The organism is Paraburkholderia sp. J10-1, assembly GCF_905220165.1.
Lineage (GTDB): Bacteria > Pseudomonadota > Gammaproteobacteria > Burkholderiales > Burkholderiaceae > Paraburkholderia.
This window is the reverse complement of the sequence record NZ_CAJMYW010000008.1, coordinates 170,231-400,916: the sequence shown is the minus strand read 5'-3', so window position 1 is coordinate 400,916 and position 230,686 is coordinate 170,231. Positions and strand designations below refer to the sequence as shown.

Below are 230,686 nucleotides of genomic sequence, written 5' to 3'. Positions count from 1 at the left end.
GCCGTCATAGCGGGTCGGCACGCGGAACCAGTTCACGCGGTCGTAGCTCGCCGCGGCCTGGTAGTTGCGCCAGCCCTCGGGAAACGCACAGGCCGACGCATTTTCGAACGTCATCACGCAACGTTCGCCGCGCACGCCCGACACGCGGAAGTAGAACCATTGTGCGAACTCGGACTGGTTGTCCGAGCGCACGCGCAGACGGATGTCGTCGGCGCGCTCGCTCGACAGAACCTCGATCGCGCCCGCATCGAACTGGCTGGTGATGGCAATCGTCATAGTCTTTTCCTTCCGGCTTGCTTGTTCACTTACTCGGCAATGCGCCGACGAAATACATAGGTCGAATCGTTCGATGCATCCGCATCGAATGCATAGCCTTCCACGTCGAACGCCTTGAGCGCTTCGGGGTCGGCCACGCGGTTCTCGACGGCGTAACGCGCCATCAACCCGCGCGCGCGCTTCGCGTGGAAGCTGATGATCTTGTAGCGCCCGCCCTTCCAGTCTTCGAATACCGGTGTGACGACGGGCACGGCGAGCTTCTTCGGCTTCACGGCCTTGAAGTATTCGTTCGACGCGCAGTTCACGAGCACGCTCGCGCTTTTCGACGCGACTTCCCGATTGCGCTCGATCTGTGCGTTGAGCGCGTGCGTGATGCGCTCGCCCCAGAACGCATAGAGATCCTTGCCGCGCGCGTTTTCGAAACGCGTGCCCATTTCGAGACGATAAGGCTGAAGCAGGTCGAGCGGACGCAGCAAGCCATAGAGTCCCGAGAGCACGCGCACATGCTGCTGCGCATAGTCGAGATCCGCGGTCGAGAGCGACTTCGCGTCGAGGCCTTCATAAACATCGCCGTTGAACGCGAGCACCGCTTGTTTCGCGTTGGTCTGGCTGAACTGCTTCGACCAGTCGGCGTAGCGCTGGAAATTCAGGCGCGCGAGCGGGTCGGAAATGCTCATGAGCGACCCGATCTGCTGCGGCGAGAGGCGGCGCAGGCCCGCGATCAGCTCGGCCGCGTCGTCGACGAAATCGGGGATGGTGTGGGTTTCGATGTGCGCCGGCGTGTCATAGTCGAGCGATTTGGCCGGCGACAGAACGATTATCATAGAGGCTTGCAGGCACGATGTGCCGATGTTCAAAGGCGAAAGCCCGATTGTAGCGAATTCACGAATGACCGGCCTCACGCCCCCAACCGCAACCTCCCTCTCGCCGGCCTCCGCTGCCGCGCTTCCCGTGGTTCTCGACTCCAACGTCTGGCTCGATATTCTCGTGTTCGACGACCCGCACACGCGCCCCATTCGCGTGGCGCTCGAGCGCGGAGCGATCCGGGCGCTGATCGACGAACGCTGCCGTGCGGAACTGGCCCACGTGCTCGACTATCCGCAGTTCGCCGGCCGCGGCGTCGCGAAAGCGGACGCACTCGCCGCGCTGGCCGGGCTCGTTGCGCTGATCGAGTTGCCCAAGCTTGCCGCCGATGCGCGGCCCCTGCCCCAATGCCGCGACCGCGACGACCAGAAATTTCTGGAACTGGCGCGTGCAAGCGGCGCGCAGTGGCTCGTCTCGAAGGACCGCGCGGTGCTCAAGCTTGCGAAGCGCGTGGCGCGCGATTTCGGCTTTCGCATCGCGACGCCCGACGCGTTCGTCGCCGAATGCGTGCAAGATGCCGCTCAAGCCGCGCAGGCCTGATCTCCGCGTTGCGACGCCCGCGCCCGACCGGGCCACCGCAGCCGCGCCGATTTGCCTACAATCAACCTTTCCCGTCCCAACGCCCGACTTCCGCCCGCGACATGAACGCACCGCATCCCACGAAGCATTCGCAGGACACCCTGCTCACGCCCTCTTTTCCGTCGCGTCTGCCGAACGTCGGCACGACGATCTTCACCGTGATGAGCGCGCTCGCCGCTGAAAAGGGTGCGGTCAACCTGGGTCAGGGCTTTCCCGACTTCGATTGCGACCCACGCATCGTCGACGCCGTCGCGCAAGCCATGCGCGAGGGCCACAACCAGTACCCGCCGATGGCCGGCGTGGCCGCGCTGCGCTTGGCGATCGCGGACAAGATCGAGCACGTGTACGGCCGCCGCTACGACGCCAACAGCGAAATCACGGTGACGGCGGGCGCCACGCAAGCGCTGCTCACGGCGATTCTCGCGACCGTGCACACGGGCGACGAAGTGATCGTGGTCGAGCCGACCTACGACAGCTATCTGCCGTCGATCGAACTGGCGGGCGGCAAGCCCGTGTTCGTGACGCTCGAAGCGCCCGACTACGCGATTCCGTTCGACCGCCTCGCAGCGGCCATCACGCCGAAAACGCGCCTCATCCTCATCAACACGCCGCACAACCCCACGGGCACGGTGTGGCGCGCAGAGGACATGCAAAAGCTCGAGGAGATCGTGCGCGGCACCAACGTGCTGATCCTCTCCGACGAGGTGTACGAGCACATGGTCTACGACGGTCAGCCGCACGAGAGCGTCGCGCGCTATCCGGAACTGGCCGCGCGCAGCTTCATCGTGTCGAGCTTCGGCAAGACCTATCACGTGACGGGCTGGAAGGTGGGCTACGTGGCCGCGCCCGCGCCGCTCACGGCAGAGTTCCGCAAGGTGCATCAGTTCAACGTGTTCACCGTGAACACGCCCATGCAGTTCGGCCTCGCGCAATACCTGCGCGACCCCAAACCGTATCTGGAACTACCCGCGTTCTATCAGAAGAAGCGCGACTTCTTCCGCGCGGGACTCGCCAACACGCGCTTCAAGCTGCTGCCGTGCGAAGGCACCTACTTTCAGTGCGTGGACTATTCGGCGATCAGCGACCTGCCCGAAGCGGAATTCTCGAAGTGGCTCACGGCGGAGATCGGCGTGGCCGCCATTCCGGTTTCGGCGTTCTATCACGAGCCGCATGAGTCGGGCGTCGTGCGCTTTTGCTTCGCCAAGCAGGAAAGCACGCTTGCGACCGCGCTCGAGCGGCTTGCGCGACTCTGACGTGCTTCGCGCGCGATGATTCCGCGAACGGCAGTGCGTTCCCGATCATCGCGCGCGATAGCGTGCGCGGCGCGTTGCCAGGCGCCGCAACGCTTACGCGTTCGCCTCAATATAGGCCTTGCGGTCGGCATTGACGCGCTGCGCCGTCGGGCGTTCGCCGATCAGCTTGAGATACGACTTCCAGTCGATGCCTGCGTCGGCGAGGAAATCGCTGCCGTACACCGCTTGCGTGGCGCGCCCCACGAGCGGCAAGCTCACGAACGCAGCAGCATCGGCCACGCCGAAGCGATCGCCCGCCACGTAAGGCGTGAACTTCGCGATCCGCTTGAAGCCCGCCACATAGCGGCGCAACCGCTTCTCCATGGCCGCCTTGACCTCCTCGGGCGCCTTGCTTCCAAAGAACGCCTCACCGTAAAGCTCGCGCGCGTTGAGCTCGAGGTGCGTCTCGATGAAGACGATCAGTTCGCGCTCCTTCGCCGCCTGCCACGGATCCGCCGCGAAGATGGGCTTTTCTGGAAAGCGCGCCGCCAGATACTCGACGATCACTTCCGATTCGCACAAAAAGCCCTGTTCCGTTTCGATGAAAGGCACCTTGCCGGCCGGCGACTGCGCGAGCAGCGCCTCGTCGAGCGGCAGCTTGTTCGGCACTTCCTCGAACGCGATACCGTGTTCGAGCAGCAGCAGCTTGACCTTGTTGTAGTAATTCGAAAGCGCGAAACCGTGCAGCTTGATCATCCTCGTTGCCTCCTTGAGCGGGGCAGTTCCCTTACCGAAACCGCCGAACCGTTTTCATAAAATTGTACGACCGTGCTATTCTAGGCCAATCATGGAGCCAGGCTTCCAATGACTTCACATCATTTCAACATTGAGACAATCGGCATCGTCGGCACCGGTGCGATGGGCCGCGGCATTGCGCAGATCGCCGCGCAGGCGGGCCTCGCGGTGCGCCTCTACGACACGAACCCGCAGGCGGTCACCGCCGCGCGCGATCATCTCGCCGACACCTTCGCGAAACTCGCGGCAAAAGGCAAGCTCGACGAGCCCGCCGCCAAGGCCGCGCTCGAACGCGTGACCGGCGCGCACACGCTCGACGAACTCGCGGCCTGCGATCTCGTGATCGAGGCGATCGTCGAGAATCTCGAAGCCAAACGTACGCTGTTTCGCGAACTCGAAACCGTGGTGAGCGAGCGCTGCCTGCTCGTCTCCAACACCTCTTCCCTCTCGATTACCGCCATCGCCGCCGCGTGCAGCGACCCGTCGCGCGTTGCGGGCTATCACTTCTTCAACCCCGTGCCGCTCATGAAGGTGGTCGAAGTGATCGACGGGCTGCGCAGCGATCCCGCCGCCGGCGACGCGCTCATGGCGCTCGCACGCCGCATGGGCCACACGCCGGTGCGCGCGAAGGATATGCCCGGTTTCATCGTCAATCACGCGGGCCGCGGCATGAACACCGAGGGCTTGCGCGTGGCGGGCGAAGGCGTGGCGAGCTTCGTCGAAATCGATCGCATCATGCGCGAGCAGGCGGGCTTCCGGCTCGGACCGTTCGAGCTGCTCGACCTCACCGCGCTCGACGTGTCGCATCCGGTGATGGAGTCGATCTATCACCAGTTCTATGAGGAGCCGCGCTTCACGCCGTCGCCCATTACGGGCGTGCGGCTCGCGGGCGGGCTGGTTGGCCGCAAGGCGGGCGAAGGCTTCTATCGCTATGTCGATGGCAAGCAGCAGGTGCCCGACGAACCCGCAGCGCCCACTGCGCTGCCCGCGCGTGTCTGGGTGAGCCGCCGCAACGCCGCCGCGCGCGACGCCGTAATCGCGCTTGCGTCGAAAGCCGGTGTGGCCATCGACGAAGGCGATACGCCCGCCGCCGACGCGCTGATCGTCGTCACGCCACTCGGCCTCGACGCCACGACGGCCGCGCTCGAGGAGCAGCTCGACGCGCGCCGCGTCGTCGCCATCGACACGCTGTTTCCGCTCGACGCAGCAAAGCGCCGCACGCTGATGACAACGCCCGCCACTACACGCGAAGCACGCGACGCGGGCCACGCGCTCTTCGCCGCCGACGGTGTGCCCGTCACGGTGATTCGCGATTCGACGGGCTTCGTCGCGCAGCGCATCGTCGCGACGATCGTCAATATCGGCTGCGATATCGCGCAGAAGCAGATCGCAACACCGCGCGACATCGACCTCGCGGTTACGCTCGGGCTCGGTTATCCGCGCGGCCCACTCGCGCTCGGCGACACGCTGGGTGCACGCACGATCCTCACGATCCTGCGCAACATCCACACCGTTCTCGGCGATCCGCGCTATCGCCCGTCGCCGTGGCTCGCGCGACGCGCACAGCTCGGCCTTTCGCTGACGCAAAGCGACGCAGCAGACATCAACGCATCGAACGAGGCACCGCAATGAGCGCCGAACTCCGCAGCACCCGCCCGCAAGGTCACGAATCGACACTCGTCCTCACGCTGTCGAATCCCGGCGCACGCAACGCGCTGCATCCCGACATGTACGCTGCGGCCATTGAAGCCTTCGATGCCGCCGAGCGCGACCCGTCGCTGCGCGCGATCATCCTGACGGGCGCCGACAACTTTTTCTGCGCGGGCGGCAACCTGAACCGCCTGCTCGAAAACCGCGCGAAGGACCCTTCGGTGCAGGCCGCCAGTATCGACCTGCTCGGCGCCTGGGTCACCGCCATGCGCCAGTCGAGCAAGCCGATCATCGCAGCCGTGGAGGGCGCGGCCGCCGGCGCGGGCTTCTCGCTTGCGCTCGCTGCCGACCTGCTCGTCGCCGCCGACGACGCGAAGTTCGTCATGGCCTATTCGCGCGTGGGTCTGACGCCCGACGGCGGCGGCTCGTGGTTCCTCGCGCGCTCGCTGCCGCGCTCGCTCGCGTTCGAACTGATGGTGGAAGGCAAGCCGATCGGCGCGGCGCGCCTCGCGGAACTCGGTGTGGTGAACCGGCTCGCGAAACCGCAAACCGCGCTTGACACGGCGCTCGCCTGGGCTGACGAGCTGACAAAGATCTCGCCGAATTCGGTGGCGCGCATCAAGGGTTTGACGAACGCCGCGGACACGCAACCGCTCGAAGCGCAGCTCGCCGCGGAGCGCGACAGTTTCGTCGCGTCGCTCCATCACCGCGACGGCCTCGAAGGCATTACCGCGTTCCTCGAAAAGCGCGCGCCTGTGTACAAGTAAGAAGCTCGAGCGCGGCGCCCCGCAGGAGAATCAGGAAAAGGGAGACGAACATGGCGCAAGCCACCCCGGATGGAGACACGCAAAAAACCGCGCAAACGCGCACCGACTACTCGGCGTTCGAAGGCACGCGCCCGGTTGCCGAGCGCCAGCGCTTCGACACCGAGGCGCTGAGCGCCTGGCTCACCGCTCACGTGGAAGGCTTCCAGGGCCCGCTTGCGATCGAGCAGTTCGCCGGCGGCCAGTCGAACCCGACGTTCAAGCTCGTCACACCCGGCCGCACTTTTGTGATGCGCGCCAAGCCTGGCCCCAAGTCGAAGCTGCTGCCCTCGGCGCACGCGATCGAACGCGAATACCGCGTGATGGATGCGCTCGCCGCAACCGATGTCCCGGTTGCGAAGATGCTCGCGCTGTGTGAGGACGAAGCGGTGATCGGCCGCGCGTTCTATGTGATGGAGTTCGTCGAGGGCCGCGTACTCTGGGACCAGTCGCTGCCCGGCATGACGCGCGAGGAACGCGGCGCGATCTACGACGAGATGAACCGCGTGATCGCCGCGCTCCACAACGTGAAGCCAGACACCGTGGGCCTTGCCGACTACGGCAAGCCCGGCAATTACTTCGCACGCCAGATCGATCGCTGGAGCCGGCAGTATCAAGCGTCGGAAACGGAACGCATCGACGCCATGCATCACCTGATCGAATGGCTGCCGAAGCACATGCCGGACGATGCGGGTTCGCGTGTGTCGGTCGTGCATGGCGACTATCGCCTCGACAACCTGATCTTCCACCCGCGCGAGCCGCGCGTACTGGCCGTGCTCGACTGGGAGCTCTCCACACTCGGCGACCCGCTCGCCGACTTCTCGTATCACTGCATGGCCTGGCACGTCGATCCCGCTCAATTCCGCGGCATTGCCGGGCTCGACTGGCAGGCGCTCGGCATTCCCGACGAGGCCCAGTACGTCGCGCGCTATTGCGAGCGCACCGGCCTCGAGATTCGCGGCGACTGGAACTTCTATCTTGCCTACAACATGTTCCGGATCGCGGCGATCCTGCAGGGCATCATGAAACGCGTGGTGGACGGCACCGCCGCGAGCGCGCAAGCAATCGACGCCGGCCGGCGCGCCAAGCCCATGGCCGAACTCGCCTGGCGCTACGCGCAGAAAGTTCGCTAAAACAAGCACGACTTACTTTTCACTGTCACTGCATCGCATTGCGAGGTCACCGATGAATTTCGATTACTCCCCGAAAGTGCAGGCGCTGCGCGAGAAACTGCTCGCGTTCTTCGACGAACATATTTATCCAAACGAGGCGGTCTTCCACGAGGAAGTCGAGCGCAATCGTGCGAACGGCAACCCGTGGGTGCCCACGCAAATTGTCGAGCAGTTGAAGGAGAAGGCGCGCGCGGCCGGGCTATGGAACCTGTTCCTGCCCGCCTCCGAACGCGGCGCGGGCCTCACGAACCTTGAATATGCGCCGCTGTGCGAAATCATGGGCCGCGTGCACTGGGCGCCCGAAGTGTTCAACTGCAGCGCGCCCGACACCGGCAACATGGAGACGATCGAGCGCTATGGCAGCGAGGCGCACAAGCAGCAATGGCTCGCGCCGCTGCTGGCAGGCCAGATCCGCTCGGCGTTTCTGATGACCGAGCCCGATGTGGCCTCGTCGGATGCGACGAACATCCAGACGCGCATCGAGCGCGACGGCGACGACTATGTGATCAACGGCACGAAGTGGTGGTCGTCGGGCGCGGGCGACCCGCGCTGCGCGATCTATATCCTGATGGGCAAGACCGATCCCGACGCACCGCGCCATGCACAACAGTCGATGATCCTCGTGCCCTCGGACACGGCCGGCATCACCGTGCGCCGCCCGCTCACGGTATTCGGCTACGACGACGCACCGCACGGCCATATGGAAATCACGCTCGAAAACGTCCGCGTGCCCGCATCGAATATCCTGCTGGGCGAAGGACGTGGCTTCGAGATCGCGCAAGGTCGCCTCGGGCCGGGCCGCATCCATCACTGCATGCGCCTCATCGGCCTGGCGGAACGCGCACTCGAGTTCATGGCGAAACGCGCGCTCTCGCGCGTGGCCTTCGGCAAGCCGGTCGCCCAGCAGACCGTCACCCAGGAGCGCATTGCAGAAGCGCGCTGCATGATCGAGCAGGCGCGCCTGCTCACACTCAAGACGGCATACATGATGGACACCGTCGGCAACAAGGGCGCACGCGGCGAGATCGCGATGATCAAGGTGGTCGCGCCGAACATGGCCTGCCAGGTGATCGACTGGGCAATGCAGGTGCACGGCGCGGCGGGCGTGAGCGGCGACTTCCCGCTGGCCTACTCGTACGCTTCGGCGCGCACGCTGCGCTTCGCGGACGGCCCCGACGAAGTCCACCGCAACGCCATCGCCAAGCTCGAATTCGCGCGCTACATGGACGCGGGCGCGGCGTCGCGCGTGGAAATGCCGGTTACGCGCTCGTAAGCCCACAAGTACAGCAGGGGCGCTTGGCCGCCCTCTGCGAGCGACGCCGATCTATGCTAATTTGCGCCAGACCCGGCGTCGCGACAGTCTCTCGCGGCGCCTTCCTTCCTGGTGCCAAGGAGCCACGATGATCGACGTCTACAGCTGGGCCACGCCGAATGGTCACAAAGTCCATATCATGCTCGAGGAAACCGGCCTCGAATACCGGGTGCATCCGGTCGATATCGGTGCGGGCGACCAGTTCAAGGCCGAATTCCTCGCCATCAGCCCGAACAACAAGATTCCCGCCATTACCGACTCCGAAGGTCCGCGCCGTGCCGACGGCCAGCCGTTTTCGCTGTTCGAGTCGGGCGCGATCCTGATTTATCTCGCAGCGAAAACGGGGCGCTTCATGCCCGAAGACCTCGCCGCGCGCTACGACGTGCTGCAATGGGTGATGTTCCAGATGGGCGGCCTCGGCCCCATGCTTGGCCAGGCGCACCACTTCCGCATCTACGCGCCCGAGAAGATCGACTATGCGGTCAATCGCTACACGAACGAAGCCAAGCGCCTCTACAACGTGATGGAAACGCAGCTGGAAAAGACCGAATATCTGGCCGGCGACGAGTACACCATCGCGGATATCGCCGCTTTCCCGTGGACGCGCTCCTGGCAAAACCAGGGCATCGATCTCGATTCGCTGCCCAACGTGAAGCGCTGGCACGAGGCGATCGCCGCGCGGCCTGCGGTCAAGCGCGGCGTCGAAGTGCTTGCGAATGCGCGCAAGCCGCTCATGGACGAAAAAGCGAAGGAAATGCTCTTCGGCGCGACGCAATACGCCAAGCACTGATTACGCTGAAACCCGGCAAAACGAAAGGGGCGCCCGCTTTGCAGCGGAGCGCCCCTTTTTTGTTGAGCGCGCAACCGCTTCAGAAGTAATGCCGCGTGATGAACTCCGCCACGCATGCGGGACGTTCGCTCTCCTCACGCTCGATGCTCACATCCCACACGACCTGCACGCCGCCGCGTTCCACGTCGCTCACTTCCTTCACCGCGATACGCGCACGCACTTTCGCGCCCACAGGCACCGGCTGCGTGAAGCGCACGCGGTTGAGCCCATAGTTCACGCCCATGCGCTGGCGCATATGCAGCGTTCCCCCGAGCAGCACAGGAATCAGCGAAAGCGTGAGAAAACCGTGGGCAATCGGGCCGCCGAACGGCGACTCGCGGCGCGCCCGTTCGGCGTCGATGTGGATCCACTGGTGGTCGCCCGTGGCATCGGCGAAACCGTGCACGTCCGCCTCATTCACTTCGCGCCAGCCGCTCACGAGCGGCCCCGCACCGATCAGCGCGCGCAATGCCGCCGCGTCGGCAATCTGCGTGACGTCTCCTTCACTCACGATGCACTCCCCGGATGGCGAAGGCCGAAGAGCGCCTTCGAACGCACGACCACGATCAGTTCGCCGTGCTGGTTATGGCCTTCCCACTGCGTTTCGACGATGCCGCGATCGGGCTTGCTCGCCGAAACGCGCTTGCTCAATATCGTGTTCGTCATCGTGAGCGTGTCGCCCACGCGCGTGGGCTTGAGCCAGCGAATCTCGTCGACGCCGGGCGAGCCCATTGAGGTCGAGTCCTTCAGGAAGTGACGCACGAGCATGCCCATCATGACCGAGCAGGTATGCCAACCGCTCGCGACGAGGCCGCCGAACATCGACGCTTCGCCACCGGCCTCGCTCACGTGGAATGGCTGCGGATCGAACTGCTCCGCGAAATGCACCACCTCGTCGCGGCCAAACGTGTGCGAACCGACCGCATAGCGTTTGCCCACTTCGAGATCTTCGAAACTCAAACCCATCCATTTTCTCCGCTGATGTTGCTCGCTGCCGCCGCGCGTTACGCTGCCTGCGCGAAACCGGGCAGCGAGGCGAAGCGTTCAAGATGATGATCGACATCACCGAGCGTCGTTTCGATAATCGCGAGACGCTTGAACAAGTGCGCGGCCGCCACTTCGTTGGTGACGCCCATGCCGCCGTGCAGTTGCACGGCCTGCTGGCCGATGAAACGCGCCGCCTGGCCAACGCGCACCTTCGCCGCCGAAATCGCACGGCGCCGCTCGTCGGCGGATTCGCTACTGTAACGCGCGGCAGCGAGATAAGTCAGCGAGCGGGCCTGTTCCGCGTGGATCAGCATCTCGGCCATGCGGTGCTGCAGCGCCTGGAAGCGCGCGATCGGCACGCCGAACTGCTGGCGCGTTTTCGTGTACTCGACCGTGGCGTGGTTGAGCGCGTCCATGGCGCCCACGGCTTCCGCGCACAGCAGGAACGTGGCGTAGTCGGCAATCTTTTCCCACGTCGTCGCGCCCGCGCTTGGGTCGCCAAGACGACGCGCAGGCGCTTCCTTGAAGGTCAACGTTGCCGCGTGCTGGCCGTCGATCGTGCGGTAGTCGCTCACCTCGACGCCCTTCGCATCGCGCGCGATAACGAAGAGCGCCACCTCGCCCGCGAACCGTGCCGGCACGATCCAGTAGTCGGCCTGGGCACCGTGCTGCACGACCGATTTCGTGCCGGTGAGCGCGAAGCCGTCGCCGGTCTCCTTCGCCTGCGTTTCCAGCGAGAACAGGTCATAGCGCGACTGCGGCTCATGGAAGGCAGCGGCAAGCTTGATCTCGCCCAAGGCAACGCGTTCGAGCAGCGCAGCATTTTCGGCGTCGGCCACACCCGTGAGCTTGAGCGCCTCGACGCCTACCGCGGTTGCCCAGTACGGCTCGATCACGAGCGCGCGTCCCAGTTCCTGCATGACGACAAGCATATCGAACGGTGCGCCGTCGAAGCCGCCCTGATCCGCCGGCACCGGCAGCGCGGTCAGGCCAAGTTCGACGAACGCGTTCCAGTGCGCGTCCGACACGCCCGCAGGCGTCTTCACGATCGCCTGGCGCGCTTCGAAGCCATAGTTCTTGTCGAGATAGCGACGCAGCGCGTCGGCGAGTTGCTGCTGCTCTTCGGTGAAATTGAAGTTCATTGCGCCGCTCCTCAAATACCCAGAATCATCTGCGAGATGATGTTCTTCTGAATTTCGTTCGATCCGCCGTAGATCGACGTCTTGCGATAGTTGAAGTAGTACGCCGCGAGCGGCGCCGCGTCGTCGTCGCCGCCTGCCGCGTGTTCGTGCTCGCCCTCCAGGAAAGCCGGATCGAACGCCGCAGCGAGTGGGCCTATCGCATCGACCATCAGCTCGGTCAGCGCCTGCTGGATCTCCGTGCCCTTGATCTTGAGCATCGACGCTTCGGGACCGGGGCCGCGCCCGTTGGAGGCGCTCGCGATCACGCGCTCGGCGGTCACTTCGAGCGCCATCAGTTCGATCTCGACGGCGGCCACGCGCGCCGCGAACACGGGATCTTCCAGCAGCGGCTTGCCGTGTTTCTTCTGCTTGAGCGCGACGCCCTTGAGGAATGCCAGTTCGCGGTTCGACGCGCCCACGCGCGCGATGCCCGTGCGCTCATGACCAAGCAGATACTTCGCGTAAGTCCAGCCGCGGTTCTCCTCGCCAACGAGATTCTCGACGGGCACCTTCACGTCTTCGAAAAATACTTCGTTAACCTCATGATCTTCATCGAGCGTGATGATCGGACGCACGGTAATGCCGGGCGTTTTCATGTCGATGAGGAGGAACGAAATGCCTTCCTGCTTCTTGGCCGCGGGATCGGTGCGCACGAGGCAGAACATCATGTCGGCGTGCTGGCCGAGCGTGGTCCAGGTCTTCTGGCCGTTCACGACGTAGTGATCGCCTTCGCGAACGGCACGTGTGCGCAGCGAAGCAAGATCGGAACCCGAGCCCGGCTCTGAGTAGCCCTGGCACCACCAGTCGTCACCGGATAGGATGCGCGGGAGATAGCGGCGCTTTTGGGCCTCGTTGCCGTACTTCATGAGCACGGGCGCGACCATCGAAACACCGAACGGCAGCACCGGCGGCGCGCCGATGCGACCACACTCGGCGTCCCAGATGTGGCGTTGCGCTTCGGTCCAGCCGGGGCCGCCCCATTCTGTTGGCCACGCAGGCGCGGACCAGCCCTTCTTCCCTAGCAGCTTGTGCCAACTGGCGATGTCGTCGCGCGAGAGGCGCTTGTGGTTGAGAACCTTGTTGCGCATCGCTTGAGGCAGGTTGGCCTCGAGCCAGGCGCGGATTTCGGCGCGGAATGCGTCGTCGGCGGGGGTGTAGTCCAGATCCATGCGCTATGTCTCCTGGCCGCGGCCGGTGCGAAGCATTCCTCGCGCCGCGGCGAAGACCCGCATGACATTATTGCAGCGGACCCTTCAACGCGGCCGGAACCGGCAGCGGCATCACATCGATGCCTTCTTCGACGAGAGCTTGCGCATCTTCCGCGGAAGCGACTCCACGGATGTTGCGCGACGGCGCTTCGTTGTAGTGAATGCGCCGCGCCTCCTCGGCGAAACGGTCGCCTACGTTCTCCGTCTTATCGAGGACCTCGCGGATCACACGCATCGCATGCGCCTGCCATTGCGCCGCCTGCTCCTGCGGCGACGCTTTCGGCGTTTCGCTCGCGCCGGACAGGTTCAACCGGGGCGCGGACGGCAAGCGGGTCACGTGGGTGGCGCCGCACATCGGACATTCGACCAGCTTGCGGGACAGTTGCGATTCGAAATCGTCAACCGATGCGAACCAGCCTTCAAACCGATGTCCGTCTGGACACTGTAAATCGAGGACCTTCATGGGAATCGAGGCTTGCGATGAGTTTAGCGCAAATCGTAAATTTGTGAACGACCGTTCGAAAAAATTCCTGCGGCCAGGCACCGGGATTTTCCCGGGGGTTCGATTGTAGCGCTGCTCGGGCGAGCGCGCTGAAGGTGCTTGGTGCGCGCAGAAGCGACAACGGCGGCCGCGAGGCCGCCGTTGATCGGGTGTTCGACGCAGCGGCTAGCTGTCAGCCCTGCTCCGCCTTCGCGAGCGGCCACGCGCCCGACAGCGCCTTTTCGAGCCAGAACGTACCGATGATCGTCTTCACGTCGGTGATCTTGCCCGTGCGCACCCATTCGAGCAGTTCGGGAACCGTCGCCGTGAAGGTTTCGAGAAACTCGCCGTCGTCGAGCTGCGCCGCGCCTGCCGTCAGCCCGCGTGCGAGATAGATGTCGATGAACTCGGTCGAGTACGAAATCACCGGATGGATCTGCGTGAGATAGACGTACTCGCGTGCCGTATAGCCCGTCTCTTCCTTGAGTTCGCGGATCGCGCAGGCGAGCGCGCCTTCCTGCGGATCGAGCTTGCCAGCCGGGAATTCCGTCATCACGCGCGAGAGCGGGTAGCGGTACTGGCGCTCCATCAGCACGCGGCCGTCATCGAAGAGCGGGATCACCATTACCGCGCCGGGATGCTGAACGTACTCGCGCGTGGCGTGCTTGCCGTCCGGCAACGCGACCGTGTCGCGCTTCAGGGTAAGAAAATTGCCCGCGTAGAGCGTCGTGCTTTCCACGCACGTCTCGGCGAGCGCCGGGTCGTGTTGATGATGTTCAGCCATAGTCAGCCTCGTGGGTGCTCAGAATAGTCGGGAAGCCGCGGGCGCGCCGCAAGAAGTGAAGTCGGACAGACTGCCGGCCGGACTTCCGGGACGCACAGCACGTGCCGGCCGCGGGCCGGCCACGCGCATCACGCCGGGCGGCGTTTGATGAGATATTGCCAGGTGAAGCCGGGAAACGCGAACACGACAAAAAGACTGAAGGTGATCGCGTAGAACTGCCAGCCCTGGTCAAAACGGTTGCCGGCGCGCGCCTCCAGCAGGAAGCCGAACGCACCGACCACAAAATACAGCACGATCATTTCAGCAATGCGAATCCACGCACTCTTCTTCGGTGCGCGAAGCGGCACGACGCCGAACAATCGCTGGTTGAGGAACGGCAGGTTGGCGCCCGCGAGCGCCAACAGCACGATGAACCAACCCGCTGCCGACATTAGAGCGGCAGCGTGTGCGTAACGGCTTGCAGGCAGACCGACATCAGCGGGCCCGGGATGATGCCCAGCACGAGCACCGCCACGCCATTGAGCGTGAGCAGCGCGCGGTTGCATGCGTGACTTTCGATCGGTGCTTCGTCCTGCGGTGCGTCGAAGTACATCAGCTTGACGATACGCAGGTAATAGAACGCGCCGAACAGCGACGTGATCACGGCGAGCACGGCAAGCCACGTGAGGCCGGCGTTCATGGTCGCTTCGAGCACGGCGAGCTTCGCGTAGAAGCCGACCGTCGGCGGAATACCGGCGAGCGAGAACATCATGAGCATCATGACGAACGCGAACACGGGGTTGCGCTGGTTCAAGCCCTTGAAGTCGTCGATCGTTTCCGCTTCGAAATCGCGACGCGAGAGCAGCATGACCACGCCAAACGCGCCGAGCGTCGTGATGAGGTAGACGATGCTGTAGAACATGGCCGAACTGTATGCGCTGGCCGCGCCCGTCGCCTTGTTGTCGACGATACCGGCGAGCAGGCCGAGCAGCACGAAGCCCATGTTCGAAATGGCCGAGTACGCGAGCATACGCTTGACGTTGCGCTGCACGATACCCGTGATGTTGCCCACGATCATCGAAAGCGCGGCGAGGATGATCAGCATCTCTTGCCAGTCCACTGCCAGCGGCAGCAGGCCCATCACGAGGAAGCGCACGGCCCACGCGAATGCCGCGACCTTCGGGCCGCCGCCGGTGAGCAGCGTCATGGCCGTAGGCGCGCCTTGATAGACGTCGGGCACCCACATATGGAATGGCACCGCGCCCATCTTGAACGCGACGCCGGCGACGATGAACACCACGCCGAACAGCAGGACGATATCGTTGATATGGCCCGACGCCACGGCCTTGAACACTTCGTTCAGTTCGAGCGAGCCGGTCGCGCCGTACAACATCGAGATGCCATAGAGCAGGAAGCCCGAAGCGAGTGCGCCCAGCACGTAGTACTTCATCGCGGCTTCGTTCGACTGAGTCGCGTCACGGCGCAGTGCAATGACCGCGTAGAGCGAGAGCGACATCAGCTCGAGGCCGAGGTACAGCGTGAGGAAGTTGTTGCCCGAGATCATTGTGATCTGGCCGAGCAGCGAGAACATGCCAAGCAGGAAGAACTCGCCCCTGAACATGTCGCGGTCTTCGAGGTACTTGCGCGAGTACACGATCGACACGGCGTAGCCGAGCGTGACCACCGACTTCATCGCGCTTGCGAACGGATCGATCACGTACATGCGCGTGAAGTAGTAGTACACGTGCGGATCGAACGCGTTCACCGCAAACCAGATACCGGCTATGACCGTAGTCAGCAGCGCGATGAAATAGGTTGTGCGACGGCCCGAAGGGCCGGTGAACGTGTCGTTGAGCCACGCGACGACGAGGCCGGTCATCACCAGCGCGTCGGGTAGCAGAGCGTTCAAAGGGGCGTTTGGCATGATCTTTTGTTCCTCCGCTCGGTATTACTGTGACAGCGGCAGTTTCGACACTGCGACGTGGGAGAGGAGGTTTTCCACGGAAACGTGCATCACATCGGTAAAGGGCTTCGGGTAGATGCCCATGAAAAGCGTAAACAGCGCGAGCACCGCAAGCATGAAGTATTCGCGACTGTTGATGTCCTTCAGCTCGCGAACATGGTCGTTCGCGACGGCGCCGAAGTACACCCGCTTGTACATCCACAACGTATAGGCCGCGCCCAGGATCAGCGTGAACGCCGCCCCGAAAGCGATCCAGAAGTTGTACTTCACGGCAGCCAGAATCACCATGAATTCGCCGACGAATCCAGAGGTGCCCGGCAGACCGCAGTTGGCCATGGCGAACAGCATGACCAACGCCGCGAACTTCGGCATGGTGTTGACCACACCGCCGTAGTCCGCGATATCGCGTGTGTGCATACGGTCATACAGCACACCGATGCACAGGAACATGGCGCCCGAGACGAAGCCGTGCGAGATCATCTGGATGATCCCGCCTTCCATCGCGAGCTGGCTCGACGGGCCGAACATAAAGAAGCCGAGCGTGACGAAGCCCATGTGGGCGATCGACGAATACGCGACCAGCTTTTTCATGTCCGACTGCACCATCGCCACGAGGCCGATGTAGATCACCGCGATCAAGGACAGCGTGATGATGACCGGCGCCAGGTAGTGACTCGCGTCCGGCGTGACCGGCAGCGAGAAACGCAGGAAACCGTACGCGCCGAGCTTGAGCATGATCGCGGCCAGCACGACCGAGCCGCCCGTGGGCGCTTCGACGTGCGCGTCCGGCAACCACGTGTGGACCGGCCACATCGGCACCTTGACGGCAAACGCGAAGAAGAACGCGACGAACAACAGGATCTGCGGCGTCATGGCGATCTTCGCGGCCTGCCACGAGGCGAGGTCGAAGGTCCCGGTAATGCGGTACAGGTACAGCAACGCGACCAGCATGAGCAGCGAACCGGCCAGCGTGTAGAGAAAGAACTTGAACGCTGCGTACACACGGTTCGGTCCGCCCCACACGCCGATGATGATGTACATCGGAATGAGCGTGGCTTCAAAGAACACGTAGAACAACAGACCGTCGGCGGCGCAGAAAACGCCGATCATGATGCCCGACAGGATGAGGAACGACGCGTAATACTGCGCGACGTTCTTCGTAATGACCTGCCAGCCCGCGATCACGACGATCACGGTGATGAGCGCCGTGAGCACGACGAACCACATCGCAATGCCGTCGACGCCCAGGTGATACGCAATGTTGAACCGCTCGATCCAGACCGTCTTCTCCTCGAATTGCAGCGAAGCCGTAGTCGTATCGAAGCCCGTAACGAGCGGGATGGTGACGAGGAAACTAAGCACCGAACCGATGAGTGCGAGCCAGCGGTCCGCACTCGGATTCCGACGGGAACCCACTACAAGAACGATGATGCCGAATACGATCGGCATCCAGATCGCAATACTGAGAATCGGAGTTGCGTGCATGCGTTTCCTCGTCTTATTTTGCCTTATTTGCCGCTGAGCGTTACAAACAGGGTGAGGAGGCCAAGCATGCCAATAATCATGGCAAATGCGTAGTGGTAGATATAGCCGGATTGCAGGAAACGAATGACAGTTGCAAACCAGCCGATAAACTTGGCGCTCCCGTTTACGACGCCGTCGATCACGACGACATCGCCCTCCTTCCACAGACCGCGACCGATAGCGACTGCTCCGCGAGCGAAGACGATTTCGTTGATCTTGTCGAGGTAATACGCGTTTGCCAGCAGCTTGTAGACCGGCGCGAACGTACGCGACACGACGGTCGGCAGATCCGGGCGCTTCATGTAGAAGAACCACGCCACCACCACACCGGCGAGTGCGAGCCACACCGGCAGACCCGAGAACGCATGCGCGCCCATCGCGGCCCAGCCCTGGAATTCCTTGCCCATTTCCGCGAGCGCTTCGTGGTTCTCGCCAACGAAGATGACGTTCTGGAACGCCACGCCATGCGAGAAGAAGTCACCGAAGAGCAGCGGCTGGATCGCGAACGCACCGGCGATCACCGAGGGGATCGCGAGCAGAACGAGCGGCACCCAGATGACCCACGGCGACTCGTGCGGCACGTGCACGTGGTGTTCGTCGTGGCCATGGCCATGCCCGTGGGCGGCTTCGATCGCCATCGGCGATTCGGGATGCTTCGGACCGCGGAAGCGCTCTTCACCGTGGAACACGAGGAAGTACATACGGAACGAGTACAGCGCCGTGACGAACACGCTTGCCACCACTGCGAAGTACGCGAAGCCCGAACCCGGCAGGTGCGAGAGCTTCACGGCGTCGATGATCGAATCCTTCGAGTAGAAGCCCGAGAAGAACGGCGTGCCGATCAGCGCGAGCGAACCGACGAGCGACGTGATCCACGTAATGGGCATGTACTTGCGCAGGCCGCCCATGTTGCGCATGTCCTGGTCGTGGTGCATGCCGATGATGACCGAACCCGCGCCGAGGAACAGCAGCGCCTTGAAGAACGCGTGCGTCATCAGGTGGAAGATCGCGACCGGGTAAGCCGACACGCCGAGCGCGACCGTCATGTAGCCGAGCTGCGAGAGCGTGGAGTACGCGACCACGCGCTTGATGTCGTTTTGCACGACGCCAAGGAAACCCATGAAGAGCGCGGTGATAGCGCCGATCACAACGATGAACGAAAGTGCCGTTTCCGAAAGCTCGAACAGCGGCGACATGCGCGCGACCATGAAGATACCGGCCGTCACCATGGTTGCCGCGTGAATCAGCGCGGAGATCGGCGTCGGGCCTTCCATCGAGTCCGGGAGCCAGACGTGCAGCGGGAACTGCGCCGACTTACCCATCGCGCCGATGAACAGGCAGATACACGCAACGGTGAGCAGGTTCCACGAGGTGCCCGGGAACGTCAGTGCGGAGAGCTCATGACCCCGCGCGAAGATGTCGTTGTAGTTCAGCGAGCCGCCGTACGCGAGCAGCAGGCCGATGCCGAGCAGGAAGCCGAAGTCGCCCACGCGGTTCACGAGGAACGCCTTCATGTTCGCGTAGATGGCGCTTTCACGCTTGAAGTAGAAGCCGATCAGCAGGTACGAGACGAGACCCACCGCTTCCCAGCCGAAGAACAGCTGCAGGAAGTTGTTGCTCATCACGAGCATCAGCATCGAGAACGTGAAGAGCGCGATGTACGAGAAGAAGCGCTGGTAGCCCTCTTCTTCCGCCATGTAGCCGATCGTGTAGATGTGGACCATCAGCGACACGAAGGTCACGACGACCATCATGAGCGCCGTCAACGAGTCGATGAGGAAGCCGACTTCGAACTTCAGGCCGCCTACCGACATCCATTCGTAGACCGTTGCGTTGAAGCTCGCACCGCCCATCACGTCGAACAACGTGATGCACGACAGCACGAACGCAATCGCGACGCCAAGAATGGTCACCGTATGCGCGCCCGCGCGCCCGACCGTCTTGCCGAACAAACCGGCAATGAGAGAACCGGCGAGTGGCGCCAGCGGGATCGCCAGCAATAAGGTTTCGTTGAGTGTTGTTGCCATAGCAGCCTGCCTTAGCCTTTGAGCTGATCGAGGTCCTCGACGTTGATCGTGTCGAGGCTGCGGAACAGAGTCACAAGAATAGCCAGACCAATCGCGGCTTCCGCTGCCGCAACAGTTAGCACGAAGAACACGAAAATCTGTCCGTGAACGTCACCGAGGTAATGCGAGAACGCGACGAAGTTCGTGTTCACCGCCAACAGCATCAGCTCAATCGCCATCAGGATGATGATGACGTTGCGCCGATTGAGAAAAATGCCAACGATCGAGATCGCAAAAAGGATCGCGCCGAGGACGAGGTAATGGGCCAGTGTCAGCATGGTTCGCTCCTTCGCGCTTAGCTCTTCGTTGCCGGTGCAGCCGCGGGTGCGGCGCTCGCGCCTGCCGCGGGCGCAGCCCCGGCTTCGGCTTGCGCCGGTTCCGCCGGCTCCGGCACTTCGACGACCGGCTGCATCTTCACGAGGCGCACGCGGTCCTGGCGACGCACGCTGACCTGCTTCGACACGTCCTGGCGCTTCGAGTCTTTCGGCTCGCGCACGGTCAGCGCGATGGCCGCGACGATCGCCACCAGCAGCACGAGGCCGGCGACTTCGAAGGCGAAGATGTAGTCGGTGTAGATGATCTTGCCGATCAGGTGCGCGTTCGAGATCGCGGCGGCGGCAGCCGGCGTGGTGTCGGGCACCGGCGTGCTCGTCGCGCCGTAGCCGTGCCACAGGATCAGCGCGGTTTCGATCACGATGATCGCGCCCACGATGGTCGCCACCGGGATGAAGCGCTTGAAGTCGCGGCTCAGCACGTCGATGTTGATGTCCAGCATCATCACCACGAACAGGAACAGCACCATCACCGCGCCCACATAGACAAGCACCAGCAGGATCGCGAGGAATTCAGCCTCGAGCAGCATCCAGATCGCGGCCGCGTTGAAGAACGCGAGCACGAGGAAGAGCGCAGACGCGACAGGATTGCGCGAAGTGATCACCTTCAGCCCTGACAGCGTGAGCAGCAGCGCGAAGATGTAGAACAGGACGGTCGTGAATTCCATGATTACTGGTTCATCGTTGAGGCCTTCGTGAAGCGGATTGCGCGGCGCAAACTGGCGGCCAGACCAGGGAGCGTCGCGCCGCGGCGGTCAGGCTGCGGTAACTCGCGGGCGTTCAGCACACGCGTTCCCCACAGCCGGCCCGGACCGCGGGCCGATGCAGCGTCAAACTGAAAGATCAACGGTACGGTGCATCCGCTGCCTTGTTCGCCGCGATCTGGGCTTCATAGCGATCGCCAACGGCCAGCAGCATATCCTTCGTGAAATACAGATCGCCGCGCTTCTCGCCGTGATACTCGAGAATGTGCGTTTCGACGATCGAGTCGACCGGGCAGCTCTCTTCGCAGAAACCGCAGAAGATGCACTTGGTCAGGTCGATGTCGTAACGCGTCGTGCGGCGCGTGTTGTCCTCGCGCACTTCCGATTCGATCGTGATCGCGAGCGCGGGGCACACGGCCTCGCACAGCTTGCACGCGATGCAGCGCTCTTCGCCATTTTCATAGCGGCGCAGCGCATGCAGACCGCGAAAACGCGGGGAAATAGGCGTCTTTTCTTCCGGAAACTGCACCGTGAACTTGCGCTTGAACGTGTAACGACCCGTCAGCGCGAGGCCCTTGAGCAGTTCGGTCAGGAAAAACGTCTTGAAGAAGCTTTGGATAGCGTTCATGGTTGTGTTCGCCCCTTATTTCCAGATGCTCAACGGCGACATGTACCAGAAGCCGACCACGATCAGCCACACGATGCACACCGGAATGAACACCTTCCAGCCGAGACGCATGATCTGGTCATAGCGATAGCGCGGGAACGTCGCGCGGGCCCAGATGAAAACCGACAGCAGGCAGAAGACCTTCAGCACCAGCCAGAACACGCCCGGGATGAAGTCGAGGAACGCGAACGGAGCGCTCCAGCCGCCGAGGAACAGCACCGAGGCGAGCGCCGAGATCACGATCATGTTGATGTACTCGGCGAGGAAGAACAGCGCGAACGCCATACCCGAGTAATCGATCATGTGACCCGCGACGATTTCCGACTCCCCTTCCACCACGTCGAACGGGTGGCGGTTCGTTTCGGCAAGGCCCGAGATGAAGTAGACGACGAACATCGGCAAGAGCGGCAGCCAGTTCCACGAGAGGAACGTGATGCCCCAGCTCGCGAACATGCCGCGCATCTGGCCTTCGACGATCACCGAAAGATTCAGGCTGCCCGACACCATCAACACGACGACGAGCGCGAAGCCCATCGAAATTTCGTACGACACCATCTGCGCCGCGGCGCGCATGGCGCCGAGGAACGCGTACTTCGAGTTCGAGGCCCAGCCCGCGAGAATCACGCCGTAGACGCCGATCGACGAGATCGCCATCGCGTAGAGCAGGCCCGCGTTGATGTCGCCGAGCACCGCGCCCGCCTGGAACGGAATCACCGCCCAGACCGCGAACGCCGGCACCACCACCATGATCGGCGCGACCATGTAGATCCAGCGGCTTGCCTGCGCGGGCTGAATCACTTCCTTCAGGAGCAGCTTCAGCACGTCGGCGATCGGCTGCAGCAGACCTGCCGGGCCCACGCGGTTCGGACCGAGACGCACGTGCATCCAGCCGATCAGCTTGCGCTCCCAGAGGATCAGGTACGCGACGCACAGCAGGATCACCACCGCGACGACGAGAATGCGCACCAGCGCCCACACGGTGGGCCAGGCCACGCCGAGCAGCTGGCTGCCGCCTGCATTGATCGTATCGAACAAGCTCATTTACGCCTTCTCCACCAGCAGTTCACCGAACAGGCTGCCGAGTTGCGCACCGGCAGGCGTCGCCGCCGACACGCGCACCACCGTCGGCGCAAGATTCGCATCGCGCGTTGCAGGCGCCGTCACCGACAGATCGCCCTGGCGCACGCGCACGGCGTCGCCTTCCTTCAGGCCGAGCTGGTCGAAGTATGCCGCCGGCAGGCCGATCGCGTTCGCCACGCGGGCAGCCGTGGTGAGCTGCAGCGCTTCGCCGCGGCGCACGATGGGATCGGCGTGGTAAATCGGCACGTCGGCGATGCGTTCGAAGCGGCCTTCCGCGGCTTTCGCGAGGCTGCCGCGCGCAATCGTAGCGCTGGCCTTGTTCGACAGACGGCCTTCGAAGCTGCCGTCGCCGATTGCCTTGCGGCGCACTTCTTCAGCCGTGTCGTACTCGAAGCCCTTCGCGCCGAGCAGCGTGCCGAGCACGCGCAGGACCTTCCACGCCGGACGCGTGTCGCCGAGCGGGCGCACGACGCCGTTGAACGTCTGAGCCGTGCCTTCGGCGTTGATGAACGTACCCGAGGTTTCCGTGTACGGCGCGATGGGCAGCAGCACGTCGGCGTAGTCGAGGCCCGTCTTGTACGGCGAGAACACGGCGACCATTTCGGCCTGCGCGAGCGCGGCGCGCGCGGCTGCCGGGTTTGCCGTGTCGAACTCCGGTTCGACGTTGAAAAGCAGATAGCCCTTGCGCGGCTGCTCGAACGCTTCGCGTGCGTTCAGGCCGTCGCGGCCCGGCAGTGCGCCGGCAATGTGCGCGCCAACCGTGTTGGCGGCTTCCGTGAGGAAGCCAAGCGTCGCGCCCGTCGTTTCGGCGATGAACTGCGCAGCGGCATGCAGGCGCGAGAATTCCGGATGCTGCACCGCGGCGTTGCCAAGCAGCACGTAGCGGCGCTCGCCGCTTGCGAGCGAGGCGGCAACTTGCTTCGCGGCTTCGGTAGCCTGTGCGCCCGCGAAGCCTTCCGGCAGCGCAACGCCCTTCGCTTGCGCAACAGCCGCTGCGATTGCAGCAAGTTCGTCGAGCCATGCCGAGGGCGCGGCGACGATGCGCTGCGCGTTCGGGATCAACGAGCCGTCAGCGGTGGCTTGCAGGAAGCTGACCTGTGCACCGCCCTTCGCGGCCTGGCGCAGACGCGCGGCGAACAGCGCGTGATCGCGGCGCAGGAACGAGCCGATCACGAACGCCGAGTCGGCGTACGAGAGTTCGGCGATCTTCGTGCCGAGCCACGGCGCGCCTTCCAGCGGCGCCGAGAAGTCGCTCTGACGCAGGCGGAAGTCGACGTTCGGCGTGCCGATCGCGTCCGCGAACTGCTTCGCGAGATACAGTTCTTCGAGCGTGCTGTGCGGGCTTGCGAGCAGCGCAAGCTGGTTCTCGCCGTGCTCGTCGCAAATGCCCTTGATGCCCTTGACGACGTATTCCAGCGCGGTCTGCCAGTCGGTCTCGATCCACTCACCGCCCTGCTTGATCATCGGGCGCGTGAGACGCTCTTCGCTGTTCAGGCCTTCATACGAGAAGCGGTCCTTGTCCGAGATCCAGCATTCGTTGATGGATTCGTTCTCGAACGGCAGCACGCGCATCACGCGGTTGTTCTTCACCTGCACGACGAGGTTCGCACCCGTCGCGTCATGCGGGCTTACCGACTTGCGACGCGACAGTTCCCACGTACGCGCCGAGAAGCGGAACGGCTTGCTCGTGAGCGCGCCGACCGGGCACAGGTCGATCATGTTGCCCGAGAGTTCCGAGTCGACCGTCTTGCCGACGAACGAGGTGATTTCCGAGTGCTCGCCGCGGCCGAGCATGCCCAGCTCCATCACGCCGGCGATTTCGTCGCCGAAGCGCACGCAGCGCGTGCAGTGGATGCAGCGCGACATCTCTTCCATCGAGATGAGCGGACCGACGTTCTTGTGGAACACCACGCGCTTTTCTTCGCTGTAGCGCGAGGCGGACTTGCCGTAACCGACGGCCAGATCCTGAAGCTGGCATTCGCCGCCCTGATCGCAGATCGGGCAGTCGAGCGGGTGGTTGATCAGCAGGAATTCCATCACGGCTTGCTGGCCCTGCACAGCCTTGTCCGACATGGTGCGCACGACCATGCCTTGCGACACCGGCGTCGCGCACGCGGGCACGGCCTTCGGCATCTTCTCGACATCGACGAGACACATCCGGCAGTTGGCCGCGATGGACAGCTTCTTGTGATAGCAGAAGTGCGGGATGTACGTGTCCACGCGCTGAGCAGCCTGGATCACCATGCTGCCCTCGGGCACCTGCACCTTCTTGCCGTCTATTTCAAGTTCAACCATGATGGTTAATCGTCCCTAACCTGTTGCCGCTCAATTTCACAGCGGTCTACCCCGTTGCGTCGTGCTACGCGGTTCGAACACAACACACTGTCCTTCGCCCCTTAGGCGGCCACCGTTTCCGAGGCCGCGTGCGAGCCGGCATGACCGCCGACGAGACAACGCTTGTTGTGCACGTGATATTCGAATTCGTCCCAGTAGTGCTTGAGCATGCCGCGCACCGGCATGGCTGCCGCGTCGCCGAGCGCGCAGATCGTGCGGCCCATGATGTTGCCGGCCACCGAGTTCAGCAGGTCCAGGTCTTCCTGGCGGCCCTCGCCGTGCTCGATGCGGTTCACCACGCGATACAGCCAGCCCGTGCCTTCGCGGCACGGCGTGCACTGGCCGCACGACTCTTCGTAATAGAAGTACGAGAGGCGCAGCAGCGAGCGCACCATGCAACGCGTTTCGTCCATGACGATGACCGCGCCCGAGCCGAGCATCGAGCCCTGCTTGGCGATGGCGTCATAGTCCATGTCGGTCTGCATCATCAGGTCGCCCGGAATGACCGGCGCCGACGAGCCGCCCGGAATCACAGCCTTCAGCTTCTTGCCGCCGCGCACACCGCCGGCGAGCTCCATGAGCGTCGCGAACGGGGTGCCGAGCGGGATCTCGTAGTTGCCCGGACGCTCCACGTCGCCCGAGATCGAGAAGATCTTCGTGCCGCCGTTGTTCGGCTTGCCGAGCTCCATGTACGTTTGCGGACCCACGGTCAGCAGGAACGGCACCGCGGCGAAGGTCTCGGTGTTGTTGATCGTCGTGGGCTTGCCGTACACGCCGAAGCTCGCCGGGAACGGCGGCTTGAAGCGCGGCTGGCCCTTCTTGCCTTCGAGCGACTCCAGCAGCGCGGTTTCCTCGCCGCAGATGTACGCGCCATAGCCATGGTGAGCGTGCAGCTGGAACGAGAAGTCCGTGCCGAGAATGTTGTCGCCGAGATAGCCCGCCTGGCGCGCTTCTTCCAGCGCAGCCTCGAAGCGGCGATACACCTCGAAAATTTCGCCGTGGATGTAGTTGTAGCCCACGGTGATGCCCATCGCGTACGCGCCGATGGCCATGCCTTCGATCACGCTATGCGGATTCCAGCGCAGGATGTCGCGGTCCTTGAACGTGCCCGGCTCACCCTCGTCCGAGTTGCAGACGAGATACTTCTGCCCCGGGAACTGGCGCGGCATGAAGCTCCACTTCAGGCCCGTCGGGAAGCCCGCACCGCCGCGGCCGCGCAGACCGCTCGCCTTCACGTCGGCGATCACCTGCTCGGGCGGAATCTTTTCTTCGAGAATACGGCGCAGCTGCTTGTAGCCGCCGCGCGCGACGTAGTCTTCGAGATGCCAGTTCTCGCCGTTGAGGCCCGCGAGAATCAGCGGTTTGATGTGACGGTCGTGCAACGAAGTCATTTCGAAAGCTCCTCGAGCAGCTGGTCGATCTTCGCGCGGCTCATGAAGCTGCACATGCGGTGATTGTTCACGAGCATCACCGGTGCATCGCCGCAGGCGCCCATGCACTCACCTTCTTTCAAGGTGAACTTGCCGTCGGGCGTGGTTTCGCCGAAGTCGATACCGAGCTTCTGCTTCAGGTATTCGGCGGCGCTTTCCGAGCCGCCTTCCGGGCCGAGCTGGCACGGCAGATTCGTACAGAGCGTGATCTTGTGCTTGCCGACAGGCCTCGTCTCGAACATCGTGTAGAACGTGGCAACTTCCTGGACCGCGACAGGCGGCATGCCGATGTACTCGGCCACGAACTGCATGATTTCGGGGGACAGCCAGCCATGCTCTTCTTGAGCCACGGCCAAAGCCGCCATCACGGCGGACTGTCGCTGATCGGCGGGGTACTTCGTCAACGCGCGATCGATTTCTTTCAGGCCTTCAGCTGAGATCATTTTCAGACACGACTCTTTCAATTCCTACCGTTTCTATTCCCGCCACACAAACACCCGCCGCGCGTTAGCCAACCTGCTCGCTGCGACGGACGTGGCGTTCCCGGTATTTCGCAGAGCGCCCTTCTTCACCGGGCGCACTGCCAGTTTGCTGCTTAGCGATCAATCTCACCGAACACGATGTCCTGTGTGCCGATGATCGTGACCGCGTCGGCAATCATGTGGCCGCGCGCCATTTCATCGAGCGCGGACAGGTGGGCATAACCCGGCGCACGGATCTTCAGACGATAAGGCTTGTTCGCACCATCTGACACCAGGTAGATGCCGAATTCACCCTTCGGATGTTCGACGGCAGCGTACGCCTCGCCTTCGGGCACGTGGAAGCCTTCCGTAAAGAGCTTGAAGTGGTGAATCAGCTCTTCCATGTTCGACTTCATGTTCACGCGCGAAGGCGGCGCAACCTTGTGATTGTCGATCATCACGGGGCCCGGATTCTTGCGCAGCCACTCAATGCACTGTTTCGCAATGCGTGTGGACTGGCGCATTTCTTCGACGCGCACGAGATAGCGGTCGTAGCAGTCGCCGTTCACGCCCACCGGAATGTCGAAGTCCATCTGGTCGTAGACTTCATACGGTTGCTTCTTGCGCAGATCCCACTCGATGCCCGAACCGCGCAGCATCGCGCCCGTGAGACCCAGCTGCATGGCGCGCTCTGGGCTCACCACGCCAATGCCGACCAGACGCTGCTTCCAGATACGGTTGTCGGTGAGGAGCGTTTCGTACTCGTCGACGCAACCCGGGAAGCGCGTGAAGAAGTCGTCGATAAAGTCCAGCACGGAGCCCTGGCGCGCCTCGTTCATGCGGGCGAGCGCCTTCTCGTTGTGGATCTTCGACGCCTTGTATTGCGGCATGGCGTCCGGCAGATCGCGATACACGCCGCCCGGACGATAGTAAGCCGCGTGCATGCGCGCGCCCGAGACCGCCTCGTAGACGTCCATCAGGTCTTCGCGCTCGCGGAACGCGTAGAGGAACACCGCCATCGCGCCGACGTCGAGTGCATGCGAGCCGATCCACATGAGGTGGTTCAGCACGCGCGTGACTTCGTCGAACAGCACGCGGATGTACTTCGCGCGAATCGGCACTTCGATGCCGAGCAGCTTTTCGATGGCAAGTACATAGCCGTGCTCGTTGACCATCATCGACACGTAGTCGAGACGGTCCATGTACGGCACCGACTGGATGAACGTCTTGCTTTCGGCGAGCTTTTCCGTCGCGCGATGCAGCAGACCGATGTGCGGATCGGCGCGCTGGATCACTTCACCGTCGAGCTCGAGCACGAGGCGCAGCACACCGTGCGCTGCCGGGTGCTGCGGGCCGAAGTTGAGCGTGTAGTTCTTGATCTCTGACATGCGACCCTCTTAGTGTTTCTTCAGACCGCCGTAGCGATCTTCGCGGATCACACGCGGCGTGATCTCGCGCGGCTCGATCGTGACGGGCTGGTAGACCACGCGCTTCTGCTCCGGGTCGTAACGCATTTCGACATAGCCCGAAACCGGGAAGTCCTTGCGGAACGGGTGGCCGATGAAACCGTAGTCGGTCAGGATGCGGCGCAGGTCGGGGTGGCCTTCGAAGACGATGCCGAACAGGTCGAACGCCTCGCGCTCGTACCAGTTGGCCGAATTCCAGATCTCGACGAGCGAGGGCACGATAGGCACTTCGTCGTCCGGCGCGAACACGCGCAGACGCACGCGCCAGTTGTTCGCGAGCGAGAGCAGATGCGACACCGCGGCGAAGCGCGGGCCTTCCCATGCGCCGTCACCGAAGGTCTGATAGTCGACGCCGCACAGGTCGATCAGTTGCTCGAAGCGCAGCGAGGGATTGTCGCGCAGCTCCTTGGCCACCGCGAGGGATTCGCCTGCCTTGACGACGAGCGTCAGTTCGCCGAGCGCCTCGGTGAGGCTGACGATGCGCGCGCCAAGGGCCGCTTCGAGGTTCGCTTTCAGGGTCTCGAGTTTGCTTGCCATATTGTGGGGAGGCACGCGGCCTTTATTGACGGGCGATGGTGCTGGTGCGGCGAATCTTCGCCTGCAACTGGATCACCCCGTAGACCAGGGCTTCCGCTGTCGGCGGGCATCCCGGCACATAAACGTCGACCGGCACGATGCGATCACAGCCGCGCACGACCGAATACGAATAGTGGTAGTAGCCGCCGCCGTTGGCGCACGACCCCATCGAAATGACCCAGCGCGGCTCGGCCATCTGGTCGTAGACCTTGCGCAGCGCGGGCGCCATCTTGTTGCACAGCGTGCCGGCGACGATCATGACGTCCGACTGACGCGGGCTCGGACGGAACACCACGCCGAAACGGTCAAGGTCATAACGGGCCGCGCCCGCGTGCATCATCTCGACCGCGCAACACGCCAGACCGAACGTCATCGGCCACAGCGAGCCGGTGCGCGTCCAGTTGATCAGCTTGTCAGCCGTGGTGGTGACAAACCCTTCCTTCAAGACCCCTTCGATACTCATGTGCTTTCCACTCCAGACGGACAGCCCACAGTTTCCCCGCAGTGCCGCCCATACAATCCGGCGATTAACCCATTATTCCCAGTCGAGACCGCCCTTCTTCCAGATGTAGGCAAAGCCCAGCAGGAATTCGAGCAGAAACAGCATCATCGACAGAAAGCCCGGCCAGCCGATATCGCGCAGGGCCACACCCCACGGAAACAGGAACGCGGTTTCGAGGTCGAAGATGATGAAAAGAATGGCGACCAGGTAGTAGCGTACGTCGAACTTCATTCGGGCGTCTTCGAAGGCTTCGAAGCCGCACTCGTACGGCGAATTTTTTTCGCTGTCTGGTCGGTTGGGACCGAGGACCTTGCCGATCGTCACTAGCGCTACGCCCAGACCAAGACCTACGAGGAGGAACAGAAGGACGGGGAAATAGGCAGCGAGGTTCAAGGCTATCCTCTATATCGGTTGGTTCTGAGGTTCCGCTGGAACTTGCATCGCTCCGCGGGAATCACTTCACGTACTTCGCGCTGCGAACAGAAAACGAACACGACGTAAGAAGCAAAAATGCCAGCCGAAGCTGAAGCAAGCGGCTGGCATTTTTTAGATAACATTGGTGCCGACGGCGAGACTCGAACTCGCACAGCTTTCGCCACTACCCCCTCAAGATAGCGTGTCTACCAATTTCACCACGTCGGCACTGCATGCAATCCGGGACAACAATTATTGCAACCCGCGAATCGCTTCAAGACTTAGATTCTAACTTGTTTCCGTTCTTTGTTCAACGCACAAAACAAGTTTTTCAAATTTATTTCGGAACGTCGTTACCCGGTTGCGAGGCTGCTGCAGCCGGCGAAGCCGCCGCCGCGGCGGTCGCGCCAGGAGCCGATGCAACCGCCGCCGAAGCAGCTGGCACCGAGGCCGAATTCACCTGCGCCGGGGCTGGAACCGAAGCGCCAAGCACGCCCGCCGAAGGCTTCGCATGATACGACCCCAGGTAAGTTAACGCAAGGGTCGATACGAAAAACACCGTTGCGAGAACTGCGGTAGTACGCGAAAGGAAGTTCGCGGAACCGCTCGCGCCGAACAGGCTGCCCGACGCGCCGCTGCCAAAAGCGGCACCCATGTCCGCGCCTTTGCCGTGCTGCAGCAAGACGAGGCCGATCACCCCGAGCGCCGACAGAAGCTGGACGACGATAATCAACGTTTTCAAATACAGCATCACACTCACCTGAGTCCTGGTTGAACGCCCGCCCCTCCCGGAGCAAACGCATTAGCAGCCCGCACGACGCGTTTTATTTCGAATGCTTCGTGCGCAAGCCTTTAGCTCGCGACGCTGGCGCCCGCCGTAGCGGCCGCGCAGATCGCAAGGAAATCACCCGCTTTGAGCGACGCACCGCCGATCAGGCCACCGTCGATGTCGGCCTGACGGAAGAGCTCCGCCGCATTTTCCGGCTTCACGCTGCCGCCGTAGAGCAGCGGCACGTCCGCCACTTGCGCGCCCTTGGCGGCGAGGCGCGCGCGCAGGAACGCATGCACCTGCTGGGCCTGCTCCGAGCTTGCGCTCTTGCCCGTGCCGATCGCCCAGACCGGCTCGTAAGCGACGACGATACGCGCCGCTTCTTCAACCGGCAGCACGGCCAGCACCGCATCGATCTGTGCGCCGACCACGCGCTCGGTTGCACCCGATTCGCGTTCTTCGAGCGTCTCGCCCACGCAGACGATAGGCGTGAGGCCCGCCGCCAGCGCGCGCTGCGTCTTCACGGCGACGAGTTCGGAGCTTTCGCCGTGATAAGCGCGACGTTCCGAGTGACCAACGATCGCAAAAGCCGATTCGAAGTCGGCGATCATGCCTGCCGCGACCTCGCCCGTATAGGCACCCTGCTCGTGCGCCGAAACGTCCTGCGCACCCCACTGAACCCGGCTGCCGCCGAGCAGCGCCTGCGCCTGCGCGAGATACGGAAACGGCACACACACACCGACATGCACGTCCGGGGCCAGCGCCTGCGCACCGCGCGCAACGCCTTCCAGCAGTGCCGCATTGGCCGCGAGGCGGCCATGCATCTTCCAGTTACCGACTACGAGCTTCGATCGTTGTTTCGTCATTGTTCCGGTTGCTGTTAAAAGCGGACGCAAAACACATAATTTTACTGCGTGAAATCCAGGCGGGTCAAACCGCCCCGCCTGTGACACACAAAAAATACGCGAAAAAAATCCCGAAAAATCAAGCGCGAGCGATTCGCCCGCGCCGATATGCCGTCAGGCCGCGCTGCTCCAGTCGAGCATGATCTTGCCGATATGCTCGCTGCTTTCCATCAACGCATGGGCTTCGGCGGCCTGCGCGGCCGGAAATACGCGGAACACGACGGGTTTGATACGACCCTCTTCGATGAGGGGCCAGACCTTCGCCTTGAGTTCCTGAGCAATCTGCGCCTTGAACTCCACCGAGCGTGCGCGCAGTGTCGAACCGGTCACCGTGAGCCGGCGGCGCAGGATCTCGCCCATGTTGAGTTCGGCCTTGGAGCCGCCGAGCGTCGCGATCAGCACGATGCGGCCACCGGTCGCGAGCGCGGAAAGCTCGCGCGCCACATAGCCGCCGGCGACCATGTCGAGAATCACATCCACGCCGCGGTCGTTCGTGAGCGCCTTCACGACCTCGACGAAATCGCTGGTGCGGTAGTTGATGGCGCGGTCGGCGCCAAGCGCCTCACAGGCATGACACTTGTCGTCGGAACCTGCGGTGGCGAACACGCGAAAGCCAAGGGCATGCGCGATCTGGATCGCCGTCACGCCGATGCCGCTCGAGCCGCCTTGCACGAGCAGCGTCTCGTTTTCGCCGCCCTCGCCCTGGCCGAGGTAGGCGCGCTGGAATACGTTGCTCCAGACCGTGAAGAAGGTTTCGGGCAGCGAGGCCGCCTCGACATCCGTGAGCCCCTTCGGCACCGGCAGGCATTGCCCGAGCGGCGCAACCGCGTATTCGGCGTAACCGCCGCCGGCGATCAGCGCGCACACCCGGTCGCCAATCTTCAGCCCGAACGGATTGTTCTTCTCATCGATCGAGCCGCCAACGATCTCGCCCGCGACCTCGAGCCCCGGCAGGTCGGAAATGCCCGGCGGAGGCGCATACGAGCCCTTGCGCTGGAACACGTCGGGACGGTTCACGCCCGAGGCGCTCACCTTGATCAGCACCTCGCCGGCCTTCGGCTCAGGGGTTGGCCGTTCGGCCAGCTTGAGCACGTCCGGCGCACCGAATTCCGTAATCTCGACAGCCTTCATCTCGCGTCTCCTCAGCGCCTCGCGCCCCAATCTGGGCGCCTCCATCTGAATGGCAGTACGCATGCGGCGCGATTGACGTGTGCGCACTGCCATTCATCCTCATTGTCATGAAAAACGGCCGGCGCGTTATGCACGCTGCCGGCCGTTGGAGCTTACTGCCTTACTGCTGCGGCTCGCCCTGCGGTGCGCCATTCGCCTGCTCGTTGAGCAGCGCCTTGGCGGACAGGCGCACGCGGCCCTTCTCGTCCGTCTGGATGACCTTGACCTTCACGACCTGGCCTTCCTTCAGATAGTCGTTGATGTCCTTGATACGCTCGTTGGCGATCTCGGAGATGTGCAGCAGACCATCCTTGCCCGGCAGCAGGTTCACGATCGCGCCGAAGTCCAGCAGCTTGAGGACCGCGCCTTCGTACACCTGGCCCACTTCGATTTCGGCCGTGATGTTCTCGATGCGCTTCTTCGCTTCGGCCATGCCTTCGCTCGACGTCGAAGCGATGGTCACGACGCCGTCGTCCGAAATGTCGATCGTCGTGCCGGTTTCTTCGGTCAGCGCGCGGATCACCGAACCGCCCTTGCCGATCACGTCGCGGATCTTTTCCGGGTTGATCTTGATGGTGATCATGCGCGGAGCATACGCCGACAGCTCCGTGTTCACGCCCGACACCGCCGAGGTCATCTTGCCGAGGATGTGCATACGGCCTTCCTTCGCTTGCGCGAGGGCGACCTGCATGATTTCCTTCGTGATGCCCTGGATCTTGATGTCCATCTGCAGCGCGGTTACGCCAGCTTCCGTACCCGCCACCTTGAAGTCCATGTCGCCGAGGTGATCTTCGTCGCCGAGGATGTCGGTCAGCACGGCGAACTTGTTGCCTTCGAGGATCAGGCCCATCGCGATGCCCGCGACGTGCGCCTTCATCGGCACGCCGGCGTCCATCAGCGCGAGGCAGCCGCCGCACACCGAAGCCATCGACGACGAACCGTTCGACTCGGTGATTTCCGAGACCACGCGGATCGAGTAGCCGAACTCTTCGGCGCTCGGCAGGCACGCGACGAGCGCGCGCTTGGCCAGACGGCCGTGGCCGATTTCACGGCGCTTGGGCGAACCCACGCGGCCCGTTTCGCCGGTCGCGAACGGAGGCATGTTGTAGTGGAGCATGAAGCGGTCGCGGTACTCGCCTTCGAGCGCGTCGATGATCTGCTCGTCGCCCTTGGTGCCGAGCGTCGCCACGACCAGCGCCTGCGTTTCGCCACGCGTGAACAGCGCCGAACCGTGGGTACGCGGCAGAACGCCCGTGCGGATCTCGATCGGGCGCACGGTGCGCGTGTCGCGGCCGTCGATACGCGGCTCGCCGTTCAGGATCTGCGAACGGACGATCTTCGCTTCGAGGTCGAACACGATGTTGCCGACCGTGGCCTTGTCGGCCGCCGTCGTGCCGGCCGCAGCGGCTTCTTCTTCGAGCTTGGCCGACGTGGCTGCGTAGACTTCCTTCAGCTTGGTCGAACGCTGTTGCTTGTCGCGCAGTTGGTAAGCGGCGAGCAGGCTGTCGTTGGCGATAGCCGTGACGCGCGCGATGAGCGCTTCGTCCTTCGGCGCCGGCGTCCAGTCCCACTCGGGCTTGCCGCCGTCACGCACCAGTTCGTGGATCGCGTCGATGGCGGTTTGCATTTGCTCGTGGCCGAACACGACCGCGCCGAGCATCACGTCTTCCGGCAGCTGGTCGGCTTCCGATTCCACCATCAGCACCGCACGCTCGGTACCGGCCACGACGAGGTCGAGGCGCGAGTCCTTGATCTGCGCGCGCGTCGGGTTCAGCACGTACTCGTTGTTGATGTAGGCCACGCGTGCGGCGCCCACCGGGCCGTTGAACGGCAGACCCGAAATGGCCAGCGCAGCCGACGCGCCGATCAGCGCGGGGATGTCAGCCGGGATTTCCGGGTTGATCGACAGGACGTGGATAACGACCTGGACTTCGTTGTAATAGCCTTCCGGGAAGAGCGGACGCAGCGGGCGGTCGATCAGGCGCGAGATCAGCGTCTCGCCTTCCGACGGACGGCCTTCACGGCGGAAGAAGCCACCCGGGATCTTGCCGGCCGAATAGGTCTTCTCGATGTAGTCGACGGTGAGCGGGAAGAAGTCCTGACCCGGCTTGGCGGTCTTCGCGCCGACGACGGTCGCGAGCACGACGGTGTCTTCGACGTCGACGATGACAGCACCGCTGGCCTGACGGGCGATTTCACCCGTTTCGAGGCGCACGTTGTGCTGGCCCCATTTGAATTCCTTCACGACTTTATTGAACATGGTCATGGTCACTCACTCCTTACTCATTTGTTATGCACCGCCCGCACACGCGGACGATGCGGCAAGACAGGCTCCGGCACCGCGCAGGAAGAGGAGTGTTATGCCATTCCAGCGAAGCGCGAGGTTGCGGCGCATCGCCGCTCACGATCTGCTGGAATGACACAAAGCTCTGCCCCGTGGCCCGGCCCTGCTGCTTGTACTGCTGGTGCTACGTGGTGTTGCCTGATGTTTTCGAACCGGCGTTTATCGCATCAAGACGACTTGAAAAGCAGCATGAAGCGCACCGTTCAAAAACAAAATGCCTGCATCAGCGGAACTGACACAGGCATCTTTGCGGAAGACCTTCCGATTACTTACGCAGACCCAGCTTTTCGATGAGCGCGCGGTAACGGTCGGCGTCCTTGCCCTTCAGGTAGTCGAGCAGCTTACGGCGGCGGCTCACCATGCGCAGCAGACCGCGGCGGCTGTGGTGATCCTTCGCGTGCGACTTGAAGTGCGAGGTCAGTTCGTTGATACGCGACGTCAGGAGCGCAACCTGAACTTCGGGCGATCCCGTGTCGTTGGTGCCGCGCGCGAATTGCGCGACGACGTCGGACTTCTTGATATCTGCTACGGACATTTTGCTTTTCCTTTAAAACAAACGAGCGGTCACGGAAGAAAGGCCGTGCCGTGGCTTGGTTCTCACTACGATTGCTTGCCGCGGGTTCGCAGCAAGGGGCGTATTGTAGCACAGCCCCGATTTGCCGCGAACCCGCTTGTAAGGCGCGCCGTCAAGGCCGCTTCATCTGGCAGACCGTGGCGGGCACGGTGCGCTCCGCGGGCAGCGCCAGCACCGTGCGAAAGCCGTAGCCTGCGCCTTCGTTGTCGAAACGCACGCCGGGCGTGCCCTGCTTGTCCATTTCCATGACATAAAGGGGCTGAATCGCCTGGTGATCGTCTGCGCGCATCCACATGGGGTGAAAGCCGGCCTCCTCGCCTTTGAAGCGCATGCCTTCCAGCGCTTTCGCGACCGCCTCGGGGTCGGCCGTGCCGGCCTTCGTCATGGCCTGCGCGAGCATCTCCACCATCATCGACATGCGCAGCACCGGGTAGTCGTCCCTGGCCGCGGGGTAGCGCGCGCGGAACGCCTTGTACCACGCATCGGAGGCCGCGCCGCCCACGTTCGGATGCCAGTCGGCCACCGCGATCACGCGCTTCACGCCCGCATCGCCCAGGGCCGCCGGCGCGCCGAGGCTGTTGCCGTAGAACGTGTAGAACTTCGCGTCGAGCCCCTGCTCGCGCGCGGCCTTCACGAGCAGCGTGAGGTCGTTGCCCCAGTTTCCGGTGATGACAGCATCGGCGCCCGCGGCGCGAATCTTCGCGATGTACGGCGCGAAGTCCTTCACGCGGCCGATGGGATGAAACTCGTCGCCGACGATGGCGATGTCCGGGCGGTCCTTCGCGAGCGCGGCGCGAGCAAGCGTGCTCACGTCGTGGCCGAAGCTGTAGTCCTGGTTGAGCAGATACACCTTCTTCACCGACTTGTCCGCGGCGATGACGTCTGCTAGCGCGTCCATGCGCATGCCCGCGTGCGCGTCGAAGCGGAAGTGCCAGAAGCTGCAATTCGCGTTCGTGAGCGCGGGATCGTCGGCGGAATAGTTCAGGAAGATCTGACGGTTCTGCGGATCGCGCTCGTTTTGGCGATCGATGGCCGTCACGAGCGCCGCCGCCACCGCCGAGCTGTTGCCCTGCATGACATAGCCGATGCGGCGGTCCTGCGCCATGCGCAGCTGCACGAGCGCCGCCTCGGGGCTGCCCTTGCTGTCGAGCGTGACCAGTTCGAGCGGATGCCGCCCGTCACGCAGCGCGACACCGCCGCTCGCGTTGACCCGCTCCACGCCGAAGCGCAGGTTGCGCTCGACAGCTGCGCCCGCGTCCGCGAACGGGCCGGACATGCCTTCGATGAGCGCGAGCTGGATCGGTTTGCCGGTCGGCGTCTCGTCCACCTGTGCGCCGTTTGCGCTCGCGAGCCCTGCCGCCATCGCCGCGATGGTGAGCATGGCCGCTGCCGCACGCGCCATGCGTGCCGTTATGCGCTTTTCTCTCATTTTTTGATGCCAGCCCGATTGTCATTCGAAGCGCGGATCATAGGCCGCGAGGCGGTGCGGCGGCAAGGCCGCGATCCACCGCTTGACCGGACAGGCCCGGCCCGCGAGCGCGTCGCGCCGTGTCAAAATAACGGTTCCACATACACCGCGGTCATTGGAACCTTGCCATCGGGGGACATCATGTTCACGCGCCTATCCACCTCGCTCGCCACGCCCGTGCGCCTCGCCTCGAGCCGCCTGCGTCTCGCCCTCCTCGCGGGCGTGGGCGCACTTGCGCTCGCCGGCTGCGCGCAGCCGTGGCAGCAATTCCATGCGGGCGACGACGCACAGTCCGTAATCGCCCGTTTCGGCCCACCGGCTGAAACCTACGACCTGCCTGACGGCGGCAAGCGCCTGATGTGGCCGACCCAGCCAATGGGCGAAACCACCACGGCCGCCGACATCGACGCCAACGGCCGCGTCGTGAACGTGCGCCAGGTGTTGCAGCCCAACGAGTTCTATCGCGCGGAGATCGGCAAATGGACGCGCTCCGATGTGCTGGTGAACTTCGGCCGCCCGGTCGAGACCTCCTACTTCCCGCTGATGAAAAAGGAAGCGTGGACCTACCGCTACCTCGAAGACAACGTCTGGTACATGCTCTATAGCTTCTACTTCGACGACCAGGGCATTCTGAGGCTCACGCAGAAGACGCCCGATCCGCTGCACGACCCGGATCGACGCAGCATGTTCTGATCGCGTTGCTCCCGCCGCAGCAAGACAAAACCCCCGCGCTCTTGCGAGCCCGGGGGTTTTTCATTGCCTCGTTGGCGTAGCGACGTAAAGACGTGCAGCGAGGCTAAGCGCCCCGCCTGCGCTTACACCGCTTCCGAGCGCTGCGGATTGACCTTGTCGCCCGAGTAAAGCTTGTTGAGCGCCGAGATATACGCCTTCGCCGAAGCAGCAACGATATCCGGATCGGTGCCCACGCCATTGACGATGCGGCCGGCCTTCGAGAGGCGCACCGTCACTTCGCCCTGCGCCTGGGTGCCCGTCGTGATCGCGTTCACCGAGTACAGCAGAAGCTCCGAGCCGCTGCCCACTTCGGTTTCGATGGCGTTGAGCGTGGCGTCCACCGGACCGTTGCCCGCGGCTTCGCCGGTCACTTCCTTGCCGTCGGCCGAGAACACGACGCGCGCGTGCGGACGCTCACCCGTTTCCGAGTGCTGCGCAAGCGAGATGAACTTGAAGTGCTCCTGATCCTGCGCCTGCGCCGACTCTTCCGTGACGATCGCGATGATGTCTTCGTCGAAGATTTCGGCCTTGCGGTCGGCCAGTTCCTTGAAGCGCGCGAACGCGTTGTTCAACTCGGCTTCGCTGTCGAGCGCGATGCCCAGTTCCTGCAGGCGCTGCTTGAACGCGTTGCGGCCCGAGAGCTTGCCGAGCACGATCTTGTTCGCGCTCCAGCCCACGTCTTCCGCGCGCATGATTTCGTAGGTATCGCGCGCCTTGAGCACGCCGTCCTGGTGAATGCCCGAGGCGTGCGCAAACGCGTTTGCGCCGACCACGGCCTTGTTCGGCTGCACGACGAAACCGGTGATTTGCGAAACGAGCTTCGAAGCCGGCACGATCTGCGTGGTGTCGATGCCGAGATCGAGGCCGAAGTAGTCCTTGCGGGTCTTCACGGCCATCACGATTTCTTCGAGCGACGTGTTGCCCGCGCGCTCGCCGAGACCGTTGATCGTGCACTCCACCTGGCGCGCGCCGCCGATCTGCACGCCGGCCAGCGAGTTCGCCACGGCCATGCCGAGGTCGTTGTGGCAGTGCACCGAGAACACCGCCTTGTCCGAATTCGGAATGCGCTCGCGCAGCGTCTTCACGAGGTTGCCGTACAGCTCGGGAATGCCGTAGCCGACCGTATCGGCGATATTGATCGTCGTCGCGCCTTCGTTGATCACGGCCTCGAGCACGCGGCACAGGAAATCCATGTCCGAGCGGCTGCCGTCTTCGGGCGAGAACTCCACGTCGTTCGTGAACTTGCGAGCGAAGCGCACCGCCAGCTTCGCCTGCTCGAGCACCTGCTCGGGCGACATGCGCAGCTTCTTCTCCATGTGCAGCGCCGAGGTGGCGATGAACGTGTGGATGCGGAAGTGGTCGGCGGGCTTGAGTGCGTCGGCGGCGCGCTGGATGTCCTTGTCATTCGCACGGGCGAGCGAACAGATCGTGCTGTCCTTCACCATGCCGGCGATCGTGTGGATCGCGTCGAAGTCGCCGTTCGAGCTGGCCGCGAAGCCAGCTTCGATGATGTCGACCTTCATGCGCTCGAGCTGCTTCGCGATGCGGATTTTCTCTTCCTTCGTCATCGACGCACCAGGCGACTGCTCGCCGTCACGCAACGTCGTATCGAAGATGATGAGCTTGTCTGCTGCCATTTCGGGTCTCCAGGGGGACTTGTTCAGTGTCTAAAACGGATTTTGGGTGTTCGCGCCACCGATGGCGACGCTGACAATGAACGAGGCTTACGGAGGGCGAGCGAGATCAGCGCGGCAGGCGCGCTAGCGCTAGCGTGCTTAGTCGCGCGCCGGCTTGAAGAGAAAAGAGGGGGAACTGGATGGTGTCCATGCCGCCGACTATAGCCGGAATCCGCCGATAGCGCAATTGGAGAGGGCCGCTATAGGCAGACCAGCGCGGGCGAGTGCAAAAAGAAAAAGGGCCGCGCTCGCGCGCAGCCCTCTTTATGGCATTCCCGCCCCCCGCTCTACCGCTCGCGCGGTGAAGAACGCGCCGGATTCGAGCGTCCGCGCACGGCCTGCCAGGCCCAGAACACATAGCCCGAAAGCCCGTAGAGCACAAAGAGGCCGAACAGCATCAATGGCGGATCGGACGACACCAGCACGAACGCCACCACCACGAGCAGCGTGGCCGCAAACGGCACGCGATGGCGCACATCCAGCGCCTTGCCGCTGTAGAACGGCGCGTTGGACACCATCGTCACGCCCGCGTAGATCGTCAGCACGAAGGCCACCCAGGGCAGCCACGAGAGCTTCACGGGCACGCGGTTGTCGGTGGCGAGCCAGACGAAGCCGGCGATCAGCGCGGCCGCTGCCGGGCTCGGCATGCCCTGGAAGAAGCGCTTGTCCACCACGCCGATATTCGTGTTGAAGCGCGCAAGGCGCAGCGCCGCCCCCGAACAGTAGATGAAAGCCGCGAGCCAGCCCCAGCGCCCGAGATCCTTGAGCACCCACTCGTACATCACGAGCGCAGGCGCGACGCCGAACGACACCATGTCCGAAAGGCTGTCGAACTGCTCGCCGAACGCGCTCTGCGAGTGCGTCATGCGCGCCACGCGCCCGTCCATGCCGTCGAGCACCATCGCCACGAAAATCGCGATGGCCGCCACCTCGAAGCGCACGTTCATGGCCTGCACGACCGCGAAAAAGCCGCAGAAGAGCGCCGCCGTGGTGAACGCGTTGGGCAGCAGGTAGATGCCGCGCTTCTTCAGGAACTCCTGGCGCGCCGCGCGCCGGTTCGCGGCGACGCCCAAGGGCTCCTGCACGGCCTTGTTGCGCCGGAACGGCCGCGGCAGCGGTGCGCCTGCAGGGTTACGGGGTCGACGCTGTTTGAATCCGGCCATCGCAGCCCTCCTTTATGCCGATTGGGTCGGCAGTTCGGCGAGGATCGTCGACGAGGCGGACACCTTCTCGCCGATCGACACACGCGGGCGGCTGCCCACGGGCAGGTAGACGTCGACGCGCGAACCGAAGCGGATGAAGCCATAACGCTGGCCGCGCGAAAGCGGCTCGCCGGCACGCACGTAACAGAGAATGCGGCGCGCGATGAGGCCCGCGATCTGCACCGAGGTGACGGTCGTGCCGTCGGCCATCGTCAGGACCACGGCGTTGCGCTCGTTCTCGGTCGAAGCCTTGTCGATGGCGGCGTTCAGGTACGCGCCCGGGAAGTACTCGACCTTGGCGACGGCGCCATCCACGGGCGAACGCTGCGAGTGCACATTGAAGACGTTCATGAACACGCTGATCTTGAGCGCTTCACGGTTTGCATACGGGTCGTGCGCGGTTTCCACGGCGACGATGCGGCCGTCGGCCGGGCACAGCACGGCATTGGCCTGGCTCGGGATCGGGCGCGGCGGATCGCGGAAGAACTGAACGACGAAGATCAGGATCAGCCAGAAAGGCCATGCGAGTCCGAAGCCTGCGACCGCATGGATCAAGAGCGCCACGACGGCCGCAATGGCGATGAACGGCCAGCCTTCGCGCGCGATGATCGGATGGGGGTAATTCATGGTGGCTTCGCTGTTATTTTAAAAACCGTAGGATAGCAAAAGCCGCCCAGGGTTCATCCCACCTGGGCGGCTTTTTCGGGTCCGATTCGGATCAATCTGTTCTGCGAGGGTACAAAACCGCACGCACAATCAGATTCGAACCGTCAGATTAGTTCTTCGACTGGTCGACGAGCTTGTTCGCTGCGATCCACGGCATCATCGCGCGCAGCTTCGCACCGACCACTTCGATCTGGTGCTCGGCGCCAAGACGGCGACGCGATTGCAGCGTCGGCGCGCCGGCCTTGTTTTCGAGGATGAAGCTCTTTGCGTATTCGCCGGTCTGGATGTCCTTCAGGACTTCCTTCATGACCTTCTTCGTCTCGGCCGTGATGACGCGCGGGCCCGTCACGTACTCGCCGTACTCGGCGTTGTTCGAGATCGAGTAGTTCATGTTGGCGATGCCGCCTTCGTAGATCAGGTCGACGATCAGCTTGAGTTCGTGCAGGCACTCGAAGTACGCCATTTCCGGCGCGTAGCCGGCTTCCACCAGCGTTTCGAAGCCAGCCTTGATCAGGTCGACCGTACCGCCGCACAGCACGGCTTGTTCGCCGAACAGGTCGGTTTCGGTTTCTTCGCGGAAGTTCGTTTCGATGATGCCGGCACGGCCGCCGCCGTTCGCCGCTGCGTACGACAGCGCGATGTCACGTGCTGCGCCCGACTTGTCCTGGTGGACAGCGATCAGGTGGGGCACGCCGCCGCCTTGCGAGTACGTGCCGCGAACCGTGTGGCCCGGCGCCTTCGGGGCGATCATGATGACGTCGAGGTCGGCGCGCGGGATCACCTGGCCGTAGTGCACGTTGAAGCCGTGCGCGAATGCGAGCGCTGCGCCGTTCTTGATGTTCGCGTGGACTTCCTTCGCGTAGACATCGGCGATCTGCTCGTCGGGCAGGAGCATCATGACGACGTCGGCGTTCTTCACCGCTTCGGCCACTTCCTTGACCTGCAGGCCGGCGTTCTCAGCCTTGCTCCACGATGCGCCGTTCTTGCGCAGACCGACCGTGACGTTCACGCCGCTGTCCTTCAGGTTCAGCGCGTGTGCGTGGCCTTGCGAGCCGTAACCGATGATCGTGACCTGCTTGCCCTTGATGAGGGAGAGATCGGCGTCCTTGTCGTAGAAAACTTTCATGTTGGTTCCTTGGCGAGAGTCTGGTGAATTTCGGTACTGCTGTTAGCTTTTGCTGCACCGGATGCGTTCTCTAAGGTTACGCATCCGGTCAAGTTCCGGTGCAAGATCGACTGTGGTCGGGTCACACCTTCAGAATGCGCTCTCCGCGCCCAATGCCCGAGCCGCCCGTACGAACGGTTTCGAGAATCGCGGTCGCATCGATCGCTTCGATGAACGCGTCGAGCTTGTCGCTCGCGCCCGTCAGTTCGATCGTGTAGGTCTTTTCGGTGACGTCGATGATGCGGCCGCGGAAAATATCCGCCATCCGCTTCATCTCCTCACGTTCCTTGCCGACCGCCCTTACCTTGATCAGCATCAGCTCGCGCTCGATGTGGGCGCCCTCGGTAAGGTCGACCACTTTCACCACCTCGATCAGGCGGTTCAGATGCTTCGTGATCTGTTCGATCACGTCGTCCGAGCCAATGGAAACGATGGTCATGCGCGACAGCGAACGGTCTTCGGTCGGCGCCACCGTCAAGGTTTCAATGTTGTAGCCGCGTGCGGAGAAGAGGCCGACCACGCGCGAGAGCGCGCCCGGCTCGTTTTCCAGCAGAACGGAAATAATGTGTCTCATGGTGTGATCCGCGATTTATCCAGGTTGACGAGGCTGCCGCCCTTCCCCGCGAACCCGCGCGCCCCTTGTGTGGACGCGCGCCGCGTGAGGTTGAAACGGCGCCATGGCAAATACCGTTACAGGTCTTCCGAGCCGAGCAGCATCTCAGTGATGCCCTTGCCGGCCTGAACCATCGGCCAGACGTTTTCGGAAGGGTCGGTCTGGAAATCGAGGAACACCGTGCGGTCCTTCAAACGCAGCGCTTCCTTGAGCGCCGGCTCGACGTCCGCGGTCTTTTCGATCCGCATGCCGACGTGGCCATACGCTTCGGCGAGCTTCACGAAGTCAGGCAGCGCATCCATGTACGAATGCGAATAGCGCTTGCTGTATTCGATCTGCTGCCACTGGCGGACCATGCCGAGGTAGCGGTTGTTCAGCGAAATGATCTTCACGGGCGTGTCGTACTGCTTGCAGGTCGACAGCTCCTGAATGCACATCTGGATCGAGCCTTCGCCCGTGATGCACAGCACGTCGTCGTCCGGGTGCGCCATTTTCACGCCCATCGCCGCCGGCAGGCCGAAGCCCATGGTGCCGAGACCACCGGAGTTGATCCAGCGGCGCGGCTGGTTGAAGCGATAGAACTGCGCGGCCCACATCTGGTGCTGGCCCACGTCCGAACACACGAACGCGTTGCCGCCCGTGAGCTCCCACGCTTTTTCCACCACGTACTGCGGCTTGATGATGTCGCTCGAACGGTCGAACTTCAGGCAGTTCTTCTCGCGCCAGCCTTCGATGTCCTTCCACCAGTCGGCCAGCGCGGCCGTATCCGGACCGTGTTCGGCGTGCTGAAGCTGCTCGATGAGCTCCTTGAGCACTTCCTTGACGTCGCCGACGATAGGGATATCGACCTTCACGCGCTTCGAGATCGACGACGGGTCGATGTCGATGTGAATGATCTTGCGCGGACGCGAGGCGAAGTGCGCCGGGTCGCCGATCACACGGTCGTCGAAGCGCGCACCGATCGCGATCAGCACGTCGCAGTGCTGCATCGCCATGTTCGCTTCGTAGGTGCCGTGCATGCCGAGCATGCCGAGGAACTTGCGGTCGCTTGCGCGGTAGCCGCCCAGACCCATCAGCGTGTTCGTGACCGGGTAGCCGAGCAGATCGGCGAACTGGTTCAGTTCGCGCGACGCATCGGCGAGGATGATGCCGCCGCCGGTGTAGATATACGGACGCTTGGCCGAGAGGAGCAGCGAAACCGCCTTGCGGATCTGCCCCGAGTGGCCCTTGGTGACCGGGTTGTACGAGCGCAGCGAAACGTTCTTCACCGGTTCATACGCGCACGGCGTCTTCGACACGTCCTTCGGAATGTCGATCAGCACGGGGCCGGGACGGCCGGTGCGCGCAATGTAGAAAGCTTTCTTGACGGTAGCGGCGAGGTCGCGCACGTCCTTCACGAGGAAGTTGTGCTTCACGCAGGGACGCGTGATGCCGACCGTGTCGCACTCCTGGAAGGCGTCTTGACCAATCGCGGCGGTAGGCACCTGGCCGCTGATGATCACCATCGGGATCGAGTCCATATAGGCCGTCGCGATGCCCGTCACCGCATTGGTGACGCCAGGTCCCGAGGTCACGAGACACACGCCGACGTTGCCGGTCGAACGCGCATAGGCGTCGGCCGCGTGCACGGCTGCCTGTTCGTGGCGCACGAGAACGTGCTGGATCTTGTCCTGCTTGTACAGCTCGTCGTAGATGTAGAGTACCGAGCCGCCGGGGTAGCCCCAGATGAATTCGACCTGCTCGTCGGCGAGCGCCTTCATCAGCACGGTTCCGCCGATGGATTGGGTGTTGCCTTGAGGGTCAGATTCTTGCGAAGGGGGGACCGACGTGGAGAATTCCGCGCTGGGCATATTCATCATTCACCTTTCGAATTTTCGGCAAAAAATTGATCGGGTGCTCTCTGCCGGGCTTGTGGCTCGGGTTCAAGCGGCGCGTCCAGTTGACAGATGAGCTTCTTGGGCCACATCCGAATTGAGACAAGTCACTTATGTTGCGAACCGTCGAAGATAGCGGCTCGATGCCTTTCGGTCAAGCAAATATTGAGAACGCAGGCACGAACGTTGCGACATCGCGCACGCCTCGCGGCCCGGCCAGGAGCCGACAGGGGCACCACGAAGGCATGCACCTCTATGATGCGAAGCATTCTCACAGCCTTCCTGCTACCCTGCCGGCGCGAAAATTTGCTAGGATCCGCGAGTTTTACGACTTTTTTCGAACGATTACGCGTACGCTGGCGGCGGCGCCCTGCAACGGATGGCATCAGACAAGGAACTCGCCGACTTTCTGGCGGGCGTCGAAAGACGCGCGTTCAAGCAGACGGTCTACGCCGTAAGGGACGACGACGCCTCGCTCGACATCGTGCAGGACGCGATGATCAAGCTCGCGGAAAAATACGGAGACCGCCCGGCCGCAGAACTCCCCCTGCTCTTTCAGCGTATTTTGCAAAATACGATGCACGACTATTTTCGTCGGCAGAAAGTACGCAATACTTGGGTGAGTCTGTTTTCGTCGCTCGGCAACGCCGATGACGAGGAGTTCGACCCCCTCGAGACCTTCGAGGCCGAGCAGGGCACGGCTGGCGCCGAAAGCAGCGAGCAGCAGATCGAGCGCGCTCAGGTGCTCCAGATGATCGACGACGAGATCCAGAAATTACCGGCACGTCAACGGGAGGCGTTTCTGATGCGTTACTGGGAGGATATGGATGTCGCCGAGACTGCCGCCGCAATGGGCTGCTCCGAAGGCAGCGTGAAAACGCACTGCTCCCGGGCCACCCACACGCTGGCGCAAGCGCTCAAGGCCAAAGGAATCACGCTATGAGCTCCGCCCTCGAAAATAAAGAACTAGAGTTCGTGCGGGAGATGCGTCGTGCGCTCGATGAGAGCGCCGCCAACCTGCCCGCTGGTACCACCGCCCGGCTCGCCGCCGCACGCAAGACCGCGCTCGCCCAGAAAAAGGCAGAGGTCGTGCTCGTGCGCGCGCCGTCGCTCGCCGCAGCCGGCGTCGGCAGCCTGTCCGGCGCGCCGGCGCACCTGCCCGCGCGCCGCCGTTCTGCGTTCGCGCGCTTCGCGCTCGCCTGGCCGCTTGCGGCGCTCGTGGCGGGCCTCTTTGCCATTGCGTACTTCGAAGATCAGCAACGCACCGCTGAACTCGCCGATATCGACGCGGCCATGCTGAGCGACGACCTGCCGCTCACGGCCTACCTCGATCACGGGTTCAACGCGTATCTGACGCGCGCGCACTAAGGAAATCTGAGCAGGAGACCGACGGGGTGAGTTACAAGCGCGGCCTGGCCGTTGTCATTGGATCTGTGGTCGCGGCAGTCGTGTCGTATGTGGCGACCTACCCGCGCTTTCACCCCGAGCCGACTGGCGAAATCACCGCTGGCGCGGCCGCGCAAGTGAAAGCGCCCTCGGCCGACAATCCGATTGCGACCGCGTTCGCGCCGGCGCCTGGCGGCCAGTCCGACCCGCTCGCGTGGGCGCGCCTCAGTGAAGCGCAGCACGTCGCTCTCGCACCGTTCGCTGTTGAATGGGATCGCTTCAGCGACGAGCGAAAACGCAAATGGCTGAAGATCGCAGCACGTTATCCGAAGATGTCAGCTGAAGCACAAAAGCGCCTGCATGAACGCATGGCGGAATGGGTTGGCATGACGCCGGAGCAACGGCGCGTCGCGCGCGAAAACTACCAGGTGTCCAAGGAATTGCCGGCGCAGGCGCGCCAGCGCGCCTGGAAGGCTTACCAGCAGCTCCCCGAAGAGCAGAAAGAACGCCTTGCCGCGAGCGAGCACAAGCGCCGGCCCACCGTCGTGAGCGCCCCGCCGAGCGGCAACAAGAGCGAGATTCGTGATATTCAGCGCCTCGTCAACGAGCGCGATCATGGCGGCTTGCCGCATGCTCCCGCCGGCGTCACGGGTGCATCGGGCGCGGGCGGCGCGAGCAGCACGGGTTCAGGTCTCGCGCCCACGGCGCCTGGCACGCCGAGCGAGCCGCCGGCAGCTTCGTCGTTTGCGTCGGGCATTCCCGCCGCCGGCAGCTTCGTGCCGGCCACGCCGATTCCCGTCTCACCCGCCGAAGCACCCGCGGCGTTCAAGGGCTCCTGAAGCCTCCACCGGCGCTCACGCCCCCTCGTTAACCCCGCCGCAGCGTTCCGACCATTTCGTCGCGCGCGTTTTCGAGGTTATGCTTGGGCGTCCCGTCCCCGAACCGACGCCATCGTGTCCGAAAGCGCCCAAGCCGCCGCCCTGCCGTCCGCCGTCGTCTTCCCCGTTGAACCCGCGCCTGTTTCGATTCGCCGCCGCCTCGCCGCATTCGTCTACGAGAGCGTGCTGCTTTTCGGCGTCGTCTTTGCCGCCGGACTCGCGTTCAGCCTCGTCATGCAGCAGCGCAACGGCTACACGCATCACAACGCGATGGCGGCCTGGATCATCTCCGTGACCGGCGTGTACTTCGTCGGCTTCTGGCACAAAGGCGGGCAAACACTGCCGATGAAGACCTGGCGCCTGCGTGTGATCGGCCCGGACGGCCAGCCGCCCACGCTCGCGCGAGCCGCATTGCGCTACCTCGCCGCGTGGCTGTGGTTCCTGCCGCCGCTCGTGCTGCATCCCCTGCTCAGTCTTTCCGTTCCGCACACGCTCGCTCTCGAAGCCGTCTGGTTCGCGCTCTGGGCCGCCAGCGCCCGCTTCTCCCACGACCGGCAGTTCCTTCACGACCGCATTGCGGGCACGCGCATTGTCGCAATTGCGCGACAACGCACGTCGGCGTAGCAGCCGCATCACCTTCTCCCTCGCGCCGGAAAAGCGTGGGCATGGCACCACCTGGGACTGCGTAACGAGACCTTCTCGTGACTGTCATGTTGCCGTCACGGCGGCATGGCGCAATGCGCGTATTCCAACCTGCCGCGCGCGCCATGGCCCAAAAGACGTCAGCGACCACCCTGTTCCGGCAGACCACCGGACGAGGCACCGATTCCGCCACGTTCCACCCGTCCCCCGGCGGAGCCACCTTTCCCGCCCCGCCCCTGCCGCCCGCTTCGTTCGACGACGCCTCCAGCAGCGGCTCCCACGACGACGATCACCCCGACCCCACCCGCTACCGCACGATCTGGCTGTCCGATATCCATCTCGGCACAGGCGGCTGCCAGGCCTCGTATCTGCTCGACTTTCTGCGCCACAACGAGTCGGAGTATCTGTACCTCGTGGGCGACATCATCGACGGATGGCAGTTGAAGAAGGGCTGGTACTGGCCGCAGGCGCACAACGACGTCGTGCAAAAGGTGCTGCGCAAGGCGCGCAAGGGCACCCAGGTCATCTACATTCCGGGCAACCACGACGAGAGCGCGCGCCAGTTCTGCAATCTCGCGTTCGGTGACATCCACGTGCGCGAGGAAGCCTTTCACACGACGCTTGCCGGCAAACGCCTCTGGGTCGTGCACGGCGATCTCTTCGACGGTGTGATCCAGCACGCCAAGTGGCTCGCCTATCTCGGCGACTCGGCCTATACGCTGATCCTTCTGCTCAACCGCTGGTTCAACCGCGTGCGCGCGAAGCTCGGCTTCCAGTACTGGTCGCTCTCGCAGTACCTCAAGCATCAGGTGAAGAACGCGGTGAACTTCATCTCCTCGTTCGAGCGCGTGATGACCGACGAGGCGCGCCGCCGCGGCTGCGACGGCGTGGTTTGCGGCCACATCCACAAGGCCGAGATCCGCGACATCGACGGCATTCTGTACTGCAACGACGGCGACTGGGTGGAAAGCCTTTCCGCGCTCGTCGAGACGTTCGAGGGCGAGTTGCGCATCGTCTACTGGACCGTGAAGCGCGCACCGGAAGCGCAGGTCTCGACGCGCAAGGCGCGCGTGAGCGCCGTTTGAGAAACGACTACCGCTACGCAACTGCAGCCATAACCGCACTACGTAACGCCGAGAGGGCCGACGACCAATGAAAGTAATGATCGTGACCGATGCATGGGAGCCGCAGGTAAACGGCGTGGTTCGAACGCTGAAAAACACGACACGCGAACTCATCGCGCTCGGACATCAGGTCGAACTGCTCACGCCGCTGGAGTTCCGCACGATACCCTGCCCCACGTACCCGGAAATCAAGCTCTCGCTGTTTCCGAAGCGACATCTGCGGGACCGCATTCGCGCATTCGGCCCCGATGCCATCCACATCGCAACCGAAGGTCCGCTCGGACTCGCCGCGCGCCGCTACGCGATCGACCACGACCTGCCTTTCACGACCGCTTATCACACGCGCTTTCCCGAGTACGTGCAGGCGCGCTTCGGCGTACCGCTGTCCTTGACGTACCGTTTCCTGCGCTGGTTCCACAAGCCTTCGCTCGCGGTCATGGCGCCCACGCCCGTCGTCAAGACCGACCTCGAGAAGTTCGGCTTCACGAACGTCGTGCTGTGGACGCGCGGCGTGGACCTCGACATCTTCCGGCCGATGGAGTCGAAGGTGCTCAACACGGCGCGCCCCATCTTCCTCTATGTGGGCCGCGTAGCCGTGGAAAAGAACGTCGAGGCGTTTCTCAAGCTCGATCTGCCAGGCTCGAAATGGGTGTGCGGCGAAGGTCCGGCGCTCGCCGAGCTGAAGTCGCGCTATCCCCAGGCGAATTACCTGGGTGTCCTGAGCCAGCCCGAGCTTGCGAAGGTCTACGCCGCCGCCGACGTCTTCGTGTTCCCGAGCCGCACCGACACCTTCGGCCTCGTGCTGCTCGAAGCGCTCGCCTGCGGCACGCCGGTGGCCGCCTACCCGGTGACGGGCCCGATCGACGTGCTCGGCACGGGCGGCGCGGGCTCGATGAACGACGACCTGCGCGAAGCGTGTCTCGAAGCGTTGAAGATCGATCGCGCCGAGGCGCGCGCCTGGGCCGAGCGCTTCTCGTGGCGTGCGGCTTCGGAGCAATTCGCGGCGCATCTCAAGCCGCGCTCGCGCGCGACGATGGAGCCTTCCAGCGCTGCCGCCTGAGCACGAGGCCGGCCATGGTCCGCGCATCGATTGTCCGCGAGCACGCCGGGGAGACGGACGACCCCGGCGCAACCGCCTCTCACGCGTGCGATACTGGGGTACTACCTGGCACCACCATGACGCCCCGTCCTCCGTCACCGCCGCATAGCGCCCAGGGCGCACACAATCCCAATCCGCCAGCCCGCCAGAGTGCGGGCGGCTCGACGCGTGCCGCGCGTACCGCCGAAGCGCTCGATCCGCGCGCGCCGGCTTCTGCCGCTAATCCAGCGGCCGCACCCGGCGTCGAGCCGCAAACCGCATCGGTAAGCGAGCACGCCGCTCCTGTCGCGCCACGCGCAGCCCCACCGGAGCCACCCGAGCCGCCGCACCTCCACGAACCGCTCGGCCCCGACGATCCGCTCGCTCCACTGCCCTTCAATCCGTACAAGGGCAACCGTGGCATTACCCGCGCATGGAAAGCGCTCAAGTACTCGATCAAGGGCTTTCGCGCCGCCATCCGCGAGGAAAGCGCGTTTCGCCAGGAGCTCACGCTCGCGGCCATTCTCGTGCCCATCGGCGTGTTCATTCCGGTCGAGCCGGTCGAGCGTGTGCTGCTGCTCGGCTCGGTGATCCTGGTGCTGATCGTCGAGCTGCTCAATTCGAGCATCGAAAACGCCGTCGACCGCATCGGCCTCGAGCGCAACGAGCTTTCGGGCCGCGCCAAGGACCTGGGCAGCGCGGCCGTCACGCTCGCCTTGCTGCTCTGCGTGCTGACCTGGGGGCTGATCCTCGTACCCCGCTTCGGGCCCCTGCTGCTGCACGGAATCGGCGTACTCTAGTGCCCGAACACCCCCGTGTAGCGGGGCCCCGCCTCTGCCCCACGCTCTTGACAGGCGCAAGCTGTCGGTGCGCGCGGGCCGTCGGTTTATAATCGAACGACAGTCTTATAACGACCAACCACGTCCGGGCCGCGCGCACCGCAATATACAAGCGGGCGCCTCGCGCCCGGCACAGCATTTTCAGGGCCGGACGACATGGATGCCAAACCTCCCCGCCGTACACGTGAACGGATTCTCGAGTTGTCGTTGAAACTGTTCAATGAAATCGGCGAGCCGAACGTCACCACGACGACCATCGCCGAGGAAATGGAGATCAGTCCAGGCAACCTGTACTACCACTTCCGCAACAAAGACGACATCATCAACAGCATCTTCAGCCAGTTCGAGCAGGAGATCGAAAAGCGTCTGCGCTTTCCCGAAGACCATCGCGCCACCATCGACGAGATGTGGGCGTACTTGCAGTACATGGTGGACTTCACGTGGCGCTACCGCTTTCTCTATCGCGACCTGAACGACCTGCTCGCGCGCAACCGCACGCTGGAGATGCATTTCAAGCAGATCATCAGCCACAAGGTGCACTTCGCGAAGCAGTTCTGCGAGCAGCTCGTGGAAGACGGCGACATGGTCGCCACGCCCGCCGAGATCGACGTGATCTCGACCAACATTGGTGTGATCGCCACCTACTGGCTGTCGTACCAGTTCGTGATGAACCCGCGCAAGTACAACGACCAGGAAGCGATTCGCGACGAGTTGCACCAGGTGAGCGTGCAGATCGTCTCGCTGATGGCGCCGTATCTGCGCGGCCGCGCGCGCGAGCTGTTCGACGATCTCGTCTCGGGCAAGCTCCCGAAGCGCGAGTTCTACGACTACCTGCCGCCGCGCGAAGGCGCGGGCGCCGCCAAGGACAACCGCGAATAAAGGCCAAAGCCGAATGAAAGCAGTCTGCGTGTATTGCGGCTCCTCACCCGGAGCCAACCCGATTTATACCGAAGCCGCCCAGGCCTTTGGCCGCGCGCTCGTCGCCGCGAACCTCGCGCTCGTCTATGGCGGCGGCAAGGTCGGATTGATGGGCGTGATCGCCGACACCGTGATGGCGGGCGGCGGCCGCGCCATTGGCGTGATTCCCGAGCTGCTGGTGGACAAGGAAGTGGGCCACGCGGGCCTCACCGAGCTGCACGTCGTGCCCGACATGCACCATCGCAAGAAAATGATGGCCGACCTCTCGGACGCGTTCGTCGCGATGCCGGGCGGCGCGGGCACGCTCGAAGAGCTGTTCGAGGTCTACACGTGGGCGCAGCTCGGCTATCACCGCAAGCCGGTGGGCGTGCTGAACATCGGCGGCTTTTACGATCCGCTGATGTCGCTGCTCGACCACACGGTGCGCGAAGGCTTCATGCGCCAGACCTACCGCGACATGCTGCAAACCGATAGCGACCCCGCGGCGCTGATCGCCAAGCTTCAGCGCTACCACGCGCCCGAGAAGGACAAGTGGGCGGACTTGCGCGAGAACGTTTGATCTAGCCGCACGCTTCTGTTCCCTCGACAAACCGCAGTCACTACGATGAGTCCGTCGCAATGAGCAAGGTTGTCCTGATCACTGGCGCAAGCCGCGGCATTGGCCGCGCGACGGCGCGTCTGCTTGGCGCGCACGGCTGGACCGTGGGCGTCAACTATCTGCACAACGAACCGGCCGCCGACGAAACCGCCGCCGAAGTGGGCCGCGCAGGCGGCCACGCGCGCGTGCTGCGCGGCGACGTGGCGAACGAGGCGGACGTCATCGCGATGTTCGACGCGCTCGAATCGGCCTACGGCCGTATCGATGCGCTCGTGAACAACGCAGGCATCGTGGCGCCGGGCAGCCAGGTCGCCGACATGAGCGCCGAGCGCCTGAAGCGCATGTTCGACGTGAACGTGTATGGCGCGTTTCTGTGCGCACGTGAAGCGGCGCGGCGCATGTCGAAGGATCGCGGCGGCGACGGCGGCGCGATCGTCAACGTTTCTTCTGCTGCCGCGCGGCTGGGCTCGCCCAATGAATATGTCGACTATGCGTCGTCGAAGGGCGCGGTCGACACGATGACAATTGGACTGGCCAAGGAACTCGGCCCGCAAGGCGTGCGCGTGAACGCCGTGCGCCCGGGCCTCATCGACACCGAGATCCACGCGAGCGGCGGTCGCCCGGATCGCGCCGCCGTGCTCGGCGCGCAAACGCCGCTCGGCCGGCCCGGAAGCGCCGACGAAGTCGCGCAAACGATCGTGTGGTTGCTGAGCGACGCTGCGTCTTACGTCACGGGCGCCCTGCTCGACGTGAGCGGCGGGCGCTGAAGCCGAGCGCCGGACTCAGCTAGAACGACGAACCGCGCTCGCGCAGGAACGCGGTCTCTTCGTCGGTGGACACGCGGCCCAGTTGCGCATTGCGATGGGGAAAGCGCCCAAAGCGCTCGATGACGTTCGCGTGGCGCACTGCGTAATCGTAGTAGCCCTGCCCTTCTGGATCTTTCGCCAGCTCGCCGAAAAGCCGCAGCGATTCGCGCTGCGCTTCGGCGCTTTCGGCATGCTCGAACGGCAGATAGGCGAACGAGCGGTGCTGCAGCGTGGGCAGGCGCAGATCCGCGCCGCTCTCCACCATCGCACGCGCAATGCCGAGCGCCTTGTCGTCCGCGGAGAACGCGTGCGGCGTGCCGCGATGGCAGTTGCGCGAAAACTGGTCGAGCACGATCACGAGCGCGAGCGCGCCTTCGGGTGTTTCGCACCATGCGTCGAGTTCGCCCGCGCAGGCGGCGTCGAGCAGCGCGCCGAAGCGTTCGCGCAGCTTCGCGTCGAACGCCGCATTCTTGCGGAACCACATCTTCCGCTCGCGGCCGAACGCCTCCGAACCCGGGGCGCCGAACCAGAAGTCGAGCACCTCGCGCGCTCGCGCGTCGAGATGCATTACGCCAGTTCCAGCACGAGACGCCGCGTACGCGCGCTCTTCTTTTCGAGCTTCGCCACACGCAGCGCGCCGATCTCCTGCGTGTTGCGCACGTGTGTGCCGCCGCAAGGCTGCAAGTCCACGCTCTCGATGCGCAAGAGCCGCACACGGCCCAAGCCCATCGGCGGCTTCACGCTCATCGTGCGCACGAGTTCGGGGCGTTGCGCCATCTCTTCGTCGGTGATCCATTCGGTCGCCACCGCATGCGCGCCCGACACGAGTTCGGCAAGCCGCGCCTCCACCATGTCGCGCTCGATCGGCTCGACCGTGGCGAAATCGAGGCGCGCATAGTCGGTCGTGATGCTGCAGCCGTCCACGGGGTACGGCAGCACCGCGCACATCAGATGGCTCGCCGTATGCAGGCGCATGTGCCGGTGGCGGCGCGCCCAGTCGATCTCGGCGCGCACGCGCTCTCCGGCGGCGAGGCGCGCGAGCAGCGCTTCCTGGCCGGGCGCGGGAACGTGCAGCGCGTCGTCGGGCGTCGCGCCTTCGAACTTCGCCTTGCGGGTGTCGGCAATCTCGATGCGCGTGCCGTCGGCGAGCACCAGCGCGCCGGCGTCGCCAGCCTGGCCGCCGCCGAGCGGATAGAACACGGTCTGGTCGAGCCGCACGCCGTCCTCGCCAACGGCAAGCACGGTCGCTTCGCACTGCGTGAGATAGGCGTCTTCGCGAAAGAGCGCGCGGGTGGTCGTCATCGTGGGTGTCTCCTTGTTTTGCTGACGGCTGGCCGCGCAAAGGCGGCCGCGATCCAAAGGGGCATTATGGCCGCCTCGTGAAACACCCCGCTGGACGGCCGCGACGCGCCAGCGCCTGACTGTACCGGCCCACGGACCAGCACAATCGGGCGCGGCGAATCAACCCGGGTGATTGCGCATCCAGTCGGCGGTATCGAAGAACGAGTGCAGCAGGCGCTCGCGCAGCGGCTCCGGCAGGCCCACGTCTTCCATCGCCCACGCCATGCAGCGCAGCCACTGATCGCGCTCGGACGAGGCGATCGCGAACGGCAAATGGCGCGCGCGCAAACGCGGATGACCGAAGCGCTCGATGTAATGGTCCGGGCCGCCAAGCCAGCCGCAGAGGAACCAGAACAGCTTGTCGCGCGAACCGTCGAGCGTTTGCGGGTGCATCGCGCGAATGCCCGCAAAGTCGGCCTCGAGGTCCATCAGGTCATAAAAACGGTCGACGAGCTCGCGCACGCGCGCCTCGCCGCCGACGAGTTCGAAGGCCGTGGGTTTCTGCGGCGCTTCGTCGGCTGGATCGGTCATACGGTTGAATCAGAACAAAAAGAGGGACGGCAACACACTGCCGGAAACCAACAATTCTCGCATAGCGGCGCGTGGCGGCGGGTTGTCGCCTCGCGCCTCAGGCGTCGCGCAGCGACTGCAGCGCCGGCCGCGCGAGCACGTGCCGCAGGCTGATCCACCCGCCCACGCCTGCGCACACCACGCCAGCTGCGATGCCGGCCGGGAAGAGCCACGGATCGAACGGGAGATAGAACAGAAACACGTGCGTGGCGAGCACCGAGCCGATCGCCTGCGCGCCGATCGCCGCCAAGAGCCCCGCGAGCGCCCCCACGGAGATGAATTCGGCCACTTGCACCGCGCGCACCTGCTGGTGCGATGCCCCGAGCGCGCGCAGCAGCGCCGACTCGCGCATGCGCTCGTCGCGCGTGCCCGCGAGCGCCGCGTAGAGCACCAGCACGCCGGCGGCGAGCGTAAAGAGAAAGAGGAACTGCACCGCGCCGATCACCTGCTCGAGCACGCGCTCGATCTGCGCGAGAATCGGCGCGATGTCGATCGCGGTGACGTTGGGATAGCGCGCGACGAGACCGTCCACGACCTCGCGCTGCCCAGGCGGCAGGTGAAAGCTCGTGATGTAGGTCGCCGGAAAATCGCGCAACAGCCCGGGCGGCATCAGCACGAAGAAGTTGACCTTGAACGAGCCCCAGTCGAGCTTGCGCACGCTCGTCACGGGCGCCGTGACTTCGAGGCCGGTCACATCGAACTTGAGCACGTCGCCGGGCTTCACGTTGATGAGCTTCGCGAGACCCTGCTCGATCGAAAGCTGCGGTGTGCCCGAATCGCCATACCAGGTGCCCGCCTCGATGCGGTTGTCGTCGGGCAGCTTCGTCGTGTACGAGAGATTGAACTCGCGATCCACCAGGCGGCGCGCATCCTCGCTCTTGTACGAGTCGGGATTCACCGGCTTGCCGTTGATCGAGATGAGACGCCCGCGCACCATCGGCTGGAGATCGCTGTCGTTGGCCCCGGCAATGCCATGCGTGCGCAGCCAGGCCGCCACGGCGTCGCGCTGGTCGGGCTGGATGTCGATGAGGAACTCGTTGGGTGCGTCCGGCGGCGTGGACTTGCGCCAGCCATCGACGAGGTCGTTGCGCGTCATCGCGATCAGCAACAGGCACATGAGGCCGATGGCGAGCGCCGTGATCTGCAGCGCGCTTGCGCCCGGCCGCCGTTCGAGCGACGCGAGCGCATAGCGCCAGCCCACGCCCGCGCGCGCCTGGCCGGACAGTCGCCCGCTGCGCGCCACGCGCGCCGCACACCAGAGCGCCGCGCGCGCCACGCAGGCGAACACGAGCAGTCCGATCGCGAAGCCGCCCGCGACGATGCCGCCCAGCTTCAACTCCCCCGCCGCGATCACGAGCAGCCCCGCAAAGAGCGCAATGCCGACGCCATACGCCGCCCATGCGGCGCGCCCTTCGTCGCCCCACTCGCGGCGCAGCACGCGCACCGGCGGCACGCGCGTGAGCGGCAAGAGCGGCGGCAGCGCGAAGCCGAGCAGCAACACGAGGCCCGCGGCGATGCCTTCGAGCACGGGCAGCGGCCCGGGCTGCGGCAGCACGACATCGATGAGATTGCCGAGCCACGCCAGCAGCGCGAGATGGCCCGCGTAGCCGAGCGCGACGCCTGCCGCACCGCCCGCGAGCCCGAGCCCCGCGAACTCCAGCACGAAGAGCGTGCGCAGCGTGCGTTGACTCGCGCCGAGGCAGCGCATCGCGGCGCACGCGTCGAGATGGCGGCGCGTGTAGCGATGCGCGGCCATCGCGATCGCCACGGCCGCGAGCAGCGCCGTGAGCAACGAAACGAGCGTGAGGAAGTGGCGCGCGCGGTCGAGCGTCTCGCGCACCTGCGGCTGGCCGTCCTGGAGCGATTCGAGCGCGACGCCGCGCATCTTCCCGCCATCCACGCGTGCGCGCGACCAGGACGCGAACTGCGCGACGGCCGGATCGGCGCCCGCCACGAGCAGGCGATAGGTCACGCGGCTGCCATAGCCGAGCAGCCCCGTCGACGCGACTTCGTCCGCGCGCATCATGAGGCGCGGCGAGAAGTTCACGAAGGAAAAGCCACGGTCGAGTTCTTTGGTAATGAGCGCGTTCACGGTGAAAGTGCGCGTGCCGACCTTCACCGTGTCGCCAATATGCAGCTTGAGCGCTTCGAGCAGTTCGTCGTCCACCCAGACGGTGCCGGGTGGCGGAATGCCCTGCGCCGCATGATCGGGCGCGCCCGGCGCCGCGGCGATGCGCAGCGCACCGCGCAGCGGATAGTCCGCCGACACGGCTTTGATGGCGGCAAGGCGCGTGGCCGTTGCGCCAGGAGCGGCGGAAGCGCCGGCCCACGAACCCACCATGCTCGGAAAGATCGCCGTGGTCGCCGTGCGCAGCGAGAGCGACTGCGCCTCGCGCGCAAACATCGGATCGACGGGGTGATCGGCGCGCACGATGAAATCGGCGGCGATCATGCGCCGGGCGTCGCGTTCGAGACCGCGCTGCAGGCGGTCAGCGAGAAAGCCGACGCTTGCGAGCGCCGCCACGGCAAGCACGAGCGCGAGCAGCAGCATGGTCAGTTCGCCCGCGCGCCAATCGCGTGCCGTCATGCGCGCGGCAAGATGCACGAGATCGGACCAGCTTGGGGTCGTACGCACGGCCACGGGCCCACGACCGCCCTGGCCACCGCCGGTTGCGCCCGGCGGATCAGCCTGCACAAAGCCCGGGCCGCCTTCGCTGCGCGGCGGCTTTGCGTTAGAAGAAGAAGGCGCGCCGCCGCTCAATCGTGACGACCCCGCAACGAAAGACGCGAAACCATGTGCGTCGCCATGCCGCGAAAACCGCCTTGCACGCCGCGCCACAGGCGCGGCAGCGCCCATGCCGCGAGCACGAGAAAGGCCACGAGCATGACGAGGAAGAGCAGCGGCACGAAGAACGCGAGCAGCACGCCTACGAAGGTCATGCCGTCCTCGGCGCTCGACGTGACGACGTTCGACACCGGCTCGGGAGAAAGATTGATGAGCGCGCGCGTGCCCGCCTTGGCGAGATGCGCCGTGCCTGCGAGCGTGCCGCCCGCCAGCGCGGCGACGGTCAACAGTGCCGGATCGGCGTGGCCGAGCGCGCCGGCCGCCAGCACGGCCCCGGCCGGAATGCGGATGAAGGTATGCACCGCGTCCCAGAGCGAGTCGAACGCGGGGATCTTGTCGGCGAGGAATTCGAGCACCGTGAGCGCGGCGGCGATGCCGATCACCCATGGCGAAGCGAGCACGGCAAGCGTGTCGGGGAGGTGAATCAGGCCAAGACGTTGCAGTACGCCGGCCATCAGCACCGTAAGGTAGAGGCGCAGGCCGCTGCCCCAGGACAGGCCCGCTGCTAGCGAAAGTGGTTCCAGCATGGCTGCCTCCTCGCGCGGCGCGGCCGGGGCGCCGGCGCTCCACGCGCGAAACGGGAGAGCAGGCGCTGTGCGCACGCGCTCGCCGCTGATGCGGCGCGGAGTGTTATCGGGTTATGACCGTTCCATTATAGCCACGCTCGCTGCGGTGCCGCAGCGGTGTTGCGCGGCCGCGGCACTCGGTCGGAGCCGCGGTATGCATAGCGAATTGGATCAAGCCGCCGAAGAAAGCTTGAGACCGATGAGGCCAAGCACGATCAGCGCGGCGCTCGCCACACGCGCGGCGCTCACGGCCTCCCCCATCATGACGATGCCGAACACGAACGCGCCGACCGCGCCAATGCCCGTCCACACCGCATAGGCGGTGCCGAGCGGCAATTGACGCATGGCCATGGCGAGCAGCACGAAGCTGCCCAGCGCCGTGACCACGGTGAACACCGACGGCCAGAGCCGCGTGAATCCTTCGGAAGATTTGAGACCGGCGGCCCACGCCACTTCGAGCAGGCCAGCGATGAGAAGAAGAAACCAGGACATGGGGACGCTCCATTCAAAAATGGGGCCGTCCCCGATGACCAAATAAACTGCAAGGCCGTCCTTACAGAAGTGTAATTATAGCACCAGCGCGGTGCAGGCTCACTGCACGCCGACCAGCCGATACCCCACGCCTGTCTCCGTGACGATGTGCTCGGGCTGCGCGGGATCGCGCTCCAATTTCTGCCGCAGATGCGCCATATAGATCCGCAGGTAGTGGCTGCTCTCCACATGCGACGGCCCCCATACCTCGCGCAAAAGCTGCCGGTGCGTCAGCACGCGCCCGGCGTCGCGCACGAGCGTAGCGAGCAGGCGGTACTCGATAGGCGTGAGATGCACGGGCGCGCCTTCGCGCGTCACCTGGCGCAGCGCGAGGTCGACGTTCACCGCGCCGAAGCTCACCTGCGGCGCTTCGTTCGCCCCGCCGCGGTTGCGCCTGCGCAGTTGCGCCCGGATGCGCGCCAGCAACTCGGACACGCCGAACGGCTTGGTCAGGTAGTCGTCGGCGCCAGCGTCGAGTGCGGCCACCTTCTCGCTTTCCTGGGTGCGCGCCGAAAGCACGATGACGGGCAGATCGCTCCAGCCGCGCAGCTCGCGGATCACGTCGAGGCCGTCGGTGTCGGGCAGGCCCAGATCGACGATCACGAGGTCGGGCTTGCGCGTGGCGGCCTCGACGAGGCCCTGCTTGCCGGTCTCGGCGTCGTGCACCACGAAGCCCTCGCCCTCGAGCGTGGCGCGCACGAATCGGCGAATCTGTTTTTCGTCTTCGATCAGAACAACGGCAATGCTCGGGTCACTCATTTGCGGGTTTGGGATCGAAGGTTTTTTCGGGGGCGGCCATCCGTGGGGCGGCCATCCGTGGGACGGCCATCCGTGGGGCCGATTCGCCGCTGACGGGTTCAGTCGCGCTCGCGCGTTGCGCGTCGCCGGACGGCTCAAGCGGCTCCAGCGGATCGAGCGCTTCATGCATCTCCGACGTATCGTTCACATCGGCGGGCAGCGGCGGCGGCGACTCCACGGGCAGCGCAAACCAGAACGTCGCGCCTTCCACATGGCCGTCGGCCGCGACGCGATTAGCCGCGCCGATTGTACCCCCGTGCGCTTCGACGATCGCCCGGCAGATGGCGAGTCCGAGCCCGATGCCGGGCTTGGCCGACTCCTTCTCGCCACGCGTGAACTTCTCGAACACGCGCTCGCCCATGCCGGGCGGCAAACCCGGCCCGTTGTCCTCGATGGCAACGCGCACGAACGGCTGGCCGCCCTCCTCCACGCGGCGCGCCGCGATGGTGAGCGGCGTGTCGGCGGGCGTGTACTTGGCCGCGTTCTCCAGCAGGTTCGAAAAGAGCCGCTCCATCAGCACGGCGTCGAGCTGGAGCAGCGGCAAGCCCTCCTCCAGCTTCACCTGGACCGGGTGCCGCGCAAGCACGCGGCGGCAAGCGGCGAGCGCCGCGCCCACGGTTTCCTCGAGCAACGTCCATTGTCGATTGAGCTTGAGGCTGCCGGCCTGCAGGCGCGCCATGTCGAGCAGGTTCGTGACGATGCCCGTCATGCGCAGCGCCTCGTCGTGAATCGCCTCGATCAACTCGCCCGAGCGGGGGTCTTGCGCCTCCTCGGGCTCATGCGTTTGCGCGAGCATCGACGAGAAGCCGACGATCGCCGTGAGCGGCGTGCGCAGGTCGTGCGAAATGGCCGAGAGCAGCGAGTTGCGCAGGCGCTCCGACTCCATGTTGACGAGCGCGTCGCGCGCGATGTCCACGTAGTGCACGCGCTCGAGCGCGAGCGCGATTTGCGCGGCGAACGCGTCGAGCATGCGCTGCTGCTCGGGCACCTGGAGCTCGCGCGCGTCGCGCGTCACGACCGCGAGCACGCCGCGCGTGCGCATTGGCGCCTTGAGCGGCAAGTAGCGCGCAGCCGTGGCCGGCAGCGTATCGGTGCCGTGGCCTGCTGGCTTTTGCTGGTCGTACACCCACTGGCCCACGTCGATGTCGAGGTTTTCGGCGTCGAGCATGATCTTCGGATCGGGCTCTTCGATCTTCTGCTGCACCTTGTCGGCGCTATCGGGCAACAGCAGCGCCACGCGCGCGCCGAACACCTCGCTCACGTGACGGCTGCCGATCGCCACAATCTGCTCCGTGGTGAGCGCCGCGGCCAGCTCGCGCGCCATCGCGTACATCGCACCCGTGCGCTGCTCGCGCCGCTGCGCGACGCTCGCCTCGCGGCGCAGGCTCGACGTGAGATGGCTGATGACGAGCGAAGTGAGCAGCATGCCGACGAAGGTCAGCAGATATTGCGTGTCCGTCACCGAAAACGACATGCGCGGCGGCACGAAGAAAAAGTCGTACGCCGCGACGCTCGCAAACGAGAGCATGACACCCGGCCCGCGCCCGAGCTTCGTCGCCGCGAAGATCACGCCGAGCAGATACAGCATGACGAGATTCGCGAGGTCGATGCGGTCGATCAGCTGGCTCGCGATGAGCGTCACGCATGCGCAGATCACGAGCGCGGCCGCGTACGCGCGCGGCGGCGAGCGCTCCGCCCCGCCCGCCGCGAGCGCCTCACGCCATGCGTTGGCGGCGCGTGTTGCGGCGCTGACCGCGCCTGCCTCGCTGCCCGGGCGCACCGCGTCGCCCGCACTAGCGCGCACGAGCGTGAGATCGACGTCGCCGGCTTTTTCGGCCAGGCGCTCGCCGAACGGGCGCTTCACCCAGCGCGAAAAGCCCGTGCGCAACGAGCCGCCCGCTACGAGCTTCGACACGTTGCGCAGCCGCGCGTAGCCGACGAGTGTCGTCGCGGCGTCCTCGCCCGCGAGTGTCGCCGTTTCGGCGCCGAGTTCGGAGGCGAGCTTGAGCGCGCCGAGCGTACGCTCACGCGTCGCATCGGGCAGGCGCTGGAGCTTCGGCGTCTCCACATATACGGCGATCCAGTCGGCCTTCAGGCTCGCGGCGAGACGCGCGGCGGCGCGCACCAGCGCGTTCGCCTCGGGCCCCGGCCCCACGCAGACGACCAGCCGCTCGCGCGCCTGCCAGACATGCTGGATCGAGCGGTCGGCGCGATACTCGCGCATCTGCGCGTCCACGCGGTCGGCCGTGCGGCGCAGCGCCAGCTCGCGCAGCGCAATCAGGTTGCCCTTGCGAAAGAAGTTGCGCACCGCGCGCTCGGCCTGCGCCGGCATGTAGACCTTGCCGTCGCGCATGCGGTCGAGCAGTTCTTCGGCAGGCAGGTCGACGAGCGTGACTTCGTCGGCGCGATCGAACACGCGGTCGGGCACGGTCTCCCACACGCGAATGCCGGTGATCTGCCCCACCACGTCGTTGAGGCTTTCGAGGTGCTGCACATTGACGGTCGTGTAGACGTCGATGCCCGCGTCGAGCAGCTCGTACACGTCCTGCCAGCGCTTCATGTGACGCGCGCCGGCCACGTTCGAATGCGCGAGTTCGTCGACGAGCACGAGTTGCGGCTTGCGCTCGAGCGCGGCGTCGAGATCGAATTCTTCGAGCAGACGCCCGCGATAGGCAATGCGCTGACGCGGCATGACGTCGAGGCCGGCGGTGAGCGCGGCGGTCTCGCTGCGGCCATGCGTCTCGACGATGCCGACCACCACATCCACGCCCTCCTCGGCGCGGCGGCGCGCAGCCTGCAGCATTGCATAGGTCTTGCCGACGCCCGCCGACGCGCCGAAAAAAATCTTCAGCTTGCCGCGGCGGCGTTTTTCTTCGTCGCGCTGCAGGCGGTCGAGCAGTTCGTCGGGATCGGGGCGGTTCATGCGGAAGCCGGAATGGAATTCACGTGGATTGCACCTGGGGCACAAAAGATCGTCTCACCGTGGCGCGGAAATGGCAAACCGCACGCCCGACGCGCAAGGCGTCGAGCGTGCGTTGCGGCGTGGCAATGGTCGCTCAGCCAACCTCTTTGCCGTCGAGCGCGAGGTTCAGCTCGAGCACGTTCACGCGCGCCTCGCCGAACAGGCCGAACTGACGGCCCTTCGTGTAGCGGTCCACGAGCGCCTGGACGTCGTTCGCGCTCAGGTGGCGCGCCTGCGCCACGCGCGCCACCTGGTACGCGGCGGCTGCCGGCGAGATCTCCGGGTCGAGGCCGCTGCCCGATGACGTCACGAGGTCGGCGGGTATGGGCTGCGCGACATCGGTGCCCGCTGCCTTCAAGGCGTCGATGCGGCCTTTGATCTCGTCGGCGAGCGCCGGGTTGGTCGGCCCGAGGTTCGAGGCGCCCGAACCCGTCGCGTTGTACGGCATCGGCGAGGTGGCCGAGAGACGGCCCCAGAAGTACTGGGGCGCATCGAACTGCTGGCCGATGAGCGCGCTGCCCACCACCTTGCCGTCGACTTCGACCAGACTGCCGTTAGCCTGACGGTGGAACGCGGCCTGGCCGAATGCGGTCATCACGGCCGGATACACGAGGCCGGTGATGACCGTCAGCACGGCGAAGATCACGATCAGAGGACGAAACTGCGATTTCATTTTGGCTTCCTATGTATCTATCCGTGTCTATCCAGACGGCTCAAACCCAGCCGAATGCGGCAAGCGCCATGTCGATCAGCTTGATGCACGGGAACGGCAGCAGGATGCCGCCGAGGCCGTAGACCAGCAGATTGCGGCGCAACAGCGTCGCCGCGCCGAGCGGCCGGTACTTCACGCCCTTGAGCGCGAGCGGAATCAGCATCACGATGATGAGCGCGTTGAAGATCACCGCCGAGAGGATCGCCGACGAGGGCGACGTGAGGTGCATGACGTCGAGCACGCGCAGTTGCGGATACGTCGAAGCGAACGCCGCCGGGATGATCGCGAAGTACTTCGCAACGTCGTTGGCGATCGAGAAGGTCGTGAGCGAGCCGCGCGTCATGAGCATCTGCTTGCCGATCTCCACGATCTCGATGAGCTTGGTCGGGTTCGAATCGAGATCGACCATGTTGCCCGCTTCCTTCGCGGCCTGGGTGCCCGTGTTCATCGCCACGGCCACGTCGGCCTGCGCGAGCGCCGGGGCGTCGTTGGTGCCGTCGCCCGTCATTGCCACGAGCTTGCCTTGCGCCTGGTGTTCGCGGATCGTCGCGAGCTTGGTTTCGGGCGTGGCCTGTGCGAGGAAGTCGTCGACACCGGCTTCGGCGGCGATCGCGGCGGCGGTCAGGCGGTTGTCGCCCGTCACCATCACAGTCTTGATGCCCATCTTGCGCAGCTCGGCGAAACGCTCCTTGATGCCGCCCTTCACCACGTCCTTCAGCTCGATCACGCCGAGCACGCGTGCTATGCCGTCGTGCGTTTCGGCCACCACGAGCGGCGTGCTGCCGCGGCGCGCCACATCGTCCACTGCGTGATCGACTTCGCCGGGGAAACGGCCGCCTTGGGCTTCGACGTAATGCTTCACCGCGTCGGCGGCGCCCTTGCGTATCTCGCGGCCCGGTATGTCCACGCCGCTCATGCGCGTTTGTGCGCTGAAGGCGAGGAACACGGCGTGCAGCGCGTGCATGTCGCGCTGGCGAATGTTGAAGCGCTGCTTCGCGAGCACGACGATGCTGCGGCCTTCCGGCGTTTCGTCGGCGAGCGACGACAGTTGTGCGGCGTCCGCGAGCGCTTCTTCGCTCACGCCCGGCGCGGGAATGAACATCGACGCCTGACGGTTGCCGAGCGTGATCGTGCCGGTCTTGTCGAGCAGCAGCACGTCCACGTCGCCGGCGGCTTCCACCGCGCGGCCCGACGTCGCGATCACGTTGGCCTGCATCATGCGGCTCATGCCGGCCACGCCAATTGCGGAAAGCAGGCCGCCGATGGTCGTCGGAATCAGGCAGACAAGCAGCGCCACGAGCGCCGTGATCGTGACCACGTGGCCCATCTTCGCCGCTTCGACCGAGAACATCGAGAACGGCAAGAGCGTCGCGGTGGCAAGCAGCAGCACGATGCTCAGTGCGACGAGCAGGATCGTGAGCGCGATTTCGTTGGGCGTCTTCTGGCGCTTCGCGCCTTCGACCATCGCGATCATGCGGTCGAGGAAGGCTTCGCCGGGGTTCGCCGTCACGCGCACGACGATCCAGTCGGAGAGCACGCGCGTGCCGCCCGTCACCGAAGAAAAGTCGCCGCCCGACTCGCGGATCACCGGCGCCGATTCGCCCGTAATGGCCGATTCGTCCACCGATGCCACGCCTTCGATCACTTCGCCGTCTGCGGGAATCGTGTCGCCGGTCTCGACCAGCACCACGTCGCCGCGGCGCAGGTCGGAAGCCGTCATGATGCGGATCGGCGCCTTCGGATGCGGCTCGTTGAGCTTCTTGGCCATCACGTCTTTCTTGGCCTGGCGCAGCGATGCGGCCTGCGCCTTCGAACGCCCTTCGGCGAGCGCTTCCGCGAAGTTCGCGAACAGCACTGTGAACCACAGCCAGAGCGCGACCGCGAGGATGAACCCCGCGGGCGCCTCGGCCTGGCCCACGAGCGCCGCAATCCAGAGGATCGTCGTGAGCACGCTGCCCACGTACACGCAGAACATCACCGGGTTGCGCAACTGCGTGCGCGGATTGAGTTTTCTGAACGAGTCCACGATAGCCGGGCGCACCAGCGCCGGATCGAACATGGACCGAGTTGCACTATGCTGATTCATTTTCGTTTCGCTCATGTTGCGAAGGCCCCCGTTCAATGCACGCCCATCATGATCAGATGCTCGACGCCGGGACCGAGCGCGAGCGCGGGCACATACGTGAGCGCGCCGACCAGCAGCACCGTGCCGAGCAGCAGCACGACGAAGAGCGGGCCATGCGTGGGCAGCGTGCCGCCCGTCACCGCAATGCGCTTCTTGCTCGCCAGCGACCCCGCGATGGCGAGCACCGGGATGATCGTGCCGAAGCGGCCGAACCACATCGCAATCGCGAGCAGCCAGTTGTAGAACGGCGTGCTCACGGTCAGGCCGGCGAATGCGCTGCCGTTGTTGTTGGCCGCCGAGCTGAACGCATACAGGATCTCGGAGAAACCATGCGCGCCCGGATTGGCGATACCGGCCTTGCCCGCCTCCGAGAGCACGGCGATCGAGGTGCCGAGCAGCACGAGCAACGGCGTGAGCAGCACGACGATCGACACCATCTTCATCTCGAACGACTCGATCTTCTTGCCGACGTATTCCGGCGTGCGGCCGATCATGAGCCCCGCCACGAACACCGCGAGCAGCGCGAACACGAGCATGCCGTAGAGACCCGAACCGACACCGCCGAAGATCACCTCGCCAAGCTGGATGAAGAGCATCGGGACGAGGCCGCCGAGCGGCGTGAGCGAATCGTGCGCCGCGTTCACGGCGCCGCACGAGGCGGCCGTGGTGGCGACGACGAAGATGCCCGTTTGCGCGATGCCAAAGCGCGTTTCCTTGCCTTCCATGTTGCCGCCCGCCTGCAGCGCGCTTGCGTGCTGGTCGACGTTGAGCGACGTGAACATCGGATTGCCCGCCTGCTCGGCGGACAACACGCCGCCCACGGCCACGGCGAACGCGACCGTCATCACCGCGAGCACGGCCACGCCCTGCCTGCGGTCGCCGACCACGTTGCCGAACACGAGACACAGCGCAGCCGGAATGATCAGGATCGCCAACATTTCGATGACGTTCGAGACCGGCGTGGGGTTCTCGTACGGATGCGCCGAGTTCGCATTGAAGAAGCCGCCGCCGTTGGTGCCGAGCATCTTGATCGCGACCTGCGAGGCGACCGGGCCCATGGCGAGCGTTTGCGACGTGACCTTCGTGTCGACCGTTTCAGGATTGCCCTTCGCGTCTTTCACCGGGTTGCCCTGGGCGTCGAGCTTCGGCGCGGCGTAGGTCGTGGTTTGCAGCACCGGCACGTCCTGATACGCCTTGAAGTTCTGGATCATGCCCTGGCTCATCAGGAGCGCGGCGACGATCGCCGCCATCGGCACGAGGATGTAGAGCGTCGTGCGCGTGAGGTCGACCCAGAAGTTGCCGATGGTCTGCATCGAGTGGCGTGAAAAGCCGCGAATCAACGCAATCACGACGACGATGCCCGTCGCTGCAGAAAGGAAGTTCTGCACGGTGAGACCGAGCATCTGCGTGAGATAGCTCACGGTCTGCTCGGGCGAGTAGTCCTGCCAGTTGGTGTTGGTGACGAAGCTCACGGCCGTGTTGAACGCGCCGTCCACCGTCATCGGGCCGAACTGCTGCGGGTTGCCAGGCAGCCAGCCCTGAATGCGCAGCAGCACATAAAGAAAGCCCACGCCGAGCACGTTGAACGAGATGGTGGCGAGCGCATAACGCTTCCAGTTCATCTCGGACTGCGGGTCGACGCCGGCTACGCGATAGAGCAGGTTTTCGAGTGGCGCGAACAGGCGCACGACGCGCGAGCGCCCGTCGAGCACGCGCGTCATGTAGCCCGAGACAGGCACCGCGAGCGCGAGGAGGATGACGATGAAAAGCCCCGCCTGGAGCAGAGTGTTGCCGTTCATTCGATATCCTCCGCGCGCAGCAGCGCATGGACGAGATAAACGAACAGCAACAGCGTTGCCGCCCCCGATAGCCAGAAGATCCAGGTCATGGGCGCACCCCCTTCGCACCTTGATCGCGGCGGTACTGCATCAGCTTCTCGCAGCCCGCGATCAACGCGTATGTGAGCGCGGCGAAAACCACCAGCCCCCCGATATACAGCACATCCATTGTCGTGTTCTCCATTCGCGGATGACGGATGGCTGAAAGTTACCCGCTACGGCATTAAATCCGGATCAAAGGTTTTGGCGCGCGTATAAAAAACGCGTAAACGCGGGGGGCGCGGAAAGAAAAAAGGCGCGCAACATGGGCGTTGCGCGCCTTTTGGGTCGTGGTGACGGCGTAATGAAGCGAAAAGGAACGTAAATGGTCGAGTCAATACGCGGGCGCCGATGGCTCGCGCCAAGCGACGCAACAGTGCATCAATTTTTACGTCACGGGATCAGGACAGTCGACCCCGTAGTCTTGCGCGCTTCGAGATCGGCGTGTGCCTGGCCGACGTCCTTGAGCGCATAGCGCTGGTTGATCGACGTCTTGACCTTGCCCGAAGCGACCACGTCGAACAGTTCGGCGGACATCGCTTCGTAGTCGGCGCGCTTCGCGATATACGTGAAGAGCGTCGGGCGCGTGAAGAACAACGAGCCGCGCCCCGCGAACTCCGACGAATCGATCGGCGGCAGCGGGCCCGACGCATTGCCGAAGCTCACGAACAAGCCGAGCGGCGCGAGGCAATCGAGCGATTTCGTGTAGGTGTCCTTGCCGATCGAGTCGTACACCACGGGCACGCCCGCGCCGTTCGTGATCTCGCGCACGCGTGCCGTGAAGTCCTCGCGCGTGTAGACAATCGGATGGTCGCAGCCGTGCGCCTTCGCGATCTCGGCCTTTTCGTCCGAGCCCACGGTGCCGATCACGGTCGCACCCAGCGCCTTCGCCCACTGGCACACGAGCAGACCCACGCCGCCCGCCGCTGCCTGGATGAGGATCGTGTCGCCGGCCTTCACGCGATACGTGCGGCGCAGCAGGTATTGCGCCGTGAGGCCCTGGAGCATGATCGAGGCCGCCGCTTCATCGCTGATCGCGTCGGGCAGCTTGATCACCTGGTCGGCGCGCAGCACGCGCTCCTGAGCGTAGGCGCCGGGCGGGCGCGCGACGTACGCCACGCGGTCGCCCACCTTCAGCGCGCTCACGCCTTGTCCCACCGCCGTCACCTCGCCGGCCGCCTCCATGCCGAGGCCGGCCGGCAGCGGCTGTGGATAAAGCCCGGTGCGGAAATACACGTCGATGTAATTGAGGCCGCACGCGCTCTGGCGCAAACGCACCTCGCCCTCGCCCGGCTCGCCCACGTCGACGTCCACCCACTTCATTACTTCGGGGCCGCCGGCTTTGTCGTATCGGATTGCCTTGGTCATCACGTCTCCTTGGTGTTGTCCTGGCTAGCTGTTTTCCACCTGCATGGCGCGTCGCGCCCGCGCGGGTCGGACCGCGAATCAGACCACAAATCAGGCCGCGTTTTTCTGGCGCAGCGTGAGCACGTCGAGGAGCATGCGCGCCGTCGAGATATTCGTCGCGCACGGCACGTCGTGCACGTCGCACGCGCGCACGAGCGCGTTGATGTCGGGTTCGTGCGGCTGCGGCGTCATCGGGTCGCGCAGGAAAATCACGATGTCGACGTTGCCTTCCGCAAGCCGCGCGCCGATCTGCAGGTCGCCGCCGTGCGGGCCCGACAGCATGCGCTCGACGTTGATGCCCGTCGCGGCCTCGATGCGCGAGCCGGTCGTGCCGGTCGCGATGATCTCGCAGTGGCGCAGCGTCTCGACGTACTCGCTCGCGAGTTTGACGATGTCGTCCTTCTTGTGGTCGTGCGCGATCAGTGCGACGCGGGTTGGCATGGCGTAGGTCTCCTTGACGTATGGGTTGCGTGCTTGATAGTCGTAATGCGTGTGGTGACGCGGCGCGAGGGCGCCGCGGCTGCCCGGAAGCTGACTCAGTAGGTGCCCGGATAAGCCCCGCCGTCGATCAGCCAGTTTTGCCCGGTGATATAGCCCGCGTGCACGCTGCACAGGAACGCGCAGGCGCGCCCGAATTCGTCGGACGTACCGAAACGTCCGGCCGGAATTGCCTTCATGCGGCGCGCACGCGCTTCTTCTTCCGAAATATGGCTCGCCTTCGCCTGCGCGACGATGGTGGCCTGAATGCGGTCGGTGTCGAATGCGCCGGGCAGCAAGTTGTTGATCGTGACGCCAGTGGCGGCGACCTGGCGCGCCACGCCCGCGACGAAGCCCGTCAGGCCCGAGCGCGCGCCGTTCGAGAGGCCGAGCACGTCGATCGGCGCCTTCACCGAGGAGCTCGTGATGTTGACGATGCGCCCGAAGCCGCGCGCGATCATGGCGTCGATAGTGGACTGGATCAGCGCGATCGGCGTGAGCATGTTCGCTTCGAGCGCCGCGATCCACGCCTCGTGCGTGTACGTGCGGAAGTCGCCCGGCGGCGGGCCGCCCGCGTTGTTCACGAGAATGTCGGGCGACGGGCAGGCGGCGAGCGCGGCGGCGCGGCCCGCTTCCGTGGTGATGTCGCAAGCCACGGCCTTCACGTCCACGCCCGTGCTCTTGCGGATATGCGCGGCGGTTTCCTCCAGTGTCTGCGCGGTGCGCGCGACGATCGTCACGTTGACGCCTTCGGCGGCGAGCGCCTCGGCGCAGCCGCGCCCCAGTCCCTTGCTGGCCGCGCACACCAGTGCGTTGCGTCCTGCGATGCCCATGTCCATTGTTTTCGTGTCCTTTTTGCGTGGATGACCGTCCTGTGACAGGGCGGACACGGCCAGACCTTGCGCCGCCCCGCCCCGCGACCTTTTTGGGATTCTAGAAGAATCGGGCGCGGCGCGTGGAAGGCCGATGGCGGCGAAGCCCGTCAGCCGTGCGCGAAGTGGCGTCGCAACGCGCCATGCGCGCGCCGGTACGCGCGTGCTTACCGTATACTTGCGGCTGTAGCGCGGCCCGGCGCCTTCGCAAGCCACGAGCGCTTGCCGCGCGCGGCGGGCCGTGCTCGCCGCAACCGTACAGCCCGGGCGCGCAGCGCCGGGCTCGCGCGGCAGCGGCACGACCGATTCCCCGATTCCCTTGCAGCCTTGTGCGCCCCGCCATGAAACAGGACAGCCGTTTCCCGAATCTCTTCATCCTCGATCACCCGCTGATCCAGCACAAGCTCACGCATATGCGCGACAAGGACACGTCCACGCGCACGTTCCGCGAGTTGCTGCGCGAGATCACGCTGCTGATGGGCTATGAAATCACGCGCGACCTGCCCGTCGCATCGCGCCGCGTGAAGACGCCGCTCGTCGAAGTCGACGCGCCCGTGATTGCGGGCAAGAAGCTCGCCATCGTGCCGGTGCTGCGTGCGGGCGTGGGCATGTCCGACGGCCTGCTCGAGCTGGTGCCCTCCGCGCGCGTCGGCCATATCGGCGTGTATCGCGCCGACGACCATCGCCCGGTCGAATATCTCGTGCGCCTGCCCGACCTCGAGGACCGCACCTTCATCCTGTGCGATCCGATGGTCGCGACCGGCTACTCGGCGGCGCACGCGATCGACGTGCTCAAGCGCCGCGGCGTGCCCGGCGAGCGCATCCTGTTCCTTGCACTGGTGGCCGCGCCCGAGGGCGTGGACGTGTTCCAGAAGGCGCACCCGGACGTGAAACTCTACGTGGCTTCGCTCGACTCGCATCTGAACGAGCACGCCTACATCATTCCGGGCCTCGGCGACGCAGGCGACCGGCTGTTCGGCACGAAGAACTAAGACCGGCACCACCGTTGCATCGGGGCGGCCGGCGGGACTGGCCGCCCTCACCCCCTCCCTGCCTTCTGCGGACATCCCGATCCCGCCCCCTATGTACCCTGCGCGGCCGGCGCAACCTGCCATCGCCTGATGCCCCGTCACGTAGGCAGGCGAAGCCGGACGGTCCCGGCGTGATAAAATTCAGATCCACCTGAACGGGCGCTGCGTCCCGTCCTGCCGGCACATCTTGCCGCACAGGCTTTACGCGAGAAGTGCGAGAGAGGCGAGAGGCGCGCGAAGCATCACGCGCGCCGCGCGAACGACGCACGAAGACCGCGCCCGGGAACATCGCAGCGACAACAGCACATTGCACACTGCACGCGCACGGCGCGTGAGACGGAGAAAGGTATGGCGGGTCATTCGAAATGGGCCAACATCAAGCACAAGAAGGCTGCTGCTGACGCGAAGCGCGGCAAGGTCTGGACGCGGCTCATCAAGGAAATCCAGGTCGCGGCGCGCATGGGCGGCGGCGACGCCGACACGAACCCGCGCCTGCGTCTGGCCGTCGACAAGGCGTACGACGCCAACATGCCCAAGGACAACATCAACCGCGCCATCCAGCGCGGCGTGGGCGGCGTCGACGGCGCGAACTACGAGGAAATCCGCTACGAAGGCTACGGCATCGGCGGCGCGGCCGTCATCGTCGACACGATGACCGACAACCGCACCCGCACGGTCGCGGAAGTACGCCACGCGTTCTCGAAGTTCGGCGGCAACATGGGCACGGACGGCTCCGTTGCGTTCATGTTCGATCACGTCGGCCAGTTCGTGTTCGCGCCGGGCACGCCCGAGGACGAACTCATGAACGCCGCGCTCGAAGCCGGCGCCGACGACGTCGTGACGAACGAAGACGGCTCGATCGAAGTGGTCTGCCCGCCGTTCGACTTCACGAAGGTCAAGACCGCGCTCGAAGCAGCAGGCTTCAAGGCGGAAATGGCCGAAGTCACCATGAAGCCGCAAAACGAGGTCGAATTCACGGGCGACGACGCCGTGAAGATGCAAAAGCTGCTCGACGCCCTCGAAAACCTGGACGATGTCCAGGACGTGTACACCAACGCGTCGATCGCCGAGGAATAAGGCGTCGGCCCGGGAGGCCGCGCATGGGCGGCGCTTAGGCTCTGCTTAGGCTCTGCTCACGCCCCGCCTCCTGCAAGCGATTTTCACGGCCGGCGCACTGTGCGCCGGCCGCAACTGTTTCTGGTCTTGGTCTTTCGGGGATTCTCATGAAGTTACTCGTCGTCGGTTCTGGCGGCCGCGAACATGCGCTGGCGTGGAAGCTCGCGCAGGCGCCGCGCGTGCAGCTCGTCTACGTCGCACCCGGTAACGGCGGCACCGCGCAGGACGAGCGGCTCGCCAACGTCGACATCACGGACATCCACGAGCTCGCCGATTTTGCCGAGCGCGAAGGCGTCGCCCTCACCGTGGTCGGCCCGGAAGCGCCGCTCGCCGCGGGCATCGTCAACGTGTTCCGCCAGCGCGGCCTGAAGGTGTTCGGCCCGTCGAAGGAAGCCGCGCAGCTCGAAAGCTCGAAGGACTTCGCCAAGGCGTTCATGAAGCGCCACAACATCCCGACCGCCGCGTACGAGACGTTCTCTGACGCGACGGCCGCGCACGCCTACGTCGAGAAGAACGGCGCGCCCATCGTCATCAAGGCCGACGGCCTCGCTGCCGGCAAGGGCGTGGTCGTGGCGATGTCGCTGGAAGAAGCGCATCAGGCCATCGACATGATGCTCGCCGACAACAAGCTCGGCGACGCCGGCGCGCGCGTGGTGATCGAAGAGTTCCTGGCAGGCGAAGAAGCGAGCTTCATCGTCATGGTGGACGGCAAGCACGTGCTCGCGCTCGCCTCGAGCCAGGACCACAAGCGCCTGCAGGACGGCGACCAGGGCCCGAACACGGGCGGCATGGGCGCCTACTCGCCCGCGCCCATCGTCACGCCGCAACTGCACGCCCGCGTGATGCGCGAAATCATCCTGCCGACCGTGGCGGGCATGGAGAAGGAAGGCATCCGCTACACGGGCTTCCTCTACGCCGGCCTCATGATCGACGCGCAAGGCAACCCGAAGACGCTCGAATTCAACTGCCGCATGGGCGACCCCGAAACGCAGCCGATCATGGCGCGCCTGAAGGGCGACTTTTCGAAGGTCGTGGAGCACGCCATTGCCGGCACGCTCAACCAGGTCGAGCTCGAATGGGACCGCCGCACGGCGCTGGGCGTCGTGCTCGCCGCGCACAACTATCCGGACACGCCGCGCAAGGGCGACCGCATCAGCGACATCCCGGCCGAGACCGCCGATTCGGTCACGTTCCACGCGGGCACGCAGATGGTGGACGGCAAGCTCGTGACCTCGGGCGGCCGCGTGCTGTGCGTGGTCGGTCTCGCCGATTCGGTGCGCAGCGCGCAGAACGTCGCGTACGAAACCGTGAACCGCATCTCGTTCGACGGCATGCAGTATCGCAACGACATTGGCTATCGCGCCGCGGGGCGCAAGCAGTAAGCACAGCGCTTGCCCGGGGCCGCGAGCATGAATGCGGCCCCAAATGAAACGAATGGCCGTATGCAGCCGCCTGGCTGCGCGCCGCAGTCACCGCGCCACGGTTTTTTCGTCTAACCGCTTACGCTCGCCCTAAAGTTGTCCAACGCGAGCAAACCAGCGCAGCAGCCTGAGCGTGCTTAGCACGCAGCCCACGCGGGCGCCGTTGGCGCCGGACGTCGCGCCAATCGGCGCTACACTGCCGCTGTCAGGCCGCCCAGGGCGGTTTATCCGAAAAACCGACGAATAGCCCAACGAATAACCCGATTCCAGCGTCCGCACGCTGCCGTCCCCATTTGATCGATGACCGATTCCCCTAACAGCGCCTCCCCCGACAGTGCCGCCGTCCGCGCCTGGCTGGCCAGCCTGCAGACGCAGATCGCCGACACCCTCGGCGCCTTCGACGGCACGCCGTTCGCCACGGACAACTGGCAGCGCGGGCCCGGCGAGAAGCTGCGTGGCGGCGGTTGCACGCGCATCATCGAAGGCGGCCAGTTCTTCGAGCGTGGGGGTATCGGCTTTTCCGACGTTTCCGGCGACGCCCTGCCGCCGTCGGCCACGGCAGCGCGACCCGAACTCAACGGCCGCGGCTTCGAGGCGATGGGTGTTTCGCTCGTGCTGCATCCGCGCAATCCGTATTGCCCGACGGTGCACATGAACGTGCGCATGCTGCTCGCCACCAAGGCAGGCGAGCCGCCGGTGTTCTGGTTCGGCGGCGGCATGGACCTCACGCCCTACTACGGCTTCGAGGAAGACGCGCAGCACTTCCACCGCGTGTGCCGCGACGCGCTCGCGCCCTATGGCGCGGACCTCTACCCGCGCTTCAAGCGCTGGTGCGACGACTACTTCTTCCTGAAGCACCGCAACGAAGCGCGCGGCGTGGGCGGCATTTTCTTCGACGACTACGCCACGGGCGGCTTCGACGAGGCGTTCGCAATGCTGCGCAGCGTCGGCGATGGCTTCCTGAAGGCGTATCTGCCAATCATCGAAAAACGGCGCGCCACGCCCTACGGCGAAGCCGAGCGCGAATTCCAGGCGTACCGGCGCGGGCGCTACGTCGAATTCAATCTGGTCTGGGACCGCGGCACGCATTTCGGCCTGCAAAGCGGCGGCCGCACGGAGTCGATCCTGATGTCGATGCCGCCGGGCGCCACCTGGCGCTACGACTGGCAGCCGCTGCCCGGCACGCCGGAAGCGCGCCTCTACAGCGACTTCCTGCCCGTGCGCGACTGGGTCTGACGCCGTGACGCAAGCTTTCACCGTCCCGCCCAACGCACTCGAGAGGCGCGTCGGGCTGCTCGGCGGCACCTTCGATCCGATCCACGAGGGCCACCTCGCGCTCGCGCGCCATTTTGCGCGCGTGCTGGGCCTGAACGAGCTGATCCTGCTGCCGGCCGGCCAGCCGTGGCAAAAGCCGGGCGTGACCGCGGCGCAGCATCGGCTCGCCATGACGCGCGCCGCAGCCGCGTCGCTCGCGTTGCCGGGCGTCACGGTGACGGTGGACGCCGACGAAATCGAGCACAACGGTCCGACCTACACGGTCGAAACGCTGCGCCGCTGGCGCGCAAAAAGCGAAAGCAACGGCGCCGCCGCGCTCACGCTGCTAATGGGCGCCGATCAACTGCTGCACCTTGATTCCTGGCACGAATGGCGCGAGCTTTTCGCGCTTGCGCATCTGGGCGTGGCGAGCCGTCCGGGCTTCGACTTCGCGGCGCTGCCGCCCGAGGTCGCGCGCGAGGCCGCCGCGCGCCGCGCGGGCGCCGCCGCGCTTGCGGCAACGCCGCATGGCCACTTGCTGGTCGACGACACGCTCGCGCTCGACGTTTCGGCGACCGAAATCCGGCGCGACCTGCCGGCCTGCGTGGCGAGCGGGCAACGTCGCGGCACCGCCGCCGACAAGCTTCCCGCAGCCGTGTGGGACTATATCCTTCAACATCATCTCTATCTGCAACACGAGTAACTATGGACATCCGCAAACTTCAACGCGCCATCGTCGACGGTCTCGAAGACGTCAAGGCACAAGACATTCGCGTCTTCAACACGAGCCATCTGACTGAGCTGTTCGACCGCGTGGTCGTCGCGAGCGGCACCTCGAACCGCCAGACCAAGGCGCTCGCCAACAGCGTGCGCGAGAAGGTCAAGGAAGCCGGCGGCGACATCGTGAGCACCGAAGGCGAGGACATCGGCGAATGGGTGCTCGTGGATTGCGGCGACGCGGTCGTCCACATCCTCCAGCCCGCGCTGCGCCAGTACTACAACCTCGAGGAAATCTGGGGCGACAAGCCGGTGCGCGTGAAGCTCGCGACCAACACGGGCTTCGTGGGCGCACGCGCAAGCGAGCCGATGGACGACGAGGACGAAGACGAGGAAGCCGCGCCGGCCGTGAAGAAGCCCGCGCGCAAGACTGCAGCGCGTAAGACCGCGAAGTAAGCGCAGCGCGCTTACGAACGACAATCGTCACGCACGATGAAACTGCATATCGTCGCCGTCGGCCACAAGATGCCGGACTGGATCGCCGAGGGCTTCGAGGAATATACGAAGCGCATGCCGCCGGAGCTGCGCATCGAGCTGCGCGAGGTGAAGCCCGAGCAGCGTTCGTCGGGCCGCTCCGCCGAGAGCGTCATGGCAGCCGAGCGCGTGCGCATCGAAGCTGCGCTGCCCAAGAATGCGCGCATCGTCGCGCTCGACGAACGCGGCAAGGACTGGACCACGATGCAGCTCGCGAAGGCGCTGCCGCTCTGGCAGCAGGACGGCCGCGACGTGGCGTTCCTGATCGGCGGCGCGGACGGGCTCGATCCCGAGCTCAAGTCGCGCGCCGACACGCTCCTGCGCCTCTCGTCCCTCACACTGCCGCATGCGATGGTGCGCGTGCTGCTCGCCGAGCAGCTTTACCGCGCGTGGACCATCACGCAGAATCACCCCTATCATCGCGTGTGATGCAGGTGTAAAGCGCGCCCGCGCCGCTTTTGGTCGTGCGCCTGCGGCCCGCTTTTGGCCCGCTTTTGGCCCGCCAATGGCCCATTGAGCCCCGCTCAAGCCCCGGAAAGCAGGCGCGCACGTCAACCCGAAGTCCGTAACGACAAAGACGCTCCGATGCCCACCAACGCGCCCTATCCGTTCGTCTATCTCGCCTCGCAAAGCCCGCGCCGCCAGGAACTGCTGCAGCAGCTCGGCGTGCGCTTCGAGTTGCTGCTGCCGCGTCCCGACGAAGACGCCGAAGCGCTCGAAACCGCGCTGCCCGGCGAGCAAGCCGCCGTCTATGTCGAGCGCGTGTGCGCCGCGAAGGCAGACGCCGCCCGCGCGCGCCTCGTCGCGGGCGCGCACAAGCATGCGCCGATTCTCACCGCCGACACCACGGTCTCCATCGACGGCCATATTCTCGGCAAGCCGCACGACGCCGCCGATGCCTATGCGATGCTCGAACGCCTGGCCGGCCGCGAGCACGAAGTGCTCACGGCGGTGGCCGTGGTGAACGCCGAAGGCGTGTGCCTGCCGGTCGCGGTCTCGCGTTCGCATGTGCGCTTCGCGGCTGCGCTGCCCGCTGCGATCGCGCGTTACGTGGCGAGCGGCGAGCCGTTCGGCAAGGCCGGCGCGTACGGCATCCAGGGCCGCGCGGCGGAATTCGTCGAGCGAATCGACGGGTCCTATTCGGGTATCATGGGTTTGCCATTATTCGAAACGGCCGCCCTCCTGCGCGCCGCGGGCATCGACTTCTAGAACAAATCATGAACGAAGAAATCCTGATCAACGTCACGCCCCAGGAGACGCGCGTCGCATTGGTCCAGCAAGGCGCAGTACAGGAGCTTCACGTCGAGCGCACGCTGTCGCGCGGGCGCGTCGGCAACGTCTATCTCGGCAAGGTCGTGCGCGTGCTGCCGGGCATGCAGTCCGCGTTCATCGACATCGGTCTCGAGCGTGCCGCCTTCCTTCATGTGGCCGACATCTGGCATCCGCGCATTGCCGGCGAAGCGCATGCGCCCGTGCATCATCAGCCGATCGAAAAGACCGTGTTCGAAGGGCAAACGCTGATGGTGCAGGTCGTGAAGGATCCGATCGGCACGAAGGGCGCACGGCTTTCCACGCAGGTGAGCATTGCGGGGCGCACGCTGGTCTATTTGCCGCAGGAGCCGCACATCGGCATCTCGCAGAAGATCGAGAGCGAGGCCGAGCGCGAAGCGGTGCGCGCGCGCCTCACGGCCGTGCTGCCCGCCGATGAAAAAGGCGGCTATATCGTGCGCACGATCGCCGAAGACGCCACGAGCGAAGAACTCGCAGCAGACGTCGCGTATCTGCGCAAGACGTGGGCGACGATACTCGCGCAGGCGCAGCGCTTGCCCGCCACGAGCCTGCTCTATCAGGACCTGAATCTCTCGCAGCGCGTGCTGCGCGACTTCGTGAACGACGAGACCTCGCGCATTCAGGTCGATTCGCGCGAAACGTTCCAGAGGCTCACGGAGTTCGCCACCGAATTCACGCCCGCCGTGCTGCCGAAGCTGCATCACTACTCGGGCGAGCGGCCGCTCTTCGACCTCTACAACATCGAGGCCGAAATCCAGCGCGCGCTCTCGCGCCGCGTGGACCTCAAGTCGGGCGGTTACCTCGTGATCGACCAGACCGAGGCGATGACGACCATCGACGTGAATACGGGCGGCTATGTGGGCGCGCGCAACTTCGACGACACGATCTTCAAGACGAATCTCGAAGCGGCGCATACGATCGCGCGGCAATTGCGTCTGCGCAATCTGGGCGGCGTCATCATCATCGACTTCATCGACATGGAAAACGTCGAACATCGCGACCAGGTGCTCGGCGAACTGAAGAAGGCGCTCTCGCGCGACCGCACGCGCGTGACCGTAAACGGCTTCTCGCAACTGGGGCTCGTGGAGATGACACGCAAGCGCACGCGCGAATCGCTTGCGCATGTGCTGTGCGAGCCGTGCCCGACTTGTCTCGGCAAGGGGCAAGTGAAGACCGCGCGCACGGTTTGCTACGACGTGCTGCGCGAGATTCTGCGCGAGTCGCGGCAGTTCAACCCGCGCGAGTTTCGCGTGGTCGCTTCACAGCAGGTCATCGACCTCTTTCTCGAGGAAGAGTCGCAGCATCTCGCGATGTTGATCGACTTCATCGGCAAGCCGGTTTCGCTGCAGGTGGAGTCGAATTTGAGTCAGGAACAGTACGACATCGTGCTCATGTAGCGCGACGTTGCAGGCATCACCGGAGCACCGCAGTTGAACCACCAGCGCGTCACCATCGAACAGATTGGCGAATTCGACGAGATCGTCGACGTACGGACGCCGCTCGAATTCGCCGAGGACCACGTTCCCGGCGCGATCAACGCGCCCGTGCTCAGCAACGAGGAGCGCGTGATCGTCGGGACGATGTACAAGGAGTCGCCGTTCGAGGCAACGCGCGTGGGCGCCGCCATGGTGGCGCGCAACATCGCCATGCATCTCGATACGCTGTTCGCCGACCGTCCACGCAACTGGCGTCCGCTCATCTATTGCTGGCGCGGCGGCAAGCGTTCCGGATCGATGACAGCGTGGTTCAACATGATCGGCTGGCGCGCGCGTCAGCTCGAGGGGGGCTACAAGGCGTACCGGCACACGGTCGTGGAGGCGCTCGGCACGTTGCCCGGAGCGTTTCGCTATATCGTGCTGGCCGGTCCGACCGGCAGCGGCAAGACGCGCCTGTTAAAGGCGCTGGGACAAGCCAACGCGCAGATGCTCGATCTCGAAGCGCTTGCCGCGCATCGCGGTTCGCTGCTGGGCGCGCTGCCCACGCGAGCGCAGCCCTCGCAGAAGTCGTTCGACACGGCACTCGTCCAGACGCTGCGCGCCTTCGACGCCACGCGCCCCGTGTTCGTCGAGGCGGAGAGCCGGCGCATCGGCGCCATCACGCTGCCGCCCGCGCTCGTGGACCGTTTGCACGCCGCGCCCTGTGTCGTACTCGATGTGGCGCGCGAGGAGCGGATCGACTTGCTGCTCGAGGAGTACGGACACCTGTTCGACGAGCGCACGTATTTCCAGGAGCAACTGAACAAGCTCACGCCGCTGCATGGGCGCGAGCGCATCGAATCGTGGTGCAAGCTGCTCGGTGAAAATCGCAGGGCCGAGCTTTACGAGGCGCTGGTCGCTCAGCACTACGATCCCGCCTACACGCGCAGCACGCGGCGCCACTTCGCGAGGCTCGAGAAATCGCTGCACTTCGCATTCCAGCCGATGAAGGGCGACACGCTCGCTCAAGCCCGCACGCTGCTCGCACAACTCGAGGAAACGTCATACGCGGCAGAACCCGCGGGCAGCGAAGCCGAAGCGCCTCGCGCCGTTTGACGTATTCCCTGCCCTTCGCGTGCTTCACAATAAACGCGCGCGCCGCGATGGCTTAGCGCGAGTACATCGCGTTCCAGTCTTCAGGCGAAACCGTGGCGCGGCCGCCCGTTTGCGAGGCGTTCGCCACGCCGCCGTAGCTGCTGTTTGCACCATTCAATGCGGCGACCTTCGCCTGGGCGGACTGAATCGCTTCGGGATAATGGGCGTTGTCGCCATCGCCGACGCGATAACCCACCTGCTGAAGCTGCACGAGTTCGGCGCGCACCTGGGCGCGGGTGATGGTCGAGTGCGACTGCGCGAACGAAGCGGTGGGAAGAGCGGCAGCGGCAACAACGGCGGCAACAGCAACGGCTTGAATCAGGGACTTCATGGAAACGACCTCCAGTTGGATCAGGCGGTCGACGTGCGACGGTATGTGCATGCGACCGATGTACGCATCGTATGCTTGTGACTCCCTAGGGTTAACCCTTGGAAATCTAAGGCACTGTTCCAAATCGAGGCAAAGTCTGCGCGATTCATCGCCGAAGGGCTCAGCCGGCGCCTCGGCGCCAGCCGGCTCCCTTGGGACAACGCAGCGTTAGCGCGATGACTTGCGCGGCGTGGCGCTGTCAGGCAACGAAGCGGTGTGCTGAAGCTGCGCGGGCAAATCGGGCTCCCACGCTTCGAGATCTTGAGTCGGGTAAAGGCCGAACGCGTACATGACCCGCTTCAGACGGCTCTTGAAGTTGGGCCGCGGCACGTTGGGAAGCGTGCCCGGCGCGGCGTCGGCCGTGCGGGCCATGTAGTTGTACTTGAAATCGCGCTGCGTCACGCCCCACTTCATGAGGAACTCGCGGCCGCCGCGATTGCGGCGAATGCGTCCTGTCGTGCGGCAGCCGAAATGGTAGACACGGCTCGCGCCAACCGAGCGGAACGTGCGGCAGCCGACCAGCCAGAGCTTCATCAGAAAGTCGTCGTCGCTGCTCATGCCGGGCCCGAACTCGATGCTGTAGCCACCCACCCGCAGCCAGAGTTCGCGGCTCACGAGCGTCGGCTGCAGTGCGATGCCGTTGCGGTCGGCGGTGTTCATCTTCGCGGCGAACTCGAGTAGTCCCGCCTCGTTGAAGTCGGCAGGACCGGTGCCGAAATGAGCGACCGTCACGAGGTTGTTGCCCGTGTCGGTCGGCTCGATGATCTGCGAGGCGAGATAGGCGGGCGCCGCGCCGATTTCGCGCAATGCATCGACGAAGGCCGAATCCCAACCGGGCGTACAGAACATGTCGTCGTTCATGAACAGGATCCACTCGCTCGAGGCGAGGCGCGCCACATCGTTCACGGCGAGGCATACGCCCACGTTGCCCTTGCTCCACGTATGGCGGATGCCCTGTTCGCGAACCCAGTCGAGCGTACCGTCGCTGCCATCGTTCACGTGCACGAGAATCTCGTGCTCGTACGCGGAGTGGCGCCGGATGCTGTCGACGCACAGTTTGAGGTACGGCAGGTTATTCCAGGTCGGGATCAGAATGCTGAACATGAAGATTAGCCCTATAAAGGGTCTGAGCGAAGCATGACGAGAAACGCGATATTGTACGCACGCCCGGACGTGCCGTAGAAGTTCATACCTCACGATGCCGCGCAGAACGCCGCCCCTGATTATTTGCGCAGCCTGCGAGCAAATATCATGGAATAATAAGCGGTTACTTCAAATAACAACTAAACCCGTGTTTCAGCAGACCAACTCAAACACTTCGTGGGTTTCGCCGGCAAGCTGGTTCGATCACGCCGTATCCCGGTCCTGCACGATTCCCTATCAGGGCGTGCCTTACGAGCCGGAAGCGTTTCTTCGCAGCACCAGTCGCCTCAAGATCGCGAAGAAATACCTGCATAAGCAGTTTCTTCTGAAGGCGCACGGCCAGACGCGCCTCGAACAGGCGCATCTGGACGCTTCGCAGCGAATCCTGTGGGTCTATGCCAAACGCAACTTCGGCGACGCGACGATGGACATGGCCGGCCGCGCGCTGCTCAAGGGCCTGGGTGTGCGCATCGATCTGCTCGCGCTGCCGTCGCTCGTACCGCTGTTCAGCGAAGACGACGTATTCGGCAAGGTCTACGGCGACCCCAGTGAGGTCGATGCGAGCCGCTACGACGCGATTCTGCTCTCCGAGTACAACCTGCCCTCAATCCGCATCAAGACCCAGCACTTCGCGAAGCTGCCCTACGCGGGCCTGTTCCGTTACTTCAACGGGCCCGACCGCAACCAGACCGGCTTCAGCTTCGCGAGCGTGAACGACGTGTTCTCGCTCGGCCACGACGCCGGCACGCTCGCCGCGCTCAGCAAGCCTTATCTCTCGAGCAAGCCCGCAACGCGCGAATCCGTGCGCGCGCTCTTGCCCGCGCGTCCGTTCATCGCGCTCGCGGCGGGTGGCGTGGATCCCGATCGCACCTACAACCGCTGGTCCGAAGTCATCGAATTGTTGAGCAAGTACGACAACGCGAGCGCCGCGAAGGAAATCGTCGTGCTCGGTTCGGACAACGGCACGGAAATCGCACAGCAGTTGTGCGCGAGCGCGCCCGCGAACGTGCGCATCCGCTCGCTGACCGGCAAGCTCGCGTTCCTTCAGGCACGCGAGATCGTTGCGCACGCCGAGCTGTTCCTGGGCGCGGACGGCGGCCTGATGCACGTCGCCCACACCACGCAAACGCCGAGCGTTTCGCTGTTCAGGCATCAAGAGCCGCCCTCCCTGCGCTTGACCGAAGCCTGCCGATCCATCGGCCTGCAGGGCAGTGGCAACGTCGACACCATCCCGCCCGCGCAGGTCGTAGGCGCAGTGTTGCGCCAACTCGCCGCGCTCGTCCCCGCAACGGCGCCCGCCGCCGCCTGATCGCCCCAAACAGGGCTCCTCAAGCTCACGCCGCGCGCCAGCGCGGTTTCATGACGGCGGCGCGCCCAAACTCGCGCGCCGCCGTCATGGTCCATGCGGGTCAGGCCGCGCTCTGCTGATACTGGATCTTGTGCAGGTGCGCGTACATGCCGCCCTTCGTGAGCAGTTCCTGGTGCGTGCCCGATTCGACGATATGGCCGCCATCCATCACGAGGATGCGGTTCGCACGCTCGATCGTCGAGAGACGGTGCGCGATCACGAGCGTCGTGCGGCCGCGCATCAGCGTTTCCAGCGCCGCCTGCACGTGGCGCTCCGATTCCGAATCGAGCGCCGAGGTCGCCTCGTCGAGAATCAGGATCGGCGCGTCCTTGTAGATCGCACGGGCAATCGCCAGGCGCTGGCGCTGGCCGCCCGAGAACTTCATGCCGTTGTCGCCGACCAGCGTGTCCATGCCTTCGGGCAGGGCCGAGATCGTCTCCCACAGGTTGGCGGCGCGCAGCGCGCGTTCCACGCGCTCGCGGTCGGCCGTCTGGCCATAGGCGACGTTGTTCGCGACCGTATCGTTGAACAGCACCACGTCCTGGCTCACCATCGCGATCTGGTTGCGCAGCGCATGCACGTCGTAGTCGGCGATCGATACGCCGTCGACCATCACCTGCCCGCCGCTCGGATCGAAAAAGCGCGGCAGCAGGTTCACGAGCGTGGTTTTGCCGCTGCCCGACGGGCCCGCGAGCGCCACCATTTCGCCGGGATTGATGCGAAACGACACATGGTCGAGCGTCACGCGATGGCTCGCGCCATAGGCGAACGACACGTCGCGGAACTCCACCTCGCCGCGCGCGCGTTCGAGCGGCAAGCCGCCGCCGGCGGCCTCGGGCGGCTCGTCGATGAGCCCGAAGATCAGCTCGGCCGCGGTCATGCCGCGCTGCAGCGGCTGGTTCACGTCGATCAGGTGCTTGAGGGGCGAGATCACGAGCAGCATCGACGTGACGAACGCCACGAAACCGCCAACCGTCGTCTGGTCGTTCGAGGCCTGCACGACCGCAATGGTGATGACGATCGCCAGCGCGATCGAAGCGAGGAATTGCGTAAGCGGCTGCGCGAGCCCGCCCGAGACCGTCATGCGCATCTGGTAGCCGCGCAGGCGCTTGCTCATCTCGCCAAAGCGGTCCTTTTCGTATTGCTCGCCGTTATGAACCTTGACGACCTTGTAGCCGCCCACCGTCTCCTCGACGATATAGGACAAGTCGTTCGTGAGCATCTGATGCTCGCGGTTCAGCCGGCGCAGACGCCGGTTGATCTTGCTGACGAGCCAGCCGATGGCCGGCAGCAGCACCGCGACGATCAACGTGAGCCGCCAGTTCAGATAGAACAGGTAGCCGAGCAGGAAGATGACCGTGAGCGAGTCGCGCACGATCGTGACGAGCACGCTGAGCAGCACGCCGAGAATCTGGTTGACCTCGAACACGATCGCGTTGATGACCGTGCTCGCAGTTTCGCGCTGGAAGAAGCCGACGCTCGCATGAATCATGCGCTCGAACATCTTGAGCCGCAGCGCGAGCAGCACGCGGTTCGACACGTACTGCAGCAAGTAACCGGACGCGTATTGCGCGAGGCCGCGTACGAGCGCCAGCCCGATCACCGCGGTGGGCACCAGCCATTTCGCTTTCGGGTCGCCGCGCGTGCCGAAGCCGTGATCGAGCAGCGGCTTGAGCAGCGCGGGAATGCCGGCTTCGGTGGCGGCCACCACGGCCATCGCGATCACGCCTGCGAGGAGCACCCACATTAGCGGCTTCACATACGGCCACAGCCGCCGGCCAATCACGATCGGCGACGACTTGGTGTCGGAGCCGATCGGCTTGCTCAAGGTTGATCTCTCGCTCAAAATTTCCTCGAAAAAAATGCGGGTAATCTGCCCGCCCCCCGGCAAACAGGTACGCCATTGTAAACGTTCGGCCCAGGGGGCGAGGTATCCGCACCGGCCGGTGCCTGCGCCGGAGCGCTTTCGTAGCGGCCGGCGTTTTTGTATATACTCACCGATTCGGCTTCGGGGCACGAACGCGCGCAGTAACACGCTTGTCTCGCGGAGTGTTCTCCGAACGCAAGGCGGCGCTAGCCGGCCCGCTCACCCTCTTCACCTTCTTCCAGCCATCGCGAGCCAGCGCCGATGAACGACAGCGCCAAACCCGATGCGATCAGTGTCATCGTCATCGTCAAAAACGAAGCACACGATATTCGCGACTGCCTCGCTTCCGTGCACGGCTGGGTGGACGAAATCGTCGTGCTCGACTCGGGCAGCACGGACGGCACCCAGGCCATTTGCCGCGAGTTCGGCGCAACGGTCGTCGAGACCGACTGGCCCGGTTTCGGGCCACAGAAACAGCGCGCGCTCGACGCCGCCCGCGGCCCCTGGATTCTCTCGCTCGACGCCGACGAACGCGTGTCCCCGGCGTTGCGCGACGAGATTCTCGCGAGCGTCAAGGCGAACGGGGCCGACCTGTTCCGTGTGCCGCGCCAGTCGAATTACTGCGGCACGTGGATCCGCCATTCCGGCTGGTCGCCCGACTATGTGACGCGGCTCTTTCGCCGCGACGTAGCGCGCTTCTCGAACGATCTCGTGCACGAGCGCGTGATCGCCGCGCCCGAGGCGCGCGTCGGCACGCTCGCCCAGGCGCTGATTCACTACAGCTTTCGCGACTTCTCCGAGGTGCTCGGCAAGATCGACAGCTATTCGACCTACGGCGCGACCCAGGGCGCGGCGCGCGGCAAACGCGGCGGCCTGCGCAAGGCGCTGCTGCACGGCTTCTGGTCTTTCGTGCGCAGCTGGATCATCCAGCGCGGCTTTCTCGACGGCAAGATGGGCTTCGTGCTGGCGATCTCCAACGCCGAAGGCACCTACTACCGCTACCTGAAGCTCATGCTCCTCGAAACGCAGCAGTCCACCGCGGCACAATCCCGCGACGCCGCAGCGGAGCGCCGATGAACGCGCGCCGCGACATGCTGGTTTCGGTGATCGTCAGCACCTATAACCGGCCCGATGCGCTCGAGCGGGTCCTCGCGAGCCTGAGCGCGCAATCCGACACGCACTACGAAATCATCGTCGCCGACGACGGCTCGGCCAACGCGACCCGCGAAACCGTGGAGCGCTGCGCAGCGGCGAGCCCGGTGCGCATGGAGCATGTGTGGCACCCGGACGACGGCTTTCGCCTTGCCGAAATCCGCAACAAGGGCATCGTGCAGGCCCGTGGCGACTACCTGATCTTCCTCGACGGCGACTGCGTGGCGCAACACGATTTCGTTGCGCGCCACCGGCAGCTTGCAAGCGAGCGAGCCATCATCACCGGCAGCCGCATCCTGCTCGACGAAACGCTCACGCAAGCGGTGATCGGCCAGATGCTGCCGTTGGCGGATCAGGGCTTTGGCTTCTGGGTGCGGCAACGCCTTGGTGGCCACGTCAACAAGATGGCGCCCCTCTTCGTCAAGCTGCCGGACCGCAAGTGGCGCGTGATCGAGCAGTTCAAGTGGCGCGGCATCAAGGGCTGCAACATGAGCGCCTGGCGCAGCGATATCGAGCGCGTGAACGGATTCGACACCAGCTTCACCGGCTGGGGGCACGAGGATGCCGATTTCGTGGCACGCCTCGCCAACGGCGGCGTGCACCGCAAGCTCGGCGCCTACGCCACGGAGATCTTCCACCTGTGGCACCGCGAGCAACCGCGTGACCAGGCCAACTCCAATGAGCAGCGGGTCAAGGCGCGTATTGCAGATGGCACCGTGCGCGCCGAACGGGGTCTGGCCGAACTCGCGACTTGATCACGCGATTGCCCGACCGACGGCGCGGCATGGCAGCGTGAAAACTCCCGCGCCGCCTGCCGCCCATTCCCCGTCAATAAACGATCTCGATCTCGCTGCCCGCAAACTCGCCGCGCAGCGCGGCGAGCAGGTCGTCGGAGGGCTTGACGCGCCAGGCGTCGCCCAAGCGCACTTCGCCTTCGGCCCGATCGTTGCGGTAGGCAATCTGCACCGCGAGTCCATTCGGAATGACTGCTTGCGGGCGATCGCCGCGATCGCGCCCGAAGCCGCCGCGCCCACGCGCTTGCGCGGCCGGCGCCGGCAGCGAGTCGTCGGGCTTCGCGCGATACGCTTCGAGCACCGTGCGCAGCGCGAGCGCATTGGCGTTGCCGTTCATCTGCAGCTTCACGGCCTGCGCGTAGCGGCTGCGCGCGCGCTCGAGATCCATCACCGTATCGACGGTAAAGCGAATGCCGCCCGTGAACGCGTCATTGCGCGCCCCGCCCTGCACGACTAGCAGCTCGTCTTCCTTGAAGAGCGCCTTGTGCGCTTCGAACTGCTCGTTGAACACCGTCACTTCGCACTGGCCGGTGCCGTCGTCGAGCAACGCGATCAGCATCTTGCCGCGTTGGGTCATTTGCGTGCGCAACGAAGCGATCACGCCCGCGATGAGCTTGTCGCGCCCTTCCTTCAGCTCGCCGATCTTCTGGCGCACGAAGCGGCGCACTTCGTCCTTGTAGGCGTCGAAGAGGTGCCCCGAGAGGTAGAAGCCGAGCGCGGCCTTCTCTTCCTGAAGCTTGCGCTTCTCGCCCCACGCGGGTTCGTCGACCAGTTCATGCGCGGCGAGCGGCGCGTCGCCCATATCGAACAGGCCCGCCTGCATGGCGTTGGCGCTCGCCTGGTCGGCGGCTTCCATCGCCATCGGCACGGAGGCCAGCAACTGTGCGCGGTTTGCGTGAATCGTGTCGAATGCGCCGGCGCGGATCATCGCTTCGATCGTGCGGCGATTCACGAGACGACGGTCGATGCGCTCGCAGAAGTCGAACAGGTCCTTGAAGGGACCGCCCTCCTCGCGCGCGCGCAAGATTTCTTCGATGGCGTTCTGGCCGCTGCCCTTGATCGCGCCCAGACCGTAGCGGATCGTGCGCGAGCGCTTGCCTTCTGCGACGTTCGAGTCGGCCACCGGCTCGAAGCGATACGCCGAAGCGTTCACGTCCGGCGGCAGCACGGCCATCTTGTTGGTCAGGCAGTCCTCGAAGAGGATCTTCACCTTGTCGGTGTCGTCCATGGCGAGCGACATATTCGCCGCCATGAATTCCGCCGGATGGTGCGCCTTGAGCCACGCCGTGTGATAGGCGAGCAGCGCGTAGGCGGCCGCGTGCGACTTGTTGAAGCCGTAGCCCGCGAACTTCTCCATCAGGTCGAAGGTTTCGTCGGCCTTCTCGCGCGTGAGGCCGTTCTTCGCCGCGCCTTCCGCGAAAATTTCGCGGTGCTTGGCCATTTCCTCGGGCTTCTTCTTACCCATCGCGCGGCGCAGCAAGTCGGCGCCGCCGAGCGAATAGCCGCCGATGATCTGCGCCATCTGCATCACCTGCTCCTGATAGACCATGATGCCGTAGGTCTCTTTCAGAACAGGTTCGACGCGCGGATCGGGATACTCCACTACTTCGCGGCCGTGCTTACGCGCGCAGAAGCTCGGGATCAGGTCCATCGGGCCCGGACGATACAACGCCACGAGCGCGATGATGTCCTCGAAGCGGTCGGGCTGCGCGTCCTTCAGCATGCCCTGCATGCCGCGGCTTTCCAGCTGGAACACGGCGACCGTGTTGGCCTTCTTGAGGATCTGGAACGACGCGGCGTCGTCGAGCGGCACCTCGGCGAGCGACCAGTCTTTCTTCGAAGGGTCGAGCATGCGGATATAGCGCTCGGCCCAGTCGAGAATCGTTAGCGTGGTCAGGCCCAGAAAGTCGAACTTCACGAGGCCGACGGCTTCCACGTCGTCCTTGTCGTACTGGCTCACGACGCCGCTTTCGTCGCCCTGCGTATAGAGCGGGCAAAAATCCGTCAGCTTGCCGGGCGCGATCAGCACGCCGCCCGCGTGCATGCCCACGTTACGCGTGAGACCTTCCACGAGCTGCGCGAGGTCGAGCAGCTGGTGCACTTCGTCTTCGTTGTCGTAGCGCTCCTGCAGGAGCGGCTCTTCCTTCATCGCGTCGGCAATCGTGACGTGCTTGCCGGGCTTGAACGGAATGAGCTTGGCCACGCCGTCGGTGAAGTTGTAGCCGAGATCGAGCACGCGGCCGATGTCGCGCACCGCCGCCTTCGCAGCCATCGTGCCGAAGGTGGCGATCTGCGAAACCGCATCGGCGCCGTACTTCTCCTTCACGTACTGAATGACGCGGTCGCGCCCATGCTGGCAGAAGTCGATGTCGAAGTCGGGCATCGAAACGCGTTCCGGATTCAGGAAGCGCTCGAACAGCAGGTTGTAGCGCAGCGGATCGAGGTCGGTAATGCCGAGCGCGTAGGCGACGAGCGAACCCGCGCCCGAGCCCCGGCCCGGTCCCACCGGCACGCCGTTGTTCTTGGCCCAGTTGATGAAGTCCGCAACGATCAGGAAGTAGCCCGGGAAACCCATCTTGATGATGGTCCCGCACTCGAATTCGAGACGCTCGTTGTAGCGCGCGCGCTCCTGCTCGCGTTCGGCTTCGTTCGGATACAGCTGCACGAGGCGCTTTTCGAGGCCTTCTTTCGAAAGCTGCACGAGATAGTCGTCGAGCGACAGGCCGTCGGGCGTCGGGAAGAGCGGCAGCTTCGGCTTGCCGAGTTCGAGCGTGAGGTTGCAGCGCTTGGCGATTTCGATGGTGTTCGCAATGGCCGACGGAATGTCCGCGAACAGCGCGGCCATTTCTTCCTGCGTGCGAAAACGCTGATCGGTCGTGAAACGTTTCTGGCGGCGCGGATTCGCGAGGATGTCGCCTTCCGAGATGCACACGCGCGCTTCGTGCGCGGTGTATTCCTCGTCGGTCATGAACTGCATGGGGTGCGTGGCGACCACCGGCAGCTTCAGTTGCGACGCGAGCGCCACGGCCTGCTCGACATATTGCTCGCCGCCGGGCTGGCCGCAGCGCTGCAGTTCGATGTAATACGCGTTCGGAAACAGCTTCGCCCAGCGCTGCGCATGGCGCTTCGCACTTTCGGCATTGCCCGCCGCGAGCGCGAGACCCACGTCGCCCTGCTGCGCGCCCGAGATCGCGAGCAGGCCCTCGGCCAGACCTTCTTCGAGCCACGCGACGTCGACTTCCGCGCGGCCGCGGTACTGGTTCGTGAGCCACGCCTTGGAAAGCAGTTCGCACAGATTCAGATAGCCGCGCTTGTCCTTCACCAGCAGCAGAAGGCGCGACGGCTTGTCGCGGTCGTCGGGATTCGTGATCCAGACGTCGCAGCCGGCAATGGGTTTGACCCCTTTGCCGCGCGCTTCGCTGTAGAAACGGACGAGGCCGAATGCGTTGCCTAAGTCGGTGAGCGCGAGCGCGCCCTGGCCGTCTTTGGCCGCCGCCTTGACGAGGTCGTCGAGGCGTACGATGCCGTCGGCAATCGAGAATTCGGAATGGACGCGGAGATGGACGAAGCGGGGATCTGACATGGGCGTCATTGTACCTTCAGGGGCACGCGATTATCGGCGCTCGCTCGCATGCGCGCGCGACAGTGGCCGGGGCGGCCCAACCGATCTGGACAAGTGCTTGCGCGAGCGCAGGCCGCCGCACGGTGTGTCGTCTACGCCGCAGGCGGCGCGAGGCGCGATTGAGGGATAATAGCGGATTGCGCCCGGCGCGCGCCCTGCCCCAATTCCCGTTTTCGGGGACCCGCAGCGAACAGGCAGTACGCGACGCAGCAAGCGACGCACCACGCGCGCCCGGCTCCAGTTTCACGCGCTTTGATAGCGCCTTTCCCGTTGCACCATGCGTATCCTCAATCTATCCGCCTACCAGTTCGCCACGCTCGAGAAGACCGCCGAGTGGCGTCCGCTCGTGCTCGAGCGCTGCCAATCGCTCGATTTGCGGGGCACGATCCTGCTCGCGCCAGAAGGCATCAACCTGTTCGTCGCCGGCGATGAAGGCAACGTGCGCGCCTTCATGGACTACATCAACCACGACCCGCTCTTCGAAGGCAAGTTCGCAACGCTGCGGTTCAAGGAAAGCTTCTCCGAATCGCGGCCCTTCAACCGTATGCTCGTGCGCCTGAAGCGCGAGATCATCACGATGAAGAAGCCCGCGATCCGCCCCGAAGAAGGCCGCGCGCCTTCCGTGGCGCCGGTCGTGCTCAAGCAATGGCTCGACCGCGGCTTCGACGACGAAGGCCGCCCCGTTGTCATGCTCGACACGCGCAACGCGTTCGAAATCGATGTCGGCACGTTCGATAACGCGCTCGACTACCGCATCGACAAGTTCAGCGAATTCCCGGGCGTGATCGAAGCGAACCGCGCCGACCTCGAAGGCAAGACGGTCGTGTCGTTCTGCACGGGCGGCATTCGCTGCGAAAAGGCCGCGATCCACATGAAGGAAGTGGGCATCGAAAGCGTCTACCAGCTCGAAGGCGGCATTCTCAAGTACTTCGAGGAAGTGGGCGGCGCGCACTACAACGGCGACTGCTTCGTGTTCGACCAGCGCACCGCGCTCAATCCGCAGCTCGAACCGACGGACACCGTGCAGTGCTTCGCGTGCCGCGCCGTCGTCACGCCGCAAGAGCAGGCTTCCCCGCTCTACGTGGCAGGCAAGAGCTGCCCGGCGTGCCATCCGGAGCGCGCGGGCGCGACGGATACGGCGGCCCAGGCTGCCGCTTAAGCCGCGCGCGTGAGCGCATCGCCGCAAGGGTATCGCGGGCGCTTCGCGCCCTCGCCCACTGGCCCGCTGCACTTCGGCTCGCTCGTTTCGGCGCTCGCGAGCTGGCTCGACGCGCGAGCGCATGGCGGCGCGTGGCTCGTGCGCGTGGAAGACATCGACGGCCCGCGCACCGTGCCGGGCGCAGCCGAAGACATTCTCACGACGCTTGCGGCCTTCGGCTTTCACGCCGACGAGCCGCCGCAATGGCAGAGCCGCCGCACCGGCCTGTACCGCGCGGCGCTCGACCGGCTGATCGCCTCGCGCCACGTGTACGCGTGCGGCTGCACGCGCAAGGAAATCGCCGATTCGCAAGTGCGTGCGCACCAGCGCAACACCACGCTGATCTATCCGGGCACCTGCCGCGCGGGCCTGCACGGCAAGCCAGCGCGCGCGTGGCGGCTGCGTGTGCCCGACGACGCGCCTTCCAGGACACAAAACCCCGCGCTGATCCGCTTCGACGACCGCTGGCAAGGCCCGCAGCAGCAAGACCTCGCAACCGAAGTCGGCGATTTCGTGCTCCTGCGCGCCGACGGCCAATGGGCCTACCAGCTCGCCGTGGTTGTGGACGACGCCGAACAACGCATTACGCACGTGGTGCGCGGCGCGGACCTGCTCGACTCAACAGCGCGGCAAATCTGGCTCCAGCAGTGCCTTGGCGTGCCAACGCCCGCCTACCTGCACGTGCCTGTTGTGACGAACGCGGAAGGGGACAAGCTCTCGAAGCAGACCGGGGCACAAGCGCTCGATGCGTCACGCCCGCTGGGAGCGTTGCTGGCCGCGGCGCGGCATCTGGGCCTCGAATTGCACGACCCTTCGCCCGCAACGCTCGAAGCGTTCCAGCGAGACGCGATCGAAGCGTGGAAGCGGCGGCTCGCGCAATTGCCGGCCACCTAAACAAAAACGGCATGTCGTTGAAGGCGACATGCCGTTTTATCGTTGTGTCGCGCGCCGCTTCGCGCGCTCAAACTCAGTTCGACGAAGACGACGTCGGCTTGTTGCGCCACGACGAGCCGAGACCACCCAACAGCGCTGCGAGCGGCTGCTTCGACTGCTGTTTTTGCGGTGCGGTGTTCGCGGGCTTGTCTTCAGCCTTGCTGCGCGCGTTAGCCGAAGGCTCGTAAGGCTTCAGGAAAAAATCGTCGATCGGCTGCGAACGATGATGATGCGGGCGGTCGAACGACGCCGCACGGCGGTGCACACCGCGCTCGCCGCGTTCGCCGCGCCCTTCGCGGCCTTCATGACCGTCGCGCTCCCGGCGGCGGCTACCGCCTTCGTGATGCGGCACCGGCACGTCGACCACGAGGCGCTCCACGGTCAGCGGACGCTTGATGAGCTTCTCGATATCGGCGAGTTGCTTCTTCTCGTTCGGGCTGCACAGCGAAAGCGCGTCACCCGAGGCGCCTGCGCGGCCCGTGCGGCCAATGCGGTGCACATAGTCTTCGGCGTTGAAAGGCAGGTCGAAGTTAATGACGGCGGGCAGCTCCGCGATGTCGAGGCCGCGCGCGGCCACGTCGGTCGCCACGAGCGCTTCGATTTCGCCGCGCTTGAAGGCGTCGAGCGCCTGCATGCGCTCGTTCTGCGAGCGGTCGCCGTGAATCGCCGCCGCGACGATGCCCTGCTTTTCGATCTGGCGGGCCAGGCGGCTCGCGCCGATCTTGCTGTTGCAGAACACGATCACCTGTTTGAGACCGCGGTCGCGGATCAGCTGAACGACCGCGCCGGTCTTGTCGCCCTCGGCAACTTCGTACACGACCTGGGTGACGTTGGTCGCCGTGGAGTTGCTGCGCGCCACCTCGATGGTCTGCGGCGTGCGCAGATAGGTCGCGGCAAGCTTCTTGATCTCGCCCGAGAACGTGGCCGAGAACAGCAGCGTCTGGCGCTCCTTCGGCAGCAGGTTCAGGATGCGCTGCAGGTCGGGCAGGAAGCCCATGTCGAGCATGCGGTCGGCTTCGTCGAGCACGAGCATCTGCACCTGGCCGAGGCTCGTGGTCTTTTGCTGCACGTGGTCGAGCAGGCGGCCAGGTGTCGCGATCAGGATTTCCACGCCGCGGCGCAGCTCGTCGGACTGCGGATTCATGTCGACGCCGCCGAACACCACCGCGCTGCGCAGCGGCGTGTGCTGCGCGTAGGTGCGCACGTTGTTCGCGACCTGATCGGCCAGCTCGCGCGTAGGCGTGAGAATCAGCGCGCGCACCGGATGGCGTGCAGGCGAAGCGCTCGTACTCGCCATCGGCAGGAGGCGTTGCAGGATCGGCAGCGAGAAGCTCGCGGTCTTGCCCGTGCCGGTTTGCGCGGCGCCCATCACGTCGCGGCCCGTGAGCACCACGGGAATCGCCTGCGCCTGGATCGGCGTGGGCGTCGTGTAGCCTTGCTCCTTGATGGCCCGGAGGATTTCGGGGGCCAGACCAAACTGGTCAAAGTTCGCAGTGCTGGGCGTGACGGCTGTGTCGGACATGGTGGCTTCGCTATAAAGGCGCTATTCGCGCAAGGCGCGGGAGCGCCTCAAAAGGTCACTGCTGGGCATTGCAGGTCGATGCAAAGGCGCCGGACAACACGTCAGGCGCCCTGCGGCGACGGGCGGAACGCACGCCCGCGAGGGCCTCCCGGCAAACGGATGGCCCGGGATGGCCCGTGGACGACGAGAGGATCTGCCGGGGACGGGGCGCTGGCTCCATCGCCGCGCTCGCTCGGGTTCAACCCGGCCAGACTCACTCGATTCCAGATGGTTCCGGCGCCGCCCTCGTCTATCGACTGGCGCGCGCACCGGATTGGTCAAAACGGCCCGACCGGCATTTCAGGCCGATCCAGCAAGCCTCGGGGCGGCTTGTCGCCCGCTTGTCACTCGCGTGTCGCCCGCTTGTCACTCGCGTGTCGCCCGCTTGTTACTCGCGTGTCACCCGCGCCCTGCCGGCGCTCTGCCCGCCCGTTGCGGCAGGCGCAAAGGGCCGAAAGGCCGGTATTGTAGCACCTTGGCATAAATCCCTATGGCAGCAGGCCATGCGTTCTGCAACACGGCGCACGGGAGAACCCCGTGCGCCATGCGACGATGCATCGCGCCCTTTTTTCTCCGGGCCCGCTGCTCACCACGTCTCGCGCATCACCATCAGCCGCAGCTCAGTCATGTCCTCGATCGCGTAGCGCACGCCCTCGCGCCCGAGGCCGGAGTCCTTCACGCCGCCGTACGGCATGTTATCGACGCGAAATGACGGAATATCGTTGATCACCACGCCGCCCACGTCGAGGCCGTCCCACGCGCGGTGCGCGTTGGCGAGCGAGTCGGTGAACACGCCGGCCTGCAGGCCGAAATCGCTGTCGTTGACGATCTCCAAAGCCTTGCCGAAGTCGTCGAAGCGCTCCAGGATCGCGACCGGCCCGAACGCCTCCTTGCGGTAGAGGTCAGTGTCGCGGCCCACGTTCTCGAGCAGCGTGGCCTCGAACATCGCGCCGTCCACCTTGCCGCCCGCGATGATCTTCGCGCCCGCGAGCACCGCGCTCTCCATCCAGCCTGCGAGGCGCTTCGACTCGGATTCGGAGATCATCGGCCCGACAAAGGTGTTCTCGTCCTTCGGGTCGCCCATCTTGAGCGTCTTGACCTTGGCGATGAGCTTTTCGCGCAGCGCGTCGTAAAGCGACGCGTGCACGAGAATGCGCTGCACGCCAATGCAGCTCTGTCCCGACTGGTAGTACGCGCCGAACGCGAGGCGCTCGACCACGTAGTCCAGCTTGCCGCCCTGATCGGCGTCGACGATGGCCGCCGCGTTGCCGCCCAACTCCAGCACCACCTTCTTCTTGCCGGCCTTCCTCTTGAGGTCCCAGCCCACCGCGGGCGAGCCCGTGAACGAGAGCAGCTTGAAGCGCTCGTCGGTCGTGAAGAGGTCGGCGCCGTCGCGGTGCGCGGGCAGGATCGAGAAGGCGCCCTTGGGCAAATCCGTCTCCGCCAGCACCTCGCCGATGATCAGCGCGCCCACCGGCGTGCGGCTCGCGGGCTTCAGCACGAACGGCACGCCGGCGGCGAGCGCCGGTGCGACCTTGTGCGCAGCCAGATTGAGCGGGAAATTGAACGGCGAAATGAACGAGCACGGTCCGATCGGCACGCGTTTCACGTAGCCGTGATAGCCCTTCGCGCGCGCCGAAATCTCGAGATTCACGATCTCGCCGTTGATACGCACGCTCTCTTCGGCGGCCACGCGAAACGTGTCGATCAGGCGCGTCGCCTCGCCGCGCGAGTCGTTGATCGGCTTGCCCGCCTCGATGCACAGCGCCATCGCCAGCTCGTCGAAGCGCTCGCGAAAGCGCGCCACGCAATGATCTATCACGGCCTGGCGCTTGTACGGCGGGAACGCGCGCATGGCGGGCATGGCGGCTTCGGCGGCGGCGATGGCCTGGTCGATCGCTTTCGCGTCGGCGAGCGCGACGCGCGTGGCGACTTCGCCGCTGTATTTGTCGGTGACTTCGAGGTCGGTGTTGGCGGCGACGGCCTCGTTGGCCAGGTAGTACGGATAAGTCGGTTTGAGCATGACGGGGTTCTCCGTAATGACAACGTCAAAGCTGCGTCAAAGCTGCGCGCTCAGGCGCTTGATGTCGCGATTGAGCACGCGCTCGTTGTCCGAGTAATCGATGGGCACGTCGATCAGGTGCACGCCGGGTTGGGCGAGACACTGCTCGACGAGCGGCTTGAATTCGTCCGCCGAGCCCACGCGGTGGCCATGCGCGCCGTAGCTTTGCGCATAGTCCACGAAATCGGGGTTCTGCAGCGTCATCCCGTAGTCGGGGAAATTCATGTTTTCCTGCTTCCAGCGGATCATGCCGAACGCGTCGTCGCGCAGCAGCAGCACGACCAGATCGAGCTTCAGGCGCACCGCCGTTTCCAGCTCCTGCGAATTCATCATGAAACCGCCGTCGCCGCACACGGCCACGACCTTGCGCTGCGGATGCACGATCTTGGTGGCGATGGCCGAGGGCAGCCCCGCGCCCATCGAGGCGAGCGCGTTGTCGAGCAGGATCGAATTGGGCTCACGCGCGCGGTAGTAGCGCGCGAACCAGATCTTGTACATGCCGTTGTCGAGGCACAGGATGCCGTCGTCGGGCATCGCGTCGTACACGTCGTGCACGAGCCGCACCGGGTACATGGGAAAGCGCTCGTCGTGCTGCCCCTTGGCAAGATGCGCCTCGAAATGGCGCTTGATTTCCTCGAAGCGGGCAAAGTCCCACGCGTGCTCGCGCGGCTTGAGGCTTTCCTTGAGTTGCCACACGGCGTTGGCGATGTCGCCCACCACCTCGATCTGCGGGAAATACACGGGGTCGACTTCCGCACCGAGAAAATTCACGTGGATGACGGTCTTCTCTTCCGCGCTGCGCATGAAAAACGGCGGCTTCTCGATCACGTCGTGGCCGACGTTGATGATGCAGTCGGCGTGCTCGATCGCGCGGTGCACGAAGTCGCCGTCCGAGAGCGTGGCGTTGCCGAGCCAGAGCGGGTGCGATTCGTCGATCACGCCCTTGCCCATCTGCGTGGTGAAGAACGGGATGCCGGTTTCGTCGACGAATTCGCGCAGCACGTTGCGCGTGGTCTTGCGGTTTCCGCCCGCGCCGATCATGAGGAGCGGATGGCGCGCCTTGCAGATCGCCCCGACCGCATGGGCAACCGCTTTTTCCTCGGCCACGGGCCGGCGGCTGAAGCTCTTGGGAATGGGCTTGCCGTCGCCCTCTTCGTCGGCTACGTCTTCGGGCAGTTCGAGATGCACGGCGCCGGGCCGCTCCTGCTCGGCCTGGCGAAACGCCTCGCGCACGAGCGCGGGAATATTGCCGATGGAGACGATCTGCCGCGCGTACTTGGTGAGCGGCTCCATCATGCGCACCACGTCGACGATCTGGAAGTGGCCCTGCTTGCTCGACTTGATGGGCTTCTGGCCCGTGACCATCAGCATGGGCATGCCGCCCAGCTGCGCGTACGCGGCGGCGGTCACGAAGTTGGTGGCGCCGGGCCCGAGCGTGGCGAGGCACACGCCGGTGCGGCCCGTGAGCCGTCCGTAAGTGGCGGCCATGAAGCCCGCGGCCTGCTCGTGGCGCGTGACGATCAGACGAATCTTCGAGCGCCGCAGCGATTCGAGCAGATCGAGATTTTCTTCCCCGGGAATACCAAACACATATTCGACGCCTTCGGCTTCGAGCGCCTTCACGAACAGATCCGATGCTTTCATCGACCACCTCGTTGGCAAGAGCGTGGCCGGCGGCGCGGGCGGCAGCCGGCCTTCGCGAACAGGCCGACAGGTTACTCCCGCAAGGCGGAATGTGTCGTGAAGCGTGCGTGCGGCGTTAGCGCATGATCGTCGCGCAGCCGGAGAGCACCGGCTTCGGGCTCGCGTCGGACGTGACGTCGTAGAGATCCGCGCCGGGACCCTTGGTCCACCACGTGTAGCGCTCGGCGACGTACTTCACGCCCGAGGCGGCGATCACGCCGACGAAGAAAAGTTTGCGGCCTTCCACGGGCACGAGCGCGAAGCTCTGGCCGTTGGCCGCGTTGAGATAGGTGACCTTGAAGCTCTTGCCGTTCGCGCAGGTGTAGCTGAACGTGTGGCGCGACTGGACCTGGATATCGCGTACTTCGAGCGGGGCCGCGTGCGCCGCGTCGAGGTGCAGCGCGGCCGCGAGACCACAGGCTGTCAGCGCGAGCGCGCCGCCGATCCGAATTGCGCGGATTGCGCCGCTTCGAGCATCGATCATCGTGTTCTCCGTGTGTTGCGTTGCCCGTGCGCGTGACGCCATTTTGCATTCACGCGCGAAGGATTGGCTCACACGATAACCGGCACGCGCGCCGGCCGCCTTGTGCGCGGCCAACGCAGCGCGCTCGCCGCACACTCACTGCGCGGCGTCGCCCGGCACCGGACGCACCGCCGCGGCCGCTTCGCGGGCGCGCGAGCGGGCCTCGTCGGTGTCGGCGCCCGTAGCGAGCGCAACACCCATGCGGCGCTTCACGAAGCTCTCGGGCTTGCCGAAAAGGCGCAGGTCCGCGCCCGGCACGGCAAGCGCCTGCGCGACGCCCTCGAACGCGATGCCGCGCGCGTCCATGCCGCCGTAGATCACCGCCGATGCGCCCGGACCGCGCGCCGTCGTATCGACGGGCAAACCGAGGATCGCGCGCGCGTGCAGCTCGAACTCGGAGAAGCGCTGCGAGGCGAGCGTGACGAGCCCCGTGTCGTGCGGACGCGGGCTCACTTCCGAGAACCACACCTCGTCGCCGCGCACGAACAGCTCCACGCCGAAGAGGCCTCGGCCGCCCAGCGCCTCGGTCACCTTGTGCGAGATCTCGCGCGAGCGCTCGAGCGCCTTCGCGCTCATCGGCTGCGGCTGCCACGATTCGACGTAATCGCCGTCCACCTGGAGGTGGCCGATCGGATCGCAGAAATACGTTTGCACCTGGCCGCTCGCCGGGTCGATGGCGCGCACGGTGAGCTGCGTGATTTCATAGTCGAAGTTGATGAAGCCCTCGACGATCACGCGCCCGCGATTCACACGGCCGCCTGCCAGCGCATAGTCCCAGGCGCGCTCGACGTCGGCGTCGCTGCGCACGACCGACTGCCCCTTGCCCGACGACGACATTACCGGCTTCACCACACACGGGTAGCCCACCTTGGCGACGCCGGCCTTCAGCTCGTCGAGCGAATCGGCAAACGCGTAGGGCGAGGTGGCGAGGCCGAGTTCCTCGGCGGCGAGGCGCCGGATGCCCTCGCGGTTCATCGTGAGCTGCGCGGCGCGCGCGGTCGGGATCACCTCGGCGACGCCCTCGGCTTCGACGGCGGCGAGCGCGTCGGTGGCGATCGCTTCGATTTCGGGCACGACGAGGTGCGGGCGCTCGGCGTCGATGAGCGCACGCAGCGCCTTGGGATCGGCCATGTCGATCACGTGCGCGCGATGCGCAACTTGATGGCCAGGCGCATTTTCATAGCGATCGACGGCGATCACCTCAACGCCAAGACGCTGCAGCGCGATGATCACTTCCTTGCCAAGCTCGCCCGCGCCGAGCAGCATGACACGGGTGGCGGAAGCGGAAAGCGGCGTGCCGATGCGGGGGCGGGTTTGCATGATGTCTCCAGAATGGCGGTATGGCGCAAATGCGTAAGAGCGCCGATGTTAACACGCGGCATTGCCGCGGCGAGGCGCTCTGGACCGCCGGCGGCCACCCGCTTCACGCGCTGTGCGCGCACGTTTGCGCTCGCATGCTGCAGCGCGGTGCGTTACGCTTACGCCTTCGCCGATTACGAGGAACGATGCGATGCCTATCCGCCAGACGCACAGCCAGACGCCGAGCCAGAGTCCGCGCGTGAATATGCGCCTGCGCCCGGCCCACGGCGTATTCGCGCGCAAGCTGGCCTCGCGCACGGCGATGCTCGCTGCGGCCCTGCTCGTGTGCGCGTGCAAGCTGCCGGTGCACACGGACGCCTCCGCGCCGCTGCCCGATCCGTTCAACCCCGCTACGACCCAGTTGCTCGACAACACGCACTGGCAGCTCACGGAGTGGAAGCGCGCCGACGGCACGCTGCGCGCCGTGCCGGGCCCGAACGCCGACGCCAGCAATACCGACAACCCCGTTGCCCGCCCCATCACGCTCGACCTCTCGACCGAGAGCGGCCAGCGCCGCGCGAGCGGTTTTTCGGGCTGCAACCGCTATTTCGGCGCCTATGCGCTGAAAAACGGCCTGCTCTCGTTCAGCCAGCTCGGCGGCACGCGCATGGCGTGCATCGGCGCGGGCGGCGATATCGAGGGCCCCTACCTGGAAGCCCTCTCGCATATCGCGCGCTCGGGCGTGCAGATGCGGCCTCCGCGATCGCTCTTTCTCGTGCTCGAAAACGGCGACCGCCTGACGTTCGCCGAGCAAAGCGCCGAGGCCAAGCCCGGCGTTGCGCCGGGCGCCGCCTCCGACGCCAAACCGGCGCAGTGAACGCTGCCCGCATGAACCGCCGCGCCCTTGCCCGGCGCGGCTCTTTTTTTGTTGCGCGCGAACCAAAACAGCGTGCGCAGGGTCTTTGGCGTGTCGGGCGCGCAACGCCCGCCGGGCCGAGCGCAACACAGTCCTCAAGTGGATGGCGGCGCGCAGGGGCCGAGCGGTTACACTCCACACGTCGCACACCTTCTCTACGTACATCTTTGGCATGCACACGGTAGTTCCTGGCTGGTTCGGCGTTTCGGCCGTCTGGTTCATCCCTCTGATCTGGCGTCTCGTCAAGTCCGTGCTGCCCGGCGGCGCGGGCCTGCGCGGTCCGGGCACGATCCGGCTCTGGCTCGGCTTCCTTGGTGTGCTCGTCGCGAGCTGCGCGCTCGAGGCGACGCTCATCGACATCGCCGGTTTCGACGCGCTCGGCCACGCACTATTGGGCGGGCTCGGCAAGCTCATCGGCCACGCGGCCGCGCCGCTCGCCATGACGGCGCTCCTCCTCGTGAGCTTGCCGTGGCTGCTCGACTTCCATTGGCGCGAATTCCTCGCCTGGGCCGACATCTCGCTCGGGCTCGGCCTGAACATCCGCGCCGCGCGCGAGACCGACGAGAGCCCGCGCCGCGAACGCCGCAGTCGCCGCGCCGCCGCCGAAGAGGGACTTCCCGCCCATAGCGCCGCCACCGTCAACCTGCCGATGCCCGGCGACGGCGCACGGCGCAAGCGGCCGACGATCTGGCGCCCGCCTGCACGTGAAGCGCGCGATGTGCGCGATGTGCGCGACGGTCGCGACGGTCGCGATCTCTCGCGCAATGCCGGCGCGATGGCCGCGGGACTTGGCGCAGCGTCGACCGCGGCCGCCGCGCAGGACGCTTTTGCGGATAGCGCGCCGTGGCGCGCCGAACCAGGCTTCCGGGCTCCGGCCGATTCCTCCGCGGCATGGGCACGCTCCGAGCCGACCGCGGCCGCCGACTGGCTGCGCGGCACGCGTGCTCCGGCGGCTCCGGTGCAAGCTGCGCCGAGAGCACCGATGGAGCCGCCACGCATGCCATTGCAGCAAGGCGCGCCGCTTGGCGACGCGCGCCGCCAGCCAACGCGTGGCGCGGGCACTGCCTCGGATATGGCGGGCGCGCATGGCGCACCGGGCATCCCCGCGCAACCCAATGCGCCGTGGCGCGCTGAGCCGGGCCTTGCGCGGCCGGCCATGGCCGCCGCGACCGTGGGTGCGCGCGTGGCTTCGGCTGCGGTGCACGGTGCGCCGCTCGCGGCCGGTACCGCTGCGGCAGCAGCCGCCGCGCGCAGTGCCGCGTTCGGCTCGACGCCGGCGCCGCTCGATCCGCTGACTTCGCCGTTCGCGCAGCCAGTCACGCCGCGCCGCTCGGCGCCGCCGCCCGCGGCAGGCAGCACGGCAGCGCGCGCCGCGGCCGCAGCGCCGCCCCGCGTCGCGAAGCCGCCGCGTCCGTACGTCTGGCAAGGCCAGCCGGCGCGCGTGAACCCTCGCCCGCCCATGGCTGCGCCACGCGCGCCGTTCACCTCGCAACTGGCCGACACGCCGCCCGCTACGCCCGCGTACTCGCGCCCCGCGTCCACCAGCGCGCCGCAAGCGGAAGCGCCGCTGTCGATGAGCGTGCTCGAAACGTTGCGTTCGATCGAAGAAAACGCCGCACGCTGGACGTCCCTCGCCGGCGCGAGCCTTGCACGCCGCACGCTCGACGAAGCGGGCACACTCGCGGGCGAAGAGGAAGCGCACGCGCAATTCCCGAGCGCCCCGCCAGACATGTCGAAGACGGCGCTGCCGGTGACGCCTTCGGGCGTGCCGGTGGAAACGACGTTCGCGCCAGTCACGCAGCAGGACGGTGACGCCATTTCGCCGAACGCGGGCGTGCAATCGCTGGAGGAAGCGCACGCCGCGCTGCAGCCGCACAACACGTCGACACCCTGGACGCCCGCTGCAAAGGCTGCCCCCTACCCTTCCGAGATTCAGCGCGCCGCGGCATACGAGCCGAAGACGGTCAGCGCCGACGACACGGCAATGCCAACTTCGTGGCAACCGGTGCACACCCATGTGGACGAAGCCGCGCATGACGCATTGAGCGCAGCGACCGGCGTCGAGCCTGTGCAAGCCGAGGCGGCAGAGGCCGCAACGCCGTCCTCCTGGCCCACGCTGGATCACGGCATGTCATGGATCCTGCTCGACGACGAACCGTCGGCCGCCGCGCCCGCGGAAACCCACGCCGCCGAGCCGTTCTACACGTTCACGCCGTTGCCGGTGCACGAACAGGCGCCCGCGCCTGCGGTGGCAGTTCCTCCCGTTGCGGCGCCAGCACCCGCAGTCGCACACACACCGGTTGCAGCAAGCGTACAAGCATCGCATCCCGCTCCCGCCGAGTCGCAGGATGCAAACGACGCATCGGACGCGGCGAACATCGTGCACTTGCCCCGCTTCGCTCGCGAAACACAACCGGAGGTGGCCGCGGCGCCTGCGCATCACGCAGCGCCCGTTGACGAGCAACCGCTGGACGCAAGCACCCGCACCGAAATTGTCGATACGGCGTCGGCGGCGACCCTCGACGAATCTGCGCACGGCACATACGGCCGCACGTTCGAAACATCCGCGCGCGCAACGCCTGCACCTGTCGCGCCCACCGTCGCGCATGCAGTTCCCGCGACGCCGTTCGACGCAACGCCTTCGCTGGCGGCAGAGCAAAAGGCGAGCGAGTCTTTCGCCCCTGTTGCGCGCGTCGTCGATGAGCACCCCGCGGTTTTCGATGAAGCGCATGAGCTTGCGAACGCCGCGGCGGCGCAAGCATTGCCGGCAGTTGAAGCGCCGGCAACTCCGGCACCGGGTTTCGACGCGACGCCCCTGCCCGCTGTGCAGCAAACGCCGGCACCCGTAGCAACGCCGCCGTGGGTCGCCGAACCGCAGCCGGAATACCGTCCTGCACCTGCCGAAGCCACGTTCACGCCTGGCCCTTCGCATCCCGCAGTACCGGTTGCCACACCGATCGCGGCGCCCTACCCCGCCGTCGCGACCGAACCGGGCGCCGCGAGCCCCGCCTTCGAGCCCGAGCCCGAAGTCATCGAAGCCCCCGAAGTCATCGAAGCCCCCGAAGCCGTCGAAGCGCCCGAACCGGCAGTCCAGCGCCCCGCCGTACGCGGCCACGCGCCCACGGCGTTCGCGTTCGAGCCGCTGAGCGCCTCGGCGGTCGAACTGCCGGGGCTCGAACTGCTCGAGCGCGCGTCGTCCGAGATCGAGCCGGTCTCCGAGCAGAAGCTCGCCGAAACGAGCCAGCTGATCGAGCAGCGCCTCCAGGAGTTCAAGGTCCCTGTGACGGTGGTCGGCGCGTCGGCGGGCCCCGTGATCACACGCTTCGAAGTGGAGCCTGCGCTCGGCGTGCGCGGCAGCCAGATCGTCGGCCTCATGAAGGACCTCTCGCGCGGCCTCGGCCTCACGTCGATCCGCGTGGTCGAAACGATCCCCGGCAAGACCTGCATGGGCCTCGAGTTGCCGAATGCGCGCCGCCAGATGATCCGCCTCTCCGAGATCCTCGAATCGGCGCCGTACCATCGCTCGCAATCGAAGCTCACGATCGCGATGGGCAAGGACATCGTCGGCCATCCGATCGTCACCGATCTCGCCAAGGCGCCGCACATGCTCGTCGCGGGCACGACCGGTTCGGGCAAGTCTGTGGCGATCAACGCAATGATCCTCTCGCTGCTCTACAAGGCGACGCCCGAGGACGTGCGGCTCATCATGATCGACCCGAAGATGCTCGAGCTTTCCGTGTACGAAGGCATTCCGCATCTGCTCGCGCCGGTCGTGACCGACATGAAGCTCGCCGCCAACGCGCTCAACTGGTGCGTGGGCGAAATGGAGAAGCGCTACCGGCTGATGTCGGCGGTGGGCGTGCGCAATCTCGCGGGCTTCAACCAGAAGATCCGTGACGCCGAAGCGCACGAAAAGAAGATCGGCAACCCGTTCTCGCTCACGCCGGAAGCGCCGGAGCCGCTCTCGCCGCTGCCGATGATCGTGGTCGTGATCGACGAGCTCGCCGACCTCATGATGGTCGCGGGCAAGAAGATCGAAGAGTTGATCGCGCGTCTCGCGCAGAAGGCGCGTGCCGCCGGCATCCACCTGATCCTCGCGACGCAGCGTCCTTCGGTGGACGTGATCACCGGGCTCATCAAGGCGAATATTCCGACCCGCGTGGCGTTCCAGGTGTCGTCGAAGATCGACTCGCGCACGATCCTCGACCAGATGGGCGCGGAGTCGCTGCTCGGCCAGGGCGACATGCTGTTCCTGCCGCCGGGCACGGGCTACCCGCAGCGCGTGCACGGCGCGTTCGTCGCCGACGAGGAAGTGCACGCCGTGGTGGAGTATCTGAAGCAGTTCGGCGAGCCCGAGTACGTCGAAGGCATTCTCGACGGCCCGGCTTCCGAAGGTGCGCCGCAGGACCTCTTCGGCGACTCGCCCGAGGCCGAGGCCGACCCGCTCTACGACGAGGCCGTGGCTTTCGTCGTGCGCACGCGGCGCGCGTCGATCTCGTCGGTGCAGCGGCAGTTGCGCATCGGCTACAACCGCGCTGCGCGTCTGGTCGAGCAAATGGAAACGGCGGGCCTCGTCTCGCCGATGGGCATCAACGGCAGCCGCGAAGTGCTCGTGCCCGGCGGCGGCCAGGGCGAATAAAAAAGGCGCGAAACGCGCCTTTTTTATTCAACTCAACACGCGCGCACGTTACCGTGCGACGAACTTGAAATCGACCGGCGAGCCGATCTCGACGCGCTTCGGGTTCGGCTCCAGCAAACCGGTCTGCTGATCGCGGCGGAACACGTAGACGGTATCGCTGTTCTGGTTGCCGACGATGAGCCACTGCCCGGTCGGATCGATCGCGAACTCGCGCGGCGACTTGCCAAGGCTCGACTGGCGACCCACGCGCTTTAACTTCCCGCTGTCGCCATCGACGGCGAAGATCGAGATGTCGTTGGCGTCGCCGCGATTCGAGACGTAGAGGAACTTGCCGTCCGGCGAAAGATGCAGCGCCGCCGCGCCCTGCGTGCCCTTGAAGCCCGGCTCCGCCAGCTTCTCGACCTGCTCCAGCTTCATATGCCCGTCGTGGTACGCAAACACCGTCACGGTGGCGGTCAGCTCGCTCGTGAGATATGCGTGACGGCCGTCATTGCCGAAGATCAGGTGGCGCGGACCGCTGCCCGACTTCACGTCGGTATAGCGCCACTCGGTCGGGCTCACGAGCCCGCGGCTGCCGTCTGGCGTGTAAAGGTAGGTCCACAGCTTGTCGGTGCCGAGATCCTGGGTGAAGAGATAGTGCCCATCCGGCGAAAACACCGTCGAGTGCACGTGCGCGTTGTCCTGACGCCCCTTCACGGGACCGCCGCCCTCGTGATGCACGGTCAGCACGGACTCGCCAAGCTTGCCGTCCTGCTGCACGGGCAGGACGGCGAAGCTGCCGCCGGGGTCGGCCGCGACCGAATAGTTCGCCACGAAGAGATAGCGCCCATCCGGCGAAAGGCTCAGGTAGCACGGATCGTTGCCCTGCGCCGACACCTTGTTGAGAAACGTGAGCTGCCCGCTCGCGGCGTCGAAGCCGAACGCGCTCACGTCGCCGCGCAGGCTGGCGGGACCGTTGTCGCCGGGCAGTTCGTTCACGGCGTAGACAAAGCGGTTGTCCTTGCTCACCACGAGAAACGAGGGATTCACCGTCTTCGCTACGCTGACCGGCTGCATGTCGCCAGTTTGCGTATTGAAGTGGTAGACGTAGAGGCCCTCGCTCTTGCCGCCCGTATACGTGCCGACGATCAGGTTGTAGACGCCGCCCGCGGGCGCGGACGTGGAAGCGGATTGCGCGAACGCATGCGTCGCGGCGACGGAAGCCATGATGACAACACCTTTGATGAGCTGGCTGAGGAGATGTGCGCGGAGATGCGCGCGGAGATGCGCGGGTCCGCGCGCACGGGCAGTGGAACGGGAGGGCGCGGGCACGGCGTTTGCGGCGGCACGGCGAAGGAACATGTCGACCTCCTTTTTCTTGTCGATGCAGTAAAGCGGATCGGCCCTCGTCGCGACGCTGACCGTACCCGTCTCGCTTTCGTCTGATACATGAGACACCGGCCCAGTATAAGAGAGGTCGCAAACGCCCGCCCCGCCAGCGCGCAGCAACGAGTCGCGCGGAAAAGGCGCGAAAAATCGCAGCAAAAAGGGATCAACGCAAACGATCGAAACCCACCGCAATCAGGGAGCCGTCATGAACATTCACGTCGCCATCGGGCCGCTCGTCGCGCTCATCGCAGGCATTCTGATTCTTGCCGTGCCGCGCCTGCTCAACTATATCGTCGCGCTGTATCTGATCATCATCGGGATCATCGGGCTATTCGGCGTAAACGGCCATCTGTGACGCGCCTCGTCACGCTCGCCAACGTTTGTTGACGCCGGCGAGATGAGTATTTGCACGTGCTGCCGCGCAAAACGCATTGCGCAGGCGGCCCCGCTGCCACTACTCTTGTGCGTGCATGCCGCGCGCACTGTCCTGCACGCGGCGAGCGGCTTTCGTTTTCGAGCAACGCTGTCAATCTGCTTACTATGCCCGCACCCATTGAAGACTATGCATTGATCGGCGACGGCCACACGGCCGCGCTCGTTTCCCGCGCCGGCTCCATCGACTGGCTCTGCTGGCCGCGCTTCGACTCTGGCGCCTGCTTCGCCGCCCTGCTCGGCACCGAGGAGAACGGCCGCTGGCTCATCGCGCCCGCGCAGCCCGAAGAAGGCGCGAAAGTTGAAGTCAAGACCACGCGCCGCTATCGCGGCGACACGCTGATCCTCGAAACCGATTTCGAAACGCCCGAAGGCGCGGTCACGCTCATCGACTTCATGCCGCCCGGCAACGGCTGGTCCGAACTCGTGCGCATCGTCGTGGGGCGGCGCGGCACCGTGCGCATGGAAAGCCAGCTCGTGCTGCGCTTCGACTACGGCTTTTCGGTGCCGTGGGTCAGCCGTCTCACCTACGAAAGCGGCATCAAGGCGACGGTGGGCCCGGACACGGTCGTGCTGCGCACACCAGTCGACCTCGAGGGCGAAAACATGCACACGGTCGCGCAATTCGAGGTGAAAGAAGGCGAACGCGTGCCGTTCTCGCTTTCCTACGCCGCCTCGCACCTGCGTCTGCCGCCGCCGCGCGATCCGTTCACGGCGCTTGCGCGCACGGAAAACTTCTGGACCGAATGGGCCTCGCGCAGCACGGTGGAAGGCCGCTGGGCCGAACCGATCCGCCGCTCGCTCATCACGCTCAAGGCGCTGGCCTACGAGCCCACCGGCGGCATCGTCGCCGCGCCCACCACGTCGCTGCCCGAACAACTGGGCGGCACGCGCAACTGGGACTACCGCTACTGCTGGCTGCGCGACGCGACGATCACGCTGCTCGCGATGATGCGCGGCGGCTACTACGACGAGGCGCGCGCATGGCGTGCGTGGCTGGGCCGCGTGATGGCGGGCTCGCCCTCGCAGTTGCAGATCATGTACGGGCTCGCCGGCGAGCGCCGCCTGCCCGAATTCGAACTCGACTGGCTGCCCGGCTACGAAGGCGCGAAGCCCGTGCGCGTGGGCAACAACGCAGTCGGCCAGCTGCAGCTCGACGTGTACGGCGAAGTGATGAACGCACTGCACCTCGCGCGCGTGGGCGGCCTGCAGGCCGACGACACCGCGTGGTCGATCCAGTGCGCGATGCTCGAACACCTCGAAACGATCTGGACCGCGCCCGACGAAGGCATCTGGGAAACGCGCGGCGGCCGCCAGCACTTCACGTTCTCGAAGGTGATGGCGTGGGTCGCGTTCGACCGCGCGATCAAATCGGCGGAAAAATTCGACCTGCCCGGCCCGCTCGATCACTGGCGCGAACTGCGCTCGACGATACACGCGACCATTTGCGAGCGCAGCTTCAACAAGGATCTGAACTCCTTCACGCAGATCTACGGCGGCACCGACCTCGACGCGAGCCTGCTGCTCATGCCGCTGGTCGGCTTCCTGCCTGCGGCAGATCCTCGCATTGCGGGCACGGTCGCGGCGATCGAGCGCGATCTGATGTGTGAAGGTTTTGTGATGCGCTACCGCACCACCGAATTCAACGATGGACTGCCGCCCGGGGAAGGCACCTTCCTTGCGTGCAGTTTCTGGATGGTCGACAACCTGGCCCTGCAAGGCCGCATGGACGACGCACGCCGCATGTACGAGCGCCTGCTCTCGCTCGCCAATGACGTGGGATTGCTCGCCGAGGAATATGACCCCATTGCGGGGCGTCTGGTCGGCAACTTCCCGCAGGCGTTCTCGCATGTGGCGCTCGTGCATACCGGCTTGAACCTCATGCGGCATGAACAGGACATGGCGAAGGAAACGGGACATCCGGCGGTCGACGGCGCGTCGGCCGAGCCAGCTGTTGCATCCGCATCGTAAATGTTCGAAAGCGCCTGGACGTTTTTGCGAGCTGGGGTACACTAGGCATGCTGCGTTGCACAACGGCCAGGCGCAGAACAGTACCGCCCGCGCTAAAGCCCGCCGGGCGGCGGCCGATAAACAACCTGATTGACTGACCGACCAACCTTGCCGGCCCGCATCTGTTCCGCGCCTCACCCGCGCGCGACCCGGGTGCGAACCGCTCCTTGAAGATGCCGGAGCGCCCATGCTCTATCAAATCCGTGAATTCCAGCGTGCGTTGTTGAGCCCGCTGACCGCCTGGGCCCAGGCCGCCTCGAAATCGTTCTCGAATCCGACGAGCCCGTTTTCACTCGTGCCGGGCGCCACGCGCTTCGCCGCGGGCTACGAACTGCTCTATCGCCTCGGCAAGGACTACGAGAAGCCCGAGTTCAACATTCGCCAGATCGTGAAGGACGGCTTCAATATTCCGATCGTCGAGCAGACCATCATCGAAAAGCCGTTCTGCCGCCTGCTGCGCTTCAAGCGCTACGCCGACGACACCGGCGCCGTGGCCGCGCTCAAGGACGAGCCGAGCGTGCTCGTGTGCGCGCCGCTCTCGGGCCACCACTCCACGCTGCTGCGCGACACCGTGCGCACCCTGCTGCAGGACCACAAGGTGTACATCACCGACTGGATCGACGCGCGCATGGTGCCGCTCGAAGCCGGTGCGTTCCATCTCGACGACTACGTGGCGTACATCCAGGAATTCATCCGCCATATCGGCGCGAAGAACCTGCACGTGCTGTCCGTTTGCCAGCCGACGGTGCCCGTGCTCGCGGCCATCTCGCTCATGGCGAGCCGCGGCGAAGACACCCCGCTCACGATGACGATGATGGGCGGCCCGATCGACGCGCGCCGCAGCCCCACCGCCGTCAACTCGCTCGCCACCGAACACTCGCTCGACTGGTTTGCGAACAACGTGATCCATACGGTGCCGGCCAACTATCCGGGCGAAGGGCGCGAGGTGTATCCGGGCTTCCTGCAGCACGCGGGTTTCGTCGCAATGAATCCGGGCCGTCACACTACGGCGCATTGGGACTTCTACAAGAGCCTGCTGCGCGGCGACGAAGAGGACGCCGAAGCACATCGCCAGTTCTACGACGAATACAACGCGGTGCTCGACATGGCCGCCGAGTATTACCTCGAGACCATCCGCACTGTGTTCCAGGATTTCAGTCTCGCTGAAGGCACGTGGGACGTGGCCGGCGAACGCGTGCGTCCGCAGGACATTCGCGACACGGCGCTCTTCACGATCGAGGGCGAGCTCGACGACATTTCGGGCGCGGGCCAGACGCGCGCCGCGCACGACCTGTGCACGGGCATTCCCGAGGCGAACCGGCATCATCTGACCGCCGAGAAGTGCGGCCACTACGGCATCTTCTCGGGCCGCCGCTGGCGCACGATCATCTATCCGCAACTGCGCGATTTCATCCGTCAACACCAGCAGGGCGCCGGCCAATCGGGCAAAGAAACGCCTGCCCGCGGCCGCTCCGCACAAGGCGCTGTCGCCTGACGCAGACGCGCGCTCCATGCGAGCGCACACAGTACGCGCCAGCAGCACAACCCGCGCGCCGTCCCAGGACGGCGCGCGGCGTTTGTGGAGCGTGAAACGATCTCGTGCGCTTCGCTTGCGCTACTTGCGCTACTTGCGCATCAGATACGCGAGCAGCATTTCCGTGTTGAGCTGAATCATTTCCGCGCGCTCGGCAGCCGAACTGAAGTCACGACCGAGCGTGGCGTTCAGCGTATAGCGGTTCGATACGATGTAGTAACCCATACCCGAGAGCGTCACATAAAGCCGCAGTGGATCGATGCTCGGGCGGAACAGTCCCGCAGACTCGCCGCGTGTGAGGATCGAGCCGAGCGTCGCGACGATCGGCGAGATCATCTCGCGAATTCGTGTGGACTTCTGCATATAGCGCGCCTCGTGCAGATTCTCGTTGTTCACGAGCCGAAGCAGTTCCGGATTGTCTCGATAGTAGTCCCACACGAAATGCGCAAGCCGCGTGATCGCCTCGACGGGTGCAAGCCCCGCGAGATCGAGCGCGCGCTCGGCTTCGTTGAGCGCGCCGAATGCGTGCTCAAGCACTGCCGTGAACAGTTGCTCCTTGCTGCCGAAGTAGTAGTAGAGCATGCGCTCATTGGTTTCCGCGCGTCGCGCGATCTGGTCGACGCGTGCGCCGAACAGGCCGCCATTGGCGAATTCTTCCGCCGCGGCGAGCAGAATGCGGCGGCGTGTGCCTTCAGGATCTCTTTTGATTTTTGGCTGATTCATGGTGGCAGGATCTCGTTAAGCCGCGTTGTCCGGTTTACGTTGTCGGGCGGTACCACGCCGGGCCTCTCCTAGCCCTGGGATCGACAAACGTTGTGCGGGGCGCGCCAGGTTAATGGACAGACACCCTCCGACCTACGGTCTTGCGTTCCTTCTTGTTTGTTTGATGTCGTTGCGAGCCGACACCGTTCTTCCCCCTGTCGCTTCATGCAAGACGCCATGCCAGCCGCCCATGCATTGCGCCACGCTTTTACGTCTACTGATTCCCCCTCAACCGCAAAGCGCTTCGCATTAAGCGCTTTGATTATGGCACATGGCCCGCCGATGGCAATGCGGGAAATCGGCGATAATGCAAGCTTTGGCGCTGTGCGTGTGCGCCCTGTCAGGCCAGCTGCGTAACCCTGCGCATGGTCATGTGCGCTCAAGGTCACGCCACCGCCCGCCCCGCCCCGATGTAGCGAACGTGAACGATTCCAAAACACTCGCAGATCGCATCGAAGATCTGCTGCCCCAGACCCAATGCACGAAGTGCGGCTACGACGGCTGCCGGCCCTATGCCGAAGCCGTCGCCGCCGGCACCGCCAATTACAATCAGTGTCCGCCCGGCGGCGTGGAAGGCGTTGAGCGCCTCGCGAAACTGCTCGGCAAACCCGTCATCCCGATCAATCCGGACAACGGCGTGGAGCGCCCGCGTCCGGTGGCGTTCATCGACGAACAACTGTGCATCGGCTGCACGCTGTGCATGCAGGCATGTCCCGTCGACGCGATCGTGGGCGCGCCCAAGCAGATGCACACGATCGTCGAGGATCAGTGCACGGGCTGCGACCTGTGCGTCGCGCCCTGCCCGGTCGACTGCATCGCAATGATTCCTGTTACGGGCGAAGCAACCGGCTGGGACGCATGGACACAACAGCAGGCCGACGAAGCCCGCGTGCGACATGACCGGCGCGCAGCGCGCCAGGCCGCCGAACGCAATGCGGCCGAAGCGCGCGCCGCGGCACGCCGCGCGGCCACGAGCGCGCCTGCCGCCCCGGCACCGCAAGACACCGCCATGCAGCCCGCAAGCCCCTCCGCCGACGACGCCGAAGCGAAGAAGAAAGCGATCATCCAGGCGGCGCTCGAACGTGCACGCCGCAAGAAGGCGGAACTGGCTGAACAGGGTGTGGGACCGCGCAACGTCGAGCACGTGAGCGCCGATGTTCAAGCGCAGATCGACGCCGCCGAGGCGCGCCGCAAGCGTATCGGTATCGAGTCGAATGCATCGGACGCAGCGAACCCGGTGCCCGACGACGACAAGCCCGCGCGCTAGCGCATCGCACTGCCAAAGGCCCCACGCACAACGAGCATGAACGCCACCAAGCGCCGCGCCATCTACGAAACGCTGCAAAGCCTCAATCCGCACCCCACGACCGAGCTGGAGTTCGGCACGCCGTTCGAACTCCTGATTGCCGTGATGCTCTCCGCGCAGGCCACCGACGTTTCGGTGAACAAGGCCATGCGCAGGATGTTTCCGGTCGCCAACACGCCGGAGACGGTGCTTGCGCTCGGCGAAGAAGGCGTTGCCGATTACATCAAGACGATCGGCCTGTATCGCACCAAGGCCAAAAACGTCATTGCGACCTGCCGCATTCTCATCGAGCAGTACGGCAGCGAGGTGCCGCAAACGCGTGAGGCGCTCGAAGGCCTGCCCGGCGTGGGACGCAAAACCGCGAACGTCGTGCTCAATACGGCGTTCGGCCAGCCGACCATCGCCGTCGACACGCATATCTTTCGGGTTGCGAACCGAACGGGGCTCGCGCCCGGCAAGGACGTGCGCGCCGTCGAAACCGCGCTCGAAAAATTCACGCCGCCGGAGTTCCTCCAGGACGCCCATCACTGGCTCATCCTGCACGGGCGCTATGTGTGCAAGGCGCGCCGCCCCGAATGCTGGCATTGCGTAATCGAGCCGCTGTGCGAGTTCAAGCCGAAGACGCCGCCGCCGGAGCTCTGAGCGAGCGCGAGCCCCCGGGCGTAAAATGAGCGCTTCAGGCGTCGCACGACGCCGCATCCCCCATTCGACCGACTCAAGATGTTCAATCCCAGCCGCGACGAAGTCCGCCGCTTTTTCACCGAGACCTGGCGCAAGCAGCGTGCGGGCGAAATCCTCACGCCGCTAGAGGCGATTGCCGCCGACTGGATCGCCGAGCACCCGGAATATCACGCCGAACTCGCCGACGCCGATGCGGCCGCCGCGCAGGACTACTCGCCCGAGCGCGGCCAGAGCAATCCGTTCCTGCATCTGTCGATGCACCTCGCGATCAGCGAGCAGTTGTCGATCGACCAGCCGCCCGGCATCCGCGCGGCGCACGACCGGCTCGCCGCACGCATGGGCTCCACGCACGACGCGCAGCACGCGATCATGGAGTGCCTCGGCGAAACGATCTGGGAAGCGCAGCGCACGAACACGCCCCCCGACACGGACGCCTATCTCATGCGCATCGAGCGCCGCGCTTCACGCGACTGAGAACGCACGAAAGCGCGACTGAAGCCAACGAAGCCGCAAAAAAACACCCCGCGAACGCCTCGCCGAAAACGAGGCCCACGCGGGGTGTTTCACATGATGCAGCACGCATGACGCGCGCCGCATTCACGCCTACTTCTTGTTGACGAGGTCGCCGCCGAGCGACTCGATGTACGCGGCGATATCCTTCATGTCGCTCTGCGAGAGGCTCTGCACCTGCGCCTGCATGATCGGATTGTTGCGGCCAAGGTGCGGATTGCCTGTGCCCATCTGATACTGGCGCAGCGCCCAGTAGATGTAGTCGGCGTGCTGGCCGGCAAGCTTCGGATATTCGGGACTCACGGGCTTGTTCAGGCCCGGGCCGTGGCAGGCCGCGCAGTTGTGGCTGTCGGCGAGGGCCTTGCCGTTGGAGACGTCGGCCGCGTGCGCGGGATTCAGCGCGAGCGCGGCGGCCAGTGCGAGAGCGGTGCCCGCTAGCTTGATGGTTGCACCGGCAAACGAAGGCATAGCCGTGTAGGGCTTGTTCATGGGTTCTCCACCTGCCGGTTATTTGTTCGGATTGTCTTTCGACGCGGCCGTTTGCGACGCATAGTAGGCCGCGATGTCGGCGATGTCCTGTTCGGTGAGCGAGGACGCGATCGCGTGCATCGTCTCGAAATGCCGGTCGCCCTTCTTGTAGGCGAGCAACGCGTTCATGATGTACTGCGCGTTCTGGCCGCCCAGAATGGGCACGTGGTAGACCTCGGGGTAAGCGGTGCGGTAGTCGGGAATACCATGACAGCCGATACACATCGCCACCTTGTCCTGACCCGCCTTCGCGTTGCCCACGACGTCCGCGTGAGCCGTGACCGCGAAGCACGCCAGCATGGTTATTGCGCCCGTGATGACGTGCTTGCCGACAATTTTTTTCATAGCATCCAACCTGGCTTGAGGGGATTCGAACGCCCGAACCGCAGGCCACGGCCTGCGCCGCATTACTGCTGTTTTACTTTTGGGGTCGCCGTGCAGGCCGAAAAAAATCGGTCCGAGTATACCGCGACGCCGCAGCGGCCGTCCACCGGCCGCGCCACGCCTGGCGGGCCTCGGAGCGCCTGACGGGGCCCTGCGGCAGGCCGGCGGGGCCCACCGGGCGGCCACGCAGCGCCGTGTCGCGCAGGCTCGCTGGCAAGCAACCCGGAGGAACCCTGGCACACACAACGGACTCGCCGCGCGCTCGCCGCAGACGCCTCTGAGCCTGCGTGACCGTGCCCCAAAGAGCGGACCCAACGATACGCGGTGGCGCGCCGACGCAACACCCCATCTGACTTATACTGGGATTTTTTTCCCAGCGAGCGGATTCACCATGCGCGCCACGCGTTTCGAAGGCTCATCGCAGTACGTCGCCACCGACGATCTCAAGCTTGCGGTCAACGCCGCGATCACGTTGAAGCGCCCCCTGCTCATCAAGGGCGAGCCCGGCACGGGCAAGACCATGCTGGCCGAAGAAGTGGCCGCGGCGCTGGGCATGCCGCTCATGCAGTGGCACATCAAGTCCACCACGAAGGCGCAGCAAGGGCTCTACGAGTACGACGCGGTCTCGCGCCTGCGCGACTCGCAGCTCGGCGACGAGCGCGTGAAGGACATCGCCAACTACATCGTGAAAGGCGTGCTGTGGCAGGCGTTCGAGTCGGAAGAGCAAAGCGTGCTGCTGATCGACGAGATCGACAAGGCCGACATCGAGTTCCCGAACGACCTGTTGCGCGAACTCGACCGCATGGAGTTCTACGTGTACGAGACGCGCCAGCTCATCAAGGCGAAGCAGCGTCCGCTCGTGATCATCACGTCGAACAACGAGAAGGAGCTGCCCGACGCTTTCCTGCGCCGCTGCTTCTTCCACTACATCAGCTTTCCCGATCCGGCCACGATGCAGCGCATCGTCGAGGTGCACTATCCGGGCATCCGCAAGGAACTGCTCAACGCGGCGATGGAAAGCTTCTTCGAACTGCGCAACGTCGCGGGCCTGAAGAAAAAGCCGTCTACGTCCGAACTGCTCGACTGGCTCAAGCTCCTGCTCGCGGAAGAGATTCCGCCCTCGGCGCTGCGCGCGGCCGACGGCTCGAAGTCCATGCCGCCGCTCGCGGGCGCGCTGCTCAAGAACGAGCAGGACATGACGCTGTTCGAGCGCCTCATCTACATGAACCGCCACAACCGTTGACCAGGACCCCGCGCGCGAAAGCCGGAGACACCGCATGCTGATCGACTTCTTCTACACGCTGCGCGACGCGAAGCTGCCGGTTTCCGTGAAGGAGTACCTCACGCTCGTCGAAGCGCTCAAGGCGCGCGTGATCGCGCCCTCGCTCGACGACTTCTACTACCTCGCACGCATGACGCTCGTGAAAGACGAGCAATACTTCGACCGCTTCGATCAGGCGTTCGGTGCGTATTTTCGCGGCATCGAGAAGAAGTCCGAACTCGCCTTCGAGATACCCGAAGACTGGCTCAAGAAGCGTCTGGAGCGCGACTTCACGCCCGAGCAGCGCGCGCAGATCGAAGCCATGGGCGGGCTCGACAAGCTCATGGAGCGCCTGAAGGAGCTTTTCGAGGAACAGAAGGAGCGCCACGAAGGCGGTAGCAAATGGATCGGCACGGGCGGCACCTCGCCCTTCGGCCATGGCGGCTATAACCCCGAGGGCATCCGCATTGGCGGCGAAGGCGGCCAGCGCAGCGCCGTGAAAGTGTGGGACGCGCGCGCGTATCGCGACTACGACGACCAGGTCGAAATCGGCACGCGCAACATCAAGGTCGCGTTGCGCCGTCTGCGCCGTTTCGCGCGCGAAGGCGCCGCCGAAGAACTCGATCTCGGCGACACGATCCGCAGCACCGCCGCGAACGCGGGCTGGCTCGACCTCAAGATGGTGCCGGAGCGCCATAACAACGTGAAAGTGCTGATGCTGCTCGACGTGGGCGGCTCGATGGACGATCACATCAAGCGCACGGAAGAACTGTTCTCGGCGGCCAAAGCCGAATTCAAGCACCTCGAGTTCTACTACTTCCACAACTGCGTGTACGACTACCTGTGGAAGAACAATCGCCGCCGCCACGCCGAGCGCACGCCCACGTGGGACCTGCTGCACAAGTTCACGCCCGACTACAAGCTGATCTTCGTCGGCGACGCCACCATGAGCCCGTATGAGGTGCTGCAGCCGGGCGGCTCGGTCGAATACAACAACCCCGAAGCGGGCGCCGTGTGGCTGCGCCGTCTCGCCGACCAGTTCCCCCATTTCGCCTGGCTCAACCCCGAACCCGAGCGACTATGGGAATACCGCCAGTCGGTGTCGATCATCCGCGAGATTCTCGGCCACCGCATGTATCCGCTCACCGTCGCCGGGCTCGAAACGGCCATGCGCGTGCTGAGCAAATAGGCGCCCGCACTCCCGCCCCTTTCCGCTCTTTCGAGGCGGCGCGTTGCCTGAGTGTGACCAGGCCGCGCCGCCCGATGTCGCCATACCTACGCAAAATCTGGAGACCACCTGCATGACCGCCCCCTCCTCCCCTGACCTGCCCACGACGTTCAGGCCAGGACCGCTGCGGCCCTTCGCCGATACCTCGGTCGCCACGATCGTGGCCGGCTTCGTCGCGATGATGACCGGCTACACCAGCTCGCTCGTGCTGATGTTCCAGGCCGGCCAGGCGGCGCATCTTTCCGACGCGCAGATTTCCTCGTGGATCTGGGCGCTTTCCATCGGCATGGCGTTGACGACCATCGGCCTGTCGCTGTGGTTTCGCGCGCCCATCGTGGTCGCGTGGTCCACGCCGGGTGCGGCGCTCCTCATCAGCTCGCTGCCGCATGTGCCCTATGCCGAGGCGATCGGCGCCTATATCGTGTGCGCCGTGCTGCTCACGGCCGTGGGCCTCACCGGCTGGTTCGACACGCTCATGAAGCGCATTCCCGCGGGCATTGCGGCGGCGCTGCTCGCGGGCATCCTGTTCGAGATCGGCATCGAGATCTTCCACGCCGCGCAGGTGCAAACCCCGCTCGTGCTGACGATGTTCTTCGGCTACCTGATCGTGAAGCGCGCCGTGCCGCGCTACGCGATCGTCGCGACGCTCGTGATCGGCATCGCCGCCGCTGCCGTGCTCGGTCTGCTCGACTTCAGCCATTTCCGCGTGGCGGTGGCCAAGCCCGTGTTCACGATGCCGGCGTTCTCGCTCACGGCGGTGGTGAGCATCGGCATTCCGCTTTTCGTCGTGGCGATGGCCTCGCAGAACGTGCCCGGCATCGCCGTGCTGCGCGCCGACGGCTACGACCACACGGCCGCGCCCTCGTCGCCGCTCATCGCGACCACGGGCCTGGCCTCGCTCGTGCTCGCGCCGTTCGGCTCGCACGGCGTGAATCTTGCCGCCATCACCGCGGCGATCTGCACCGGCCCGCACGCCCACGAAGACCGCACGAAGCGCTATATGGCGGCCGTGTGGTGCGGCATTTTCTATCTGATCGCCGGGACCTTCGGCGCGACCATCGCGGCGCTGTTCGCGGCGTTCCCGCAGGCGCTCGTGGTCTCGATCGCGGCGCTCGCGCTGTTCGGCTCGATCATGAGCGGCCTCACCAACGCCATGCAGAACCCGAGGGAGCGCGAAGCCGCGCTCATCACCTTCATGGTGACGGCCTCCGGGCTCACGCTGCTTTCCATCGGCGCGGCGTTCTGGGGGCTCGTGGCGGGCGTGATCACGCAGTTCGTGCTGAATGCGCGGCGCGCGTGAAACGCAACACCAGGCGATTCCGCCATAAAATAATGAAGTCAGCCGCGCCCAAACGCGCGGCAAATGCGCCAGATCCGGCTGCACGCGCGTCTGCCGTCCATCCGCGCGTGCCGGGCCGCAACGGCGCAGCGCCATTTCGCGTTCCGCCCGGCGCGCCTCAGGTTCACGCCTGAAGCGCACCGGCCGTTCAACTCTCACCGATGCAGGCGCGCACGCGCCCACAAGGCCTGACATGACTACCGCACTCGACCAGCTCAAGCAGTACACCACCGTCGTCGCCGACACGGGCGACTTCCAGCAATTCGTGCAGTACAAGCCGCAGGACGCGACGACCAACCCGTCGCTGATCCTCAAGGCGGTCCAGAAAGCTGAGTACCGTCCGCTGCTCGAAAAAACCGTACGCGATCACGCGAGCGAATCGCTCGAGTCGATCATCGACCATCTGCTGATCGCGTTCGGCACCGAAATCCTCAAGATCATTCCGGGCCGCGTCTCGACCGAAGTCGACGCCCGCCTCTCGTTCGACACGAAAAAGTCGATCGACAAGGCCCACCACATCATCGACCTGTACAAGCAGGCCGGCATCGGCCGCGAGCGCGTGCTGATCAAGCTCGCCTCCACCTGGGAAGGCATTCGCGCCGCCGAAGCGCTGCAAAAGGACGGCATTCACTGCAACATGACGCTGCTCTTCTCGCTCGCGCAAGCCGCCGCGTGCGCCGAAGCGGGCGCGCAGCTGATCTCGCCGTTCGTGGGCCGCATCTACGACTGGTACAAGAAGGCCAAGGGCGCCGACTGGGACGACGCGAAGGACGGCGGCGCGAACGACCCGGGCGTGCAGTCGGTGCGCAAGATCTACGCGTACTACAAGAAGTTCGGCCACAAGACCGAAGTGATGGGTGCAAGCTTCCGCAACACGAGCCAGATCGTCGAGCTGGCCGGCTGCGACCTGCTCACCATCAGCCCGGACCTGCTGCAAAAGCTCCAGGACAGCACCGAGAAGGTCGAGCGCAAGCTTTCGCCGGAAGCGTTCAAGGACGCGAAGATCGAGCGCGTGGCCGTGGACGAGCCGTCGTTCCGCTTCCAGCTCAACGAAGACGCCATGGCGACCGAGAAGCTCGCGGAAGGCATCCGCGCGTTCGCCGCCGACGCGATCAAGCTCGAAAAGATGATCGAAGAGCTGCGCGCGAAGTAACGCGCCGGCGCTCCATGCAGAGCGCATCGAACCATCGATGACCGAGGGCCGCACATGCCGCATGTGCGGCCCTTTCTGTTGCGTGCGGGCGAGCAACGTCCGTTCCCGTCTGCGCTCTCGCAAACCCTGACGACACATCGCTCGGTAATGCCCAGGCGCGCGCCTAGAATCAGGGCAGCGGTGCAACCCGCCGCATGATCCGGCCCCGTGCCTACCCGCGCACGATAACCGGCCGGCCAACGTCCCGTCCGCAAGGAAACCGACGATGCAAATCCAGCCCTACCTCTTTTACCCCGGCAATTGCGACGAAGCGATCGCCTTCTATGGCGAAGCGCTCGGCGCGAAGGAAGTGATCAAGATGCGCTTCAAGGAAGCGCCGCCGGACCCCGCCCGCCCCATGCCGCCCGAACTCGCCGAAAAGATCATGCACGCGACGCTCCAGATCGGCGACGCGCAGATCATGGTGTCCGACGGCGGCTGCATGACGCAGAACGACAAGTTCCTCGGCTTCGGCGTCTCGCTCACCGGGCCCGACGTCGCCACGGCCGAGCGTTACTTCAACGCGCTGGCCAAAGGCGGCACGGTCACGATGCCGTTTGCGAAGACCTTCTGGTCGCCTGGCTTCGGCATGCTGACCGACAAGTTCGGCGTGCCGTGGATGGTCACGGCGCCGCACGACCAGGCCGCCTGACCCCGCGCCGCAGCCGGCGTTGCGCGCCCGGCGTCACACCATGCGGTGCGTCGCGGCGCGCTCGATGTTCCAGCGCGGTTCGGTTTCAAGCAGGAGCGCGCGCAGGCGCTCCACCTGCTCCTCCACACGCAGGCTGAGCCAGTACGGCCCCTGCATCTGCGGCTCCTGGCAGCCCTGCGGCGCCTCCGGCATGCCTTCATGGACGCCCGCGCCCGCCTCGGCCGCCGTATCGTCCTCTGCCCCGCCGTCCACCCATGCCGCAACCGGGCGCAGCGCCTGCTGCGCCGCCTCGGGGTGGCGCCCGCCGCCAAATCGCAGCGCCCGTGCCGTGGCGAGCAGCGCACGGCGCACGGTCTCGCTGCGCTCGGCGAACGCCTCGCGCACGAGCGACTGCTCGTAGCTGCCCGTGCCGGTGCAGAGCATCTCCAGCGCGCTCAGGAGCGAGCGATGCAAACGCTGCACCTGTTCGAGCTGCGCGAGCGGCACATCGATCTCCTTGGCCACCGAAGGCATCAGCGCGCGCAGCTGCACGAGCCGTGCGTTCAGGCGCATGAAGGTCTGCACCTGGTCGTCCGAATCGACGTGCACGCCGCTCGCCACCTGCGCGTACACGCGCGCGCATTCGCGCAGATTGTCGGCGAGGCTGTAGCGCCACGAATACGTGGCGTGCAGCGGCAAGGCGAACGAAAACACGAGCGCGATGACGATGCCGAGAATCACGTTGAGCGTGCGCCAGAGGCCCGTATCGATGAGGTTGTCGCCATGCCCCGCGACGATGCACATGGTGATGGCGGCAAGGAGGGCGACGTAGCCCGGCTTGCCAATGGCGTAGTACCCGCACACGGCCGCCACGAGCGACATCAGCACGTAGGTAAGCGGCACGGAGCCCGTGATGGCCTGCACGACGATCAGCACGAGCCCGATCACTGCGCCCAGCATCGTGCCGAGCGCACGCTCGGCGGCCTTCTTGCGGATGTTGCCTTGGTGCTGCAGCCCGCCGATCACGACGAGCAGCGTGACCGACGCCCAGATGCCATGCGGAATATCGATGCCCGAGGTCGCGAGAATCGAGGCGAGCATGGCGAGGCCCACGCGCACGCTGTGTATCACCTTGGCATTGCGGTAGCGGTAGTACGGCGACGTCAGCGCACGCCACATGCGCGCGAGGCGCGAGCGGCGGCGCGGCGTGCGCACGCGTCGCGCGCCGCTGTGCGCGGACCGGGAGCGGGATTCGGTTTCGGATGGGGCCATGGCGCGGGCTGGACGTGAGCCAAATCAGCCGCCATCGTGCACCAGAAAAACAAATGCCCGCAACTAAGTGTTGCGGGCATTGTCGGCAAGTCCGGACCGGCGGTGCGCGCCGGGCCGAAGTGTACCGAGCGGATCAGCCCTCGACGACGTCGAGATAGTCTTCCGGACGCGTGCGGTCCTGGCTCTTCTGCATGCCAACCAGATGCACGAGCGCCGACACGACAACCGAGACCACGAGGTTCACGATCAGCGACCACACCGCGGCGTAACCCGGAATCGCCATGCCGAACAGGTGGATCGTGAAGATCGAGCCTGCGAGCTTGAGCGAAATGGCCATCCACGTGCCGGTGCCGATGCCGACCGCCCAGCCCACCAGCAGGCCGCGGTAGTCGAGCATGCGCGTGTAGAGACCGAGCACGATGGCGGGCAGCGTCTGGATGATCCAGATACCGCCGAGCAGCTGCAGCTGGATCGCGTACGTGAGCGGCAGGCCCAGGATGAACGCCACCGCGCCGACCTTCACGATCAGCGAGACCAGCTTGGCGATGTTGGTCTCCTGCTCGTGATTCATGTTGCGGTTGATGAACTCCTTGTGGATGTTACGCGTGTACAGGTTGGCCGCTGCAATCGACATGATCGCGGCGGGCACCAGCGCGCCGATACCGATAGCGGCGAACGCCACGCCCACGAACCACGACGGGAAGAAGTGCAGGAACAGCGCCGGCACCGCGAAGTTCGGACCGAAGGCCTTGAAGTACGGCGCGAATTCCGGCATGTCCTTCACGCCCGCGGCGAGCGCCATGTAGCCGAGCAGCGCGAGCAGACCGAGCACGAGCGAGTACGCGGGCAGCATCGCCATGTTGCGGCGGATGGTGTTGCCCGACGACGACGACAGGATCGCCGTGACCGAGTGCGGGTACAGGAACAGCGCGAGCGCCGACCCCACCGCGAGCGTCGCGTAGGCGCTATATCCGTTCAAACTCGCGGCATCCGGCGACTTGAGCAGCAGCTTGGCCGGCGGCACCGCGCCGAAGATGTGGCCGAAGCCGCCCATCTGCGCGGGAATCACGATGATCGCGACGATGATCGTGATGTAGATGAGGATGTCCTTCACCACCGCGATCATGGCCGGCGCGCGCAGGCCCGAGGTGTACGTGTACGCGGCGAGAATCGCGAATGCGATGATGAGCGGCAGGTCGCCGACGAAACCCGTTGTGTCGAAGCCAAGCGCGCCGATCACCACTTCGATACCCACCAGCTGCAGCGCGATATACGGCATGGTCGCGACGATACCCGTCACGGCGATGGCGAGCGCGAGCATGCGGCTGCCATAGCGCGCGCTTACGAAGTCGGCCGAGGTGACGTATTGATGGCGCTTCGCGACGGCCCAGAGCTTCGGGAACACGACGAACGCGAACGGATAGATCAGGATCGTGTACGGCAGCGCGAAGAAACCCGTTGCGCCCGCACCAAATACGAGCGCCGGCACGGCAATGAACGTGTATGCGGTGTAGAGGTCGCCGCCGAGCAGGAACCACGTGACGATCGTGCCGAAGCGGCGGCCGCCGAGGCCCCACTCTTCGAGATGTGCGAGGTCGCCCTTGCGCCAGTGCGCGGCCACGAAGCCGAGAACCGTGACGCCAAGGAAGAACAGGATAAAGACAATCGTTGCTGTAACGTTCATTGCGCGCCCCCTGCATCGCCCTTGCGGCGAGTCTTCGTCTTGAAGTAGACGAGCGCGGTAATGGCAGCGCTAATCAGCACCCAGAGAAGCTGATACCAGTAGAAAAACGGGAAGTCCCACAGAGTGGGTTCGATCTTGTTGTACGACGGCACCCAGACCATCGCGATCCAGGGCAGCAGCAGAAGCCACAGCCAATGCTTGCTTGATTTTCCGGCGTCGGCGTCGTGAGCCATGACGTCTCCTCGTTGCTTATGTAGTTATGCGGCGTTGCTCTGTTCGCGGTCCGCCGTCCGGCCCGTCTGGCGTATAGCGGCCGATGGCCTCACAGACGGATAGCCCGCAAGGTCCCCGAAAGCGCTGAAAAGAGTATCGAGGCCACGCCGCACGGTCAAGCAGGGCGGACCCGAATTTCGAGGACGTTGTCAAGAGCCAACGGCTTGCGCCAGGTCCAGGAGATCGTCCGCGGATGCCTGGTGCGGGCGAAAAAAAACCGGCCCTGAGGCCGGTTTTCTGTGCTGAAACGGCGTTGCCGCCGTTCGCGCGGATCAGATCGAGAACGTCGCGCCGTTCTGGCCGCTCGATTCGCGCAGCGCCTTCACCCACTGGTGCGCCGGCAGGCCGAGCTTGCTCTCGAGCAGGCGCGCACGCTTTTCGAGGGCCTCGTACGTAACTTCGAGCGCCGGGCCCGAAAATGCGAGCGCCACGCGATTGCCTTCGTGCACTTCGGGCAGCGCGATCACGCGGCCGTCGAAGGCTTCATTCAGGCGCTTCATGTTGCGCACGAAGCTCGGGTGGTCGCCGAACAGGTTGATCGTCGCGACGCCGGCATCGGTCAGGCACGCGCGCACGGCGCGGTAGAACGCCACGCTGTCGAGCACCGGGCCGCGCGCGGTCGCGTCGTACACGTCGATCTGCAGCGCGCCGATCGTGCCGTGATTGGCGCGGTCCTGCACGAAGTCCCACGCGTCGAGTTCGCGCACGGTGAGACGCGCGTCGTCGTACGGCAGCTCGAACATCGTGCGCGCGGCCACGACGACCGCCGGATTCAGCTCGATCGCCTCGACCTTGGCCGGACGCAGATAGCGATGCGCGAACTTGGTGAGCGCAGCCGCGCCCAGACCCAGTTGCACGATGCGCTCGGGCGTGGCGATAAAGAGCAGCCACGCCATCATTTGCTGCGCGTATTCGAGTTCGATGTGCAGCGGCTTCGAAAGACGCATCGCGCCTTGCACCCACTCCGTGCCGAAGTGGAGATAGCGCACACCGCTCTCTTCCGAGAACGTGACCGGCGCGAAACGCGGCTTGCGCGGCGCTTCGATGACCGGAGCGTTGTCGAGGTCGTCGGCGGCTGCAGCGGCTGCGCGGCGCGGGCGCTTCGTGACCTTCGCGGTCTTGCCCGCGGGCTCGCCCGATTGCGTCGCGTTGCCGGATTGCTTGAATGCGCGGGCCTCGGCGGAGGCGCGCTTGATGAGAGTCGTCATGGAGAAAATCGCTTGCTGTGGGGTCGCAAATTCAGGGGCATCTGCCCGGGCGACCGAGAGCATAGCATTCGTGGCGCTTCGCGCCTGATTTGGCGGCCACTTCGCGCGCGGGACCAGACACTCGCGCGGCTAAGTGGCTGCGCGCTTACGCCTGTATGTGCCAGCGCTCAGAGGCGCGCGGGGCGCCGTTTCGACCGTCGCTTTCGCGCTGACATTCGAACGTCGGTTCTGCGGCAGACACCGACGTTCGCCCAAGCCGTTAAAGCTTCGCAGCGTTTGGCTGCTGTGCGGTTTTTGACGCGTCCGGCGCGACCGGCTGATTGCGCGTCCAGTTGATGAATCCATTCAGCATCGGGTGAAACAACGGATCATCCAGTCCTGCCATGTTGAAAGCGGTCATATCGATCAGCAGAACGGTCTTTCCGGTGCTGGCGTCGATCGCCTTCAGCGTTCCCTCGAAGTTGTAGCCGCCCTTGAACACCGCATTGGGCTCGACGATAAGGAACGGACCGATCTCCTTGCTGAGGTTATTGAGTCCAACGAGATCGGACACACTCGGAACCTTGCTGCCCAGGTTGCGTTCAATAACGATCGCCTGCAAGTCATCCTTCGTCACGACCTGCTTGAAGACATGCATATCCTTAAGGGCCGCCACAAAAAAATCGACAAATCGCGGATTCGGATTTTCCGCGTTGATCTTCAGATAGACCATCTGCGTGTAAGCCGGATCAAACTTCTCCGCTACGCGAATATCGGCGGGCTTCAGTTCGGTGTGGGTGGAATACAAGCCCGAAGCTGGGTCCGGTTTCTCGACATGCAGCGTCGTATTGCAGCCTGCAAGCAGGCCGGCGAGCAAAAATGCAAAGACGAAACGAAGCACCACTCCTCCTTAAATGAATGACGTCTCCAGTGCAATATCGGCATAGGACATAAAACCTTAAGCCTTGCAAAACTGGGCCTCGTCATGGCGCTTCGATCGCGATCAATGCCCGTTCAAATCGACTGTCGTAGTTGTCGCCAAACGGCGAGCTTTTCCGCGTACGGAACGGAGGCATGGGCCGGGCTGCTCGACGGCAGGCGAAGCAGCCGATATCGATCGCCACACTCGCCAAGTGCCTTCACGCCAATCTTCGCTGCCGTCCCGCCATTGAAGGCAATGGTCGACAGATTCGGCAACGCCTCGATAAGCGCAATCAAATCATTGGCTGCATGGTCTCGTATCTGGCTATCGAGGCTTCCAGCGCGACGAGCCTGAGCGACCACGTCCCATAACCCAAAGCGGTTTTCGAGCAACGTATCGAGACGCGCCGCATAGTCCATGTCGACCAGATTACGACCGATCACCTCGCCCACCAGATGCCAGAACTTGTTCTGCTTATGCGCGTAGTACTGCTGATGTGCAAGCGACGCCTCGCCCGGCAGACTGCCGAGAATGAGCACGCGCGTATGCGCATCGACGACGGGATCGAAGCAGGTCTTGAAGGTCATGGCAACAGGGCGCGACGTTCAACGCGGCGCGTGATGCGCGCGCGAGGCCGTGTGATCGAGCGGGCCGCGCTCGCGGCCGAGATGCACGCCGGTTTCCTGGGTGAGCGGAGCGCTCGCGAGACGCGACCATAGCGCGGGCAACATGCATTCGGTCACGAGTAGCGGCGCGCCCGCGCGCTCGAACACCGAGCGGCGTGCGACGAACCGCGCGTGCGCCGGCTCGGGCGCGCTCTCGCGAGCCGCAAGCGCATAAAGCGGATGCCGCGCGCTCACGCGCCGGCTCACGAGCGCCGAGCGAGCCACGCCGCTATCGCTATAGAGCAGCTCCGCGAGCGGCCGCGTGCGCAGGCGCCGCATGGCCTGCCACACGCCATGACTCGCGGCGAGCGGCGTCACGCTGTGCGCGGCGACGAACGGCACGCCGTCGACTTCGAGCACGATCTCGCGCACCCACGCGCGCTCGCGGGGCGCGAGGCCGAGCGCGGCGCATTCGTCGGACCACGGCATATCGACGGCTTCGCGCGTCACGCGCACGACCACGCGTCCGAGCGTGCGCAAATGCGCCGTGAGCGAACCGCCGCGCGTGAGCCAGTCCTTCTGGTCGGCGCTCAAGGCGGGCAAGGGCGTGACGCGCCAGTGCGCGTTAGCGGCATCGAATCGGAGAGGCATGGCGCGCATTATAGGCCGCGAGGATTTCAGTTCGCTGCGAGCGGGGCGGACAAAAGAAAAACCCCTTGCGGCGGGCAGCCACAAGGGGTCTCGGACACAACGCTGCGTGACGCCTTAGCCAGCGCGCCCCATCAACAACGCATTCGTGCGCTTCACGAAACTCGCCGGATCCTCCAGCGCGCCGCCTTCCGCCAGCAGCGCCTGATCGAACAGCAGATTGCACCAGTCGCCGAAGTCCGCGCTATCGGTGCGCAGCGCCTTCACGAGCGGATGCTCCGGGTTCACTTCGAGAATCGGCTGCATCTGCGGAGCCTGCTGCCCCGCCGCCTTCAACATGCGCTGCAGATAACCGCTCATGTCGCCTTCGTCGGCCACGAGGCACGAGGGCGAATCGGTCAGGCGGAACGTGAGGCGCACGTCCTTGGCCTTGTCCTTGAGTGCTTCCTTCATGTGCTCGACGAGCGGCTTGAGTTCCTCGCTCACCTTCTCCTGCTGCTGCTTTTCCTCGTCGTTGAGCGCGCCGAGGTCGAGGTCGCCGCGCGCCACGCTCGCGAGCGGCTTGCCGTCGAACTCGTTCAGGAACGACAGCATCCATTCGTCCACGCGGTCGGTGAGCAGCAGCACTTCCACGCCCTTCTTGCGGAACACTTCGAGATGCGGGCTGTTCTTCGCGGCCTGCCACGTGTCGGCGGTGACGTAGTAGATCTTCGTCTGCTCGGGCTTCATGCGCGCAACGTAATCGGCAAGCGCGACGGTCTGCTCGTTCGTGTCGTTGTGCGTGGACGCAAAGCGCGCCAGCTTCGCCACACGCTCGCGATTGGCGTGATCCTCGCCAATGCCTTCCTTGAGCACCTGGCCGAACTCGGTCCAGAACGTCGTGTACTTCGCCTTGTCCTCTTCGCTTGCTTCGGCGTCCGTAACAGCGCCCGCCATTTCTTCGAGCATCGAGAGCACGCGCTTGGTCACGCCGTCGCGAATCGCCTTCACGTCGCGGCTTTCCTGCAGGATTTCGCGCGAGACGTTGAGCGGCAGATCGCTCGAATCGACCACGCCCTTCACGAAGCGCAGATAGTTCGGCAGCAGTTGCTCGGCGTCGTCCATGATGAAGACGCGCTTCACATACAGCTTCAGGCCGCTCTTGTGGTCGCGGTTCCACATGTCGAACGGCGCATGCGACGGCACGTAGAGCAGCTGCGTGTATTCGCTGCGGCCTTCCACGCGGTTATGCGTCCACGCGAGCGGATTCTGATGGTCGTGCGCGAGGTGCTGATAGAACTGCTGATACTGCTCGTCGCTGATCTCACTCTTCGAACGGGTCCACAGCGCGCTCGCCTGGTTGATGGTCTCGTACTCGTCCTTCGTGACCATCTCGCTCTTTTCGGCGTCCCATTCTTCCTTCTTCATCTCGATGGGCAGGCCGACGTGGTCCGAATACTTCTGGATGATCGACTTGATCTTCCAGGCGGAAAGCAGTTCGTCCTCGCCTTCGCGCAGATGCAGCGTGATCGTCGTGCCGCGCTGCGCGCGCTCGATCGTCTCGACGGCGAACTCGCCCTCGCCCGCGCTCGTCCAGCGCACGCCTTCGGCAGCCGTCAGGCCCGCGCGGCGGCTTTCCACCGTGATCTTGTCCGCGACGATGAAGCCCGAATAGAAGCCCACGCCGAACTGGCCGATGAGCGCCGCGTCCTTCTGCTGGTCGCCCGAGAGCTTGCCGAAGAATTCCTTCGTGCCCGAGCGCGCGATCGTACCGAGGTTCGACACGGCTTCGTCATGGCTCATGCCGATGCCGTTGTCGTCGATCGTGATGGTGCGCGCGTCCTTGTCAAAGCCCACGCGAATGCGCAGGTTCGGATCGTTTTCATAGAGCGCGCTGTTCGCGATCGCCTCGAAGCGCAGCTTGTCCGCCGCGTCCGATGCGTTCGAGATCAGCTCGCGCAGGAAGATTTCCTTGTTGCTGTACAGCGAATGGATCATCAGGTGCAGAAGCTGTTTCACTTCTGCCTGGAAGCTCATGGTTTCTTGTGCCATGGTCGAGGGTCCTCTTTCGTTGCAGTTCTGGTCTGACAAATTGATGGCCGCAAGTGCTCAGCGGCGCGCCGCACGCGCAGTTGGGGACAGACGGCGCCGGTTTCAAGAGCCGCCGGCCGCGAAATCACGCTTGTGCGCCGCCGCCGCGCCGGGCCACGCCTTCGAGATAGTCGGCGAGGAATGCAGGCAGCGCCGGATCGCCGCAGTTGGCGATGTTGAAGCGCATCCACGTGGTGGGCGACTGGTGCGGCGAAAAAAGGCTCCCCGGCGCGAGCAGGAAGCCCGTCTCGTGGCCCGCCGCGGTGAGCGCGTCCGCGTCGACGCCGGTATCGGCCCACAGGAACATCCCTGCGCCGGGCGCCGCGAAAAGGCGCAAGCCGGCGCGCTCCAGCATGCGCGCCGCCTTGTCGCGCACGCCGTCCAGCCGCCCGCGCAAGCGCTCCACGTGGCGCCGGTAGTGGCCCTCCGTGAGCACGCGGTAGAGCACGCGCTCGTTGAGCTCCGGGCTCGTCATGCCGACGAGCATCTTCTGGTCCGCCACCGCTTGGGCCACGTCGAGCGCGCTCGCGATATAGCCCACGCGCAGGTTCGGGGCGAGCGTCTTCGAAAAGCTGCCGAGATAGATCACGCGGCGCAACTGGTCGAGGCTCGCGAGGCGCGTGGCCGGATAGCCCGCCGGGCAGAGGTCGCCGTAGATATCGTCTTCGACGACGATGAAGTCGTACTGTTCCGCCAGCCGCAGAATGCGGAACGCTTGCGCGGCCGTGAGTGACGTGCCGGTGGGGTTTTGCAGCACCGAGTTGATCACGAGCATCCTGGGCCGCCAGGTTTCGACCAGCGCTTCGAGCGCGTCAAGGTCCGGCCCGTCGGGCGTGTACGGCATGCCGACGAGCCGCGCGCCCTGCGAGGCGAAGCGCCCGAACATCTGGAACCACGCGGGGTCGCCCACGATCACCGTGTCGCCGGGCTGCACGTAGATGCGCGCAAGCAGGTCGATCGCCTGGGTGATACCCGAGACGAGCACGATCTGGTCGGGCGTCGCGCCGATCTCGAGTTCCGCCATGCGCGTCTGGAGCTGCTGGCGCAGCGGCAGAAAGCCTTGCGGCGAGCCGAAGCCGAGCAGTTGCGTGCCGCTCTGCCGGCCCAGCGAGCGCATTGCGCCGGTCAGCAGTTCGCCGTCCAGCCAGCGAGCAGGCAGATAGCCAAGACCCGGCCCTTTTTCCGGCCGCGTGGAGGTGTGAAGCATGTTGCGCAGCAGCCAGACCACGTCGATGGTGGACGGCGCGGGCGCGGCGGCAGTCATCGCACCCTCGGCACGGACCGCAGCGCCTGCCGTCACCGGCGCGCGTTCGCCGCCCGCCACGAGCGCCAGCCGCTCGCGCACGTAGAAACCGGAACCGCGCCGCGAGTCGAGGTAGCCCTGCGCGACCAGACGCTCGTACGCCTCGACCACCGTGAAGCGCGACACGCCCTTGTCGAGCGCGAGCTTGCGGATGGACGGCATGCGCATGCCGGGGCGGAACACGCGCTCCTCGATGCGGCGGCGGCCCCACTGCACGAGCTGGTCGACGAGCGTGAGCGTGGCCGCGTCGTGCGGGGCGGGAATCTGGTCTAGCGGGACGGAGGACATGAGGACTCCCGGAACTCGAACTGTACAGAGCACTATCGGGCCGATTGTACCGTTACTGTCCGCAGCCATACCGGTACATTTGATCGCATGCGTACCGGTAAGGATTCGGTGGAGGCGTCGGCACACTGTTGCGGCGCGCGCTTCCGCCCTCTTCGCTCCGGCCCCGAGATCACTCCGCGCCCCGTCCTGACATGAACGCCTCGCCGCTTCGCCTCGATCACCTCGTCGTTGCCGCGCGCACGCTGGAAGAAGGCGTGCAGTACGTGAGCGACGCGCTCGGCGTCGCGCCCGCGGGCGGCGGCGCGCACCCGCTCATGCGCACGCACAACCGTCTGCTCGGGCTGTGGGGCGGCGTCTACCTGGAAGTCATCGCGATCGATCCCGCCGCGAAAAACGACGCGAACGCCCGCGCACGCCTGTTCGCGCTCGACGATCCCACCGTGCAGGCACGCCTTGAACAGGGGCCGTATCTGTCGCATTGGGTCGCCCGCGTCGATCCGCCGAAAAACCTGGCGCGCTGGCGCGAACAGTATCCGCAGCGCATTCCCGAACTCGTGCCGATGACGCGCGGCGATTTTTCGTGGCAGCTCACGGTGCCGCGGGACGGCGCGTTCCCGGCCTGGCAAGGCGCGGGCGACGGCATTCTGCCCTCGCTGATCCAGTGGGATACGGCCCATCACCCGTCGCAGGTGCTGGCCGACACCGGCATCGCGCTCACGTCGCTCTCCGGCTTTCACCCTCAAGCGCAAGCGGTGCGCGAGCAGCTTCAGTGGCTCGGCGCGACGCACTTGATCGCCGTGGAGGAAGCCCTCTCGCCCGCGCTCGTCGCGCAGTTCGAAACCCCGTCCGGTCCGCGCACGCTCGGCGCGCCGGCACGTTGATCCGTCGAGCGCAAAGTCCCGCATGAAAGCACGCGAAACCCAAGGCATGCTGCTCGGCCTCATCGGCGTCATGATCTTCAGCCTGACCCTGCCGATGACGCGCATCGTCGTCGCCGAATTCAATCCGCTCCTGAACGGCCTGGGCCGCGCGCTCGCCGCCGCCGTGCCGGCCGCGCTGCTGCTCGCCATCCGCCGCGAGAAACGGCCCACCTGGCCGCAGGTCAAGAGCCTTGGCGTGGTGTCGCTTGGCGTAATCGTCGCGTTTCCGGTGTTTTCCGCCATTGCGATGAAGACCGTGCCGGCCTCGCATGGAGCCATCGTCAATGGGCTCCAACCGCTCGCCGTGGCGATCTACGCCGCGTGGCTCTCGCACGAACGGCCCTCGAAGGCGTTCTGGGTCAGCGCGCTGATCGGCAGCGCGCTCGTGGTCGCGTTCGCGCTCCAGGCCGGCGGCGGCGCACTGCACGCGGGCGATGCGTGGATGCTCATCGCCGTGGGCATCGGCGCGCTCGGCTACGCCGAAGGCGCGCGCCTCGCACGCCAGCTCGGCGGCTGGCAGGTAATCTGCTGGGCGCTCGTGGTCTCGGCGCCATTCCTCGCGCTGCCGGTCGGCTGGCTCGCCTGGGCGCAGCATGTGGCGCATCCCGGCCCCGTTGCGATGAAAACCTGGCTCGCTTTCGGCTACGTCACGGTGTTCTCGCAGTTCATCGGCTTTTTCGCGTGGTACGCGGGGCTCGCCATGGGCGGCACGGCGCGCGTGGGCCAGGTGCAGCTGCTGCAGATTTTCTTCACGATGGCGTTCTCGGCGCTCTTTTTCGGCGAGCAGGTTGCGCCCTCGGCCTGGCTCTACGCGGCCGCCGTGATCGCCACCGTGGTGCTGGGCCGGCGTGCGGCGATCCGCACGGCCCCGGCGCCCGCGCGCGCATGAGCCGGTTTCGCGTCATAATCGAAGGTTTTCGGCGGCATCCGGCGGCGCGTGATCGCGCCCCATGCCGCCAGTGAATTCAGTCACTCGCCCCACCCCAACAAGGAGACCCCATGGACCAGAGCGATCTCAAGGCCGCGCCCGCGTGGCAACTGTCCGAGCGTGCAATCAAGCTGACCAGCTCGGCGATTCGCGAAATCCTGAAGGTCACCGAGCGTCCCGAAGTCATTTCGTTCGCAGGCGGCCTGCCCGCGCCGGCCAGCTTCCCGGCCGAGGAAATGCGCGCCGCCGCCGACCGCATCCTGCGCGACGACCCCGCAGCCGCGCTCCAGTACAGCGCGACCGAAGGCTATATGCCGCTGCGTGAATGGATCGCCGCACGCCACTCGGTGGGCGGCGTGAAGGTGCGCCCCTCGCAGGTGCTGATCACCACGGGCTCGCAGCAGGCGCTCGACCTGCTCGGCAAGGTGCTGATTTCGACCGATAGCCCCGTGCTCGTGGAAACGCCCACCTACCTCGGCGCGCTGCAGTCGTTCTCGCTCTACGAGCCGAAGTACGTCCAGGTCCCGACCGACGAAAAGGGCCTCGTGCCCGAAGGCCTCACGCCCGAACTGACGGCCGGCGCGCGCCTGCTCTACGCGATTCCGAACTTCCAGAACCCCACGGGCCGCCGCCTGCCGCTCGAGCGCCGCCAGGCGCTCGCGGAGTTCGCGAAGCGCGCGCCCTTCCCCGTGATCGAAGACGACCCCTACGGCGCGCTGCTTTATGCGGGCGAGCCGCTGCCCACGGTCCACTCGCTCGCGCCCGAGCATGTCGTGCATCTCGGCTCGTTCTCGAAGATCCTGGCGCCTGGCCTGCGCCTCGGCTACATCATTGCGCCCGAAGATCTGCACTTCAAGCTCGTGCAGGCCAAGCAGGCCACCGACCTCCACACGCCGACCTTCACGCAGCGCATCGTCTACGAGGTGGTGAAGGACGGCTTCCTCGACACGCACATCCCGAAGGTGCGCGCGCTCTATCGCAACCAGTGCGAGGCGATGCTCGACTCGCTCAAGCGCAACATGCCCGAAGGCGTGAGCTGGAACCGCCCCGAAGGCGGCATGTTCATCTGGGTGACGCTGCCCTCGAACATCGACAGCATGAAGCTCCTCGCCGAAGCCGTCGCGCAGAACGTGGCCTTCGTGCCCGGCGCGCCGTTCTTCGCCGACGAGCCGCAACACAACAAGCTGCGCCTGTCGTTCGTCACGGTGCCGCCCGCGAAGATCGAAGAAGGCGTCGCGAAGCTCGCGGCCCTGATCCGCGCGCACGCCTCGCACGCCTGATAGGCACGGCAGGTTTTTTCCGACTCAATACCCGAACGAGGAATCCTGATCATGGCTGACATCAACATCTACGACCGTCTCGAACAGCTCGGCATCACCCTGCCCCAGGCAGGCGCACCCGCCGCGGCTTACGTGATGAGCGCCCAGAGCGGCAACACGGTGTACCTGTCGGGTCACATCGCGAAGAAGGACGGCAAGGTGTGGGCCGGCAAACTCGGCGAGTCGCTCACGACCGAAGAAGGCAAGGCTGCCGCACGCTCGATCGCGATCGACCTGATCGCCACGCTGCATGCCCACACGGGCGACCTCAACAAGGTCAAGCGCGTGGTCAAGCTCATGAGCCTCGTGAACTCGACGCTCACGTTCACCGAGCAGCACATCGTCACGAACGGCGCTTCGGAGCTGATCGCCGACGTATTCGGCGAGAAGGGCAAGCATGCACGCTCGGCGTTCGGCGTCGCGCAGATTCCGCTTGGCGCGTGCGTCGAGATCGAGCTGATCGCCGAAGTCGAGTAAGCAAGCTTTGGTAACGTGCGCGGGCCTGCATCAAGGTCCGCGCACTTTCACGCAGTCTTCTGTTGCGCGTTCGCGCAATCGGGCGCATCTTCTCGCGCCACCCCTCCCCCTCTACGATCGTCCCGCCATGACCCTGCACAGCGTCCGCTTCAAACAGGTCGACGTCTTCACGTCGGTACCCTTCAAAGGCAACCCGCTCGCCGTGGTGTTCGACGCCGATGGCTTGAGCGGCGACGCAATGCAGGCCATCGCGCGCTGGACGAATCTCTCGGAAACCAGCTTCCTGCTCGCCCCGACCGACGTGCGCGCCGACTATCGCGTGCGCATCTTCACGACCAAGGGCGAGCTGCCCTTCGCGGGCCACCCGACGCTCGGCACTGCGCACGCGTTCCTCGAAAGCGGCCGCACGCCGAAAACGCCGGGCCGCCTCGTGCAGGAATGCGGCGCCGGTCTCATCGACCTGGCAGCAGGCGAGAACGGCGCATGGGCTTTCGCCGCGCCGCCCGCGCGGATCACGCCGCTCGCCGCCGCGCAGTTTGATGCACTGCGCACTGCGCTCCGCTCGCAAGCCATCGACTTCACGGCGACGCCTTGCGGCGTCGATAACGGCGCGCCGTGGCTCGTCGTGCGCCTCGCATCGGCGCAGGCGGTGCTCGCGCTCGACGTGGACTACGCGGCGATCGAAGCCGTGGCCGCGAGCGTGGGCGCGCACGGCGTGGCTGCCTATGGCCCGCATGAGGCCGGCGGCCCCGCCACCTTCGAAGTGCGCTGCCTGATGACGGGCCTCGGCAAGGGCGAAGACCCCGTGACCGGCAGCGCGAACGCCGCCATCGCCATGCTGCTCGAACAGCAGAACCGGCGTCCGGGCGCCCGCTATACGGTGCGCCAGGGCACGGCGCTCGGGCGCGACGGGCGCGTGCACGTCGAATATGACGATGCGGCGAACAAGATCTGGATTGGCGGTCATTCATTAACCGTCGTCGACGGAACCTGCCAGCTCGGCTAAGCGCCAGCAGCGCCCTTCTCATGCATGGTGCATGGCCCACCATGCGCCGCTGCGCATCTATGCACCGCACATGGGCATCGCGCGCGTGTTGAGGTAACCCTCGCGTATACCCGGGGGACCACAGCTTCCTTAATCATTCCCCAACCATTAATATCGAAACATCGGACGCATGACGCGTCCGGCGTTCATTGCTCGCGCGCAATGCGCGTATTCCCCAGCCACCCGTTATTCATGCCGCCGACTCAACTGAGCGCATCGTTGCCGTTCTGCCCACCGCATCCGCGGTGCGAACTCACGCGCCTACGGCGGCCGAGATGAGCGCCACGCGGGGTCCGTTCTCGCGCGATTCGAGCCTGCGCAACGCGCCTGGCCCGGCATACACGCGCCCGCGCGCGTTGCTTGCCATTCCGCTGCTCGGCGTGCTGGTGCTCTTGCTGCTTTGGGCGGTGATCTTCACGCGCCTCTCGGTCGAGAAGGAAGCGACCCTGCGCGAGGCCACGGCCTCGGCGGCGATCCTCTCGGCGGCGCTCGAACAGCACACCGTCAAGGCGATCCACCAGGTCGACCAGATCACGCGCTTCGTGAAGTACGAGTTCGAGAAGTCGCCGGGCCGCTTCGATCTCGCGAGCACGGTCGAGAAGGGCGTGGTGCAGAGCGACTCGCTCGTGCAGGTGTCGATCATCGACGAGCACGGCAAGCTCGTTGCCAATACGGCCGACCCGAACCCCAAGCCCATCGATCTCTCGGACCGCGAGCACTTCAGGGTGCACGAGCACGAGAACGACGATCAGCTCTTTATCAGCAAGCCGGTGCTCGGCCGCGTGTCCGGCCACTGGACCCTGCAGATGACGCGCCGCCTCAATCACCCGGACGGCTCGTTCGCGGGCGTCGTGGTCGTGTCGGAAGACCCGAGCTATTTCACGAGCGACTTCTACAACAACGCGGCGATCGGCCGTGACGGCGTGATCGCCGTGATCTCGGACAGCGGCGCCGTGCTCGCGCGCCGCACCGGCAGCGCCGAACGTGCGAACGGCACGTTCTCGGCGAGCGGCGTGTATCCGATCTCGGAGCACGTATCGGGCACCTATGTCGACCCGATCGATCACGTCACGCGCATTGTCTCGTACCGCCATATCGACGGTTATCCGCTCGCCGTGCTGGTCGGTCTCTCGCAAGCCGAGGAGTTCGCCGACTACAACCACACGCGCGACGTCTACCTGATGATGGCGACGTTCATCTCGCTCGCCATGCTGTCGTTCTTCGCCGTGGCCACGGGGTTGATCGGCAAGCTGCTCGGGCGCGAGCGCGAAATGTCGCAACTCGTGCAGTACGACCTGCTCACGGGCCTGCCCAACCGCTACGCCACGCTGCAACGTCTGCGTCACGAAGTCTCGCAGCCAGGCAACCTCGGGCGTCTCGCCATTCTCTTCATCGACCTCGACAACTTCAAGACCGTCAACGACACGCTCGGCCACAACGCCGGCGACATCGTGCTGCAGATGAGCGCCGCGCGCCTTGCCGACGCCGTGGGCGGCGCGGGCACGCTCGCGCGCATCGGCGGCGACGAGTTCGTGGTGATCGTGAAGGGCGACGACATCGAAAAGCGCGCCATCGCGCTCGCCGAAGCGACCAATGCCGCGTTCACTCATCCGTTCGACGTGCGCGGCAGTGCGTTCGTGCTGCATGCGAGCACCGGCATCGCGCTCTTCGCCGTCGCGCACGAGAGCGAAATCGATCTGCTCAAGAAGGCCGACCTTGCGATGTACGCCGCGAAGGAGGCCGGACGCAACTGTTTCCGCTTCTACTCGCCGCAGCTCGCACACCGCGCCGACCACCTGATGAAGTGGGAGCAGCAGTTGCGCGTTGCGCTCGCCGAGGACCAGCTCTTTCTCGCCTACCAGCCGAAGATCGATTTGCGCCGGCGCTGCATCACGGGCTTCGAGGCGCTCGTGCGCTGGAACCATCCGCAATACGGGCTCATTCCCGCGGGCGAATTCATTCCGGTGGCCGAATCCACGGGCCTCATCGTGCCTGTGGGCGATTTCGTGATCCGCACCGCCTGCGCCCAGCTCGCTCAGTGGCAGCAGCAAGGCTATGAGTCGCTCACGCTCGCCATCAACATTTCGGCGGTGCAATTCTGGCGAGGCGACCTCTACGAGACCGTGGCGCACGCCATCGAAGAAACCGGCATCGCCGCGCACCGGCTCGAACTCGAGATCACCGAAACCGCGATGATGGAGTACCCGGAGCTGGTGTCGGAGAAGATCTTCGCGTTGAAGCGTCTTGGCGTGCGCGTCGCGCTCGACGACTTCGGCACCGGTTATTCGTCGCTCTCCTACCTGAACCGCTTCGCCGTCGACACGCTCAAGGTCGACCGCTCGTTCGTGCAAGCCATTCCCGCGGACCGCAGCGTGTGCGTGATGGTCTCCGCGATCGTCAACCTTGCGCGCTCGCTCGGGCTCACGGTGGTCGTAGAGGGCACCGAAACCGAAGAGCAGATCGCATGGCTCTCCGCGCTCGGGCCGATCGAGGCGCAGGGCTTCCTGTTCTCGCGCCCCGTGCCGGTCGAAGGCGTGGCCGCGCTGATCGAGCGCTTCGGCGTGTGCAGCGCAACGCAGCCTGGCGCACAAGCCGCTCGCGAAGATCACCGCAACGAGCGCCTGAGCGACGCACCGCAATCGCGCTGACGTGTGTCATTGCGCAGGTTGGGCCCATTTTCTGCGCACTTTCTGGTGACTTCCGCGAGCCGCGTGCTTTCGCGCACAGACGCCCACGCCCCCTCGCACGCATGATGCAGCCATGCAAACTCGCACCGACGAAGCGATCGCGGCCCCTGGTACAGGCACATTCCGCGACAACGATGAACCGCTCCTGACGCTCTTTCGCGTTGTGCTGACCGTTTCCGCGGTCTCGTGGGGCGGCCTCGCGCTGATGGCGCAACTGGAGCAGCACTACGTGGAGCGCGAAGCGCGGCTCACGCCAACCGCGTTCTCGGATCTGGTGGCGCTCGCCTGGATGGTGCCGGGGCCGGTGGGCTGCAACGTCGCGGTGCAACTCGGCCATGCGCTGCGCGGGCGCGCGGGTGCGTGGATCGCGGGCGTGGCAAGCGTGCTGCCGTTCTTCGCGCTGATGACGGCGTTCGCCGTCTTCTATCGCACGCCGCTCGTGCACTCGATTGCCTCACGCACGCTGCTCGACCATTTCAGCGTCGTGCTCGCCATGCTGATTGGAGTAACCTGGTACCGTCAAACCCGCGCGCTCGTACGCGGCCCGCTCGAATGGGGCGTGGCGCTCGCGGCTTGTGCGACGCTCGCGCTCGCCGCAAGCGCCGCGGCCTACGTGGCGATTCTGCTTGTCGCGTTTGCCGCGGGCTGGCTCGCGAGCCCCGTGCCTTCGCAGCGGCTCGAATTGCGCGTGACGCGGCGCGACGTGCAGTTACTCGCCGCGCTTGCGGCGCTGATCGTCGTGTTCGCGCTGCCGCTGCCACACCCACTCGACGCAGCGCTGCTCTGGCCGCGTCTCGCGGGCGCGGGCATGACGTTGTTCGGGGGCGGCTTTTCCGCGCTGCCCGTATTGAAAACGCTGTTCGTCACGCCGGCGGTGGGCATCACCAACGACGACTTCACGCTGGCGTTCACGCTCTCGCCGCTTTCGCCGGGGCCGCTCTTGAACGTGGTGCCCTTCTTCGGCTATCTCGTGGATGGCTGGGTCGGCGCGCTCGTCGCCACGCTCGCGCTCTTCGTGCCTTCGGGCTGCCTCGTCGTGCTCGCGCGGCGGCACCTGCATCGCATGAAGGCGAACCCGCGCTTCGAGCACGCCATGCGCGTGCTGCGCGCCGCGACGACCGCGTTTCTCGCCATCGCCGTCTGGCATATCGCGCGGCACGTGCCGCCGCATCCATCGTATCTGCTGACGGCCGTGTTCTCGGCGATGTGCTTTGGCAAGCTCAAGCTCCCCGCTTACGCGGTCTACGCGACGGTCGGGCTCGCGTGCGGGGCGTGGCTGCTTTGGGCCTGAAACGCGCGTTCACACGCTGATCAGCGCGCGCCCATCAAGCCACCGAAGAACGCGCGCGCGTTGTCTTCGAGGCTTTCGAGGTGATAGCCGCCCTCCTGCACGATGACCGAAGGCAGGTTAAGCGCGCCGATCGCCGTGCCGAGCCGCCCGAAGCCTTCGGTGCTCACGGCAACCTTCGACTGCGGATCGTCCTTGTAGATGTCGAAGCCGAGCGCAAGCACGAGCGCGTCCGGCTCGAAGCGCTTGAGCACGCGCAGCGCCGACTCCACGCGCTCGAAGAACACCGCCTCGGATGCGCCGTGCGGCATCGGCAGATTGACGTTGTAGCCCTCGCCCGCGCCATGGCCGCGCTCGTCCTCGTAGCCCGCGACCACCGGATAGAAGTTGGTCGGGTCGCCATGGATCGAGATGTAGAGCACGTCGCTGCGGCCATAGAAGATTTCCTGCACGCCCTGGCCGTGGTGCATGTCGGTGTCGAGGATCGCCACGCGCTTGAAGCGGCTGCGCAGCGACTGCGCAGCGATAGCCGCATTGTTCAGATAGCAGAAGCCACCCGCCGCGTCCGCGCGGGCATGATGGCCGGGCGGACGCGACAACGCATACGACTCGCGCGCGCCTTCGTTCACGCACGCCGCTGCCGCCAACGCGCTTTGCGCCGACCAGTAGGCCGCGCGCCACGTGTTCGCCCCCACGGGGCAACTACCGTCCGCGAGATAGCGCGCCGCCTGCGCGAGTACGCCGCGCAGCGGATTCGGCTCGCGCACGTAGATGTTCGACATCACTTCTTCGCCCCAGTCTTCGGGCACGCGCTTCCATTCGGTGTGCGCTTCTTCGAGAAAGCGCAGATAGTTCATGTCGTGCACGGCGGCGATGGGCGCCGTGCCGAAGTCGGCGGGCGCCGCTACGTCGAAGCCGAGCGAGCGCGCCGCGGCAACGAGATGCTCGGCGCGCTGCGGCACTTCCTGCGGCTCACGCAGCTGGCCGCGCGAAAAATAGGCGCGCGGACCGTGCAGCAGCTGATCGGGGTGGAACCAGGTTTTCATGTTCAGTTCTCCTTCTATTTGTTTCACGCGGTGGCGGCGACAGCGACGCGCACGCCCGCACGCGCCGCAACGGCGTTGAGCAGCACGTTCGCGCCAGCCGTGACGTCTTCCGGCAGGGCGTCTTCGGCTTCGTTGTGCGACAAGCCGCCTACGCAGGGGATGAACACCATCGCGGTTGGGCAGTAACGCGCGAGGTGGATCGCGTCGTGGCCCGCACCGCTCACGATACGCTCGTGCGGATAGCCAAAGCGCTGCGTTGCATCGGCCACCAGCGCGACGCACTGCGCGTCGAAGGGCGTGGCCGGGCTCGTCCAGCAATGCGCGATCTGCACGCCGAGGCCACGCGCCGCGGCCACCTCCTCGCATAGCGCGCGTAAGTCGCGCTCCATCGCGTCGAGTTGCGCATCGTCGGGATGGCGCAGATCGACCGTAAAGGTCAGATTCGCCGCGATCGTGTTGCGCGACGAATTCGCGATCTGCGCCTGGCCGATCGTCACGAGACCGCGCGGCGCGTAGCGCGCCATCACGCGCTCGATGTCGAGCGACATTTGCGCCGCGCCAAACCACGCATCCTTGCGATAGTGCATCGGCGTCGTGCCCGCATGCGCAGCCACGCCCGTCACACTCACGTCGAACCAGCGGATCGCCTGGCCACCTGTCACGATGCCGATGGTCGTGCCGTTCGCCTCCAGAATCGGGCCCTGCTCGATATGCGCTTCGAAGTAGGCGTCGACGGCCACGCCTTGCACGGCGCGCGTGCCGCGCGCGCCGCATGCGTCGAGCGCGGCGCCGAGCGTCACGCCATCGGCGTCCGTGCGCGCCAAGGCGTCCGCCAGCGTCATCGCGCCCGCGAACACGGCCGAGCCCAGCATCGCCGGCGTGAAGCGCGCGCCCTCCTCGTTGGTCCACGAGCAAATCTCGATGGGCTTCACGGTGCGCGCACCCGCGTCGTTGAGCGCGCGCACGACTTCGAGCGCGGCGAGCACGCCGTACACCCCGTCGAAGCGGCCACCTTCGGGCTGCGTGTCGAGGTGGCTGCCCATCAGCACGGGCGCGGCCTGGGCGTCATCGCCCTCGCGGCGCGCGAACAGGTTCCCCACTGCGTCGGTCCACACCGTCATGCCCGCCTCGCGGCACCAGCGCGCGAACAGGTCGCGTCCGCGCCGGTCTTCTTCCGTGAGCGCGAGACGGCGCACGCCGCCGCCCGCCGTCGCGCCAATGCGCGCCATCTCCATGAGGCTCGCCCACAGGCGCGGGCCGTCGATCTGCAAAAGGTCTTTCATCGGTCCATCCATTTCAGTCGAACTAATCAGTACACCTGCACAGCATCAGTGCGCGCTCAGCGCTTCGGCTGCCGCTTCGTCATGCGCATGGGCGTGGCGGCGCGCGTCGAGCGCGACGATGCACAGCAGCGAGACGCCCGCGAGGCACGTATAGAACACGGCGAGCGGCCACCACTGCCCCACATAGCGATGCGCGAGCCACGTGCCGACGAGCGGCGTGAGGCCGCCCGCGATCGCGCCGCACACCTGGTAAGAGAGCGAGATCGCGGAGTAGCGCACGCGCGTTGCGAACACACCCGAAACGAAGCCCGCGATCACCGAATAGAAGCTCGCCATGCAGACCACGGCGATCGCGATGCCGATCACCATCGGCACGACCTTGCCGCTTTGCACGAGCACGAACATCGGATATGGCGAGAACATCGCGGCGATAGCGGCGCACTTGAGGAAACGCGCCCCGCCCATGCGTTCCGCGAGCCAGGCGGCGAGCGGCTGCACGAGGAACTGGATAATCGCGACCGCGAACAGGCAATCGAGAATGACCGAGCGCGTGATGCCGACGTACTGGGTGGTGTACGCGATCATGAACGTGTTGGTGAAGTACACGCCCGCAATGCCGATGGTATTCGCGCCGATGCACAGCAGCACGAGGCCCCACGCCGAGCGGAACACTTCGGCCACGGGCAGCTTGAGCGTGCGGCGCTGATCCTTGAGCTTCTCGAACTCGGGCGACTCGTTCACGCCGAGTCGGATCAAGATGCCGACCACGAGCAGCACCGCCGAAACGAGAAACGGCAGACGCCAGCCCCACGAAAGAAAGTCGGCCTTCTCGAGCGAGGTGACCGAGCGGAACGCCAGCAGCGAGAGAATGAGCCCCGCGGGCGAACCCAGCTGCGCAAACGAAGCGAAGAACGTGCGGCGGCCTTCGGGCGCGTGCTCGCCCGCCATCAGCACGGCGCCGCCCCACTCGCCGCCCACGGCGATGCCCTGCACCACGCGCAGCAGCACGAGCAGCACGGGCGCGAGCATGCCGACGCTCGCGTACGAAGGCAGCAGGCCGACACACACGGTGGCGACGCCCATCATCATGAGCGTAGTCATGAGCGCCTTCTTGCGGCCAATGCGGTCGCCGAGGTGGCCGAAGATCAGGCCGCCCAGCGGGCGCGCGAAAAAGCCGACGGCGAAAGTCGCGAACGACGCCATCGTGCTCACGAAGCGGTCTTCGGAAGGGAAATACAGCTCGCCGAACACGAGCGCGGCGGCCGTGGCGTAGATGTAGAAGTCGTACCACTCGATCATCGTGCCGATGAACGCCGCGGCGGCGGCGCGCACCGGCTGGCGGGTGCCGGGTTGTGGGTTAGGCATGCGTCGGTCTCCTTCAGGCGCGTTTGAGATGAATTCGTGTTGCATGCACGCTTTATCGCCAGCCACAAATCATTAGTCAAATTTCGCGTTATTATTCAGCGCATAAATTTAGCTAATACCAGTGGCGCAGCCCCGCGCCGGGAGATCGCCCATGCGCGCCGACACCACCCGCTTTCTCAACGACCGTCTCGACTGGAACCTGCTGCGCACCTATCTCGCGATCATGCAGGAGCGCAGCCTGAGCCGCGCGGCCGCGCGCCTGTACGTCACCCAGCCGGCCGTGAGCCAGGCGCTCAAGCGCCTCGAAGACGCGCTCGGGCGCAAGCTCATCGAGCGGCGCGGCGCGCAGTTCGTGCCGACCGAAGCGGGCGAAGAGGTCTATCGCATTGCGAGCGACATCTACGGCACGATTTCCCAGCTCGAAACCGGGCTCGACGAGCGCACCGCCGACATCACCGGCTCGATCCGCCTGCTCACGGTGAGCCGCATCGAGTCGCGCGTGTACGACGAATTTCTCGCCGAATTCCACACGGCCTACCCGCGCGTCGACCTGCAGATCGAGGTCATGCGCTCGTCGGACATCATCTCGTCGCTGCTGCAGAAAACCGCGACCGCGGGCTTGAGCCTGTGCCGCACGCCCATCGACAAGCTCGACATGCGCTGCTTCCTGCGCCAGCGCTATGCGATGTTCTGCGGCCGGCATCACCGGCTCTTCGGGCTTTCGCAACTGACGATGGACGATCTGCTCGCGGAGAACTTTGTCTCCTTCACGAGCGACCAGATCGGCGACAGCCTCTCGCCGCTCACGGTGTTTCGCGATCAGCGCGGCTTCACGGGGCGCATCGTGGCGTCGTCACCGAGTCTCGATGAAGTGCGGCGGCTGATCTTCGCGGGCTATGGCATTGGCTGCCTGCCCGAGCATACGGTGCGGGACGATCTGGCGCGGCAGCGCCTGTGGCGGCTGCCGCCGGAGGAAGGGCTCGTGGACGTCGACATCCACTTGCTGTGGCATCGCGAGCGCAAGCGCAATGCGGCCGAAGAAGCGTTCTTCGACGCGATGGAGCGCTGCATGCAGCGCCACGCGCTCGCGGAGCGCCTGTAGACCCTCAGGCGCGGGCCGCGAACGTTGCGGGAGAAACGGGGAGAGACGCGGAAATGAAGCGCGGATCAGAACCCGCGCGCGAGCACGGCAACGCCGATCGTCACGATGCCTAGCACGAGATTGATGACAACGAGCCGGCGCACGGTGCCCACGGCGCGCGCACCGTCGGGCCACTTCTGCGCCTGCACGGCGCGGCGAATGCGCGGAAACACGGCGAAGCGGATGTGGCCGAAGATCAGCATCATCAGCACGCCGAGGCCTGCCATGGCATGCAGTTGCCAGGTGGCGTGCTCGCCGCCGAGTTGCATGAGCAGGAAGCCGCCGGAAAGCAGGATCACGATGACCGAGACGCCCACCCAGTTGAAGAAGCGGCCGAACACCGATTCGATGAGCGGCAGGCGCAGTTGCGGCGAGAGGTCCTCGAGCGCCGGGCGCAGACAGAAGTGCGCGAAGATCATGCCGCCCACCCAGACGGCGACGCCCAGCAGATGCAGAAAGAGCGCGACTGCGATCGCGTGGCCCATGCTTGTATTTCCTCGTAACGTGTAATTATGCGGCGCGAGCCGTTGTGCGCGGCATTATTCCATGCCGCGCAGCGATTCGCGCCGGATATGTACGCTTACTGCAGTACTTTTACTGCGGCAACACCGGACGCATGCCCGTCACGACCTTGAGCTTCGAGTCCGGCGCGCGGCCCTTGCGTGCGCGCTTGCCGATCTGCGGAGCCAGCACGGCCCCCACCATCAGGTCCTCGCCCGCCTTGCCGCCACGGCCCGTGCCCACGAGCACGACGCCCGCCGCGTTGATCGCGAGCGCCTGCACGAGCTTCTCGTTGTCGTCGAGTTGCATGAGCGTGACGCCGCGGCCGCCGCCAGAAAGCGTCTTCATCTCGTCGAGGCCGAACACCAGCAAACGGCCGCCCGACGAAAGACACGCCACCTGCAGCGCGCCGGGCAGCATCGGCATCGGCGCGAGCGGCACGCAGCCCTCGTCGATCGTCATGAACGCCTTGCCCGCCTTCACGCGGCTCACCATGTCGCCGATCTTCGCGATGAAGCCGAAGCCGTTGCTCGACGCCAGCAGCAATGGCTGCTCCGCGTTCGCCGCGAAGTAATGCAGCAGATGCGTGCCCGCCTCGAGTTCGATGAGCGACGTGACCGGCACGCCGTCGCCACGCCCGCCCGGCAGGTTCGCAATCGACACCGAATACACGCGGCCATTGCTGCCCCACGCGATGAGCGTGTCGGGCGTGCGGCACTGGAACGCCGCATACAGACCGTCGCCGGCCTTGAACGTGAAGCCTTGCGTATCGAGCCCGTGGCCCTTGAGCGCACGCACCCAGCCCTTCTGCGAGACGACGACCGTGACCGGCTCGTCCACCACGCGCGCTTCGAAGCTCGCGCGCTTTTCCTGCTGGATCAGCGTGCGGCGATCGTCGCCGTACTGCTTCGCATCGCTTTCGATTTCCTTCACGATGAGCCGCTTCATCGACGCGTCGTTCGCGAGCAGCTCTTCGAGCTTCGCCTTCTCTTCGCGCAGTTCCGCGAGTTCCTTCTCGATCTTGATCTTCTCGAGCCGCGCCAACTGGCGCAGACGGATTTCAAGAATGTCCTCGGCCTGGCGCTCGGACAGCCCGAACGCGCTCATCAGCGCGCTCTTGGGCTCGTCCGACTCGCGGATGATGCGGATGACTTCGTCGATATTGAGGAAGACGATCATCCGACCTTCGAGGATATGGATGCGGTCGTCGACCTTGGTCAGGCGGTGTTGCGTGCGGCGCGTGACCGTCGCGAAGCGGAAACCGATCCACTCGCCCAGAATCTCGCTGATGCCCTTCTGACGCGGACGGCCATCGGCGCCGATCATGACGAGGTTCAGCGACGCGTTCGATTCGAGGCTCGTGTTCGCGAGCAGCGAATTGACGAACTCCGACTGGTCGATCTTGCTCGTCTTCGGCTCGAACACGAGGCGCACGGGCGCGTCCTTGCCCGACTCGTCGCGCACGGCGTCGAGCAGCGCGAGCATGGTCTGCTTGCTCTGCAACTGCTCGGGCGTGAGCGTCTTCTTGCCGAGCTTGAGCTTCGGGTTCGTCAGCTCCTCGATCTCTTCGAGCACCTTCTGGCCCGAGGTGTTCGGCGGCAGCTCGGTCACGACCAGTTGCCACTGGCCGCGCGCAAGTTCCTCGATCTTCCAGCGCGCGCGCACCTTGAGGCTGCCGCGCCCCGACTCATAGGCCGCCGCGATTTCGGCGTCGCTCGAAATGATCTGGCCGCCGCCCGGGAAATCGGGCCCCGGCAGCTTCTCCATGATCTCCGCATGCGAGAGCTTCGGATTCCGGATCATCGCGACGGCTGCCGACGCGACTTCGCGCAGATTATGCGAGGGAATTTCGGTCGCGAGGCCCACCGCGATACCCGACGCGCCGTTGAGCAGCAGCATGGGCAGGCGCGCGGGCAGCGTCTTCGGCTCCTGGAACGAGCCGTCGTAGTTCGGCATGAAATCGACGGTGCCCATGTCGATTTCGTCGAGCAGCAGCTTGGCGATGGGCGTCAAGCGCGCTTCGGTGTAGCGCATGGCCGCCGCGCCGTCGCCGTCGCGCGAGCCGAAATTGCCCTGGCCGTCGATGAGCGGATAGCGCATCGAGAAGTCCTGCGCCAGACGCACGAGCGCGTCGTAGGCCGACTGGTCGCCGTGCGGATGGTACTTACCGAGCACGTCGCCCACCACGCGCGCCGACTTCACGGGCTTGGCGTTGTCGCCGAGCCCCATTTCGTTCATCGCGAAGAGAATGCGCCGCTGCACCGGCTTCTGGCCGTCGCAGACGTCGGGCAGCGCGCGGCCCTTCACCACGCTCACCGCGTAGTCGAGATAGGCGCGTTCCGCGTAGTGGCCGAGCGTGAGCGTGTCGCCGTTCGGGGCGTCCGTCACTTCAGCAAAGAGATCGTCCATGTTTCAATCAATCCGTAATCGTGTACGCGTTCAGACGTGTGCCTGGTTATCTGCTCAGTTATCCGCTTAGATGTCCGCTTCGACTTCGTTGCCCTTCTCTTCGAGCCACGAGCGGCGCGAGGCGGCTTCGCCCTTGCCCATCAGCATCGTCATGCGCGCAACGGTAGCCTCGTAGTCGAGGTCGCCGAGCGCGATGGGCGAGAGGCGCCGCGTGTCGGGATTCATCGTCGTGTCCCAGAGCTGCTCGGCGCTCATTTCGCCAAGGCCCTTGAAGCGGCTGATGGTCCATTGCGTGTCGCGCACGCCGTCCTTGCGCAGCTTGTCGAGAATTGCTTCGAGTTCGCCTTCGTCGAGCGCATAGAGCTTCTGCGCAGGCTTCTTGCCACGCGCTGGCGCATCCACGCGGAACAGCGGCGGGCGCGCCACGCACACGTGGCCGCGCTCGATCAGCTGCGGGAAATGCTTGAAGAAGAGCGTGAGCAGCAGCACCTGGATGTGCGAGCCATCCACGTCGGCATCGGAAAGAATGCAGATCTTGCCGTAGCGCAGGTTCGACAGATCGACGGTCTCGTCGGGGCTGTGCGGATCGACGCCGATCGCCACCGAAATATCGTGCACTTCGTTGTTCGCAAAGAGCCGGTCGCGCTCGGTCTCCCACGTGTTGAGCACCTTGCCGCGCAGCGGCAGGATGGCCTGGTATTCCTTGTCGCGCCCCATCTTCGCGGAGCCGCCAGCGGAATCGCCCTCAACCAGGAAGAGTTCGTTGCGCGCGATATCGGTCGATTCGCAGTCGGTGAGCTTGCCCGGCAGCACGGCCACGCCCGAGCTCTTGCGCTTCTCGACCTTCTGGCCCGCGCGCGTGCGCGCCTGCGCCTGCTTGATGACGAGATCGGCGAGTTTCTTGCCGTGCTCGACGTGCTGGTTGAGCCAAAGCTCCAGAGCCGGACGCGAGAACGACGACACGAGCTTCACGGCGTCGCGGCTGTTCAGGCGCTCCTTGATCTGCCCCTGGAACTGCGGGTCGAGCACCTTGGCCGAGAGCACGAACGAGACGCGCGCAAAGACGTCTTCGGGCAGGAGCTTCACGCCTTTGGGCTGAAGATTGTGCAACTCGACGAAACTCTTCACGGCCTGGAAGAGACCATCGCGCAGGCCGCTTTCATGCGTGCCGCCCGCGGGCGTCGGAATCAGGTTCACGTACGACTCGCGCGTGAGCGAACCTTCCTCGCTCCACGCCACGACCCACGCGGCGCCCTCGCCTTCGGCGAAGGTGTCGTCGGTGGTGCGCGCGTCGGCGTAGCGCTCGCCTTCGAAGAGCGGGATCAGCAAATCGGCGCCGCCCATGCCTTCGAGCAGGTAGCCGCGCAAGCCGTCTTCGTACTTCCAGCTTTGGCGCTCACCGGTCTTCTCGACGATCAGTTCGACCTCGACGCCCGGCAGCAGCACGGCCTTCGAGCGCAACAGACGCTGCAGTTCGCCGAGCGGCAGATTGGGCGAATCGAAATACTTGGGATCGGCCCACGCGGTCACGCGCGTGCCGGTTTTCTTCTCGTCGCGCGCGGCGTTGCGCGTGGTGAGCGGGCGCGTGACGTTGCCGTCCGAGAAGCCGATTTCGGCGACCTTGCCGTCGCGCCAGACGGTCACGTCCAGACGCGTGGATAGCGCGTTGGTGACCGAGACGCCCACGCCGTGCAGGCCGCCCGAAAAGGTATAGGCGCCGCCGGCGGCCTTGTCGAACTTGCCGCCCGCGTGCAGTCGCGTGAAGACGATCTCGACGACCGGGACTTTTTCGTCGGGGTGCAGGCCGAACGGAATGCCGCGGCCGTCGTCCTCGACGGAGACGGAGTGGTCGGCGTGCAGCGTGACGGTGATTAGCTTGCCGTAGCCGCCGAGCGCTTCGTCCGAGGCGTTGTCGATGACTTCCTGGACGATGTGCAGCGGATTCTCGGTGCGCGTATACATGCCCGGCCGCTGCCGGACGGGCTCGAGGCCCTTGAGCACCTTGATCGACGCTTCGCTATAGCCAGTGTTTCCAGCGTTGGACTTCTTCGTTGACATGGTGATCCACAGGGGGTTGTCCGCGCGCTTGTCCACAGGTCCTGTGGACATCTGCGGGGAAAACGCGTTGAGCGTTCAAAAAAACCGATACGAAACAACGAGGTGAACCGGCTGCGCGCCGCGGTGGCAGATGCGCTCGCGGCGGCGAGGTGGTTCGCTCAGTTGTTCGAATTCGCGAGGTATTGTACTGATTTGGGCTCGCACGGCAATTTGCATGGGGGTTGGCCGTTCGGCGGAGGGGCGGTGCAGCGGGCGAGTCGCGTAGAATGGCCCGCATGCGGCATGGGGTTTGATGCGAGCCGTTCAGGTGTTTCGTGGGCGGGTTTGCTGGACTGTTCGTTGCAAGGTTCGCCGGAATGTTGAGGAGCATGGAGCTGCCATGAGGCCATCCGAAGCTTTGCGCGCGCATCGCGCGGAAATCCGCGAAATCGTCGCGAGCCATCACGCGTCCAATGCGCGCGTGTTCGGCTCGTCTGCGCGCGAAGAGGACGACGAGGATAGCGATCTCGACCTGCTCGTCGATCCAACACCGGAGACGACGCTGATCGATATCGCGCAAATCCAGTTGCGGCTCGAAGCGCTCCTCGGCGTGCGGGTCGATGTGCTCACGCCGAAGGCACTGCCAGCGACATTCCGCGCCCGCGTCGTCGCCGAAGCGGTGCCCGTATGAGAAAGGAGGATCTGCGCACGCCCGATTACCTGGCGCACATTCTCGAGGCAGTCGAACGCATTGGCACGTACACCGCCCCGCTGTCACAAGAAGATTTCGAGGCAACGCCAATGGCCGTCGATGCCGTCGTGCGCAACCTTGGCATCATCGGTGAGGCGGCTCGCAACATCACGCGCGGAGATTCCGCCTTCGCCGCCGCGCATCCCGAGATACCGTGGGAAGCGATGTACGGAATGCGCAATCGAGTGACCCACGGTTATTTTTCCGTGGACGTCGCCATTGTCTGGAGCACCGTGCAAATCTGGATTCCAGACCTGAAGCGCAAGCTCTTGCCGCTCACGCGCCCCTAAAAAAAGCGGCCTTCATCAGGCCGCTCTCTCTCGCATCACTTGCGCTTGCTCTCCAACTCCTCCCACCGCTCCAGCGCCACAAGCAATTCCTCGTCGATCGCCGCGTAGCGCTCGGTGAGGCGAGTCCCCTCCTGCGCATCTTTCGCAAAGATCGATCCGTCCTCGATCTTCGCGCCAATGGTCTTCTGCTCCGTCTCGAGCGCCTCGATGCGCTTGGGCAGTTCCTCGAGCTCGCGCTGCTCCTTGAACGAAAGCTTCACGCTGCGCTGGGCATTGCGTCCCGCCGCGCTGTCCTTGGGCACGGCCACCGCGGCAGCCGCTTCCTTCGGCGCGCGCGCCTCGGCAATTTCCTGCGCACGGGCGCTTTGCGTCTGCCAGTCCGTGAAGCCGCCCACGTACTCGCGCCAGCGCCCCTCGCCCTCGGACGCGATCACCGAAGTCACCACGTTGTCGAGGAACGCGCGGTCGTGGCTCACGAGCAGCACGGTGCCGTCGTAGTCGGTCAGCAGTTCTTCGAGCAGTTCGAGCGTCGGGATGTCGAGGTCGTTGGTCGGTTCGTCGAGCACCAGCACGTTCGCGGGACGCGCGAACAAACGCGCGAGCAGCAGACGGTTGCGCTCGCCGCCCGACAGCGACTTCACGGGCGACCGTGCGCGCTCCGGCGCGAACAGAAAGTCGCCGAGATAGCTCATCACGTGCTTCTTCGCGCCGTTGATCTCGACCCAGTCGCTGCCGGGGCTGATCGTGTCGGCAAGACTCTTTTCCATGTCGAGCTGCGCGCGCATCTGGTCGAAGTACGCGACCTGCAGATTCGTCCCCACGCGCACCGTGCCAACGTCGGGCTTCAGTTCGCCGAGGATCAGCTTCAGCAGCGTGGTCTTGCCCGCACCGTTCGGACCGACGAAGCCGATCTTGTCGCCGCGCATGACCGTCGACGAGAAGTTGTCGACGATCGTGCGGCCGCCATAGCGCTTCGTCACATCCGTGAGTTCCGCGACGATCTTGCCGGACTTCTCGCCTTGTGCGACGTCGAGCTTCACGTTGCCCTGCACGTTGCGGCGTTCCTCGCGCTCATGGCGCATCTGCACGAGGCGCGCGATGCGGCCCACGCTGCGCGTGCGGCGTGCTTCCACGCCCTTGCGGATCCACACTTCTTCCTGCGCGAGCAGTTTGTCGAACTTCTCGTTCTCCACGCGCTCGACTTCGAGCTGCTGCGCCTTGCGCTCCTGGTACTGCGTGAAGTTGCCCGGATACGAAAGCAGCTTGCCGCGATCGAGTTCGACGATACGTGTCGCCACGCGGTCGAGAAACGCGCGATCGTGGGTGATGAACAAGAGGCTCGAGCGCTGCGCCACGAGCAATTCTTCGAGCCAGCGAATGCCGTCGAAGTCGAGGTGGTTGGTCGGTTCGTCGAGCAGCAGGATGTCGGGCTGCACGACGAGCGCGCGCGCAAGCGCCACGCGCTTTTGCATCCCGCCCGAGAGCGCGCCCACGCGCGCTTCGCCTTCCAGGCCGATCTGCGCGAGCGTCGTGGATACACGCGTGCGCCAGCTCCAGGCGTCGGCGTGATCGAGCGACGACTGCAGCGTGTTCATGCGCGCGAGCAGCGCGTCGTGTTCCGCGCCTTCGGGCGTGTCTGCGAGCCGGTGCGCGACGGTGTCGTATTCGTCGAGCAGCGCACGCACGTCGGCGAGGCCCGAGGCGACGGTGTCGAACACCGTGGCGTCGGCGTCGAAGTCGGGCTCCTGCGGCACGTAGACGGTCGAGAGATCCTGCTGGCGCGTGACGAGGCCGTCGTCGGGCTTCGCGAGATCGGCGACGATGGTCAGCAGCGACGACTTGCCCGCGCCGTTGCGGCCGATCAGCCCGACGCGCTCGCCGGCTTCGAGCGAAAAGTCCGCGTGATCGAGCAGCGCGACGTGGCCGAAAGCCAGTTGCGCGCCTGTGATGGTGTAAAGCGACATGGATGGAAAGCGATGCGTGCGTTGGACCTGAAGCGGGCATTGTACCGGGCCGCGCAGGTCGGGCCGCGCAGGTCGGGCCGCGCAGGTCGCGGAATACAGCGACCCTTTAGCGCAGCGGCACGCGATCCGTTTTCCTGTACTATCGCGGGTTGCCCGCTCCGCCCAGCATTAGATAAAGGGCCGCATGACGGGTGATGCATCGAATCGACTGAACGAAGGACACGCTGTGAGTGAAGTAATCGAGTACAAGAGCTGGGTCTGCCTGATTTGCGGCTGGATCTACAACGAAGAAGAAGGTCTGCCCGACGAGGGGATCGCCGCCGGCACGCGCTTTGACGACATTCCCGACGACTGGCGCTGCCCGCTGTGCGACGTGGGCAAGCCGGAATTCGCCGTCGTCGAGTTCTGATCGCGACGACTTGCCCTGCTGCGGCGGCTCGCGGGGAGCGATCGACGCGAGACCCAAAATGCGGCGCTGGGGCTAAGTGGCGTCATTTTCGCGCCCGAACACGTTTGCTATACTCTTGGCCCTACGCCGCGATATGGCTCGGGCCCGCAAGGCCGGACCGCTTCGCGCGCCGCTCCGCGCCATGACGGGTCACTTGGGAAACATGGCGATCGAACGGAGCCATGCTCGACCGCGCTCCCTGTAGTTCAATGGATAGAACAAGTGCCTCCTAAGCGCTAGATGCAGGTTCGATTCCTGCCAGGGGGACCACCCAACCGAGCATGTCGGGCCGCGAAGACCGCAACCGGTTCGCGCGCCCCATCCCTTCTCTTTCTCGCATTCGCGCCCCTCTATCCCGAGCAGGTTTTCCATGGACATCAACAAGCAAGTCGCCGCCCTCACTGCCTCCGAACTGCAGACGGCAGGAGCCAGTCAGGCCACCGCCATCGCCGTGAGCGTGCTGCTGCGCCATCTCAATTCGCCTGAACTCGCGCGCCAGTTGGGCGCGGCGTTCGAAAACCATCAGGCCGTGATGCTGCAAACACCGTGGCCCGAGCAGATGCTGAACGCGTTCGAAGCGACGCGGCGTTTCTTCGAAAGCGCGGCTCAGGTGCAAGGCGCGACGCCGCCGGCTGCCGAATAAACGGCAAAGCGAACCGCGGATAACCGGCGAATTCAGGGTAAGTACTGAGATATTTTCCCTAAAGAAGAAAAAAATAGTGCCGTAATGGCCTTCATGGACACCCCGCGTCCCCTTCCCGCTGGTTATATGATGTCGAACCTTATCGACCAGGATATCACGCACATTCGTCGCGTGATGCCCTTGTCGCTCGCCGGCGACTTCGGTGGGCCGATTCTCCCCGCGAACTACTGGCGCCAGCGGCTGCACCGCCTGCTCGACACCGGTCATGTGAACAAGGGGCAGCTGTGCGAAATCGACAGCCTGCTGCTGATCCTCGACCTGCACGAGCTGAACGTCGCCTCGGCCTCCGCGGCGCTCCCGAAGCAGGCGAACGCCGCCCCGCAACACTCCTGACTTTTCCCTGAATTCGACGCACGCACGAGCAGGCTTTCGCCTGCGCGGCGCGCATCTGTGCACGCGCATCGGGAATTCCTGGTGCCGCGGGTCGACCATCGGTCATAATGTCCGCAAAAATACCCTAACGAGGACTCCGTGCACACGGCCGAACCGAGAGACCTGCTCCAGCAGGCACGCAAGCGTTTCACCCAACAGCAAATCGCCACACACGTCGGCCGCGACGTGAAGACCGTGCGACGTTGGGAAAAGGGCGAAACGCCCTGCCCCGCGATGCTCGAAGCCGCCCTGCGCGAGCTGCTGCACACCGGCGCTCACGCGAGCGGCAGTGCGGCGCGCTTTCGCTTCATCGACCTGTTCGCCGGCATCGGCGGCATCCGCAAGGGTTTCGAAGCGCACGGCGGCGAGTGCGTTTTCACGAGCGAATGGAATCCGTTTTCGCGCAAGACCTACCTGGAAAACTACGGCGAAGACCATCCGTTCATCGGCGACATCACGGCCGTGGACGCCGCCGACGTGCCCGATCACGACGTCCTGCTCGCGGGCTTTCCCTGCCAGCCGTTCTCGATCGCGGGGGTGAGCAAGAAGAACGCGCTTGGCCGTCCGCACGGCTTTGCCTGCACCACGCAGGGCACCCTGTTCTTCGACGTCGCGCGCATCATCGCCGAGAAACGGCCCGCCGCATTTCTGCTCGAGAACGTGAAGAACCTCGTCTCGCACGACCGCGGCCGCACCTTCGACGTGATCCTCCAGGTGCTGCGCGACGAACTGGGCTATGACGTGCACTACCGCGTGATCGATGGACGCCATTTCACGCCGCAGCATCGCGAGCGCATCATCATCGTCGGTTTTCGCGAGCCAACGCCGTTTTCGTGGGACGCGCTCGCGCTGCCGGAAGACGGCCCGCGGCTCGCCTCGATCCTGCATCGCACCGACGGCGGCGAGCCGCTGCTGCCCTGGGACGGCGAGCGCTTCTTCGATCACGGCGCGCACCGCGTGCAGCCGAAGTACACGCTCACGCCGGGGCTCTGGGCTTATCTGCAGCAATACGCCGAGAAGCACCGCGCGGCCGGCAACGGCTTCGGCTTCGGCCTCGCATTTCCCGACAGCGTCACGCGCACGCTTTCGGCGCGCTATCACAAGGACGGCTCGGAGATCCTCGTCTATCAAGGCGAAGGATTGCGCCCGCGCCGCCTCACTCCGCGCGAGTGCGCGCGGCTCATGGGTTTGCCCGACACCTTCCGCATTCCGGTGAGCGACACCCAGGCGTACCGCCAGTTCGGCAACAGTGTGGTGATGCCAGTGATGCGCGAAGTCGCGCGCACGATGATGCCGCATCTCGATGCGGTGCTGGCCGCGCAGCCGGAGGCGCTCCCTGCACACGCGTTGCCGGTTCCCGCCGTTGCACGCACAACGCGTACGAACAAGGCCGCGCGCACCACGCGCGCCGCCCCGGCGAGCGCCACGGCGGGAGGCCGCTGACCGGCGCGCGCCACGGCCAACCGCAGCCCACCGCAGCGAGGCGACAGACGATGGTGGACGTCGTCGATACCGCGACCCGCAGCCGGATGATGTCCGGCATACGCGGGCGCAACACGAAGCCCGAAAAGCTGATCCGCAGTCTGCTGCACCGGCGCGGCTTTCGCTTTCGCCTGAACGTGCGCGACCTGCCGGGCCGGCCCGACATCGTGCTGCCGCGCCGGCGCGCTGTGGTGTTCGTCCACGGCTGCTTCTGGCACGGCCACAACTGCGCGCTTTTCAAGTGGCCACAAACGCGCCCCGAGTTCTGGCGCGAGAAAATCGCACGCAACCGTCTGAACGACGCCAAAGCGCTCGCCGCGCTCGCGGCGCAAGGCTGGCGTGTGGCGGTGATCTGGGAATGCGCGTTACGTGGCGCGCAGCACGATCCGCAGGCGGTCGTCGAGCGGCTTGCCGCGTGGCTCGAAGACGAGTCGTCCGCATGGTTCGAGGCGCGCTCGTGATCGCGGCTCGACTAATCTCAAGCGCGACGATATCCCGCCGATGCGCCGTGCATGTCACGCTGCAAAGCTGGCCCTGGCTGAACAGCCTGCAGTGCTAAACTCAATCGATCGGCTGCGCACAAATGACGCGTCACGCGCGCAAGCGCCGCCGTCCCACAACGCGAAGTGAAGGAGACAACCGATGGCTGATTTCCGACTTTGGTCCGATGACTTTCCCAGCAACGGTTTCATGCCGAAGGCGCAGGAGTTCGACGACCGGGCCTTCGGTGTCGACGGCGACAACGTCTCGCCCGCGCTGCAGTGGGACGATCCACCCGCCGACACGCAAAGCTTCGCGCTCACCGTCTACGATCCGGACGCGCCAACAGGCAGCGGCTTCTGGCACTGGGTCGTGGTAAACATTGCGCCCGACGTGCGCTCGCTCGCCCGCAACGCCGGCAAGCCCGACGGCAGCCTGCTCCCGCAGGGCGCGGTGCAGATGCGCAACGACTACGGCACGGTGGGCTTCGGCGGCGCGGCGCCCCCGCGCGGCGACAAGCCCCATCGCTACATCTTCCGCGTGCACGCGCTCAAGGCGGCGCAACTGCCCGTCACGCCGGAAACGACCAACGCGGTGGCGCGCTTCATGACGCACTTGAACGAGGTCGACTCGACCACCTACGTCGGGCTCTACGAGCTGAAATAAGCCGACAGACAACACCACAAAACAACCGCCAGCCGGCGGCGCACGACCGTCGCGCGCCGCCTTGCCCATCGATGCCCACGCTTTCCGAACGCTCCGCCACGCCCTCCGCCGACATCGAAACCGGCCTGCCCTTCCCACAGCGTTACTACGCGATCCTCGTGGTCGCGCTCGGCATCACACTCGCCGTGCTCGACGGCGCGATCGCCAATGTCGCGTTGCCAACCATCGCGCGCCACCTTCATGCGAGCGCGGCCAGTTCGATCTGGATCGTCAACGCGTATCAGCTATCGGTGACCATCTCGCTCTTGCCGCTCGCCTCGCTCGGCGACCGCATCGGCTACAAGCGCGTGTACCTGGCCGGCATGGTGCTTTTCACCATCGCGTCGCTCGGCTGCGCGCTGGCGACCACGCTGCCCCAACTCGCGTTCGCGCGCATGGTGCAAGGCTTCGGCGGCGCGGGGATCATGAGTGTGAACACCGCGCTCGTGCGCATGATCTATCCGCGCGCGCAACTGGGCCGCGGTGTCGCCATCAATGCCATGGTCGTGGCGATCGCCTCGGCGGTCGGACCGACGCTCGCCTCGGGCGTGCTCGCCATCGCGACATGGCCCTGGCTCTTCGCGATCAACGTGCCGATCGGCATCGCTGCGCTCGCACTGGGTCTGCGCGCGCTGCCCGTGAACGAGCGGCATCCCGCGCCCTACGACTATTTGAGCGCCGTGCTCAATGCCATCGTGTTCGGTCTCCTGATCTTTGCCGTCGACGGCCTCGGCCACGGCGAGAGCAATCGCCTCGTTGCGGTCGAGTTCGCGCTCGCGATCGTGATCGGCTGGTTCTTCGTGCGCCGCCAGCTCACGCAGCCCGCGCCGCTCCTGCCCGTCGACCTGCTCGCCAACCCCGTGTTCGCGCTGTCGATCAGCACCTCGGTCTGTTCGTTCTGCGCGCAAATGCTCGCGTTTGTCGCGCTGCCGTTCATGCTGCAGGAAACCCTCGGCTTCTCGCAGGTCGACACAGGCCTTCTCATGACGCCGTGGCCACTCGTCATCATCGGCGCCGCGCCGCTTTCGGGCGCGCTCTCCGACCGCTATCCGGCGGGCATGCTCGGCGGCATCGGCCTCGCGCTGTTCGCGCTGGGCTTGCTCTCGCTCGCCACGCTCGGCGCGCATCCGACGGTGTTCGACATCTGCTGGCGCATGGCCTTGTGCGGCGTGGGTTTCGGCGTGTTCCAGTCGCCCAATAACCGGCAGATTCTCTCCTCCGCGCCGCGCGAGCGCAGCGGCGGCGCAAGCGGCATGCTCGGCACCGCGCGCCTCACAGGCCAGACGCTTGGCGCGGCGCTCGTCGCGCTCATCTTTGGCATTGCGCCGCAACACGGACCGACCGTCGCACTCTACGTGGCGACGGCCTTCGCCGCCGTCGCGGCGGTGGTGAGCCTGCTGCGCCTGATGCCGGGCGCCGCAGCGCAGACACCAGGCTAAGCACGGCCTAACCCTGCGCGCGCGCAGGCACTAACATGGGTCTAGGGCGAGCCATATTCGCGGCCGCGCCCGGCGAGTCAACCTGCCGAACCAGGCAAAGGGGGCTTCCCATGTCACTGATCGTCGCCGGTCGGTTCACGACCTTCCCCGCTGCCGAAGCAGCAGCTGAAAAGCTGTACGCGGGCGGCTTCCTCGAAGAAGACGTCAACCTGTTCTTCGTCAATCCACGCGGCCAGCATGCACGCCATGCCATGCCGGACACGCGCTCCGCCGCAGGCGCGCCGCCCACGGCCGTCGGCGTGCCGCCGCATCACACGCGCAATATCACTGCGGGCGCGGTGGCGGGCGCCGTGGTGGGCGTGGTGCTCTTCAGCGCGTTCTCGGCTGCGCTGCCCTCGGTCGTGATCGCCGCCGGCGTGGGCGCCTGGCTCGGGGCGCGCATCGGCGCGAGCGTGGGCGCGAAAGCCACCGCGCAGCAGATGTCGGCGCACCATGAGCGGGTGCACCGCGAAACGCGCATCGACGGCGTCCTGCTCTCCGTGCACGTGTGCTACGAGAATCAGGATCTGGCCGCGCAGTTGCTGCGCGAAGGTGGCGCCGTCGATATCGAGTGCGCCTCGGGCCAATGGCACGACGGCCACTGGGCCGACTTCGATCCGACCCGCGCGCCGATGCCGTTCGCGGCGCCAGGCGGCCAGCGGATCTGAGCGCCCGCCGCCTCGTCTATGACCCTGTGAGGCGGACGTAAAAAAACGCGGCGGCCCGAAGGCCGCCGCGTGACTGCGTTTGCGTCGAGAGAACGTTAGACACTCGAAGGCGGTGCGCACACCGCCTCGGCATGGCTACGCGCGCGCTGCGCGCTGCGCCTGTTCGGGCGCGGGAGCTTTCCCGGCCGGCGCGGCATTACGCGCTCTCGCCGTGACCGAAGCCGCCGTCGCGACGCTGCGCAGGTCGGCGAGGAACGTATCGCGCCAAACCGATAGATTGTTCTCGCGCAGCGACGCCATCATGTCGTTGTAGCGCGACACGCGCTCGGCGTGCGGCATGGAGAGCGCGCGCTCCAGCGCCTCGGCCGTCTGATTCAGGTCATACGGATTCACGACCAGCGCGCCCGGCATCTGCTCGGCCGCGCCCGCGAACTGCGAAAGCACCAGCACACCGGGATCGTCGGGATTCTGCGAAGCCACGTACTCCTTCGCCACGAGATTCATGCCGTCGCGCAGCGGCGCCACATAGCCCACCTGCGCCTCGCGGAACAGCGCCATCAGCAGGTTGCGCTCGTACTTGCGGTTCAGGTACTGGATCGGCGTCCAGTCGAGCTGCGCGAAACGCCCGTTGATGCGCCCGGCCTCGCCTTCGAGATTGCGGCGGATCGTCTGGTAGGTCTGCACGTCGGAGCGCGTCGGCGGCGCAATCTGCAGGAGCGAGACGCGGCCATGCCAGCCCGGCCCGTTCTGCAGCAGGCGCTCGAACGCCTGGAAGCGCTCGGCGAGCCCCTTGGAATAATCGAGCCGGTCCACGCTCATGATCAGCTTGCGCCCGCGCATGGCTTCTCGCAGGCTGCGCACAGCCTTGCGGTCGGCGAACTGCGAAGAGGCCTTGGCGATGGCATCGGGATAGATGCCGATCGGGTACGCCCCGACCTTCAGGAAACGGTCCCACGCGTGCACCATGCCGTCATCGCTCGCCGTGCCATGGCCGCCGCGCTCGATGTAGTCGAGGAAGGCCTGGCGGTCGGCGTCGGTCTGGAAGCCGACCACGTCGTAGTGGCACATGAACTTCATGAGCTCTTCGTGCGGCGGCACCGAGCGCATGACTTCAGGCACCGGCAGTGGAATGTGCAGGAAGAAGCCGATCGGGTTCTTCACCCCGAGGTCGCGCAGGCAGCGCGCGAATGGAATCAGGTGATAGTCGTGCACCCAGATGATGTCGTCGGGCTCGATGAGCGGCTGCAACTGACGCGCAAGCGAGACGTTCACGCGCAGGTAGCCGCCGTACTCCTGGCGCTCGTAGCGCGCGAGGTCGTTGCGGTAATGGAACGTCGGCCAGAGCGTCGTGTTCGAGAAGCCCTTGTAGTACTGGTCATAATCACGCCGGGTAAGACCCACCGTCGCGTAGGTGACGCTGCCCTGCTGCTCGATGACCGGTGCGGACGGCTCGGCGACCGTTTCGCCACTCCACCCGAACCACACACCGCCGGTTTCCTTGAGCGCGTCCAATACGCCGACTGCGAGCCCGCCCGCTGCGGGACGGCCCTCCTGGGTCGGCGCAACGCGATTCGATACCACGATCAGTCTGCCCATTGCGGCTCTACCTCCTGTTTCGTTGGGTCCGAAGACGATGCTTCAGGTATGTACGCAAGACGCGTGCCGGTTCGGCAGGGTCTGGAGCAAAAACCTTTTCTTGCCACTGACCAGACGAGCGAAATCCGCGCGGCAAGCACGCAAGTGCGCAATACCCCGGTGATTCATCAGGCCAGGAAACCGGCCTGCAAACAGCGCGTGGCGAGCGGCGGTTCGAAGCGAATCAGGCGTCCTGCTCCGAGCCGAGATCGCGCTGGTACTCGATGCCCTCCGCCCGCGCCCCGCCTTGGTTGTGCTCGCCATCGGGCGGCACGCCCGGCGCCGCGCGGTTCTGGCCTGCGGGGTCCGGCGTGACTGACGGCGGAGGATTGCTCTTCTCTTGCGAATCGCGCGGGCCACGCTTGCCCGTGTAACGTGCGGAGCGGCGCAAGGCAGGATGTCTCATGTCAATGCCTCCAGCGGCAGGCGGCCACGCGGTGGTGGCGTTTTTTTATAGTCTAGGGTTCGCCGCGTGAATTCGCCGGTAAAAATGGTCGGGCTTTTGTAACTAATACATAAAAGCCATCGGGGTCGTCCGATGACCTCGGCAGGCCGAGCGAGCAGCGGCCGGCGTTGCGCGCAATGCGCCAGGCGAGCGATCAATTCGAAAGGAGACCGAAGGGTCGAATGAATGTGCCGAATGCCCCGAATGCGGCGCTTCGTCCGGTTGCGTTGGCGGATCGCCGATGGGCGGCACGTCGGGCTCGCCGGGCTGATCCGGCGGCGGTTCGTCGGGCTGCGGGGTATGCGCGAGCCAGGGCTTCACGCGAACGGCATCACTGGATTGGCAGCTCGGCATCTTTCGCTCCTCATGATGGACGCGAAACTCACACTGCAAGCGTCGTACCGTGCGTGCGCGCCCGCGCGGGCGCACACGCGAGCGCTGCTCAGGCGCCCGCTACGCGCGCCGGCGCATCGCCCTTGCCGGCGCTTTCGTTGCCGTACTCCACAAGACGGTTATAGAGCGTCTTCAGGCTGATGCCGAGAATTTCCGCCGCGCGCGTCTTCACGCCGCCGCACTGCTCGAGCGTCGCGAGAATGAGTTGGCGATCGGCGTCGGCAAGCGAGGTGCCGAACGGAATCGTGACCGCGGTGCCCGCAATCGGCTTCGAGAGCGAGATCTGCAACGGTACCGTGGCTGTGAAGTCGCCTTCGTTGCCCGACATGATGTGCGCGCGCTGCACGTAGTTCTTCAGCTCGCGCACGTTGCCGGGCCACGGGTAGGCCGCCAGCATGTCGCGCACAGCCGCCGGAAACTGCTTTTTCGTGCCGTGGCGCTCGTTCAGTTCGTCGAGGAACGCCTGGGCGAGCAGTTCGACGTCCTTGCCCCGCTCGCGCAGCGGCGGCAGGCTGATCGGAAACACATTCAGGCGGTGATACAGGTCCAGACGCAGCTTGCCTTCGGCCACGGCCTGCTCCGGGTCGCGGTTGGTCGCCGCGATCAGGCGCACATCGGTCTCGATTTCCTTGGTCGTGCCCACGCGCATGAACATGCCGGTTTCGAGCACGCGCAGCAGCTTCACTTGCAGCTCGATCGGCATTTCGGTGATTTCGTCGAGGAACAGCGTGCCGCCGTTCGCGCGCTCGAAATAGCCCTTGTGCTGCCGGTCCGCTCCCGTGAACGATCCGCGCTCGTGACCGAACATTTCGGACTCGATCAGGTTCGGCGAGATCGCCCCGCAGTTCACGGCGAGGAATTCGTGCTTGCGGCGCAGGCTCAACTGGTGGATGGTCTGCGCGGCCACTTCCTTGCCGGTGCCCGACTCGCCCACCAGCATGACCGAAGCGGGCGTGACCGCCACACGGCTGATCTGGTCGTAGACCTCCTGCATGGCCGGCGAATTGCCGAGCATCAGGCCAAAGCGCCCCATGCGGCGCAACTCGCCGCGCAGCGTGCCGATTTCGGCCTTGAGGTCGCCCGCGCGCGGCAGGCGGTTCAGGATCGCCTTCACGCGCTGGAGATTGATCGGCTTGACCAGGTAGTCGATCGCGCCGGACTTGAGCGCATCGACCGCCGTCTCGACGCTCGCGTGCCCGGTGATGATCACGAACTCCACGCCCGAGCGCGGGTCGAGATCCTCGAAAAGGTCGGTGCCACTGCCGTCGGGCAGCTTCAGGTCGGTGAAGACCACGTCCGGCGTCTGCCGCACGAGCTGGATGCGCGCCTCGCGCAGGTCGCCTGCCTGCGCGGTGGTGAGCCCATCTTCGCTCACCACGGCCGCCAGCGCCTCGCGGGTTTGCGCATCGTCATCGACAATCAATACATGTGGCATCGCGTCTCGTCAGCCCTGGTAGGTGAGTGGCTCCAAAGCGCGAGCGCCGCGCCCTTCGCAAGCGCGCCAGGCAGGGTTGCCCGGCGCGGCGGAAGTCGCGACGCACGTGATTGCGCTGCAGTGGAGTACGAAACGGTCGGACGTACGCCCCAGACGGCAAAAGCCTGAAATTCGCGGTTTTGCTACAACTGAGCAACAATACCGTCAGCCGTGGGCCGCCCGAACCTCGATTGTTGTTGATATGACCATTATAGACACATTCGAGACAAGCGGGCACGGCTCTCGCATGGCGCCGGCCCCGCCCGCCTAGCTATGCGGAAACGGCCAGGGCATACCGTTCGAGCCGTTCACGCCATGGGTCACGCGGCCCTTCATACCGTGTTCCGGCGAGTCCGGAGCACCTGCGGCCATCGCCATTTCCGGAGCCTGGTCGTCGTTGCCCACGCTATCCGCAAGCGAGCCGCCTTCGCCTTCCCAGCGGCTCAAGTCGCGATAAAAAGTTTGCCGTTGCAGGCGGTGACGCTGCGAGAAACGCCAGGCCAGCATGCCCGCCATGGCGCCCAGCGCGCCGACGGTCACCAAGGTTCCTACCAAACCGCTGCGGTTCTTCGACATATCGCTCTCCCAGATACGCCTCGTCAAAGACGGAAGACGCGCGAGTTGACTCCGAGTTGGCTCAAGCGGCATCGCCGGGGGCGCGGCCAATGCGCCGCCCCTACAACGCAGACGACGCGCACTTGTGCAAGTTCCGCAGCAGGATGCGTGCCACGCCTCGCTCGCTGATGCCTGGGCAGGTCCATTGCCCTGTCAGGCGCGGCAGTGGTTAAATGTTTACGCGTTAACGAGCAAAAGCCGAGCAAAAGCCGGGCAACCCCCGAGCCAATCTCGGAGATGCAAACCTCGCGGCCGTCGGAGCGGCAAGTTCCGCACCTGTCCTGGACGGCCAGCCCCGGATCGCAGGGCCTGTTCCCGATGCGCGCAAAAGCATGCAGATGCGCGCAGAAGCGAACGCCCCGCACTACATTTGCAGGACGAACATCCCTATGGCGTCAATCGAGCCGGGCTCGCCCGCCGCCACGAAACGAACCAGTGGAACCCGCGCAAACCCAGGAAACACCGGACCGGACGCCGACACGCGCGTCGCGGGACTGCAGTCGTACGGTCTGCTGTACGGCTCGTCGGCGGTCATGCTGGAACTTTACGCGCAGATCGAACGCGTGGCCGTGACCGAGGCCACGGCGCTCATCGTCGGCGAATCGGGCACGGGCAAGGAACTGATCGCCCGCACGATCCACGCGAACAGCGAACGCCGCGACGGCCCGTTCATCGCGGTCAACTGCGGTGCGATTCCCGACGAACTGATCGAGGCCGAACTGTTCGGCCACGAAAAAGGCAGCTTCACGGGCGCCGTGCAAGCGCGCGACGGTCACTTCGAACACGCGCGCGGCGGCACGCTGTTCCTCGACGAAATCACCGAAATGTCGCTGCTGCACCAGGTGAAGCTGCTGCGCGCGCTCGAAACCGGCGAGTACTTTCCGGTGGGCGGCAACGAAGCGATTCGCGGCGACGTGCGCATCATCGCCGCCACCAACCGCGACCCAATCACAGCCGTGAAGGAAAACTGCCTGCGCGAAGACCTGATGTACAGGCTCGCGGTGTTTCCCTTGCGCGCCCCGCCGCTGCGCGAACGCGAGCGCGACCGCGAACTGCTCGCGCAGCATTTCCTCACCGAACTGAACGACCAGGAAGGCACGCAAAAGACCTTCAGCAAGCGGGCGCTCGAGACAGTGCGCAACTGGTCGTGGCCCGGCAACGTGCGCGAACTGAAGAACGCCGTGTACCGCGCGTTTATCCTTGCGGAAAAGGTTGTTGAGATCGCGCACCCCCAACTGGTGCCGCGCGTGAAGAAGCCCGTCACCCAGGGCGATGCGATGAGCGTATGGATCGGCACGCCGCTCGCCGATGCGCAAAAGCAGATCATTCTCGGCACGCTCAAATATTGCGGCGGCGATAAACGTCTCGCGGCACGCACGCTCGGCGTGAGCCTCAAGACGCTCTACAACCGGCTAGGCAGCTACGGCGCCGACGACGGCGAAGCCGAAGCGGGCGCCGACCCGGACACGAACGAAGCCTGATTGCCCTTCCCCACGCCTCGCGCGTTGCGCCGCTCTCGCGGCACGATCGTTGCGCGCCGGGGCTCAAGCCGAGCGGCAGGCCGATCAAAGATCGGTCTGCCGCGCACGCCCTTTTGCAATTTCTTGCACTTTACCTATCCCGGTTAACAATCGCCTGTTGCACAATCCGCAGCACGTTAAGTAAGCAAAACATGCTGGATGTGCACGCAACGTGACGCTATCCGGCAAGCGGCAGGGAATCATCATGCAAGAACGAAGTGCCCGGGCGCGCGTTGCGCCGTCCATGTCAGCGGCAGTCGCGGGAACGATTGCCGGTGTGCCCCCGCTCTCCCGCGCCCCCTGGCGACGCGTCATGTCGCTCACGCTGCTCGCCACGGTGGCGAGCCTCGCATGCTCGGCCTGCAGTTCGCTCTACTCCGAAGGCGCGCAAACGGGCGCAGGCATTGCCGGCGCCGCGGTCGCCTCGAAAGTAACGAGCAACGCCGCCGTCGCGACTGGCATCGGCCTGGGCGCCGTGGCCGCGGCGAAGGCCGGCGTGCAGTACTCCGAGCGCGTCGTCCACACCAACACCCAGAACAGCATTGCGAAGGCCGCGGGCCCGCTCGACGTCGGCGCGGTCGCGCCCTGGTCGATCGTGCACTCGTTCCCGATCGAGGACGACGAGCATGGCCGCGTCACGGTGAGCCGCACGATCAGCAGCGGCGCGCTCGATTGCAAGGAAATCGTCTTCTCCGTCGACCACGAGGCCACGAAGGACAAGGCTGCTTCGAGCGCCTTCTTCGTCGCTTCGGTGTGCCGCGACGGCGACAACTGGAAGTGGGCCTCGGCCGAACCCGCCACCGCCCGCTGGGGTGCGCTGCAATGAACGGCATGAACGCGCGCGCGCGTCGCGTACGCCACGTGGAAACGGATTCGCCGACGTCTCGCCCCGTGAAGCTCATCGCGCTGGCCACGCTCTGCGCGGGCATCGCACTCGGCTCGAGCGGCTGCTCGTCGATTGGCGCAGCGAGCGGCGCCGCAGCGGCAGCGGCCACTGGCATCGTCACGGCGAATCCCGCCGTGGGCATCGGCGTGGGCATCGCCGTGCAAGCGGCCACCGACGAAGCCGTCGGCCGCTTCATGAAGAGCATGCACGCAGACCAGCAGGAATTGATCGCCGAAACCGCCGGCCGCCTGCCCGTGGGCGGCATGGACCTCTGGCGCATCAAGCACCAGCTGCCCGTGGAGAACGGCCACGGCCAGGTGCGCGTGACGCGCGCGTTCTCCAACGCGCTCACGCTCTGCAAGGACTTCGTGTTCTCGGTGCAGGACGGCGACAAGGGCGACTCGCCCGAGCAGTGGTTCACCGCGAGCGCGTGTCAGGACCAGTCGGGCTGGAAGTGGGCCACGGCCGAACCTGCGGTGGAGCGCTGGGGCACGCTGCAATAGCCGTTTTTATCCGCAAACGAAAAACGGTCGCAGGGCTAACTCGCCTTGCGACCGTTTTTTTATGCTCGCGACCTGCGCAGCGCTCAGGACTCCACGTCTTCGAGACTGAAGATTTCCGACTGGTCGTTGTACGAGAAGATCTCGCCATAGCGGCCCCAGTCGATCACGGTGTCGAGCGTCTCTTCCGCCGCGCCGTCGGAGAGAAAGTCCTCCAGCTCCTGCTCGAAACGCACGCGCGGCGCGCGATGGCCCGGGCGTTCGTTGAGCACCTTCTTGATGCGCGCCGCGAGCGGCACATGCCGCAACAGATGCTCGGCGAACATCATCTTGCGCTCCTGCGTGCCGAATTCCGCGAACACGCGCGCGGGTGGCGTGAGCAGCACGTCGCCTTCGCGCACGTCGGCGAAACCGAGGTTCTGCAGCACTTCCGCGATCGGGAACAGGTCGTCCACTTCCAGATGCAGCGAGCGCGCGATTTCCGGCATGTCGGCGCGGCCGTGGTACGGCGCGGCCGCGAGCGTTTCGATCAGACCGGCCATCAGGTTGGTCGACACGCGCGGCAGCCAGCTGCCGAGTTCGAGCCCCTTCTTCGTGGTTTCGCCGGTCTGACGCGCGGTCATCTTCGCGTAGATGTCGTCCACAAGCTTGCGGAACACCGGGTCGAGGCGGTTGCGCGGATGCTTGAACGGCACCTTGATCTCGGCCACCACGCGGCCCGGATTCGACGACAGCACCAGAATGCGGTCGCACATGAACACCGCTTCCTCGATGTTGTGCGTGACGATCAGCACCGACTTGATCGGCAAGCGGCCTTGCGTCCACAGGTCGAGCAGGTCGGTACGCAGCGTTTCGGCCGTCAGCACGTCGAGCGCGGAGAACGGCTCGTCCATGAGCATCAGCATCGGGTCGACCACGAGCGCGCGCGCGAAACCCACGCGCTGACGCATGCCGCCCGAAAGCTCACGCGGGTAGGCGTTTTCAAAGCCGTCCAGACCGATCAGGTCGATGGCCGCCAGCGCCCGTTCACGGCGCTCGCGCGCGCCGACGCCCTGCGCTTCGAGGCCCGCTTCCACGTTCTGCAGCACGGTGAGCCACGGGAACAGCGCGAAAGTCTGGAACACCATCGCCACGCCTTCGGCCGGCCCTTCGAGCGGCTTGCCGCGCCAGGTGACGTCGCCGGAGGTCGGCGAAATCAGGCCCGCGATAATGCGCAGCAACGTGGACTTGCCCGAGCCCGAGCGCCCTAGCAGCCCGACGATCTCGCCCTCGCGCAGCTGAAGGTTGGCGTCGTCGAGCACGAGCAGTTCGCCCTGGGACTTGTTGAAGCCCCGGCACACGTCCTTCACGTTCAGAATTTCTGCGCCGAGGCGCGGCGGATTCGGAGCCGTCTGCACATCGCCGTGCGCGGCGCTCAGCGTCTTGGGGTTTTGCATCGCGTTACCTTCGATCATTCGTTGTTCGATCAGTCGTCGATCAGTCGAGCCGCAGACGGGACTCGGCATACGTGTACAGCGGGCGCCACAAGAGGCGGTTGAACAGCGTGACGAAGAGCGACATCACGGCAATGCCGAGAATGATCTTCGGGTAGTCGCCGGCCGCCGTCGTCTGCGCGATGTAGGCGCCAAGGCCGTGCGCGACGACCTTCGTGTCGCCCCACTGCACGAACTCCGCGACGATACTCGCGTTCCACGCGCCGCCCGAGGCCGTGATGGCGCCCGTGATGTAGTACGGGAAAATGCCCGGGAGCATGGCCTGGCGCCACCATTGCCATCCGCGGATATGGAAGTTCTTCGCGGCTTCCTTGTAATCGTTGGGATAGGCGCTGGCCCCTGCAACTACGTTGAACAGGATATACCACTGGGTGCCGAGCACGATGAGCGGCGACAGCCAGATGTCAGGATTGAGGTGAAAGCGCACGATCACGATCACGAACACCGGAAACAGAAGGTTCGCCGGGAACGCCGCGAGGAACTGCGCGAGCGGCTGGACCTTCTCGGCGAGCGCGGGGCGCAAGCCGATCAGCACGCCGAGCGGCACCCAGATCACCGAGGCGATGGCGATCAGCAGCAGCACGCGAAAGAGCGTGATGAAGCCGAGACCGACCACGTGCCACACGTCGTCGAGCGTCACGCCCGTGCGCACATACGCCGCCACGCGCCACACCACGAACACGGTCAGCGCGATCACGAGCACGGCCCACACGGCGTCGCCAATGCGAGCGCGCAAGCCGCCGCGTCCGCGCGCCACGGGCGCGGCGAACGTCACGTTCGGAAACGACGGCAGCTGGATCGGCATGCGCGCGGCCTTGGCGAAGAGCCAGCCGAGCGGCACGAGCAGTTGATGAATGAGGTGCGTGCGGCGAATGAGGTCGAGCAGCCACGACTCCGGCGCATCGCCCGAGCTCGTGTTCTCCATGCGGAACTTGTCGGCCCACGCCACCAGCGGGCGGAACAGGAACTGGTCGTACGCGAGGATCACGACGATCATCGTGAGGATCACCCAGCCCACCGCGTGCAGGTTCTTTTCCGCGATCGCCTGGGCCAGATACGCGCCGATGCCCGGCAGCGTGATCGTGTTGTTGCCCACCGTGATCGCTTCGGAGGCCACCACGAAGAACCAGCCGCCCGACATCGACATCATCATGTTCCAGATGAGGCCCGGCATCGAGAACGGCACTTCGAGCTTCCAGAAGCGCTGCCACGCGGTCAGGTGAAAGCCGCGTGAGACTTCATCGAGATCGCGCGGCACCGTGCGCAGCGACTGGTAGAAGCTGAAGGTCATGTTCCAGGCCTGGCTCGTGAAGATCGCGAAGATCGCCGCGAGTTCGGCGCCGAGCACGCGCGAGGGAAAGAGCGCGAGGAAAAACGTGACCGTGAACGAGATGTATCCGAGCACCGGCACCGACTGCAGGATGTCGAGAATCGGCACGAGCACCTGGCCCGCGCGGCGGCTCTTCGCCGCGAGCGTGCCGTACACGAGCGTGAAGGTGAGCGAGGCGACCATCGCCGCGAGCATGCGCAGCGTGGTGCGCATGGCGTACTCGGGCAGGTTGGCCGGGTCGAGCGAGATGACCTGGGTCTTGAGCGTGGCGATGGGCGCCATCGTCTCGTGAAAGCCCACGGCCGCCATCGCGATCAGGCCGATCATCAGCGGGAACGCCACGAAGTCCCAGCGGTTCGGCAGCACGCGCCACGCCGAGGCGTTGGCCGTGCGGTTCAGGTTGAAGCTGAACTCCATTCAGACGCCCTCCGCGCCGGGTTTCAGGAAAGCGGACGACAGGGCGTCCGTGCCGCCAGAGTAGCGTGGCACTTGCAACAGGGATGGCGGATCGACAAGGGCAAGGCGCATGGACACAGAATTTCGTTGGCGTTGATGACACGGCGACGATGCCGCGATGGTACGCACCGCCCACGCCGTCGTTGCTGGAGCGGCTGGCGGCTCGCGACTGGGCTTGCCTCGACTGAAACGGCACGACACTACTACAACCTTCATGACACTCACAACCGCGCCAGGCACCCCGCGAAAGCCAGACCACGCGGGCTTTCGCGGCGCTTTCGCAGGCCTTCTGGCCAGCTTCCAGAACGGAAGCGCACGCGGCTTCTGGACGTCATCGTGATGACGCATCGATGACGCCTTGATGACATAGCGTGTCGTCGCTCCTGCCACTTCGAGGCCGCCAGCGCCAGTAGGCGTCGCTTGCGCGCCACACGTTAGCCCGAGCGCGAACCCCGCGCGCGAAGCCTCGCTGACCGCGCTGACTCCTCCTCCAGCCCGCTCACCGCCGCTCAACGCCACGTAGGGCCGTGCTGGCGGCATGCGGCTTGCATGTTTGCGATCTGCGCACGTCCCCGCGCCCTCGCGCGCCGCCTCTCAACACCGCACCGCCGCTTCGAGAGCGGGTTCGCGGGCCCCGTTCGAGGGGTAAAATCGACGGGCTCCGTCAATGGCGCTTCGATGCCCCGGGGCACCGATACCACGCCTCAATACCACTCACGAACCAGAAGGCCGATGAACAGGAGACTCTTGCGCCAGGCAGCCGGGCCCCTCGGGGTCGTGGTGGTCGCGCTCGTCTGCTGGGCGGCAGCCGACTGGCTCGCGGACCGCATGGTCCGCCAGGAGTTCGAAGCAGCGCTCACCGCGCAGCGCCAGATGATGCGCTCGGTTGTGGACAACATGGCCGAAGTGATCGCAAGCGACCTCGCCATGTCGCGCGCCATTCCCGCGACGATGGCCGAAACCCGCGTCGTCCAGCAGGCGCTCACCGAGGCCGCGCATTATGCCGCGTCAAGCGATTCGACGGAACTGGCGCGGCGCAAGGACCTGCAAAGCGTGCCGGCGCTCACCGGCGTCGACCGCTTCCTGCACGACGCCCAGGGCTTCTCCGGGCTCGATGCGATCTGGCTCGTCAACGCCAACGGCATCTGCATCGCCTCGAGCAACGCGCTCGAGAAAATCTCCTACGTCGGCGTGGATATGCGGCCACGCGCGTATCTGAACGAAACGCTGCTCGGCGCGTTCTCCGAAGCCTACGGCGTGGGCACGGCAAGCGGCGAACCCGGCATCTTCGTCGCCGCGCCCGTCTACGACGACGGCCTGCTGGTCGGCGCCGTGGTCGCGAAGGTCAGCATCGCGCGCTTGCGCCACTGGGTCACGCACCCAGGCACCTTCGTCGCGGACAACAACGGCGTCATCATCATGGCCCACGACAGCGCGCTCGAAGGACACGCCCTGCCGGGCTCGCACGTCGCGGAAATGAACGCGGTGGACCGCGTGAACACCTATTTGCGCGAGCATTTTGCGCCGCTCGAACTGCGCTCGGCCTCGAAAACGGCGTTGCGCGAGGCGCCGTGGACGCCGCGCGCGGACGCCGCGCAAATGATCGAATGGCCGGGCCAACGCTCGCCTGCCCTCTATGAACACCGCGGCGGCCTGAACTCCGGGCTCTCGGCGCATCTCGTGGATCCGGTCAATGCGTGGTCCGATCTGATCGCGAACCACCAGCGCGACCGGCTCCTCATTTTCCTCACGCTCGCGGGCACGGCAGCGCTCGCGGCGGTGATCTCGGTTTCGTGGGTGCGCGAGCGGCGCCTGCACCACGCAAGCCGCGATCTCGCCGGGCAACTGCAGGCCGCGAACGCACTGCTCGCCGCCGAGGCGCGCCACGACGCGCTGACCGGCGCGCTCTCGCGGCGCTACTTCCTCGACCTGCTACGCCGCGAGATCGACGCGTCCTATGCCGCGGGTACGCCGCTGTGCATGGCGATCGCCGACCTCGACTACTTCAAGCAGATCAACGACCGCTTCGGCCATCCGGCCGGCGACCGCGCGCTCCAGCATTTCGTGGAGACCTGCCGCGCGGAACTGCGCGCCGACGACGCAGTCGGGCGTCTTGGCGGCGAAGAGTTCGGCATCCTGTTGCCCGCAACCTCGCTCGCCACGGGTCAAGCCGTGCTCGACCGCCTGCGCCAGCAGGTCGGCAAGCGCATTTGCGTGGACCTGCCCGAGGAAGCGAGCGTGAGCGTGAGCATCGGCGTGACCGAGCTTGCCGCCACGCAGGATCAACCAGAACGTCTGATGAGCCGCGCCGACCTTGCGCTCTACATGGCGAAGGCAGCCGGGCGCGACCGCTGCGAGGCCATGACGGCCGAGGGCGTCGTGCCGCCGCGCGCCGCAGCGCCAACCTGGTGAGCGCGCAACGAACTGGCGCGACAACCCGCACGAAACAAGCCCGTATCAGTCTGCGGGACTCGCCCGGCTCAACCGGCGAGGCGCGGTATCATCGGATAAACGGTGCGCGCCAGTTTGTTCGGCGCGCATGAGTCAAACCGCGCCACTTCGGTGTTCCGCACAAATCTGGAGGCATGCATGAAGGGAAATCTGGTCATTGTCTGCCGCGATCAGGATGCGCTCGCGTTCGACCAGTTGATGGTCGAGTACGGCGCATTCCAGACGCGCCTGTCATCGACCGCGTGGTATCTGAAACTCGACACCACGCCCGAGTTGATTCAGGAAGAAATTCTTGCCCGCCTCGGCAAGTACACCACGCACTACATCTTCGAAGCGGACACCGTGACCTATAACACGGTGGACAACGACGCCGCCGCCGCGCTCGACACGCTTTTCACGGCCTGAGCGGGTGCGTCTGGGTTCATCCGGTATTACCCGGCGTCGCTGAGGCGGCGCCTTCGCACGGATCGTCAGGTCCGTACCACGTAAAACGCAGGCAAACCCAGCCTGACCCCGCGTCAAGCGCATCCGGCGATGCCCCACCTGAGCGGTGCGGGCTTGCGCCAGCCAATCAACCGCGAATTACCAGATCTGCGCCGCTTCGGTTACGGTGCGCTCCACCACGTCGAACGCAAACGTCATGCGCACCGCAAGGCCGCCGCTTTCGCCGTTGCCGATCGAGAGCTCGCCACCCGCGCGGCGCACGAGGCGCTCGACGATCGCCAGTCCCAGACCGCTGTGGCCGTTGCCGCCGCGCGCCGGGTCGAGCCGCACGAACGGCCGGCTCGCCTGTGTGAGATCCTGGTCGGGGATGCCCTTGCCGTGGTCGCGCACGGTGAGCGAAAAACCCGTTGCCCCGCGCTCGCTTTCGATCACGACGGGCGGTGCGCCATACGCATGGGCGTTGTCGAGCAGGTTCGAGACCACACGCTCGAGCGTGGCCGCGGGCAGACGAAACTCAGGACCGGCGCGCAGGCGCGTTTCGATCGCAATCGTTTCGCCGTTCGCCGTGCGGTGGTTGCGCACAATGCGCTCGCACTGATCGTCGACCTCGACGGGCTCGCTGCGATCGGCGCCGTCGTGCGCGAACACGAGGAACTGGTCGACGATGTGCGCCATCGACTCCACGTCGCGCACGACGCCGTCGCGCACCTTTTGCTCGTCCATCATTTCGGCGCGCAGGCGCAGCCGCGCAAGCGGCGTCTTGAGATCGTGAGCCACGCCCGCCAGCATGACGGCGCGGTCTTTTTCCGTACGCTCGACTTCCTTGACCATCTGGTTAAAGCCGAGCGTGAGCTGGCGCAACTCGCGCGGCCCGCGCTCGGGCACGGGCGGCACCGGCTCGCCCCGGCCAAAGCGGCCCACGGCCTGCGCGAGCGCGCTCAAAGGCTTTTGCAGCATCCACGCAGCCACGAGCGCGGCGATCACGGCGGTGGCGAAAATGGTGACGACCCACGGCAGAAACTTGTCGAGCGGCCGCATGACGCGCAACGGCTGGCCCGGCAAGACAATCCAGCGTGCGTCCTGCGGCCCGCGCACCCAGAGCGTGGGCGGCCCGCCCGGCGACCCGAGGCGCACGTCGGTGCCGGGCGGCATGCGTTCGCGCACGTCGTCGATGAAACGGCGCAGCGGATCGGGCATCCGATCGGTCTGTGGCGGCACAGCCGGGCTTGCCGGGTCGACGAGCTGCACGCGCGAAGGCAGCGGCTGGTCGGGCTCGCGCTCGACGTGCTGGCGCACCGCGTCGACGAGGAAGGTGGCCTCCTCGACGGCGTAGCGCGTTTGCATTTGATTGTGTTCGACGCGCATGAGCGTGAACCACGCGACGTGCGACACCAGCAGAACGCCGATGAAGATGACCGCGAGGCGCCCGAACAGCGAATCAACCGGCCGGCGCATGGTTGCCCTGCTCTCCGTCGGGAACGAACACGTAGCCGCGGCCGCGCACCGTCTGGATGAAGCGCGGCGTGGACGGATCGCTTTCGAGAATGCGCCGCAGACGCCACACCTGAACGTCGATGCCGCGGTCCGTGCCGTCGTACTCGGGACCGTGCAGCAGCTCGAGCAGGCGCTCGCGCGTGAGCGTGCGCATGGGGTGGTTCACGAAAATCTTCAGAAGCGCGAACTCGCTGCCCGACAGCATGATGGGCTTGCCTTCCTGCTGCAGCGTGCGCGACTGGAAGTCGAGCGTGAAGCGGCCGAACGCGTACGGCTCGCGCTGCTCGGGCGCCGCGGCCGAAGGCACCGTACGGCGGCGGCGCAGCACCGCCTGCACGCGCGCGAGCAGCTCGCGCGGATTGAACGGCTTGCCGAGGTAGTCGTCCGCACCGAGTTCGAGGCCGACGATGCGGTCCACGTCGTCCGCGCGCGCCGTGAGCATGATGACGGGGATGTCGTCGCCGGCCGCGCGCAGCTTGCGCAGCGCGGTCAGGCCGTCCACGCCCGGCATCATCAGGTCGAGCACGATCAGATCGGGGCGCTCGCGCTCGAGCCGCCGCTCGAGCGAGCCGGCGTCGTGCAGCACCGAGACTTCCATGCCCTGGCGCGCCAGATAGTCGCGCAGGAGGTCGCGTAGTTCGAGGTCGTCGTCGACGACAAGGATTTGAGTAGCCATGGGATGAAGTGTAACGCGCGCGCGCGGCCGTTTGCTTACAGCTCTTCCACCTGGGTTACGAGGTGTTACCGCGAAAGGCGCGTGTAATGTCGCGTAATCTCGGCGGCTTGCCGCGTAACACGCGCCACCTGCGGGGTCGATACGCTAGGGACACCGGTTGCGAGCGCCACCACTTCCGATAAGCGCCGCGCCAGACCGGATAAAACCCTCAGGATTTGTCAGGAGCATCACCATGTACAAGACGACTTCGCGCCTTCTCGCTATCGCCGCTGCCTCGCTCGCGCTCACCCTGGGCGCCACCGCCGCCAACGCCCAGATGCCGCCGCCCCCGGGCGGTCCCGGCATGATGCAGCACGGTCCCGGCATGCACGGCGACTTCATGCTCGGCTTCAAGAAGTTGCACGACAAGCTGAATCTGAACGCCGCGCAGGAAAAGCAATGGCAGGCCGCGCTCGACACGATGAAGCAGAACGGCCAGGCCATGCGCAAGAATCATGAACAGATGAAGCAACAGTTCGATTCGATGAAGAACCAGCCGATTCTCGACCTGAACGCCATGCACGCGGCGCACGAGCAGATCGAGCAGCAGAACCAGCAACTGCGCGAACAAACCACGCAAGCGTGGCTCGCCTTCTATAACGGCTTGAACGACCAGCAGAAGACGACCGTGAGCACGGCGATCAAGGAACGCTTCGCGAAGATGGAACAGCGCCACGACCAGATGCGCCAGCGCTGGGAGCAGCACCACAAGGGCGGCGCTTCGGCACCGGCCGCACCGCAGTAACCGGCTCGCGCACGCGCCGCCCGGGGGCGGCGCGCCAATGCGCAAACGTGCGACAAAGCGCCGCGGGACTCGCATCCCGCGGCGCTTTTTTTTGGCGCGAGCGTTTTTCCCGCTTACTTATTTGCCCGCTTACGCATAAGCCAGTTTGTCCGCCCCTGCCGGTCAACGCTCAGGCGAGATCGAACACCAGCACTTCGGCCGCTGCGCCGTTTGCGAGCGCGACACCCGCCTCGGCTTCGATCATCGCGGCATCGCCCGCTTCAAGGCGCTGGCCGTTCACATCGAGCGCGCCGCGCGCAACATGCAGATAAACGCGCCGCCCCGCGGGCACCGCATACTCGACGCGCTCCTCGCCGTCCACGAGTCCCGCATAGATCGAGGCATTCGAGCGCACCGTCACCGAGCCGTCCCGCCCGTCGGGGGAAGCGATAAGGCGCAGCCGCCCGCGTTTGCCGGCGTCGTCGAAGCGCTTTTCCTCATAGCCGGGCGCCCCACCGCGCTCGCGCGGCAGCAGCCAGATCTGCAGCAGGTGCGCTTCCTCTTCCTTCGAACCGTTGAACTCGCTGTGCATCACGCCCGTGCCGGCGCTCATGCGCTGCACGTCGCCGGGGCGGATGGTCGAGCCGTTGCCCATGCTGTCGCGATGCGCGAGCGCGCCGGAAAGCACGTAGGTCACGATCTCCATATCGCGGTGGCCGTGGGCTCCGAAGCCCTGGCCGCCCGCGATGCGGTCGTCGTTGAGCACCCGCAGCGCACCGTAGTGCATATGCGCTTCGTCGAAATAGTCTGCAAACGAAAAGCTATGGTACGAATCGAGCCAGCCGTGGTTGGCGTGGCCGCGTTCGTCTGCGCGTCGGATGGTCAGCATGGCAATCTCCGGTCAATCATGTCGATGTCCGAAGGTAAGGGCGGCGGCCCGCCTGCACAATCCGCAGCGGCGCACCGCATCGTTTCGCCAGCGACATCAATGGGCTGCGCTGCCAGCGCTGCCCTCCGTCAGACTGGCACACCCTCCGGCTTCGGGTAAAATACCGCGCTTTTCGGCCAGCGCGAGCCCGATGACCCGGGGCGGACAGCCCGGGGCGGCACCGCCGCCGCGCCAACGCGCGCGGCCGCCGGGGCCGGAGTGCGTCCGCGCTTTCCGACCCGCATTTTTGATCGCCTAGAATGGCGGCCAACGGTCACGAGCCTTAGCCGCCCCGCTTCGGCCGCGCGCCCCTTACCGCGCCGCGCCGCCCGTATCAGCTGTGCATGGGACCGCAGTCAGTGTTCACGCACTCGCTGCGGCTCGACAGGAGAATGATGAAGAAGTTTGCAGTGTGCGTGGCGCTGGCCCTGATCGCGGGCAGCGCCGCCGCCAAAGAGTGGAAGACCGTGCGCATCGGCGTGGACGCCAGCTATGCGCCGTTCGAGTCCAAAGCGCCGAACGGGCAGATCGTCGGCTTCGATGTCGACCTCACGAAAGCCCTGTGCGCGCGCATGAACGTGAAGTGCGTGTGGGTCGAGAACGACCTCGACGGCATCATCCCGGCGCTCAAGGCCCGCAAGTTCGACGCGATCGTGTCGTCGCTGACCGTGACGCCGCAGCGTGCCCAGCAGATCGACTACTCCGCGAAGATGTTCGATGCGCCCGCACGCATGCTCGCGCGCACGGGCTCGCCGCTGCTGCCGACGCCTGCCTCGCTTAAGGGCAAGAACGTGGGCGTCGAGCAGGGCTCGACCCAGGAAGCGTACGCGAAGGCGCACTGGGCGCCGCAGGGCGTGAACGTGATCTCGTACCAGAATCAGGATCAGGTCTACCAGGATCTGATCGCCGGCCGCCTCGACACGACGCTGCAAGACGAAGTCCAGGCCGATTTCGGTTTCCTGAAAACGCCGCGCGGCAAGGGTTTCGCGTGGGCGGGCCCGGAAGTGGAAGACCCGGCGACGATTGGCGACGGCACGGCGATCGGCCTGCGCAAGGACGACGCCGACCTGAAGGCGAAGTTCAACACGGCGCTGGCCGCGATTCATGCCGACGGCACGTTCGACAAGATCGCGAAGCAGTACTTCGACTTCGATATCTACAAAGGCAAGTGAACGGGAAAGCACACGCAGGTAAATAAACAACGAGACATTACCGCTCGCGCCGCGCGCCAGGACGCTTAAAGCCCCGGGGGCTCCCCGATAGACCGCCACCGGGCTTCGTATACAGTCACAGGCGCAGTCACAGGCGCGCTCACGAGCGCAATTGCATCGGCCACGCGCGCGTACGCAACACCGCGCAAAACACCGCGCGGCCATGAACGGATTTGAACCGCGGCACACAAACGCCGCGCCTTTCGCGGTGTGAGAAACGCACCGTCAAGGACTTGCCCATGTTTCTTCAAGGCTACGGCCCGCTGATCCTCGCCGGCACCTGGCAGACCGTCAAGCTCGCCGTGCTGTCGCTCGCGCTCTCGTTCGTGCTCGGGCTGATCGGCGCGGCGGCCAAGCTCTCCAAAAACCGCGTCGCGAACGGCGCGGGCACGCTCTACACCACGCTCATTCGCGGCGTGCCCGATCTCGTGCTGATGCTGCTGCTGTTCTACAGCATCCAGATCTGGCTGAACAACCTGACCGACATGCTGGGCTGGGATCAGATCGACATCGACCCGTTCCTCGCGGGCGTGGTCGTGCTCGGCTTCATCTACGGCGCGTACTTCACCGAGACCTTCCGCGGCGCGTTCATCGCGGTGCCGCGCGGCATGCTCGAAGCGGGCCACGCCTACGGCATGACGAACTGGCAGGTGTTCACGCGCATCATGTTCCCGCAGATGATGCGCTTCGCGCTGCCCGGTATCGGCAACAACTGGCAGGTGCTCGTGAAGTCCACGGCGCTCGTCTCGATCATCGGTCTCGCCGATGTCGTGAAGGCCAGCCAGGACGCCGGCAAGGGCACGCTGCGCTTCTTCTTCTTCACGCTGCTCGCCGGCGCGATCTATCTCGTCATCACCACGGTCTCCAACTTCGTGCTGATGTATCTCGACAAGCGCTACTCCACCGGTGTGCGCAAGGCGGATCTCTGAATCGCACGAGGCCAAGACCATGCAAGACTTCGTCCAACTGATCCAGCAGTACTGGCGCAACTACCTCTTCTCCGACGGCTACCATTTCAGCGGCGTGGTCATCACGCTGTGGCTGCTCGTCATCTCGATCGGGCTCGGCTTCTGCCTCTCGGTGCCGCTCGCCGTGGCCCGCGTATCGAAGAAGAAGTGGCTCGCCGGGCTCGTGTGGCTTTACACGTATATCTTCCGCGGCACGCCGCTCTACGTGCAGCTGCTGCTGTGCTACACGGGCCTTTACAGCCTCGAGATCGTGCGCAATCACGAGCTCACGAGCGCGTTCTTCAGAAGCGGCATGAACTGCACGCTGCTCGCGTTCACGCTCAACACCTGTGCGTACACCACGGAAATCTTCGCGGGCGCGATCAAGGCCACGCCCTACGGCGAGATCGAAGCCGCGCGCGCCTACGGCATGTCGCAGTTCACGTTGTACCGCCGCGTGATCCTGCCTTCGGCGCTGCGTCGCGCACTGCCCTACTACAGCAACGAAGTCATCCTGATGCTGCACGCAACGACCGTGGCCTTCACGGCCACCGTGCCCGACATCCTGAAGATCGCGCGCGACGTGAACTCGGCGACGTACCAGTCGTTCGGCGCGTTCGGCATCGCCGCCCTGCTGTACCTGATCATTTCTTTCACGCTCGTGTGGCTGTTCCGCCGCGCCGAGCGCCGCTGGCTCGCGTACCTGCGACCGCAAGGCAAGTGAGCTCGCTAGAGGCTATTTGATGAATTCCCAGAAGCAGAAGCTGTTCGTCGACTCCATCCACAAGAAGTACGGCGACAACGAAGTCCTCAAGGGCGTGTCCCTGAAAGCCAATGCAGGCGATGTGATCAGCGTGATCGGCTCGTCCGGATCGGGCAAGAGCACGATGCTGCGCTGCGTCAACTTCCTCGAGCAGCCCAACGCCGGGCGCATCGTGGTGGACGGCGAGGAAGTCGCCACGCGCGCCGACAAGCGCACGGGCGCGCTGCACCCCGCCGACGCGAAGCAGCTCCAGCGCGTGCGCACCAAGCTCGCGATGGTGTTCCAGCACTTCAACCTGTGGTCGCACATGTCGGTGCTCGAAAACGTGATCGAGGCGCCGGTGCACGTGCTGGGTCTGTCGCGCAAGGAAGCCGAAGATCGCGCGCGCACCTATTTGGAGAAGGTCGGTCTCGCGCCGCGCGTGGAGAAGCAGTACCCCTCGCACCTCTCGGGCGGTCAGCAGCAACGCGTGGCGATCGCCCGCGCGCTCGCCATGCACCCCGACGTCATGCTGTTCGACGAGCCGACCTCGGCGCTCGACCCCGAACTCGTGGGCGAAGTGCTCAAGGTCATGCAGAAGCTCGCCGAGGAAGGCCGTACGATGATCGTGGTCACGCACGAAATGGGTTTCGCGCGCAACGTTTCGAACCACGTCATGTTCCTGCACAAGGGACTCGTGGAAGAAGAAGGCCAGCCGTCCGAGGTATTCGCCAATCCGAAGAGCGAGCGCCTGCGCCAGTTCCTTTCAGGCAGCCTCAAGTAAGACGACCTTCAGGGTCGCCGCCTTTCGGCGATGTAGTAAAAGTAGTTTTACAAGGCGCTTACAGCGCCTTTTCTTTTTTCGTCTTTTACCCTCGAAAAGCCGCCGCTTTGACGTCAAAAACGGCGTTTTTCGCATTACTCCTTGTGAAATCGCTCGTCAATAGTGGCAATCCTGAACTTAGCCAATAAATTGACGTGAGTCCCTTATCCCGTAAGGCTTTCGATCTATTTGTAGTATCCCTCTGACCACCATCCAGGAAGGCCATATTGCAATTTGACGACACCACGGGGTGCGAGCACGAATTAGTTCGCCAGCGCGGACCTTTTTTGCTAAATTAGTAACCAAAGTAGCAAAACAAAGTTCATTAAAAGTAGTTTCACTTCAAAAAGAACGGGAGATGCCAGTCAACCAGGGGACCTGCAAGACGACCCAGCCCGGGTCATGCAGCGGCACCAGCCCGTACGCCGGTCCTCAGGGTAATTCTCCCTCACGCGACGATTTCTGTTCGCAGCGCCGCCAAGCGCACGGACGTCTTTCGCAGTACTAAGGTTGACTCTTTGACAGGGTATGGAGGAGAAGATGAAGAAAGCTTTGCTCGCCGCAGCATTGATGTCGGCTGGCGTGGTCGCGCATGCACAAAGCAGCGTCACGCTGTATGGCCGTCTCGACATGGGTATCGCGTACATGAACGGCATCGGTGCTGGTTCTAGCACCGCCCCCGGCAATGTCGGCGCGGCCACCCACGGCTCCAGCCAGGTTCAGCTCGAAAGCGGCTACTGGGGCACCAGCCTCTGGGGCATGAAGGGTGTTGAAGACATCGGTGGCGGCAACAAGGTTCTGTTCCACCTGGAAGGCAGCTTCAGCACGGCTAACGGCTCGCTCGGCTCGGCCGGCTCGCTCTGGAATCGCTGGGCGACTATCGGTGTAGCGAACGATCAGTTCGGTACGCTGCTGGCTGGCCGCATGCTGTTCATCTCCAACGGCATTTGGGACTTCGACCCGTTCGGTCAGTCGAACTGGTCGTCGGCTTCGATGGTCCGTGGCCGCAACTGGCCGCAATCGAGCAACAACATTTCGTACCAGTCGCCGAACTGGATGGGCTTCGACGTGTACGGCCAGTACGCGTTCTCGAACGCGACGAACTGGAACGGCAACAACACGACGCCGTCGGGTCGCGAGGCTGGCCTGCAACTGACGTACACGAGCTCGCTGTTCCAGGTCCGCGGTCTGTATGACGAAATCCGCAATCCGAACAACGGTCAGCTGGGCGGCCTCTACAACGCGCTCGACGGCAGCACGAAAACGCCGCTCGCCAGCTCGCAAGGCAACGGCAACGGCGTATTCGCGTACTCGCGCGACTACATGGCCATGTTCAACGTGTTCCTTGGCGCATTCAAGATTCAGGGCGGCTACGAAGCCATCCGTTCGTCGGGCATGAACCCGGGCATCATCGGTCAGCCGACCACGCTTGACCACGAATGGGGCGGTGTGACGTGGCAAATGACGCCGGCTGCAGCGCTGATCGCAGCGGTCTACCACGTCAATGCGAACAACGGTGGCGGCAACGCCACGCTGTACACGGTTGGTGGTTCGTACAACCTGTCCAAGCGCACGCTGCTCGACATCCAGGCAGGTACGGTGCAGAACAGCAAGACGGCCAACTTCGGCCTGAACGCCAACAACTTCGGTACGGCTGCAAGCACTGGCAACCCGCTGCCGGGCCACAGCCAGGTTGGCGTGTACGCAGGTATCCAGCACTCGTTCTAATTTGAAGCGAGTGTAGACAGAACAGCTACATCGACGTTTTCACGCTGCTGCGAGAGGCGCGTATCGGTGCGATGTCCGAAAGGGTATCGCACCGTTTTTTATGCTGGGGACGGGCCGCGAAAGCGGCGCCGTCCCCTTTTCTATTGGTCCATCGGGTGCTTCGCGTACTTCGGGGGCCGCAAAGCGGCCAGCCTCACACCGCCGCTTCGTTCTCCTCGCCCGTGCGGATGCGGATCACGCGCTCCACGTCGGTCACGAAGATCTTGCCGTCGCCGATCTTGCCCGTGCGCGCCGCGCCGATGATCGCGTCGATCACCTGGTCGGCCTGATCGTTCGCGACGACCACCTCGATCTTCACCTTCGGCAGGAAGTCGACCACGTATTCGGCGCCGCGGTAAAGCTCCGTATGGCCCTTCTGGCGGCCGAAGCCCTTGACCTCGGTGACGGTCAGGCCCGTGAGGCCCACTTCGGCGAGTGCCTCGCGCACTTCGTCGAGCTTGAACGGTTTGATCACGGCAGTAATGCGTTTCATGGCGAACCTCGTCTCGTTATCGGATCAGTCGGAAATTTCAGAACCTATCGGGATTCTACGCTGTGCGGCCGGGGCTCAAGCCGAGGGCTTGCCCGCGCTCGCCCCACTCGCTTCATCGGGTACCTGTTCCAGGTCGGCGAGCCACACCACCGACTCCGAATCGCTCGGCGCGCGCCAGTCGCCGCGCGGCGACAGCGAGCCGCCCGAGCCGACCTTCGGCGAATTCGGAACACAGGTGCGCTTGAACTGGCTCTGGCGGAAGAAGCGGTCGAGGAATATGCGCAGATTGCGCTTGATCGCCGCAAGATCGTACTGGTTGCGCACGACTTTCGCGTTCTCGGGCCACGCCCCGGCTTCCCGGTCGCCCCACGCGTGGCGCGCGAGGAACGCCACCTTCGAAGGCGCGAAGCCGAAGCGCAGCGTGTAGTAGAGGTTGAAGTCCTGCAGCTCGTACGGGCCGATCGTGCTCTCGGTTTTCTGCTCGGGCGCGCCATCGGACTTGCCCGGAATCAGCTCGGGGCTGATGTCGGTGGCGAGAATCGCTTCGAGCACGTCGCGGCCGCTCTCGCCGTTCTGGCCAATCTGGCCTGTTTCGGCCACCCAGCGTACGAGATGCGTGATGAGCGTCTTCGGCACGCTCGCGTTCACGTTGTAGTGCGACATGTGATCGCCCACGCCGTACGTGCACCAGCCGAGCGCAAGCTCGGAGAGATCGCCCGTGCCGATCACGATCGCGTGATTGAAGTTGGCAAGGCGGAACAGGTGATTCGTGCGCTCGCCGGCCTGCACGTTTTCGAAGGTGATGTCGTAGGTTTCCTTGCCTTCCGAATACGGATGACCCAGGTCTTCGAGCATCTGCATGCAGCTCTGGCGAATGTCGATTTCACGCGCCGTACAACCCACGAGCGCCATCAGTTCGCGTGCCTGGCGCAGCGTGCGCTCGCTCGTGGCGAACCCGGGCATGGTGTACGCGAGGATGTTCGCGCGCGGCAGCCCGAGGCGGTCCATCGCCTTCGCGCACACGAGCAGCGCATGCGTGGAGTCGAGCCCGCCCGAGACGCCAATCACCACTTTCTTGATGCCCGCCTGCGAAAGCCGCTGCACGAGCGCCTGCACCTGGATGTTGTAGACCTCGTTGCAGCGCTCGTCGCGGCGCTTCGGATCGGCCGGCACGTAGGGGAAGCGCTCCACGCGGCGCGCCAGCGCGAGCGTTTCGCGCGCCCAGGCGCCCTCGCCCGCCAGCTCGCATGCAATCACGCGAAACTTCGCGACTTCATCGGCGTGGCGGCGAATCGAATCGCCGAACGTGGTCTGGCGGACGCGCTCCTGCTGCAAGCGCGCGAGATCGATGTCGGCGAAGATGAGGTGCGAGTCGTCCGGGAAACGCTCCGATTGCGCGAGCAGTTCGCCGTTTTCGCACACGAGCGCGTGACCGTCCCAGGCCATGTCGGTGGTCGATTCGCCCTTGCCCGCCGAGGTGTACAGATACGCCGCGAGACAGCGCGCCGACTGTTGCGACACCAGCTGCTGCCGGTAGCCCGCCTTGCCCACCACGACATTCGACGCCGAAAGATTCACGAGCACCGAAGCGCCCGCGAGCGCCGCGAACGACGACGGCGGAATCGGCACCCAGACGTCCTCGCAAATCTCCACGTGAAAGCGCAGACCCGCGACCTGTGGAACTTCGAACAGCAGCGACGCACCGAACGGCACGTCCGCGCCGGCGAGGCGCACGGTGTCGGTGCAAGCGACATCGGCGGGACTGAACTGGCGCGGCTCGTAGAACTCGCCATAGTTCGGCAGGAAGCTTTTCGGCACGACGCCTGCCACACGTCCGCCCGCCACGACAGCCGCGCAGTTGAAGAGTGAATGGCCCGCGCGCACCGGCAGCCCGACGATCATGACGAGCGGCAGCGTGGCCGAGGCTTCCACGATCTGCGCGAGCGCGCGCTCACAGGCGTCGAGTAACGCTTGCTGATGGAACAGGTCGTCGCAGGTATAGGCCGAGAGGCCCAGCTCGGGGAACGCGACGAGCGCCGCGCCCTTCGCAGCAGCCTCGCGCGCGAGCGCGAGCGTCTCGGTGGCGTTGAACGCAGGGTCGGCCACACGGCAGCGGGGCACGCCCACGGCCACGCGCGCAAAGCCGTGCGTATAGAGATTGAAGAAGCGCTCTTTCATTTCGATAACCTTGAGGCGGGCGCGCTGCGCACGAAAGCGCGCGCTCTGACGTTCGGGCTGCTTGATGCCGCTTGGTGCCGCTTGGTGCCGCGTGATGCCGCTTGATGTCCCCGCGCGGCTGCCGCCGCTGCAAGCGGCGCGGCGGTCCTCACCCGCTCGGGACGTTTGCTTTACCATGACCGTTTGCCGCGGCAGGCGCTGTTGAAACGCCCACGCCGCTTCCCACGCCAACGGGCACGCAAGTTGAAACAGGAACATTTCGATTATCGCACGGGCATCCTCGGCTCACCGTCCGAGGTCGACGCCGCCGAATGGAACGCGCTGCTCGCACGCCAGGCGCAGCCTACGCCTTTTTTGCGCCACGAATTCCTCGCTGCGCTCGACGCCACGCGCTGCACCACGCCGGACGAGGGCTGGGCCGCGCAGTTCGTCACGCTCACCGACACACGCACGGGGCGCCTCGCCGCCGCCGCGCCGGTGTACCTGAAGGGCCACTCGTACGGGGAATACGCAAAATTATGTGTGTTACCCGGCGCGACTGACTGACCGACCGGGTTCTTGACCCCGCCGGCAATGTGCTCGGCGAAAGTCAACACCATTTTGAGACTCGGGCACAGCCTGAACCCTGCGTAGCAGACTAGACCTGCGACCAGCCCTATCAAAAATCGCCATCTATAGACACCGACCATTGCTTTCTTCGGCGAATGGTCTAGCCTCCTAGTGACTGACCGACTGAGTGACTGACCGACCGGTCTCGACACCCCTATCGCCCGTCCGACAGTCAGATTCGCCCCTTTTGGCTCGCCTTACGCCCTTTGACGCACAACGGGCCCACGTAGCGGCGCCAGCGAGCGCACGCGCTAACGTTGGAGTCGGCAATGTCTCCTCCATACAAGAAGGCCGCCTTATCCCAGCATTGCTGGGGAAAGGGCGTGCTCCAACTCGCCTGCGTTCAACGGACCCCGGATGCGGAAAAGCCGTTCACCAAGTTAATAAACCTCAGGAAGGTGAAACTGAGCCCTCATGGCCTCATGGCTCGAGCGTTGGAAGATTCGGAGTGCCCAATCGACGTGAACCGGTTTTACCGGCTGAGACACGTCTTGTACGCAATCTCGACAAATGAACAGGCGATGACCACGCTGAACTCGCTACCCGAAAGCGCGACACCGTATGAGTTGGAAAACTTGGTCAGGACGATTGATGACAGCCTTCATGCGGTCAGCACCGCACAAAAGAGCATCTTCACCACCACCATCACACACTTTCTCAATCAGATTCGGACGCCTCTGCTTAACGGTGAAACGATTGCTAGCTTGTTCCTGAAAAGCCGTCACGGGTGGAACCATACAAGTCGAACGTCCGAAACAATCATCCTAGATATCTTCGACCAAAGCTATCTACATACGCCCCTCGCGGCTATTGACTTTGAGAATCCGAAGCAGCTCAGGGAAAACGCACTCCAAACGCTTGTCGAGTATGCAAATCATATAAATCAAGTCTGCACGAAGGTGTTAGATAGCCACGATGAACTGGCCAAAAAGTTGAGCGACTATACGACCAACTCGCTACCGGACGAGGTCCACGTAAACATTCGCAACACAATTGCCAGGGGGGGTATAGTCAAGGCTAGGACCTTAGACAAGCTTGACCAGATTGACCCCGCACTGCACCTTCATGTCGCTTGCAAGCTGGTAGTGGCGCACAGCCTCTATCGGAATCGGAAGCCCACAGTCCAACTCGGACTCGACACACTTGGCCAGTATTGGTCGGTAAAGAACGCCGATGCATATGGCATTGCCATGATGCTATCGCACTACTATTTGCCGCGCCCGGTTGTCACCGCCTGTCTTCTCCTGCTGATTGTCGCGACCGGCTGGAATGCTCCAACGTGTGCGTCAATTACTCGGGCAAACGTTCGCGAGACTCCCGAGGGAACCATCCTGCTTGATGGTGTTAAGTGGAGAACAGACCAAATCCAAAACTCAGAGCTCTTTGAAGACGATGCTGTCGGTGACACGTCCCTCGTGAAACCGCAACGAGAGATATCCAATCCCGAAGCGATACGCGCACTGCGATTGCTGGTCGCGAACAGAATCCGACTCGATGACAACATAGCACCGAAGAACCCGTCACTCTTCGTTTCGATGAGGAGCAGAAATCACACAGATGATGAGTTCAACTTTTGCATCGGCGAAACTTTCGACAACATAAAGGAATTTTGCTTCCAGACCGGGCTTAAGAATCTCTCGGCAAACGAACTCCGTCACGTGGCCGCCCATACACGCTATTTGTCAACAGGCGGAGACATGCATGACCTGCAAGACTTCCTCGGTCATTCAAAGCTCGAAACTAGCGTCACATACATCAACTCCACACTTATTCGGCTACTCGGGGAAGCGAATCTTCTAAGGTTCGTCAACCTATTGGCGGCATGCGTCCACTACCAGACTAATAGAAAAGACAGACTCTCCGACGGGGAAATTCGTCGTGTGGAAAACAACAATCTTCTTATGTTTCCACCCAGCGCCCTCGAGAATTCTGAAATCAAGTGCATTGCCGACCTATGGATGCAGTCTCTCGGGACGATGCAGCTAAAGATTGGCCTCGCTGAAGTTGCGCATACGGCTCTCCAGCACGTCCTATATAGACGGCACATGAGCCACCTAATGGCAGCCAACCACGAGCGTTTCGTAGTCCATCATCTACCCCGCATCGTCTTCTGCGCAGCAATGTACCGCTTTCTATCCGCTGGCCCATTTCGCACTCAGCTTCGCCAACTAACGAGGCACTATGATGACCACCCAACCTGCTAGCGATGCATCGTCGAGCACATACCCCTTTGACCAGGTAACGCGCTCCGACCGCTACCTTTCCCCCTTTGAGAGTGACATCATCGTTATAGACCAGAGTCATCCTCTCGATGATAAACCCTCCCCTACACGGTTCAATGTGGGCGCTATCGAATTGCGCGGGCGAGCAACTACTGGCCTCGTCGAGAGTCGGGTCTCCATTAGAGAGTACCCACATCTCTTGGCGGCGCTCAAAATAGCCGTCAATGCTGCCATCGCACGCACGGGACCGTCGTCCGCCGGTATCGCGAGTCGCGTCATCACTGTGGCGGTCTACATATTTACCTGGATGCTACGCAACGGTTTCGAGTTCCTCTCCGACCTAACTAAGAAGGCCGTTCGTTCGTTAGGGAGAGATGTCGCCCGGCGTGGATGGTACGTAGTACTTGGATACGACGCGGCGATGTACCAGCTTGCCAAACGATGCCTGAAAGACGATGGCTTGAGAAGACGCGTCATGAACCGTGTCGAAGGAAAACAGATTTCCTTTAGTCCTGTACAAATCTCATGGGAAATAGGCCTTCCCGTTGCAGGCATGCGGATTCCACACTGGTTCAGGCAAGCACTTATTACCCGTGATTTGCCGTCGATGCGAGAAATCCAAGCTCCCGAATTCGCCAAACCAACTGTCAGCGAACATCGAGCGCTTATGCAGACCATCAACCGTCTCTCCACGAAACACGGCTTCGACAGTATCCCGTTCGTGCTGTACCGGCATATCAAAAATGAGATTACCCATGAGGCGCAGCGCAGAGCACGGATTGCGAACGCCAACGCTCGGGCGAAACCTAGTCAAGGAGAACCCCACCGTGATTCGGTTAGCCCTCATGCCACGCCAAATCTCCCAATAAAAGTCGCCGTCCAGCTCCTCAAAGAAGCGCTTAAGTGGATTTACGAGTACAAGCCCGCGGTACTCGAAATGCTATCAATCCTGCGCTCAGGATTGGAATCACAGATTCGCAACTCCAACGACCGGCAGAGTGCCGAGCAAACCGTCCTGGACATCAATGCTGCGTTGTCGGCGCACGGAGTCCCGTTGTCGATAACCGAGATAGACGGGCGCGCTAGACAACCTACAAAGATTGTTGACACAGCGCTATTTTCGTCATTTTTTCTTCTTGGCCTAAATTTGGGCAGACGACCAAACGAAGTTGTCGGGGACAGCAAACCCTACGGCGTCTACTTTGGCTGCTGCACGCGTGTGCTTCCCGAAAGCGATGACCATCGCATTGAAGTCTACATTGAGAAGTCCGTGAAAACTTACGGTACGTCATGGTGCAACCACATCGTGGTCGACACGATGTCGCTTCTCGAATCCTTACATCAGTGCTGGAGGCCGTTGGGTTCGCCGATGCTTGAACCTCCCGAGGACAAAGAGCAGGCACGGCGAGAAAAGCTTTTTCCGTCTCGCCGCATGACGCTCGCAGGCTTTAGGGAGCATCCACGAGAATTCGACATACGCGCCAACTGCGGCTACTTCTTCGAGCTGGCCGGCGTCGACAAAGTTCTGTTCTCTGAGCGTCAGTACCCTCTGCGACGCACGTTCATTACACTCTATGTGCGCCGCTACGATTGCGCAGAGCTGCTCGCGCTACGAGACTATATGCTCGATTTTCGTCTGGACAGTCTTGTACCGTACTACCGTGACCCGGCACATCGTCTCTCAGAAGAGAGTACGAAGACGCTCTACGCATGGTCACCGACTGGCGAAGAAAACATACGCGAGCTACTAGCCGAAGAGCGTGCAACCTACCTGAAGGAGCTTCTCGTAGACCTTTTGAACGGGAAGCCAATTGGCGGAGGTTTTCCACGACTGGTCCAAGCTTTACTTAAGAGATTTGCACTCAAACCGGAATTCACCCGCGCTGACATCCTCATCAAAGGGGAAATGATTGCGGCAGAACTCCTCCGTCGCGGCTACGCCGCTCGGGAGCAGGAGAACTGCGTCTGTATGGCAGGAGAAGCTCGTCACACAAGAAAGCATTCCCATTGCTTCTCCGGCGGCAGGCTACACACCGAAGATGCTTCCCCAAAGAAGTGTCACAATTGTGTGCACTCCATGACGACGAAAAACACGCTAGTCATCATGGAACAAGAGAGCCAACGCGCTGCCGAACTCTCTCGCAGCTCCGCGCTACCATCTTTCACACGTACCGAATTCGCGAAGCTTTCTCAGCGCCTCAGAGAGCTGATTTCCCTCGAAGTGGCGCTCGCGAGCAAAACTAGCGAACTGTTCATGGAGCTCGTTAATTCGTGGCCAAAAGTGCTGGAGCGAATCAATGGATAGCATCCGAACCGATTCCGCAGAGAACTCAAACAAGAAAAAAGCTCAACTCAAAATCGATGCCAAGCTCGACTTACTTGGCGTGTGGAGTAAATCTGGTATTCCGTGGATAACAGACACCGAAGGCCGACGGCTCTGCGACTCCGACAACCATCCAGTCCTCGAATATTTCCCTTCCACCATCGAAGAATTCGCTGCGTGGACGTCAGTCCAACATACGGCCCCGACCCTACTCGCATACCCGCAGCTCCGTGAGCTTAAGTCATTCAGTCGTGACACGCTCAACCAGCCACACAACACTCCTCGAAAGGATTTGGTTGATGCCGCTCTTAAAGGGATTCAGGCAAAGGCAGCTCTACAGGCAGAGGAAATTAATTTCGCTGCTAAGTTAGCCAAAGTAACCGCCGAGCGTGACCATTGGAAGAAGCTCGCTCACGCTCAAGAGACTGAAATCGCGGTCTACCGAGAGCTCGCCACTTCTGCAACTGAAAGTCTGGAAGAAGAGCAGGCTCTCCGAAAGCGCGTGAGCGCCCACGCACAAAGGAAAATTACTAGACTTCAAAACGAATTGGCCAAAATTCGCACCAAGCACGCACAGGGCAAGGTGGTCCACCTTTTCCCTGATTCAAAAAAACAAAGGAGCGAAGAATGAAAAATGTAAACCGTTCCTCGCAGGAACGTTCGAACGACAACGCCGAGCGTCTGAAGGCTTGGTTGAAGGAAACGCCGATTGACAAGGTGCCAGTTAATCAATTTGGTGGCGCGGCACGAAAAGCTATCTGTGCGAGATTGGCAATCCCTCGGTCTACCATCGCGACCGGCAAGGGCATCCAGAATATTTTCGATGATTTAGATAGTCAGTTGGCTAGACACCTAAAGGCCAAGCGGACCGGTAAGCCAAAATCTCGACGAACTATGACCACTGTCCTATCTGTGGAGTGTCAACGACTTCAGCAAGAGTTGTCGCGTGCACTTGAGAAGTCTCGCCGACTTGAATACCTCGAAGCAACCGGCATCTATCTAGGTCAGAATCGTGTCTAACGAACAGGTTCGTGGCACCGTTCTAAAAGTCCTATCGTATGGAATAGGTGGCGGAGCCATTTTAATCATCGAGAAGGCTCCACAGACCGTCGTTCGCGTACTAGCGGACTATCGGGTCATGCGCCGCCCTCCCGTACCCGGTGAAGTTTTCGTTATCGATGGAGAAACCGAACGACACCCCTACTTTGGAAAGCAACTGGTTGCGCATTCTGCGAAGTGTGAGAGACCGCAAGGTATCGAGATATGTGCACTCTTATCCCGCCACCCTATATTTAAGCTCTCCAAACGCAACGTGGAAAAGCTATGGAAGACGCTAAGTCATACGTTGTATCAGTTCCTCGAAAGAGAGGACATTGTTTCCCTGAACCGGTCTGGTGTATCCGCATCGACTTCTTTGGAGTTAGTGCGTGCATGGTCTCGCTATATTGCTGAGATTGAAACCGCGGAACACATCATGAGATGGGCGCTGCCGAGTCCGGCCGACGTTGACCTGTTCAAGAACGTGCAACTCTTTTCCGGATTGTCGATATCTAACCCATACTTGTACATTCCAGAGTTGTCGTGGTCTGATGTCGAACCGCGCGCATCAAAAGCGTTCCCGCAGACAAACCGGGAACGCCTCGTCGCAGCGTGTCTATCGGTCTTTTGTCGTCGACGAGAAGTCAGTCTCACACCAATTCCCGAAGAAGAGTACCTTCGTCGCCTAACTAGCAGACTGGGAAGACGCCGCATAGCTCTTGACGCTTTGAAGAAAGCTATCGAAGACGGCCACGTTGAGAAGTTTTCTTATGCGAGCAACTCACATATCGTACTAAGCTCCCACCGCCTCATTTGCCAGCAACTTTCTTCCCGACTTTTCTACGATTCCTCTGACAGCCCTCAACTCCCATCGCTGCTACGAAAGTTGAAACACTCGTCCGCGAGACCGTTCAGCTTGTGCTCACTTATCATTTGCGACGGCATGAATTCGCATGAATCGACGATTAACCTATACAAGAGATTACCAAATGCGGTTCACGTAATACCATTTTTTGACACAGATGATGACGGCACTGCATCTGAAAAGATTCGCAAGATTACGACTGGAAAATTGCTTTTAGAAAAACTAGACGACCTTCCTGAGCTAGTGGTGATACACACAGCGAATGGCTACGACCTGCTAGGCTTGAACAAGATTCTCCACTGTCTTCCGAAGAACGCTCAAGTTATTTTGTCGGGACATACCTATTCCTCTGGTCGCAACGCTCGACCCGCTCCGTTTCTCACTCTCGTGCGAACAAATTCCGTGCCTTCAGCCTATCTCACTAGCGTCGGTTTTCGTGATTCATCGCCGTTGAGAAAAAATTCGCCGTCAAGGGTGTTCAGCGAAGTCTCAACTAGTGAGCACGAAGTCGTGAGCAACTTAGAGGTAACCTGCCGCCTATGCAGCGCATATCGTTCCGCCCGCTCTGCGGGCACCGTGGTTATCTTGTGCAATGACTCGCTTCTACGTCGGAGAATTAACGATGAGCTTCAAGCAGAGCTTTCGCAGGAGACGGTTCAAGGGGGCGCAAATCAACCCAGAATAAGGATTTCTGGGGGCGGCGAAGCAAGCGCTGGCGCGCCCATGACGTGGTCTAGCTTCGACTGGGCAAGGGTGCGACTCCCCGGTGAGCAGTTGACACTATTGCAGGCTCACGAGCATGCATATCTGCGTGTAGACGGCGCAATACCGGAGATGGTCAAGGGAAACGTTGAGCGCAACAATGGGGTTATCGAGGATGTCACGCTTTCAGATGCGCGCAGACTTGTCCTTGCTTACGCCTTAGCGCCCTCTCAGTGTGGCCTTGGGACATGGGACACTGTGATTGTCTACTACCGGGGAGCACAGACCAGTCTTCCACATTGGGCTTCCATCGCATCGACAAGAGCGAGAAAATCAGTTGTGGTAGTTCGGTCTGTGGGGCAATCTCAGATAGAAACGTCTGAGTGGAACGGTACCGACCCTGTGCTGGCATCATACTTTCCAGAGAGTACTTCATCATGAACGCCCCTCACGCCATCGAAACAGGGCACATCACCTTGCTCTGGGTCACGGTGAATTCCGTGCGGTCCCCGGTCTTTAGAGATAGAAAGTGCCGTCTCTTGATTGAAGCGACGGACTATTGCCGAAGCATAGCGAAGAAGAAGCAAGATGAGGCGGCTTCAAATATCGCAATCAATTCGGAACTGGGAGCCGCCACTTACGCTGCGCGCGAGTATCTAACGTTCTCGGCCATAGTGAAGATTCGCTTGGAAGCGTCTAGTGATGAGGCGATTCTTGCATTCCGTGAGTGGGCACTTCGAAGGACCTGTATGCGACCTCAATACAGGGGAAACGAGACCATCGCCAAACGAACCGTGAACGTCAAACTTCGGCACATCTATGCCTTCCTAACTTGGTGCCAAGCGAATGGACGTATCCCAGAAGGGACAATCGGACCTGGTAAAGGGTACAGAGTCCACTCAACACTTCCCATTTGCGACACGACTCTCTTGGAACTTGACCAATCCGAGGCCAAGAAGTACCCGAAGCTCTACACTAGAGTAGGACAAGGGAGTCGAAACCGAACTCGACAGCATCGGGCGTCCGACCTAGAACTTGAGCGCATCGACCAATATATTACCGAAGCACGAGTTTCGTTTTTGGCAGCTCAACGCGACTCTCTCATTCTGCGAATCGCCGACGAGACCGCTTTCCGCTGCGGTAGCATCAACAGCCTGACTAAGGCTCACTTTTCTGACAAGTTGCTTGCCCAAGCGGAAGAGCGCGAGGCGCCGGCCTTTGATGTCAGTCCTGTCCAGAAATTTGGGTATGTTGACGCCTTTTCCCTATCGTGGGAACTCACCCGCGAAATTGTTCGCTATATCGCATCTGACCGCCAAGAGATAATGGACCAGCATCGAGCGGACGAGAAACGTGCTGAAGGGCGGATTTTTCTCAGTGTCACCACTGGCAGGCCGCTGTCTGACAACTATTTGTCGGGACTCTTTGGTCGTTACTTCACGGCGGTCGGTGCGCCGAAAGGTAGCGGACTGCATTCAGTACGAGGTGCCACTGCCACTCGGACCATCAAGAGCGAGATAGAACTGCGCCTCAGAGAGGGGCGCTCCCTTGACCGCGTTGACATATTAGACGCGGGAGCTAGCAAGCTCGGTCATCACTCGTTGACCGCGCAGCAGTACTATGTCGAGGCATCGGCGATGAGCCGATTATTCTCAGTCGAAGCGGTTCTCCAAAATCGCTTGGCGGCGGCGCAAAGCGAGATTGCACGTCTGCGCGCTGAACTCGCACTCAAGAAGCGTCGTTCTACCTAAGACCTCCAACTTAGCGCTTGAGCTTAAACGGAGTATGTCCTTCGAGTTCCTCAATATGCTCGCCCATCGCCTCGGTCTCTTGGTCAAGGAAGTCGGCGATTGCCGCGGCAAACCGGTCGTCAGCAACCCAATGCGCAGACCAGGTGGGCGTTGGCATCAACCCCCGCGACATTTTGTGGACACCCTGCGCACCACCCTCGAAGCTCTCGAGGCCTTCAGCGATGCAGTATCGAATGCCCTGTGTGTAGCAGGTCTCAAAATGCAACCCCGAGATGAACTCTCGCGTCCCCCAGTAGCGGCCATACATAGTTCCGCCTTCAACCACATTGAGGGCAACAGAGAGCGGTTCACCATCGACCTCCCCTATCACCAGCATCAGCGCGTCAGGCATCGTTCGATGAACCTGGTCGAAGAACGCGCGCGATAGGTAAGGAGGGTTCCAATGCTCGCGGTATGTCCGCTCGTAGCATTCATAGAAGAAGTCGAGTTCCGCCGAGCCGATTTCTTGGCCGCGTAACCAACGGAAAGTCACGCCGGCGTCCGCCACTCGCCGACTGTCCTGCTTCATCTTCTTGCGCTTGTCGTGCGACATTGTCGCCAAGAATGCGTCGAAATTCTCATACTCCGCGTTCTCCCAGTGGAACTGGACGCCCTCACGAAGCATGTAACCGGCTTCGGTTAGTGCTTCCACGTCGTCCGCGCTTGCAAACAGAAGGTGCATCGACGACACGTCGAGTTGTCGGGCGAACTGGATAGCCCCACGTGCCAGTAGCACACGGTCAGCATGGGAGCTTGCAAGCAGGCGGGGCCCAGTCACCGGCGTGAAGGGAACGGCCGAAAGGAGCTTCGGGTAGTACTGGATACCGTGACGTTCGAAGGCATCTGCCCACGCGTGGTCAAAGACGTATTCGCCCCGCGAGTGGCTCTTGAGGTACAGCGGCATGGCGCCGGCCAGCGCGCCGCCGCGCCTCATCAGCAAATAGGTGGGCTGCCAGCCGGTCTTCTTGGCTGCGCACTTCGAGTCGTGCATCGCTGAGAGATACGCGTGCTGAACGAACGGATTGCCGCCGCTAAGGGCGTTCCATGCATCCGCCGTGACATCCGAAAGGGAATCGACTACTACGATTTCGACCTTGCTGCTCACTCCCCGCCTCCCGAAGACCTTCCCTGAGCGACCCGCTGCCGCAAAGCAGCATTGTCGCGCATACAGTAAAAGTCGTCAGGCAGCGGTGCCAGCACACCAACACAGGACGCTCAGCTATCCGCGTCCTCGCCGAGTTGTCCTCGCAGCGCAGTCAAATGGGCAGACAGCGCGTCCGCCGCATTCATGTCCTCACGGACCCGGCAGAACGGCGAAACGGGTTCAACCTTACCGCGTGTGGCGCCGACCTTCTCCAAAACGCAAGGTGCCGAGATGGAATCGGCCGGCTGGTGCAGCTTTGCCGACTTGTCAATCCTCACTGGGCAGCGCCCAGCCGAGTCTTGGATGTAGAACCTTGACGTTTCGGAACGTGTGTGCCCAAGGTGTCCGGCGCCCACCTCCCTCGCAAGCGCCAAACACTCGCTCGCGCGCCTGCCCGTGGACAACTCCAACTGAAGCGCGAGTGCGAGCTGAAACCGCCTGACCTCTGCTGGGGTCAGATAGCTGCGACCTTCCGGTAGCTGTGCCTCGTCAAGTGCAACATCACCCCTCATGACAATCTCCTTTCGGCTTAAGCGCAGAGACGCAAACCACACCTCCGAGGCGCAGTCGGAACAAGCTTAGACGGAAAAACCTGGTCCTTCCACAGTCTTTGAATCTACACGGTCCAAAGGAGACCGTTATCAAACCAATGAGCCGTCGGCCGGACGGTCAACTGCGGTCAGCCGGTCGAACAGCCACTGCGTTACATCAGGGTCCAGGAGCCCGCGAACGAAAACTGAATTCCAGTTGTTTTTGCCTTTGTGATGCATGTCCAACAACTCAAGCTCCCGCGACAACGTTGCTTGCAGCCCCTCTACACTTGCCGGTATTTCGCCGAGACCGCGCACGACTTGCTCTGGCAACTCGCATAGATTAGTCCAGTTGTCAGAGAGGTACTCGAGAATCGCCGTGCTACCCACGATTTCCGCGACGTGAAACTTGACGGCCTCGTAGTGTGGGTCTGCGTCGTCCAGCAGAATTCTCAACGTAATGCGTGGAATCAAGCCGAGGTCTTCGAAACGCCCAGCAATGAGTCGCTCCGACAAACAATCATCGAAATATGGATGGAGTACACGCGCCCCAGGCGCCGCTCCTACCGTCGTCTTGCCTCGCTTATTGTTGCACTCACAGGCAGGCACAAGATTCAAAGAAAAGACTGCAAACGCCGCGTAGTCATCTTTCGGCAATACGTGGTCGAGCGTACCGCTGTGCATTGAACCGCACATCGGGCAGACACGCTGTCGATGCTTCTTTCTTATCCCCGTAATATGCGCAATGACCTTTGGCGGGCTTCCGTAGTGCCCCTTGAGGAACGTCTCAATTTCTGGGTCTAGTGGCACCTCCACAACCTCAAGTGCATTCCCCGCCACTGCCTTATATTGGCCATATCCCGCGACAATCGCAGGCACCCATGGCTTCAAATGAGGATAGCTGCCAACGCCGTCGTTGTCGGCTAGTTCTCGAAGTGCAGCCGCGTCATCAAAAGCCGGACGAGGCAATTTGTTCATTTTTTCCCTGATTCCAACTCTAGTCTTAGTTTACCAAGCAGCTTCGGCGATAGCTCGTCGCCGTAATCCGAGTAGAGCTTTTCCCAGTCTTGATAGCGCTTAAGCAAGCGTTCTTCGACATCAGAGGCGAGTGGTGACGGCTCATCTTCGCCGAACACAAAATACGAGATTGCCCCAATGTCTGCACCAAAAGTCTGAAGTCGCAATGGTTCCGTCCTCACCACGCCGTCGATGACGTCCAGAACCGTAACCTGCTCACTGAAGACTTCCCGAACACAGTAGACCGAGTGCGTTGCTATTACCGCTGCTGAGCCAGTCAGCTTTAGCATGTTATCGAGCACAACAATGAACTGCTTTATGAAGTTCGGGTGAAGGTGCGTCTCGGGCTCATCAAGCAAGAGCAGTGAACCGTTCTCGATGTACAGACTCGCTCGAGCTGCAAACCGCAATAGGGAGATTTCGCCACTACTCAGTGGGTAGGCTTCTCCATCAACCACACGTACCGGCTCGGAATTCAAGTCAATCGACGAAAAAACGTCGAGCAACTCATCGTTTACGTGCTTCGGCGGTGTATCAGCATTGACATCGTTTGCTTTGCTTGTGTCAGGTATCCCTCGTAGAAGATAGAGCTCGCGCGGCGGGGCTTCCATCTTCGTTTGTGGAAGCGCAATCTCCTCCCAGTTGCGGATTATTTGTATTGCATTGATGAAAATGGTCCACCGAGAGTATGTACCGATATTTCCTTCATGACGCGCAAGCTGGAGAATCAAATCAGCAATGGCACCACCACGTCCAAACCGCTCTACGCGATTGAGCGCGAACCGCTTATACCAAACACTACTAGCCTTTCTCTTATCAGGAGGAAACGCCTCGTAGGTCGGCGCGAAAGCAAGGAGCCGATTAATCGAGACTCGACGTGAAGTCGTCGCCTCACTCAGCGTATCCTCATCACCAGTAATTGCCGCCCTCGCGATGTGTACGAGCGCTTGGCTTTTGCCTACCCCGTTCCTGCCAATTACCACGGCGATGCGCTTCGGCAACTCGCTTTGATGGTCAAAGCTAAACACAAGATTGTGGTCGTTTTTTGCTCCCCCAAGCCTAAACATGACGCGAAAGTCCGGCGACATTTTCCCAAATATCTCGGACTCAGGCCCCCGAAGAATTGACCCTGCGTTCTTGAATGCGAAAAACGCCTCCGATGTCCTGATGAAGGAACGTTGGAAGACTTCAGTGGCGGTTGCCTGCTTCAATAACTCTTCGCCTGGATGCCATTCCCCCAACGCAACTACGTCATTCAATGCGAGTAACAATCCTTGGACAACTTCGACGCCAAGAACTCCCACCAGTCCCCGGTAATCGGCCAACGTAGGCAACATCGTAAAGAATGCATCTGTCTTCTTTGGAGCGATTACATCACTCTGTTCATTTCGAATCCTAGTATCGATGTAACGCGCATCGCTGAGTTTGCTCGCACCTCCAGATGTGACGAATCCCACAAGCCCTTCAACCATCATTGAGTCGACTTCACCTTCAAGCTTCACGTGGATAGCGACACGAGTTCGGTACCTCGAACGGTCCAATTTGTCTTGAATAGGGATGACGAGGACTGAGTTTGCGCGGAGCTTTTCGAGTGATGCCTCCGAGCTCCCAAACAATACCCGGAAAGCTCCCCCGGAACCTGAACTGCTTTTACTTGACACCATATCTCAACCATCAAAATGGGGAAGCAAGAAACTTCTGCGACTATAACGAATCACGCGAAGGCTCTAGAAGTGGTACTTATCTCCACGACGCTTAAATGCCTCCTCAGAACCCTCCATAATGTCGAGTACAGCCTTCGACACAGCGTCTCGGTCCAAGCCACCTTGCGTTAGACAAGTACCCCGACCATCGCGCGCCTCGAAAGCATGAATAAGCTCTGCGTCGGCGTTTACTGGGATGTTCGCATTGTGGGTCGCAACGATTATTTGTCGACGTTCCTTCGCGGCCCTCAAATCGGTAACCAGTGCCCGATAAATGAAGTTTGAATCCAACTCATCTTCTGGCTGGTCGATAACAACTGGCCCCTCGCCCCTCGCAAGAAGAAGGTTCAGCAAGACTGTGTTGCGCTGCCCTTCCGAAAGCGCTCCGTTAGTCGTACCCGCTGACGTACCGTCGTCCCTTATCAGTTCCACGTCGACGACATCACCGATGCGCGTCACACGTGCCCTCTCCCACAACGGTAAGTTTTCTTGGCTGAAAATGTGGTCACGAACCGATGGCTGCAAATCCTCCGCCACCTGGCCGTAGAGATACGGTAGTGCTCTCGGGTCTTCGCTAAACCTCTCAACAATCTCCCAAGGGGACGTAGTCTTTTCCCCTTCGGTCCACACTCGAAAGACATCCTCGCCAATTTCGTCCCAACGACGCGCAACCTTGCTTCGACCGTCTTTAGGAGCCATTTGACGCCAAATATGCATGAACGCACTCCCATCATCCATATAGGAGACGTGAATCTTCAGGCGCTGAGAAGTGATGCCTGCTTGAAGCGAATCTGCGATACGTTCGCGAACTTTGAACTGTTCCCGCCAGACTCCGTGGAGTTCGCCAATAGCCGCATTCAAGCCTTGAGCAACGACAGTGGCGCTGTCCAATTTGGTCCGCAATTCATCGGCATATGTTTGCTTAGCCTGCTTACGCTCATCCAGCTCCTTTATTCGTGTTGCTTCCTCAGGCGGTACATCGTTCCGCTCGCAGGCTTGCTTGAATTGCTCGTCGGCGTCAGCGATGGCCTTTCGGACCTCGGTCGACTGCTCGTCACCAACAGCAGTCTCTACCGACTCCCGATATTTAAGAAGAGCAGCTTGCACATCTCGCAGTAGCGCTTCACGCGCTTCGCGGACACTAGCACTCGCTTCTACGAACCATTCTACGTTTGGCCAGTCAGTCAAGTCTCCCGGCATATTTAGGCTTTCGGCATCGATGTCGCCGAGTTCTCTCGACAGCCTTTCCGCGGCCGACCTGCTCGACTCCCTCAAACTATCTAGGAAACGGCCAGCAGAGTTTGCCGCCTGATGGCGCCCCAACCATTGCTGGACAGACTGCCGCGCCGCCAATTGACGTGTGACTTCCGTTACTTCTTGAGCAGCGGCCCTAGCTTGGCCGGATAGCTTTGCGGCCTCACGGCTTGCTTGAAGACGCCGAAGCACCTCCTCGCGTGCTCCATCTTCTCTGACTGCCAGCTTATCTAGCTCTGGCCCACCTGCTGCATCTAGAAGCGCAACGATTTGTCTTTGCGCTCCGCTATCTCCAGTCATGCTACTCAACTCGCCTTGCCCAAAGAACTGGGCATGAAGTTGCTGTAAGACGGTTTGCAAGTCTTCTACCTCTCGTCCTTCAATACGCCTCGGCTGCGCCGAACTTGCCGGCGTATACACCAAAACGTCGGTCACACCGGGTTGCGTTTCGAACGCAACCCTAACCTCCCCCCCGGGAACAGAAATAGTAGAGAGCAATCGCGCCTGCTTCCTGCCTAAGGTTGTCTTCGGGTCGATTCCGGTGGCTTCGTCGTCTGAGAATGCAAAGCGCAGGTACTCCAACAGAGTCGACTTTCCGCTACCACGTCCGCCGATAACGCAGTTCAAGTTTTCCGAAAACTCAATCCTCTGGTCGGCCAGGAATGTTGCACCTTTTATCTCGATGGACTTTAATCGCGGGTGAAGCTGCTGTTCACTGGGCCTACTACCGAGCAACCTAATTCGTGACGCCGGGTCGAGAAATGCCTGCCTCAGCGCCTCTATCGATGGTTGCGACATCTTGACCCAGGTGTACCGATAGCCGAGAGCATTGGCACGAGGCATGCCATCCTCGCCTGTCTTCAGTGACTTGGCGTCGGACGACATAACGCACGCTGGATGTCGATTGTTCCGCGACCACTCAGGGTTCTTCCCCGTCACAATATCTTGATAGCGGGGTGCGGGGGGGTTGGATGTCACCTCTACAGCAAGCAGTTCCGTGTTCTGGTAATCCTCCAAATTTCGCGGCTGAGAAAGAATTCCGTCAACTTGGTCTGAATGAGCCGCGATAACGATGCCGCGGTGCTCTTCCTGTACGATTTCGAGCAGGTGTTTCAGACTAACGTTCTGACCGGCGACTCTTAAGGGAAGCGGGTGACCGCTCCTGAATCGTTGATTCTCACCCAAGCCGAGTTTTGTCAGAATCATATTGACTCGACGTACATGGGACATCTTTGTCGCCGGCGAGAAAAGACACAGCGCGTGATAGCCTATGTCAACTTCGAATCCCGGAAGGATATGAAGCGGTGGGCGACCGAGCGTCTTCGCCACCGACTTGTTTTGTTCTACAAGATGGGTGAGGAACCAATCTCGAGGCTCTGTCTTCTGCGAAAAGTTGTGGTCGGTGACGCCGATGAGCTCTAGGCCGAGCTCGTGGCATCGGGTCAGAAATTTCCGTGCGCACGCTTGAATACGTGATTCGTCGGGCACACGGGGAGCACTTTCATCGGAGCCGGCCTGACCTAGAGGGCGCCGCGGGTCGCCCAATCGTGTCTCATCGTCAAGCCAGTTTGCGTTATCTTCAGGCGTCTGCACCTGAAAATCGCATTTTAGCCATCGCATTCCCTCGTACTTGGCCATCAAAACCTCTAAAGTTTCCATCCCGTTTCGCTTTGCGGGCCTACGGAGGCCAGACAACCGTACCTCGATAGTTTGCGGCAACAGCTACGCCTAAGCAGCCTGTGGGTGGCCACACCAAAGTCGGCGCGGCGTTATCTTTTGGTCCGCATCAACTGCAACTGGTCTGCATCATAGATGCTGGAGACGTCACCGCGCCCCGAGGCAAAGACAACGCCATCGGTTCGCGAATCACCGCGGCGTGGTCTCTCAGTAGCCTTTACTTGTCTCGCCGCCCCGCCTCCTGCTCGTAGAACCCAAGTATGCCCGAAAGGCTATTCACCGGAACCTAGCGACTTCTCGCACTATGCGCTTTGCATGGCTTCTTGCACGTGAAACTACCCATAGAAAGGCACACGTTAGCTAGATTGCACGTTCAAGCTAAGCATTCTGCCGTCGCCTATAAAGAAGCTGAAACATCTGCCGCCATTCAATAGCTAGCGCTTCGCTGGCCAAAAACCAACAAGATTCGCGAGAACTAGAGAATGCCAACAATCAACGCGTACATCCCGCAAGTCACCTCCCTCATGTTCGAAACCGAAGAAGGTCAGCGGGCTGCCAGTGCCCTCATCGAGTTTGGCGGCTGGAACCACGTAGACAACGTGCTGGTACCAATTCAAGTGACCGAGCTCAGCCGGATGCCCGGTGCGGACGTGATTCGATGGGTGTTTGATAGCCTGTCGGCCGCCGCCGAAGCCGGCCGCCTCGACGCAGAGCGCTATATCGCGCAGGTGTTCCCTGGCGCTGGCGACCTGCGCGATTTCCGCGCTTTGCTGCGTGACGTGGGATTCGAGCGCTGGATGACCGACCGCCACCACGCCGCTCTGCGAAAGTTGGGCAACGCGGAGTGCGACTGTTCCACATACCCTGGTGCGACGACTCTGTTTGACCCGAAGGACGTCGACTGGGCATAACTCCGCGACATCCTATAACAACGCTCGTTCCCGTCCTGCACGGTAAGTCGATTGCCTACCGCGTAAGGCGGGAGCCCACGAGAGATTGAAATAGCTGCAGAATGTCTACCTTCGCTCTTCCACTGCCAATGGCCGACAGGAACGCGGCATACGGCATGGACACCTCAACGCCACTGCGTGGATTAAGCAACACGAAGTCCTGCCACTCATTGCCCCGGCCTTCGATAGCAGCTGCATAGCTCAGAAGCCAGTAGATGGCCACTTGACGGTAGTCTGACGCCGAAAACCGCTTGGCGGTGCATTTGACCTCAATCAATGTGTGGCCAACCGAAAAGTCGCCCTGCCCACTCGCTATCCACTCCATGCCGGGGATTGGCGGACGTAACACAAGCGGAAGTCCGCGCTCGCGACTCATCTCCATGAGCCGCTCTGCCAGATTCGCCCCGACAATCGCAGCGACAGCCTTGTCACATAACTCTATTTCCCCGGGAAGCCTAGCGTCGAAGAAAGCCTGCTGACGCCGAAGCGCCGCATCGACGCACTCATCCCAATCGATAGGAGTGCCTGTCGTGATTCGCTCTCCAACGGAGTAGCCAAGTTCGAACAGCATTGCTCGCTGAAGCTTAGACAGGGCAAGCAACGCTGGAGACACCTCCTGAATCGCAAACCTCTCTGCACTTGAGTTGAAGTGCGCAACGATTCCTGGTGTCAGCTGCGGAAACACCTCGTCGAAGATTCCCGGTATCTCACGGGCGACAGAGCGCGGGTCAATTTGCATCCCTGACCTCTTTCGACCATTCCTCGTAGAGGGTCGCGAACAGCGGCTCCGCTCCGCGCGGATGGCCTTGGAGTTTCTGCCTGTCCTTCTCCCTATCTAACGGAACCTCTAGGCCCAGCGACCAGGCTTGTGGCGTAGCGTGGCGGAACTGCCGCCGTGCGGCGTCTCCTTCATCGCCAAAATTGTAGGTCGCAAGCCAGAACAAGCGCTGGCAATCGGCGTTCAACAGCGACCAACGATTCCGGAGACGGTTGAACTCTGTGCGGTCACCCCAATTTCGCCAGCAGTCTATGCATGCACGACGGACGGCGTCTAGCTGCGTCGCATCCCAAAGCTGGCGCACATATGTAGCTCGTTTAGGCGTAGAGCAAAATCTCAAGCAACGCATGTAGTGCAAAAGACTCGCATCGACCTTGAGGAGGTGAGCCGAATGGAGCGGGACTGCATCCAGCAACGAATCAATGTCTTCGCAAATAGACTCGAATCGCGAGTCACCGCGTAAGTGCGCGATGCCGCGCATGATGGTTGAAAACGATGAGCGGAACGCATGGAGATTTGTACCGTTCAGCAATGTGGAGGCAATTTCGAGCGCGACGTCGGGCTCGTGTAGGCGCATCGTGCGCCCAATTTGCGCCACCAAGAAGGTGTCGGGTAGCGCTTTCTCCAGCTCCCGATTCAGCAAATTCCGAACTTCAAGCGTCTCGACGGTTTCCTTCAGCGACTCATAGTCGTGGCTGGGGTTATCGGAATACGGGTCAAATCTCAGGTCGATGGTACGGAGCTTGTTCGCCTCATCATCGCCCGCGCCAAGCTGAGAGCGTACGTAGTCTCGGTAGTGCCTCGACGAAAGGAAAACGGTCTTCGATTTGTTGAGGCTTAGACCGTAGTCCGTCAAGCTTTGCGCCAACACTCCGAGTGCGCGATAAGCGTCTGCGGTATTGCCTGCAATCAGCACGTAATCGTCGACATACCTATGCCACGCAACACCGGCAGCCGTAATGGCCATATCGACTTGGTTCAGGAATAGTTCAGCCAGGACACGCGCTCCTTGTCCCCCAACAGGGAGTCCGAAGGACCGCCCTGCTGAGAGCTTGCCCAATAGCGCATTTACTTGCTTCGAGACTTGTTTGCTGTCACCACCGAGGTCGTTAATGAAATTCTCTATGTAGTGGTGAGAGACGTGCTCGTAGAAGCTGGAAACGTCGGTCTGGACGATGACGGCGTCCGGGCCGGCAGCTTCAAGGTGCTGTAATGTCGCTTCTTTGAACGCCCGCCACGAGCGGTTTGGGTCAAACAACTGCGCGCCGTCACCATCCAAATACCTGTACGAATGTGCTGTATCTTTGCGCAGAGGCTCTAGAACCTCTGCCACAGAGATGGCCAGACCATTAAGGTAAATGTTCCAAAACGGATGAATCTTCGTTACTACTCGGAAGCCAGCGGGCCCCGAAGGGGCAATCAGCCGTTCGTTGGCTATGTGCATACCAGCGATTCGCTCATGGTTCTCCTTGATTGGCCCGTTGCGCAACTCCTCATAGAATCCGAGCGCAATGGTCGCCAACTCCTGCACACGGTCCCCACAGAACCGAACGTCTATGTCGAACGGTAGCGTGTCGTTGTCACCATGTGCGGAGATATCCAGCGCGGCACGTTGGAAATGACGCAAGGTCGGCTTCAGCAATTTGGGTAGCTTACGTGGCATAGTTTTACGTTGGACGTGAGGGTCGCATTGCGCTTCCTTCCATCGTAACAGAGCGGAAAGCGACACTTTTCATGCGCACGGATTGCCGCCCCCTCCGGGGAATGGGCAGTGCGCACAACTGACGTGGGCGATGCACATCCCGCGCTTCAGCCGCGCGGTTGAAATTAGCAACGCTGACGATAAGGCGCGCCGATTTGTTGGGCTCTCCGTCCCGCCCGCGCCTCACGTCGCTGAGCAAACGGTGGCGCCTCTCTATGTGTTATCCTGGCTACATACGATGTGCGCCATCTGCTGGAGAATTCCGGTTTCGGCGCAAAGGCTAGAAAATGGACGAAAGAAGACGTGAAAGTATCGTCGCCTACCTACGGCGACGTATGGACGAATTTGGAATCAAACCCGAGGATGTCGCCGCGTCTCTTGCAGCGGACCAACAGCGACTACGAGCAGTGCGCTATCGAGACGCCCTCGGTCACACTTGGGACGGTAAAGGAACCGCTCCGCAATGGGTTGTTCAGGCGACTGCGGCGGGCCAATCCCTTCAGCATTTTGCAATCAGCGAAACCGCCGCAACGAAATCGAACAGTAAGGGTACGGTTGACTGGCGCAACGACCCGTTCGCAGGCACGCGCCTCGCTACCCGGTCGCAGGAATACGCCGCTGGCACCTAAACTCACGGATGCCGCGGGACTGCCCGAAATGACCGACGGAATAGCGGAGGTGGGCGTCTCAGCGTAGCGCCGCCCAATTGAGCCGAGCAGAGGGTATCCAACAGCGCTAGGTCCGTAATGCTCCAGCGATTGGCGCCGTGTCCAACAACGCTTGTCTCAGCGATGAGTTGGCCGCGCCAATCAACCGGGATGCGAGAGTTGACCGGATACGTCCGGTACATAGATGTATCCGCCCGCCGCGTCTCCATAAGACTTCGCATGACCAGCGACCAGGCGTCCCGCAGTCCATGCACACAGGGCGGCGTCGATAGCGTCGATTGACCTCAATACCGCGGAATCGACGCCAACCGTCTCGAGGATTTTTCTGCGCTCGACGAGCTTCCTTTTGGCGGAGACGGTTTCCCTCCCGAGTACAGAGCATGCGATGGCGTGAGGGAACGTCTCGAAACTCACGCGGTGGCCCGCGTATTCTCGGGAACTCAAAAGCGGATAGGCAGTTGCAAACGCGTGGTAGACCTGCTCACCGCAAAGCATCCAGTCATAGAAACCGCTGGGGCTGGACTTCGCTTGCTCTCGTGTTGGCGTGGCAAAGCAGTGAATGTGCTGCCGCGCCAGTTCCCGCTCAGCCAGGCGACCACTACCCGCCACAGCCCATCTGCACGGAGCGTCTATACCTACTGCTTTGACGTCAAATTTGAGACATTCTCGCAGCATCTCCGACGGCGTCATTCGTCTCACGTTGCTGAGGATGTTTTCGCCCTGAAGGATGACCATATGGCATCCTTTCCTCGCTCCGCCGACATCAATTCCGGCAACTGTGCTCGTTTCCACGGCATCCTCACGCACGCTTTCTTAGCCGGGCTGCGAAACCCCAAGAGCCCGGCTTAATGCTAGGTTAGGCCGCAGCGGGCGTGCTCGCAACCTCGGTCGGTGCCTGGTTCACGGTAGCGTCGGCAGGAGCCGTGGCTTTGACGGCGTTCTTTGCCGCACGCGCTTTGCGGGCAACGGGTGCCTTCGCGGTCGCACCAACCTTGGAAGCAGTTTTCCGAGCCGACGCCGCCGGCGTCTTCGCCGCAGCCTTCTTGGCGGCAGGTGCCTCATTCTTCGATACCGCGGCCTTTTTTGTGACGGGCTTCTTTGCGGTCACCACCTTGGCCGCTTTCACCTTCGGCGCCGCTGCCGGCTCCGCGACCACTGCAATCAAAAACTTCGACCGGTCCTTGGAGCCTGCTAACCATGCGGGCGCGCGACCACGCCCACTCCAAGTTTCATTGGTCTTGGGGTTGCGATACATCGGCGGCTGAACGCCACGAACATAATTCGCCGCCTTCACCTTGTCTGCCGGCTTCGCGCTCGAAGCGTTACCGCCGACCAGGAACTTGGTGCGGTCCTTTACGCTAGCAATCCATGCGGGAGCGCGACCGCGGCCAGACCATGTAGCACCCGTCTTCGGGTCGGCATACTTCGCGGACGAAGCAGCCTTGCTTGCAACCGACTTTGCCAACGGCTTGCGACCACGTCGCTTGCCGGCATCGGATTCGATGTCGGCGACACTAATGCCATGTTTATCCATCAGGTCTCGGATTTTCTCGAGGACGGCACTAGATTTCGTTGTAACCAATGCCTCTGCCTGTGCTTGCAGCTTCGCAATTCGAGCCTGGATGCCTTCGAGTGTCGCCATTTGAGTTTTCCGAGTGTGAAAGAGTTCGTGCCGCACTATGCCACATGGCGATGCTCGCGTGTCGGAGATTGATTTCAAGCCGCGAGGAACATCACTTCCGCTCCACCAATATCACCGAAAATGCAGCTCGGCCACGTAATTTAAACTCGCTATCTAAAGATGCTTTTAACCTCTTCTTGCATCGCCAGACTTCCTTCTAAAACCAGCCATCAATGTGGAAGGGAGTCTTCGTCAAACCGCGACACCGTGCTTACAAGAAGCGCAGTCAATGATGCCTGCTCAGAAGTTCGGCGCTTTTAAGGTAGGTAGACGACGGTTATACCGTGGTAGCAGCCAGGCGAGGACGCATGACATTGACTAACGCATTGGTGTACTTGAGCAACCAGGCCATCTGTTCCTCGTCCTTGTTGGCGCCCTCCTTCTGCGTCGCAACCACAACCATCGAGCCCGCAACCTTGTCGCTACCAGTCGAGGCGTCGCCAACCTCAAAGCGAACGGGCAACCCCAGCTCGCTCTCAAGGCCATCCTGGTCTTCAAGCAACCCCTGCATGAACTCGCGCCCCTCCGGTCCGATGAATTTCACGACGAGACCTGTTCGCCCGTCTGCAGTCCGATACGCGACCAGCCCACCCACAGGACCCGGCAGGTCGAGTCGTACGTAGTTGTTGCCGCCGTGCCTTGGTGCTGTCTGGTCCGGATGGTCAAACCGGACGGCAGCGATGAAGTGCTCCCAGAACTCCTTGTTCTTTGCGCGTGCTTCGTTGCCGACAGTCGTTGCATTGCGGGTCTCGTTGCCCGCGGTCGGGTCTTGGCCCGGCACAGGGACCGCATGCTCTGCCCTCTCGACGGGGCGTTCCATCCGGTCACTTACGAAGACCTCTCGCTTCACAAGCTCCGTCTGTACTGGCACATTGGGTACGAGAAGCGTTCGACCGCTCGCATCCCTGAAGAGCCGGATTTCTAGCAGTGCCAGTCGGGCAAGGAGTCCGCCCTGGTTGGCTAGCAGATTTCGTAGGGCATGCAAGTCACTGCGGATGCCATCGCCAGCGATGGCGAGCAGGAAATCGCCTCTGCGCAGCGACTCATTTACTGAATCAACGAAGCTGGCCTCCTCGATGTCCGGGTAAGCCGCGCTGACAGTCTTGAATATGGGGTTTTCGCCGGTCAAACCACGGGCCTGCTTAAGCTTCGCTTCGAGGTCGGAATAAGTCAGGCCGGACATTAGCGATGCGTACTCGAAGAGCTGTGCGATGACTTCCCGGCGTGCACCCGGGTTGCGCCACAGCTTGCACTCAATCAGAACGAGCCGGCCGGTCGGCGACACACCCAGCAGGTCGAGGAAGACATTGGACACGCCGTGCCGGAGCGGAAACTCGCGGCATAGCGGAACGAATGCCTCGCCTTGGCCGAACATCTCAACCATCGGAATCAGGGGTGCGTGCTGAAACAGCATCCCCTGTAGCCAGCTCTCGTTGTGGCCGCCGGAGAGTGAAACGCGTTGAAAAGCCACGAGCTCCTCGTTGGCTCCATACTCTTCAAGGAAAACTGCCATGCAATGTGCCTTCGGTGTATGCGTTCGGACAACGCGAGAAATTCCTAATGTGCGCTACGGGTGGGCGCTGGAATGCATCTCGACGGAATAGCCCGGCAGCAATAGTGTTGTCGCTGGACGGTGCCCTGCAAAGCCTCACAACCGCGGCGGAGGGGGCGGCAACGACGCCTGTCGCGGCCAATTGCACACCGCCGCACATTGCTTAACGGCACATCTCACAGATGCTTTAACTGGCGGTCGACATATCGTGACGTTCTCCGCTGCGGGCAAAAGGGCCCTTGGTCGCGCGGCCTGCGTCGATGATGCTCATTCGAGCTGTGTTATCCTGGCGACAGACGACTTGAACTTATCTGCACAAGTATTGAACTGAGAACCTGCCGACCGACAATACCGCGAGGCCCGTCTGATTCAGGACAAGGACCGACAACTTCAAGCGCAACAGATTGCCAATCAGCAGTTCGCCAATAGTCTGAATGCGTGGGCCAACTACATGCAGGCATGTGAACACCCGTCAGCCTCAGACCGTTCGCCTAAACAGCGTGCACTGCACGTCGACCAGCATGGGTAATACGGTCAATACCAACTGTTTTTGACAGTGGGCAACGTCATGGAACCAGGTAGAAAGGAAGGCTAGACGTCGCGGCACGTCCAAACGAGCAACCGTGTTCAATGCGCGATACGCGTGAACACGATGTCCGCATTCTCACGCGGGCGATAAGCGCGGTGGTACGCGTAGACCTCCCGGTCAAGCTCCGTGAAAAAGGACAGGACGTCCTTGCTCGCTTCCAAGCCAGATTCAACGTCAATGAAGTCGCTATCGCCCGCGAGCCCCATCGGCGTATTCCGTTGGACGTACACCGCCACGGTGGCTATTCGATTGATGGCTACAAGGACTTGCCGCATGCATATGCCTGAAAGCAATACGACTGGCGAGCGTGCGAACGCGCTTTCCACGTCTGAAGCCAGCTCGCTCAGGCGAATCGCTTTCACGTACTCGCCCATTTGCCGGTTCAGGTGCTTGTCGACGTCCACCACCTCATGACCAAGCGCCTCGGAGAGTTTGAGGGCGAGCGTCGTCTTGCCCGCGCCATCGCAGCCATCGAACGTTATCAGGCCACCCGCAACAGGCCGCAGCGCCTCCGCGAGTTCTCCCACATCTGTGACGACAACCCTTCGTGCGTTCAACAACTACCCCCTATGATGTGAACGGCATGACTACGAGAGTGCGTGAATACATACATTGCACTTGTCATCATACGGCAACCAAAGCACTGTGCGGACCGTATGCTGTAACGACTCGCTAGTCGTGTTCGAGTACGTTACTCGGCCGATTGCTAAAGCTAAACGAGCGATGCACAGCATCCGCTCGTGCGCGATTGGTACTACTGAGTCGGATGGTCGTAACCTTTCTGTAGAAGTTCGATTCCATCTATAAACAACTTCTCGACGTTTTCTGGCTCAGTAACCATGAAGCCGAGCTCATCGCGCGCGCGGTCATCGGTGCTGCCCTTGAACGAGAGCCAGTTAAAACTCGAAACAATCGCAAAGCGCTGGTCCGACACGAGGTGCTTTCGATGCGTGTTTCCAACAAAGTACACCTTGAAGTTTGTGTAAGTTCTAGCCAATCTATCGAAATCTCGCTTCGTCGAGTCTGAAATTGGCAGCTTGCTTCGCGCGGCGTCCTTCTGCTTTTTGCTCCCGTCCTCCTCAGCCAATCCATACCCTATATGTATCTTGACTCCTTTTTTTAGAAGTTTTTCTAGTGACTCTCGAAACGTCTTGTCTACAACTTGAGCTCTTACCCACGGAGAAATAATAAGAAGACGCTCCGACGTTTCGGACAACGCCTTCTCGAGCATCTTCGGATGCTCATGGCATCGGATAAATCGTTGCGTTAAGTCACGAAGCCGTGACCGCGCCTTCGTCGCTTTCTCAGCGTTGGCATCAATCGTCGCCTCCTGCGGTGCAACTTCTTGCTCCCGCGAAGAAGCGATTTCCTGTTCTAGCTCGGTGAGCTGGGCCATCTGCGCCGCGGAGTCCGTGTCCGGGAACAGCGCTGAGAGATTTTCAGGCTGCGCCGATTCAGATACGTGTCGGGAGCCAATTAGCTCCGGCCCTCCCAGTCGACTGAATGCCAACTCGTAGCCTTCATCGAATATGTTACTGCTGCCCTCGAAGCCGTCCTCAAAAGCAAACGCAACTTGAACGTCACTACCCGCAACAGCTCGGTAGTAAAGTGCAAGACACGGAATGAAATTAAGCTCCGTTCGCTCGATACGCTGAATGCCCAAAAGATTGGGGACTGCGTCATCTCGACGCGGCAGGCGCTTGAGGATTTTGTCTACTTCGTTCAGGGACACCTCAGAAGCTTCGGGCTTCCTGGCTCCACAAAGAGGTAACTCTAATCTTCCGGATTCACGAACCTCGGCGGGCTTCCAGAGTGACGACGTCGGTGCAAATATCACTTTCTTTTGAATCGGGTCGTACGCCAATCGCACCATCCGTTCTTCCGGTACGATGGATATTAGCTCTGCAAGTGCGATGCGCCCTTTGGACGTGAGTGAGACGGACGCCGAGGCGGCAGACGTCGCCCTCGAATAGTGAACGTACTCCTTCGCGTTCAAGGCCGCCAGAGTTCCCGTCAAGAGCTGCGGGGGTAATCCTAAAAACTGAGAAATCTCGCCAGTGTTTGTAAGCCCAGCGGAGATGGCTCGCAGATAGCCTTCTTCGATAGGATTAAGCGGCTTTTTCGCAAGGGTTAGGACGCGCGCATTGAGTCTAAAGACTGGCGCAGCGGCCTCCTTGAAAGTCGCAAGCACGTATCCTGGCCGTGCATACGCGGCCGATTGGAGAATGTCCTCGAGTTTTTTCACTTTGTTGCCTCTTCGACGACGCAGTCTTGGGGATGCGTGCTCATATGTTCGAGAACAGCTTTCAAGGGATTCCTACGAGCGTCGGCACCTCGACAGAAAGCGTCGTCGCCGACTATCGCAACATAGTCTTTGCCGCGCGACAGGGCGACATTGATGCGCTCGAGGTCTTTCAAAAACCCCAAACCATTCGCTTCGGAGCGCGTCACCGAGAATACAACGACGTCCGCCTCGCGCCCCTGGAAAGCATCAACAACGTTGACGTAAATCTCGGAGAAGCTGGTCCATTCGCCCCTCCGACGTTCAATCGCGGCGCGAAGTCTACGTTTTTGTTCCCCGTATCCGGTAAGCACAGCCACCGATATGCTTCTTTTCTTATCCACACCCTTAGATATCGAGAAATCAAACCTCGCCAATAGCTTTACAATAATTTGAATCTCGAGCTCATTGTAATGAGATGACCCAACCGTATGTGATGCTCGGTTTGAGAATTTACTCGTCGTGAACCACGTCACTGGGCGACGCATCGCTGCGGCAAGATATGTAGGGACATCCTTGCGTCCACTCTTCAATCCATCGTCGTAGAAGCACGCGGAAATCATGTCCCCAATCGCAGGAACCATTCGATGCTGCGTCGCCAACACTTTGCACAGACCCTCAGTCAAGCCGCTGCTTAAGTGGTCGAAGAGCGTCGCCTTCTGGTCCTCGGTGGTAAGTTTGTACTTTTCAAGCAGACCTTTGGCGCCCAGCTCCGGGTCTTGAAAAGGTGATAACTGCTTGTTGTCGCCTACAAGGATGGTTCGACGAGCGCGAGCCATTGGAACTAACACCTCAGTTGGTGTGGCAATCGATGCTTCATCGACGATGCAAAGGTCATATACTATTTCATTTCGTCCGGGAATTGCCATTACTCCAAGGCATGTTCCTGCTACAACTTGAGATGCGGAAATCACCGCTGCGCGAAATTCCGGTGCCCGTCCAAATCTACTTTCCCAGTCGGCATGTGCGGCCAGCAGTTTGCGGAGTTGAGCAGTTGCGTGGTCGCTGGGGTTCGCATATGCGTCCGCCCATTCGCGAAGTTCGTTCGCGGCGCATTTCGAAAGATGCGCCACGGTGTTTGCGTCGGATTCAAGCTGACGAATTGCGGGCAGGGTCTCTTGAACGTCCTTAGTCAGGGCGCGCTCTTCGGCCAGCAGGCTAGATACCTCCTGCTCAATCTCGACCAATTCGTCTGGCTCCAGCGCCCGCCGCTTGCCTTCAGAAAGTGCCGATTGAAGTTCGCCGAGACGATGCATGACCACTTCATGCCGCTCGAGGAAGCCAGCACGTCGCTCCAACGCCATAGCGAGCCGAATATCCTCCAAGCGTAACTGACGGGCGTTGGCCCAACTCTCTATGAACTGCTTGCCTGAGGCTATCGCGCTTTTTCGCATCCCAGGCATTTTGCGGTCAATCAACAAGCGCTTGGCAGACTCAGAAATCCGGTCGTCGTCGTCATGACCTATTCGGACCGCTCTAACGGAGTCTTCGCTCAGATTTGAAATTCGCTCTAGTGAGTTATCCAATGCGACGTGCGTTTGTGAAGTTAAAAGAATTCGTGCATTCGGTTGATGACGCAATGTCTGGAGAACAATTTCAGAGATGAGCGTGGTCTTGCCAGTCCCGGGCGGTCCTTGAATCACCATCAACGCCGGCTCCGCGAGCGCAATTCTAATAGCGTCCTTCTTATCGTCGTCGATTTCTGGTTGAATGAAATCGACGTCGACTGGTGCACGTGCGGGAACTGTTTCGGGCTCGACAATATAGTCGCCGAGAGATGCGTTGACAGCTCTGCCATAGCGCACCGCGTCTAAGGCGGACTTCTGCTTATCTAGAGCTGCATCAGCTTTCGAAGTGTCAACGACCAAATGGCCGTGTTCGGGGAGTTCATCAGATGCAACCTTGTTTCTGTCGCTGATTCGAACCACCAACGTGTCATCTGCCACCGACACAATTTGACCAAGGAAATCTCCCGATTCCGGAGTAACAATCTTTACGTCCGCTTCCTCTAGCGCTTGGTCAGTGAGCGTCGAGGACAGGTCAAATTGAAGGGCAAATGCGGAAAGGGGCTCGACGCCTGAGTAGTAGATGCGACGCTCGCGCATACGCTCAAGCTCCGTCTTCGCAGAAAGCAAGTCTAGCCAGGTCTTGTACATTCGCTGCTTTCTTTGCTGCAAAAGAACAACCTTTTGTTCAGCGTCGAACTCGTCGAGTGTCTCAACGAGAGTAGCGATGTTTAACTCAGAAAGATGTCCCGCCTCGCCCGTCGCGACCAATCGGAATGGACACTGTAATGTCTCTTCTCGATATTTCTCGCTTTGGAAAGCGGTCATGCCTATAGCAGCTGTCAAGACCAGTCTTTGCCCATTATCGGATATCGCCGCGATATACCGATATTTTTCACCGATGAGTCTAATTGCCCCCCTACTCGGAATCGCCGGTCGCCCTTCTGAACCGGCAATCCCCGTTTGACGTCCGCAATTAGCATTCGCCAAGTCCGCTTCGATGAATCGAGCGCACTCTGCGTCACTTCGCAGGCCAAGGTCAAACTCGATGACGCTGCTAACCTTCTTTGTCAAACTGACCAACACGGCCCCAAACTTCTCCGGCTCGCGCCGCGGCTCCAGTCTGCCAAACTCAATCAGAAGGCTGGCAGCGTCGGAAGGCCGCTCCGCCGGATTTTCCAGCGCAAGGCAGCGTTTCAGTAGCACCCTAACTGGCTCTGGGACATTAATCGTATCTGTAGCAGCAACTAATTCCGCATGTGTGGAGCAAGACGTAGTGCAAAGAGAGTAAATGCTCAAGGCTGCGAAGCCAAATACATCACGGCTGTAGGTAAATGAGCCATCGTCAAGTTCCGGCGGTGCGAAAGGCATTGACGCATACTGAGCCAACGTGATGCCTGGCTCAAGAAAGTCCCTTATCTTCGAAATGCCGAAGTCACAAACCCGGACCGTTCCGTCAGGATGTATTAGGATATTTGACGGTTTGATATCGCGGTGCGCTGTTGCGCGGGTGTGAGCAAAGGCAAGAGCTTCCAGGACTGGCCGCCCGACAGCTGCGAAGTAGCTCCCCCATTCGTCATAGCGCTTCTTGTCCAAGAGAGAAGACAGTTCACTCTCGACCCACTCCATTGCAATGAAATGCTCACCGGTCTCATCATCGACACCGGAGTCGAAGATGCTCACGATGTTTGGGTGCAGAAGGTCTCGTAGTGCCTGCGTTTCACGCCGAAACGACTCCTCGACCACTTCGTCGGCCGGCTCTGCTCTGAAGATTTTCACTGCGACGTGAGACTCGGAGTGGGTATCGTATGCCTTGAATACCGAGGCCAGTCCGCCGCGGCGGGGCGCGCCTTTGACTACATATCGTCCATTCGCTAGAAACCTTGGGCCAGTGCCCGAAAGGGTTATCGTTGAGCGATAGCTCGTTCCATTTGAAGTGTCGCCGCTCATTAGCCGTACCTTTCTTATCAGCGTTGATTTTCTCACTGAACACAGCCGATATTGCTACTGAATCGGGCGGTCTCGCGGAATGGAGTTGACACTTTACTGTCGTCCGCGATGTCTTGTAAATCAAAGGTTGAAGGTAGCGCGAGATGTCCCAAATCTTTTCGGAGCCGGTTCACGATGACACGGTAGGTCGGCCGCCGGTGGGTCCGCGGACGAGCCAACCGCGTGCGGCTTTGAGCCTAGGGTCAAGGCGAGGCTCTGCTTGGCGCGTCTGCTCGAGGAGTATCCTTCGTTCAGGTGGAGTTTGTCGTGTTCGGGGATTTCGCTCGATAATTCGCCAATCTGATTAATGTTCGTAACCCGTTAGTCCATGAATGCACGTCACAACGCCGCTTTCACGGCTCTTCTTGCAGCCGCGCTATTCGGCGCTACCACTCCTCTCGCGAAAACCTTGCTGGGGTCTCTTTCACCCTTCATGGTTGCGGGCCTGTTTTACCTTGGCAGCGGTGCTGGGCTCAGCGTCGGCATTCTCGTCCGGCATCTTCGTCGTTCGGCAGGCGATAGACAAAACGAAAGCCGTATCCAGGCCGCAGAAGTACCGTGGCTTCTCGGCGCAATTGCAGCGGGCGGGGTGGCCGGGCCTGCGCTGCTCATGCTCGGCCTCAGTTCGACGCCAGCCGCAACCAGTTCCCTGCTATTGAATCTCGAGGGTGTTTTCACGGCTGTCATCGCTTGGGTGGTGTTTCGCGAAAACGTGGACCTGCAGATATTTCTTGGAATGGTGGCAATCGTGTTGGGCGGCGCCATCCTGTCGTGGCAGCCGGGTGCCGCTGGTGTCTCACCAGGTGCATTGCTCGTGGTCGCCGCCTGCGTCGCGTGGGCGGTCGACAATAACTTGACGCGAAAGGTCTCGGCGAATGACGCCATGGTCATTGCCTGCCTGAAGGGACTGGTTGCCGGTTCCGTCAATCTCGGCATCGCGCTACTGCTGGGCGCGCATTTGCCGGGTATTGGCAAGATAGCGGCCGCCATGCTGACTGGCTTCGCGGGTTACGGTGTTAGTCTGGTTCTGTTTGTGGTCGCACTGCGCAATCTCGGCACTGCGCGAACCGGAGCCTACTTCTCGGTCGCGCCCATCTTTGGTGTCGCTCTATCGCTCATCCTGTGGCCGGAACTACCGTCGTTGCTGTTCTGGGCAGCCGCCGCCCTCATGGCTCTGGGAATCTGGCTTCATATCCGCGAGCGGCATGAACACGCTCACACCCACGAGGCCCTGAGCCACAACCATCGACACCGGCACGACGAGCACCACCAGCACGCGCACGATTTTGACTGGGACGGTAAGGAGCCGCATACACACCCCCATCAGCATGCACCTATTACCCATACACACGCGCATTTCCCCGATATTCATCACCGCCACATCCACTGACGCCGGAAGCGAATATTTGCTTTAAGTGGTCGACGGCTGGTGCATTCTGCACCAGCCGTTGGACATCGGTCCGCCGCCAAGGGCCTTCTAGCCAGTTTCGAGATTGCGGGTCGACTACGCCGAGGCCCGACCTGCCCCTATTCGCGTTCGAATTATATTGTTGTAGAGTTCTCTACCATGTTGTAGCGTATACAACATGACGACATTTACAGACTGGCTCCTCTTGGTGCTGACCCTGCCGACGGACAACGCCACTGCCCGGATGCGCTTCTGGCGCGCCCTCAAGGCCAAAGGCTGCGCTGTTTTACGAGATGGGGTCTACCTGTTGCCCGCGACCGATTTGGCGGAAGCGGAACTGCTGGAGCTTGGAGCAAGCATTGGCGAAGCCGGTGGCGCGGCCCATGTAGTGCGCACTTCTAGCCGCGGAGCGGACCAGGAGACCGAATTCCGGTCCCTGTTCGACAGGGCCGACGAGTACGCAGCCTTCGCGCGGTCGTTAGCGGATGCCAGAAAGACGCTTTCGGACCTTTCGCCGGCTGAAATTACCCGGCTGTTGCGCCGCGTCGGCAAGGATTTCGAGGCAATTTCGAGCATCGATTTTTTCCGAAACGAAACATCGACGCAGGCCGAGGCCGCCTGGCAGGACTTCGTCGCGCTGGCGGATACCGTACTGTCGCCAGGCGAACCTCATCAGGTCGAGGGTGCGATTGCGCTACTGCGACGTGAAGACCATCAGGGCCGCACCTGGGCGACGCGTCAACGCCTGTGGGTCGACCGCGTTGCCAGCGCGTGGCTCATCCGGCGTTTTATCGATTCGCAGGCACATTTCCTGTGGCTAGCATCGCCGGGCGACTGCCCGAAAAATGCGTTGGGCTTTGACTTCGACGGCGCTGCGTTCACACACGTCGGCGACCGCGTGAGTTTCGAGGTTCTGGTCGCCAGCTTCGGCCTTGAAGACGAACCGGGGCTGCTCAAGCTTGGCGCGCTAGTGCATGCGCTGGATATCGGCGGCCGCGCCGTACCAGAAGCAGTTGGCTTCGAAGCGGTGATGGCGGGGGCGAAAGCCCGTGCGTTGACTGACGACGAAATGCTCGCAGAAATGAGCAGCGTCCTCGATTCGCTGCTCGCGCACTTCGCGGCATCTGAAAAGGCTGAGGCTGGGAAGCGTTCATGAGCACTGTCACGCACGCCGCGCCCACCTATACGCTCGGACAACTCGTCCGCTACATGCTGCGCCTCGGTACCGTTGGCTTCGGCGGCCCAGTCGCGCTGGCCGGCTATATGCACCGCGACCTAGTTGAACGGCTAGGCTGGATTAGCGAAGAAGACTACAAGGAAGGAATAGCGCTGGCGCAACTCGCGCCAGGACCGATGGCCGCGCAACTGGCCATCTACCTCGGATATGTGCACTTTCGAGTGCTGGGCGCCACCCTCGTCGGAATTGCGTTCGTCATCCCCTCGTTTCTGATGGTGGTGGCGCTCGGTTGGGCGTACGCACACTTTGGCGGCTTGTCCTGGATGCAGGCGGTGTTCTACGGCGTCGGAGCGGCCGTCGTAGGCATCATCGCGATGAGCGCCTACAAGCTGACGAAGAAGACCGTCGGCTCGGACAAGCTCCTGTGGGCGATTTTCCTGACGCTGGTCGCCGTTACATTCATCACGGAGTCCGAGATTGCGTGGCTCTTCATTGCCGCGGGAGTTATCGGGTGGCTGAGACGCGCCCCACCCAAGTGGCTCACCAAAGGCTCCATGCATGGACTCGCTGCGGGCTATCTACCGCCGCTGAGCGGCGTGCTCAGCGGCCTCGACCTGCCACTGCTCGGACAAATAGGACTGTTTTTCGCGAAAGCCGGTGCATTCGTCTTCGGCTCCGGCCTTGCCATCGTGCCGTTCCTGTATGGCGGCGTAGTCACCGAGCACCACTGGCTGAATGACCGTCAGTTTGTTGATGCGGTTGCTGTCGCGATGATTACGCCTGGCCCAGTCGTCATCACGGTCGGCTTCATTGGATTCCTGGTCGCGGGTTTCCCGGGCGCTTGTGTCGCGGCGTTGGGAACTTTCCTGCCCTGCTATCTGTTCACGGTATTGCCAGCACCGTACTTCAAGAAATACGGGAAGCTGCCGGCCGTAAAAGCATTCGTCGATGGCATCACAGCTGCCGCCGTCGGCGCCATTACGGGTTCCGTACTGGTGATTGCAAAGCGGTCGCTGATTGACGTTCCTACTGTGGCACTCGCCGTCGCAACCGTGCTGCTGCTGTGGCGCTTCAAGAAATTGCAGGAGCCAGTCGTAGTCGTCGCGGCGGCCCTGTTTGGCCTCATGGTTTATCCACTAGTCCATTCTCACGGTATCTAGACGTAGGCGTGGACGCACTCTGCCAGGAAAAGTAATCATGGCAACACGTCGCAACTTCCTGCACAACACGGCCGCTGTTGGTGCGGGAATCATGCTCGCTCAGGCACAGACCGTCCGTGCCGCCGAGGACGCCGGTTACACCGATAAGCTGACAGACGCGGATGGCAAATACGCGGCAGCGCCACTGCCATTTGCCTACGATGCCCTTGAGCCGGTTATCGACGCACGGACCGTCGAACTGCACTACACCTTTCACCACAAGCCGGCAGCGGTCGCCGCGAACAAGGCCCAAGACGGATTGGCAAAGGCCCGCGATTCGAACGACTTTTCGCTCGTGAAATACTATTCGAAAGAACTCGCCTTTCAATTGTCCAGTCACATTCTTCACACAATTTACTGGACGACAGTCTCGGGCAAAGGCGGCGAGCCGAAGGGTGACCTCGCAAAGGCGATAGCCAACGACTTCGGGTCGTACGCAAAGTTCAAGGCGCAACTCATTGCGGCAACTGTTGCCGTGGAGGCGTCCGGCTGGGGCATCGTTGGCTACCATCCAGCGACTGCAAAGCTCATGGTCCTGCAGTGTGAGAACCATCAAAAGCTCACCGCATGGGGCATTCAACCCATCCTCGTACTCGACGTATTCGAACACGCGTACTACCTGAAGTATCAGAACAGACGCGGCGACTACGTCAATCAGCTGTTTAGCCTCATCAACTGGGATAACGCGGCTCAGCGAATGGATGCCGCACTAGCTGCGCGGAGGACGACATGAAATGGATTACGCGCGAGCGCCCGAAAATCGACCGCATTGCCTGCCCCTGGCTCGTCCAGAGGTTCATCGATAAGTCGCCTGAATTTCTCTTTGTACCCACAGACCAGGTGCTGGCCGTCGCCGAGCGCGAAGGTGCGATACCGTATGACATCCCGGGCGTGAAGCTGACTCACGTTGGCGAGCTTTGCAGTTTCGACACGTTCCTGGCGGAATATCACCTGACGGACCCCGCGTTGGGCGCACTCGCAGTAATCGTCCGCGGTGCGGACACCGCGCGCCTCGACCTGGCTCCTCAAGCACCGGGCTTGTTGGCCTTGTCTCTCGGCTTGTCGCGAATCTTTCAGGACGACCATGAGATGCTCTCGCATGGCCTGGTGATGTACGACGCGCTCTATGCGTGGTGCCGCGATTGCCAGAGCGAAACACATGGCTGGCCGCCGGCAGCCTAGCATCGACAGCGCGGGTAGAGCATCATGGTCACGTTAGGCCAGTCAGCGATGCGTCGAGCCTTCGCGGTTGCCACCCTCACGATTGCCACACTCGCTGCTGTTCCAAGTGGTCCTGCGAACGCCGAGGAAGCGTTCGAAGCTACCGGTTTGCCTCTACACAAAGTCACCGACATTCCACTCGGAGGCAGGACGACACGCTTCGATTACGAAAGCTTCGACTCGACCCGACATCTGCTATTTATCGCGCACCTGGGCGACAGTGAAGTCGTCGTTTTCAATACTAATCTGTCTCGCGTGGTCGGGCGCGTTGCCGACGTTAGTTCGGTTCATGGCGTACTGGCGATTCCTGAACTGGGGCGGGTATATGCGTCGGCTACCGGAGAAGACTCGGTAGTCGCCATCGACATGGCGACACTTGGAATAGCTGCACGTATCCCCACTGGCGCTTATCCGGACGGGATGGCCTATGCCCCTGATGTGCACAAGGTCTACGTCTCAGATGAAGCCGGCGGCTCGGAGACGGTCATTGACGTGACGTCAAACCGGCGAGTCGCAACCATTTCGCTCGGAGGAGAAGCAGGTAATACGCAGTATGACCCGAACTCAAGACACGTATTTGTCAACGTCCAGACACGCAATCAGCTGATTGAAATCGACCCGGCCAGCGACCAGATTGTCGCGCGGATTGACGTACCTGGCGCGAAGGGAAACCACGGGCTGCTCATAGATGCTGACCAGCGCCTCGCGTTCATCGCCTGCGAGGGAAACAACCGACTCATTGTTTTCGACATGCGCACGATGCGTGCGACATCGTCGTTCGATGTTGGCGAGGACCCAGACGTCCTCGCCTATGACCCTGCACTTCACCTCTTATATGTTGCAGGCGAAGCAGGCGTCGTCTCGCTGTTTCGCGTAGAAGCCGGCGTGGTCTCGAAACTGGGCGACGGCTATGTCGGACCAAACGCGCATATCGTGGCAGTGGCCAGCGAGACGCATCGTTCCTACTTCCCGCTCAAGAACCTGGATGGGCGGCCGGTACTGCGAATTCTGGAGCCCCAGCGTTAAGAACCAGGGGATATTCGGTTCAAGTCATGAAACGTAAATGTAATTTCGGCCTCTGACTTACGCACGGTTCTGATGCGCCAGTTGGAACAGCGGCAAAGGATTCTGGGAGCACGCCGACCGTCGCACAAGGTTCGCGACAAAATGAACGCCGCCCTCCGTCAGAGCGGGAGCCTCCGGTGCAGGTGAATGTCCTCTAGCGGTTGTCCAGCGTTCCTAGCTCCCTAACAAGCAGGGCTTGCCTGTGAGGCGGTGACAGGCGCGACTCGTGGCATAGGGAACGGTCGCCTTCGTCACGAATGCGCGAATGCCCAGGTAAATTAGGTAGGAGGCCCCCGACCGATGCGTGCAGTTCTCGGACAACCCCGGAAGCTGAATCACGCACTTTTCGTGCAAGCTCCACCATGGACTCGCGCAATCTACCTACGAACCTTTCTCTGGTTATCGACTCGCCGCCGAGGTTTGTATTCACAGCGCGGATACGCCGAACACGCTTCAAACGGGCCATAAGGGCCGCTACGCTGTACGATGACACCGATTTTGCATGCTGGACACCGCTCCTCCTCAATCACGTCACCGGTGGTCGACTCAACTGTGACGGCCCCATCTTCAACGAGCTCGTCCAGAAAGGAAGAAGCTTCCCCCTTAACTGTCAGAAGGACGACCGAGCGACGCGCTCGAGTCAAGGCGACATAGAACAGGCGCCGCTCTTCGCCAAGCGGATAAGCGTCACCGCTCGGCATAGCCATCGCTAACACAGGGTCATCTACTCGAGTGCTCGGGAATGAACGGCTGAGCATGCCAGGCAGAATGACGTAATCCGCCTGCGCTCCTTTCGAGCGGTGAATGCTCATGAACTTGAGCGCAATACGCTGACCATAGCGCACGCTCCAGTTCGACGGCACATACGACTCTTCCTTGTTATATCGCCCTAGTACGAAGACTGTTACGACGCCATCTTTGCTAGGAGGAGTTGCACCCTCTTCAAGTGCTCTATTCAGCTCCTCAAGGACCGACTCAACGGCCGACTGCAACTCTCCGCGCTGTTCCACCTGTAGCGCCCTGATAACAGGACCGATTGGTGGAGTCTTCGAGTGAACCTTCTTCACCAGCTGATTCGGATTCTTGCTTATGAACCTGCTGGAGACGTCGCAAAGCGCTTGCGGGCAACGGAAGGTCTCCTCCAACCTCACTAGCTCGTACTGCCCAAACCACTCTTCGAAACGTGTCATGACGGACACGTCTGCACCTGCGAAGCGGTTGATTGACTGCCAGTCGTCTCCGACCGCGAAGAAGAAGCGCCCTCGTCGGTCAACTAGAGAACGGCAAAGACGCGCTCGCGCGCGCGAGGCGTCCTGGAACTCATCGGCCATAACCAACTGGAAGGGTGACTCGAAGCGCCTCTGCTCCAGATGCTCCGCAGCCTGATTGAGCATGTCCTCGAAGTCAATGCCCTCTTCAGCAGCAAGAGCGTCATCCCACGCGCGCAGCACTGGACCCACGATTTCAAGGAACATTCGATGACGCTGGATAAATGCGTCGCTCCTCTCTACGTCGAGTCGTTGCACCAACTTGTCAACGCTTAGGCAATTGCTCTTCATGTGCGTAATGAAGATACGAACAAGGGCAATAAGCCTTTCATTGTCCATCGGCGGGTAGCCCAGCTCTGGTGTAGGCCGGTCCGGATTCGGGTCCAGCACGATTCCGCGAGCAGTTAGCTCCTTTCCTAGGACATCATCCAGTGAGCGCGTCCGCAGTTGGTGTGAGGTCGTCTCAATCAGTTTCGTTCCGCGGCGCGCGTGTTCGGCACGCTTCCATTCGACGCCATCCAGATACCCCGAGAACTCCGCAGGTGGCTCGCCCGAGGCATTGAGCGCCAAGTGCTCGTGGTACAGCTGCACGTCGGGGTAGTAGAAGTCCGGTCTGTATTGACGATGCTCGGCAGTCGTCGTGTCGAACTCGTAGTTGCGCTCGTACTCGTAATTAACGCCGTTGTAGAAGAGCCAGTCGCAAATCAAGCGCTCCTCATGGCTCCGCACACGCTCGCCGCGAATAGTCTGGATGTAACCGACCCCGTCCCTGTCCCAGACATCAGCAGATGATGTCGTGCTTCCAAACTCCGGCAAATCACGTCCAAAGACTACGCGAAAAAGGTCCCATCTCGTTCGGAACTCGCTCGCACGGTCCTTTAACTTGTCCACGATTTCCACGAGCTTCCGCATGCCGCCGACTGCGTCAACTGTCCATTCGGGAACGTTGGGCTTTCGTCCGGTGGCCTTTCCGATAATGCTCAGGCCGAGACCGTGAAAGGTTCGTGCCTCGACTTTCGCCCCCTCGAGACTGACTAGTTTGAAGGCTGCTTCCGAGCGAGCACCAAGCTCCTCCGCGGCCATTTTGTTGAATGCAAGAAGCAGAATCTGCTCCGGTCGCGCGATTTGACGATGGACCGCGTATACCGCCTTTGCCACCATGGTGGAAGTTTTGCCAGACCCCGCAGACGCTACCACAAGCATCCGATTGTCGAAGCACATAACCGCACGAATCTGGTCCGGGGTGAGCGGCTGACTCTCAACGCGCCGGAACAACTCCATCGGCCAGTTCTTCTCATTTTCGACGTAACGAACGTTGCCGACTCGGCAGAACGAAAGCCACTCGTCACGACGGAAACTTAGGAACGCCTCGACCCTCTTCCGCGCATCGGGGAGCGTCGCCTGATTGGCCGGGTCACGCGCATAGCTCAATAACGCGTCGTCGCTCAGGGTCAGCTTTGGTCGCATCGCCAGCAGTTCCAGCTGGTCTTCGTGCGCGACCCACCCCATCTTCTCGCGAATGGCGTCGCTCTTGTCAATGACTTCTCTCACCCACGCACTAATCGCTGCATAAGCTGCATTGAACTCCTTCTGTAGGGTTGCGCGCTGTTTGGCTAGTTCTGCGGCCGCTTTGGCATCGGCAATAGCTGCCTGCAATGCATGCACTCGGCCCCGCGACAGACCATCTACCTTGACTGGCGGCAAACCACCCGCCTGCAGCGTCAACGCCGCCCAGAATATGCCTGGTCGGACGAGGACCGGCTCCCCGACGTCGGCAATAACCGCGCGGTACCGCTTTCCGTCGAGGCTAAACAGCAGTTCCTGCTGGGCAGCGTCGAGAACGAGGGTCCAGCTACGCGACTTCGTGAAAAACAAACCCAGCGCTGTCGGTTTAAATGTATGCGCCATGATTCTTCACGCGCGTTTCGTGGCCTACTGCCCGTTCCGCCGCCGAGCGTGACCAATCAGCAGCGCAGAGGCTGTCGATTTGGCCGCTACGGCGTAGCTCTGGCGCTGGAGGAAGACGCCGATAGTCGCCGCGAGCTTCTCGCGAGCGAGGTCGACGCGGTTGCAGGTTAGCGCGGTCACACGCATTTTCCGGTCAGGTGCGAATGCACCAGTCTATCGTTGCTTGTTACTCTGTGCATAAAGCTGCCTCGAGCGTGCAACAGATGAGCGCTAGACGGCCAACACGAAAATCGTTAGTCTGAAAGCACTTCATGAACAGTCTGACCAACGTCGAGGAGCTGGCACATGGAAGTGAGCACGGAAACTCTTGTTGACATGCTGTGCGAAGTCGAGGCAGAGGACCCAATCGACTTTGCGGACCTCCCTTTCGGCGAGCAGGAGCTACGACGCCTTGTCATCAGTTCGCTGGTGGAACGACATCATGCGGTGGAAGCGGCCATGTCGGGTTCTGACGTCGAGGCGATGTACCTGCTGAGCACCGCGAAGCTTGTTCTCGAGAATACGGTGCTCCACGCGCGCCTGCTTATGCTCCAGGGGCGGCAGGTCGACATCCAGTCCCTCCTCGCCCCATTCACGCTCAAGGGCAAGCACTAAAAAGCTGCAGCAGCTTGGAGGTCGTCGCAATGCGTGCGACGACCTCCGGCAAGCCCTTGCGTCACGTCATTCGTTTCTGCTGGCGTATTGCGGACGGCGTTGCCCCATGCCGGGAGACGATTGTGCGCGTGAAGTGCGCATGACTCGAAAACCCCCAACTGAAGGCAATCTCGCCTATCGTCACATTGTCAGGAAGAGCCCGCAGGTCACCGTACGCGCAGATTGCCCGCTGCATCCAGATATATTCGGCAAGCGACGTTGCCTCCAGTGCGAACAGGCGGTTTAGGTGACGAACTGAAACGCCAACGTGTTCGGCAATTTCGGCCGGAGTCAAATCCGCATTTCGGAGATGCGTCGCGACGTATTGCTTTGCCGCCAGAACGTGATAGATGGAGGTATCCAGGGATGCTGCGCCGTGCAGAACGGAGCTGGCCAGCGCTTTGATAACGGTATGCGTATGTGCAGGAACGTGCGCCACAGACTCGGAATTTGGGGAGCGCAAACACTCGACCAGTCCTCTACGCAACTCCACACTGAGGGACGTCGCGAAAGCGCTGCATGGCTCAATCTTCAAGGGAAGTGAAGCGCCGTCGATTCCCCAGTTCTCCATGAGCTTCGATGCCGGAATCTCGACCAGCAACTGCCGCATGTCCGACACGAAGCCGTATGTGAACGGCAAACGCGTGTCGTAAATGATGGTGTCGCCGGCGCGGACGGTTAGCGTCGAGCCCTTCTGGACGAAGTATCCGTTTCCCTTCGCTAGATGGCAGGCAAAAACGGACTCCTTGGGAAATCGGCGCACGAGCGTGGGATTGCGTTCAATAACGTGGTCATTGCCCTCAATCTCGGCGAGATACAAGTCTCGTAAAGCGATGTTCGTTTGACGCGCACTTAGCCCCGCCTCTGAAAGCGATGAGGTGCGTAGGCCTATCAGCGCAGTCGCGTTGTATTCATCCCAGTACGCGAGTCGGTCCTCCACCCGAATCTTTTCGGTCGAGGCGCGCGTGACGACGGGGGACCAATCGCGATACATATTCGTCTCCATATCGGCAGCCGCTACGTTGGCGGACAGCCAGAAATACGCTATTGGACAGACACTAACACATCAGACTGCCACCGGTTATGTGCCGACCTGAAGCCATGTCCCGCTCAGTCAAATCGCATGTCCATGGAGGTCAAAAGGCTCGCTGGCAACGCAGGTAGAGTCGCATCACATCTAACCGGAGACGATGATGGTAGACAAAGCAAAAAGCGAGTTTTGGCGCGACCTCGAGCCCATTCCCAATCCGTTCAAGCCGTACGCGCTTCCGGAGGCGTACATCGAAAACGCCGCGACTGACGACCTCAAGTATTACGTCCCTTTTACCGAAACAGTAGCCTCCCGCCCGCTGTGGATTTCGCCCACTGAAAACAAGTGGTGCGACATCCTGATGGCAAAGTCTGCCGGCCTTGTTAACCGACATTACCACTCGCATGAAGTATTCGCCTACACCATCTCGGGTAAGTGGGGCTATCTCGAGCACGACTGGACCGCGACGAAAGGTGACTTCGTATTCGAAACGCCGGGCGAAGGCCACACGCTGGTTGCATTCGAGCACGACGAGCCGATGCGTGTCTTCTTCATCGTCCACGGCCCGCTCATCTGGCTGGACCCCGCCGGAAAGCCCGATGGTTATTTCGATGTTCACGACTACATTGCCATGTGCGAAGCGCACTACGAGAAGGTCGGCATCGGCAAGGAAGCAGTCAAGGCACTGATGCGCTGAAACACGGGCGAAGACCCGCAGCCAAAACCCTACCGAACGCACAAAATCAGGAGACGTGACATGCCATTCCTTAAGAACAGTTGGTACGTAGCTGCGCTGGCGAGCGAACTCGGTACCTCACCAATCTCACGCACCATCTGCGGCGAACCCGTCATCGTCCTCCGCAAGGCCGACGGCACATTCGTGGCAGCTTCCAACCGTTGCCCGCATCGCTTTGCACCTCTCGACCGCGGAGACCTGGTCGCCGACGGCGTTGTCCAATGTCCGTATCACGGGCTGCAATTCGACATCTCGAGTGGCCGTTGCGTCCACAACCCTCACGGCGACGGCAAAATTCCGCAAGCGGCTCAAATCGCCCGATTTCCCGCCGTCGAACGCTACGGGCTAATCTGGATTTGGCTCGGTGAAACAGCACTCGTAGACGAGGAGAAGATTCCCGATTTCGGCTTCATGGCGTCGGACGATTTTCGCACGCAGACCGGCAGCATTTACGTGCGCTCCAATTACGAGCTGGTCACCGACAACCTTATGGACCTCTCGCATGTCGAGTATCTGCATGCAGGCGGGCTGGGCAGCGAGGCAATCAAGCGCGGGAAGACCGAAGTACGCCAGATTGGTCAAACGGTTCATTCGGACCGTTGGTGTCCAGACGGTATGGCTCCACCGGTTTGGGAGACCATGTTCGATAACTACGGCAAACCCGTTGACCACTGGCTCAATATGCGCTGGGACCCGCCTGGTATGCTGCGCCTTGACGTAGGTGTATCTCCTGTCGGCACGACACGCGAGAATGGAGTCTGGGCCTACTTCAATCACTTCCTGACGCCGGAAACGGAAAGCACAACTCACTACTTCTGGTCGGTGAGCCGACCGTTCCGCCGCGACGACACCACGCTCGACGCGCACATCGCCGAAGCCGTGCATGTTGCGTTCGTCGGTGAGGATGTACCCATCATCGAGGAGGTTGAGCAAATGATGGGGAGCAAAACGTTCGAGGAGATGCGTCCCGTGTTGCTTGCGGCCGACGCCGGCGCACTGCGAGCACGACGCGTGCTGCGTCAGCTTATCGACGCAGAGCGCTCGAGTCAGTCAGCCGGCGAGAATACTCCTCATCACGCGCTCGCATCATGACGAACAATCCTGACTTGCTGGAACTGGTAGTAAGCACCAGAGTGAGTGAGACCGCCGACATCATGAGCGTCGAGCTTTCGGCTGCCGGCGGCGGTCCACTGCCTTCGTTCGAGGCCGGAGCTCATATCGACGTGCACGTCGGCAACGGCCTGGTGCGGCAATACTCACTCTGCAACTCGCCGAAGGAAAGGCACCGTTACCGGCTCGGCATTTTGCGAGCCCCGAACTCTCGAGGCGGCTCAGCCGGGTTGCACGCTGTCCTGGAACCCGGTGCGAGAGTCCTCGTAGGGAAACCGCGAAACGCGTTCAGGCTAAGTGACGACGCAGCTTTCGTTGCACTCATTGGCGGCGGCATCGGCATAACCCCGCTGATGTCAATGGCACAAGCACTACATGACGCCGGCAAGCCGTTCGAGTTGCACTACTGCGTTCGGTCGAGACGTGACGGCGCGTTTATTGGCGAACTGGAAGCAGCGCCGTTCGGGCGCGCCGTGCATCTGCACTTCGATGATGGTGGCGCCGAGCAACGCTTCGCGCCCTCTGCGCTCGCACGCAGAAGGGATGTCCACATCTACATGTGTGGACCGGCCGGCTTTATGGAATGGGTCCAAACGGGCCTTAAGAACGCAGGTTTGCGCCCGGAGCGCTTTCATCTCGAACGCTTTTCCGGAGATGTTGACGCATGTGGAGACGAATTCGAGGTCCTGGCCGCACGCTCCGGGAAACGAGTAACCGTCAACGCGACCCAAAGCATCGCGCAAGCGCTGGCAGCTGCCGGCATCCCGGTCGAGCTTTCGTGCGAGCAAGGAGTTTGTGGCACATGTGTCACACGTGTTCTCGAGGGCTGCCCGGACCACCGTGACCTTTATCAGACCGATGCCGAAAGGGCGACTAACGAAAACATCGCACTGTGCTGTTCGCGTTCGCTTACACCGCTGCTTAGCCTCGACATCTAGTGCGACTTGATGGCGCTGGCGCGTTCAACCGCGCCGAATCGCAACTCGCCGAGCGCGCCGCTCCATGCGTTCACCCAACGCCTTGCAGCGGCACACTCTTCCTGAACATTCGCATGGCCGAGCCTGCGCATTGCTTGCTGCATGCGGGATATGATGTAGGTACTTCAATGCATTACACCGTCTGTTCGCATGTCCATTGCGTTAGACAAGCCGCCTGTATCCCGATTCCTTATCGAATCTGCGAATTCTCAACGCGTTGAGAAGTCTTGAGAAGCCGTTCATTGTTCTTCCCGATTCACGGCGCGTGTCGCGGCGCTTGGCCACGAGGCCCAAAAGGTCTAATGCCGACGCCGACTCAAAGCAAGCGTGAAGCCTTACCTTTTGCCCGAATTCTGTCGGTTCTGCGCGGCCGAAGTGCGCCAGCATTGAAAAGGCCGGCTCGCCGTCTATGCTTGCATAACGTCAAGGACTCGCGAGGCCAGCCATGACAGCTCCATCTGTCGAAATTACGGTCAACTGCGGCAGCGCCTCAGATGCGCAGAGCATGGTTGGCGACTTGCAGCTCTGGCTCGAGGCGCATGCGCCCGAAGAGTGCAAGGTCGACCGACGGAAAGCAGATTGCTCTACGCAGGACCTCGGTGCCATTCTTGTTCTCCTGGGGCCTATCGCCGGTGCGATGGCGAGTGCATTTCTCGAGGAAGCTGCGCGCGAGGCCGCGCGCAGCGTAGCCGCATGGATGCGAAAGCGGCGCCTGACAGTCAACGTTGAGGCGCCGGCCGAGTCACCCGCGAAGGACATCAAGCCGGACGAGGCTGAGCGCGTGATTTTCGCGTACTTGATACGCCAATACCCGGAGTTCGCGGCTGCGTCGAATAAGTCGGAGCACGGTGACGCGGTCGGCCAGGTGAAGCTCGAGGAAGCGAGGCTCGATGACAAGGACCTGCCGGGAACAGCCGCGCGTCACTAAAGAGCGGATTGGCTCGAGGTGCGGTATGTCCAAGATGTGGGTGACCGGTGAAAGTAATGCTGAGGTCATTGGGCCCAGCAGCACTGTGGTGGACGTACGGAACGGCTACGACACGCCGTCACACGATGACAGTTTTCAGATGCCGACGCGTACTGCCGTCATCCTGCTTGGTGCCTCACATTTCCCTAACCACGAAGACCTAGGCGAGACGGCGTCGTTCTACACATCAAAGGAGGCCATCAGGCGGTATCTGGTCGACACTCTTCGTGCTGACCCGATATTGGACTTGTTCGATTCGCCCGAGCCCCCGTCTACGATTCTGGTGAGGATTTCAAGCTTCATCGAATCCGACCTCCGCGCGAGCTTTGGTTCGCTCGCATCGAATAACCTCTTCGTCTACTACGTTGGTCATGGCTATCCCGCGCGTGGCGACCCTGACGAGTACTTCCTGGCTCTAGCCTCGACTACCAGAAAGCATCCAGACTTCACGGCACTCGATTTCCGTTCACTCGCGCGTATCTTGCGCAGCGATGCGAGCACGATGCGCAAATTCATCATTCTGGATTCGTGCTACGCCGGCTCCGCTCTCGGTCATATGGGCTCTGGCGAAACTCCGCAATCGGTCCTATCTGCGAGAGCAAGCGCGCTGCTGCGCGCCGGAGAAGTCCAAGACAGCTCGACGCCCACGAAAGGGACCGCCCTATACTGTGCCGCGGACCGCGACGCCGAGGCCCTTGCGCCGCCTGGCGAACAATACACGATGTTCAGCGGAGCAATATTGCACGCACTTTCTGCGGGTCGTGACCGGCAAGGACGCTTTCTATCTCTCGACGATGTTCACCAGACAGCTTGGGAATACATCTCGGAAAGGTACGGAAAGCAAGGTATCCGCCCTGCATTGCACGCACCAGACCAGTCCGGCGGCAATATCGCGACGAAGGTTTATTTGTTTCCGAATGTCAAATGGCACTACGACATCGAATTTGAGCACCACCTTGCCGAGAAGGCTGCGCAACCGGCGCAGTCTAATCGGGTTGCTCCGGTCGGACTGTTTTGGCTATTGCTCGCTACATTAGCTATATGGCTGGCGGCAATCCTCCTCAGGCCAGGAGAGATGTATTTCGCCGGCACTAATTCTTCCATTTATAACCTAGTCATCTTCTGGGTAGTTCACGCGCTTTGCTCCGCGGTAATTTACTACGGCGCCGACCTGTTGATAAAAGACTCTTGGTGGAAATCGATTATGCTCGGCTGCAGTGTAGCCACAGTGGCGGGTTTTGTGGCTACAGAACCTTATCTTCACGTTATGGCCTACATCTTCCCA

The 230,686-nt window shown here is 63.4% G+C and carries 200 protein-coding genes, 2 tRNA genes and 1 pseudogene (2 of these 203 cut by a window edge); 96 read left to right on the top strand and 107 right to left on the bottom strand.

Features of this window, described 5'->3' with window-relative positions:
• Both U5A65_RS25295 and yaaA read right to left on the bottom strand, forming a co-directional pair.
• On the bottom strand, positions 1–276 hold the 5' end (the start) of the coding sequence (locus U5A65_RS25295) for a M14-type cytosolic carboxypeptidase (protein ID WP_321914642.1). Its footprint begins 888 nt before the window's first position; the window shows 276 of its 1,164 coding nt (coding positions 1–276); the start codon lies at positions 274–276; the stop codon falls past the left edge of the window.
• Positions 277–305: 29 nt separating this feature from the next.
• Entirely contained in the window at positions 306–1,100 is a 795-nt protein-coding gene (yaaA, locus tag U5A65_RS25290) for a peroxide stress protein YaaA (protein ID WP_321914643.1), read from the bottom strand.
• Between the two features lie 64 nt (positions 1,101–1,164).
• On the opposite strand from yaaA, the gene U5A65_RS25285 reads away from it, so the two are divergent.
• Entirely contained in the window at positions 1,165–1,680 is a 516-nt protein-coding gene (locus U5A65_RS25285) for a putative toxin-antitoxin system toxin component, PIN family (protein ID WP_321914644.1), read from the top strand.
• A 101-nt stretch (positions 1,681–1,781) separates the two neighbouring features.
• Positions 1,782–2,972 carry a pyridoxal phosphate-dependent aminotransferase gene (locus tag U5A65_RS25280; protein ID WP_321947972.1) on the top strand — a complete coding sequence of 397 codons (1,191 nt, stop codon included), beginning with the start codon at positions 1,782–1,784 and terminating at the stop codon, positions 2,970–2,972.
• A 93-nt stretch (positions 2,973–3,065) separates the two neighbouring features.
• On the opposite strand, the gene U5A65_RS25275 is transcribed toward U5A65_RS25280, so the two are convergent.
• The gene (locus tag U5A65_RS25275; RefSeq protein ID WP_321947970.1) at positions 3,066–3,707 is read right to left on the bottom strand and encodes a glutathione S-transferase; all 642 of its coding nucleotides are present in this window, start codon (positions 3,705–3,707) and stop codon (positions 3,066–3,068) included.
• Between the two features lie 108 nt (positions 3,708–3,815).
• Between U5A65_RS25275 and U5A65_RS25270 the strand changes: the two genes are divergently transcribed.
• The 5 genes from U5A65_RS25270 to U5A65_RS25250 all read left to right on the top strand — a co-directional run bounded on the left by U5A65_RS25270 (position 3,816) and on the right by U5A65_RS25250 (position 9,473).
• Positions 3,816–5,378, top strand: coding sequence for a 3-hydroxyacyl-CoA dehydrogenase (locus U5A65_RS25270; RefSeq protein WP_321947969.1), 1,563 nt, complete (start codon positions 3,816–3,818; stop codon positions 5,376–5,378).
• On the top strand, positions 5,375–6,163 hold the full coding sequence (locus U5A65_RS25265; protein WP_321914648.1) for an oxepin-CoA hydrolase, alternative type: 789 nt from the start codon (positions 5,375–5,377) through the stop codon (positions 6,161–6,163). Before U5A65_RS25270 ends, U5A65_RS25265 begins: the two co-directional genes overlap by 4 nt.
• 50 nt (positions 6,164–6,213) lie before the next feature.
• Positions 6,214–7,332 carry a phosphotransferase gene (locus U5A65_RS25260; RefSeq protein ID WP_321947968.1) on the top strand — a complete coding sequence of 373 codons (1,119 nt, stop codon included), beginning with the start codon at positions 6,214–6,216 and terminating at the stop codon, positions 7,330–7,332.
• A 52-nt stretch (positions 7,333–7,384) separates the two neighbouring features.
• The gene (locus tag U5A65_RS25255; protein WP_321936858.1) at positions 7,385–8,644 is read left to right on the top strand and encodes an acyl-CoA dehydrogenase; all 1,260 of its coding nucleotides are present in this window, start codon (positions 7,385–7,387) and stop codon (positions 8,642–8,644) included.
• 127 nt (positions 8,645–8,771) lie between these two features.
• Positions 8,772–9,473, top strand: coding sequence for a glutathione binding-like protein (locus U5A65_RS25250; protein WP_321914651.1), 702 nt, complete (start codon positions 8,772–8,774; stop codon positions 9,471–9,473).
• A gap of 79 nt (positions 9,474–9,552) precedes the next feature.
• Here the strand turns inward: U5A65_RS25250 and U5A65_RS25245 are convergent, their stop codons facing one another.
• The 28 genes from U5A65_RS25245 to U5A65_RS25110 form a co-directional block, all read right to left on the bottom strand.
• Positions 9,553–10,023, bottom strand: a complete 471-nt coding sequence (locus U5A65_RS25245; protein WP_321947966.1) for a MaoC family dehydratase — start codon at positions 10,021–10,023, stop codon at positions 9,553–9,555.
• Positions 10,020–10,478, bottom strand: a complete 459-nt coding sequence (locus U5A65_RS25240) for a MaoC family dehydratase (RefSeq protein ID WP_321914653.1) — start codon at positions 10,476–10,478, stop codon at positions 10,020–10,022. Before U5A65_RS25240 ends, U5A65_RS25245 begins: the two co-directional genes overlap by 4 nt.
• 38 nt (positions 10,479–10,516) lie before the next feature.
• Complete coding sequence (locus U5A65_RS25235) at positions 10,517–11,641, bottom strand: acyl-CoA dehydrogenase (protein ID WP_321914654.1); 1,125 nt, start codon at positions 11,639–11,641, stop codon at positions 10,517–10,519.
• Between the two features lie 11 nt (positions 11,642–11,652).
• Entirely contained in the window at positions 11,653–12,849 is a 1,197-nt protein-coding gene (locus U5A65_RS25230; RefSeq protein ID WP_321947964.1) for an acyl-CoA dehydrogenase family protein, read from the bottom strand.
• A 67-nt stretch (positions 12,850–12,916) separates the two neighbouring features.
• The gene (locus U5A65_RS25225) at positions 12,917–13,351 is read right to left on the bottom strand and encodes a DUF1178 family protein (RefSeq protein WP_321914656.1); all 435 of its coding nucleotides are present in this window, start codon (positions 13,349–13,351) and stop codon (positions 12,917–12,919) included.
• Between the two features lie 211 nt (positions 13,352–13,562).
• The gene (locus U5A65_RS25220) at positions 13,563–14,153 is read right to left on the bottom strand and encodes an NUDIX hydrolase (protein ID WP_321936852.1); all 591 of its coding nucleotides are present in this window, start codon (positions 14,151–14,153) and stop codon (positions 13,563–13,565) included.
• Between the two features lie 128 nt (positions 14,154–14,281).
• Positions 14,282–14,584 carry a DUF2818 family protein gene (locus tag U5A65_RS25215; protein WP_321914658.1) on the bottom strand — a complete coding sequence of 101 codons (303 nt, stop codon included), beginning with the start codon at positions 14,582–14,584 and terminating at the stop codon, positions 14,282–14,284.
• On the bottom strand, positions 14,584–16,056 hold the full coding sequence (gene nuoN / locus U5A65_RS25210; protein WP_158757394.1) for an NADH-quinone oxidoreductase subunit NuoN: 1,473 nt from the start codon (positions 16,054–16,056) through the stop codon (positions 14,584–14,586). The genes U5A65_RS25215 and nuoN overlap by 1 nt, the downstream gene beginning before the upstream one ends.
• Positions 16,057–16,080: 24 nt before the next feature.
• Positions 16,081–17,580 carry an NADH-quinone oxidoreductase subunit M gene (locus U5A65_RS25205; RefSeq protein ID WP_321914659.1) on the bottom strand — a complete coding sequence of 500 codons (1,500 nt, stop codon included), beginning with the start codon at positions 17,578–17,580 and terminating at the stop codon, positions 16,081–16,083.
• A gap of 23 nt (positions 17,581–17,603) precedes the next feature.
• Positions 17,604–19,646 carry an NADH-quinone oxidoreductase subunit L gene (gene nuoL, locus U5A65_RS25200; protein WP_321936851.1) on the bottom strand — a complete coding sequence of 681 codons (2,043 nt, stop codon included), beginning with the start codon at positions 19,644–19,646 and terminating at the stop codon, positions 17,604–17,606.
• Positions 19,647–19,657: 11 nt separating this feature from the next.
• Complete coding sequence (gene nuoK, locus U5A65_RS25195) at positions 19,658–19,963, bottom strand: NADH-quinone oxidoreductase subunit NuoK (protein ID WP_006052894.1); 306 nt, start codon at positions 19,961–19,963, stop codon at positions 19,658–19,660.
• Positions 19,964–19,980: 17 nt separating this feature from the next.
• Positions 19,981–20,685: an NADH-quinone oxidoreductase subunit J gene (locus tag U5A65_RS25190; protein WP_321914661.1), complete on the bottom strand. Its 705-nt coding sequence runs from the start codon at positions 20,683–20,685 to the stop codon at positions 19,981–19,983.
• A 175-nt stretch (positions 20,686–20,860) separates the two neighbouring features.
• The gene (nuoI, locus tag U5A65_RS25185; RefSeq protein WP_321947961.1) at positions 20,861–21,349 is read right to left on the bottom strand and encodes an NADH-quinone oxidoreductase subunit NuoI; all 489 of its coding nucleotides are present in this window, start codon (positions 21,347–21,349) and stop codon (positions 20,861–20,863) included.
• Positions 21,350–21,364: 15 nt separating this feature from the next.
• Positions 21,365–22,429, bottom strand: coding sequence for an NADH-quinone oxidoreductase subunit NuoH (gene nuoH, locus U5A65_RS25180; RefSeq protein WP_321914663.1), 1,065 nt, complete (start codon positions 22,427–22,429; stop codon positions 21,365–21,367).
• The gene (gene nuoG, locus U5A65_RS25175) at positions 22,430–24,763 is read right to left on the bottom strand and encodes an NADH-quinone oxidoreductase subunit NuoG (protein ID WP_321947959.1); all 2,334 of its coding nucleotides are present in this window, start codon (positions 24,761–24,763) and stop codon (positions 22,430–22,432) included.
• Between the two features lie 101 nt (positions 24,764–24,864).
• The gene (gene nuoF, locus U5A65_RS25170; RefSeq protein WP_321914666.1) at positions 24,865–26,193 is read right to left on the bottom strand and encodes an NADH-quinone oxidoreductase subunit NuoF; all 1,329 of its coding nucleotides are present in this window, start codon (positions 26,191–26,193) and stop codon (positions 24,865–24,867) included.
• Positions 26,190–26,675, bottom strand: a complete 486-nt coding sequence (gene nuoE, locus U5A65_RS25165; protein WP_321914667.1) for an NADH-quinone oxidoreductase subunit NuoE — start codon at positions 26,673–26,675, stop codon at positions 26,190–26,192. Before nuoE ends, nuoF begins: the two co-directional genes overlap by 4 nt.
• A gap of 152 nt (positions 26,676–26,827) precedes the next feature.
• Positions 26,828–28,081: an NADH-quinone oxidoreductase subunit D gene (locus U5A65_RS25160; RefSeq protein ID WP_133182092.1), complete on the bottom strand. Its 1,254-nt coding sequence runs from the start codon at positions 28,079–28,081 to the stop codon at positions 26,828–26,830.
• A 9-nt stretch (positions 28,082–28,090) separates the two neighbouring features.
• Entirely contained in the window at positions 28,091–28,696 is a 606-nt protein-coding gene (locus U5A65_RS25155) for an NADH-quinone oxidoreductase subunit C (protein WP_321914668.1), read from the bottom strand.
• A gap of 22 nt (positions 28,697–28,718) precedes the next feature.
• Entirely contained in the window at positions 28,719–29,198 is a 480-nt protein-coding gene (locus tag U5A65_RS25150; protein ID WP_027819582.1) for a NuoB/complex I 20 kDa subunit family protein, read from the bottom strand.
• Positions 29,199–29,270: 72 nt separating this feature from the next.
• Positions 29,271–29,630 (bottom strand): NADH-quinone oxidoreductase subunit A, encoded by a 360-nt coding sequence (gene ndhC, locus U5A65_RS25145; protein WP_321914670.1) that lies wholly within the window; start codon positions 29,628–29,630, stop codon positions 29,271–29,273.
• A 164-nt stretch (positions 29,631–29,794) separates the two neighbouring features.
• Positions 29,795–29,879, bottom strand: a tRNA-Leu gene (locus U5A65_RS25140).
• 109 nt (positions 29,880–29,988) lie between these two features.
• Positions 29,989–30,402 (bottom strand): preprotein translocase subunit SecG, encoded by a 414-nt coding sequence (secG, locus tag U5A65_RS25135; protein ID WP_321947957.1) that lies wholly within the window; start codon positions 30,400–30,402, stop codon positions 29,989–29,991.
• A 101-nt stretch (positions 30,403–30,503) separates the two neighbouring features.
• Positions 30,504–31,286: a triose-phosphate isomerase gene (gene tpiA, locus U5A65_RS25130; RefSeq protein ID WP_321947955.1), complete on the bottom strand. Its 783-nt coding sequence runs from the start codon at positions 31,284–31,286 to the stop codon at positions 30,504–30,506.
• A 153-nt stretch (positions 31,287–31,439) separates the two neighbouring features.
• On the bottom strand, positions 31,440–32,456 hold the full coding sequence (locus U5A65_RS25125; protein ID WP_254343192.1) for an NAD(P)H-quinone oxidoreductase: 1,017 nt from the start codon (positions 32,454–32,456) through the stop codon (positions 31,440–31,442).
• A 160-nt stretch (positions 32,457–32,616) separates the two neighbouring features.
• Complete coding sequence (gene pnp, locus U5A65_RS25120) at positions 32,617–34,761, bottom strand: polyribonucleotide nucleotidyltransferase (protein ID WP_321914673.1); 2,145 nt, start codon at positions 34,759–34,761, stop codon at positions 32,617–32,619.
• A 343-nt stretch (positions 34,762–35,104) separates the two neighbouring features.
• A complete protein-coding gene (gene rpsO / locus U5A65_RS25115; protein WP_042271770.1) occupies positions 35,105–35,374 on the bottom strand; it encodes a 30S ribosomal protein S15 in 270 nt (89 codons plus the stop codon).
• A 151-nt stretch (positions 35,375–35,525) separates the two neighbouring features.
• Complete coding sequence (locus U5A65_RS25110; protein ID WP_415765576.1) at positions 35,526–36,776, bottom strand: branched-chain amino acid ABC transporter substrate-binding protein; 1,251 nt, start codon at positions 36,774–36,776, stop codon at positions 35,526–35,528.
• A gap of 246 nt (positions 36,777–37,022) precedes the next feature.
• On the opposite strand from U5A65_RS25110, the gene U5A65_RS25105 reads away from it, so the two are divergent.
• Positions 37,023–37,574, top strand: a complete 552-nt coding sequence (locus tag U5A65_RS25105; RefSeq protein ID WP_321947954.1) for a hypothetical protein — start codon at positions 37,023–37,025, stop codon at positions 37,572–37,574.
• Between the two features lie 122 nt (positions 37,575–37,696).
• Here U5A65_RS25105 and U5A65_RS25100 read toward each other — a convergent pair whose 3' ends face one another.
• From U5A65_RS25100 to U5A65_RS25075, 6 genes are all read right to left on the bottom strand, one after another.
• On the bottom strand, positions 37,697–39,250 hold the full coding sequence (locus U5A65_RS25100; protein WP_321914676.1) for a 2-isopropylmalate synthase: 1,554 nt from the start codon (positions 39,248–39,250) through the stop codon (positions 37,697–37,699).
• Positions 39,251–39,576: 326 nt separating this feature from the next.
• Positions 39,577–40,452 (bottom strand): CDP-diacylglycerol--serine O-phosphatidyltransferase, encoded by an 876-nt coding sequence (gene pssA, locus U5A65_RS25095; protein ID WP_321914678.1) that lies wholly within the window; start codon positions 40,450–40,452, stop codon positions 39,577–39,579.
• Positions 40,453–40,464: 12 nt separating this feature from the next.
• Entirely contained in the window at positions 40,465–41,118 is a 654-nt protein-coding gene (locus U5A65_RS25090) for a phosphatidylserine decarboxylase (RefSeq protein ID WP_028205688.1), read from the bottom strand.
• Between the two features lie 148 nt (positions 41,119–41,266).
• Positions 41,267–42,283 (bottom strand): ketol-acid reductoisomerase, encoded by a 1,017-nt coding sequence (gene ilvC / locus U5A65_RS25085; protein WP_028205689.1) that lies wholly within the window; start codon positions 42,281–42,283, stop codon positions 41,267–41,269.
• A 121-nt stretch (positions 42,284–42,404) separates the two neighbouring features.
• Positions 42,405–42,896: an acetolactate synthase small subunit gene (gene ilvN, locus U5A65_RS25080; protein WP_027795483.1), complete on the bottom strand. Its 492-nt coding sequence runs from the start codon at positions 42,894–42,896 to the stop codon at positions 42,405–42,407.
• Between the two features lie 116 nt (positions 42,897–43,012).
• Positions 43,013–44,791, bottom strand: a complete 1,779-nt coding sequence (locus tag U5A65_RS25075) for an acetolactate synthase 3 catalytic subunit (RefSeq protein WP_321914771.1) — start codon at positions 44,789–44,791, stop codon at positions 43,013–43,015.
• Between the two features lie 397 nt (positions 44,792–45,188).
• On the opposite strand from U5A65_RS25075, the gene U5A65_RS25070 reads away from it, so the two are divergent.
• The 10 genes from U5A65_RS25070 (at position 45,189) to U5A65_RS25025 (ending at position 53,039) form a co-directional block, all read left to right on the top strand.
• Entirely contained in the window at positions 45,189–45,752 is a 564-nt protein-coding gene (locus U5A65_RS25070) for an RNA polymerase sigma factor (RefSeq protein ID WP_069265288.1), read from the top strand.
• Positions 45,749–46,177, top strand: coding sequence for a DUF3619 family protein (locus tag U5A65_RS25065; protein WP_321914679.1), 429 nt, complete (start codon positions 45,749–45,751; stop codon positions 46,175–46,177). Before U5A65_RS25070 ends, U5A65_RS25065 begins: the two co-directional genes overlap by 4 nt.
• A 26-nt stretch (positions 46,178–46,203) precedes the next feature.
• A complete protein-coding gene (locus U5A65_RS25060) occupies positions 46,204–47,034 on the top strand; it encodes a DUF3106 domain-containing protein (protein ID WP_321947952.1) in 831 nt (276 codons plus the stop codon).
• Positions 47,035–47,148: 114 nt separating this feature from the next.
• A complete protein-coding gene (locus U5A65_RS25055; protein WP_415765547.1) occupies positions 47,149–47,697 on the top strand; it encodes an RDD family protein in 549 nt (182 codons plus the stop codon).
• Positions 47,698–47,840: 143 nt separating this feature from the next.
• Positions 47,841–48,800 (top strand): UDP-2,3-diacylglucosamine diphosphatase, encoded by a 960-nt coding sequence (locus U5A65_RS25050; protein WP_321914681.1) that lies wholly within the window; start codon positions 47,841–47,843, stop codon positions 48,798–48,800.
• Positions 48,801–48,867: 67 nt separating this feature from the next.
• A complete protein-coding gene (locus U5A65_RS25045; protein ID WP_321914682.1) occupies positions 48,868–49,899 on the top strand; it encodes a glycosyltransferase family 1 protein in 1,032 nt (343 codons plus the stop codon).
• A gap of 116 nt (positions 49,900–50,015) precedes the next feature.
• Entirely contained in the window at positions 50,016–50,717 is a 702-nt protein-coding gene (locus tag U5A65_RS25040) for a diacylglycerol kinase (RefSeq protein ID WP_321947950.1), read from the top strand.
• A 195-nt stretch (positions 50,718–50,912) separates the two neighbouring features.
• Positions 50,913–51,635: a TetR/AcrR family transcriptional regulator gene (locus tag U5A65_RS25035; RefSeq protein WP_158757374.1), complete on the top strand. Its 723-nt coding sequence runs from the start codon at positions 50,913–50,915 to the stop codon at positions 51,633–51,635.
• 13 nt (positions 51,636–51,648) lie between these two features.
• Positions 51,649–52,233, top strand: a complete 585-nt coding sequence (locus U5A65_RS25030; protein ID WP_321914684.1) for a TIGR00730 family Rossman fold protein — start codon at positions 51,649–51,651, stop codon at positions 52,231–52,233.
• Between the two features lie 59 nt (positions 52,234–52,292).
• Positions 52,293–53,039, top strand: a complete 747-nt coding sequence (locus U5A65_RS25025) for an SDR family oxidoreductase (protein WP_321914685.1) — start codon at positions 52,293–52,295, stop codon at positions 53,037–53,039.
• 19 nt (positions 53,040–53,058) lie between these two features.
• On the opposite strand, the gene U5A65_RS25020 is transcribed toward U5A65_RS25025, so the two are convergent.
• The 16 genes from U5A65_RS25020 to U5A65_RS24945 all read right to left on the bottom strand — a co-directional run bounded on the left by U5A65_RS25020 (position 53,059) and on the right by U5A65_RS24945 (position 70,128).
• On the bottom strand, positions 53,059–53,646 hold the full coding sequence (locus tag U5A65_RS25020) for a DUF924 family protein (protein WP_321947948.1): 588 nt from the start codon (positions 53,644–53,646) through the stop codon (positions 53,059–53,061).
• A complete protein-coding gene (locus U5A65_RS25015; RefSeq protein WP_321914687.1) occupies positions 53,646–54,380 on the bottom strand; it encodes an alanyl-tRNA editing protein in 735 nt (244 codons plus the stop codon). The genes U5A65_RS25020 and U5A65_RS25015 overlap by 1 nt, the downstream gene beginning before the upstream one ends.
• 159 nt (positions 54,381–54,539) lie before the next feature.
• Entirely contained in the window at positions 54,540–54,950 is a 411-nt protein-coding gene (locus tag U5A65_RS25010) for a group II truncated hemoglobin (protein ID WP_158757369.1), read from the bottom strand.
• 97 nt (positions 54,951–55,047) lie between these two features.
• On the bottom strand, positions 55,048–57,576 hold the full coding sequence (locus U5A65_RS25005; protein WP_321947990.1) for an ABC transporter permease: 2,529 nt from the start codon (positions 57,574–57,576) through the stop codon (positions 55,048–55,050).
• A 170-nt stretch (positions 57,577–57,746) separates the two neighbouring features.
• Positions 57,747–58,361 (bottom strand): DUF4126 domain-containing protein, encoded by a 615-nt coding sequence (locus U5A65_RS25000; RefSeq protein ID WP_042272294.1) that lies wholly within the window; start codon positions 58,359–58,361, stop codon positions 57,747–57,749.
• A gap of 210 nt (positions 58,362–58,571) precedes the next feature.
• A complete protein-coding gene (sugE, locus tag U5A65_RS24995) occupies positions 58,572–58,892 on the bottom strand; it encodes a quaternary ammonium compound efflux SMR transporter SugE (RefSeq protein ID WP_254319094.1) in 321 nt (106 codons plus the stop codon).
• 99 nt (positions 58,893–58,991) lie between these two features.
• Positions 58,992–59,690, bottom strand: coding sequence for a two-component system response regulator KdpE (kdpE, locus tag U5A65_RS24990; RefSeq protein ID WP_321914688.1), 699 nt, complete (start codon positions 59,688–59,690; stop codon positions 58,992–58,994).
• Entirely contained in the window at positions 59,683–62,652 is a 2,970-nt protein-coding gene (locus U5A65_RS24985; RefSeq protein WP_321947946.1) for a sensor histidine kinase KdpD, read from the bottom strand. The genes kdpE and U5A65_RS24985 overlap by 8 nt, the downstream gene beginning before the upstream one ends.
• 133 nt (positions 62,653–62,785) lie before the next feature.
• Positions 62,786–63,364, bottom strand: coding sequence for a potassium-transporting ATPase subunit KdpC (gene kdpC, locus U5A65_RS24980; RefSeq protein WP_321947944.1), 579 nt, complete (start codon positions 63,362–63,364; stop codon positions 62,786–62,788).
• 40 nt (positions 63,365–63,404) lie between these two features.
• Positions 63,405–65,489 (bottom strand): potassium-transporting ATPase subunit KdpB, encoded by a 2,085-nt coding sequence (gene kdpB / locus U5A65_RS24975; protein WP_321947942.1) that lies wholly within the window; start codon positions 65,487–65,489, stop codon positions 63,405–63,407.
• A 32-nt stretch (positions 65,490–65,521) separates the two neighbouring features.
• Complete coding sequence (gene kdpA / locus U5A65_RS24970) at positions 65,522–67,327, bottom strand: potassium-transporting ATPase subunit KdpA (protein ID WP_321947940.1); 1,806 nt, start codon at positions 67,325–67,327, stop codon at positions 65,522–65,524.
• Positions 67,324–67,416, bottom strand: a complete 93-nt coding sequence (gene kdpF / locus U5A65_RS24965) for a K(+)-transporting ATPase subunit F (protein ID WP_027819619.1) — start codon at positions 67,414–67,416, stop codon at positions 67,324–67,326. Before kdpF ends, kdpA begins: the two co-directional genes overlap by 4 nt.
• Positions 67,413–67,535, bottom strand: a complete 123-nt coding sequence (locus U5A65_RS24960) for a potassium ABC transporter ATPase (RefSeq protein WP_069265305.1) — start codon at positions 67,533–67,535, stop codon at positions 67,413–67,415. Before U5A65_RS24960 ends, kdpF begins: the two co-directional genes overlap by 4 nt.
• A gap of 263 nt (positions 67,536–67,798) precedes the next feature.
• Positions 67,799–68,773, bottom strand: coding sequence for a quinone oxidoreductase (locus tag U5A65_RS24955; protein ID WP_321914693.1), 975 nt, complete (start codon positions 68,771–68,773; stop codon positions 67,799–67,801).
• Between the two features lie 90 nt (positions 68,774–68,863).
• A complete protein-coding gene (locus U5A65_RS24950; protein WP_321914694.1) occupies positions 68,864–69,253 on the bottom strand; it encodes a methylglyoxal synthase in 390 nt (129 codons plus the stop codon).
• Positions 69,254–69,348: 95 nt separating this feature from the next.
• Positions 69,349–70,128: an SDR family oxidoreductase gene (locus tag U5A65_RS24945; protein WP_321936832.1), complete on the bottom strand. Its 780-nt coding sequence runs from the start codon at positions 70,126–70,128 to the stop codon at positions 69,349–69,351.
• A 374-nt stretch (positions 70,129–70,502) separates the two neighbouring features.
• Here U5A65_RS24945 and upp point away from each other — a divergent pair, with 374 nt between their 5' ends.
• The 10 genes from upp (at position 70,503) to mnmH (ending at position 80,055) form a co-directional block, all read left to right on the top strand.
• Positions 70,503–71,153 (top strand): uracil phosphoribosyltransferase, encoded by a 651-nt coding sequence (gene upp / locus U5A65_RS24940; RefSeq protein ID WP_158757360.1) that lies wholly within the window; start codon positions 70,503–70,505, stop codon positions 71,151–71,153.
• A gap of 387 nt (positions 71,154–71,540) precedes the next feature.
• On the top strand, positions 71,541–72,269 hold the full coding sequence (locus U5A65_RS24935) for a YebC/PmpR family DNA-binding transcriptional regulator (protein ID WP_112174299.1): 729 nt from the start codon (positions 71,541–71,543) through the stop codon (positions 72,267–72,269).
• A gap of 146 nt (positions 72,270–72,415) precedes the next feature.
• Positions 72,416–73,690 (top strand): phosphoribosylamine--glycine ligase, encoded by a 1,275-nt coding sequence (gene purD, locus U5A65_RS24930; protein ID WP_321914696.1) that lies wholly within the window; start codon positions 72,416–72,418, stop codon positions 73,688–73,690.
• Positions 73,691–74,029: 339 nt separating this feature from the next.
• On the top strand, positions 74,030–74,965 hold the full coding sequence (gene hemF, locus U5A65_RS24925) for an oxygen-dependent coproporphyrinogen oxidase (RefSeq protein WP_321947938.1): 936 nt from the start codon (positions 74,030–74,032) through the stop codon (positions 74,963–74,965).
• Positions 74,966–74,969: 4 nt separating this feature from the next.
• Positions 74,970–75,686, top strand: coding sequence for a nicotinate-nucleotide adenylyltransferase (locus U5A65_RS24920; protein ID WP_321914698.1), 717 nt, complete (start codon positions 74,970–74,972; stop codon positions 75,684–75,686).
• A 2-nt stretch (positions 75,687–75,688) separates the two neighbouring features.
• Positions 75,689–76,156, top strand: a complete 468-nt coding sequence (rsfS, locus tag U5A65_RS24915) for a ribosome silencing factor (RefSeq protein ID WP_321914699.1) — start codon at positions 75,689–75,691, stop codon at positions 76,154–76,156.
• 36 nt (positions 76,157–76,192) lie between these two features.
• Entirely contained in the window at positions 76,193–76,663 is a 471-nt protein-coding gene (gene rlmH, locus U5A65_RS24910; RefSeq protein ID WP_321914700.1) for a 23S rRNA (pseudouridine(1915)-N(3))-methyltransferase RlmH, read from the top strand.
• A gap of 156 nt (positions 76,664–76,819) precedes the next feature.
• Positions 76,820–77,443, top strand: a complete 624-nt coding sequence (locus tag U5A65_RS24905) for a Maf family protein (RefSeq protein WP_321914701.1) — start codon at positions 76,820–76,822, stop codon at positions 77,441–77,443.
• Between the two features lie 8 nt (positions 77,444–77,451).
• Positions 77,452–78,921, top strand: coding sequence for a ribonuclease G (rng, locus tag U5A65_RS24900; RefSeq protein ID WP_321936830.1), 1,470 nt, complete (start codon positions 77,452–77,454; stop codon positions 78,919–78,921).
• Between the two features lie 33 nt (positions 78,922–78,954).
• Positions 78,955–80,055, top strand: coding sequence for a tRNA 2-selenouridine(34) synthase MnmH (gene mnmH, locus U5A65_RS24895; RefSeq protein ID WP_321947936.1), 1,101 nt, complete (start codon positions 78,955–78,957; stop codon positions 80,053–80,055).
• 52 nt (positions 80,056–80,107) lie between these two features.
• Here mnmH and U5A65_RS24890 read toward each other — a convergent pair whose 3' ends face one another.
• Both U5A65_RS24890 and U5A65_RS24885 read right to left on the bottom strand, forming a co-directional pair.
• The gene (locus U5A65_RS24890) at positions 80,108–80,425 is read right to left on the bottom strand and encodes a DUF4148 domain-containing protein (protein ID WP_321914705.1); all 318 of its coding nucleotides are present in this window, start codon (positions 80,423–80,425) and stop codon (positions 80,108–80,110) included.
• 207 nt (positions 80,426–80,632) lie between these two features.
• Positions 80,633–81,568 carry a glycosyltransferase family 2 protein gene (locus U5A65_RS24885; RefSeq protein WP_321914706.1) on the bottom strand — a complete coding sequence of 312 codons (936 nt, stop codon included), beginning with the start codon at positions 81,566–81,568 and terminating at the stop codon, positions 80,633–80,635.
• A 187-nt stretch (positions 81,569–81,755) separates the two neighbouring features.
• Between U5A65_RS24885 and U5A65_RS24880 the strand changes: the two genes are divergently transcribed.
• On the top strand, positions 81,756–82,916 hold the full coding sequence (locus tag U5A65_RS24880; RefSeq protein WP_321914707.1) for a glycosyltransferase family 9 protein: 1,161 nt from the start codon (positions 81,756–81,758) through the stop codon (positions 82,914–82,916).
• 100 nt (positions 82,917–83,016) lie between these two features.
• Here the strand turns inward: U5A65_RS24880 and msbA are convergent, their stop codons facing one another.
• Positions 83,017–84,801, bottom strand: coding sequence for a lipid A export permease/ATP-binding protein MsbA (msbA, locus tag U5A65_RS24875; RefSeq protein WP_321914708.1), 1,785 nt, complete (start codon positions 84,799–84,801; stop codon positions 83,017–83,019).
• 282 nt (positions 84,802–85,083) lie between these two features.
• Here msbA and U5A65_RS24870 point away from each other — a divergent pair, with 282 nt between their 5' ends.
• Both U5A65_RS24870 and U5A65_RS24865 read left to right on the top strand, forming a co-directional pair.
• Entirely contained in the window at positions 85,084–85,899 is an 816-nt protein-coding gene (locus U5A65_RS24870; protein ID WP_321914709.1) for a glycosyltransferase family 2 protein, read from the top strand.
• Positions 85,896–86,729, top strand: coding sequence for a glycosyltransferase family 2 protein (locus U5A65_RS24865; protein WP_321936826.1), 834 nt, complete (start codon positions 85,896–85,898; stop codon positions 86,727–86,729). Before U5A65_RS24870 ends, U5A65_RS24865 begins: the two co-directional genes overlap by 4 nt.
• 73 nt (positions 86,730–86,802) lie before the next feature.
• On the opposite strand, the gene dnaE is transcribed toward U5A65_RS24865, so the two are convergent.
• Positions 86,803–90,360: a DNA polymerase III subunit alpha gene (dnaE, locus tag U5A65_RS24860; RefSeq protein WP_321947934.1), complete on the bottom strand. Its 3,558-nt coding sequence runs from the start codon at positions 90,358–90,360 to the stop codon at positions 86,803–86,805.
• Positions 90,361–90,667: 307 nt separating this feature from the next.
• On the opposite strand from dnaE, the gene U5A65_RS24855 reads away from it, so the two are divergent.
• Together U5A65_RS24855 and gluQRS are read left to right on the top strand one after the other, a co-directional pair.
• A complete protein-coding gene (locus tag U5A65_RS24855) occupies positions 90,668–91,549 on the top strand; it encodes a sulfurtransferase (protein ID WP_321947932.1) in 882 nt (293 codons plus the stop codon).
• A 9-nt stretch (positions 91,550–91,558) separates the two neighbouring features.
• Entirely contained in the window at positions 91,559–92,482 is a 924-nt protein-coding gene (gene gluQRS, locus U5A65_RS24850; RefSeq protein WP_321936824.1) for a tRNA glutamyl-Q(34) synthetase GluQRS, read from the top strand.
• 73 nt (positions 92,483–92,555) lie between these two features.
• Here gluQRS and U5A65_RS24845 read toward each other — a convergent pair whose 3' ends face one another.
• From U5A65_RS24845 to purT, 5 genes are all read right to left on the bottom strand, one after another.
• The gene (locus U5A65_RS24845) at positions 92,556–94,043 is read right to left on the bottom strand and encodes a DEAD/DEAH box helicase (RefSeq protein WP_321936823.1); all 1,488 of its coding nucleotides are present in this window, start codon (positions 94,041–94,043) and stop codon (positions 92,556–92,558) included.
• Positions 94,044–94,668: 625 nt separating this feature from the next.
• Entirely contained in the window at positions 94,669–96,105 is a 1,437-nt protein-coding gene (locus U5A65_RS24840; protein ID WP_321914715.1) for an aldehyde dehydrogenase family protein, read from the bottom strand.
• Positions 96,106–96,141: 36 nt separating this feature from the next.
• The gene (locus tag U5A65_RS24835; RefSeq protein WP_321914716.1) at positions 96,142–97,788 is read right to left on the bottom strand and encodes an acetolactate synthase large subunit; all 1,647 of its coding nucleotides are present in this window, start codon (positions 97,786–97,788) and stop codon (positions 96,142–96,144) included.
• A 115-nt stretch (positions 97,789–97,903) separates the two neighbouring features.
• A complete protein-coding gene (locus U5A65_RS24830; protein ID WP_321947930.1) occupies positions 97,904–98,311 on the bottom strand; it encodes an MliC family protein in 408 nt (135 codons plus the stop codon).
• A 135-nt stretch (positions 98,312–98,446) separates the two neighbouring features.
• Positions 98,447–99,670 (bottom strand): formate-dependent phosphoribosylglycinamide formyltransferase, encoded by a 1,224-nt coding sequence (gene purT, locus U5A65_RS24825; protein WP_069265349.1) that lies wholly within the window; start codon positions 99,668–99,670, stop codon positions 98,447–98,449.
• 190 nt (positions 99,671–99,860) lie between these two features.
• Between purT and U5A65_RS24820 the strand changes: the two genes are divergently transcribed.
• The gene (locus tag U5A65_RS24820; RefSeq protein ID WP_415765533.1) at positions 99,861–100,526 is read left to right on the top strand and encodes an META domain-containing protein; all 666 of its coding nucleotides are present in this window, start codon (positions 99,861–99,863) and stop codon (positions 100,524–100,526) included.
• A gap of 211 nt (positions 100,527–100,737) precedes the next feature.
• Complete coding sequence (locus U5A65_RS24815) at positions 100,738–105,204, top strand: DNA translocase FtsK (protein ID WP_321947928.1); 4,467 nt, start codon at positions 100,738–100,740, stop codon at positions 105,202–105,204.
• A gap of 48 nt (positions 105,205–105,252) precedes the next feature.
• Here U5A65_RS24815 and U5A65_RS24810 read toward each other — a convergent pair whose 3' ends face one another.
• Positions 105,253–106,545: a lactonase family protein gene (locus tag U5A65_RS24810; protein WP_415765531.1), complete on the bottom strand. Its 1,293-nt coding sequence runs from the start codon at positions 106,543–106,545 to the stop codon at positions 105,253–105,255.
• A gap of 232 nt (positions 106,546–106,777) precedes the next feature.
• Here U5A65_RS24810 and U5A65_RS24805 point away from each other — a divergent pair, with 232 nt between their 5' ends.
• From U5A65_RS24805 to U5A65_RS24795, 3 genes are all read left to right on the top strand, one after another.
• Entirely contained in the window at positions 106,778–106,927 is a 150-nt protein-coding gene (locus tag U5A65_RS24805; RefSeq protein WP_158757331.1) for a DUF3096 domain-containing protein, read from the top strand.
• Between the two features lie 185 nt (positions 106,928–107,112).
• Positions 107,113–108,975: a glycoside hydrolase family 15 protein gene (locus U5A65_RS24800; RefSeq protein ID WP_321947926.1), complete on the top strand. Its 1,863-nt coding sequence runs from the start codon at positions 107,113–107,115 to the stop codon at positions 108,973–108,975.
• Between the two features lie 226 nt (positions 108,976–109,201).
• Positions 109,202–110,509, top strand: a complete 1,308-nt coding sequence (locus U5A65_RS24795) for a polyhydroxyalkanoate depolymerase (RefSeq protein WP_321914722.1) — start codon at positions 109,202–109,204, stop codon at positions 110,507–110,509.
• Between the two features lie 129 nt (positions 110,510–110,638).
• On the opposite strand, the gene U5A65_RS24790 is transcribed toward U5A65_RS24795, so the two are convergent.
• Positions 110,639–111,271, bottom strand: a complete 633-nt coding sequence (locus U5A65_RS24790; RefSeq protein ID WP_321914723.1) for a TetR family transcriptional regulator — start codon at positions 111,269–111,271, stop codon at positions 110,639–110,641.
• Positions 111,272–111,731: 460 nt separating this feature from the next.
• On the opposite strand from U5A65_RS24790, the gene rsxB reads away from it, so the two are divergent.
• The 3 genes from rsxB (at position 111,732) to U5A65_RS24775 (ending at position 113,771) form a co-directional block, all read left to right on the top strand.
• Positions 111,732–112,577 (top strand): electron transport complex subunit RsxB, encoded by an 846-nt coding sequence (gene rsxB / locus U5A65_RS24785; RefSeq protein WP_321947925.1) that lies wholly within the window; start codon positions 111,732–111,734, stop codon positions 112,575–112,577.
• A gap of 36 nt (positions 112,578–112,613) precedes the next feature.
• Entirely contained in the window at positions 112,614–113,258 is a 645-nt protein-coding gene (gene nth / locus U5A65_RS24780; RefSeq protein ID WP_321947923.1) for an endonuclease III, read from the top strand.
• A gap of 78 nt (positions 113,259–113,336) precedes the next feature.
• Positions 113,337–113,771 (top strand): DUF1841 family protein, encoded by a 435-nt coding sequence (locus U5A65_RS24775; RefSeq protein WP_321947921.1) that lies wholly within the window; start codon positions 113,337–113,339, stop codon positions 113,769–113,771.
• Between the two features lie 129 nt (positions 113,772–113,900).
• Here U5A65_RS24775 and U5A65_RS24770 read toward each other — a convergent pair whose 3' ends face one another.
• A complete protein-coding gene (locus U5A65_RS24770) occupies positions 113,901–114,296 on the bottom strand; it encodes a cytochrome c (RefSeq protein WP_321914726.1) in 396 nt (131 codons plus the stop codon).
• Between the two features lie 18 nt (positions 114,297–114,314).
• Positions 114,315–114,680, bottom strand: a complete 366-nt coding sequence (locus U5A65_RS24765; RefSeq protein ID WP_158757323.1) for a c-type cytochrome — start codon at positions 114,678–114,680, stop codon at positions 114,315–114,317.
• A gap of 430 nt (positions 114,681–115,110) precedes the next feature.
• On the opposite strand from U5A65_RS24765, the gene U5A65_RS24760 reads away from it, so the two are divergent.
• The 5 genes from U5A65_RS24760 to U5A65_RS24740 all read left to right on the top strand — a co-directional run bounded on the left by U5A65_RS24760 (position 115,111) and on the right by U5A65_RS24740 (position 120,391).
• Positions 115,111–115,962 (top strand): AAA family ATPase, encoded by an 852-nt coding sequence (locus tag U5A65_RS24760; RefSeq protein WP_158757322.1) that lies wholly within the window; start codon positions 115,111–115,113, stop codon positions 115,960–115,962.
• A 34-nt stretch (positions 115,963–115,996) separates the two neighbouring features.
• Positions 115,997–117,169, top strand: coding sequence for a VWA domain-containing protein (locus U5A65_RS24755; protein WP_321914728.1), 1,173 nt, complete (start codon positions 115,997–115,999; stop codon positions 117,167–117,169).
• Between the two features lie 112 nt (positions 117,170–117,281).
• Positions 117,282–118,508: a benzoate/H(+) symporter BenE family transporter gene (locus tag U5A65_RS24750; RefSeq protein ID WP_321936816.1), complete on the top strand. Its 1,227-nt coding sequence runs from the start codon at positions 117,282–117,284 to the stop codon at positions 118,506–118,508.
• 232 nt (positions 118,509–118,740) lie between these two features.
• A complete protein-coding gene (gene tal, locus U5A65_RS24745; RefSeq protein WP_321936815.1) occupies positions 118,741–119,700 on the top strand; it encodes a transaldolase in 960 nt (319 codons plus the stop codon).
• A 265-nt stretch (positions 119,701–119,965) separates the two neighbouring features.
• Positions 119,966–120,391 carry a VOC family protein gene (locus tag U5A65_RS24740; RefSeq protein WP_321947919.1) on the top strand — a complete coding sequence of 142 codons (426 nt, stop codon included), beginning with the start codon at positions 119,966–119,968 and terminating at the stop codon, positions 120,389–120,391.
• 33 nt (positions 120,392–120,424) lie between these two features.
• On the opposite strand, the gene U5A65_RS24735 is transcribed toward U5A65_RS24740, so the two are convergent.
• From U5A65_RS24735 to U5A65_RS24695, 9 genes are all read right to left on the bottom strand, one after another.
• Positions 120,425–121,549: an FUSC family protein gene (locus tag U5A65_RS24735; RefSeq protein ID WP_321936875.1), complete on the bottom strand. Its 1,125-nt coding sequence runs from the start codon at positions 121,547–121,549 to the stop codon at positions 120,425–120,427.
• Positions 121,550–121,775: 226 nt separating this feature from the next.
• Positions 121,776–123,326: a monocarboxylate uptake permease MctP gene (gene mctP, locus U5A65_RS24730; protein WP_321936813.1), complete on the bottom strand. Its 1,551-nt coding sequence runs from the start codon at positions 123,324–123,326 to the stop codon at positions 121,776–121,778.
• Positions 123,323–123,559 (bottom strand): DUF3311 domain-containing protein, encoded by a 237-nt coding sequence (locus U5A65_RS24725; protein ID WP_321914734.1) that lies wholly within the window; start codon positions 123,557–123,559, stop codon positions 123,323–123,325. The genes mctP and U5A65_RS24725 overlap by 4 nt, the downstream gene beginning before the upstream one ends.
• Positions 123,560–123,871: 312 nt before the next feature.
• On the bottom strand, positions 123,872–124,807 hold the full coding sequence (locus tag U5A65_RS24720) for a spermidine synthase (protein ID WP_321914735.1): 936 nt from the start codon (positions 124,805–124,807) through the stop codon (positions 123,872–123,874).
• Positions 124,808–125,066: 259 nt separating this feature from the next.
• On the bottom strand, positions 125,067–125,687 hold the full coding sequence (locus U5A65_RS24715; protein ID WP_321914736.1) for a hypothetical protein: 621 nt from the start codon (positions 125,685–125,687) through the stop codon (positions 125,067–125,069).
• A 113-nt stretch (positions 125,688–125,800) separates the two neighbouring features.
• Positions 125,801–126,295, bottom strand: a complete 495-nt coding sequence (locus U5A65_RS24710; RefSeq protein ID WP_321914737.1) for a DNA-deoxyinosine glycosylase — start codon at positions 126,293–126,295, stop codon at positions 125,801–125,803.
• A gap of 18 nt (positions 126,296–126,313) precedes the next feature.
• Entirely contained in the window at positions 126,314–126,964 is a 651-nt protein-coding gene (locus U5A65_RS24705; RefSeq protein WP_321914738.1) for a chorismate--pyruvate lyase family protein, read from the bottom strand.
• A 114-nt stretch (positions 126,965–127,078) separates the two neighbouring features.
• Positions 127,079–128,992, bottom strand: coding sequence for a molecular chaperone HtpG (gene htpG, locus U5A65_RS24700; protein WP_321914739.1), 1,914 nt, complete (start codon positions 128,990–128,992; stop codon positions 127,079–127,081).
• Between the two features lie 124 nt (positions 128,993–129,116).
• On the bottom strand, positions 129,117–130,622 hold the full coding sequence (locus tag U5A65_RS24695) for a PLP-dependent aminotransferase family protein (protein WP_321914740.1): 1,506 nt from the start codon (positions 130,620–130,622) through the stop codon (positions 129,117–129,119).
• A gap of 191 nt (positions 130,623–130,813) precedes the next feature.
• On the opposite strand from U5A65_RS24695, the gene U5A65_RS24690 reads away from it, so the two are divergent.
• The 7 genes from U5A65_RS24690 to U5A65_RS24660 all read left to right on the top strand — a co-directional run bounded on the left by U5A65_RS24690 (position 130,814) and on the right by U5A65_RS24660 (position 139,289).
• Positions 130,814–131,503 (top strand): VOC family protein, encoded by a 690-nt coding sequence (locus U5A65_RS24690; RefSeq protein WP_321947917.1) that lies wholly within the window; start codon positions 130,814–130,816, stop codon positions 131,501–131,503.
• Between the two features lie 22 nt (positions 131,504–131,525).
• Positions 131,526–132,431 (top strand): DMT family transporter, encoded by a 906-nt coding sequence (locus tag U5A65_RS24685; protein WP_321936808.1) that lies wholly within the window; start codon positions 131,526–131,528, stop codon positions 132,429–132,431.
• A 110-nt stretch (positions 132,432–132,541) separates the two neighbouring features.
• A complete protein-coding gene (locus U5A65_RS24680; protein ID WP_321914744.1) occupies positions 132,542–133,750 on the top strand; it encodes a PLP-dependent aminotransferase family protein in 1,209 nt (402 codons plus the stop codon).
• Positions 133,751–133,801: 51 nt separating this feature from the next.
• Positions 133,802–134,266: a RidA family protein gene (locus tag U5A65_RS24675; protein WP_321914745.1), complete on the top strand. Its 465-nt coding sequence runs from the start codon at positions 133,802–133,804 to the stop codon at positions 134,264–134,266.
• Between the two features lie 127 nt (positions 134,267–134,393).
• On the top strand, positions 134,394–135,272 hold the full coding sequence (locus U5A65_RS24670; RefSeq protein ID WP_321947915.1) for a PhzF family phenazine biosynthesis protein: 879 nt from the start codon (positions 134,394–134,396) through the stop codon (positions 135,270–135,272).
• Between the two features lie 314 nt (positions 135,273–135,586).
• Complete coding sequence (locus tag U5A65_RS24665; RefSeq protein ID WP_321914747.1) at positions 135,587–137,959, top strand: EAL domain-containing protein; 2,373 nt, start codon at positions 135,587–135,589, stop codon at positions 137,957–137,959.
• Between the two features lie 112 nt (positions 137,960–138,071).
• Positions 138,072–139,289, top strand: a complete 1,218-nt coding sequence (locus U5A65_RS24660) for a chromate transporter (RefSeq protein ID WP_321936806.1) — start codon at positions 138,072–138,074, stop codon at positions 139,287–139,289.
• Positions 139,290–139,309: 20 nt separating this feature from the next.
• On the opposite strand, the gene U5A65_RS24655 is transcribed toward U5A65_RS24660, so the two are convergent.
• From U5A65_RS24655 to U5A65_RS24645, 3 genes are read right to left on the bottom strand one after another with little or no spacing between them, the layout of a single operon-like run.
• Positions 139,310–140,332, bottom strand: coding sequence for a histone deacetylase family protein (locus U5A65_RS24655; RefSeq protein WP_321947913.1), 1,023 nt, complete (start codon positions 140,330–140,332; stop codon positions 139,310–139,312).
• A gap of 23 nt (positions 140,333–140,355) precedes the next feature.
• On the bottom strand, positions 140,356–141,615 hold the full coding sequence (locus U5A65_RS24650; protein ID WP_321947911.1) for a Zn-dependent hydrolase: 1,260 nt from the start codon (positions 141,613–141,615) through the stop codon (positions 140,356–140,358).
• 45 nt (positions 141,616–141,660) lie between these two features.
• Complete coding sequence (locus U5A65_RS24645) at positions 141,661–142,980, bottom strand: MFS transporter (RefSeq protein ID WP_321947909.1); 1,320 nt, start codon at positions 142,978–142,980, stop codon at positions 141,661–141,663.
• 151 nt (positions 142,981–143,131) lie between these two features.
• Between U5A65_RS24645 and U5A65_RS24640 the strand changes: the two genes are divergently transcribed.
• Positions 143,132–144,082 (top strand): LysR family transcriptional regulator, encoded by a 951-nt coding sequence (locus U5A65_RS24640; protein ID WP_321914752.1) that lies wholly within the window; start codon positions 143,132–143,134, stop codon positions 144,080–144,082.
• A gap of 65 nt (positions 144,083–144,147) precedes the next feature.
• Here U5A65_RS24640 and U5A65_RS24635 read toward each other — a convergent pair whose 3' ends face one another.
• The 3 genes from U5A65_RS24635 to U5A65_RS24625 all read right to left on the bottom strand — a co-directional run bounded on the left by U5A65_RS24635 (position 144,148) and on the right by U5A65_RS24625 (position 149,089).
• Positions 144,148–144,606: a CopD family protein gene (locus U5A65_RS24635; protein ID WP_201693629.1), complete on the bottom strand. Its 459-nt coding sequence runs from the start codon at positions 144,604–144,606 to the stop codon at positions 144,148–144,150.
• 109 nt (positions 144,607–144,715) lie between these two features.
• Entirely contained in the window at positions 144,716–147,031 is a 2,316-nt protein-coding gene (gene parC, locus U5A65_RS24630) for a DNA topoisomerase IV subunit A (RefSeq protein ID WP_321936802.1), read from the bottom strand.
• Between the two features lie 66 nt (positions 147,032–147,097).
• The gene (locus U5A65_RS24625; RefSeq protein ID WP_321947907.1) at positions 147,098–149,089 is read right to left on the bottom strand and encodes a DNA topoisomerase IV subunit B; all 1,992 of its coding nucleotides are present in this window, start codon (positions 149,087–149,089) and stop codon (positions 147,098–147,100) included.
• A gap of 379 nt (positions 149,090–149,468) precedes the next feature.
• Between U5A65_RS24625 and U5A65_RS24620 the strand changes: the two genes are divergently transcribed.
• The gene (locus U5A65_RS24620; protein WP_321947906.1) at positions 149,469–149,759 is read left to right on the top strand and encodes a nucleotidyltransferase family protein; all 291 of its coding nucleotides are present in this window, start codon (positions 149,469–149,471) and stop codon (positions 149,757–149,759) included.
• The gene (locus U5A65_RS24615) at positions 149,756–150,109 is read left to right on the top strand and encodes a DUF86 domain-containing protein (protein WP_321947905.1); all 354 of its coding nucleotides are present in this window, start codon (positions 149,756–149,758) and stop codon (positions 150,107–150,109) included. The genes U5A65_RS24620 and U5A65_RS24615 overlap by 4 nt, the downstream gene beginning before the upstream one ends.
• Positions 150,110–150,144: 35 nt before the next feature.
• On the opposite strand, the gene U5A65_RS24610 is transcribed toward U5A65_RS24615, so the two are convergent.
• Positions 150,145–152,073, bottom strand: coding sequence for an ATP-binding cassette domain-containing protein (locus U5A65_RS24610; protein WP_321947903.1), 1,929 nt, complete (start codon positions 152,071–152,073; stop codon positions 150,145–150,147).
• Positions 152,074–152,299: 226 nt separating this feature from the next.
• Here U5A65_RS24610 and U5A65_RS24605 point away from each other — a divergent pair, with 226 nt between their 5' ends.
• From U5A65_RS24605 to U5A65_RS24565, 9 genes are all read left to right on the top strand, one after another.
• The gene (locus tag U5A65_RS24605) at positions 152,300–152,482 is read left to right on the top strand and encodes a rubredoxin (protein WP_158757294.1); all 183 of its coding nucleotides are present in this window, start codon (positions 152,300–152,302) and stop codon (positions 152,480–152,482) included.
• A gap of 234 nt (positions 152,483–152,716) precedes the next feature.
• A tRNA-Arg gene (locus tag U5A65_RS24600) sits at positions 152,717–152,791 on the top strand.
• Between the two features lie 100 nt (positions 152,792–152,891).
• On the top strand, positions 152,892–153,164 hold the full coding sequence (locus tag U5A65_RS24595; protein WP_321914756.1) for a hypothetical protein: 273 nt from the start codon (positions 152,892–152,894) through the stop codon (positions 153,162–153,164).
• Between the two features lie 84 nt (positions 153,165–153,248).
• Complete coding sequence (locus tag U5A65_RS24590; protein WP_415765518.1) at positions 153,249–153,557, top strand: hypothetical protein; 309 nt, start codon at positions 153,249–153,251, stop codon at positions 153,555–153,557.
• 138 nt (positions 153,558–153,695) lie between these two features.
• Positions 153,696–155,039: a DNA (cytosine-5-)-methyltransferase gene (dcm, locus tag U5A65_RS24585; protein WP_321947901.1), complete on the top strand. Its 1,344-nt coding sequence runs from the start codon at positions 153,696–153,698 to the stop codon at positions 155,037–155,039.
• 50 nt (positions 155,040–155,089) lie between these two features.
• On the top strand, positions 155,090–155,539 hold the full coding sequence (locus U5A65_RS24580; protein WP_321914759.1) for a very short patch repair endonuclease: 450 nt from the start codon (positions 155,090–155,092) through the stop codon (positions 155,537–155,539).
• Between the two features lie 181 nt (positions 155,540–155,720).
• A complete protein-coding gene (locus U5A65_RS24575; protein WP_321914760.1) occupies positions 155,721–156,224 on the top strand; it encodes a YbhB/YbcL family Raf kinase inhibitor-like protein in 504 nt (167 codons plus the stop codon).
• 71 nt (positions 156,225–156,295) lie between these two features.
• On the top strand, positions 156,296–157,702 hold the full coding sequence (locus U5A65_RS24570) for an MFS transporter (RefSeq protein WP_321947900.1): 1,407 nt from the start codon (positions 156,296–156,298) through the stop codon (positions 157,700–157,702).
• A 110-nt stretch (positions 157,703–157,812) separates the two neighbouring features.
• Positions 157,813–158,409 (top strand): hypothetical protein, encoded by a 597-nt coding sequence (locus U5A65_RS24565; protein WP_321914762.1) that lies wholly within the window; start codon positions 157,813–157,815, stop codon positions 158,407–158,409.
• 135 nt (positions 158,410–158,544) lie between these two features.
• Here the strand turns inward: U5A65_RS24565 and otsA are convergent, their stop codons facing one another.
• The 4 genes from otsA to U5A65_RS24545 all read right to left on the bottom strand — a co-directional run bounded on the left by otsA (position 158,545) and on the right by U5A65_RS24545 (position 162,932).
• Complete coding sequence (otsA, locus tag U5A65_RS24560; protein WP_321914763.1) at positions 158,545–160,005, bottom strand: alpha,alpha-trehalose-phosphate synthase (UDP-forming); 1,461 nt, start codon at positions 160,003–160,005, stop codon at positions 158,545–158,547.
• A 223-nt stretch (positions 160,006–160,228) separates the two neighbouring features.
• The gene (locus tag U5A65_RS24555) at positions 160,229–160,450 is read right to left on the bottom strand and encodes a hypothetical protein (RefSeq protein WP_321914764.1); all 222 of its coding nucleotides are present in this window, start codon (positions 160,448–160,450) and stop codon (positions 160,229–160,231) included.
• Between the two features lie 481 nt (positions 160,451–160,931).
• Complete coding sequence (locus U5A65_RS24550; protein ID WP_321914765.1) at positions 160,932–162,317, bottom strand: sigma-54 dependent transcriptional regulator; 1,386 nt, start codon at positions 162,315–162,317, stop codon at positions 160,932–160,934.
• A gap of 306 nt (positions 162,318–162,623) precedes the next feature.
• Positions 162,624–162,932, bottom strand: coding sequence for a hypothetical protein (locus U5A65_RS24545; protein ID WP_321914766.1), 309 nt, complete (start codon positions 162,930–162,932; stop codon positions 162,624–162,626).
• Between the two features lie 428 nt (positions 162,933–163,360).
• Between U5A65_RS24545 and U5A65_RS24540 the strand changes: the two genes are divergently transcribed.
• The 3 genes from U5A65_RS24540 (at position 163,361) to U5A65_RS24530 (ending at position 165,880) form a co-directional block, all read left to right on the top strand.
• Positions 163,361–164,452 (top strand): sigma-54 dependent transcriptional regulator, encoded by a 1,092-nt coding sequence (locus U5A65_RS24540; protein ID WP_321914767.1) that lies wholly within the window; start codon positions 163,361–163,363, stop codon positions 164,450–164,452.
• A gap of 352 nt (positions 164,453–164,804) precedes the next feature.
• The gene (locus U5A65_RS24535; protein ID WP_321914768.1) at positions 164,805–165,317 is read left to right on the top strand and encodes a hypothetical protein; all 513 of its coding nucleotides are present in this window, start codon (positions 164,805–164,807) and stop codon (positions 165,315–165,317) included.
• 5 nt (positions 165,318–165,322) lie between these two features.
• Positions 165,323–165,880, top strand: a complete 558-nt coding sequence (locus tag U5A65_RS24530) for a hypothetical protein (protein ID WP_321914777.1) — start codon at positions 165,323–165,325, stop codon at positions 165,878–165,880.
• Positions 165,881–165,963: 83 nt separating this feature from the next.
• Here the strand turns inward: U5A65_RS24530 and U5A65_RS24525 are convergent, their stop codons facing one another.
• Together U5A65_RS24525 and U5A65_RS24520 are read right to left on the bottom strand one after the other, a co-directional pair.
• Entirely contained in the window at positions 165,964–167,313 is a 1,350-nt protein-coding gene (locus U5A65_RS24525) for a nitrate/sulfonate/bicarbonate ABC transporter ATP-binding protein (protein WP_321914778.1), read from the bottom strand.
• 40 nt (positions 167,314–167,353) lie between these two features.
• On the bottom strand, positions 167,354–169,117 hold the full coding sequence (locus U5A65_RS24520) for an ABC transporter permease subunit (protein ID WP_321947898.1): 1,764 nt from the start codon (positions 169,115–169,117) through the stop codon (positions 167,354–167,356).
• Positions 169,118–169,888: 771 nt separating this feature from the next.
• On the opposite strand from U5A65_RS24520, the gene U5A65_RS24515 reads away from it, so the two are divergent.
• Together U5A65_RS24515 and U5A65_RS24510 are read left to right on the top strand one after the other, a co-directional pair.
• Positions 169,889–171,568 (top strand): diguanylate cyclase, encoded by a 1,680-nt coding sequence (locus U5A65_RS24515; protein WP_321912664.1) that lies wholly within the window; start codon positions 169,889–169,891, stop codon positions 171,566–171,568.
• A gap of 177 nt (positions 171,569–171,745) precedes the next feature.
• Positions 171,746–172,012 carry a hypothetical protein gene (locus U5A65_RS24510; protein ID WP_158757279.1) on the top strand — a complete coding sequence of 89 codons (267 nt, stop codon included), beginning with the start codon at positions 171,746–171,748 and terminating at the stop codon, positions 172,010–172,012.
• Positions 172,013–172,189: 177 nt separating this feature from the next.
• On the opposite strand, the gene U5A65_RS24505 is transcribed toward U5A65_RS24510, so the two are convergent.
• The gene (locus U5A65_RS24505; RefSeq protein WP_321936487.1) at positions 172,190–173,506 is read right to left on the bottom strand and encodes an ATP-binding protein; all 1,317 of its coding nucleotides are present in this window, start codon (positions 173,504–173,506) and stop codon (positions 172,190–172,192) included.
• Positions 173,490–174,221 carry a response regulator gene (locus U5A65_RS24500; RefSeq protein ID WP_028207713.1) on the bottom strand — a complete coding sequence of 244 codons (732 nt, stop codon included), beginning with the start codon at positions 174,219–174,221 and terminating at the stop codon, positions 173,490–173,492. The genes U5A65_RS24505 and U5A65_RS24500 overlap by 17 nt, the downstream gene beginning before the upstream one ends.
• Positions 174,222–174,453: 232 nt before the next feature.
• Between U5A65_RS24500 and U5A65_RS24495 the strand changes: the two genes are divergently transcribed.
• Positions 174,454–175,005 carry a Spy/CpxP family protein refolding chaperone gene (locus U5A65_RS24495; RefSeq protein ID WP_321912670.1) on the top strand — a complete coding sequence of 184 codons (552 nt, stop codon included), beginning with the start codon at positions 174,454–174,456 and terminating at the stop codon, positions 175,003–175,005.
• 169 nt (positions 175,006–175,174) lie between these two features.
• On the opposite strand, the gene U5A65_RS24490 is transcribed toward U5A65_RS24495, so the two are convergent.
• Positions 175,175–175,873, bottom strand: a complete 699-nt coding sequence (locus tag U5A65_RS24490; protein WP_321947896.1) for a pirin family protein — start codon at positions 175,871–175,873, stop codon at positions 175,175–175,177.
• A 434-nt stretch (positions 175,874–176,307) separates the two neighbouring features.
• On the opposite strand from U5A65_RS24490, the gene U5A65_RS24485 reads away from it, so the two are divergent.
• From U5A65_RS24485 to U5A65_RS24465, 5 genes are all read left to right on the top strand, one after another.
• Positions 176,308–177,084 carry an ABC transporter substrate-binding protein gene (locus U5A65_RS24485; protein WP_321947989.1) on the top strand — a complete coding sequence of 259 codons (777 nt, stop codon included), beginning with the start codon at positions 176,308–176,310 and terminating at the stop codon, positions 177,082–177,084.
• A gap of 278 nt (positions 177,085–177,362) precedes the next feature.
• Positions 177,363–178,052 (top strand): histidine ABC transporter permease HisQ, encoded by a 690-nt coding sequence (locus U5A65_RS24480; protein ID WP_321912676.1) that lies wholly within the window; start codon positions 177,363–177,365, stop codon positions 178,050–178,052.
• A 19-nt stretch (positions 178,053–178,071) separates the two neighbouring features.
• Entirely contained in the window at positions 178,072–178,794 is a 723-nt protein-coding gene (locus tag U5A65_RS24475; RefSeq protein ID WP_158757272.1) for an ABC transporter permease, read from the top strand.
• 19 nt (positions 178,795–178,813) lie between these two features.
• A complete protein-coding gene (locus U5A65_RS24470; RefSeq protein WP_321912679.1) occupies positions 178,814–179,596 on the top strand; it encodes an ABC transporter ATP-binding protein in 783 nt (260 codons plus the stop codon).
• A gap of 579 nt (positions 179,597–180,175) precedes the next feature.
• Positions 180,176–181,363: a porin gene (locus tag U5A65_RS24465; RefSeq protein WP_321947894.1), complete on the top strand. Its 1,188-nt coding sequence runs from the start codon at positions 180,176–180,178 to the stop codon at positions 181,361–181,363.
• Between the two features lie 193 nt (positions 181,364–181,556).
• On the opposite strand, the gene U5A65_RS24460 is transcribed toward U5A65_RS24465, so the two are convergent.
• Both U5A65_RS24460 and U5A65_RS24455 read right to left on the bottom strand, forming a co-directional pair.
• Complete coding sequence (locus U5A65_RS24460) at positions 181,557–181,895, bottom strand: P-II family nitrogen regulator (RefSeq protein ID WP_027795598.1); 339 nt, start codon at positions 181,893–181,895, stop codon at positions 181,557–181,559.
• A gap of 75 nt (positions 181,896–181,970) precedes the next feature.
• Complete coding sequence (locus tag U5A65_RS24455; protein ID WP_321912989.1) at positions 181,971–184,073, bottom strand: NAD(+) synthase; 2,103 nt, start codon at positions 184,071–184,073, stop codon at positions 181,971–181,973.
• Positions 184,074–184,316: 243 nt separating this feature from the next.
• Here U5A65_RS24455 and U5A65_RS24450 point away from each other — a divergent pair.
• The 6 genes and pseudogenes from U5A65_RS24450 to U5A65_RS24425 form a co-directional block, all read left to right on the top strand.
• Positions 184,317–184,583: pseudogene (locus U5A65_RS24450) on the top strand (peptidogalycan biosysnthesis protein); the annotation flags it as partial.
• Between the two features lie 620 nt (positions 184,584–185,203).
• The gene (locus U5A65_RS24445; protein WP_321947892.1) at positions 185,204–186,886 is read left to right on the top strand and encodes a tyrosine-type recombinase/integrase; all 1,683 of its coding nucleotides are present in this window, start codon (positions 185,204–185,206) and stop codon (positions 186,884–186,886) included.
• Positions 186,864–189,209, top strand: coding sequence for a hypothetical protein (locus U5A65_RS24440; protein ID WP_321947890.1), 2,346 nt, complete (start codon positions 186,864–186,866; stop codon positions 189,207–189,209). The genes U5A65_RS24445 and U5A65_RS24440 overlap by 23 nt, the downstream gene beginning before the upstream one ends.
• Positions 189,202–189,858, top strand: a complete 657-nt coding sequence (locus tag U5A65_RS24435; protein ID WP_321947888.1) for a hypothetical protein — start codon at positions 189,202–189,204, stop codon at positions 189,856–189,858. The genes U5A65_RS24440 and U5A65_RS24435 overlap by 8 nt, the downstream gene beginning before the upstream one ends.
• Positions 189,855–190,247 carry a hypothetical protein gene (locus U5A65_RS24430; RefSeq protein WP_321947887.1) on the top strand — a complete coding sequence of 131 codons (393 nt, stop codon included), beginning with the start codon at positions 189,855–189,857 and terminating at the stop codon, positions 190,245–190,247. The genes U5A65_RS24435 and U5A65_RS24430 overlap by 4 nt, the downstream gene beginning before the upstream one ends.
• A 2,022-nt stretch (positions 190,248–192,269) precedes the next feature.
• A complete protein-coding gene (locus U5A65_RS24425; RefSeq protein WP_321947885.1) occupies positions 192,270–193,583 on the top strand; it encodes a hypothetical protein in 1,314 nt (437 codons plus the stop codon).
• 10 nt (positions 193,584–193,593) lie between these two features.
• Here the strand turns inward: U5A65_RS24425 and U5A65_RS24420 are convergent, their stop codons facing one another.
• From U5A65_RS24420 to U5A65_RS24405, 4 genes are all read right to left on the bottom strand, one after another.
• Positions 193,594–194,727 carry a GNAT family N-acetyltransferase gene (locus U5A65_RS24420; protein WP_321947883.1) on the bottom strand — a complete coding sequence of 378 codons (1,134 nt, stop codon included), beginning with the start codon at positions 194,725–194,727 and terminating at the stop codon, positions 193,594–193,596.
• 680 nt (positions 194,728–195,407) lie between these two features.
• Complete coding sequence (locus U5A65_RS24415) at positions 195,408–196,274, bottom strand: HNH endonuclease (RefSeq protein ID WP_321947881.1); 867 nt, start codon at positions 196,272–196,274, stop codon at positions 195,408–195,410.
• A complete protein-coding gene (locus U5A65_RS24410; RefSeq protein WP_321947879.1) occupies positions 196,271–197,815 on the bottom strand; it encodes an AAA family ATPase in 1,545 nt (514 codons plus the stop codon). The genes U5A65_RS24415 and U5A65_RS24410 overlap by 4 nt, the downstream gene beginning before the upstream one ends.
• A 225-nt stretch (positions 197,816–198,040) precedes the next feature.
• On the bottom strand, positions 198,041–200,908 hold the full coding sequence (locus U5A65_RS24405; protein ID WP_321947877.1) for a TrlF family AAA-like ATPase: 2,868 nt from the start codon (positions 200,906–200,908) through the stop codon (positions 198,041–198,043).
• Positions 200,909–201,429: 521 nt separating this feature from the next.
• Between U5A65_RS24405 and U5A65_RS24400 the strand changes: the two genes are divergently transcribed.
• On the top strand, positions 201,430–201,858 hold the full coding sequence (locus tag U5A65_RS24400; RefSeq protein ID WP_321947875.1) for a hypothetical protein: 429 nt from the start codon (positions 201,430–201,432) through the stop codon (positions 201,856–201,858).
• Between the two features lie 55 nt (positions 201,859–201,913).
• Here U5A65_RS24400 and U5A65_RS24395 read toward each other — a convergent pair whose 3' ends face one another.
• Positions 201,914–202,636 (bottom strand): hypothetical protein, encoded by a 723-nt coding sequence (locus U5A65_RS24395; protein ID WP_321947873.1) that lies wholly within the window; start codon positions 202,634–202,636, stop codon positions 201,914–201,916.
• Complete coding sequence (locus U5A65_RS24390; RefSeq protein ID WP_321947871.1) at positions 202,626–204,317, bottom strand: RNA-directed DNA polymerase; 1,692 nt, start codon at positions 204,315–204,317, stop codon at positions 202,626–202,628. Before U5A65_RS24390 ends, U5A65_RS24395 begins: the two co-directional genes overlap by 11 nt.
• A 347-nt stretch (positions 204,318–204,664) precedes the next feature.
• On the opposite strand from U5A65_RS24390, the gene U5A65_RS24385 reads away from it, so the two are divergent.
• The gene (locus U5A65_RS24385) at positions 204,665–205,006 is read left to right on the top strand and encodes an H-NS histone family protein (RefSeq protein WP_321947870.1); all 342 of its coding nucleotides are present in this window, start codon (positions 204,665–204,667) and stop codon (positions 205,004–205,006) included.
• Positions 205,007–205,186: 180 nt separating this feature from the next.
• Here the strand turns inward: U5A65_RS24385 and U5A65_RS24380 are convergent, their stop codons facing one another.
• The 6 genes from U5A65_RS24380 to U5A65_RS24355 all read right to left on the bottom strand — a co-directional run bounded on the left by U5A65_RS24380 (position 205,187) and on the right by U5A65_RS24355 (position 214,603).
• Positions 205,187–205,852, bottom strand: a complete 666-nt coding sequence (locus U5A65_RS24380; protein WP_415765509.1) for a DUF429 domain-containing protein — start codon at positions 205,850–205,852, stop codon at positions 205,187–205,189.
• Positions 205,853–205,901: 49 nt separating this feature from the next.
• Positions 205,902–206,687 (bottom strand): H-NS family nucleoid-associated regulatory protein, encoded by a 786-nt coding sequence (locus tag U5A65_RS24375; RefSeq protein ID WP_321947866.1) that lies wholly within the window; start codon positions 206,685–206,687, stop codon positions 205,902–205,904.
• A gap of 316 nt (positions 206,688–207,003) precedes the next feature.
• Complete coding sequence (locus U5A65_RS24370) at positions 207,004–208,239, bottom strand: hypothetical protein (RefSeq protein ID WP_321947864.1); 1,236 nt, start codon at positions 208,237–208,239, stop codon at positions 207,004–207,006.
• A gap of 666 nt (positions 208,240–208,905) precedes the next feature.
• Entirely contained in the window at positions 208,906–209,424 is a 519-nt protein-coding gene (locus U5A65_RS24365; RefSeq protein ID WP_321947862.1) for a shikimate kinase, read from the bottom strand.
• A gap of 197 nt (positions 209,425–209,621) precedes the next feature.
• Positions 209,622–211,112, bottom strand: coding sequence for a phospholipase D-like domain-containing protein (locus U5A65_RS24360; protein WP_321947860.1), 1,491 nt, complete (start codon positions 211,110–211,112; stop codon positions 209,622–209,624).
• Complete coding sequence (locus tag U5A65_RS24355; protein ID WP_321947858.1) at positions 211,109–214,603, bottom strand: AAA domain-containing protein; 3,495 nt, start codon at positions 214,601–214,603, stop codon at positions 211,109–211,111. The genes U5A65_RS24360 and U5A65_RS24355 overlap by 4 nt, the downstream gene beginning before the upstream one ends.
• 367 nt (positions 214,604–214,970) lie before the next feature.
• On the opposite strand from U5A65_RS24355, the gene U5A65_RS24350 reads away from it, so the two are divergent.
• From U5A65_RS24350 to U5A65_RS24325, 6 genes are all read left to right on the top strand, one after another.
• Positions 214,971–216,032 carry a DMT family transporter gene (locus U5A65_RS24350; RefSeq protein WP_321947855.1) on the top strand — a complete coding sequence of 354 codons (1,062 nt, stop codon included), beginning with the start codon at positions 214,971–214,973 and terminating at the stop codon, positions 216,030–216,032.
• Positions 216,033–216,228: 196 nt separating this feature from the next.
• Positions 216,229–217,206: a chromate resistance protein ChrB domain-containing protein gene (locus tag U5A65_RS24345; protein WP_321947853.1), complete on the top strand. Its 978-nt coding sequence runs from the start codon at positions 216,229–216,231 to the stop codon at positions 217,204–217,206.
• Positions 217,203–218,387, top strand: a complete 1,185-nt coding sequence (locus U5A65_RS24340) for a chromate transporter (RefSeq protein WP_321947851.1) — start codon at positions 217,203–217,205, stop codon at positions 218,385–218,387. Before U5A65_RS24345 ends, U5A65_RS24340 begins: the two co-directional genes overlap by 4 nt.
• 37 nt (positions 218,388–218,424) lie before the next feature.
• Entirely contained in the window at positions 218,425–219,159 is a 735-nt protein-coding gene (locus tag U5A65_RS24335; RefSeq protein ID WP_321947850.1) for a superoxide dismutase, read from the top strand.
• Complete coding sequence (locus U5A65_RS24330; RefSeq protein ID WP_321947848.1) at positions 219,156–219,608, top strand: chromate resistance protein ChrB domain-containing protein; 453 nt, start codon at positions 219,156–219,158, stop codon at positions 219,606–219,608. Before U5A65_RS24335 ends, U5A65_RS24330 begins: the two co-directional genes overlap by 4 nt.
• Before the next feature lie 24 nt (positions 219,609–219,632).
• On the top strand, positions 219,633–220,673 hold the full coding sequence (locus tag U5A65_RS24325) for a YncE family protein (RefSeq protein ID WP_321947846.1): 1,041 nt from the start codon (positions 219,633–219,635) through the stop codon (positions 220,671–220,673).
• A 416-nt stretch (positions 220,674–221,089) separates the two neighbouring features.
• Here the strand turns inward: U5A65_RS24325 and U5A65_RS24320 are convergent, their stop codons facing one another.
• A complete protein-coding gene (locus tag U5A65_RS24320) occupies positions 221,090–223,888 on the bottom strand; it encodes a UvrD-helicase domain-containing protein (RefSeq protein WP_321947844.1) in 2,799 nt (932 codons plus the stop codon).
• A 345-nt stretch (positions 223,889–224,233) separates the two neighbouring features.
• Here U5A65_RS24320 and U5A65_RS24315 point away from each other — a divergent pair, with 345 nt between their 5' ends.
• Positions 224,234–224,542: a hypothetical protein gene (locus U5A65_RS24315; protein ID WP_321947842.1), complete on the top strand. Its 309-nt coding sequence runs from the start codon at positions 224,234–224,236 to the stop codon at positions 224,540–224,542.
• Between the two features lie 61 nt (positions 224,543–224,603).
• On the opposite strand, the gene U5A65_RS24310 is transcribed toward U5A65_RS24315, so the two are convergent.
• The gene (locus U5A65_RS24310) at positions 224,604–225,575 is read right to left on the bottom strand and encodes a helix-turn-helix domain-containing protein (RefSeq protein ID WP_321947840.1); all 972 of its coding nucleotides are present in this window, start codon (positions 225,573–225,575) and stop codon (positions 224,604–224,606) included.
• Positions 225,576–225,774: 199 nt separating this feature from the next.
• Between U5A65_RS24310 and U5A65_RS24305 the strand changes: the two genes are divergently transcribed.
• From U5A65_RS24305 to U5A65_RS24285, 5 genes are all read left to right on the top strand, one after another.
• On the top strand, positions 225,775–226,308 hold the full coding sequence (locus U5A65_RS24305; RefSeq protein ID WP_321947987.1) for a 2,4'-dihydroxyacetophenone dioxygenase family protein: 534 nt from the start codon (positions 225,775–225,777) through the stop codon (positions 226,306–226,308).
• Positions 226,309–226,368: 60 nt separating this feature from the next.
• The gene (locus tag U5A65_RS24300; protein ID WP_321947838.1) at positions 226,369–227,439 is read left to right on the top strand and encodes an aromatic ring-hydroxylating dioxygenase subunit alpha; all 1,071 of its coding nucleotides are present in this window, start codon (positions 226,369–226,371) and stop codon (positions 227,437–227,439) included.
• Positions 227,436–228,395 carry a PDR/VanB family oxidoreductase gene (locus U5A65_RS24295; RefSeq protein ID WP_321947836.1) on the top strand — a complete coding sequence of 320 codons (960 nt, stop codon included), beginning with the start codon at positions 227,436–227,438 and terminating at the stop codon, positions 228,393–228,395. The genes U5A65_RS24300 and U5A65_RS24295 overlap by 4 nt, the downstream gene beginning before the upstream one ends.
• 544 nt (positions 228,396–228,939) lie before the next feature.
• Positions 228,940–229,362 carry a hypothetical protein gene (locus U5A65_RS24290; RefSeq protein ID WP_321947835.1) on the top strand — a complete coding sequence of 141 codons (423 nt, stop codon included), beginning with the start codon at positions 228,940–228,942 and terminating at the stop codon, positions 229,360–229,362.
• A 25-nt stretch (positions 229,363–229,387) separates the two neighbouring features.
• Positions 229,388–230,686, top strand: partial view of a caspase family protein gene (locus U5A65_RS24285; RefSeq protein ID WP_321947833.1) — the 5' portion only. Its footprint extends 222 nt past the window's final position; only the first 1,299 of its 1,521 coding nucleotides appear in the window; the start codon lies at positions 229,388–229,390; its stop codon lies beyond the right edge, outside the window.

Bases quoted from the DNA above. Each gene is read 5' to 3' on its own strand.
- tal (WP_321936815.1), top strand. From the start codon at position 118,741: ATGACTACCGCACTCGACCAGCTCAAGCAGTACACCACCGTCGTCGCC.
- U5A65_RS24710 (WP_321914737.1), bottom strand. From the start codon at position 126,295: ATGACCTTCAAGACCTGCTTCGATCCCGTCGTCGATGCGCATACGCGC.
- U5A65_RS25260 (WP_321947968.1), top strand. From the start codon at position 6,214: ATGGCGCAAGCCACCCCGGATGGAGACACGCAAAAAACCGCGCAAACG.
- U5A65_RS24815 (WP_321947928.1), top strand. From the start codon at position 100,738: ATGCACACGGTAGTTCCTGGCTGGTTCGGCGTTTCGGCCGTCTGGTTC.
- U5A65_RS24310 (WP_321947840.1), bottom strand. From the start codon at position 225,575: ATGTATCGCGATTGGTCCCCCGTCGTCACGCGCGCCTCGACCGAAAAG.
- U5A65_RS24565 (WP_321914762.1), top strand. From the start codon at position 157,813: ATGTCACTGATCGTCGCCGGTCGGTTCACGACCTTCCCCGCTGCCGAA.
- U5A65_RS24680 (WP_321914744.1), top strand. From the start codon at position 132,542: ATGGACCAGAGCGATCTCAAGGCCGCGCCCGCGTGGCAACTGTCCGAG.
- U5A65_RS24760 (WP_158757322.1), top strand. From the start codon at position 115,111: ATGCGCGCCACGCGTTTCGAAGGCTCATCGCAGTACGTCGCCACCGAC.
- U5A65_RS24325 (WP_321947846.1), top strand. From the start codon at position 219,633: ATGGTCACGTTAGGCCAGTCAGCGATGCGTCGAGCCTTCGCGGTTGCC.
- U5A65_RS24440 (WP_321947890.1), top strand. From the start codon at position 186,864: ATGATGACCACCCAACCTGCTAGCGATGCATCGTCGAGCACATACCCC.
- U5A65_RS24695 (WP_321914740.1), bottom strand. From the start codon at position 130,622: ATGTCCTCCGTCCCGCTAGACCAGATTCCCGCCCCGCACGACGCGGCC.
- nuoK (WP_006052894.1), bottom strand. From the start codon at position 19,963: ATGCTGACACTGGCCCATTACCTCGTCCTCGGCGCGATCCTTTTTGCG.
- rng (WP_321936830.1), top strand. From the start codon at position 77,452: ATGAACGAAGAAATCCTGATCAACGTCACGCCCCAGGAGACGCGCGTC.
- U5A65_RS24870 (WP_321914709.1), top strand. From the start codon at position 85,084: ATGAACGACAGCGCCAAACCCGATGCGATCAGTGTCATCGTCATCGTC.
- rpsO (WP_042271770.1), bottom strand. From the start codon at position 35,374: ATGTCCGTAGCAGATATCAAGAAGTCCGACGTCGTCGCGCAATTCGCG.
- U5A65_RS24535 (WP_321914768.1), top strand. From the start codon at position 164,805: ATGTCGCTCACGCTGCTCGCCACGGTGGCGAGCCTCGCATGCTCGGCC.
- U5A65_RS25255 (WP_321936858.1), top strand. From the start codon at position 7,385: ATGAATTTCGATTACTCCCCGAAAGTGCAGGCGCTGCGCGAGAAACTG.
- U5A65_RS25030 (WP_321914684.1), top strand. From the start codon at position 51,649: ATGAAAGCAGTCTGCGTGTATTGCGGCTCCTCACCCGGAGCCAACCCG.
- yaaA (WP_321914643.1), bottom strand. From the start codon at position 1,100: ATGATAATCGTTCTGTCGCCGGCCAAATCGCTCGACTATGACACGCCG.
- nth (WP_321947923.1), top strand. From the start codon at position 112,614: ATGAACGCCACCAAGCGCCGCGCCATCTACGAAACGCTGCAAAGCCTC.
- U5A65_RS24720 (WP_321914735.1), bottom strand. From the start codon at position 124,807: ATGACGACTCTCATCAAGCGCGCCTCCGCCGAGGCCCGCGCATTCAAG.
- U5A65_RS25025 (WP_321914685.1), top strand. From the start codon at position 52,293: ATGAGCAAGGTTGTCCTGATCACTGGCGCAAGCCGCGGCATTGGCCGC.
- U5A65_RS25075 (WP_321914771.1), bottom strand. From the start codon at position 44,791: ATGAATATGCCCAGCGCGGAATTCTCCACGTCGGTCCCCCCTTCGCAA.
- U5A65_RS24445 (WP_321947892.1), top strand. From the start codon at position 185,204: ATGACCACGCTGAACTCGCTACCCGAAAGCGCGACACCGTATGAGTTG.
- U5A65_RS24835 (WP_321914716.1), bottom strand. From the start codon at position 97,788: ATGAAAGCATCGGATCTGTTCGTGAAGGCGCTCGAAGCCGAAGGCGTC.
- U5A65_RS24935 (WP_112174299.1), top strand. From the start codon at position 71,541: ATGGCGGGTCATTCGAAATGGGCCAACATCAAGCACAAGAAGGCTGCT.
- U5A65_RS24515 (WP_321912664.1), top strand. From the start codon at position 169,889: ATGAACAGGAGACTCTTGCGCCAGGCAGCCGGGCCCCTCGGGGTCGTG.
- U5A65_RS24705 (WP_321914738.1), bottom strand. From the start codon at position 126,964: ATGCCTCTCCGATTCGATGCCGCTAACGCGCACTGGCGCGTCACGCCC.
- U5A65_RS24865 (WP_321936826.1), top strand. From the start codon at position 85,896: ATGAACGCGCGCCGCGACATGCTGGTTTCGGTGATCGTCAGCACCTAT.
- U5A65_RS24775 (WP_321947921.1), top strand. From the start codon at position 113,337: ATGTTCAATCCCAGCCGCGACGAAGTCCGCCGCTTTTTCACCGAGACC.
- U5A65_RS24810 (WP_415765531.1), bottom strand. From the start codon at position 106,545: ATGTTCCTTCGCCGTGCCGCCGCAAACGCCGTGCCCGCGCCCTCCCGT.
- U5A65_RS24595 (WP_321914756.1), top strand. From the start codon at position 152,892: ATGGACATCAACAAGCAAGTCGCCGCCCTCACTGCCTCCGAACTGCAG.
- U5A65_RS25040 (WP_321947950.1), top strand. From the start codon at position 50,016: ATGACGCCCCGTCCTCCGTCACCGCCGCATAGCGCCCAGGGCGCACAC.
- kdpA (WP_321947940.1), bottom strand. From the start codon at position 67,327: ATGAACGGCAACACTCTGCTCCAGGCGGGGCTTTTCATCGTCATCCTC.
- U5A65_RS24500 (WP_028207713.1), bottom strand. From the start codon at position 174,221: ATGGCTACTCAAATCCTTGTCGTCGACGACGACCTCGAACTACGCGAC.
- U5A65_RS24610 (WP_321947903.1), bottom strand. From the start codon at position 152,073: ATGTCGCTTTACACCATCACAGGCGCGCAACTGGCTTTCGGCCACGTC.
- U5A65_RS25070 (WP_069265288.1), top strand. From the start codon at position 45,189: ATGGCATCAGACAAGGAACTCGCCGACTTTCTGGCGGGCGTCGAAAGA.
- U5A65_RS24300 (WP_321947838.1), top strand. From the start codon at position 226,369: ATGCCATTCCTTAAGAACAGTTGGTACGTAGCTGCGCTGGCGAGCGAA.
- hemF (WP_321947938.1), top strand. From the start codon at position 74,030: ATGACCGATTCCCCTAACAGCGCCTCCCCCGACAGTGCCGCCGTCCGC.
- U5A65_RS24490 (WP_321947896.1), bottom strand. From the start codon at position 175,873: ATGCTGACCATCCGACGCGCAGACGAACGCGGCCACGCCAACCACGGC.
- parC (WP_321936802.1), bottom strand. From the start codon at position 147,031: ATGGACGATCTCTTTGCTGAAGTGACGGACGCCCCGAACGGCGACACG.
- U5A65_RS25205 (WP_321914659.1), bottom strand. From the start codon at position 17,580: ATGCACGCAACTCCGATTCTCAGTATTGCGATCTGGATGCCGATCGTA.
- nuoG (WP_321947959.1), bottom strand. From the start codon at position 24,763: ATGGTTGAACTTGAAATAGACGGCAAGAAGGTGCAGGTGCCCGAGGGC.
- U5A65_RS25100 (WP_321914676.1), bottom strand. From the start codon at position 39,250: ATGGCAGCAGACAAGCTCATCATCTTCGATACGACGTTGCGTGACGGC.
- U5A65_RS24465 (WP_321947894.1), top strand. From the start codon at position 180,176: ATGAAGAAAGCTTTGCTCGCCGCAGCATTGATGTCGGCTGGCGTGGTC.
- U5A65_RS25105 (WP_321947954.1), top strand. From the start codon at position 37,023: ATGTTCACGCGCCTATCCACCTCGCTCGCCACGCCCGTGCGCCTCGCC.
- rsfS (WP_321914699.1), top strand. From the start codon at position 75,689: ATGGACATCCGCAAACTTCAACGCGCCATCGTCGACGGTCTCGAAGAC.
- U5A65_RS24770 (WP_321914726.1), bottom strand. From the start codon at position 114,296: ATGAACAAGCCCTACACGGCTATGCCTTCGTTTGCCGGTGCAACCATC.
- U5A65_RS24570 (WP_321947900.1), top strand. From the start codon at position 156,296: ATGCCCACGCTTTCCGAACGCTCCGCCACGCCCTCCGCCGACATCGAA.
- kdpF (WP_027819619.1), bottom strand. From the start codon at position 67,416: ATGACCTGGATCTTCTGGCTATCGGGGGCGGCAACGCTGTTGCTGTTC.
- U5A65_RS24735 (WP_321936875.1), bottom strand. From the start codon at position 121,549: ATGTGGCGTGCGCTGACGTCGCCGTACTACCGCTACCGCAATGCCAAG.
- U5A65_RS25280 (WP_321947972.1), top strand. From the start codon at position 1,782: ATGAACGCACCGCATCCCACGAAGCATTCGCAGGACACCCTGCTCACG.
- U5A65_RS24510 (WP_158757279.1), top strand. From the start codon at position 171,746: ATGAAGGGAAATCTGGTCATTGTCTGCCGCGATCAGGATGCGCTCGCG.
- U5A65_RS25010 (WP_158757369.1), bottom strand. From the start codon at position 54,950: ATGACCGATCCAGCCGACGAAGCGCCGCAGAAACCCACGGCCTTCGAA.
- U5A65_RS24395 (WP_321947873.1), bottom strand. From the start codon at position 202,636: ATGCAAATTGACCCGCGCTCTGTCGCCCGTGAGATACCGGGAATCTTC.
- U5A65_RS24340 (WP_321947851.1), top strand. From the start codon at position 217,203: ATGAGCACTGTCACGCACGCCGCGCCCACCTATACGCTCGGACAACTC.
- U5A65_RS24315 (WP_321947842.1), top strand. From the start codon at position 224,234: ATGGAAGTGAGCACGGAAACTCTTGTTGACATGCTGTGCGAAGTCGAG.
- U5A65_RS24650 (WP_321947911.1), bottom strand. From the start codon at position 141,615: ATGAAAGACCTTTTGCAGATCGACGGCCCGCGCCTGTGGGCGAGCCTC.
- U5A65_RS24635 (WP_201693629.1), bottom strand. From the start codon at position 144,606: ATGGGCCACGCGATCGCAGTCGCGCTCTTTCTGCATCTGCTGGGCGTC.
- U5A65_RS25240 (WP_321914653.1), bottom strand. From the start codon at position 10,478: ATGGGTTTGAGTTTCGAAGATCTCGAAGTGGGCAAACGCTATGCGGTC.
- U5A65_RS24945 (WP_321936832.1), bottom strand. From the start codon at position 70,128: ATGGACATGGGCATCGCAGGACGCAACGCACTGGTGTGCGCGGCCAGC.
- U5A65_RS24690 (WP_321947917.1), top strand. From the start codon at position 130,814: ATGAACGCCTCGCCGCTTCGCCTCGATCACCTCGTCGTTGCCGCGCGC.
- U5A65_RS24820 (WP_415765533.1), top strand. From the start codon at position 99,861: ATGCCTATCCGCCAGACGCACAGCCAGACGCCGAGCCAGAGTCCGCGC.
- U5A65_RS24905 (WP_321914701.1), top strand. From the start codon at position 76,820: ATGCCCACCAACGCGCCCTATCCGTTCGTCTATCTCGCCTCGCAAAGC.
- U5A65_RS24960 (WP_069265305.1), bottom strand. From the start codon at position 67,535: ATGGATGTGCTGTATATCGGGGGGCTGGTGGTTTTCGCCGCGCTCACA.
- U5A65_RS25125 (WP_254343192.1), bottom strand. From the start codon at position 32,456: ATGAAGGCTGTCGAGATTACGGAATTCGGTGCGCCGGACGTGCTCAAG.
- U5A65_RS25250 (WP_321914651.1), top strand. From the start codon at position 8,772: ATGATCGACGTCTACAGCTGGGCCACGCCGAATGGTCACAAAGTCCAT.
- U5A65_RS25270 (WP_321947969.1), top strand. From the start codon at position 3,816: ATGACTTCACATCATTTCAACATTGAGACAATCGGCATCGTCGGCACC.
- U5A65_RS25150 (WP_027819582.1), bottom strand. From the start codon at position 29,198: ATGAGTATCGAAGGGGTCTTGAAGGAAGGGTTTGTCACCACCACGGCT.
- U5A65_RS25155 (WP_321914668.1), bottom strand. From the start codon at position 28,696: ATGGCAAGCAAACTCGAGACCCTGAAAGCGAACCTCGAAGCGGCCCTT.
- U5A65_RS24290 (WP_321947835.1), top strand. From the start codon at position 228,940: ATGGTTGGCGACTTGCAGCTCTGGCTCGAGGCGCATGCGCCCGAAGAG.
- U5A65_RS24375 (WP_321947866.1), bottom strand. From the start codon at position 206,687: ATGGCGACACTCGAAGGCATCCAGGCTCGAATTGCGAAGCTGCAAGCA.
- U5A65_RS24670 (WP_321947915.1), top strand. From the start codon at position 134,394: ATGACCCTGCACAGCGTCCGCTTCAAACAGGTCGACGTCTTCACGTCG.
- U5A65_RS24430 (WP_321947887.1), top strand. From the start codon at position 189,855: ATGAAAAATGTAAACCGTTCCTCGCAGGAACGTTCGAACGACAACGCC.
- U5A65_RS25285 (WP_321914644.1), top strand. From the start codon at position 1,165: ATGACCGGCCTCACGCCCCCAACCGCAACCTCCCTCTCGCCGGCCTCC.
- ilvN (WP_027795483.1), bottom strand. From the start codon at position 42,896: ATGAGACACATTATTTCCGTTCTGCTGGAAAACGAGCCGGGCGCGCTC.
- U5A65_RS24460 (WP_027795598.1), bottom strand. From the start codon at position 181,895: ATGAAACGCATTACTGCCGTGATCAAACCGTTCAAGCTCGACGAAGTG.
- U5A65_RS25265 (WP_321914648.1), top strand. From the start codon at position 5,375: ATGAGCGCCGAACTCCGCAGCACCCGCCCGCAAGGTCACGAATCGACA.
- U5A65_RS24385 (WP_321947870.1), top strand. From the start codon at position 204,665: ATGGACGAAAGAAGACGTGAAAGTATCGTCGCCTACCTACGGCGACGT.
- secG (WP_321947957.1), bottom strand. From the start codon at position 30,402: ATGCTGTATTTGAAAACGTTGATTATCGTCGTCCAGCTTCTGTCGGCG.
- U5A65_RS24800 (WP_321947926.1), top strand. From the start codon at position 107,113: ATGCCCGCACCCATTGAAGACTATGCATTGATCGGCGACGGCCACACG.
- U5A65_RS24655 (WP_321947913.1), bottom strand. From the start codon at position 140,332: ATGAAAACCTGGTTCCACCCCGATCAGCTGCTGCACGGTCCGCGCGCC.
- U5A65_RS25020 (WP_321947948.1), bottom strand. From the start codon at position 53,646: ATGCATCTCGACGCGCGAGCGCGCGAGGTGCTCGACTTCTGGTTCGGC.
- U5A65_RS24495 (WP_321912670.1), top strand. From the start codon at position 174,454: ATGTACAAGACGACTTCGCGCCTTCTCGCTATCGCCGCTGCCTCGCTC.
- purT (WP_069265349.1), bottom strand. From the start codon at position 99,670: ATGCAAACCCGCCCCCGCATCGGCACGCCGCTTTCCGCTTCCGCCACC.
- U5A65_RS24305 (WP_321947987.1), top strand. From the start codon at position 225,775: ATGGTAGACAAAGCAAAAAGCGAGTTTTGGCGCGACCTCGAGCCCATT.
- U5A65_RS24295 (WP_321947836.1), top strand. From the start codon at position 227,436: ATGACGAACAATCCTGACTTGCTGGAACTGGTAGTAAGCACCAGAGTG.
- mctP (WP_321936813.1), bottom strand. From the start codon at position 123,326: ATGAACGTTACAGCAACGATTGTCTTTATCCTGTTCTTCCTTGGCGTC.
- U5A65_RS24590 (WP_415765518.1), top strand. From the start codon at position 153,249: ATGGCCTTCATGGACACCCCGCGTCCCCTTCCCGCTGGTTATATGATG.
- U5A65_RS24675 (WP_321914745.1), top strand. From the start codon at position 133,802: ATGGCTGACATCAACATCTACGACCGTCTCGAACAGCTCGGCATCACC.
- kdpC (WP_321947944.1), bottom strand. From the start codon at position 63,364: ATGAAATCGCAGTTTCGTCCTCTGATCGTGATCTTCGCCGTGCTGACG.
- U5A65_RS24640 (WP_321914752.1), top strand. From the start codon at position 143,132: ATGCGCGCCGACACCACCCGCTTTCTCAACGACCGTCTCGACTGGAAC.
- nuoN (WP_158757394.1), bottom strand. From the start codon at position 16,056: ATGCCAAACGCCCCTTTGAACGCTCTGCTACCCGACGCGCTGGTGATG.
- U5A65_RS24335 (WP_321947850.1), top strand. From the start codon at position 218,425: ATGGCAACACGTCGCAACTTCCTGCACAACACGGCCGCTGTTGGTGCG.
- nuoI (WP_321947961.1), bottom strand. From the start codon at position 21,349: ATGAACGCTATCCAAAGCTTCTTCAAGACGTTTTTCCTGACCGAACTG.
- U5A65_RS24575 (WP_321914760.1), top strand. From the start codon at position 155,721: ATGGCTGATTTCCGACTTTGGTCCGATGACTTTCCCAGCAACGGTTTC.
- U5A65_RS24530 (WP_321914777.1), top strand. From the start codon at position 165,323: ATGAACGCGCGCGCGCGTCGCGTACGCCACGTGGAAACGGATTCGCCG.
- U5A65_RS25230 (WP_321947964.1), bottom strand. From the start codon at position 12,849: ATGGATCTGGACTACACCCCCGCCGACGACGCATTCCGCGCCGAAATC.
- U5A65_RS24525 (WP_321914778.1), bottom strand. From the start codon at position 167,313: ATGCAAAACCCCAAGACGCTGAGCGCCGCGCACGGCGATGTGCAGACG.
- U5A65_RS24765 (WP_158757323.1), bottom strand. From the start codon at position 114,680: ATGAAAAAAATTGTCGGCAAGCACGTCATCACGGGCGCAATAACCATG.
- purD (WP_321914696.1), top strand. From the start codon at position 72,416: ATGAAGTTACTCGTCGTCGGTTCTGGCGGCCGCGAACATGCGCTGGCG.
- U5A65_RS24750 (WP_321936816.1), top strand. From the start codon at position 117,282: ATGACCGCCCCCTCCTCCCCTGACCTGCCCACGACGTTCAGGCCAGGA.
- U5A65_RS24755 (WP_321914728.1), top strand. From the start codon at position 115,997: ATGCTGATCGACTTCTTCTACACGCTGCGCGACGCGAAGCTGCCGGTT.
- U5A65_RS24505 (WP_321936487.1), bottom strand. From the start codon at position 173,506: ATGCGCCGGCCGGTTGATTCGCTGTTCGGGCGCCTCGCGGTCATCTTC.
- U5A65_RS24740 (WP_321947919.1), top strand. From the start codon at position 119,966: ATGCAAATCCAGCCCTACCTCTTTTACCCCGGCAATTGCGACGAAGCG.
- dnaE (WP_321947934.1), bottom strand. From the start codon at position 90,360: ATGACGCCCATGTCAGATCCCCGCTTCGTCCATCTCCGCGTCCATTCC.
- U5A65_RS24660 (WP_321936806.1), top strand. From the start codon at position 138,072: ATGCAAACTCGCACCGACGAAGCGATCGCGGCCCCTGGTACAGGCACA.
- upp (WP_158757360.1), top strand. From the start codon at position 70,503: ATGAAACAGGACAGCCGTTTCCCGAATCTCTTCATCCTCGATCACCCG.
- U5A65_RS24485 (WP_321947989.1), top strand. From the start codon at position 176,308: ATGAAGAAGTTTGCAGTGTGCGTGGCGCTGGCCCTGATCGCGGGCAGC.
- U5A65_RS24840 (WP_321914715.1), bottom strand. From the start codon at position 96,105: ATGCTCAAACCGACTTATCCGTACTACCTGGCCAACGAGGCCGTCGCC.
- U5A65_RS24955 (WP_321914693.1), bottom strand. From the start codon at position 68,773: ATGACCAAGGCAATCCGATACGACAAAGCCGGCGGCCCCGAAGTAATG.
- ilvC (WP_028205689.1), bottom strand. From the start codon at position 42,283: ATGAAAGTTTTCTACGACAAGGACGCCGATCTCTCCCTCATCAAGGGC.
- U5A65_RS24350 (WP_321947855.1), top strand. From the start codon at position 214,971: ATGAATGCACGTCACAACGCCGCTTTCACGGCTCTTCTTGCAGCCGCG.
- U5A65_RS24545 (WP_321914766.1), bottom strand. From the start codon at position 162,932: ATGTCGAAGAACCGCAGCGGTTTGGTAGGAACCTTGGTGACCGTCGGC.
- U5A65_RS24620 (WP_321947906.1), top strand. From the start codon at position 149,469: ATGAGGCCATCCGAAGCTTTGCGCGCGCATCGCGCGGAAATCCGCGAA.
- U5A65_RS25005 (WP_321947990.1), bottom strand. From the start codon at position 57,576: ATGACGGCACGCGATTGGCGCGCGGGCGAACTGACCATGCTGCTGCTC.
- U5A65_RS24370 (WP_321947864.1), bottom strand. From the start codon at position 208,239: ATGGCAGTTTTCCTTGAAGAGTATGGAGCCAACGAGGAGCTCGTGGCT.
- U5A65_RS24475 (WP_158757272.1), top strand. From the start codon at position 178,072: ATGCAAGACTTCGTCCAACTGATCCAGCAGTACTGGCGCAACTACCTC.
- U5A65_RS24890 (WP_321914705.1), bottom strand. From the start codon at position 80,425: ATGAAGTCCCTGATTCAAGCCGTTGCTGTTGCCGCCGTTGTTGCCGCT.
- U5A65_RS25215 (WP_321914658.1), bottom strand. From the start codon at position 14,584: ATGTCGGCAGCGGGTTGGTTCATCGTGCTGTTGGCGCTCGCGGGCGCC.
- U5A65_RS25035 (WP_158757374.1), top strand. From the start codon at position 50,913: ATGGATGCCAAACCTCCCCGCCGTACACGTGAACGGATTCTCGAGTTG.
- nuoE (WP_321914667.1), bottom strand. From the start codon at position 26,675: ATGATCTCAGCTGAAGGCCTGAAAGAAATCGATCGCGCGTTGACGAAG.
- U5A65_RS25045 (WP_321914682.1), top strand. From the start codon at position 48,868: ATGAAAGTAATGATCGTGACCGATGCATGGGAGCCGCAGGTAAACGGC.
- rlmH (WP_321914700.1), top strand. From the start codon at position 76,193: ATGAAACTGCATATCGTCGCCGTCGGCCACAAGATGCCGGACTGGATC.
- pnp (WP_321914673.1), bottom strand. From the start codon at position 34,761: ATGACCATGTTCAATAAAGTCGTGAAGGAATTCAAATGGGGCCAGCAC.
- U5A65_RS24805 (WP_158757331.1), top strand. From the start codon at position 106,778: ATGAACATTCACGTCGCCATCGGGCCGCTCGTCGCGCTCATCGCAGGC.
- U5A65_RS24330 (WP_321947848.1), top strand. From the start codon at position 219,156: ATGAAATGGATTACGCGCGAGCGCCCGAAAATCGACCGCATTGCCTGC.
- nuoH (WP_321914663.1), bottom strand. From the start codon at position 22,429: ATGAGCTTGTTCGATACGATCAATGCAGGCGGCAGCCAGCTGCTCGGC.
- U5A65_RS24645 (WP_321947909.1), bottom strand. From the start codon at position 142,980: ATGCCTAACCCACAACCCGGCACCCGCCAGCCGGTGCGCGCCGCCGCC.
- U5A65_RS25225 (WP_321914656.1), bottom strand. From the start codon at position 13,351: ATGAAGGTCCTCGATTTACAGTGTCCAGACGGACATCGGTTTGAAGGC.
- kdpE (WP_321914688.1), bottom strand. From the start codon at position 59,690: ATGAGTGACCCGAGCATTGCCGTTGTTCTGATCGAAGACGAAAAACAG.
- U5A65_RS25235 (WP_321914654.1), bottom strand. From the start codon at position 11,641: ATGAACTTCAATTTCACCGAAGAGCAGCAGCAACTCGCCGACGCGCTG.
- U5A65_RS24795 (WP_321914722.1), top strand. From the start codon at position 109,202: ATGCTCTATCAAATCCGTGAATTCCAGCGTGCGTTGTTGAGCCCGCTG.
- U5A65_RS24885 (WP_321914706.1), bottom strand. From the start codon at position 81,568: ATGTTCAGCATTCTGATCCCGACCTGGAATAACCTGCCGTACCTCAAA.
- U5A65_RS24435 (WP_321947888.1), top strand. From the start codon at position 189,202: ATGGATAGCATCCGAACCGATTCCGCAGAGAACTCAAACAAGAAAAAA.
- htpG (WP_321914739.1), bottom strand. From the start codon at position 128,992: ATGGCACAAGAAACCATGAGCTTCCAGGCAGAAGTGAAACAGCTTCTG.
- U5A65_RS24520 (WP_321947898.1), bottom strand. From the start codon at position 169,117: ATGGAGTTCAGCTTCAACCTGAACCGCACGGCCAACGCCTCGGCGTGG.
- sugE (WP_254319094.1), bottom strand. From the start codon at position 58,892: ATGTCCTGGTTTCTTCTTCTCATCGCTGGCCTGCTCGAAGTGGCGTGG.
- U5A65_RS24355 (WP_321947858.1), bottom strand. From the start codon at position 214,603: ATGAGCGGCGACACTTCAAATGGAACGAGCTATCGCTCAACGATAACC.
- U5A65_RS25220 (WP_321936852.1), bottom strand. From the start codon at position 14,153: ATGGCTGAACATCATCAACACGACCCGGCGCTCGCCGAGACGTGCGTG.
- U5A65_RS24855 (WP_321947932.1), top strand. From the start codon at position 90,668: ATGCGTATCCTCAATCTATCCGCCTACCAGTTCGCCACGCTCGAGAAG.
- U5A65_RS24455 (WP_321912989.1), bottom strand. From the start codon at position 184,073: ATGAAAGAGCGCTTCTTCAATCTCTATACGCACGGCTTTGCGCGCGTG.
- U5A65_RS24830 (WP_321947930.1), bottom strand. From the start codon at position 98,311: ATGATCGATGCTCGAAGCGGCGCAATCCGCGCAATTCGGATCGGCGGC.
- U5A65_RS24950 (WP_321914694.1), bottom strand. From the start codon at position 69,253: ATGCCAACCCGCGTCGCACTGATCGCGCACGACCACAAGAAGGACGAC.
- U5A65_RS25110 (WP_415765576.1), bottom strand. From the start codon at position 36,776: ATGGCGGCAGGGCTCGCGAGCGCAAACGGCGCACAGGTGGACGAGACG.
- U5A65_RS24685 (WP_321936808.1), top strand. From the start codon at position 131,526: ATGAAAGCACGCGAAACCCAAGGCATGCTGCTCGGCCTCATCGGCGTC.
- nuoF (WP_321914666.1), bottom strand. From the start codon at position 26,193: ATGACTTCGTTGCACGACCGTCACATCAAACCGCTGATTCTCGCGGGC.
- U5A65_RS24320 (WP_321947844.1), bottom strand. From the start codon at position 223,888: ATGGCGCATACATTTAAACCGACAGCGCTGGGTTTGTTTTTCACGAAG.
- U5A65_RS24725 (WP_321914734.1), bottom strand. From the start codon at position 123,559: ATGGCTCACGACGCCGACGCCGGAAAATCAAGCAAGCATTGGCTGTGG.
- U5A65_RS25065 (WP_321914679.1), top strand. From the start codon at position 45,749: ATGAGCTCCGCCCTCGAAAATAAAGAACTAGAGTTCGTGCGGGAGATG.
- U5A65_RS25190 (WP_321914661.1), bottom strand. From the start codon at position 20,685: ATGGAATTCACGACCGTCCTGTTCTACATCTTCGCGCTGCTGCTCACG.
- U5A65_RS24425 (WP_321947885.1), top strand. From the start codon at position 192,270: ATGAACGCCCCTCACGCCATCGAAACAGGGCACATCACCTTGCTCTGG.
- U5A65_RS25015 (WP_321914687.1), bottom strand. From the start codon at position 54,380: ATGACGACCACCCGCGCGCTCTTTCGCGAAGACGCCTATCTCACGCAG.
- U5A65_RS25090 (WP_028205688.1), bottom strand. From the start codon at position 41,118: ATGAATTACCCCCATCCGATCATCGCGCGCGAAGGCTGGCCGTTCATC.
- U5A65_RS24665 (WP_321914747.1), top strand. From the start codon at position 135,587: ATGAGCGCCACGCGGGGTCCGTTCTCGCGCGATTCGAGCCTGCGCAAC.
- U5A65_RS24625 (WP_321947907.1), bottom strand. From the start codon at position 149,089: ATGTCAACGAAGAAGTCCAACGCTGGAAACACTGGCTATAGCGAAGCG.
- U5A65_RS24615 (WP_321947905.1), top strand. From the start codon at position 149,756: ATGAGAAAGGAGGATCTGCGCACGCCCGATTACCTGGCGCACATTCTC.
- U5A65_RS25160 (WP_133182092.1), bottom strand. From the start codon at position 28,081: ATGTCAGAGATCAAGAACTACACGCTCAACTTCGGCCCGCAGCACCCG.
- U5A65_RS24580 (WP_321914759.1), top strand. From the start codon at position 155,090: ATGGTGGACGTCGTCGATACCGCGACCCGCAGCCGGATGATGTCCGGC.
- U5A65_RS25000 (WP_042272294.1), bottom strand. From the start codon at position 58,361: ATGCTGGAACCACTTTCGCTAGCAGCGGGCCTGTCCTGGGGCAGCGGC.
- kdpB (WP_321947942.1), bottom strand. From the start codon at position 65,489: ATGAATCAGCATAGTGCAACTCGGTCCATGTTCGATCCGGCGCTGGTG.
- pssA (WP_321914678.1), bottom strand. From the start codon at position 40,452: ATGGCCGGATTCAAACAGCGTCGACCCCGTAACCCTGCAGGCGCACCG.
- U5A65_RS24790 (WP_321914723.1), bottom strand. From the start codon at position 111,271: ATGAATCAGCCAAAAATCAAAAGAGATCCTGAAGGCACACGCCGCCGC.
- U5A65_RS24400 (WP_321947875.1), top strand. From the start codon at position 201,430: ATGCCAACAATCAACGCGTACATCCCGCAAGTCACCTCCCTCATGTTC.
- U5A65_RS24550 (WP_321914765.1), bottom strand. From the start codon at position 162,317: ATGCCACATGTATTGATTGTCGATGACGATGCGCAAACCCGCGAGGCG.
- U5A65_RS24555 (WP_321914764.1), bottom strand. From the start codon at position 160,450: ATGAGACATCCTGCCTTGCGCCGCTCCGCACGTTACACGGGCAAGCGT.
- otsA (WP_321914763.1), bottom strand. From the start codon at position 160,005: ATGGGCAGACTGATCGTGGTATCGAATCGCGTTGCGCCGACCCAGGAG.
- U5A65_RS25050 (WP_321914681.1), top strand. From the start codon at position 47,841: ATGGCCCAAAAGACGTCAGCGACCACCCTGTTCCGGCAGACCACCGGA.
- U5A65_RS25275 (WP_321947970.1), bottom strand. From the start codon at position 3,707: ATGATCAAGCTGCACGGTTTCGCGCTTTCGAATTACTACAACAAGGTC.
- U5A65_RS24480 (WP_321912676.1), top strand. From the start codon at position 177,363: ATGTTTCTTCAAGGCTACGGCCCGCTGATCCTCGCCGGCACCTGGCAG.
- U5A65_RS24985 (WP_321947946.1), bottom strand. From the start codon at position 62,652: ATGAACCGCCCCGATCCCGACGAACTGCTCGACCGCCTGCAGCGCGAC.
- U5A65_RS24345 (WP_321947853.1), top strand. From the start codon at position 216,229: ATGACGACATTTACAGACTGGCTCCTCTTGGTGCTGACCCTGCCGACG.
- U5A65_RS24415 (WP_321947881.1), bottom strand. From the start codon at position 196,274: ATGAACAAATTGCCTCGTCCGGCTTTTGATGACGCGGCTGCACTTCGA.
- U5A65_RS24540 (WP_321914767.1), top strand. From the start codon at position 163,361: ATGGCGTCAATCGAGCCGGGCTCGCCCGCCGCCACGAAACGAACCAGT.
- nuoL (WP_321936851.1), bottom strand. From the start codon at position 19,646: ATGGCAACAACACTCAACGAAACCTTATTGCTGGCGATCCCGCTGGCG.
- U5A65_RS24845 (WP_321936823.1), bottom strand. From the start codon at position 94,043: ATGTCCGACACAGCCGTCACGCCCAGCACTGCGAACTTTGACCAGTTT.
- U5A65_RS24405 (WP_321947877.1), bottom strand. From the start codon at position 200,908: ATGGCCAAGTACGAGGGAATGCGATGGCTAAAATGCGATTTTCAGGTG.
- tpiA (WP_321947955.1), bottom strand. From the start codon at position 31,286: ATGACGAAACAACGATCGAAGCTCGTAGTCGGTAACTGGAAGATGCAT.
- U5A65_RS24470 (WP_321912679.1), top strand. From the start codon at position 178,814: ATGAATTCCCAGAAGCAGAAGCTGTTCGTCGACTCCATCCACAAGAAG.